Here is a 230,251-nt window from a genome sequence, read left to right as displayed (position 1 = left end):
AGGGGGGGAAGAAGCGGGCGCCGCGGAAAAAATGGGTGGCGCCTCTCCCACCCCCCTCCCTCCTTCCCCCTCCCCCGCGGGGGGGGGGGTGGGGTGGGGCCCACGCAGAGTGCTCGATGGGTACGCCGCTTGCCCCCACCCCAGCCCTCCCCCAGAGGGGGAGGGAGAAAGACATCTGCGATCAGCTCTTGCTGCTGTCGTGCGCCGGCTTGCCCACCTGCACGCTGGTGTCGTCGCCTTTGATCTTCGCCTGCACCGCCTTGATCGCCTTCTCGAGCCGCGCGCCGTAGTCCGCATCGGCCTGTCGGAAGTAGCTCACCGAGCGGTCGATGATGTCCTGCCGCGTGACCGCGCCAAGACCGCCCGCGATGCTTTGAATCAGCCGCTCTTTTGCGGCCTCGTCCATCAGGCGATAGAGGTCGCCGGCCTGCACGAAATCGGTGTCGGCCTCGTGCTTCTGCCACTGGTGGCTGCCGGTCCAGCCGTGGATCTCGAGCGGTGCGTAGACCGGCTCGTTGGTCTGCTTGGGCGCGTTGCTGAAGCTGTTCGGCTCGTAGTTCGGACCGCGCCCGCCGTTGCCGTCGCCACGCATCGCGCCGTCGCGGCCGTAGTTCTGCGCGGTGGTGGCGTGCGGACGGTTCACCGGCAGTTGCGTGTGATTGATGCCCAGGCGGTAGCGCTGCGTGTCGCCGTAGCTGAAGAGACGCCCCTGCAGCATCTTGTCGGGCGAGGGGCCGATGCCGGGCACGAAGTTGGCCGGATTGAAGGCGGCCTGCTCGATCTCGGCGAAGTAGTTGTCGGGGTTGCGGTCGAGCGTGAGGATGCCGATGTCGATCTTCGGGTAGTCCTTGTGCGACCAGACCTTGGTGAGGTCGAAGGGGTTGAAACGGTAGGTCTGCGCATCGGCCACCGGCATGATCTGCACCTGCACGCGCCAGCTCGGGAACTCGCCGCGCTCGATGGAGTGCAGCAGGTCGAGGTGGTGGTGGTTCGGGTTCTCGCCACCCACGCGCTGCGCCTCTTCGGCCACGAAGGTCTCGATGCCCTGGTTGGTCTTGAAGTGGTACTTGACCCAGAAGGCCTCGCCCTTGGCGTTCACCCACTGGTAGGTGTGCGAGCCGAAACCGTCCATGTGGCGATAGCTCTTCGGAATGCCGCGGTCGCCGAACAGCCAGGTGAACTGGTGCGTGGCTTCGGGCGAGTGCGAGAAGAAGTCCCAGGCGTTGTTGGGCTCCTGCACGTGGCTGTAGGGGTCGCGTTTTTGCGAGTGGATGAAGTCTGGAAATTTGAGCGGATCGCGGATGAAGAAGATCGGCGTGTTGTTGCCCACGAGGTCGTAGTTGCCGTCTTCCGTGTAGAACTTGAGCGCGAAGCCGCGCGGGTCGCGCACCGTATCGGCCGAGCCCAGTTCGAGCGCGACGGTCGAGAAACGGGCCAGCACTTCGGTCTTCTTGCCGACCTGGCCGAGGAATTTCGCCTTGGTCCATTTCGACACGTCGGCCGTGACTTCGAAGGTGCCGAAGGCGCCCGAACCTCGCGCATGCACCACGCGCTCGGGGATGCGCTCGCGGTCGAAGCGGGCTAGTTTCTCGATGAGGTTGTGGTCCTGCATCAGCACGGGACCGTTGACGCCAGCCGTCTGCGACTGCTGGTTGTTTTCGATGGGGGCACCGCTCTCGGTGGTGAGCTTGCGGGTGTCTGTCATGGGTGCTGTCCTCTGATGAAGTTGTCGGGGTCCATCGATTTTGTCAATGAACATGCCGACATGGCATCAGATTCAGCTATCGCATCGATAGACCCGCGGCCGCAGCGGGTGAGCTCGAAGGCCCGGCCCTCTCAGACGATCAGTGCGATCGTGGCTTCGAGGTGTTCGGAAGGCGCGCGGCGGAAGCCCGAGCGCGCAAAGCGCTGCAGTTGCCCGACCACGAAGGCGGTGAGCGCCGCGGCGCGCACCTGCGCATCGACGGTGGGCGTGGCCGATCCATCGGCGGTGGCCGCGCCGCGCAACACCTGGCGCAGCGTGGCTTCGATCTTGTCGAAGAACTGGTTCATGCGCTGCTGCAGGCGCTCGTTCTCGTAGACCAGCGCATCGCCGACCATGACGCGGGTCATGCCCGGGTTGCGTTCAGCGAACTGGACCAGCAGCGTGAGGATGCGAGCGGCCTGCTGGGCGCCGGTGGCACCCTCGCGCTCGAGGATCTGGTTCACCAGGCTGAACACGCTCTGCTCGATGAAATCGATCAAGCCCTCGAACATCTGGGCCTTGCTCGCAAAGTGGCGGTAGAGCGCGGCCTCGCTCACCTCGAGCCGCGCGGCCAGCGCCGCGGTGGTGACGCGCTCGGCGCCGGGCTGCTCGAGCATGGCGGCCAGCGCCTGCAGGATCTGCACGCGCCGCTCACCCGGCTTCGGACGCTTGCGCGTGGCGGTGGCTGGCGTTTCCGCTGGGGTCTCTACGCCGGGAGCAGCTGTCTCTTCGTTCTGCATGGGAGCGCGTGCAAAGATGTAATCAATTGATTCTCGCACAGCGCAACAGGCGCTCCCCGGCCCCGCTCAGCGGGCGCGGATCATCGTCCCGTAGGCCTGGTCGGTCAGGATCTCGAGCAGCATCGCGTGCGGCACGCGGCCGTCGATGATGTGCACTGCGTTCACGCCGCTCTTGGCCGCATCGAGCGCGCCTTCGATCTTGGGCAGCATGCCGCCCGAGATGGTGCCGTCGGCGAACAGCTCGTCGATTTCGCGGGCGCTCAGGTTGGTGAGCAGCTTGCCGTTCTTGTCGAGCACGCCGGGCGTGTTCGTCAGGAGCATGAGCTTCTCGGCCTTGAGCACGGTGGCCAGCTTGCCGGCAACGACGTCGGCGTTGATGTTGTAGCTCTCGTTCTCCTCGCCGAAGCCGATGGGGCTCACGACGGGAATGAAGGCGTCGTCCTGCAGCGCCTTCACCACGCTGGGGTCGATGGAGACGATGTCGCCGACCTGGCCCACGTCGTGCTGCACGTTGGGGTCGTTGCGGTCGGCCAGCTTGAGCTTCTGCGCGCGGATCAGGCCACCGTCGCGCCCGGTCAGGCCCACGGCCTTGCCCCCGGCCTGGTTGATCAGGCCCACGATGTCCTGCTGCACCTCGCCGGCCAGCACCCATTCGACGACTTCCATGGTCTCGGCGTCGGTCACGCGCATGCCCTGGATGAAGCTGCCCTTCTTGCCCAGCTTGTTCAGCGCAGCCTCGATCTGCGGGCCGCCCCCATGCACCACCACCGGGTTCATGCCGACCAGCTTGAGCAGCACCACGTCTTCGGCGAAGTCGGCCTGCAGGGCCGGGTCGGTCATGGCATTGCCGCCGTACTTGATGACGATGGTCTTGCCGTGGAACTTGCGGATGTACGGCAGCGCCTGGGCCAGGATCTCGGCCTTGTCGCGCGGGGGGATGTTGAGGACGGGGTCGGTCATGGGCGGTCAGGCTCCAAAGCGTTGAACGATGGGAATGAACAGAAATTCTCTCAAGGCCTGAGCCAGCGCGGCACCTTGAATCTGACGATCATCAGGTACGCGCCCACATAGGTCGTGACGAACAACAGGCAGAACAGCATCAGCACGATGGTGTTGTTCCAGAACAGCACCGCGGGCACCACCGACAGCGCGGCGAACATCCAGAGGTAAGGCGAGGTGCGGTTGTTGCGCGCCAGCAGCTGCCGCGCCTCGTCGTCCGCCAGCGCCACGCGCACGATGCGGCGGAAGATCAACTGGTGGAAATGCAGCGCATCGGCCGTGCCGGGCGACTGGCCGCGCGCGAGCTTGCGGTAGATGGAGAACAGCGTCTCCCACACCGGGTAGATCAGCAGCAGCATCGGGAACCACGGCGACACCACGCGGTGCCGCTGCACCAGCGTCACGCAGGCCACGGCGATCACCATGCCCCAGACGTAGGCGCCGCCGTCGCCGGCAAAGATCTTGCCGCGCGGATAGTTCCAGACCAGGAAGCCGACGGTGGCGCCCACCAGGCAGACCACCATGGCGGCCAGTTGCCGGTCGCCCACCTGCAGGGCCACGTGCGAGATCGCCAGGCACACCAGCACGGCGACGGTGCCGGCCAGGCCGTTGTAGCCGTCGATGATGTTGAAGGCATGCGGCAGTCCGCCGATGGCGAGCGCCGCGAACAGCACGGTGGCATACGGCAGCATGGCCAGCCAGCCGTCGACCATCGGGATGCCGGTGCGCGCAACGCCCAGGCCGAGCAGCCAGCACACCAAGAGGGCCGAGCCGATGGTGAGGCCGAGCCGATAGCGCACCTTCACCTTCTGCGTCATGTCTTCGACGATGCCGCCCAGCACCGCGGGCGCGATGCACAGCAGCGTCAGCATCGAGGTCTTGACCGGCCACGACACGTTGAAGGGATCGGTGCCGGTGATGCCGGCCGCCAGCCAGGCCACCCCCATGCCCAGCAGGATGCCTGCACCGCCCAGGCGCGGCACGTGGCCCTTGTGGAAGCGCTGCGGCATGTCGGCGCCGTAGAGCCGTGCGTGCCTGCGCGCCCGGCGCATGAAGAGCTGGACCGCGAAGGCGGCGACGAAGAAACTGATGACGATCAGGGCAATCATGTGTGGGAGTTGGGGAACCCTAGAATTCCCGAGCGAAATTAGACCATGCCCACGCCCTCATCCCCCGCCTCCCCCGCTCCTTTGCCGCCGATCACCATTTCCATCGTGAGCCACGGCCAGCTCACCCTGATACGGCCGCTGCTCGACCAGTTGGACCGGCACAGCCGCGCGTCGATTGCCAAGGTGGTGCTCACGGTGAACATTCCGGAGCCTGATGTGCTCGCAGGGCAAAGCTGGGGATTCGAGGTCGAGCGGATCGAGAACACGAGCCCCAAGGGTTTCGGCGCCAATCACAACCAGGCCTTCGGGCGTTGCACGACACCTTGGTTCCTGGTGCTCAACCCGGACATCCGTTTCGACAGCGACGTGCTCGCGCCGCTGATCCTGCAGGCCGCACCTGACGCCGGCCTGATGACCCCGCGCATCCTCGAGCCCGGCAAGCCCGCGCCCGAACCGCACCGGGCGCTGCTCACGCCCTTCGAGATCCTCGGGCGCAACAAGCCGGGCTATGTGCCGCCGGCAGCGCCCGCGTGGATCCCGGGCCTCTTCATGCTGTTCCGCAGCGAGGCCTACCGCCAGATCGGCGGCTTCGACGAACGCTTCTTCATGTACGGCGAGGACTTCGACATCTGCGCCCGCACCCAACTTGCGGGCTGGAAGCTGCAGGTCGGCGAAGACCTGCTCGCGCGGCACGACGCCCAGCGCGCCAGCCACCGCAGCAAGCGCTATCTTTACTGGCACGTCACCAGCCTGCTGAAAGTGTGGCGCTCAGGCGCCTTCTGGCGCTACCGGCGGATGCAGCCGCCCGGCGCCTGAGCGGGGCAAGAAGCGTTTGCGAGGACAATCGGGAACGAAAAAAGCAAGCGCGCCTTCACACCAACGATGACGACGACAACGACGAGCCCGACGCTCCACAACGAACACGCCCACCTGGTTCACCCCAAATACCGCCCGGACATCGACGGGCTGCGCGCCGTGGCGGTGCTCTCGGTCCTGGGTTACCACGCGTTCCCGCAGTGGATCAAGGGCGGCTTCATCGGCGTCGATATCTTCTTCGTCATCTCGGGCTTCCTGATCACCACGATCATCCTGGCCAGCTTCGAGGGCGAAGGCTTCAGCTACCGCGAGTTCTACGCCCGGCGCGTGAAGCGGATCTTCCCGGCGCTGGCGCTGGTGCTGGCGGCCACGCTGGCCTTCGGCTGGTATGCGCTCCTGCCCAACGAATGGGTGCAGCTGGGCAAGCACGTGGCCTCGGGCGCCGGGTTCGTCTCGAACTTCGCGTTCTGGAGCGAGGCCGGCTACTTCGACAACGCGGCGGAGACCAAGCCGCTGCTGCACCTGTGGTCGCTGGCCATCGAGGAGCAGTTCTACATTTTCTGGCCCGTTCTGCTGGGCCTGGCCTGGAAGCGCAAGTGGCGCGTGCTCTGGGTGGTCGGCATCGTCGCGGCGGCGTCGTTCCTGCTGAACGTGACGACCATTCACAGCCACCGCACGGCCGCCTTCTATTCGCCGCTCTCGCGCTTCTGGGAGCTGATGATCGGCGGCATGCTCGCGTACATGCGGCTGCACCGGCCGCCGCCCAAGCCGGGCTGGGGGCGCCATGCGCAGTCCATCGCCGGGCTGGCGCTGATCGTGCTGGGCCTGTGCATGATTCGCGGCGGCAAGGCCTTCCCGGGCTTCTGGGCGATCCTGCCGACGCTGGGCGCCTTCTTCTGCATCGCGGCGGGACCGACCGGCGTGCTGAACCGCTACGTGCTCGCATCCAAGCCGATGGTGTGGGTCGGGCTCATCAGCTATCCGCTGTACCTTTGGCACTGGCCGCTGCTGGCGTATGCGCGCATCCTGGAAGGCAAGCTGCCTTCCGACGGCATCCGGGCGCTGATGCTGGTCGCCTCCTTCGTGCTCGCGTGGCTGACCTACCGTTTTGTCGAACGCTACACGCGCAAGACCGAGAACCCCACGGTGACCTCGGGCCTCGTGGCGGCGATGGTGGGTTTCGTCGTGCTCGGCCTCTTGGCCACCTCGGGCTACTACGTCGGTCGCCACAGCGATCCGTACTTCAACAAGACGGCGGCCGCGGCCAAGGACTGGGGCTACCCGGACGGCCTGAGCCCGATCAAGGTCGATGGCGAGGTGCTGCAGCAGATCGGGCACGGCAAGCGCCGGGTGCTGTTCTTCGGCGACAGCCACATCGAGCAGTACGGCCCGCGCGCGGTGGAGCTGAGCAAGACCGCGCCCGACACGCTCGATTCGCTCTCCTTCGTGACCTGGGGCGCCTGCCCGCCGATTCCCAACGTGGTGGACGAGCAGAACAACCTCTGCGCGGAACGGCGCGACGGCGGCATGCGCCTGGCGGTGAGCGACAAGTTCGACGCGGTGGTCTTCGGGGGCTGCTGGAACTGCTACTTCTCGGAAACCGACAAGCCCACCGCCGACAACGCCGCGGCGGACCGCTACTACTACCTGGATGGCAAGAACAAGCGCCGCTTCATGGGCGGTGGCGGCGCGGACTTCGCGCTCAACACGCTCGAGACCGTGATGACGGCGCTCTCCAAGCACAAGCAGGTCTACCTGCTGCTGGACAACCCGGTCGGCGAAGGCTTTGGCCCCGAGGAATTCGTCAAGGGCGGGCGCCTGGGCAACATGACGGTCGGGCGCATGTCGCCAACCGCACCCTGGGTACCGGAGCAGAAAGCGCTGCACGAGCGCATGCGCCAGATCGCGCAGCGCAGCGGCGCCATCGTGATCGACCCGATCCCGACGCTGTGCGAGAAAGACTGGTGCACCCGCGCCGACGCCGACGCCACGCCGATCTACAAGGACGCCGGGCACCTGCGCGCCGAATACGTACGCAAGTTCGCCACCTACATCGATGCGGCAATGACCACGCCGAAGCAGCCCGCGGCGGCGGCCCCTGCCCGCTAGGCGTACAGGCGCCGCAGGCTGCGAATGCCGGGCAGGCGCGTGATGGCGCCGACCAGGCGCACCGCGCCCGGCGGGCAGTGGTTGAGCAGGAACAGCGTGATCCGCAGGCGCAGCTTCTTCTTGCGCCCCACATAGGGGTTGGCCAGCACCATCGCGCCGTACTCGTTGAGGATCGCGCTCATCTCCTCGCGGTACTGGTCGTCGTTCTTGATCGACTCGATCGCGTGGTTGACGAAGTAAGGCTGGAACCGGGGCACCAGGCAATCGCGGAAGTAGTAGCGCCCGCGCAGGTGCTCGTCGGGGAACATCTGGGTGAGCTTCTTGAAGTACTTGAAGCGGCTGCGGATCATCCGGATGCCGAAGGACGTGCTCGCCGTGTGGATGCACCAGACCGTGACGGCCTTGTCCACGAAGTAGTTGCTGAACCCCTTGCGGAAGATGCGCAGGAACAGGTCGTCGTCCTCGAAGCCCATGAACTGCGAATCGAACCCGTCGACGGCCTCGAAGGCCTTGCGGCTCACCAGCGCGGCCGACGGCAGCACGAACATGTCGTTGCGCAGCAGGTCGTTGATGTTGCGCTTGGGGTGCGTCGCGTGCTCCTTGATCACGCCGGTGCGGATCACGTTGCCGTCGGCGTCCGCCTCGTACAGGTCGGCGTAGACATAGCCGAACAGCCGGTCACCCAGAGGGATCGAGGCCGCCAGCGTCTCGATGTGATTGGGCAGGTAGAAATCGTCCTGGTCGAGAAAGCAGATGAAGTCCGATGCGGACGCCTTCACGCCGGCGTTGCGCGCCGACCCCTGGCCGCCGTTTTCCTTGTCGATGATGCGAAACGGGTAGCGCACAGCCAGCGCGTCGAGCGCGGCACGCTCCTCGGGGCGCGAGCCGTCGTTGACCACGATCACCTCGGCCGCGGGCACCGATTGCTCGAAGACGCTCTTCACGGAACGCTCGATGAAATCGGCGCCGTTGTAGAACGGGATGATCACCACGACGCTCGGCCAGGCGGTCGGTTGCGCTGCAATGGTGGAATCTAGGGAGGCGTTCATTGGGTTCATGGTTCTTTGGGGTCGGAGCCTACACAGATTCGAAAAGATCGCGGACCACGCCGCGCACGCCACGGCCGAACTTGTCGTAGCGGCCGGTCATGGCTTCGCGGGCGATCGGCACGATGCGCGCCAGCCGCGACGCGGGCAAGGCGGCGCGAAAGCGCTGGTGCTCGATCTTGCTGCGCACCTTGGCGATGATTTCGGGCGGGACCCGATCGCCCATCTGCAGCAGCCGCGCAAGCAGCAGCTCGGCCTTGATCGCCCGCTCGACGTGCGTGTTGCCGCGGGAAGCCAGCGCCTTGCGCACCTTCTCCGCAAAGGTGTCACGCCGCGCGCCGATCTGGTTGGATTCATGCTGGCGGTATTCGATGAGGGACTGCTCCAGCAGGTCGACCCGCGCCGTGGTCGATGCGACGATGCTCAGCCATTCGTCGTGCACCCACTCGACCGGCAGCGGCAAGGCGTCGGCCAGCAGCGAGCGGCGAAAGACGGTGGTTGCGCCGGTCACCAGGTTGCGGCGCAGCAGCGCGTCGAAGGCCTTGCCGCCGTGCACTTGCGCGAGCTCCAAAGGCGTGACCTCGAGCGCATGGAACAGCGTCTGGTTCAGATCGCGGCGTTCGGAGTCGACCAGCCGCGCATCGGTGTGCAGCAGCAGCAGGTTGGCGTCCTGTTCGAAGTGGGCCACCATCAGCGCGAGCCGGTCGGGCATCCACACGTCGTCCTGGTCGCTGAGCGCGATCAGCTCGCTGGTGCAGGCGCTGATGGCCTGCTCGAAGTTCTTGACAACGCGCAACGCGACCGGATTCTCGAAGACCCGCAGGGCAATCGGCGGGCCCGGGCGCTCGGCCGCGCATTCGGCGACGGCGGCGCGCACCACCTCGACAGAGCCGTCGCGCGAGGCGTCGTCGGACAGCACGATCTCGACCGGTGGCCGGGTCTGCAGGCAGATGCTGCGCACCTGCTCGCGGAGGAACCGGGCGCCGTTGTAGGTGCAGAGGGCGACGGAGACTTCGAGGGGGCGGGGAGCGTTCATGGGTGGGTTGCCGGGGCGGCGCCGTCGCGGGAGTTGCGCGGCGGCCATGCCAGGTCGAAATCTTCGGTGTCGAGCGTGAGGTTGGGGTTGTAGGCGGGGTCGTGGGCGATCAGCCCGGCCCAGCGGCTTTGCATGAAGGCGGATTCGCGCGCGAGCCGGTCGCGCGATTCGGCCGCCACCTCGAGGCCGCGGCTCGCCGATTCGTGGTGCAGCAGCTCGGCGTAGGGCGTCCAGACGTTGCGGTAGCCGGCCTCACGCAGGCGCAAGCAGAAGTCGACGTCGTTGTAGGCCACGCCAAGTTGCTCTTCATCGAGCCCACCGACCTGTTCGTAGAGCGACTTGCGCACGACGAGGCAAGCCGCAGTGACCGCCGAAAAATTCTGGACCAGCTGCGCGCGACCGCCATGGCCCGCGACGGTCGATGGCAGGTGCTTGTGCGCGTGCCCGGCCATGCCCCCGATGCCCAGGACGACGCCGCCATGCTGGATGGTCATGTCGGGGTAGAGCAACTTCGCACCGACCGCGCCCACGCCGGGCTGCAGCGCGAGGGACACCATTTCGTGGAGCCAGTCGGGGGAGATGACTTCGATGTCGTTGTTGAGCAGGCCGACGAATTCTCCGCGTGCCTGCACCACGGCGGCGTTGTTCAGCGCCGAGTAGTTGAAGGGGCGGTCGTCGCGGATCACGGTGATGCCCGGCTGCGCATCGAGCGCGGCGAAGTACGCGAGCGCCTCGGGGTCGTCCGAGCCGTTGTCGACCAGCAGGATTTCGTAGTTCGGGTAGGCAGTCTCCAGGACGATGCTCTCGATGCACTGGCGGACCAGGTTCACGCCGTTGCGGGTCGGGATGACGAGCGACACGAAGGGCGGCGTTTCGGGCAACGCATAGTGCGCGCGAAGGCCGTAGGCCGTCGCCTCGGCGTGGGCCGTGGTGCCGGTGCGCTGAAAGTGCCTGTCGAGTGCCTGCACATCGGCCGTACCGGCCGCTGCGAGCGGCGCGCTGGAATGACTGAGGATGCGCGGGATGTGCCGGATCTGATCAGGCTGGACCTGTTCCACGCAACGCAACGCCAGATCGAAGCCCTGCCCGCCATTGGCGGCGGCATTCAGCCCGCCGGCCTCGTCGAACAGGCTGGCCTGGACAACGCCCATCGGCGAGAAAAGATTGCGGGACAGGAACAAGTCCGGATTCCAGTCGGGCTTGAAGCAGGGGTCGCTGCGCTGCCCCGCGGCGTCGATCACGTCCGTGTCGGCATACAGCATGCGGACCCCGGGATGCGCGGCGATCTCCTTCGCGATCGTGAAGAGCGCATGGGCGGCCAGCGTGCAACCCGGCTCGAGCCAGACGATCCAGTCCGCATCCACGGGATCGGTCAGCGGGTCGGCCTGAAGCGTCCACTCCTTGTAGGTCTGGGCCGCCAGGGACCGGGCCGTTTCCTGCGACGACGCTGCGTCTGGAGTCAACACCAGGAAGCGGGCACGCGCGGCCATCTCCGCACGGCAGCCCTCTTCCGGAGCGTCGCTGCCAGGGTTGTCGTAGCGCGCCACCCAGTCGGCATAGCTCCCCCGTTGGACGGGAGCGGCGGCCGACGGCACGCCGCGCACAACGCGCTGAAGATGGCCGCTCAGCCACCGCAAAGGGGCCGTCAGGCGCCAGCTGCTGGACTGCGTCATGCTGCGGACCTGTGCATCCAGGGCCTTGACCTGCACCTCCAGCAAACCGATCTGCCGCTGCAGCTGTGCATTGCTCGAAGCGATGTCGAGCCCGCGCCGCCGGGGAAAAGGCTGCGCAGGCGGCAGCGTAGGCTTACTGGGCATTGCTCGAGATCACGAAAATAGACGCTTCCAATCGTTACGGGGCCACCTCGTGGGGACCGGTAAAATTATCCCCTCATCACACCCTATAAAAAAATGCGCGTCCTTTCAGTTGTGCTTTCGGGGGGGGCAGGTTCCCGGCTTTGGCCAGCATCTCGGCAAGCCTTTCCCAAGCCCTTCATGAAACTCGGTGGCACCACCCTGCTCCAGCAGGCCATCGAGCGGGGCCAGGCCTGCGGCACGGGCGACCTGATGGTCGTCACCAACAAGGACCACCTGTTTCTCACCAAGGACGTGCTGCGCCAGATGTCCGACCCGCCCGAGGCCACGCTGCTGCTGGAGCCGCGGGGCCGCAACACCGGGCCTGCCATCGCCCTGGCCGCACTGCAGTGCATCCGGCAATTCAGCGGCGACACCGTGATGCTCGTGCTGTCGGCCGACCACCTGGTGCCCGATGTCGAGGCCTTCGTGGCCAGCGCCAACCAGGCGTTCCGCCTCGCCACCCAGGGCAAGCTGGTGGTGTTCGGCATCAATCCCACCGGGCCCGACACGGGCTTCGGCTATGTCGAGGTGGCCAAGGTCTCGCGCGAGAGCCAGGCTGCCAAGCGCTTCGTCGAGAAGCCCGACCTCCAGACCGCCCAGGAGTACTTGGCCACCGGCCGCTACTACTGGAACAGCGGCATGTTCTGCTTCACCGCGGACGCCATCGTCGCCGCCTTCGAGCGCCATGCGCCTGAACTGCTGGCCGCGGCACGCCGCGCGCTCGAGTCGTCGCAGGCAACGGGCGAGACGATCCAGTTCGATCTGCACACCTTCGGGCTACAGCCTGACATCAGCATCGACTACGCGGTCATGGAGCCGGCCGACAACGTGCATGTGGTGCCCGCCAAGTTCGGCTGGAGCGACGTCGGCTCGTGGCCCGCGCTGGCCAAGGCGCTCACGCCCGATGCCAGCGGCAACACCATGCCCTCGAACGTCGTGGCCATCGACACCACCGGCACCCACGTGCAGGTCGACAGCCACTCGCCCAAGCTGGTGGCCACGCTGGGCGTGCACGACCTGGTCATCGTCGACACGCCCGACGCACTGCTCGTGGCGCACAAGGACAGCGCCCAGGACGTGAAGAAGGTGGTCGACACGCTGAAAGCCCGCAAGCACGAGACGGTGCACTCGCCCGCGGTGGTGAACCGCCCGTGGGGCACCTACTCGGCACTGAAGGAAGAGGAAGGCTACAAGGTCAAGCGCATCACGGTCATGCCGGGAGAATCGCTGTCCTTGCAATATCACCACCACCGCGCGGAACACTGGGTCGTGGTTCAGGGCCGCGGCATCGTCCAGATCGGCGATGTCGAGCACGAAACCCTGCCCGGCCAGTACCGCTACATCCCCTTGAAAGAGAAACACCGCTTGACCAATATAGGCGACGAAGAACTGGTGCTCATCGAAGTCCAGTGCGGCGGCTACCTTGGCGAGGACGACATCGTTCGCCTCGCAGACACTTACGGACGCACATGAGCCAAGTTCACTCCAATCTGCATCGAAGCGCCATTTCCGACTGGTGGGAAGGCACCCGCCGTACCGACATCTGGTGGACGCTCGCCTGGTTCGACATCGTGCTGCGCTACCGCCGCTCCATGCTCGGGCCACTGTGGCTCACGCTGAGCATGGGCGTCATGATCAGCGGCATGGGGCCGCTGTATGCGTCGCTCTTCGGCACCAAGCTGAACGAATTCTTCCCGCACCTGGCGCTCGGCGTCATCTTCTGGGCCTTCTTCTCCAGCGTGGTGACCGATGCCTGCAATGCCTTCGTCGGGTCGTCCAACTACCTGAAGCAGGGCTACTTCCCGATCAGCCTCTTCGTCTGGCGCAGCATGGCGCGCAACCTGATCCAGTTCGCCCACCAGATCGTGCTCTACGTGCCGGTGGCGCTGTGGGCGGGCATCTCGCTTTCCTGGTCGGCACTGCTGGTGCTGCCGGCCTTCCTCATCCTGATCGTCAATGCGCACGCCCTCGGCCTGCTGCTCGGCCTGATCTGCACGCGCTACCGCGACGTGACCCAGATCGTGACCAGCGTGATGCAGATGCTGATGTTCCTCACGCCGGTGTTCTGGGTACCCTCGAGCCTGCCCGCGCGCGCCAAGTACATCCTCTGGAATCCCTTCGCGCAGATGCTGGACCTGTTGCGTACCCCATTGATGGGCGGCGTCGCCGATGCCCACAACTGGTGGGGCATCCTGGCCTGGACGGCGGTGAGCCTCATTGCCGCAGCCCTGCTGTTCGCCAAATACCGTCGCCGCGTCGTCTACTGGCTCTGATTCATGGCATTCATCTCTCTCAAAAACGTCGCCGTCAACTTCCCGATCTACGGGGCCGGTGCGGCATCGCTCAAGAAGACGCTGGCGGCATCGGTCACCGGTGGACGCTTCGGCAAGGAAACCGGCGTCACCGTGGTGCAGGCGCTCAGCGGCATCAACATCGAGCTCAAGAGCGGCGACCGGCTGGGCCTCGTCGGCCACAACGGCGCGGGCAAGTCCACGCTGCTGCGCACGCTCGCAGGCGTGTATGAACCCTCCTCCGGCGAATTCACCCGGCAGGGCTCGGTGGCGAGCCTGATCGACCCGTCGCTCGGCATCGAGATGGACGCCACCGGCATCGAGAACATCATGCTGCGCGGCCTCGTGATGGGCATGAGCAAGAAAGCGGTCGACCGGCTCACCGACGATATCTGCGAGTTCAGCGGCCTGGGCGAGTACGTCAACATGCCCGTGCGCACCTACTCCACCGGCATGATGATGCGGCTGGCGTTCTCGATCTCGACCAGCGTCGAGGCCGACATCCTCCTGATGGACGAATGGCTCTCGGTCGGCGATGCCGAGTTCACCGAAAAAGCCGAACAGCGCATGCGCGACGTGGTGTCCAAGTCCGGCATCCTGGTGCTGGCCTCGCACTCGCCGGACCTGATCGCCAAGGAATGCAACCGCGTGATCCACATGGAGCACGGGCGGATCGTCGAGGCTTCCTGATCAGTCGTCGCGGCGCCCGTTGCGGGCGTCGCGCTGCTGCGCCCTGATCTCGGCCAGCCGGTCCGCGGCCTTCTGCCCTGCGACATCGAGCGACAGCGCGCGTTCGGCACTGGCCTTGGCCGCAGCGCCCAGCTCGGCCGCCCAGGCCTGGTTGTCGAACACGCGCCGCATCAGCTCGGCGGCATGCGCTTCTGAGGGCTCGGCCCATTCGAGGTGCGCATCGTAGGGCGGGATCGACTTGCCCAGCTTCACGAGTTCGTAGTCCACCAGCAGGCTGTTGCTGCTGTCCATGAAGTCGACGTTGCCCGAGAAGTTGGTGGCAATGACGGGCTTGCCCATGAGCATGGCTTCCGCCATGGTGAGACCCAGGCCCTCGCTGCGATGCAGCGACACGTACGCATCGCAGGCGTCCATCAGCGAGAGCACGTCCTCGGGGCTGTAGACCTCGTTGATGATCGTCACGTTGGCCGCCGCGGCAGCCGCCGCCTGCAAGGCCTCGAACTGCTGCGGATGGCGATCGCCGAAGGAAGTCTTGAGCACCAGCTGCACCGTGTCGTCGTCACCGAAGGCACGCGCGAAGGCACGGATGAGCCCGATGGGATTCTTCCGCTCCATGACGCTCATCATGTGGAAGGTGAACAGGAAGGTGTAGGGCTCGTCCCGGAGGCCGAAATACGAACGCGGGCGACGCTCGAAGGGGCCGAGCTTCACGCCCGGGAACAGCGTGCGCACTGGCTGCGCCAGCCGGGCGCGCAGGCCCCGCGCGACGAACTCGGTGGCCGCCCAGACCTCGTCGACCTTCTCGGCATGCGCCACCCACGACTCGGGAATGGAATCGAACTCCCAGTACCAGTAGCCGATGCGATAGGTGCGCGGCGAGCGCTCGTGGAGATCGCTGCGGGCGAACGCCTGGTCGAAAAAGGGCTCGGGCTGCGCGTGGATCAGCGTGGTCCCGAAATCCTCGAAGCCGTCGAACTTCGCATGCGTCGGATCGTCCTTGCGGTCGGTCTTGAGGTCACGCAGCGAGGTCTGCACGCCGACGCGCTGCAGGCCTTCGACCAGCGCCTCGACCGAGACGCGCAATCCCGAGGGATAGGAGAAATGCCCGATCACGTTGACCCCCGGCGCGACCATTTCCGCCGCGACCTGTGCGGTGTCGAGCGCGGCGCACCATGCGGCGACCTCGGCCGACTGCGCTGCAGCGGGCGTGGCAAGCCATTCGATCAGCACAGTGGCATGGCGCGCATCGTCGAGCGCGCGCGGATGTTGCAGGCGCCAGTCCTCGCGGGCCAGGTAGGCCGTGCGGATCTGCGCTGCGGGCGTCATGTCCACTTGCCAGTGGGTCGGATCGGCCCATGCATCCTTCACGCGGTAGGTCGCACCGAACCAGGCCGCGAACGCACGCCGGCCGAACATGGTGAGGCCGTCCGGATAGAGCGTTTGCCAGGCGGGAGCGAAGGCATAGGCCCGCAGCAACTCGACGGCGGGCTGCTCCGATGCCTCACGCAGCAGCCACCAGACTTCTTCGAGCCGCAGGCCCGTGGCCTGGCGCCCCTGCCGCATGAACCACTGGAACAGCTCGAACTGCCCCGTCGGCAGCAGGCCGTGGGGCAAAGGGGTCTTGATGTCGTCGTGGAAAAGGTAGGTCTGGCGCGCGCGGGCGCCAAGGTCCATCGACAGGCAGCCGGCCACAAGGGCCCTCGCACTGCCGGACAGGTGCAGCGCCTTGCCGCCTTCGTTGGCGATCCAGCGGCCGAATTCACCGTCGGTGCCACCGGACAGCGCCTGCGGAAAGCGCCGGGCGATGTCGGGGCGGGTGCGCAGCAGGTCGAGGCACCAGCGCGCCGCCGACCAGGTGTCGGCGATGCGGTGCGCAGGCTCCGGGGGCCACACCACATCCTCCCTCGGCAGGCCCGCAGCCTCCAGGCAAGTGCGGTCGTTGGACAGGTCGAGCACCGTGGCCGGCAGCATCAGCGAGCCGAGCGCGCGCGTGTCGGCCATGAGGCTCTCGCGCACCGTGGGCGCGCCGCCCAGCCGCAGCGCGGGAATCGGCTCGCGGGCATCGAGCTCCGGATGCAGGTAGGGGTCTTCGTCGATGCCCAGCAGGCGGATGTCGTCGGCGAGGCGCTGCATGTCCAGCGTCGGGTTGACCGTGCCGCGCGTCGCGCCTTCGTGATGGCGCAGCCGGGCATGCGGCGCATAGGCCGTGCGATAGCCCGCGCGCCAGATGTTCAGGCACAACGCAACGTCGCTGCAGGCCACCAGGTAGGCTTCGTCGAACCCGCCAACGCGCTCGAAGGCCTCGCGACTCACCAGCTGGCACGCGCCCATGATGGCCAGCCAGTTGCGCGGATGGTCCGCGGACCCGAACACGCCCCACGCCCCGCTCTCGGCCGAGCGGTACATGAGCCCGCACAGGTGGACACCCACGCCGACGCCGCCGTGCTGCAGTTGCCCGTCGGGGTAGAGAAGCTGCGTGCCCACCACGCCGACCCCGGGACGCTGGGCGAAGCGCACCATCTCCTGGAGCCAGTCGCGGGACAGGACCTCGATGTCGTTGTTGAGGAACAGCAGCAACTCACCGCGTGCAAACGACGCGCCGTGGTTGCATGCCGCCGAGTAGTTGAATTTCTTGCTGAAATGAACGATCGACACCTGCGTGAGGTGCCGCAGCTCTTCGTAGTAGGCCTGCGTCTGGAGTTCGACCGAGCCGGTGTCCACCAGGATGATCTCGGTGTTGCCGTAGTCGGTGCCCGTCAGCAGTCCGTCGATGCAGGTGCGCAGCAGGTCGACCTTGTCCTTGGTCGGGACGATGATCGACACCAGCGGCTGATGGGCCAGCGCCCAGGTGGCCCGCTGCGTGCCGTCGGGCTGCGTCTCGATGGCGGCATCGACGCCATGGCGCACCCAGTGCCTGCGCAGCGCCTCGCGGTGTCCGGCCGCCTCCGGGGTCTGTGGGCCCGCGCGCTCCCGGTTGCCGCCGGTCTTCCGGTGGCACAACACCTTGGGAATGCGCGTGACGACGCCGGCCTGTTCGCTCGCCCGGAGGTTGAGGTCCCATTCGGCGCCGGCCTCGAGGGTCGGATCGACGCCACCCGCCGCCCGGACCACGCTTGCGCGCAGCAGCGTCAGGCGGCCGAAGTAGTTGAAGGCATAGAGCAGGTCGGGCGACCAGCCAGGCTTGAAATACGGGTTCTGGCGAAACCCTTCCGCGGAGATCTCGTCCTCGTCGCCGTAGACGATGTCGCTGTGCGGCGCGCGCGCCAATGCACTGGCGATTTCGTCGAGTGCGCCCGCCGCCACGATGTCTCCGGCCTCGAGCAACGCCACAAATTCGCCCGTGGCCTGCGCCGCACAGACGGCCAAGCCCCGCGAGCGCGAGCCCTCCGGGACCGCGACGCGGACGATGCGCGGCTCCTTGGCCAGCGTGTCCAGCGCGGACTGGATGGCCGCCCCCGCATCGCCGGTCTCGACCGCGACCAGGGCCTCCCAGCGCCTGGAAGCCTGGGAACGCAGCGATGCAAGCGTTCGAAGCAGCGCCTCGGGGTCGCGCTCGGCGGCCAGGAGAAAGGACAGCTGCGGCGCCTGGGGCGCATCGCCAGCGAGAGCCGATCGGGTCTCGGTGCCGGCGATCCACGCGCCATAGGCATCCTCGGGATCGGGCGTTCCGCCAAGCGACGCCTCCTCCGGACGCTTCATGCGCAGAGCGCGCAGCCGCTCCGGCATGCGCCAGGGCGTCAGCGCCCACCATGCGGCCTTTGCGCCGCGCCGCAGGTTGGCGCGCATGGGTTCCGGCATCGCATCGGCCGCCTTGCGCAGGGGCGCCGTGATGCGCCAGGAGATCGAGTTCTGGATCTCGCGCTGCTGCGTCAGCGCGGCATTCGCCCGCTCGTTCGCCGCCTCGAGCAAGGCCTCGAACGCGGACGCGCTACCGCCTTCGATCTTCTCGACGTCATCGGCAGTCGCCGGCCCCTCGTGGGCGGGGCGATTCGGGATCGATTCGTTCTTGTTCATTGAAAAGGCGTGACGACTCGAATGTGAAAACGCACGAATTTCTCAATCGGCCCGGGTCGGTTCGAACTCACCGTTTTCCCTCATGATCGCTTCGAAGAACCGCTGTTGCTGGTACGCCTGCCGCACGGCCCAGACCTTGTCCGCGGTGGCCAGCGCCTGCATGCACAGCTTGCGGGTCGCAGCCCTCGAATAGTGCTGCTCGACGTAGGCCAGTCCGGCCTCGCGCATGCGCAGCCACGATGCTTCGTCCTGGTAGATGCGCAGCACCTCGGCGGCAAATTGTGCGGGATCGTCCGTGATCGAAAGGTGGCCTTCTTCCGACGTCGCGATGCCTTCCGCGGCGATGCGGGTCGCCACGCTCGGAACACCATGGGCCAGCGCGGTCACCAGCTTTCCCTTGATGCCGGCCCCGTAGCGCAGCGGCGCCACGAACACGCGGGATGTCAGGAAGTACGGTGCGAGCTCCTCCACGAAACCCGTCACGATGACGCGCTCCGACGCCAGGTCCTGCACCTCCTTGGGCGGCTGGTTGCCGACGACCAGGAGCCTCGCATGCGCCGGCAGGTCGCGCTGCAGCGCGGGCCAGATCGACTGCATGAAGAACAGCATGGAATCGACATTGGGCGCATGGGGAAAATTGCCCAGGAACATGATGTCTGCACGGTTCGCGAAGCCCGGGGTGTCGCGAAAGACCTCCGAGATCCAGGGCAGCACGACCATGTTGTCGAGCGCGCGCGGCACGGCCGCCTGGATCACGTCCTTCTCGATCTGCGTGTGGACGAACGAGGCATCCGCACGCAGGAACATCTCGAGCTCGTTCTTCTTCGTGGACTCGGAACGCAGGAGCGCCAGTTGATCGTTGGCGTTCTCGGCCGCGCGCGCTTCGCGCAGGAAATGAAGGTCGACGTTGGCGAACAGCACGCGCGTGGCCGGTGCTTTCTCGCGCAGCTCCCCGTGGATCGCCTGCGCCACGTTGTAGCGGTACAGCAGCGCGTAGTCGAAGCAGTTGTCGAGATCGAGCACCTCGCCGATGTCGCTGGAAAACGGCTTGTAGTGGCAGCACACGCCTCGGCGCTGCAGCGCGGCCGTGTACTTCTTCGACCAGTACGGCGAGTGAAGCGGGAAGAAGCTCTCGCCGAAACCGGCCTCGCGGTAGGAGGCCATGACCTCGTTGGTCACGATCGAGCCCGAATCCTGGTCCGGCGTCGGCGTCAGTGCATCGACGAAGAGGATGTTCTGCCTGCTGCGCCAGTTGGCCGCGCGCACCGAGCTCGAGCCCGGCTGCGGGTGCGCCACCAGTTCGGCGCTGAAGCGCTCGGCGAACTTCTTCAGGTTGGTGACCTGGTAGGCCTTGATACCCTGCGTGACGTCGCGCCCATGGGTGATGCCTTCGTAGTGGATGACACGCGACGTGGGAACGAACCACACCTCGTAGCCGGCGCGGCGCAGCCGGAATGCCAGGTCGGCGTCCTCGCAGTAGGCCGGCTTGTAGACCGGATCGAAGCCGCCCATCGCATCCCAGACCGATTTGCGGATCGCGATGGAGGCGCCCGAGATGAAGTCGGCCTGGCGCGCGAAGCAGTACTGCGGCCGGTTGGGATCGTCGCCCCTGCCGTAGTTGTGGGCGGAACCGTCGCGCCAGAAGATGCCGCCGGCCTCTTGCAGCGTGGCGTCGTCGTTGAACAGTTTCGAGCCGACCATGCCGGCCTTGGGAAACAGGTCGAAGGCCTCGACGAGTTCGTCCAGCCAGCCGTCGACCACCCGTGTATCGCTGTTCAGCAGAACGATGATTTCGCCACGCGCCAGCTGCACGGTCGAGTTGCAGCATTCGAGGAACCCGCCGTTCTCTGCGCGGCGCTCATAGCGGATCCAGGGAATGCCCTTGAGCACGTCCGTCCGCGCGGCCGCGGGCGATGCATCGTCCGCCACGATCACCTCGACCGAATACTTCGAGCGCAGCCGAACGAGCGAGTCGAGGCAGTTCAGCGCGAAGTGCGTCTGCCCGTACACCGGGATGACGATCGAGACCTTGGGCGATGCGGCATCGATGGTGAGAAGCGGTGTCCTCGACGCCATTGCCCTGGCCGCCTCGACGACCGTGGCACCGGCTTCGCGCTGCGCGAAGTCGAAGCCCGCGCCGCCGAAGTACGCGCGGCCCGCCATCAATTCGTAGTGCACCACGTCGTCGGGCAGCGGGTACAGCCTGTCGTCTTCGAACCACGGGGTCTCGGCGACCGGTGCCTGCGGAAGGATGCGGCCGTCCGTCTTGCCATAGCGCACCCAGTGCGCCAGCGGATCGAGCCTTGCCTGCCGCACGTCGGGATTCCTGCCGAGATAGGCCCGCACCGAAAACCGGTTCGAGGGCTCCATGGCGTGCTTCCATCCGTGCGCAAGGTAATGCTGCAGCGGATCGGACACTTCCGCGGCAACGACGGGATACTCGCGGCGATAGAAGTCGGCGTCGAACAGTCCCTGTTCCCGGATCCCACGAACGATGGAAGCCCTGGAGCCAAGGCTCCTTCCCAGGTTGCGCGCCTGCCTTCCCAAGCGTCGGACAACCTTCTTGAGTTCGTTGATCACCATTCTTTTCCTTCGGCGTCTTGGTGCGCCTGTTCCGCGTTGCGGACGTGCGGGCCGGACGATCCGGCCACTGTCAGAACGAGTGACCGCTCTTGTTGCGGCGAAGGTCTGCTTCCACCATCATCGTGCAGAGTTGTTCGAGCGTTGTCGTGGGCTCCCAGCCGAGCTTTCGCTTCGCCCGCTCCGGATTGCCGATGAGCAGGTCCACTTCGGACGGTCGATAGAACTTCGGGTTCACCTTGACCATCGTCTTGCCGCTGGCGATGTCGATGCCGACTTCGTTCTGCTCCTCGCCTTCGAAACGCAGCTCGTAGCCTGCCGCCTTGAACGCGAGATCGACGAAATGCCGCACCGTCTCGGTCCGGTTGGTGGCCAGCACGAAGGTGTCGGCTTCGTCGACCTGCAGCATCCGCCACATGCCTTCGACATATTCCTTGGCAAAGCCCCAGTCCCGCTTGGCACCGAGGTTGCCCAGCTCCAGCACCTCGAGCTTGCCCAGCTTGATCTTGGCCACGGAGTCGGTGATCTTGCGGGTCACGAATTCGCGGCCGCGCAGCGGGCTCTCGTGGTTGAACAAGATGCCGCTGCTGCCGAAGATGTCGTAGCTCTCGCGGTAGTTGATCGTCATCCAGTGCGCAAAGAGCTTGGCGACGCCGTAAGGGCTGCGCGGATAGAAAGGGGTGTCCTCGACCTGGGGAATCGCCTGCACCTTGCCGAACATCTCCGAGGTGGACGCTTGGTAGAAGCGGATGCCGCGGTCGGTGAGGCGGATGGCTTCGAGCAGGTGGAGCGCGCCCATGCCGGTGATCTGCGCCGTGGCGTCGGGCTGGTTGAAGCTCACGCCCACGAAGCTCTGCGCCGCCAGGTTGTAGACCTCATGCGGCTTGGCCTCCTTGATGAGCGTCAGCGAGCTCCCGAGATCGGTGAGGTCATGCTCCACGAGCTTGAGGTTGGGATCATCTTGAATGCCCAATTCCTCGATCCGCCAGAAATTGACGGAGCTGGTGCGGCGGAATGTGCCGTGCACGACGTAGCCCTTGCTCAAGAGCAGTTGGGCCAGATAGGCGCCGTCCTGACCTGTAATACCGGTGACTACTGCGTGCTTTTTCATATGCGATCTCAAATCTTCTTCAGTTCAGGGCGGGGCGTGTAATTGTGCCGCAATGCATTGCGCTCCCCGCCGAAGCGCCATGCCGATCTGGCTACCCGGAATACGCTTCGCAAGGCCGCGCCATGACAACAACGCGCCTGCGCGCCAAAGGCGCTGTCAGTAAAACGTAATACGTGTGACGTTTTTGCCCAATCCTCCGATCTTCCGCCTTACGGTGCGATTCAGCGAACCCGTTTCAGGTACCCGTCGGGGGCCACGCTGATCATCAGCTTATGGTCGACCGCGCGGTCGATCTCGAATTCCGGATGCGTCTTCAGGTATTCGTGGACGGCCGTTTTCGGGTTGTCGCCCGGGCCCCAGGGGCGGTCGGGGTACATCTCCTTGGGGAGGTCCTCCACGATGGTGTCGAACACCACGCAGTAGCTGCCGACCGTCGCCAGGGGCGCGTAGGCCTCCAGCTCCGCCAGCACGTGGGCGTGGGTGTGGTTGCTGTCGAGACAGACCAGCACGCTCTTCCTGCCCGATGCGAACTGCCGTACCTGCTCGACCACCTCCGGCGCTGTGCTGGAGCCTTCGATCATCGAGATGCGGCGGGACATCGGATGCGCCTCGATCGCCTGGCGGTTGTGCGCGCGGATGTCGATGTCGAGCCCCAGGACCTTCGCATCGGCCGGGCCGCCGCAAGCGGCGTTGAGCTCGAGCATCGCGGCCGAAAAGATCAGCGATCCGCCGTGCGCGATGCCGGTCTCGATGATCAGGTCGGGTTGCACACGCCAGATGATCTCCTGCATCGCCACCAGGTCCTGCGGGTACTGGATGACCGGCCGCCCCATCCACGAGAAGTTGTACGAGTAGCCGGCCCTGATGGACGAATTCATCAGGTTCTGCGCGTCCTTCTTGAGCGTCAGGTTGGTTTCGTTGGCCGCGACGCGTTGCGCGACCTCTGCTTCAAAAGTCATGTTGATCTACCTTGACGAGATGGAATCGGTGATGAGACTGCTGCGCGATCTCATCGAAGTAATTGGAGTTCATCACGAACACCAGCGAATTCGCGGGAAGAACCTGGAGCGCGTCCGATGGCGACAGGATTCTGAGGCCGGTGCCGGCCATGTACCTCTGCTGCTTGACGGGATTGATGTCGATCGCAAGGTCGAGCGCAATGCCCTCGCGCTCCAGATGGTGCGCAAAGATCACGCCCTTCGACGATGCGCCCCAGATGGCCTTCGGGCCTTCGGTGCTGCGTGCGAGCGCCTTGCTTCGTTCGATGCCCCCCAGAAAATCTTCGGGCAGCGCGAACTCGCTCGCTTCGGGGGCGAGATCCTGCAATGTCGACAGGTCCGCCACGACGTACTGGTACTGGCCGCCGAAGAGATGGCCCACCTCTTCGATCCGGCCGAACATGCGCCGAAAGTCCGCCGCGCGAAAGTAGTTCACGTGCTCGTAGAAGATGTCGAACCAGGCGCGCCGCTCGCAGATCCAGTCGAAGCAAGGCACCTCGATGTAGATCTTTCCCTGCCCGCCATTGGCACGGGCCACCGCCCGAAGAAAGGACATCGGATCCTGGATGTGCTCCAGTACGTGCCGCAGCACGATGGCATCCGAGGTCATGCCCAGCGCTTCGGAAAAAGCCGCCTTCACTACATGCGGGCTGTCGCCCTCGTAGGCGGGATCGATTCCCGTGGCGTCGTAGCCGGCCGCGCGCAGGTGCGCCAGGAAATAGCCCTTGCCGCAGCCGACCTCGATCAACGAAGGCGTGCGGAAATGGCGCCGGACGATGCCCAGGACGTTGTCCAGGTGCTCGCGGAACACGGGCGAGCAGGCCTGCTCGTTCTGGTAGTCGGCGTCGTAGCTGAGGAGATCGGGATCGAATGCGCTGTTGAAGATCAGGCCGTTGGCCCGGCTCTGCGCGAGCACCATGCGCCCTCTGGGCGCACTGCGGGCCGCTTCGGCATGCGGGTAGACCTTGTTCTGAAGCACCGGCAGGTCTTCGACGCGGAGCAATTCACGGTCCATCAACGGTTCTCCAGACATTGCGTCAGTCGCGCGTTGCTTCCCCAGAACGCCATCGGTTCGTAGGTGGGATAGGGGAAGTGTCCGAGCGCCAGCTTCATGGGCCATGGGTGCGTCCCGAGCCATCCCTCGACCAGTGCGCGGACCGATACGGGGCGTCCCGAACAGACATTGACGACGCCCGCCCCGTTGGCACGGCACGCCAGCGCGACCAGCGCCGAAGCGACCGCTGAAACATGCAGGTAGTCGCGCAGCTGCTCGCCGCCCGACATCTTGAAAACATCGTCGCCGCGAAGGCCTGCCGCCATGAACTGGCTGTAGAGCGAGTTGGGCGCCTGCCCTTCCCCATGCATGTAGAAAAGCCGTGCCCAGGTCAGCTGGAGCTTGCTGCCGTCGCGCAGGAACTCGAGTTCGCGCCGCAACGCGTCCTTGGCAAAGCCGTAGGGATTGCGCGGATCCGTCACCAGCGACTCGTGCAGCTCGCCCGATTGCATGCCGTACTCGAAGCAGGTGCCGGTGCACAGCAGCGATGGCAGGCCCGCATCGACAAGACCGCGAAGGAAGCGGTACTGCTGCCCCAGCTGCAACTCGAAATGATGCAGCGCCTGGTAATTGGGCAGGCCGTCCCAGGCCAGGTGCATCACCACGTCGGGGTGCCCGAGCTTCGCGAACGCATCCGGGGCCTCTGCAGCGATGTCGAGTGCGACATGCCGCATGCCGGCCGGCAGCCAATCGCCGGCGGGGCCGCGCGATGCCGCCACCACCTCGACGTCGTCGGTGCGGGCAAGCGCCTGCAGCACGTGGCGCCCCACGAAGCCGCTGGCGCCGGTGACCGCGATCTTCATGCGACTTCGATCCCGGGCACCGCCCAGACGAACCGGCCGCCCCACTCGCGGATATAGGCCAGCTGATCCATGACCTCTGCCTTGAGGTTCCACGGCAGGATCAGGACGTAGTCCGGCCGCGCGCGCTTCAGGTGGGCTTCATCGACGATCGGAATGCGGCTGCCGGGCATGAAGAGGCCCTGCTTGGCTGGATTGCGGTCCACCACCCATGGCAGCAGGCCGGCGCGCACGCCGGCATAGTTGAGCAGCGTGTTGCCCTTGGCCGCGGCGCCATAGGCGCCGGTGCGCTTGCCCGCGCGCCGCGCTTCGATCAGGAACGACATCAGTCCGTCGCGCACGTCGTCGGCGCGCTGCTGGAAGCCCGCGTAGTAGCCGGAAGTTGCGACGCCCGCCGAGTCTTCCAGGGCCAGCACGCGGGACACGGCGGGCTCGACCGGCCGCCGGCCCGTGTCCAGCCGCTGCGCGAACACGCGCAGGCTGCCGCCATGGGTTTCGAGCTGCTCGACATCGAACACACGGAGCCCGTTCGCCTCGAACATCCGGCACACCGAGGTGAGCGAGAGGTAGGAGAAATGCTCGTGATAGATCGTGTCGAACTGGCACTCCGACACCAGCCGCAGCAGATGCGGAAACTCGAAGGTGGCCACGCCCTGCGGCTTGAGGACCGCGGCAAAACCCGCGACGAAGTCGTTGATGTTCGGCACGTGGGCCAGCACGTTGTTCGCCGCGGTGAGGTCGGCGCTCTTTCCGGCAGCGACGAGTTGCTCGGCCAAGGCCACGCCGAAGAATTCCTCGACGATCTCGATGCCCTTCTCGCGCGCCGCCTTCGCCGTGCTGGCCGTCGGCTCGATGCCCAGGCACGGAATGCCGGCGTCGCGCACGTACTGCAGCAGGTAGCCGTCGTTGGCCGCGACCTCGATCACGTGAGCGCTGCGGTCCAGTGCGAAGCGCTGCACGATGTCGCGGACATAGCGCTGCGAATGCGCGAGCCAGCTGGACGAGAAGGAGCTGAAATAGGCGTACTCGCTGGAAAACAGATCGGCGTGGTGCGCGTAGTCGTCGGTCTGCACCAGCCAGCATTGCGTGCAGGTGAAGACACGCAGGGGGTACCACTTTTCAGGCGCGTTCAGTTGATCGGCGTGCAGGTACGCGTTGGAAGGCGGTGCCGTCGCCAGATCGATGAACGGCAGACTCAGCTCGGTGTGACAGTGGCGGCATTTCATCCAGGAAGACCCGTGAACTCGGCGGTGATGAAGGGATGGCTGGCATCGCGGTCGGACATATCGCCGAATGCGAGAGGCCAGGCAATGGCAAGCGCGGGGTCGCGCGCGTTCAGCGCGCCCTCGGCCGCCGCCGCATACGGCGCCGAATGAAGATACAGCAGCTCGGCATCGTCGCCGAGCGTCTGGAAGCCATGGGCAAAGCCCTTGGGGATGAGCAGGCTCGTGGCGTTCCCGGCGCTCAGTATTTCGCCGTGCCATTGAAGGAAGGTCGGCGAACCCCGGCGAAGATCGACCGCGACGTCGAAGATCTCGCCGTGCAGGCAACTCACCAGCTTGTCCTCCGCGTGCGGCGGATGCTGGAAATGCAGCCCGCGCACCGATCCACGCCGGCGGGTCTGCGTATGGTTGATCTGGGCGATGGGCTCGGAGAATCCCGCAGCGGCCAGCTCCTCCGCGCAGAAGAAGCGGCTGAAGAAGCCGCGCGAGTCTTCGAGCTTCTGGCGCTGGATACGCATCACGCCCGCGAGCGGCGTCGCGCGGACGTCAAACCTGGCCATGCCCGCCGTCGCCCTGGTAGGCCACGATCTGCGATCGGCAGACCTTCTGCATGTCTTCGCCCGCGCGCCAGGCCCGATGCCATTCGACCGTCCTGTCGAGCGCTTCGTCGAGCGTCCAGCGGGGGCGCCAGCCCAGCGCCGCGCGCGCCTTGCTGCTGTCGAGCTTCAGGTAATTGGCTTCGTGCACGGTACCGGGAGATGTTTCCCTCCATTGCGCGCCGGGCACGCGGCGTGCAAGCCGGTCCAGCAGATCGCGCACCGGCACCGCATCGTCGTCGCCGGGGCCGAAGTTCCAGGCCTGCGCGAATGCGGGATTGCCACCCGCCAGGCGCTCCGCCAGCAGCAGGTAACCGCCGAGCGGCTCCAGCACGTGCTGCCATGGCCGGGTGGCGCCGGCATGGCGCACCTCCAGCGGCAAGGCCTTGTCGGTGGCGCGGAAGAAATCGGGCACTAGGCGGTCCTCGGCCCAGTCGCCCCCGCCGATCACATTGCCGGCGCGCGCGCTGGCCACGGCCACGCCGGCCTGTGCAAGAAACGAGGTGCGGTAGGCCGCGGTCACGAATTCGGCGCAAGCCTTGCTGCTGGCGTAGGGATCCAGTCCGCCGAGGGGCTCGTCTTCGCGGTAGCCCCAGTGCCATTCGCGGTTCTCGTAGACCTTGTCCGTCGTGACGCTGACAACAGCGCGGACACCGGTAGAAGCACGCACCGCTTCGAGCAGGTGCACGGTGCCCATGACATTGGTGGCATAGCTTTCCACCGGGTCCTTGTAGGAAGGGCGAACCAGGGATTGCGCGGCCAGGTGGAAGACGATCTCCGGCGCGGCTTGCCGAACGGCCTGCTGCAGCCCCCCGAGATCGCGAACATCGCCCAGCGTGTGTCCCGCCATGAGATCAGCGACGCGAGCTTGCGTGAACAGGTTGGTTGCCGTCGGCGGTGCGAGCGAATAACCGTGAACCTCGGCGCCGGCAGCCTGGAGCCAGAGCGCCAGCCAGCTGCCCTTGAAGCCCGTGTGCCCCGTGACCAGGACCCGTTTGCCGCGCCAGAAGGCCGTGTTCACGCCCACACCTTCCAGGGTGCGGCCTGGGTCGCCCACAGCTGCTCGAGGTGCATCTTGTCGCGCAGTGTGTCCATCGGCTGCCAGAAGCCCGCGTGCTCGAAGGCGCGCAACTGGTCGTCCTTCGCAATCCGTGCCAGGGGCTCGCCCTCCCAGCTGGCGCGGTCACCGTCGATGTAGTCGAGGCACTGCGGGGACAGCACGAAGAAGCCGCCGTTGATCCAGCCGCCGTCGCCGCGCGGCTTCTCGACGAAGCCACGCACCGCATCGCCGTCGAGCTCGAGCGCGCCGTAGCGTCCGGCCGGCTGCACGGCGGTGACCGTCGCCAGGCGACCGTGGGCACCGTGGTATTCGATCAGCTTGCCGATGTCGATGTCCGCGACGCCGTCTCCGTAGGTGAAGCAGAAGGCCTCCTCATCGCGCACGAATTCTGCAACCCGCCTGAGCCGCCCGCCGGTCATGGTGTCTTCGCCGGTGTCGACCAGCGTCACCTGCCAGGGCTCGGCCTTGCGCTGGTGGACATGCATCTGGTTGCTGCGCATGTCGAAGGTCACGTCGGACATGTGAAGGAAGTAGTTGGCGAAGTACTCCTTGATCATGTAGCCCTTGTAGCCACAGCAGATGACGAAGTCGTTGATGCCGTAGGCCGAGTAGAGCTTCATGATGTGCCACAGCACGGGCTTGGCACCGATCTCCACCATGGGCTTGGGCTTCAGGTGGGTTTCCTCCGAAATCCGGGTGCCCAGGCCGCCCGCGAGGATGACGGCCTTCATCGGGGGAGCTCCTTCTCGGGATGGCCCGGCAGCCAACGGCCGCCGGCTTCACTTGCAGCGCACATGCCACCAACGGAGTTCGTCATGTTCACGGATTTCATGGGGCGACATTGTGCGCTGGACGCGCGCCGGGAATCGAGGTTTTCCGGTCCTAAATCCGCATCAGGCGGAGCTTGCGGAGGATTCTGAAGAGCAATCTGCCTTGAAGCACCGACACCCTGGCGTCGACGGCTTCGAACTTCGAGCGCCAGGCATCGGCCTCGGCGCGCGCAGCCGCGGTCTGCGCGGTCTGGTCGGCGAGGCTGGACTCCAGGGCGACGCACGTCTGCTGCAATTGCGCGGCGAGCGTCTTCTGTTCGGACAGGGCCCGCTCCTTGGTCGCCGCGGTGCTCTTTGCTGAAGCGATCACCGCGCTGGCCGCCTTGAAGCTCCACAGCACCGACGCGAGAAATCCCTGCGGCCGGTCCGGCGTCGCGCTCTCGGCAACGACGTCTTCGGGCAGCAACAGGACCGAACTGTCGTCAACGCCGTCCACCCCTGGATCGCGAGGCTTTGCGGCGAGGGTGTCGATGAGCGAAAACGCCAGCGGCCAATCGCCCAGCCGGAATCCGGCTGCGGAGGCAGACGACACCAGTTGCCGGGAATCGAGCTCTTCCTTGGCGGCGATGTTCCAGATGCTCCTGTAGCGCTGCTGCATCTTCGCGCGCAGCGGCAGGTACTCTTCCACCGGGAAGAGGCCCCGGTCGAGGACCGCGCGGTCCAGCCGCTTGAAGAGCGTCCCCCACGACTTGATGTGCGACAGGTCGTACCCCATGCTGGCCTGATCGTCGTGTTGCGTGTAGACGGCGCCGAGCCTGTTCACGAGGTAGACCGGGTGCGAGCAGAAGATCTGGGCCTGGAAGTCGACGTCGCTGGGCAGCCCCACGTGCAGGTAGGGCGCGCCCACCTCCGCGAGCACCTTCGAGCGCCAGAGCACCGAGCTCCAGCTGTAGTGCCCGTAGCTGAGCCAGTCGCGCATGTGGTCGAGCGGGTTCACCAGGCCGAGCCGGATCTTTTCGGGATGCTCCGGGTATGTCATCCCGATGGCGCCGCCATCGGTGCGCGTTTCCGTCACGAAGACGGCGGCACCCACGTTCTCGTGCGCTTCGAGGATCCGGTAGGCGTCGTGCAGGAAATCGGGCAGCAGATAGTCGTCGTCGGCCAGCGGGACGAAATACGCCGCCTCGACGCTGTCCAGCGCTTTCGCGTAATTCGCATGTCCGCCGATGTTGGAGGCGTTGCGCACATAGACCACCCGCGAATCGCGTGCCGCCAGCTCGCGCGCAAAACGCTCGGTTTCGTCGGTGGATGCGTTGTCGAAGATGTGCAGGACGATGGGGACCCGCGTCTCCTGCAGCACGCTTTCCACCGCACGCCGAAGGCGCTCCTGGCGATTGAACGTGGGTATGACGACGGCGATCGTGCGCGGGGTACCAGGAAACATCGCGGCAACAGTTGTTTTTTGTTGCGCGCAGTTTATCCATGAACCTTCGTTAACAATAATTTTTCACAGAAGCAACCCGCAGCTGGAAAGCTCCTGCATCGCCAAGTCGCACATACGTGGTACGCGCAATTTTTTCGGAAGCGCCAGCCGCCCGTGCAACCGGACACCGCGCGCTCAGCGCTCCTGCTGGAGCGTCAACGCGATCCGTTGCAGCTGTTCGCGGTAGCGCAGGCCCTGCCGGCGATGCGAGAAATGCGTGCGCATGTGGATGCCGGCGCGCTTGCCCAGCTGCCGGCCGAACTCGGGATCGTCGAAGAGCGCGAGCACCTTCCGCGCGGCGTCGTCCAGATCAGCATCGGCCCACACCTGGTCCTGCCAATGCGGATAGTCGCCCTCGACCAGCGGGATGAGGTTGTAGCGAACACCCAGCGAGTTGTCGGGCGTCATGTAGTCCATGTTGCCGGACCAGGCCGTCACGATGGCCGGCTTGTCGAAGAACATGGCCTCCGCCGGCCCGAGGCCGAAGCCTTCGGCTCGGTGCAGCGAGAGGAAGGAATCGCAGACCCTTACGAGGCTCTTGACCTCCTCTTCGGACACCGTCTTGTCGATCAGCGTGACCCGGTCATGGATGGGTTCGATCTCGGCCTTGAGTCGCTCCAGCGACTTCGCATCGCGCGCCGAGTTGTTGATCTTCAGCACCAGCTGGAGCTTGGCCAGCGGCCTCTGCGCGAGCACGCGCTTGAAGACGTCGATCGCAGCCCACGGATTCTTCCGGCTGGCATAGGACAGCGCATCGAAGAAGAAAAGCATCGTGTAGCGAGACTCCGGAATGCCGAAGTATTTGCGGTCGAAGAGCTCGTGAACCCGCGGTTCGACGGCAATGGGCAGGTGGACGACCGGCTTGCCGACCGCCGCGCGCAAGGCCGCATCCACGTGAAGCGACGGCGACCAGACTTCGTCGAATCGCTCGATCTGCCGCGCCCACTCCTGCGGGTACCTCGGCAGCTCCCACATCGGATAGATGATGTTGTAGCCGCCGGCGAACGCACCCGGCAGCTTCTGCTCGATCGTGCGGACCACGGGATCGATCTCGTCCCCGTTGATGCAGAAGATCCGCACGGGTGCGGTGAACTGCTCGGTCAGCAGCGGGCCGAACTCCCGCGCTTCCCGCGCCATGGGCTGGGTCACCTTGTAGACGTCGTGCACCGAGAGGTTGCCGTACGCCGCGGCCAGCGAGCGCACCACGCCCCGGCAGTGGGCACCCATGCCGATGGCGGCATACGGGTGGCCGACGATCAGACAGTCCGGATTCTTGGAGTGTTCAGTTGCCGCCATGCTCAGCCGTTTCTCTTCTGGTACTTGTGTGATTCGAGCGCATCGCGCAGCGCGGTAAGGTAGGCATGGCCATAGCGCTGGTCGGGCTCCAGGTAGGCGCCCTCCCCCCACTCGTTCCAGGCGTTGATGAAGACCATCCGGCGCTCCGGTACGTTGAAGTCGCGCGAAAACTCCAGCGCGTGCTCCAGCCAGGCACGGAACGCGCCGGGGCTGGGGCTGTCCAGGATGTAGGGCGCATCCTGGCGGCGCGGCGTGTTGTCCCATCCCGGCAGCACGCCCGGGAAATGGGTGTGCGGCCGCAGCGGCAGCTCGGTGGCGTAGCGCGTGCCCACCGTCTCGTAGTCGTCGATGGTTCCGGTGAAGCGCGGGCCGACCGCCGACGGCTTCTTGGGGACGGGCGAGCCCATGTTGTGGGGCGGAAAGCCGATGCTCGCGTCGAGCCCGAAATCCGCCGCGTTCTTGAGCTTCCAGGCCAGGTCGAACGAATCGACGCTCGCGACGAAGATCTCGCCGATGCCGGCGCGCCGGCATTCCTCGCGCCACACGCTCACCGTTTCCGCAATCGAGGGCAGCAGGTCCCAGCGGTAGACGATCACCAGCGGCTTGCCCTCGATGCGGATGTAGCGCGCGTCGCGCATGAACCGCATGAGGTCGTGGATGATGGCCTTGTCGTCCTCGGTCGAGTATTCCTGCTTCAGCAGCAGGTCCTGGTCGCGGCCGTCCCACCGCCGGCTCCAGTTCTCGTTGGCCCAGCACAGGCAGAACGGGAAGTCGAGCGACTTGTCCTCTAGGTAGAGCTCCAGCGGCGCTTCGAGGATGCGGCGGCCGTTGAACCAGTAGTAGTAGAAGCAGAAGCCGTGCAGCCCGTATTGCATGGCCAGCTCGATCTGCTTGCGGATGCTCTTCGGATTCGTGAGGTCGTAGTGCCCGAGATCGGCCGGCAGGCGCGGCTGGTCATGCCCCGGGTAGTTGGGCTTGGCCTTGGACACGTTGGTCCACTCGGTGAAGCCCGGCGCCCACCACAGGTCGTTCTCCGGAACCATGTGGTACTGCGGCAAATAGAAGGCGATGGCCTTCACCGCGTTGTCGGCCTCCAGCTGCGCCTGCCAGCGTTCGGCAAAGTTCTGCGCGCTGCGCGCCGACTGCCCGTGCTTGTAGGCCGGCGCCAGCGACGACATCGTCTCGCTCATCAGGTGGACGATGCGCGCCGTCGGTTCGTAGACCACGCGAAGGCCGCGCGCGCGTACGCGAAAGCACAGATCCACGTCCTCGTAGTAGGCCGGGTGGAACAGCGGATCGAAGCCGCCCAGCTCGTCGAACAGCGCCCGCTCGATCAGGAGGCACGCGCCGGAGATGTACTCCACGTCACGACGATAGTTGAACCGCGGATCCTCGGGGCTGGCCCCGTGTCCGACGAGCGCCGCGGAACAGTCCACGCGGATGCGGCCACCGGCTTCCTGCAACATGCCGGACGGATACAGCACTTGCGGGCCCACAATGCCGACGCCTTCCTCGTGCGCCGCCACCATGGCATCGAGGAAGCCGTCCTGGACCAGCGTGTCGTTGTTCAGGAACAGCACGAACTTGCCGCGCGCCGTGGCCGCAGCCCGGTTGCAGTTGCCGCCGAATCCCAGGTTTTCTTCGGAACGCAGGAACGTGAGGCCCGACACGTTCGCCAGTTCGAGGCAATCCGGATCGACCGATGCATCGTCGGCCACGATCACTTCGTAGGACGCGCGGCAGTTGCTTTCGACGATGGCCCGCAGGCAGGAGCGGGTCAATGCCACCTTGTTGTAGACCGGAATCACGATCGAGACGAGCGGTTGCTCGAACGTCGGGATCACCAGGGGCGCGGCGGGTTCGCTCGCGGCGTCCTTGCAGACCGCGGTCACCGGGGTCTCGACGCGCAGGTATCGCTCCGCACGCCGCTGCTCGGCCTGCGCGAGCCGTGCCCGCATCGCACCGTAGCGCGACCACTCCCACCTTCCGTTCGCGACACGCGCCAGGCCTTCGTGCATACGGGCGCGCGGAATGCCGTCCCTGGCAAACGCCTCGGCGAAGTCACCGTCCAGTGCGTACGAGCTTTCCTGAACCAGAAAATGCGCAAGCTCATGCACCTTGTCGGCCCCGGCGGCCAGGTGCTTTTGCGCGTGCTCGACCAGGTCGATCGCAGAGGACGGATTCCTCAGGGCATCGTGCCGGTGCGCGAGGAAATGGGCCAGCGGATCGGCACCGTCGCCGACATCCCCGTAGGCCGCGCAGTACCACTCCGAGTCGAAGCTCGGATGGGGCATCCGGTGCTCGGGCGCTCCGAACAGCACGTAGTGCAGCAGCGGATTGAGGCCTGCCGCCTTCACGTCGAGGTATTGGTCCAGGTACCAGGTCGTGTTGAACAGCGGATGCGGGTTCCGGCCTTCCTTCCAGCCGAGGTCGACATAGTGGACGAGCGGATTCCAGCCAGCCTTCGCGATGTCCGGGTTCTGTTCCAGGTACCACGCCACATCGAACAGCGGATGTGGATTGCGCCCCTCCTTCCAGCCGAAGCGCAGGAAGTGCCGCATCGGGTTCAAACCGGCTTTCATGATGTCCGGATTGCGCTTTGCGTACCAGTCCGCATCGAACAGCGGATGTGGGTCCGGCAATGATTTCTCGCCGAATGAAATGCGCCCCTTTGTCGCCCGCTTGACCACCCGACCGGAAACGGATTTCAAACGGCGATACCAATAAATTGGATTTTTATTCATGTTTCTTCAGCCTGCGGGCCGACCCTTGTGGTTCGGCAAACTATTCGCAGTGGAATTCAGATTGACGACTGTATTTTTTGAATGCCGCCTCTCGGGCGCAGCACTGGTTTCGGCTGAATGAAATTTCCCGGGTTCATTCAAATCGCTTTTTTGCAGCGAATGTCGGGACGGAACCCTGAAATCCAAATAATTTCCGAATTGACAAAAATGCAAAATCGCTTACCCAAATCGAAAATGAATTCAGCAAATCATTCACTCCAGATGGCATGGCCTGATTCATTCGGACAGGATCTCGCTGCAACCCGGCGCACACGCCCCCTGTCACGCGGCGGCAACGATGGGGCGACAGCCCACGTACAACGGGGCAAGGCGACAGTCGTTGACGATCATAGCAGCCCGATTTTTGCCACTCGGGCGGCAGCGCCGCAGGTCGGCAGTTCACCTTCGGCTGCCAACGCAGGCTCGCCAACGACGAAATGCATGGCACGCGCTGGCGATGCCGCAAGGCACTTCGCGCGCGGGCCCACGATTCGGCTTCAGGTATAACGCAAGCCATCCGACGCCTCTCCTAGGAATCGCTTTAAAGCAGCGAACTATTCGATGAACCCCAGGTTTACGCCACAAATTGTAAAGATCGCCACTGTCGGCATATTCATTGTTTTCGTTCTTTTCATATTCCCCGTTTCTCGCTCGCATCCGTCGTCGGACGACTGGACCTACCCGGGAATTTATGGCGCGAACTGGAAAGAATTCCTTCAGTGGGTTGTCGCACAGCACGTCGACCACCGCATTCCCATCATCAAGCTCGTTCAATACGCCCTGTTGAAATTGAGCAAGTTCGATTTCCGGGTATTGCTGCTGTTCAATGCGGCCATGGCAACCGCGGGCGCCCTGGCGCTGGCCGGTGCGGCGCGATTGCACCGGGGTTCGGCGCACTGGGGCGATCTGGTCATTCCGCTGACGGTTCTGAACTTCGGCTTCGGGCTCTACCTGTGGGCGTTCTCGGCCCAGTTCAGCTTGTGCATTGCGCTCAGCTTCCTGTTTCTCTATTTGTTCATCAAGTCGCAAGCCGCCAACTCGAAGCCCTTTCTGATCGCGGCGATGGTGGCCCTGTGGGCCTGCGCCCTCTGCGGCATGAACGGGGCCATCGTCGCCACGGTGATCGCAGCGGCCCTCCTGGCGTTCGGGCTTCGTCAAAAGGCCTGGAAAACCCAACCCGCCATGATCGCGGGCCCCGTGCTCGTACTCGCCATGAACGCGGTGATTTTCCTCACGTGGCAGCCCTCGGGAACGACACTCGCGGCGCAGCAAACCGATCTCGCGACGCGCATGTTGTCCTGGGCGCGTCACCTCGTCGAATCCAGCTTCATCCTGGACGGCTGGCTGCAGGGCTACTGGCGTCCCATCCTCTGTTCACTGCTTTTCGGCGCGGCGCTGGTGCGCGCGCTGATCTACCTCGCCCCGGCCCTGCGCCGCGGCAACGCCGACATGGCGAAGGTCGCGATCTACGCCACCCTCCTTGCGTACGTCATGCTTTTCGTCTCGATCGTCCTGGGACGCTCGCGCAGCGGCGAATGGTCGCCGGGGCTGGAAATGCACTACGGCTACCTTGTCGTGGCCCTGGTTCCGCTTTCCTGGATCATCGTGACCGGATCGGGAAAGAAGTCCCTGGCACGGTGGGCGCTCGCGGCGGTGCTGCTCGTCGCCTATGGGCACGCTTTCAGGTGGGGCGCGATCTATCGCTTCCACGATGTTCGCGACAACAATGTCCTCTACACCAACGCCACCCTGGCCATCGGGTCCCAGGAGGCGCCGGAGGCCCTCGCCAAGCGCAAGATCGCCAGCTACTTCTTCGTCGACACGCCCGACACCCGTGACACCGTTGCACAGGGGATCGCCAAGCTACGCAGGGTGGGTGGCCCGCTCTACAAGGCGCAGCCCGCCGAATCGAACTGAACCCGGAGCGACAACGGCCTCCATGCACACCATCGAACCCCACCTCGTTGCCACGCGCTACGGCAGGATGCACCTGCTCGGGCGGGATTCCATCGTGTCGGAATCGCTGGCGTTGTACGGCGAGTGGGCCCAGCGCGAAATCGACTTTCTCGCCCATTTCATTGCACCGGACGCCACGGTGCTGGACATCGGTGCCTTCATCGGAACGCACACGCTGGCCTTCTCCACGCTGGTGGGCGAGCAAGGCACAGTGATCGCGTTCGAGCCGCGCGCCGAAGCCTTCGGCCTGCTGTCGCGCAACGTCCAAGACAACCAGCGGACGAACGTCCGCCTGCACCAGCGGGGCGTCTCCGATGCGCCGGCCACCATCACGCTGCACCGGCTCGCGCCGGGCGCGCTGACGAACTTTGCGGGGCTTGCGCTCGAGGACGACGATGCCGGAGCGGCCTCCGGCCCAGCCTATGAAGTGCCGCTCGTGACGGTCGACAGCCTCGCGCTTTCGGCGGTCGGGCTGCTGAAGATCGACGTCGAGGGAATGGAGAGACAGGTGCTCGACGGCGCTCGCGAAACCATTGCCACCTTCCAGCCCGCGGTGTTTGCCGAGGCCAATTCGATCAGTGCCGGACTGAAGATCCTCGACTGGTGCCAGGCCAGCGGCTACGAATGCCTCGGTCACCTGACCGACGCGTTCAATCCGGGCAACTTCAACGGCGAGACGCGGAACATCTTCGACGACGGCAAGGAGCTCAACCTCCTTCTTCTGCCATCGGGCCGGGCAATCCCTCCCGGAGCACCGCGCGTGTTCCCCATCGACAACGCGGACGACATCGCGGCCCTGCTTCTGCACAAGCCGCAGTACCCCCACGAGGTGCTGAGCCTTGCGAACAGGACGGAGGGACCGGGCCTGTCCTATCCCTCGCCGGCGGCGGTGGAGGCGCGCCAGAGACTCGAGAACGAGGTGTCCGATCTCCAATCCGAAATACAGGCAGCCGGGGTCGCGCAGCTGGCGCAGGCGACGGCATTGCAGGCCACCGCAGAGGCGGCGCGGCGCCAGGCAGATGCGCTTCAGGCGCAGCTGGCGGAGGCATCCACGACGAGCGAACGCGTCAATCGCCAACTGGCAAGCACCGCCAGCGAGCTCGAGCAAACGAACGAACGCCTCGACGAACTGAAGGCGCAGCACGAAACGGCCCTTGCCGCATTGACGGCCCTGCGCGAGAGCCGCTCGTGGAGATTCACCGCGCCGCTGCGGTCTGCGAGCCGTCGGCTTCGCGCCGTCCTGAACCGTTTCAAGCCCCGTTGACGCGAGGCGCGGGGCCGCGCGAACCCCGGTTTCCACGCCCCTTGGGCAGCGTCTTTCCCTCTGTTCAATGCAAATAGAATCCCCGTTTCTGCATCCATCTCGCGAACATGTGTACCGTTGCTGCACCTCCAGTCTCACAGCCACGGCCGATCAACCCGTCGCGATGTCTCCGGGCCGCCCCAAGCAAGCTAGCACCGCAGTGCGAAGCACGAAGGTAATCCAATGAGCGCCTTGCCCCACGTGGAAGACGACATCGGCACGCCCCCTTCCCAGGCGATTGCGGGGCAGAGAATCATCGCCGTCGACCTGGACGGAACGCTGATCCGCTCCGACCTGCTGGTCGAGAGCGTTTTCCTGCTGCTGAGATACCACCCGCTGCTCTTCGTGAAGGCCCTGTTCTGGGTCCTGAAGGGCAAGGCCTATTTCAAGCGAAGGATCGCCGACGCGGTCTCGCCCATCGTTCAGACGCTGCCCTACAACCAGCCGCTCGTCGCATGGCTCGAGGCACAGAAGAAAACCGGCGCCCGCCTCGTGCTGGCCACGGCGTCCGAAACACGCCTTGCCAGGGACGTCGCAGCCCATCTCGGCCTCTTCGACGAAGTCCTCGGCACCGAGAACCAGAACCTCGCGTCCACCAACAAGCGCAAGGCGCTGGTCGCACGCTACGGCGAGCAGGGCTTCGAGTACGTCGGCAACTCGTCGGCCGACCTGAACGTGTGGGGCTCCGCGAGCGTCGTACACGTGGTGAATCCGGAGTTCGGCGTGCTCGTGCGTGCGCGCCGCATCGGACGCATGGGGCAGGTGTTCGACGATCGCGCGAGCTACCTGCGCGTGCTGCGCAAGGCGCTGCGCCTGCACCAGTGGGCCAAGAACCTGCTGGTCTTCGTGCCCTTGCTCGCAACGCACCAGATCACGAACCTCGAGCTGATGCTCAATGGCGTGCTGGCATTCATCTGCTTCGGCATGTGCGCGTCGAGCGTGTACATCCTGAACGACCTGCTCGACCTGAAGGACGACCGGCAGCATCGCACCAAGCGCAATCGGCCCCTCGCGGCTGGGACCTTCCCGATGGTGCATGCCATGGTCTGGATGGTGGCGCTGCTCGTGGTGGCGTTCGGCGTGGCGCTCGCGTCGTTGCCGTGGCGGTTCGCGCTCGTGCTTTGCGCGTATTACTTGCTCACGCTGGGCTACTCGCTCTGGATCAAGCGGCTGGTGATGCTCGACGTGATCACGCTGGCCATGCTCTACACGGTGCGCGTCGTGGCCGGCGCGGCCGCCATCTTCGCGCCGCTGACGTTCTGGATCCTCGCGTTCTGCATGTTCATGTTCCTGAGCCTCGCGTTCGTCAAGCGCTACACGGAGCTCTACGACGCCAAGGAACAGCGCAAGGGCGACGCCGTGCCCGGCCGCGGCTACCAGCTGCAGGATTTCGAATTGCTCGCATCGCTCGGCGGCTCCTCGGGCTACCTGTCGGTGCTGGTGCTGGCGCTCTACATCAACGACACCGCCGCATTGACCCTCTACGGGCACCCCAAGCTGCTGTGGGTGGCCTGCCCGCTGCTCCTGTTCTGGCTGAGCCGGGTCTGGCTGATCGCGCACCGCGGCCAGATGAACGACGACCCCATCGTCTTCGCGCTGCGCGACCGCGTGAGCCAGTTGATCGGCCTTGCGTTCGCAGGCACTTTCGTCCTCGCTTCGCTTTGAACCCGCGCACTCGCCTGTCCTGGGGAAGGTACCCGCAGCACCCGCAGACGGTCCATCCTGTCCAGTGGCCTTCGGAGGTCGGCGGGGCCGTGGCCGCCGCGCTCGCGGCCGGCACCGGCGGCACCCTGGCGTTCGGCATGGGCCGCAGTTATGGCGATTCGTGCATGGCCGAATCGGACCACGTGGTCACCACGGCCGGCTTCGACCGGGTGCTCTCGGCGGACTGGGACACCGGCACGGTCGTGGCGCAGCCGGGCCTGACCCTCGGCGCGCTGATCGACATGGCCCTGCCGCGCGGCTGGTTCCTGCCCGTGACGCCCGGCACCAAGTTCGTCACGCTCGGCGGCGCGGTCGCCAACGACGTGCATGGCAAGAACCACCATGTGACGGGCACCTTCGGCCGCCACGTGAGGCGCCTGTCGCTGCTGCGCACCGACGAAGGCGTCGTCGAGTGCTCGCCCGGGGAAAACGCCGACCTGTTCCAGGCGACCGTCGGCGGGCTCGGGCTCACGGGCATCGTGCTGTCGGTCGAACTGCAGTTGCGCCGCGTCGCATCGGCCTATGTGGACCAGTGCGCCATCAAGTTCGGTGGTCTCGATGAATTCTTCGCGTTGTCCCAAGAGCTCGATGCGCGCCACGAATACGCGGTCGCCTGGGTCGACTGCCTGGCCACCGGTCGGCAGGCGGGACGGGGCCACTACATCGTCGGCAACCACGCAACCGACGGACGGCTGCAGATCGCGGCGCCACGGCCCAAGAGCATGCCGGTGGACCCGCCCTTCTCGCTGGTCAACGGGCTGACGCTCAAGGCCTTCAACGCCCTCTACTACCATCGCCAGCAAACGAAGCGCGTGACGTCGGTCGTCGGCTACGACCCTTTCTTCTATCCACTGGACGGACTGCTGCACTGGAACCGCATGTACGGACGCGGCGGCTTCCAGCAATACCAGTGCGTGATCCCCCACGCGAACGCCCGCGACGCGATCCGCGCGATGCTCTCGGAGATCGCGCGCAGCGGCAGCGGCTCCTTCCTGGCGGTGCTCAAGCGCTGCGGCGACATCCGCTCGCCGGGCCTGCTCTCGTTTCCGCTGGAAGGCGTGTCGCTCGCACTCGACTTCGCCCAGCGCGAGGCCGCCAACACCGCCCTGTTCGCCCGGCTCGATGCGCTGGTCGACGAAGCGGGCGGACGCCTCTACCCGGCCAAGGATGCGCACATGAGTGCCGCGCATTTCCAGAAGGCCTATCCCGCGTGGCCCCGCGTCGAGGCGCTTCGCGACCGCCATCTGCAATCCCGCTTCTGGCAGCGGGTCACCCAACCGGTCACCACCATCTCATGACGATCAAGAACATCCTCCTCATCGGTGCGACCTCCGGCATTGCCGAAGCCGTGGCGCGCCGCTATGCCGCATCGAACTGCAACTTCGTGCTCGTGGGCCGGGACACGGCCAAGCTCGACATCATCGCCAGCGACCTCACGGCGCGCGGTGCGGCGGGTGTCCACGTGCTGCCATGGGACGCGCACGACGTGTCGCAGGCCGGCGCAACGATTGCCAGCGCGTGGCAGCAACTTGGAACGGTGGACCTCGCGCTGATCGCGCACGGCTCGCTGCCCGACCAGGCACGCGCCGAGGAAGACCTCGCCTACGCCATCGAACAGTTCCGCCTCAACGGCGAGAGCGCCGTCGTCTGCATGCTGGCGCTGGCGCAGCATTTCCGGAAACAAGGCAACGGCACGCTCGCGGTGATCGGCTCGGTGGCCGGCGACCGGGGCCGGCCGACCAACTACGTGTACGGCGCCGCCAAGGGCGCCGTGGAAGATTGCGCATCGGGCCTCAGGGCAAGCCTCTTCAAGCAGGGCGTGCACCTGCTGCTCATCAAGCCCGGCTTCGTGGCCACGCCGATGACGGCACACCTGGAACTGCCGGGTGCGTTGACGGCCTCGGCCGACCAGGTGGCACAGGACATCCAGCGCGCGGTGGCACGCGGCAGCGACGTGCTCTACACGCGCTGGTTCTGGCGCTGGATCATGCTGATCATCAAGAGCATCCCCACGAAGATCTTCAAGCGCCTGAGCCTCTGACGCGCACCGCGCCCCAAAGACAAATCACGCAAGACCCATGAACAAGAAAATCGTACTGCCCGGCGGCGCCGGCCTCGTGGGCCAGAACCTGGTGGCCCGGCTGCGGGCCCGCGGCTACACGGACATCGTCGTGCTCGACAAGCACGAGCACAACCTCGCCGTTCTCCAGAAGACGCAGGACGGCGTCACCGTGGAGCACGCCGACCTCGCCAGGCCCGGCACCTGGCAGCGGCACTTCGAAGGCGCGCACACCGTGGTGATGCTGCAGGCCCAGATCGGCGGCATCGACTACCGGGAGTTCGAGGACAACAACGTCTCCTCCACCGAGCTCATCCTCGAGGAAATCCGCAAGCACAAGATCCCGCAGCTGGTCCACATCAGTTCGTCGGTGGTGGAGTCGGTCGCGGACGATTTCTACACGCGCAGCAAGAAGGAGCAGGAGCGCATCGTGCTGGAGAGCGGCATCGAATGCCCGATCCTGCGGCCGACGCTGATGTTCGGCTGGTTCGACCGCAAGCACCTGGGCTGGCTGTCGCGCTTCATGGCGCGCGTGCCCGTGTTCCCGATTCCCGGCAACGGCAAGTTCATGCGCCAGCCGCTGTACGTGGGCGACTTCTGCAACGTGATCATCAGCTGCATCGAAAACGACGTGCGCACCGGCATCTTCAACATCACGGGCCACGAGCAGGTCGACTACATCGACATCATTCGCGAGATCAAGCGCGTGACCAAGGCCAAGGCGCACATCGTGAAGATTCCCTACGGCCTCTTCTATGCGCTGCTGTGGGTGTGGTCGCTGTTCGACCGCAACCCGCCTTTCACCACGCAGCAGCTGCAGGCGCTGGTGGCGCGCGACGAGTTCGAGGTCATCGACTGGCCCGGCATCTTCGGCGTGCGCAGCACGCCCTTTGCCGAGGCGGTCGAGGAAACCTTCAACCACCCGGTCTACAGCCAGGTTGCATTGGAGTTCTGAATGACAGCGCCCTCCATCTCGGCCCCAACTTCCACCACGCCATCCCAGCGCATCGCGGTGCTCGGCGCCGGCCCCATGGGCCTGGCCGTGGCCTATCAACTGACGCTCGAAGGCCATCGCCCGGTGGTCTTCGAGGCCGACGACCGCGTGGGCGGCATGACGGCGGCGTTCGACTTCAGCGGCTTGCAGATCGAGCGTTACTACCACTTCCATTGCATTTCCGATGCGGCCTTCCTGCAGGTGCTGGACGAGCTGGGCCTCGGCGCGAAGATGAACTGGGTCGCCACGAAGATGGGCTACTGGTACCAGAACCGGCTGCAGGCCTGGGGCAATCCGGTGGCGCTGCTGCGCTTCAAGGGCCTGGGCCTCGTCGCCAAGTTCCGCTACGGCCTGCATGCCTTTCTCTCCACCAAGCGCAACGACTGGAAGCCGCTGGATCGCCTGGACGCCACGGAATGGATCAAGCGCTGGGTCGGTGCGGAAGCCTACGAGGTGCTCTGGCGGCGCCTCTTCGACTACAAGTTCTACGACTACAGCTCGAACCTCTCGGCCGCATGGATCTGGAGCCGCATCCGGCGCATCGGGCGCTCGCGCTACAGCCTCTTCAAGGAGAAGCTGGGCTACCTGGAAGGCGGCTCGCAGACGCTGCTCGATGCGATGAAGAACGCCATCGAAAGCAAGGGCGGCGAGATCCGCCTCTCGTCGCCGGCCTCGAAGGTCGTGATCGAAGCGGGTGCGGTCAAGGGCGTGCAGACCGCCGCCGGCATGGAAGCCTTCGACAAGGTGATCAGCACGGTGCCGCTGCCCTACGTGCCGCGCCTCATGCCGGATCTGCCGCCCGAGGTGCTCGCGTCCTTCGCGGCCCTGAAGAACATCGCGGTGGTCTGCGTGATCGCCAAGCTGCGCAAGCCGCTGACCGAGAATTTCTGGCTCAACATCAACGATCCCGAGATGGATATCCCGGGCCTCGTGGAATACAGCAACCTGCGGCCCATGAGTCCGCACGTGCTGTATGTGCCGTTCTACATGCCGGGCGAGCACCCGAAGTTCCAGGATGCGGACGAGGTGTTCCTGGCCAAGGTGCGCACCTACTGCATGAAGATCAACCCGAGACTCACGCTCGACGATTTCGTCGACATGCGCGCGAGCCGCTACCGCTACGCGCAGCCGATCTGCGACCCCGGCTACCTCGACCACCTGCCGCCGGCCGCGCTGCCGGTGAAGGGCCTGTGGGTGGCCGACACGTCGTATTACTACCCCGAAGACCGCGGCATCTCGGAGAGCATCGGGTTCGGTCGCCAGCTGGCGACCTCCGCGGCCCTTGCGATGCCGCAGGCCGCCGCGTGAGAAGCCTGCCGTGGTGATTCCCCAGTTCCTGCGCTTCCTGATCGCCGGTGGTGTCGCCGCGGCCGCCAACTACGGATCGCGCTTCGTCTTCAGCATCTGGCTGAGCTACAGCGTGGCGATCGTGCTGGCCTACGTGGTGGGCATGATCGTCGCGTTTGCGCTCATGCGGCACCATGTCTTCGATGCCAGGGCCGGTGACCTGCGCGCGCAGGTCGCGAAGTTCGTCGTGGTGAATGTCTTCGCCGTGCTGCAGACGCTCGCGATCAGCCTGGTGCTGGTGCACTGGGTGTTTCCGGCCTTCGGCGTCGTGAACCATGCGGAAGCCATCGCGCACCTCGTGGGCGTGCTTGTGCCCGCGGTCACAAGCTACTTCGGGCACCGGATGCTGACGTTCAAATGAACCTCGGCTCCACCGAAACCAGGCGCTCCTTCTGGCCTGTCCTCGCCTGCGTCGGGGTCTTTCTCTGCCTGATCGCCGGGCTTGCTTCATCCGACATTCCTGCCGCGCAGACGCTGAAGAACGCGAAGCCCTACCTCCTGTTCGCGCTGGCGCTCGGCGGCGTCGCCCTCGTCGGCGCATGGCGGCGCACGAATCCCGCGGTGCTTCTGCTGGCGGTCTTCGTCATTCTTTCCGTCCAGTTCGTCGAGGTGTCCGCCTTCATCGCGATGCCGGCCTTCTTCCTTGCTTCCGCCGTGGTGGGGCAGAGGATCGCGCGGCGCTTCGGCATGGACGACCTGCTCCTGGCCACATTCATCGGCATCTTCGTGTTGACGGGTGCGATCGGCTGGACGCTTCCCTACAAGATCCACACACGCTTCATCTACACGGTCCTGCTGGTCGGGCTGCTCTGCCTGGAGCGCCGCGCAGCGCGCGAGGTGCTGGCGGCGACGTGGCGAGGATGCGCCGAGGCCCTGTCGGGCTCGAAAGTCGCCGCGAACCTCGCGCTCGTCATCCTCATCGCCTCGCTGTCCGTCGCATGGCGGCCGAACGTCTTCTACGACGACCTTGCCTACCACTCGATGCTGCCGACACAGCTGATCCATCTGAGCTTCTACCGGTTCGACGTGGCGACCCAGATCTGGGCGGTCGCGCCCTGGGCCTCCGACATCGTTCATGCGGTGGTGAGCGTGCTGGCCGGCACGGAGTCCCGCGGGGCAGTCAACATCGGGTGGTCCTGGCTCGCCTGCTGCGCGCTCTGGCGGCTCGGCGCACTCATCGGACTGAACGACAGGTGGAAATGGCTGAGCATTGCGCTCTATGCGAGTCAGCCCTACATCAGCGGCCTCTTCGGGACCGCGCAGGTGGAGAACGAGCTCGTTCCCCTCACTCTGGCACTGGCCATCCTCTGCGTGCGGATCTGCAGGGACAAGGACCCGAATGCGATCTACGCGGTCGTGATCCTTGCCGGGCTGTTCGCCGCGCTGAAGGCGTCGCAGGCATTGGTGATCGCGCCGCTGCTTCTGGTCTGCGCGCCTGCGCTGCTCAAGGCCAACCCGCGCAAGCTGGTGGTCGCCGTGGCCATTGCCCTCGTTTTCTGCGCGTCCAGCTACGTCTACGCCTGGTTTCTCACCGGCAACCCGCTGCTGCCCCTTTTGAACGCCTACTTCAAGTCGCCGTTCTTCCCGGTCGCGAATTTTCATGACGCGCGCTGGTCGCAAGGTCTGAACTGGCGCAGCCTCTGGGACCTCACGTTCGCGACACAAAGGTACCAGGAGGTCGAGGCCGGCGGCGCGGGACTGTCGGTGCTGGCGCTGAGCATCCCGCTGCTCGCGACGCTGGCCACGCCGGCGCTGCGCCGCACGACCCTCTGGTTGCTGCTCGCGCTCGTCGGCATGTTCGCAGCGATCCAGTACCTGCGCTACATCGCGCCGCTGCTGGTCGTTTCGATCCCGATCGCGCTGTTCGCCGTGCAACGGCACTTGGCGCCGAAAGTCGCGACGGGCGCCATCGTCCTCCTGGTCCTTGCCAACCTGGTGCTCATTCCGGCATCGATCTACCTGCCAGGGGAGAAGCTGCTCCAGGGGCAACTTCGCTCCCTGGTCAAGAAATCGAACGGCGATCCGAACGAACAGACGCTTCGAACCTTCGCCTTCGAGGCCATCGCCGCCGCGCATCTGCTGAAGGATCCCACCGATGCAAGGGGCGTCTTCCTTGCCGACAAGGAGCGCCCCTTCACCGCGCCGTTCGCGGGCCGCGCCTTTGCCCAGAGCTGGTACGACACCTACTTCTCGACAGCGGGTGCCAATGCGGACGCCGACCTCACGGGCGAGCGCTGGAAGCAGCTTCTGTCGCACCACGGCATCGGCTTCGTGCTCGCGAAAAACGATCCGGCTGATCGCCCCGCGTTGCGGACCGTGCTGCGCGCAGAGGCCGAGCCCACCCTCGTGGGCCCGACCCATACGCTCTATTGCCTGTGCAAGCCGCAGCCCACGGCCGCCGGCGACGCGCTCTACAAGACCCGGGACCTGAGCGCCCGGCTCAGGCTGTTCTGAAAGCCATGCGGCAACTCTTCCTCTTCGGCGTGATCGGCGTGACGCAACTCGTCGCCGACACGCTGATCTTCTACCTGCTGCTCAAGCTGTCGGTCACACCGTGGATCGCGAACTCTCTCTCCCGGTTCCTCGCGCTTCTGCTCGGGTTTGCGCTGAACGGCGCCATCACGTTCAGGCAGCCCGACAACACGGCATCGACCTCCAAGAAGAGCTTCGTCCGCCTGCTGGTCCTGTGGCTGGTGCTGACCCTGGTGAGTTCGGAGCTGGTCACGCTGGCAAGCCACCATGTCTCCGACCATCGATTGCTTGCGGCCAAGCTCGGGATCGAGCTGGTGCTGGCGTTCGTCTCGTTCTTCATTTCAAAGACCTGGGTCTACCGATGACGCCATCACCGAACGCCGTCTCACCCTCCATCGCCGTCGTCATCCCGTGTTACCGCTCGGGCGAACTGGCCCTCGATGTGGTCCGGCGCATCGGCCCGGAAGTCGGCTGGATCTTCGTCGTCGATGACTGCTGCCCGGTCCAGACCGGCCAAACGGTGCAGGCGCACAGCACCGACCCGCGGGTCACCGTGCTTTTCCACAGCGAGAACCTGGGCGTGGGCGGCGCGGTGATCACCGGCTATATCGCGGCGATGAAGACGGGCGCATCGGTCGTCGTCAAGATCGACGGCGACGGGCAGATGGCACCGGAACGCATCCCGCAGCTTTGCAGCCCGATCCTTTCGGGGCAGGCAGACTACGTGAAAGGCAACCGCTTCCATATCGCCGGCGGTGTGGCCGCGATGCCACCGCTTCGCCTCATCGGGAACGTCGCGCTCTCGTTCATCACCAAGGCGTCCAGCGGCTACTGGCAACTGTTCGATCCGACCAATGGATACACCGCGATCCACACCCGGGTGCTGGCCGAACTGGACACGGAAAAGATCGCGAAGCGCTACTTCTTCGAGTCCGACATGCTGTTCCGGCTGAACCTGTTGCGGGCGGTGGTTTCCGAGATGCCGATGAAGGCCGCCTACGACGGCGAGCCGTCGAGCCTGAGTCCGGCGAAGGTGATCGCGCCGTTCCTGAAGGGCAACACGCGCAACTTCTTCAAGCGCGTGCTCTACCGCTATTTCGTCTCGGATTTTTCGCTCGCCTCGCTGGAGCTGGTGTGCGCGGTGCCGCTGCTGGCGTTCGGCATCCTCTATGGCGCCGAGCATCTGCTCTCGAACCGCATCAGCGGTGGCGTGGCCTCCGCCGGGACGGTGATGGCGTCGGCCCTGCCGATCATCCTGGGGTTCCAGTTGCTGCTGTCGTGGCTCAACTACGACGTGTCGAGCCAGCCTACGCAGGCCCTGCACCCGCAGTTGCCGCCGCTGACGGACGATGCACGACAAGAAGCGCAGCGCCCGCCGGCGCCGCACTGATCGATCAGTCGAACAGCGAGGCGTTCGCCAGCAGCGACGCCGCGGCGTCCTTGCCCGACAACTGCGGCTCGACGCCGGTCGCGGGCCATTCGATGGCCAGCTGCGGGTCGTTCCAGACAATCGCGCGCTCGTGGGCGGGCGCGTAGTAGTCGGTGGTCTTGTAGAGGAATTCCGCGGTCTCGCTCAGCACCAGGAAACCGTGGGCGAATCCGGCCGGCACCCAGAGCTGCTTGTGGTTGTCTTCGTTCAGCTCGACACCCACCCATTTGCCAAAAGTCGGCGACGACTTGCGGATGTCAACGGCCACGTCGAACACCGCACCACGCACCACCCGCACGAGTTTTCCCTGCGGCTGCTGGATCTGGTAGTGCAGCCCCCGCAGCACACCCTTGGCCGATCGCGAATGGTTGTCCTGCACGAAGTCGACATGCTTGCCGATCGCTTCGTCGAAGGCCTTCTGGTTGAAGCTCTCGAAGAAGAAGCCCCGTGCGTCGCCGAACACCTTGGGTTCGATCACGATCACTTCGGGGATTGCGGTGGGCGTGGCCTTCATGAACGCACCTCGTCGTTCAGCAGGTGCTTGAGGTACTTGCCGTAGCCGCTCTTTTCCAGCGGCGCCGCGAGCTTCTCAAGCTGCTCGGTCGAGATGAAACCATTGCGCCATGCGATTTCTTCGGGGCAGGCGATCTTCAGGCCTTGACGATGCTCGAGCGTTGCAATGAACTGTCCGGCTTCCAGCAGGCTGTCGTGCGTGCCGGTGTCCAGCCACGCATAGCCGCGCTGCATGATCTGCACATTCAGCTGGTCGAGGTCGAGGTACGCCTGGTTGACCGCGGTGATCTCGAGTTCGCCGCGCGCGCTGGGCTTCACGGCCTTGGCGATGTCGACGACCTGGTTGTCGTAGAAGTAGAGGCCCGTGACCGCATAGCTGCTCTTGGGCTTGAGCGGCTTCTCTTCGATGCTGCTCGCCCGGCCCTTGGCATCGAAGGCCACCACGCCGTAGCGCTCGGGGTCGTGCACGTGGTAGGCGAACACCGTCGCACCCGAGGTCTTGGCATCCGCATCGGCCAGGAGGTGGGCGAAGTCATGGCCATAGAAGATGTTGTCCCCCAGCACCAGCGCGCTCGGGTCATTCCCCACGAACTTGTCCCCGATGATGAACGCCTGCGCCAGACCATCCGGGCTCGGCTGCACCGCGTACTGCAGGTTCATGCCCCACTGGCTGCCGTCGCCCAGCAGTTGCTGGAAGCGCGGCGTGTCCTGCGGCGTGCTGATGATCAGGATGTCGCGCATGCCGCCGAGCATCAGGGTGCTCAGCGGGTAATAGATCATCGGCTTGTCGTACACCGGCAGCAGCTGCTTGCTGAGCGCCAGCGTCGCGGGATGCAGACGGGTGCCCGAGCCACCGGCGAGGATGATGCCTTTGCGTTGCGTCGTCTTGGTCATGGGGTGTTCGTGTCTCTCTTGCTCTGCGGATATCAAAAGGTTTCGCGCAACATGCGGGCGACACCGGACTGCCACTCGGGCAGCACGAGGCCGAAGGTCGATTGCAGCTTGGTCGTGTCCAGACGCGAGTTGTGCGGCCGCGTGGCCGGCGTCGGGAATGCAGTGGTCGGCACAGGCTCGACCGCTTCGGGGCCGGCCTTGAGTTCCACGCCCGCCGCCTTCGCCTGCTCGATCACGAAGCGCGCATAGCCATGCCATGTGGTCACGCCACCGGCCACTGCGTGATAGAGCCCGGCTTTGGACGGGTTCTGCAGCGTCGCGCGAATCGCATGCGCGGTGATGTCCGCCAGCAGCTCGGCGCCGGTGGGCGCGCCGAACTGGTCGTCGATGACCGTGAGCTTGTCGCGCTCCTTGGCGATGCGCAGCATCGTTTTCGCGAAGTTGCCGCCGCGTGCCGCATAGACCCAGCTGGTGCGAAAGATCAGGTGCTTTGCGCAGTGCTGAGCCACCAGCTGCTCGCCTTCGAGCTTGGTGCTGCCATAGACGCTGAGCGGCCCGGTCGCGTCGTCTTCCTTCCAGGGCTTGCTGCCACTGCCGTCGAAGACGTAGTCGGTCGAGTAGTGAACCATCAGCGCGCCGATCTGCTGCGCGGCCTCGGCCACCACGCCGGGCGAGGTGGCGTTGAGCTTGCGCGCGAACTCGGGCTCGCTCTCGGCCTTGTCGACCGCGGTGTGCGCCGCGGCATTGACGATGACGTCGGGGCGCACCTTCAGCACCGTCTCGGCCAGTTGCTCGGGGCGGCTGAAGTCGGCGTTGAAGTCGGTGCTGTCGAAATCGAGCGCCACCAGTTCGCCCAGAGGCGCGAGGCTGCGCTGCAGCTCCCAGCCGACCTGTCCGCCCTTGCCCAGCAGCAGCAGCTTCATGCAGAGGCCTTCGCCGGTGCGGCGTCGTATTGCTTCTCGACCCACTCGCGGTACGCGCCGCTTTGCACGTTGCGCACCCACTCGCCGTTCGCGAGATACCACTCGACCGTCTTGCGGATGCCGCTGTCGAAGGTCTCGGCGGGCTTCCAGCCGAGTTCGCGCTCGAGCTTGCGCGCGTCGATGGCGTAGCGGCGGTCGTGGCCGGGGCGGTCGGTCACGTAGGTGATCTGTTCCTTGTACGGCTTGCCGCCGGCCTTGGGGCTCAGCTCGTCGAGCAGCGCGCAGACGGTGTTGACGATCTCGATGTTGGGCTTCTCGTTCCAGCCGCCCACGTTGTAGGTCTCGCCGAGCTTGCCGGCTTCGAGCACGCGGCGGATGGCGCTGCAGTGGTCCTTCACGTAGAGCCAGTCGCGCACCTGCATGCCGTCGCCGTACACGGGCAGCGGCTTGCCGGCCAGGGCGTTGACGATCATCAGGGGAATGAGCTTCTCGGGGAAATGGAACGGCCCGTAGTTGTTCGAGCAGTTGGTGGTGACCACCGGCAGGCCGTAGGTGTGGTGCCAGGCGCGCACGAGGTGGTCGCTGGCGGCCTTGCTGGCCGAGTAGGGGCTGTTGGGCTCGTACTTGTTCTCTTCGGTGAAGGCCGGGTCGGTCTTGGAAAGCGAGCCGTAGACCTCGTCGGTCGACACGTGCAGGAAGCGGAAGGCCGCCTTCTGGTCGGCGGGCAGCGCATTCCAGAAACCGCGTACGGATTCGAGCAGGCGGAAGGTGCCCAGCACATTGGTCTGCACGAAGTCTTCGGGGCCGTGGATCGAGCGGTCGACGTGCGATTCGGCCGCGAAGTTGACCACGGCACGCGGCTTGTGCTCGGCCAGCAGGCGGTCGAGCAGCGCGCTGTCGCCGATGTCGCCCTGCACGAAGATGTGCTTCGGGTTGTCCTTGAGGGACGCGAGCGTCTCGAGGTTGCCCGCGTAGGTCAGCTTGTCGAGATTCACGACCGGTTCATCGCTCTGTGCGAGCCAGTCGAGTACGAAATTGGCGCCAATGAAGCCTGCGCCGCCGGTTACCAGGATCATGAGGTCCCCTGTTGTTGTCGAACGATCGCCGTCCGGCGAATGAACGGATGATTATCCCATCGGCCCAAGGGGCCGAACCCCGGGGTTGGCGCATCGCCGGTACCCACCTACAATCGCCCCCACTGCAGGAGAGCGGGCCACCCCGGTGGCCCTACCGAAGGCGCAAACTCCCATAAACGCTCAGGTCGGCCCGAACAGGGGGTCAGTACTGCATCACATCAAACGCCGTCTGGAGAGCCATCGCACCCGCAGGGATCGCGATGCACCGAAGGAGCAAACCCGTTGCAAAAGTGCAACAGGTGAATCTCTCAGGTACCGAGGACAGGGGGAGCGGCAACTTGGACGGCGGGCGTCCGGTTGCTTGCTATTGAATCAATAGCACACCACGCCCGCCATTCAAGCGCTGCACCTCAAAGGTACTTGCAATGCGCGTGATCGTTCTTGGCGCCGGCCTGCTCGGCGTGACCTCGGCTTACTACCTCCAGCAACTCGGCCACGAAGTGACCGTGATCGACCGGCAGGCCACCCCGGCCGCCGAAACCAGCTTCGCCAACGGCGGGCAGATCTCGGTGAGCCACGCCGAACCGTGGGCCAATCCCAGCGCACCGCTCAAGGTTCTGCAGTGGCTGGGCAAGGAAGACGCGCCGCTGCTCTTTCGCATCCGCGCCGACATGCGCCAGTGGCTCTGGGGCCTGCAGTTTCTGCGCGAATGCACGCCGGCGCGCACGAGGCACAACATCGAACAGATCGTGCGCCTGGGCACCTACAGCCGCGACATGCTGCAGCAGTTACGCCGCGACACGGGCCTCAGCTACGACCAGCGCACCCAGGGCATCCTGCATTTCTATACGACGCAGAAGGAGTTCGACGGCGCCCTCGCGCCCGCCGAGCAGATGCGCGCCCTCGGTTGCGAACGGCTGGTGATCTCGGCTGACGAGGCGGTGAAGATCGAGCCCGCCCTCGCCCACATCCGCCCCCAGCTGGCCGGCGCCACCTACACGGCTGAAGACGAATCGGGAGACGCCAACCGCTTCGCGCGCGAACTGGTCGGCCTCGCGGCCGCGGCCGGCGTGAAGTTCCTCATGAGCCACACGGTGACCGCGCTGCGCGAAGCCGGCGGCAGCATCGACCACGTCGAGGCGACCGACAACGAAGGCCGCTTCCAGCGCATCCGCGGCGACGCCTTCGTGCTGGCGATGGGTTCGCTCAGCCCGCTGTATGCGGCGCCGCTGGGCATCCGCCTGCCGATCTATCCGGCCAAGGGCTACTCGGTGACGCTGCCCGTCAAGGACGCCTCGAAGGCGCACCAGGTCTCGCTGACCGACGACGAGTTCAAGCTCGTGTTCTCGCGCTACACGTCCGAATCGGGCGATCGCCTCCGCATCGCCGGCACGGCCGAGCTCAACGGCTACGACCGCGACCTGAACCGCGTGCGCTGCGAAGCCATCGTGCGGCGCGTGGAGGAACTGTTCCCCGGCGCCGGCGACACCGAGCAGGCCCAGTTCTGGACGGGCCTGCGCCCCGCGACGCCGAGCAACGTGCCGATGATCGGCAAGACGAAGCTGCCGAACCTGTACCTGAACACCGGCCACGGCACGCTCGGCTGGACGCACGCCTGCGGCTCGGGCAAGTCGATCGCGCGGATCGTGAGCGGGCTTGTGCCGGAGGTGGATTTCGCGTTCACGGGCATGCTGGCGCCGCAGCCGCGCGTGCTGCAAGCAGCCTGATCGCGACCCGTCAATCCTTGCTGGTGAACACCGTCAAAACGCCGGTGTAGCCATACAGGTGATGCCGGGCGATTTCGCCCGCGGCGAAGAAGCCGACCAGCGGCACATCGCCCAGCGCGTGGCGCACGATCTGCAGCTCGGCGCCGGGCGCGCCGAAGTGCGGACCACCGCGCCCTGAACAGCTCACATACACCGCGCCCGCGATGCGGCGCGCGGGGTGAGGCGCCGCCTCCGCTTCGCCGGCGGCCACGGCACGGGCGGTGGCCAGCGTCTGTTCTTCGGGCTCCAGCTCTTCGCGAATCTCCGCGCAGATGCGCATCAGGTCCGCCCGCGCGGCCTGCGCATTGCGGCGGCAGAAAGTCAGCCGCATCCCAGCCTCGGCCGTGTCGGCGATCGCGATGCCGCGGCGCGTCGGGTCCAGGCCGATGATGTGGCGCACCAGCACGTCGGCGCCCAGGTCGCCGGTGCGGCGCACGCCGTCGCTGCCCGCGTCGGCCAGGCCCACCAGCGTGTTGCGCACCGCGTCGATGGCCTCCTGCGGGCGGTCGAGCGAGACCTGCAGGTCGGCCAGCAGCACGTCGAGCGCGGGCTCGCCGTCGAGCTTGAGCAGGAGGTTGCCGTCGGCCTCGGTGATCTCGCGCTCGCGCACGCCCGAGCGCAGCGGCTGGCAGCCCTGGGTGACGCGCGACACCAGCCGCACGCCCTCGCCGAACACCACGCCCGACAGGCCGCCCGAGAACACGCCCCCGGCCGCGCCATGGCCGCGGATGTTGCCGTTGCCGCCCACCGCGAATTGCAGCGCGCCGCCGCGACCTGAGGAGAGCCCACCGAAGAGATAGCCGGTGTCGACGCGGCCGGCCATCTCGCCGATCAGCTCGGTGAGGTCGGGCGTCGCGGGGTCGGCGTGGACGAGCGCGGTGTGCGCTTCGAACCCGCTCATCTCCGAATTGCTCAGCGGCGCCACGCCCGAAAACACGCGGTACTGGTCGCTCGGCAGCGCGCAGAGCATGAGGCTCATGCCCGGCTCGTCGAAATATTCGGCGTTGTTGGCCGAAACGCCGATGCCGACCGTTCCCGACCAGTCGGTCACCTCGGGCAGCTCGGCGCTCAGGTGATCGAGGATCTCCTGCGCCTCGGCCGCGTAGTGGTCGGTGATGTAGAGCAGCCCGAGCGTTGGCGACGACGCGTAGTCGGGCAGGGCCATCTGCGCGCGCAACTGGGCCAGCACGAGGCCGGCCGCCATGCGCCATTGCGGATGGGTGGCATGGCCGGTGGGAAACAACTTCATGATGCGTGCCAACCCGTTCTCTTCAAAAGTGGAATGTGTAGGACGTCAGCGGCGGCCGGTGGTTCGCTTGCGGGCGGCAGTCGACGTCTTTTTCTTCGCTGCGGGCATTGCCGCCTTCTTTGCCGCAGTTTTGGCTGCGGGCTTCCTGGCGGCAGCCGTCGGCTTGCCCATCACCTTGCCGACCGCATCGGCCAGCGGCTGGGCCATGGCAGGCACCTTGAGCTGCGCCGCGTCCTGCAGCGCCGTGCTCGCGATCTGCTGGAACTGCTCAGTCAGCGAGCCCCACCATTGCATCGGATCGACCACGCCTTCGGCTGCAGCCGACTTGCCCGAGGCGGACTTGCCGCGCGGCTTTTTCCCGGGCGCGGGTGCTTCTTCTTCCTCGATCTCGGCTTCGTCTTCTTCCTCGACCGGCTCGGGCTCCGGAGCGGGTGCGGCGGCCGCAAAGGGCGACGGCGCGGGCGCAGCAGTAGCGGCCGCAGCCTGCTTGGTGAACACGCTCGCCAGGTCTTCCATCCGCACGTTCATGCCGCGCAGGGTCGAGAGCGTCATCTTCTGCACCTCGAGCGCCTGGATCGTGGCCTTGAGCGCATGGCCGTTCTGCTCGAGCCAGTACTGCACGGTCTTGAGTTCCTGGATGCGCTTGTCGACCTCCTCCACGCTCAGCGTGGGCGCTACCCAGCTCGCCAGGCTCGGGATGCCCGGCACCGACGATGCGGCGCCGGTGCCCGCTGCGGCGCCTCCGGCCAGGTTCTTCAGGAAGTCGAATCCAGGGACGAACTGGCTGAAGTTGAAGGGTTGGCTGGCGTTGGTCATGCGGGAGGTCTCCTGGCTGGGTTTTCTTGTGCTGGCAGCTTACTCCAAGCCCCCGGCGTCCGGCCTCAAAGCTCGCTTCTGACCTTGCTGAAAACTTTCCAGAAAGCGGCGTCCTGCGAAGTCGCGAAATTGATCCGCATCATCGTGCTAGGCGGCCGGCGCGCATGGAACAGCGAGCCCGGCGCCAGCAGGTAGCCCTGATCGAGCATGCGCTGGGTCAGCGCGTCGGTATCCACACCCGTGTCGACCCAGCCGAAGAGCCCCGCCGGCTCCGAGGCGAAGGTGCAGCCGTGCGACATCGCGAGCTTCACCGCCCGCCCGCGCGCGCCGTCGAGCCGGATGCGTATGCGGTCCGCATGCCGGCGCAGCTGGCCCTGGTCGATGCACCACGACAACGCCCGCTCGAACAGCGTGGGCGAGGTCAGCGTGGCCAGGAGCTTGGTCTCCAGCAGCCGCTCCTTCAGCGCGGGCGACGCGGCCAGGAAGCCGATGCGCCAGTTGGGCGCGATGATCTTGGCGAAGCCGCTCACGTAGACGGTGCGTTGCAGCCCGTCGAGCGCGCTCAGCCGCGTGGCGTGCTCGGGCGCGAGGTGGCTGTAGGTGTCGTCCTCGACGATGTGGAAGTCGTGCTCGTTCGCCAGCTTGAGCACCCGGTGCGCGCTCCCGGGCGTGAGGCTGTAGCCGGTCGGGTTGTGCAGCACGCTCACGCTCACGAAGAGCTTGGGCTTGTGCAGCGCGCAGTACTGCGCCATCACCTCCAGGTCGGGCCCGTCGGCGCGCCGCGGCACCGGCAGGATGCGCATGCCCAGCGCCTCCAACCGCGCGAATTCGAGCGCCCAGCCCGGCTCCTCGACCATCACCGGATCGCCCGGGCGCAGCAGCGTGCGGCTCACGATGTCCAGCGCATGGGTCGCGCCGATGGTGGTGATGATCTGGTCGGGTGCGGCCGGCACGTTGATGCCCACGAGCTTCTGCGAGAGGCTGCGGCGCAGGCTCATGTCGCCGGAGGGCTCGCCGTACTGGAGCGACAGTTCCTGCAGCACCGCTGTACTGGTCATGCGCCGCACGGCCGTGGGGATGAAGGTGGACGACATCCAGTCCGGCGGGAACACGCCCATGCCGGGCTGCGGCTTGTCGCTCGGGCGGTGGAACATGCTGCGGATCAGCGAACTCGCGTCGGCCGGTACACGCGAGGCCATCATCTGCACGGCCATCGCCGCCGGCATGTCGTTCACGCCGACGGCGTCGGAGGCCTTGGCCGTACGACCGTCCTGGGTCTGTGCTGAGTCGCGCACGTAGAAGCCGCGCTGACGGCGGGCTTCGACGAGCCCCTGCGCCAGCAGTTGGTCATACGCGGCGACCACCGTGTACGGGCTCACGCCCTGCTGCCGCGCACATTCGCGCACCGAGGGCAGCCGGGCACCGGGCGGCAGCAACCGGGTGCGGATGCGCTCGGCCAAGCGGTCGGCCAGCTGGCCGGTCAACGACTGGGTGGAGGTGCGAGTCAGCATGCGGTGTCGAAAGGCTGTGTCGATGGTTTCACCAATACAGATGCCTTGTTTGTCCGGCCATCTGTATTGGAACTGTAATGGTCACAAGTTTAGAGTCTGTGTCATGAACTGGCAAGAATTCACCGCCCTGCTGGTGCTGGCCACGGCGATGAGTTTTTCGCCCGGACCCAACACCACGCTTTCCACCGCCCTGGCGGCCAATGGCGGCCTGCCGCGCGCGATGCGCTTCGTGGTCGCGGTGCCGATCGGCTGGACGCTGCTGCTGGCGATCTGCGCGGCCGGCCTCGGCGCACTGGTGGTGGCGGTGCCGCCGCTGCGCCTGGCGATCAAGGCGCTGGGCATCGGCTACCTGCTGTGGCTGGCCTACAAGCTGAGTGGCAGCGGCACGCTGGGCAAGGCCGACAGCGCCAAGCTCACCGTCGGCTTCGGGCAGGGCGTGATGCTGCAGTTCGTCAACATCAAGGCCTGGCTTCTCGCGCTCACGCTGGTAGCCGGGTGGATCGCCGGCCAGCCCGATGCGCTCTCGCGCTTCGCCATCGTCGCGCCGGTGATGCTGTTCTATGCCTTCACCAGCAACTTCGCCTATGCGCTGGTCGGCGCGCTGCTGCGCGACTGGCTCGCCAAGGGCAAGCGCCTCCTGTGGTTCAACCGCGCAATGGGCTTGGTGCTGGTGCTCACGGCGTGGTGGATGGTGAGCGTATGAGGAAGAAGCTCAATATCAAGGACGAAACACTGGGCATGTGGCTCGGCGTGATCGGCGTCGCCATGTTCGCCATCACGCTGCCGATGACGCGGCTGGCCACCGGCTCGCAAGACGCGCCGCAGCTCTCGCCATGGTTCGTGACGCTCGGGCGCGCGGCGCTGGCGGGTGTGCTGTCGGCCATCTTCCTGCTCGTCACGCGCTCGCCGCGGCCGGCCGCGCACCAGTGGAGGCCGCTGGGCATCGCGGTGCTGGGCAACTGCATCGGTTTTCCGCTGCTGCTGGCTTATGCGCTGCGGGTGGTCACGGCCAGCCATGCGGCGGTGGTGACGGCGCTGCTGCCGCTGGTCACCGCGGCGGTCGCCGCCTGGGTGCTGCACCAGCGCGCGCGGCTGGGCTTCTGGCTCTGCGCCATCGCGGGCAGCCTGCTGGTGGTGGTGTTCTCGGTACTGCGCGCAAGCCAGAGCGGGCACGGCTTCGGCTTCGAATGGGCCGACCTGCTGCTGGTGGGCGCGGTCATCGCAGCCTCGTTCGGCTACATCTACGGCGCGCAGGTCACGCCGTCGCTGGGCGCCGAGCGGGTGATCTGCTGGGTCTGCGTGATGGCGCTGCCGTTCACACTGCCGGCCACGCTGGCGCTGTGGCCGACGCAGCCGATCGCCACGGCGTCGTGGCTGGGCTTCGTCTACGTGGGCATGTTCTCGATGTGGATCGGCTTCTTCGCCTGGTACCGCGGCCTGGCCCTCGGCGGCGCGCTGCGCGTGAGCCAGACGCAGCTGCTGCAGCCCTTTCTCTCGATCCTCGCGTCGATCCCGATCCTGGGCGAACCGCTCGATGTGGTGACGCTGGGCTTCGCGATCGCGGTGGTCGCCACCGTGGTCATCGGCAAGCGGCTCTCGCAACCGCCGGTCGCGCCGGCGGCAGCGCTGCCCGCCGCAGTCCGCACCGGAGGACGCTGATGTTCAGTCACATCACCGTCGGCTGCACCGACCTGCCGCGCGCCGCCGCCTTCTACGACGCGCTGCTCGCGCCGTTGGGCCTCGTTCGCCGCGCCGTCGTGCCCGATGGCGGGCCCGAGTCGGCCTGCTGGGTCTCGCCCGGGCAGACACTGCCGCGCTTCTACGTGTACATCCCGCTGGACGGTGAACCCGCCAGTGTCGGCAACGGCAGCATGGTCGCGTTCAACGCGCCCTCGGCCGATGCCGTTCATGCCGCCCACGAGGCGGCGCTGCGCCGGGGCGGCCGCGACGAAGGCGCGCCCGGCCCCCGCCCACGCTATGGCCAGGGCTATTACGGCGCCTACCTGCGCGACCCGGACGGCAACAAAATCCATGTTGTGTACCGTGGCGACATTCCACAGAACCTCACCTCACCCGCCTGAAAGAAGAAACACCATGAACTGGAAACTCGCCGCCCGCGCCGCCAAGATGAACCCGTCAGTGCTGCGTGAAATCCTCAAGGTCACCGAACGCCCCGGCATCATCAGCCTGGCCGGTGGCCTGCCCTCGCCCAAGACCTTCCCGATCCAGGCTTTTGCCGATGCCTGCGCCGAAGTGCTGCACAACGACGGCCAGGCCGCGCTGCAGTACGCCGCGAGCGAGGGCTATGCGCCGCTGCGCCAGGCCGTGGCCGACATGCTGCCGTGGAACGTCGACCCCGCGCAGGTGCTCATCACCACCGGCTCGCAGCAGGGCCTCGATCTCGTGGCCAAGGTGCTGATCGATCCGGGCAGCAAGGTGCTGGTGGAAACGCCCACGTACCTCGGCGCGCTGCAGGCCTTCGGCCCGATGGAGCCGAACCCGATGAGCGTGGCGAGCGATGAAGACGGCGTGATCGTCGACGACCTCGTCGCCAAGGCAAAGGACGCACGCTTCGTCTACCTGCTGCCCAACTTCCAGAACCCCACCGGCCGCACCATGACCGAGGAGCGCCGCGCCGCCGTCTCGGCCGCTGCCGCCGAGGCGGGCCTGCCGATCATCGAAGACAACCCTTACGGCGAACTCTGGTTCGACGAAGCCCCGCCGCTGCCGCTGACCGCGCGCAACCCCGAAGGCTGCATCTACCTGGGTTCGTTCTCGAAGGTGCTGGCGCCCGGCTTGCGCCTGGGCTTCCTGGTCGCGCCCAAGGCGATCTATCCGAAGCTGCTGCAGGCCAAGCAGGCGGTGGACCTGCACACGCCGATCTTCACGCAGCGCATGGTGTCGGCGGTGATGAAGGACGGTTTTCTCGACCGCCACGTGCCGACGATCCGCGCCCTCTACAAGCGCCAGCGCGACGCGATGATCGCCGCGCTCACCCGCGAGATGACCGGCCTGGACGTGAAGTTCAACGCACCCAAGGGCGGCATGTTCCTGTGGGCGCGCCTGCCCGAGGGCATCGACACCGTGAAGCTGCTGCCCAAGGCGGTCGAGCGCAACGTGGCCTTCGTGCCCGGCGCGCCGTTCTATGCGGGGCTGGGCGATCCGCGCACGCTGCGCCTGTCGTTCGTGACGGCCAGCGTGGAGGAGATCGATACGGCCATCGCCGCACTCGCCGTCACGCTGCGCGAAGAGCTGGAACTGCTGGGCGAGCACAAGCTCGCGCCCGCACCGGTGTGAGGGGGCGGGAACGATGATCGGCATCGCCACGCTCTCGCTCTTCCTGCTCGCCGTGCTGGCGCTGTTCCTCTCGCCCGGACCGAACATGGCCTTCGTGCTTTCGCACGGCGTGGCACACGGTCCGCGCGGCGGGTTCGCGGCGGCGATCGGCATCTCGGCCGCCGACCTGGTGCACACGCTGTTCGCTGCGACCGGCGTCACCGCGCTGGTGGCTGCCTGGCCACCGTCGTTCGACGTGCTGCGCTATGCGGGTGCGCTGTACCTGGTGTGGCTCGCGGTGCAGGCGCTGCGAAGCGGTGGCCTTCGCATGGATGCGCAGGCCCAGCCCGCCGGCTTCGGGCGCATCGTGCGCATGGCGCTCCTGAACAACCTCGTCAATCCGAAGGCGCTGCTGTTCTTCATGGTGTTCCTGCCGCAGTTCGTCGACCCGACGCATGGGAGCGTGCCGCTGCAGCTGGTGCAGCTGGGCGTCGTGCTGTCGGTGGCCGCACTCGCTTTCAACACGCTGCTGGGCGCCTGCAGCGGACAGGTCGGGCGCTGGCTGCAACGCCGCCCCGGCGCCGAGAAATTCCAACGCACATTGCTCGCCCTCGTGATGATCGGCCTGGCCATCCGCCTGCTGATGCTCGACCGACCCGCCGCCGCCGTGGCCGCACTTCCCGCACAAGGACACTGAACACCATGCTCAACATCTGGGGCCGCATCAGCTCGATCAACGTCCGCAAGGTGGTGTGGTGCGCGCAGGAACTCGGGCTCGACTTCCAGCGCACCGAGGCCGGCGGCAAGTTCGGCGTGGTGCAGACGCCCGAATACCTCGCGCTCAATCCGAATGCGATGGTGCCCACCATCGACGACGGCGAAGGCGCCGAGCGCGTGACGCTCTGGGAGTCGAACGTGATCGTGCGCTACCTGTGCGCGAAGCATTCGCACGGCACCTTCTATCCGAGCGAACTGCCCGCGCGCTTCGACGCCGAGCGCTGGATGGACTGGCAGCAGACCACGCTCAACCGCGCGAGCCGCGACGCCTTCATCCAGTGGGTGCGCACGGCACCCTCGGAGCGGCAGCCGGCGCTCATCGAGGCCTCGGTGCGAGAGAGCGAAGCGCTGTTCGCGATGCTCGACGCGCACCTCGCCCAGCGCGCCTACATGGGCGGCGACCGCTTCACGATGGCGGACATCCCCATCGGCTGCGAAGCGCACCGCTGGTTCGGGCTGCCCGCCGCTGAGTACCACCGGCCCAGTTGGCCGAATGTCGAGCGCTGGTACGCCGATCTCCTCTCCCGCCCGGGCACGCGCGGCGTGCTCGATCTATCCCTCGAATGAATCCGATGAAATCCCGCCCCTTCAAGCAAGTCGACGTCTTCACCGCCACGGCCTACCGCGGCAATCCGCTCGCCGTGGTCATCGACGGCGCGGAGCTGGACGACGCCGCGATGCAGCGCTTCGCGCAGTGGACCAACCTGTCCGAGACCACCTTCCTCCTGCCGCCGACCGAGCCGACGGCCGACTACCGCGTGCGCATCTTCACGCCCGGCGGCGAGCTGCCCTTTGCAGGCCACCCGACCATCGGCACCTGCCACGCGTGGCTCGAGGCCGGCGGCAAGCCCAAGGTGGCCGGCCGCGTGGTGCAGCAATGCGGCGCGGGCCTGGTGCCGCTGCGCCGCGACGGCGACCGGCTGGCCTTTGCCGCGCCACCGCTCAAGCGCAGCGCGCCGAGCCCCGCGCTGCTGGCCAAGGTGGCCGGTGCGCTCGGGCTGAAGGCGCAGCAGATCGTCGCGGCGCAGGTGCTGGACAACGGCCCGGTCTGGTTCGGCCTGCTGGTCGAAGATGCCGACGCGGTGCTGGCGCTGCAGCCCGACCACCGCATGCTCAAGGAACTGGGTGTGAAGGCCGGCGTGGCAGGCGTGCCCGCAGCCGTCGACATCTCGCCGCTGATCGGCCGCTCGAACCGCGAGGCGCGCGCCTTCGGCAACCGCAAGGCCGCCGAGTACGACGACGGCGCGAAGATCGATCTCGAAGTGCGCGCTTTCGCCGAGCCGATCGGCGTGCAGGAAGACCCGGTCACCGGCAGCCTGAACGCGAGCCTGGCCGAATGGCTGATCGCCGACGGCCACATGCCAGAGCGCTACCTCGCGGCACAAGGCCAGTGCCTCGGCCGCGCGGGCCGCGTGTACATCGAGCGCGACGGCGACGGAAAAATCTGGGTCGGTGGCGATGCCGTGACCTGCATCGACGGCAACGTCACGCTCTGAACGAAAGCTTCGCCATGCACGCCGAACTCGACCACCTGGTGATCGCCGCCGCTTCGCTGGCCGAAGGCGTGGCGTGGTGCGAGGCCACGCTCGGCGTCACGCCCGGGCCAGGCGGCGCGCATCCGCTGATGGGCACGCACAACCGGCTGCTGAATGTGGTGAGCGATGCGTTCCCGCGGGCCTATGCGGAAATCATCGCGATCGAGCCCGGCAAGGAGCCGTCGCGGCCCGACACGCGCCGCTGGTTCGATCTGGACGATGCGGCGCTGCAGGCGGGCCTCGCACAGCACGGTCCGCGACTCATCCACTTCGTGGCGCGCGTGCCCGACGCCACCGCCGCCATCCGCGCACTGGCCCACGAAGAGCATGCGCACATCGACCGCGGCCAGCTGCTCGAAGCCTCGCGCGACACGCCGGCCGGACGGCTCGAATGGCAGATCACGGTGCGCGACGACGGCCAGCGGCTCTTCTATGGCGCGCTGCCGACGTTGATCCAGTGGGGGCCGGTGCATCCGGTCGATGCCATGCCCACCTCGGGTCTCGCGCTGCGCTCGCTGCATGTCGTGCATCCGCGTGCGCCTGCGCTTGCCGCCGCGCTCTCGGCCATCGGCATGGGCGCGCTGAAGGTAGACGCCGGCCCGCCGAACCTCGTCGCGGTGCTCGACACGCCGCGCGGCCCCGTCACGCTCGAATCCAAAGGACTTTGACATGCTGACCCTCACCGAAATCGCATGGTTCGCCCTCGCCTCGTTGCTGCTGGCGCTCACGCCGGGGCCGAACATGATCTATTGCGTCTCGCGCACGCTGATCCAGGGCCGCCGCGCGGGAATGATTTCGCTGGGCGGCGTGCTGATGGCCTTCCTGGTGCACCTCTTCGCCGCCGCGCTCGGACTCACCGCGCTGCTCTTGGCGGTGCCGCTCGCGTTCGATGCCATCCGTATCGCCGGTGCGGCGTACCTGCTGTGGCTCGCATGGCAAGCCGTGCGGCCCGGCGGCAATGCGCCCTTCGAGGCCCGCGCGCTTCCGGCCGATCCGCCGGGCAAGCTGTTTCGCATGGGCTTTCTCACGAACCTGCTGAACCCGAAGGTGGCGATGTTCTACCTGTCGTTCTTTCCGCAGTTCATCCACCCCGAGCGCGGCTCGGTGCTGTTGCAGAGCATGCAGCTGGGCATGGCGCAGATGGCAACGAGCGCGGCGGTCAACACGGTGATGATCTTCGGCGCCGCGAGCATCACGGCGGTGCTGTCGCAAAGCGCCGGCTGGCTGCGCGCGCAGCGCTACGTGATGGGCAGCGTGCTGGCCGCGCTGGCGGTGCGGGTCGCCCTGACAGAACGCAAATAAGCCATCAAGAAGGACCTCTGTGAAATTCACCCGCGAAGAGATCGAAGCCGCGCAGCGCACCGTGCATGCGGCGATGCCGCCGACCCCTCAATACACCTGGCCGCTGCTGTCGCAGCGCCTGGGCGCAACGCTCTGGGCCAAGCACGAGAACCACACGCCGGTCGGCGCCTTCAAGATCCGCGGCGGCCTGACCTATTTCGAGACCCTCGCGCGCGAACAGCCCGAGGTTCGGCACGTGATCAGCGCGACGCGCGGCAACCACGGCCAGTCGCTCGGCTTCGCGGCGCGGCGGCACGGGCTGGGCGCGACCATCGTGGTGCCGCACGGCAATTCGCAGGAGAAGAACGCCGCGATGCGTGCGCTCGGCGTCACGCTGGTCGAGCATGGCGACGATTTCCAGGCGGCGTCGGAACACGCGGCCCTGCTGGCGGAGCGCGATGCGCTGCACCGCGTGCCGTCGTTCCATCGCGAGCTGGTGCGTGGCGTGTCGACCGCGTATGTCGAGTTCTTCAGCGCGTTCAAGGATGCGCCGCCCGATGTGCTGTTCGTGCCCATCGGCCTGGGCTCCGGGTTTGCCGGCGCGGCCGTGGCGCGCGCGCATTGCGGTGTGGCTACAAAGATCATCGGCGTGGTGTCGGCGCACGCCACGGCGTACCGCGACTCCTTCCGCGCGGGCAAGCCGGTCGAGTCGCCGGTCAGCACGCGTCTGGCCGACGGCATGGCCTGCCGCGTGCCGGTGCCCGAATCGGTCGAGGTGATCCTGCGCGAAGCCGACGATGTGATCACCGTGACCGACGACGAGGTGGGCGAGGCGATGCGCATCCTTTTCAGCGACACGCACAACGTGGCCGAAGGCGCCGGGGCCGCCGCATTGGCCGGCGCGCTTCAGCAGCAGGAGCGCTGGCGAGGGAAGACGGTGGGCGTCAGCGTGAGCGGTGGCAATGTCGATTCCGACATGTTCGCCGGGGTGCTCGCGCGCAACGCTTTTTCCTGAAGACGGATCAGGGAAGCGGCTGGGTGTTGGCCGTGGCCAGCGGCAGGCGCGACACCTCCGCCAGCAGCAGCGCCAGTTGCTGCGCGGCCGCATCGATGACCGTCCGCCCCTTCTCTGCTGTCGCCGCGGCTGCATTGCCGGCTGCGCCCTGCGCGTTGTAATCCTCCATCGCCCAGCCGAGCTTGGCGCTCTTGCCGTTGCCGAGGATCGCGTAGTCGGCGGCGCGTTGCTCCGAAGTCGAGCGGAAATCCCTCGCCTCGCCCATGCGCACAAGTTGCGGGGTCAGCGCCAGCATCATCGAGGTCTCGATCTCGCCCGCGTGCACGCCGAAGCGGTGTTCCCCGGCGCTGAACTGCGAGCCCGCATCGCCCAGCGGCAGGTTGAACCAGCTCACGCTGTAGACGATGAGCCCGTGCGCCGCGCGCAGCTCGCGCGCCACGATGTCCATCGCGCCCACATGGCCGCCGTGCGCATTGAAGAGCACCAGCTTCTTCACGCCGGCGCGCGCGACGCCGGCGCCGATTTCGCTCCACATGCGGATCAGCGTCTCGGCCGAGAGCGTGAGCGTGCCGGCAAAACGCGCGTGCTCGGGGCTCAGGCCGATCTGTTGGGTCGGCAGGAACAGCACCGGCAGTTGCGCCGGCAGCAGCGGCAGCGACGCGGCCACGATGCCGTCGGCCAGCACCGTGTCCACGCCCAGCGGCAGGTGCGGACCGTGCTGCTCGGTGGCGCCCAGTGGCAGCACCGCCACGGTGGCTGCCGCATCGAGCGCCGCGAAGTCGCGTGTCGTGAGCTGAGACCAGAAGCGGGGCAAGGGGACCGGTAATGCGTTCATTCGGGCGATCTTAGGCCGGCGCCTTGCCACGCCCAAGTTGCACCCGCATACAACTTACCTGAGGCCAACGACCAAACCGAGCTTTAGTTCACATTTTCGGCTTTGTGTTGACAATTGTTCACTATTAGTTAACTGCTTCAACTAGAGTCGTTTTTTAAGAACTTTTCCGCCGAGTTTTCAACGGTTTGGAAAGTTTTCCCCTGTGACGGCACAAGAGGTTGCGCAGGGGGCGAAGTCACAGGGAGCAGAGTGTCAATCCACCCAAAAGATGGGGACACGGTCACGGCTGGGCGCAAAACCGCGCTCGTCCGTTCGCTGTCGCTACACCTCGCTTGCATCACGCGAGGCTTGCCACCGATGGTCTGCATGCTGGCCCTGGGCGTGTCCCAGGCGCATGCGCAATCCGCCGTCACGAACCCGCCGCCCACTGCCGAGCGCAGTGCGGTGGCCTACAACCCGCGGCAGCACGACGCATTGATCGTCGAACGGCGCGCCGGCCGCATCGCGTCCGCACAGGCGCTGCAGCAGCTGAAGGACTGGCTCGCCCTCCCGCAGGGCACGCTGGACGACGCCGCACGGCGGCGCCTGGCCTCCGATGCCATCGCCATCGCGGCCGACGACGGCCGGTTCGCCGAAGCCGTGGCGCTGGGCAGGCAGTTCCCGCCCGGCCAGTTGCGTGACTACGCACTGGGTCCGCTGGCCATCGCGGCACGACGGACCAAGGATCTCGCATTGCAGGGCGAAACCGTGGCCGCATGGCGCGCCAGGCAGCCTGCAGCGCGCGAGCCCCGCATCCACGAGGCCTTCTGGCGTCTGGACAGCGGCGACATCGCCGGCGCGCAGGCCCTGTACCGCGAACTCGCGCAACCCATGCCGACCGATTTGGGCGACCGTGTCGCGCTGCTGGAACTGCGCGGGGCCGTGGCACGGGCGGGCGGCGACACGCTGCAGGCGCTGTCCGCCTACTCGGAAGCCAGCGCGCTCAGGCCCGATCGGTCCGACTTGCGCCGGGAGACCGACTTCCTGCTGGCCGACAGCGGCGCCGAATCGTCCGCGTTCGAAGACGCCGAAGCGGCCGAGCGCGCGAAGCCGGGCAGCTTTTCGGCCATCGCGCTGTCCACGCTGCAACAGCAGGCGCTGGGACAGCGGCTGCGCTGGGCCATCAAGGAGCGCGACGAACGGCTGGGCCCCGCGCGCGTGGTCGCCCTGGACCGCGTGCTGGCCGACCAGGAGGTCGCGCTGAGCCGGCTCGATGCGGCAGCCACTGCCGCCCCGCCCGCCGACGCGCCGGAGTGGCACGCGGTGCGCGTTCGCCTCCAGTCCGACCGCCTGCTCGCGCTGGTCGAGCGCGGGCGCCCCGCCGACGCCATCGCGCTCTACGGCACGCTGAACGCCGCCGGCATCGAACTGCCGTCCTACGGCCTTGCGGCCGCCGCCCGCGCCTTCGCGCAGGAGCGCCGCTCGGTCGATGCAGTGCCGCTGTACGAAGCCGCCATCGCCAAGGCCGGCCCCGCGCTGCAGATGCCTGCCGAAAGCCATTTCGGGCTGGTCTATGCCTACCAGGACACCGGCCGTTTCGAGGAAGCCGAGGCCCTGCTCAAGCGCATCGAAGACGCCACGCCCGCCTACCTGCGACTCGCGCCGGAAACCCGCCGGCCCAACAGCCAGTACACCGACGTGAACGGCATGCGCGGCCTGCTGGCGCTCTACGGCGACAAGCCCGCGCTCGCCCAACAAAGCTTCGCGACGCTGACCGGCGAAGCCCCGCTGAACGCCGGCTACGCCTACGGCGCCGGACTCACCGAACGGTTGCGCGAACACCCCGAGGCTGCCGTCGCGCGCTTCGAGGCACAGGCCGCCGACGCCCCCTTCGACATCAGCGCGCGCGCCGGCCATGTCGAAGCCCTGCTGGACGCGAGCGAATTCGCCGAAGCGCGCCGACGCGCCGAATCGCTCGAGGCCGATGCGGGCGACGACGCCGAGGTGCGCAACCTCGCGCGCAAGCGCCGCGCCATCACCGGCCCGCTGCTCGAGGTCGAAGCCGGCGCATCGACCGGCGGCAGCGCCCTCGCGAGCCGCGAATGGCGCGTCGACAGCCGGCTCAGCTCGGGCCTCATCGACGACCAGTGGCGCGTCTTCTACGACCAGTCCCTGGGCCATGGCGACACGTCCATCGGCGATGCGAACCGCTCACGCGCGGGCCTGGGCCTGCGCTGGGAACGCGGCCGCTGGCTCGCCGAAGGCGAGGTGCAGCGCGGCAACGGCGGGCCCTACCGCACCAGCGTCGCCGGCCGTGTGGACTACCGCGCAGGCGACGCCTGGCGCCTCTCGGCCACCTACGACGGCGACAGCAAGGAGCTGCCGTGGAAGGCGAAGGTCACAGGCGTCGGCGCGCGCGAAGCCGGCGCCAGCGTGGGCTACGTGGTGAACGAATCGCGCCGCTTCGACCTCGGGTGGAAACAGCTGGACTTCAGCGACGGCAACCTGCGCAACGGCGTGGACTTCACCTGGCGAGAGCGCTGGATCAGCACGCCGCGCTTCCAGCTCGAGACGAAGCTGGGCGTCGACGCCAGCCGCAGCCGCGCGCAGGACGTCGCGTACTTCAGCCCGTCCAGCGACGCGACCGCGCAGCTTGCGGTGCGCGCGCAATGGCTCAACTGGAAGAGCGACGAGCGCCAGTTCTTCCAGGCGGTCGAAGTCAGCGGCGGCGGCTACCGGCAGGCGGGCTTCGGCACCGGCCCGCTCTGGAGCGTGCGCTACGAACACCGCTGGAACCTTGGCCCGCGCATGACGCTGCGCTACGGCGTGAGCATCTCCAGCCATCCCTACGACGGCGTGCGCGAACGACAGCGCGGCGTCTTCCTGAACCTTTCGATGCCCCTGCCGTGAAGCTGCCGATGAACCCTCTCTTCTTTTTGCGCGCGGCCATGCTCTGGCTGCTGGTGGCGCTCGCGCTGCCGGCCCTGGCGCAACCGCTGCCACCGGCCGACGTCGACGACGGCGTGAGCTTTCGCGTGCTGTCCTTTCACGACGTGCGCGCCAACGTGCGCGCCAGCTTCGAGACCTCGCCCGACGAGACCGCCGTGGACGAACGCTCGCTCGCCGAAGTGTTCGCCTGGCTGCAGTACAACGGCTACCACCCGGTCAGCCTGCAGCAGATCGTCGACGCCCGCGCGGGCCGCATGCCGCTGCCCGCCAGACCGGTGCTGCTGACCTTCGACGACGGCTACAAGAGCGCCTACACCAAGGTGTTCCCGCTGCTGCAGCGCTACCGGTATCCGGCAGTGCTGGCGCTGGTGACCAGCTGGCTCGAGGTGCCCGCGGGCAGTCTGGTGCACTGGGGCGACAAGCCCGCGCAGCGTGAAGAGTTCCTGCGCTGGAGCGAGGCGGCCGAGATGGCGCGCTCCGGCCTGGTCGAACTCGCAAGCCACAGCGATGCGATGCACACCGGCATCCTGGCCAACCCGCAGGGCAACATGCTGCCCGCCGCGGCCACGCACCGCTACGACGCGACGACCGGCCGCTACGAGGACGACGGCGCCTACGCCCGGCGCGTCGAGGCCGACCTGCGCCGCAGCCGCGAGATCATCGAGGCCCGCACCGGCGCCAAGGTGCGCGCGATGGTGTGGCCCTACGGCGCATACAACGACGCGGCGCTCAAGGCCGCCGAGCGCGCCGGCATGCCCGTCACCCTCACGCTGGACGACGGGCCGAACACCGCGGCCGTGCCGCTGTCGCGCATCCGCCGCGCGCTCGCGGCCTACGACAACGAGGCGCCCGAGTACGCACGCCTCCTGCGCAGCCCCGTGGGCGGCGAGGTGCGCCCGATCAACCGCGTGATGCACGTGGACCTGGACTACGTCTACGACCCCGATCCGGCCCAACAGGAGCGCAATCTCTCGGCACTGGTGGAGCGCGTGGCCGCGGTGCGTCCGCGCTCGGTGTTCCTGCAGGCCTATGCCGACCCCGACGGCGACGGCGTGGCCGACGCGTTGTACTTCCCTAACCGCCACCTGCCGGTGCGCGCCGACCTGTTCGGCCGCGCGGCCTGGCAACTGCGCAGCCGCGCCGGCGTGAAGGTCTACGCCTGGATGCCGGTGATGGCCTTCCGCCTGCCGGCCTCGAACCCGCTCGCCACCCACACGGTGCGCACGCAGGACGGTCAGGTGCCGGCCGACCGCTATCACCGCCTCTCGCCTTTCGACCCCGCGGTGCGCACGCTGGTCGGCGACCTCTACGAAGACCTGGGGCGCCACGCCTTCTTCGAGGGCCTGCTGTTTCACGACGACGCAATGCTCTCGGACGACGAGGACGCGAGCCCTGCCGCACTGGCCACCTATGCCAGCTGGGGCCTGCCGCCCGACGTGGCAGCCATCCGCGCCGACCCGGCCCTGATGGCGCGCTGGACCACGGCCAAGACGCGCTACCTCACCGGGTTCACGCAGGAACTCGCGGCGCGCATCGGCGTGTGGCGACCGGGCCTGGAGACCGCGCGCAACCTCTACGCGCGCCCGGTGCTCGACCCCGCGGCGGAGCAGTGGTTCGCGCAGAACTACGAGAGCGCGCTCGCCGCCTACGACTACGTGGGCCTGATGGCCATGCCGCGCATGGAGCGCGAAGCCAAGAATCGGGCCGAGAGCGATGCATGGCTGGCACGGCTCGCCCGCCGCGCAGCCGACACGCCGCGCGGACTCGATGGCACCGTGTTCGAACTGCAGGCGCGCGATTGGCGCACCGGCAAGCCGGTGCCCGACGAAGAACTCGCGCGCCAGTGGACGCTGCTTCAGCGCGCGGGCATCCGGCACCTGGGCTACTACCCCGACGACTTCTTGAACGACCAACCCTCGCTGGACGTGGTGCGCCGCGCCATCTCGGTCCGAACCCTGCTGTCGCGCCCCGTGCGCCAGGAAATCCCGTCTCCATCGACGGCAGAAAGAACCGGCTCGCCATGACCACGCTCCAGGCCCTTTCGCAGAACCTGCCGCCGCTGCTGTTCGGCTTCGTCTTCTACTACCCGTTTTTCATGGCGTATGTGTGGATGGCCGGTGGGCTCTCGCATGCCTGGGTGTTCGAGCGCGGGAACCATGCGGACCTCGACCCGCTCGAGACGCTCCCCTTCCATCCGCTGGTGACGGTGGTGGTGCCCTGCTTCAACGAAGCGCCGCATCTGCGCGAGGTGATCGAGCAGCTGATGCGCACGCGCTACCCGCACTACGAGGTCATCGCGGTGAACGACGGCAGCACCGACGGCACCGGCGAACTGCTGGACGCGATGACGACGGAATACACCCGCCTGCGCGTGATCCACAACGCCAGCAACCAGGGCAAGGCCGTGGGGCTGAACACCGCCTGCCAGCTCGCGCGCGGCGAATACATCCTGGGCATCGACGGCGATGCGCTGGTGGATGTGAACGCCATCGCCTGGATGCTGCAGCCGATGCTCAGCTCCGAGCGCATCGGCGCCGTGACCGGCAACCCGCGCATCCGCACCCGCACCACGCTGCTCGGGCGCATGCAGGTGGGCGAGTTCTCTTCGATCATCGGGCTCATCAAGCGCTCGCAGCAGCTGGTGGGCACGCTGTTCACCATCTCGGGCGTGCTCGCGATGTTCCGTCGCCGCGCGGTGATCGACGTGGGCTTCTGGAGCCCCGACGCGCTCACCGAGGACATCGACATGAGCTGGAAGCTCCAGCTGGCCGGCTGGAAGCTGCGCTTCGAGCCGCGCGCGCTGTGCTGGATTTTGATGCCCGAGACCTTGCGCGGCCTGTGGAAGCAGCGCCTGCGCTGGGCCGTTGGCGGCATCCAGACCATGCTGCGCTACACGCCGCGCATCCTGCGCCCGCGCCATTGGCGCATGTGGCTGGTCTTCGCCGAGTACATGGTCAGCGTCATCTGGGCCTATGCCATGGCGCTGGTGCTGGCGATCGGCCTTGCGCGCCCTTTCCTGCCGGAAGACTCGCCCTGGCATTCGGCACTGTTGCCGCACTGGCAGGGCACGCTGCTGGCCATGACCTGCATCCTGCAGATGCTCGTGAGCCTGTGGATCGACCGCCGCTACGACAAGGACCTGCTGCGCTATTTCGCCGGAACGATCTGGTACCCGATCGCTTTCTGGACCATCACGATGGCGGCCACCGTCATCGCCCTGCCCAAAGCCCTGATACGCCGTCGCGGCAAACGCGCGGTGTGGACGAGCCCTGACCGAGGAGTTTCCGATGCCCCGTGAATCCGACACCCATGCGATCGATCTTCAAGCCGAGGCCTATGCCGACGCGCCCCCTCCGACGCGAAGCCGATCGTGGGGTCAGCCGAGGGGCGAAGCGCCCATCATCGACGCCGCGCGCATGCCGCTGCGCGCCTACGGCAACAGCCGCTCGCCGGCACGCACGCTGGCCATGTACCTGTGGCTGCGCGTGCTGCGGCCGGCGGTCACCGTCGCCATCTGGTTCTGCGCCGTCTGGTATGCGTGGCCCTATGTGCTGGGTGCGCGCTCGCAGCCCGAGGTGCTGCACCTGCTGGCCCTGTACGCCGTGGTGATCGGCGTGATCCTGGGCGCGATGCTGATGATGGCGCCGCTGCGCTCGCGCCAGCAGGAACGCGAGGCCTCGCCCGACCAGGAGCAGTCGTCGCTGTTCGCGCTGGCTTCCTACATCGAGGTGCCGCCCGCGCGCCTCTCGGCCTGGCAACGCATGCGCCAGGTGCTGGTGCACCACGACCACCACGGCCAGTTGCGCGACGCCGTCGACACAGGGCACAGCGCGCTGGAGCCCGAGATGGCGCAGCGCCACGCCAGCGCAACGCGCTGACCCGGACAGCCACGTCCGTGCAGGGGTTTCGCGGCGGTGCTTCAATCGCCGCCGGCGAATCGTCTCAACCCCCACACCTCCTTTCAAGGACTTTCATGGATCTCCAGCTCCAGGACCAGCACGTTCTAATCACCGGCGGCAGCAAGGGCATCGGCCTGGCCTGCGCGCTGGGGTTCCTGCGCGAAGGCGCGCGCGTGAGCCTTGTCTCGCGCGACCTGCAGAACCTGGAAGAGGGCCGCAAGACGCTGATCGACAGCTTTGCCCAGGCCGAAGGCCGGGTCTCGGTGCATGCCGCCGACCTGAAGGACCCGGCCAGCGCCGTGGCCGCGCTCGACGCCGCCGAGAAGGCCTTCGGTGCGGTCGACGTGCTCGTCAACTCGGCCGGCGCCGCGCGCCGCACCCCGCCCGACGACCTGACCCCCACCGCATGGCACGACGCGATGGACGCGAAGTACTTCACCTACATCCACATGATCGACCCGGTGGTCAAGCGCATGGGCCAGCGCGGCCGCGGTGCGATCGTCAACGTGATCGGCCAGGGCGGCAAGGTCGCCAGCCCCGTGCACATGGCAGGCGGCGCGGCCAATGCGGCGCTGATGCTGGTGAGCGCCGGCATGGCCGCCGCCTATGCGGGCAAGGGCGTGCGCGTGAACGCGGTGAACCCCGGCCTCACGCTGACCGCGCGGCTGCAGGAAGGCATGAAGGCCGATGCGAAGCTGCAGGGCATCGACACCGACGAGGCCCTGAAGCGCGCCACCGCGCGGCTGCCGTTAGGTCGCATCGCGACGCCCGAGGAAATTGCCAACACGGTGGTGTTTCTGGCATCGCCGAAGGCGAGCTATGTGACCGGGGCGATCGTGGCGATAGATGGGGCGGTCACGCCGATGATCTGAGCGCGCGGGCTGCCGAGCGCCGCTGCCCTCACCCCAGCCCTCTCCCCAAGGGGAGAGGGAGCAACCCCAAGCCGAGCGAAGCAAAGGCCCGACTGCAAGCCGAGCAAAGCGATGGCCCGCCCGGTGCCCAACCCCCTCTGGCTGCGCCGAGGAGCGCAGCGTTTCGCGGATCAGGGCTCGCCGCTGTCTGAGCCGAAGGCGAGTTCGGCGAGACCCCGCGAAACGCGAGCACCGCATGTTGCCCCGTAGCGCAGCGCAGGGGTCGCAGACAGTGGGGTCGCCTTTTCTTTGGCTACTTTCTTTTGGCGAAGCAAAAGAAAGTAGCTCGCCCGCCGGGGCGAGACCCGGCCAGCAGCCTCAGCAAAACCAATCAAGCCCCAACCTTCAGCCCCTCGAACTTCAGCGCAAGAAAATCCACAAGCGCCCGAACCCGAGCAGGCACGAAACGCCCGCTAGGCAACAACGCATGCAGCGGATAAGGCTCCGTCTGCCAGTCGGTCATGAGATGCACCAGCCGCCCGCTGCGGATGTCATCGCGCACATCGAGCGCCGACTTCAGCGTGATGCCATACCCCGCCACAGCCCACTCGCGCGCCAGCGAGGCGTCGTCCACGCTGCGGTTGCCGTTCACCCGCACTTCCGTCCACTGCCCGTTCTGCGCAAACCGCCAGATGCGGTGCCGCCGCCCGCCGCGATTGAAGATCAGGCAGTTGTGGTGCACCAGGTCCTGCGGCGTCTTGGGCGCCGGATGGCGTCGCAGGTAGTCGGGCGAAGCGGTCAAGAGCGGATTCGTCATCGCGAAGGGCCGTGCCACCAGCCGCGAATCGGCCAGCGCGCCATAACGCAGCGCCACGTCGACTTCATCGCGCATCACGTCCAGCGGCCGGTCGCCGACCGAGAGCGAGAGCTGCACGCCGGTGTTCAGCGCGAGGAATTCGTCGAACCACGGCAGCAGCGTGCTGCGCGTCAAGTCCGAGGGTGCAGCGACACGCAGCGTGCCGACCAGCTCGCCGCGGTCCGCCGTGACCAGCGACTCGCCTTCGTCGAGCAGCTCGAACGCCCGCACCGCGTAGTCAAGCAGCGTCTGGCCCTGCAGCGTGAGGCGCATCGCGCGCGTGGAGCGCTCGAACAGGCGCGCGCCGAGTTGCGTTTCCAGCCGCTTGAGCGTGGCGCTGGCGGCCGCAGGCGTGATGCCCAGCGCATGGGCCGCCGCCGTGAGCGTGCCGCCGCGCGCCGTGTGCACGAGCACCTGCAGGTCCGAGATATTTTCAATCTTCATTTGAAAGTGTTGCTGTTCACGGCCTACTTATCAAATGGCCGTTGCCATCCTACAGTTCAGGCATCGTTTCAGAAAGGTCCCTCGCCATGAAAGCCATCGGCTACTACCAGCCCCTCCCCATCGACAACGCCGAGTCGCTGCAGGACATCGAACTGCCCGCGCCCGTCGCCGGCGCGCGCGACCTGCTGGTGCGCGTGAAGGCGGTGTCGGTCAACCCGGTCGATACCAAGGTCCGCAAGAACGCCGCGCCCGAAGCCGGGCAGGCCAAGGTGTTGGGCTGGGACGCGGTCGGCATCGTCGAAGCCATCGGCAGCGATGTTGCGAACTTCAAGGTCGGCGACCGCGTGTACTACGCGGGCTCGATCATCCGCCCCGGTGCCAATTCGGAACTGCACACGGTGGACGAGCGCATCGCCGCCATCGCATCAAAGAGCCTCGACGACGCACAGGCCGCCGCACTGCCGCTGACCACCATCACCGCCTATGAACTGCTCTTCGACCGCCTGCAGGTGCCCAAGGGCGGCGGCGCGGGCCAGACGCTCTTGATCACCGGCGGTGCCGGCGGCGTGGGCTCGATCCTGATCCAGCTCGCGCGCCAGCTCACGCAGCTGCGCGTGATCGCCACCGCCTCGCGCCCAGAGACGCGCGAGTGGTGCCTGGCGCTCGGCGCGCATGCGGTCATCGACCATTCGAAGCCGCTCGCCGCCGAGCTCAAGGCCGCCGGCATCGGCGAAGTCGACATGGTCGCCAGCCTCACGCAGACCGACCAGCACTACGCGCAGATCATCGAAAGCCTCAAGCCCCAGGGCCAGCTCGCGGTGATCGACGACATGAAGATGCTCGACGCGATGCCGCTGAAGACCAAGTGCATCTCGCTGCACTGGGAAATGATGTTCACGCGCTCGCGCTTCACCACGCCCGACATCGCCGAACAGGGCGCGCTGCTGGCGGAAGTGGCCGCGCTGGTCGACGCGGGCCGCGTGCGCACGACGGCGAATGCGAGCTTCGGCACCATCAACGCCGCGAACTTGAAGAAGGCGCATGCGCTCATCGAGAGCGGCAAGGCGCAGGGCAAGGTGGTGCTGGCGGGGTTCTGAGTCAGCACAATCGGTCGCATGACCGACAACGCTCAACCCCTCATCGAATTCGAAACCCCGCGCCTTCGGCTGCGTCAATGGCGCGAGAGCGATCTCGCGCCCTTCGCCGCGATGGCGGCGGACCCGCAGGTGATGGAATTTCTGCTGCCCTTGCCCACGCGAGCCGACAGCGACGCGGCAGTCGAACGTGCCAGAACGCGCATCGCCGAGAACGGCTGGGGCTTCTGGGCCGTGGAGCACAAAGCCACGGGCGAATTCATCGGCTTCACTGGGCTGAACGTGCCGCTGGCCACGCTGCCGTTTTCACCCTGCGTGGAAATCGGCTGGCGGTTTGCGCGTCACACGTGGGGTCAAGGCTTCGCGACCGAAGCCGCGCGCGGTGCTCTGCAAGTCGGATTCGAGCGACTGGGGTTCGACGAGATCGTGGCCTTCACCGCGGTCGGCAACCTGCGCTCGGCCGCGGTGATGGAGCGCATCGGCATGCGCGAGGACGTGCCCGGCGCGTTCGATCATCCGGTGGTGCCCGAAGGCCACACGCTGCGAGCGCACCGCCTCTACCGGCTGGGCCGCGCGGCATGGGCGGCCACGCGCGGCACCTCAGAATGAATGCAGCAGCAGCGCCACGCCCGAGACGATCGCAAAGACCTGCACGAAGATTCGCAGCACGCGTCCGTTGACGTGGCGATGCACCACGCGACTGAGCACCGCGCCCACCGCCAGCGCGGGCAGCAGCAGGGCCGCCGCGCGCAGCTGCGAGCCGTCGATGCGGCCGGTCGCCATCAGCGTGGCCAGCGACACCAGTTCGCCGACGAGGAAGCACAGCGCGATGGTCGAGCGCATGGTGGGCGCGCGCTCGTGCTGGTAGACCAGCGCCAGCGGCGGCCCGCCGATGCCGGTCGCGGTCTCGGTGATGCCGGTGACCAGCCCTGCCGCCACGAAGGCGGAACGTCCCGGTGAGAAGGCCGGCATCGCCAGCGTGACCAGCGCCGCAGCGATGGTCGACGCACCGACGAACAGCGACAGCTGACCTGCGCTCAGGGCCGCCAACACCCACAGGCCGCCGGCGGTGCCCAGCACGCGGCCGCTGGTGATCCAGCTGGCGCCGGTGCGGTCGATGGCACCGCGCTCGCGCCACATCACGTAGAAGTTGAGCGGCAGCATCAGCACCAGCACGCACACCGGCAGCAGGTCGGGGCGCACGATGCCGATCACCGGCGCGGCGATGAGCGCGAAGCCGACACCGGTCGCGCCCTGCACGAAGGCGGCAATCAACACGGCGAGCGAGACGAGGAGAAGGTGCTGCGCGCTCACTGGATGTTCCGGGCGCCGGCCGCACGGTCCATGCGGTCCATCGACAGGCGGCGGTGCTCCGCTGCCGTGGGGTGCAGGCGCACGATGGGCGCGCGTTCGATGGCCGCATGCGCGATGCGCGCGAGCCGGTGCTGCAGTTCGCGTGCATCCCAGTCGGGCGGCCAGCCCTCCCACAGACGCAGGCGCCCGTCGACGAACACGGCGGTGATCTGATCGCGGTTGCCCAGGCGCACCAGGTCCCAGGTGAGGTCGACCGAGGTGCACATCTCGGGGGTGTCGACATCGACGATGAGGAAGTCGGCCGCCTTGCCAACGGCAATTTCTCCGGTGAGGTGCCCGAGGCCCACGGCGCGCGCGCCTTCGTGCGTCGCGTGGTCGAGCCAGGTCCAGCCGCCGCCGCTCGATGCATCGCCGATGGCCATGCCGAAGGCCAGCTTCTGCGCGGCCTCGGCGGCGTCCATCAGGCGGAAGGCGTCGCTGCGCGTGGCGTCAGTGCCGAGCCCGAAGCGGATGCCCAGCGCGGCCATCAGGTTCGCGGGCGCCACAGCGTTGCCCTTCCATTGGCTCGCGACGGGGTTGTAGCTCACGGCGGTGTCGGTGTCGCGCAGCCGCATGAGTTCGGCAGGCGTGACGAGCGTGCCATGCGCGATCAGCACCTGCGGGCCGAGCGCGCCCAGGTGTGCCAGCAGCTCCAGCGGCCGCCTGCCGCGCTGCACCACCGAGCGCTCGACCGATGCGAGGTGCTCGTTCACATGCGTCTGGAACACGGTGCGCGCTTCGGCGCACAGCGCGGACACGCCGGCCAGCATTTCGTCGGAGGCGGCCTCGGGCACCGAGATGGCGAGCGAGGGGTGCACCAGCGGCACGTTGGCCCAATGCTGCAGGAAGTGCGCGGCCTGCGTGCGGATGGCCTCGCGCTCGCCGGCGCTGCTGTCGTTGCCGCCATCGTTGCAGATCAGGCCCAGCACGCAGCGCAGCCCGGCCTCCTGCACGGCAGTGGCGACCGCGCCGATGTCGCCCGGCGCGCGCGTGCCCGCGTCGCACACGGTGGTGAAGCCGCCGCGCAGCGACTCGAGCGCCGCGAGCTTGGAGGCCAGGTAGACGAATTCGTCGTCCAGGCTCGATTCGAGCGGCACCCACACGCGCCGAAAGATCTCGGAGGGCTCGCCATAGGCCAGCGACTTGCCGAACGACTGCGTGAGGTGGTGGTGCGCATCGATCATTCCCGGCATCAGGAGCTTGCCGGGCAGTGGCACGGGCACGAGGTGCGGATGGCGCGCCGCGAGCACGTCGGCGGGGCCGACATCGCGAAAGCGCCCGCCGGCCACGTGCACGGCATGGCCGCTCACTGGGCCGTCGCGCAGCATCAGGTGGTCGGGAACGAGCAGCAGCTCGTCGGCCGCGAGGACCGCGGCATCGAGTTCAGGAGACATGGTGAAGAAAAAGCAGGAGCGAGGAAAAGAAGAAAGGAGAACGCGGCGGTTCAGTGCGAAGCCCGCGCCATCTCGGTGGGCTCGGCGGCCGCGGCAGGCTCGAGGGGCCCGGCCGTTGCGAGGAGTTCGGCGGGCGTGCGGTTGAAGACCATGTTCAGCAGCACCGCGGTGAGTGAGCCCATGGCGAGCCCGTTGCCCAGCACCAGCTGCAGCGTGTCCGGAAAGCGGCTGTACAGGCCCGGCACGACGATGGGCAACAGGCCCATGGTGAGCGCGCCGGCCAGCACGAACATGTTGCCGCGCTCGTGCAGGTCGATCTTGCGCAGCATGTCGATGCCCATCGTGCCGATGATCGCGAACACCACCATCGCGGTGCCGCCGACCACGGCCGCGGGAATGGCGCTGGCCAGCCGGCCGAGCGGCGCCGACAGGGCGATGAGGATCAGGATCGCGCCGGCCGTCGCCGTCACGTAGCGCGAGCGCACCTGCGTGGCCCGCACGATGCCGATGTTCTCGCCGCTGGTGATGATCATCGAGGTGCCGAAGAAGCCGCCCGCCAGCGACATCAGCGCATCGCCCCGGATGGTGCGCGGCACCGCATCGCGCGGATCGATCTTGCGGCCCACGACTTCGGCGACCGCCACCGTCTGGCCGGTGGCCTCGACCATCGAGATCACGCTGAAGATCAGCAGCGGCACGGCCGCCACGAGGTCGAAGCGCGGAAAGCCGAACGGCAGCAGCGTCGGCGCGCTCCAGAGCGGGCCGGCCGCGACGGCGCCGAAGTCCATCAGCCCGCAGAGCGCGGCGAGCACCGTGCCGGCGAGCAGCCCCAGCAGCACGGCGAGTTGGCCGAGCGTGCCCTTGAAGAGCCGGGCGAACAGCACCGTGAACCCGATGGTCGCGAGCGCCAGGCCGATGTTCACCGGGTCCGCGAAGGTGGGCGTGCCGGCCTTGCCGGCAATGATGCCGCCGTACACCTTCACGAGGTTGATCGACACCAGCAGCAGCAGCGTGCCGATGACGATCTTCGGAAAGTACCTGAGGCACCGTGCGAAGACCGGCAGGATGAGGAAATAGAAGAGCGCCGTGAGGATCACCGCGCCCGAGGCGGTCTGCAGGTCGCGCTGCTGCGCGATGGTCACGAACATCACGATCGGCGCCCCGCCCGGCACCATCACGAAGGGCAGCCTGGCGCCGAACTTCCACGGCCCGAACGACTGCAGCAGCGTCCCCAGGCCGCACATGAGGAACGTGGCGCTGATGAGGTTGACCGTGAGCGCCGCCGGCAGGCCCAGCGCCTTGGCCACGAGGAACACGGAGGTGATGGGCACGGCGGCCATCACCAGCACGTGCTGCAGGCCGAACAGCAGCAGTTGCGAAACGGGCAGCACGGCATCGACGGCAGGGGCGTCGGAAACACGGGACATGATCGATTCCTTTGACCGGGTCGCCACCCAAATCGATTTGGGTGACGAAGGAAAAAAAGCCGCCTGAGGCGGTGGGGTACATTCCGGGACAGTCGCCCAAAACGATTTGGGAATTGAATCACCGCTTTTGCAAAAGGTCAACGGGATGAGCACCAACCCATCGCCGCGGGCAAACATCAAGGACGTGGCCCGGGAAGCAGGCGTGTCGCCAACCACGGTCTCCCATGCGCTCAACGCGCGCGGCCAGGTCGACGCCGAGACCCGCGCGCGCGTCGAGCAGGCCGCCCTGAAGCTGGGCTACCGCCCCAACCGGAATGCCCAGCGGCTGCGCACCGGCGAGGCCCACATGATCGTGCTGCTGTCGTCGATGCCCTTCGCGGTGGCGGGCGGACCGTCGCGCCTGGGCTTCATGATGGAAGTGGCGGCCGTGGCCGCGGCCGAGGCGCTGAACCGCAGCCTCGCGCTGGTGCTGGCGCCGCCCATGGAAAGCGGTCGGATGCCGATGGAGCTGCTGGACGTCGATGGCGCCCTGGTGATCGAGCCCTCCGCGGGCGACCCGAACCTGGACTACCTCGTGCGCCGGGGCTTGCCGGTGGTGGCCATCGGCAAGCCGGCGGAAGGCCCCGCCATGCCGCCGTACGTCGACATCCATTCCGCACAGACGACGCAGCTGCTGCTCGACCACCTGCACGAGCAGGGCGCGCACAAGGTCGCGATGATCCTGGGCGCCGCGCAGCGCAATTCCTATGTCGAGGCCCGGGCGGCGTACGAACGCTTCGCCGCGGAGCGCGGCCAGCCCGCGCTGCTGTCGCTGATCGACGAGGCCAGCGGCGAGCGCGGCGGCAAGGAGGCCGCGCTGGCGCTCCTGGCGGCCCACCCCGACATCGACGCGTTCTGCATCCCGGTGGACGCCTTCGCCTCGGGCGCGGTGACGGCCATCGCCGAATCGGGCCGGCGCATCCCTGAGGACGTGATGGTTGCCACCCGCTACGACGGCCCCCGCGCGCGCACCTGCGTGCCGCCCCTCACCGCGGTGGACCTGCATCTGGAAGAAGTCGCGCAGCAGGCCATCGCGCTGCTGTTCGACCACCTGCGCGGCGACCGGAGCCGCCAGCGCGTCGAAGGGCCGGTGGCGCAGCTCGTGCCGCGCGCCTCGTCCGCGCGCCGCGGCCAGTCGGCCTAGTTCGGCTTGGCGCGCGACACGCGCCACACCGCGTTGCCCACGTCATCGGCCACCAGCAGCGCGCCGCTCTTGTCGAGCGCGACACCCACCGGCCGGCCCTGGGCCTTTTCGTCGGCGGTGAGGAAGCCGGTGAGGATGTCCACCGGCGGCCCGCTCGGCTTGCCGCCGATGAAGGGCACGAACACCACCTTGTAGCCCGACTTGGGCTTGCGGTTCCACGAGCCGTGCTCGCCGATGAAGACGCCGCTCGCGAACTCCGGCGGCATGCCGCGTGCGTGCGAGAAGGTCATTCCGAGCGGCGCGACGTGCGAGCCGAGCGCGTAGTCGGGCGCGATGGCCTTGGCCGCCATCTCGGGGTTCTGCGGCGTCACGCGCGCATCCACGATGCCGCCGTAGTAGGTCCAGGGCCAGCCGTAGAACGCGCCTTCCTTCACCGAGGTGAGGTAGTCGGGCACAAGGTCGCTGCCGATCTCGTCGCGTTCGTTCACCACGGTCCACAGGGCATTGGTGTCGGGGTCCCAGCCCATGCCGTTGGGGTTGCGCAGGCCGCTTGCGAAGAGGCGCTTCTCACCGGTCTTCGCATCCACTTCCCAGATCGCGGCGCGGCCCTCTTCGGCCGCGAGGCCGTTTTCGCCGATGTTGCTGTTGGAGCCGACCGTCACGTAGAGCTTCGTGCCGTCGGCATTGGCGATCACGTTCTTGGTCCAGTGGTGGTTGATGCCCGCGGGCAGTTGCGTCACCAGCGTGGGATTGGCCTTCACCGAGGTCTCGCCCTCGGTGTAGGGCACCTTCACGAGCGCATCGGCATTCGCGATGAAGAGCTCGTTGCCCACCAATGCCATGCCGTAGGGCGACATCAGGTTGGTCATGAAGACCTGCTTGACCTCGGCCACGCCGTCGCCATCGGCATCGCGCAGCAAGGTGATCCGGTTCGGGCTGGGCACGCCGGCACCGGCGCGGGCCATGACCTTGCCCATGACCCAGTTGCGAATCTTGGCGATCGGGCCGCTGCCGCCGTCGCTGCCGCCGGGCTTGGGTGGCTTGTTGCTCTCGGCCACGAGCACGTCGCCATTGGGCAGGGTGTAGACCCAGCGCGGATGCTCCAGCCCGCGCGCCAGGGCGGTCACCCGCAGGCCTTCGGCGGGGGTGGGCGTGGCGGCGTCGGTCCAGCCGATGGCGGTCGCCACGTTGACCGTGGGAATAAGGGTCTTGTTCGGCTCGACCAGTTGCGGACGCGGCCCGGTCGTGACCTCCGGGGCGAGCTTGGCGGCTTCGCCGCAGCCCGCCACAAGCAGGGCGGTGGCGACGGCCAGGGCGGACATCTGCCAGGCACGGGCGATGCGGGTGGGTGCTTGCTGCGGAGCTTTCATGCGTGATCCTTCGCGGCGGGGCCGCATACCGGGCGGATCATCCACCGGCCACCCGCCCCGGGGTTGTCGGTCGTGGGCGCTTTCTGGCGTGGGCGCACCCCAATCGCGCATCGCCGCTACCATCGCCGGATGACCGACGACCTGTTCCGTGCCGACGCCTACCTGCGCGCCTGCGAAGCCCGCATCCTGCGCATCGACGAAGCCGGCATCGTGCTGGACCGCACGGTGTTCTATCCACTGGGCGGCGGGCAGGCGGGAGACGCCGGCGTGCTGGCCCTGGCCGACGGCCGCGAAATCCTCATCGCCGACACCCGCAAGGCCAAGAACGAAGAAGGCCAGCCGACCCACGAATTCCTCCATGTGCCGGCGCCCGAACAGGCCGAGCTGCTGGCCGCGCTGAAGCCCGGCGACACCGTCACCGCCCGCCTCGACTGGGAGCGCCGCCACCGGCTGATGCGCTTTCACACCGCCTCCCATCTGCTGTGCCATCTCGTGCCGGTGCCGGTGAACGGCTGCTCGATCACGCCCGACTACGCGCGTATCGATTTCCACATGACCGATCCGCTCGACAAGGAAACGCTCACCGCCGGCCTCGCCCGCCTGGTCGAGGCGGCACACCCGCTGACCGTGGGCGCCATCACCGACGAGGAGCTCGATGCGAACCCGGCCCTGGTCAAGAGCATGAGCGTGCAGCCGCCGCGCGGCACGGGCACGGTACGCACCATCCGCATCGGCGGTGAAGGCGACGCGCAGATCGACTTCCAGCCCTGCGGCGGCACGCATGTTGCGAACACTGCCGAGATCGGGACCGTGGTTGTCACCAAGATCGAGAAGAAAAGCGCCAACAGCCGGCGCGTGGTGCTGGGCTGGGCGGCCGCGGCAGCCTGACGCCCGCCGGAACTTAGCCCTGCCCAATTGCTCCGACTGACGGCATGATCCTCTCGCGCATCCATTTCGCTACGCTTCTGATAGCAATCTCCGCGGCCAGCATGCCGGCTGCGGCGCAACTGGCTTCCAAGACCGGGGCCGTCGTCACCACCCCCCATGTGCGCGCCGAACTGATCGCGCATGCGCCCGACGGTGTTTCACCCGGCGCACAGGCCTGGGTCGGTCTGCAGATCACGCACCAGCCCGAGTGGCACACCTACTGGAAGAACGCCGGCGATTCGGGCCTGCCCACCGAGCTGACCTGGACGCTGCCCGCCGGCGTTTCCACCGGCGAAATCGCCTGGCCCGTCCCGAAGAAGATCCCGGTCGGCAACCTCGCCAACTACGGCTACGAGAACACCGTGCTGCTGCCGGTGCCGCTGGAGGTGTCGACGCTCTACAAGCCGCCGATGGCGCTCGCCGGCGGCACGCCCGCGATGGACGTGAAGCTCAAGGCCTCCTGGCTGGTCTGCCGCAAGGAGTGCATCCCCGAAGAGGGCGAATTCACGCTCTCGCTGCCGCTGCAAGGCTCGACCGCGCTGCACAAGGCCGAGTTCGACGCCGCACAGGCCGCCCAGCCCCAGCCACTGGCCAAACCGGGCGGCATCGAGGTCAATGGCAACAACCTGCAAGTGAAGCTCGAAGGCCTGCCGGCCGCCGTACAAGGCAAGACGCTCGCCTTCTTCCCCGAGACCCCCGAGGTGATCCGCACCGCGGCCGTCTCCGGCAAGGACTGGACGCAAAGCTGGCAAGGCAACACCTGGACCGCGACGATGCCCCTGGCCGAACAGCGCAGCGCGAGCCCCGCGGTGATGCCGGTGGTGGTCGCGCTCGCCGAGGCCGACCGCCAGCCGAGCCAGCCGGTGGCATGGCGCGCGGAAGCGCCGGTCACGGGCACCTGGCCCGCCGCTGCCGCGCCGGGGCGCGCCGAGGTGTCGCCCGCACTGCAGGCCGCGCTCGCTGCCAATGCCGCGAACGCCGCAGCCAGTTCCACCACCGACCTGCCCGCCCAACCCACCGGCACCTTCGCCATGGCCTTGCTGGGCGCGCTGCTCGGCGGCCTGCTGCTGAACCTCATGCCCTGCGTGTTCCCGATCCTCGCGATCAAGGTGCTGGGCTTTGCGCGGCAGGCGGGCAACGCCAGCGCGCACCGCAAAGCGGGCCTCGCTTACACGGGCGGCGTGATGCTGTCGTTCCTCGCGCTCGGTGGCGCCATGCTCGCGCTGCGTGCGGCCGGCGCGCAACTGGGCTGGGGCTTCCAGTTGCAGTCGCCGGGCGTGGTGGCGGCGCTGGCGGGGCTCTTCACGCTGATCGGCCTGAACCTCGTGGGCGTGTTCGAGTTCGGCCGCGCGGCGCCGTCGTCGGTCTGCAGCGCGCAGGCCAAGCACCCGCTGGCCAACGACTTCCTCTCGGGCGTGCTCGCCGTGGTGATCGCCTCGCCCTGCACCGCGCCGTTCATGGGCGTGTCGCTCGGCTTCGCGATCGGCCTGCCGGCCGCACAGGCGTTGCTCTTGTTCGCGGCGCTGGGCCTGGGGCTCGCACTGCCTTACCTCGTGGCCGGCTTCGTGCCCGCCGTCGCGCATCTGCTGCCCAAACCCGGCCCGTGGATGGGCACGCTGCGCCGCCTGCTGGCCTTTCCGATGTTCGCCACCGTGGCGTGGCTGGTCTGGATCCTCGGCCAGCAAAGCGGCATCGACGGCGCGGGCACGCTGCTCGCGCTGCTGGTATGCCTGGCCGCCATCGTCTGGGCGTTCACGCTGCGCGGCCGCACACGGCTGGTGATCGCCACCGTGCTGATCGCCTTCACCGCCATGCTGACCGGTGCCATCGGCCGCAATGTGCTGCAGGTCGTGGAGCCGGCCAAGCTCGCTGCCGGCAGCACCGCCAACCAGCGCTGGCAGCCATGGTCGGCCGAGCGCGTGAGCGAGCTCTCGAGCGCCGGCCAGCCGGTGTTCATCGACTTCACCGCCGCTTGGTGCGTGACCTGCCAATACAACAAGAAAAGCACGCTGGCCGATGCCGACGTGCTGGCCGATTTCGATGCGAAGAAGGTCGCGATGCTGCGCGCCGACTGGACCCGCCGCGACCCCGCCATCACCGCCGCGCTCACCGCGCTCGGCCGCAGCGGCGTGCCGGTCTACGTGCTGCAGGCGCCGGGCAAGGCGCCGGTCGTGCTGACGGAAATTTTGGGTAAAGACGAGGTCCGCGCCGCACTCGCCGCGCTTTGACCACCCGCGTGACATGGGTTGTCACATGCACTTGAAGAAACGGTTCTAAGCTGCAGTTGTCGTTTGGAATTTTCTAATGGAGCTCAAGCTGGCCATGTCTCTCTCGCCAACCTCCGACTCGCGTTCCCTTCGCGCCGCGCGCCATGCCCGCGCCGCCCTGAGCCGAGCCTCCCGCCGTGCCGTCGTCGCCGCCGCTGTCGCGCTCGGCGGTGCATTCCTGATGGGCACCAACGCTTTCGCCGCACCGGCCGTGGGCCAGAAGGCGCCCGACTTCGTGGCCGTCGACACCACCGGCGCCAAGCACAAGCTCTCGGACTTCGCCGGCAAGTTCGTGGTGCTCGAATGGACCAACCCCGGCTGCCCCTTCGTGCGCAAGCACTACGGCAGCGGCAACATGCCCGCCACGCAGAAGGCCGCCACCGACAAGGGCGTGGTGTGGCTGGCCATCAATTCCACCGAGCGCGCCGCAAGCGACTACCTGAAGGCCGACGCGCTCGACGCCTGGATGAAGTCGCAATCGGCCGCGGCCACCGCGGTGCTGATGGACGAGGACGGCGTCATCGGCCAGGTCTACGGCGCGCGCACCACGCCGCACATCTTCATCATCGATCCCAAGGGCGTGCTGGTGTATGCGGGCGGCATCGACAGCATCGCGTCGGCGCGCGCGGACGACATCAAGACCGCGACCAACTACGTGAACCAGGCGCTGGGCGAAGCCTTCGGCGGCAAGCCCATCTCAGCGGCCACGACGCGGCCCTACGGCTGCTCGATCAAATACAAGGCCTGACGCGCGCACAGGCACGCACGTCGTCACTCTTCTTCGAGTGACAGCTACCTGACCCGCGGCGTCAGGTAGCGGTCGGGGAGCCCGCCCTACTCTTGGCGAACACACATCGCCCAAGGGGACAACAAGATGAATCCTGCGCCTTCCGCTGCGCAACAAGGCGCGGCTGCCCGCCCTTCTTCCACCACGGCCTCCTCCTCGAAATTCGCCACCGTCCTGCGCGTGACCGGCGGCAACTTCATGGAGATGTTCGACTTCTTCCTGTTCGGCTTCTACGCCACGCAGATCTCGAAGGCGTTCTTCCCCGCGGGCAACGAGTTCGCCTCGCTGATGCTCACCTTCATGACCTTCGGCGCGGGCTTCCTGATGCGGCCGCTGGGCGCGATTTTTCTCGGTGCGTATGTCGACCGCGTCGGCCGCCGCAAGGGCCTGATCGTCACGCTCGCGCTGATGGCGCTCGGCACGCTGCTCATCGCCTGCGTGCCGGCCTACGCGACCATCGGCTTCGCCGCGCCGCTCCTGGTGCTCATCGGCCGGCTGCTGCAGGGCTTCTCGGCGGGCGTGGAGCTGGGCGGCGTGTCGGTGTACCTCTCGGAGATGGCCACGCCGGGCCGCAAGGGCTTCTATGTGAGCTGGCAGTCGGCCAGCCAGCAGGTGGCCATCGTCGTGGCGGCCGCGCTCGGCTACTGGCTCAACGTGACCTACTCCTCGCAGGAGATCGGCGACTTCTACTGGCGCGTGCCCTTCTTCGTCGGCTGCCTGATCGTGCCGGTGCTGTTCGTCATCCGCCGTTCGCTGCAGGAGACCGAGGAGTTCATGGCGCGCAAGCACCGCCCCGATGCGCGCGAGATCTTCCAGTCGATGATCGCGAACTGGGGCCTCGTCGTCGCCGGGATGATGCTGGTGTCGATGACCACCGTGTCGTTCTACCTGATCACGGTCTACACGCCGACCTTCGGCAAGTCGGTGCTGCACCTGAGCACCACCGATGCGCTCATCGTCACGCTGTGCGTGGCGATCTCGAACTTCATCTGGCTGCCGATCATGGGTGCGCTCTCGGACCGTGTGGGGCGCAAGCCGCTGTTGATTTTGTTCACCGTGCTGACCATCCTCACCGCGTACCCGTCACTCAAGTGGCTGGTGGGCGCGCCGAGCTTCGCGCGCATGCTCGAAGTGGAGCTGTGGCTGTCGTTCCTCTACGCGAGCTACAACGGCGCGATGGTGGTGGCGCTCACCGAGGTGATGCCGGTGAATGTGCGCACCGCCGGCTTCTCGCTGGCGTACAGCCTGGCGACGGCGCTGTTCGGCGGCTTCACCCCGGCCATCGCGACGGGGCTGATCGAGATGACCGGGGACAAGGGCGCACCGGGCCTGTGGATGACGGCCGCCGCCATCTGCGGGCTGATCGCCACGCTGGTGCTCTACCGACGCAATGTGAGCCCGGCGGATTCGCGGCGCGTGCCGGCGGTCTGAGCGGAGCCCAGTCCGCGGGCGCGAGCCCCTGCGACAATTGGGAAATGCCTTTCGCCCCACTGCAAAACGACACTTTCCTGCGAGCCTGCTGGCGCCAGGCCACCGATCACACGCCCGTCTGGCTGATGCGCCAGGCCGGCCGCTACCTGCCGGAGTACGTCGCCACGCGCGCCAAGGCCGGCAGCTTCATGGGGCTGGCGACCAACACCGACTACGCCACCGAGGTCACGCTGCAGCCGCTCGCGCGCTACCCGCTGGACGCGGCGATCCTGTTCTCCGACATCCTCACCGTGCCCGACGCCATGGGCCTGGGCCTGTCGTTCGAGGCCGGCGAAGGCCCGCGCTTTGCCCGCCCGGTGCGCGATGAAGCGGCCGTGGCCGCGCTCGAAGTGCCCGACATGGAAAAGCTGCGCTACGTGTTCAGCGCCGTGGCCTCGATCCGCAAGGCGCTCGACGGCCGCGTGCCGCTGATCGGCTTCTCGGGGAGCCCCTGGACCCTGGCCTGCTACATGGTCGAAGGCGCGGGTTCCAGCGACTACCGCCTCGTCAAGGGCATGCTCTACAGCCGTCCCGACCTGATGCACCGCATCCTCGCGGTCAACGCCGATTCGGTGGCCACCTACCTCAATGCGCAGATCGACGCCGGCGCGCAGGCCGTGATGATCTTCGACAGCTGGGGCGGCGTGCTGGCCGACGGCGCTTTCCAGGAATTCAGCCTCGCCTACACGGCGCGCGTGCTGGCGGGCCTCAAGCGCACCGGCGCCGACGGCCAACCCGTGCCGCGCATCGTGTTCACCAAGGGCGGCGGCCTCTGGCTCGAAGCCATGCGCGCGCTCGATTGCGAAGTGCTCGGCGTGGACTGGACCGTGAACCTCGCCGCCGCGCGCCGCCAGGTCGCCGAGGGCACCGACGGCCAGGCCAAGGCGCTGCAGGGCAACATCGACCCGAACGTGCTGTTCGCGCCGCCCGCGCAGATCGAGACCGAGGTGGCCAAGGTGCTGCAGGCTTTCGGCAAACCGCACGCCGATCGCAACGCGCCGGGGCCGACGCACATCTTCAACCTGGGCCACGGCATCAGCCAGTTCACGCCGCCCGACCATGTGGCGGCGCTGGTCGAAGCGGTTCACACGCAGTCGCGCGCCCTGCGCGGTTGAAACTGTGACGGCGGGGCGGCTCACGCGAAAGCGCGAGACGCCCCGGAAAAATCGCTCCGAATCCGTTTGTCAAGCCCAAAAACGGTCTAGGAGGCCCGACTTATGCACAAAACGCGTGTTGCACTGCGCAAGATTATCTGAGGCACCGCCTTCTTTGCTCCCAAACCAATAGCACGCGTAAGTTGTTGATTTATATAGGATTTGAACTTTGCTTTTTTTTGGGGCATTCCAGCCAGAGCCTTGATTTTCAAGGCTCCCCAGCGTGTCGAGCCTTGTTGTCAACAAAGTTATCCACAGAAACTCTGGATGGACGCCAAAGCGCTGAAAAATCAACGACTTAAGCGATTTAGCTCAAAGTCGCATTAACAATCGTTGCCAATAAGGTTTCCCATCTCCACAGCCCGCCCCGCCCCCGAAACGGACGACCCGACCACGGGTAACTCCGCTGTGCCGCCGCCCGAAAGCGCGCCGGCAGGCTTGGCGTGGCGTCTCGATATCGCGGTGCAGACGCCGGCGCACGCCGCGCTCGGCGACCTGCTGAGCTACGCCGGCGCCACGCCGCTGGTGCCCGGCACGCTGGTGCGGGTGCCGCTGGGCCGGCGCGAGGTGCTGGGCGTGGTCTGGGACGAGCCGGTCTCGCTGGACGGCGCACAGCCCGATATGGCGCTCAAGCCCGTAGGCGCCGCGCTCGACGCACTGGCGCCGCTCGGCGAAGCCTGGCGCGACCTCGTGGCCTTTGCCGCGCGCTACTACCAGCGCTCGATCGGTGAAATCGCCCTGGCCGCCTTGCCGCCGCAACTGCGCGACCTGACGACGACGCAGCTCGCGCGCCGCCTCAAGCGCAAGACGACGACCGGCCCCGTCGCGCAGACGGCCGAAGCCACCAACCTGATCGCGCTGAGCCCGGAACAGACGGCCGCCCTCGCCCGCATCGAGGCGGAGAGCGGCACCTTCCTGCTGGTCGGCAGCACCGGCAGCGGCAAGACCGAGGTCTACCTGCGCTGCGTGGCCGACCTGCTCGCGCGCGACCCCGAGGCGCAGGCGCTGGTGATGGTGCCCGAGATCAACCTCACGCCGCAGCTGGAAGCCCGCTTCAAGGCGCGCTTCGGCGACGAGGCGGTGGTGTCGCTGCACAGCGGCATGACGAACCCGCAGCGCCTGGCGAGCTGGCTCGCGGCGCACAGCGGCGCGGCGCGCATCGTGCTGGGCACGCGCATGGCGGTGTTCGCGTCGATCCCGGGGCTGAAGCTCATCGTGGTCGACGAGGAGCACGATCCGAGCTACAAGCAGCAGGAAGGCGCGCGTTATTCCGCGCGCGACCTCGCCGTGTGGCGCGGCCAGCGCGAGGGCGCGAAGGTGATCCTCGGCTCGGCCACACCTTCGCTCGAAAGCTGGCACCAGAGCCGCCCCGCCGAAGGCGACGATCCGGGCGGACGCTATGTTCGGCTGGAGATGCCGTCGCGCATCGGCGCGGGAGAGCTGCCCGCGGTGCGGCTGGTCGACATGAACCTGCAGCCGCCGAAAACCGTGCTCTCGGGCGCGCTGCTCGACGCCATCGGCCAGCGCATCGCGCGCGGCGAGCAGAGCATGATCTTCCTGAACCGCCGCGGCTATGCGCCGGTGCTGGCCTGCGGCGACTGCGGCTGGAAAAGCGAATGCCCGCACTGCAGCGCCTACCGCGTGTTCCACAAGATCGACCGCACGCTGCGCTGCCACCACTGCGGCTTCACCGAGCGCGTGCCGCGCGCCTGCCCGGCCTGCGGCAACCCCGACATCGCGCCGGTGGGCCGCGGCACCGAGCGGCTCGAGGAGCACCTGGCCGAACTGTTCGCCACCGTGAAGCGGCCCGACGGCAGCGCGGTGCGCATCGCGCGCATCGACGCCGACAGCACCAAGAAACAGGGCGCACTCGAATCGCAGCTCGCGGCCGTGCATGCGGGCGAGGTCGACGTGCTGGTCGGCACGCAGATGATCGCCAAGGGCCACGACTTCCGGCGCATCACGCTGGTGGCGGCGGTGAACCCCGATGGCGCGCTGTTCTCCAGCGACTTCCGCGCGCCCGAGCGGCTGTTCAGCCTCTTGATGCAATCGGCCGGGCGTGCCGGGCGCGACGCCGCCTACCTCGCCGCGCAAGGTGCGACGGCCGAGATGTGGATCCAGACCTTCCACTCGCAGCACCCGCTCTTCATGGCGCTGCGCAAGCATGACTACGCCGCATTCGCGAAGCAGCAGCTCGACGAGCGCCAGGCCGCCGCGATGCCGCCCTTCGCATTCCAGGCGCTGCTGCGCGCCGATGCGCGCGAGCAGGCGGTGGCGCAGGCCTTCCTGAACATCGCGGCCGATGCGGCCGAAGCCTTGCCCGGCGCCGACATCGTCACGCGCTACCCCGCGGTGCCGCTTTCGATCCAGCGCGTGGCCAATGTGGAACGCGCGCAGATGCTCATCGAAAGCCCCTCGCGCGCCGCGCTGCAACGCCTGCTCGCGAGCTGGCAGCCGCTGCTGCACGAACTGCGCCGCACGCCCGAGGGCAAGGGCGTGATCCGCTGGCTGGTCGACGTCGATCCGCACAGCATCTGAGCCGGTTGTCCTGCACTGCGTTCGGGCGAGCAGCGCCAAGGTCATCCGGCATGAACACTTTCATCGCCTCCATGCGCCGCCAGGTGGGCACCGGCCTCGTCCTGCTGGCAACGTCGATGCTGGCCCTTGCGCAGCAACCACCCGTGGACACCGGCCCCGCAGCCGCGCTGCGCGCGAAGCTGCAGGCGCTCGCGCCGCAACTGGAGCGCAACGCCTTCCGTCGCCCGCTCGCACTCGAATCGAGCGAAGCCGCGGACCGGTTGAGCGGCGACGTCTATGCGCTGGTGGACCATCCCTTCGCCCGCGTGAGCAGCGCACTGCGGGAGCCCGCCGCGTGGTGCCAGGTGCTGATGCTTCACCTCAACACCAAGCACTGCGCGGTGAAGGGCGGCGGCACCACGCTCGCGGTGGCCATCGGCCGCAAGTTCGATCAGCCCCTGACCGATGCGCAGACCATCGCCTTCGCCTACACGCCCGGCAAGGCGGACGCCAACTACCTGAACGTGCGCCTGAGCGCAGACACCGGCCCGCTTTCCACGCGCGACTACAGCATCGTGTTCGAAGCAGCGCCGGCCGATGGCGGCAAGACGGCAATCCATCTGCGCTATGCGTACGCCTACGGCACGGCGGCACGGCTCGCGATGAAGGGCTACCTCGCCACGCTCGGCAGCGACAAGGTCGGATTCACGCCCTCGGGACAGGGCGGCTACATCGGTGGCGTGCGCGGCGTGGTGGAGCGCAACACCATGCGCTACTACCTCGCGATCGACAGCTACCTCGATGCGCCCGGCGCGGGCCAGCTGGAGCAGCGCCTCGCGGCGTGGTTCGATGCGACGGAGCAGTACGCCAGGCAGCTCCACGAAGTCGAGAAGAGCGACTACCTCACGATGAAGCGCCACGAGTTCCAGCGCATGCAGCAGCCGGCCGCGTCCTGAAGCGACGACGCGCTCATTCCAGAGACTCGGTATTCAGTGGTGGCCGGTGGGCTCCTTGCCCATGTCGACATAGCGCAGCTCACGCTGATGCCGGCGCCGCGCAATGCTGCCCGGCCATGCGAACACCACGAGACTCAATGCAGCCAGCGCGATCGACGACGCGGTGCCGAGCACACCCACATGCCAGACCCAGCCCACGCCGGCGAGCCAGGCCACCCACAGCAGGATGCGAACCAGTATTGCCATCGCGCGCCCTATTCACAGCTTTCACATCTTTGACCTGGAACCACTGTAGCAGCGCATCTGCAAACTCAAGCATTCAACTGAAGGCATACCGATGCCTACGACTTACGGCCTGCCCTGCGGTTACCCAGAAATAATCTGCAAAAAGAGTTGACGTGATGCCGTGAGGCTGTTCAAGCTGTAAACGGGCAGTAAACCCGCGAACTCAGCGCGGACCCCGGGTTCCAAGCAAGCTCGCTCGCTCACACGCAAAGGTCGCCGTGAAACCGTCGTCTCTTCCTGGTTGGGTCCTCTCGCTTGCGTGCATCGCCTCGGTCGTCGGCACACCCGCCGCCGCCGCGGACATCGAATTGCAAGGCCGCGATCTGGTGGTGTCGGGCATGCTCGACGGCAGCGCGATCAAGCCCTTCATCGACCACCTGGCAAGCGGCACCGTGCGCACCGTGGTGTTCGAGGACCTTTCCGGCGGAACCGCCGATGCGGCGGGCGCCTTTGCCGATGCCATCCGCGCGAGCGGCGTCGACACAGAGATCCGTGGCCAATGCATGGCCGCCTGCGCCTACGCGTTCCTCGCGGGCAAGACGCATCGATTCGGTTACGGCTTCCAGGTCAACGGCATCCTGCTGCCGGTGGCCGCGCGCCCCACGGCGGCCGAGCTGGCCGTGCGCTGGCGCGGCGACGAAGCCCACAAGACACTGGCCGACTTCACGCCCGCAACCGCCACCACGGCGGGCACGGCGACGGCGAAACCGGTGGAGGCCAGTGTCCCGCCCTCGAAAGACAAGGACAACTGGCAGCCCGACCACGGCGTGCTCTTCACCGCGAGCCCCACGCTCTTCGGACGCATCTACAACGCCTACTACTGCGACGGCACGCAGGGCCGCGACTTCTCGAAGTGCGAGCGGCTGTCCGATGCCGATCCTTACAAGCTCGGCGTGCTCACGCCATAGTCAGTCCGTCAGCGCAGCACACCGACCGCGAACGGAAAGCTGAAGAAGGCCGCCACCGTCGTCCACAGGATGATGCGTGCGATGCGCCCGTTGTCTGCACCGAAGCGCTCGGCCAGCATCGACACATTGCTCGCGCTCGGCAGCGCGGCGACCAGCACGATCACCACCAGCGCCGCGTGCGAGAGCGGCAGCCCCAGCGCGATGGCACCGGCGCCCAGCGCCCACACCAGCAGCGGATGCAGCAGCAGCTTCACCGCCACCACCGGCAGCACATCGGCCAGCGGCGCCTTCGGCGCGGGCGTGCCGGCGGTGCCCATGGCCTCTGCAACGGCTGCGCTGGCCTGGTGCTCGCGCGCCAGCAATGCGGAACGCGCCAGCACCGCGCCGATGGTGAAGAGCGCCACCGGCGAGGCCGCGTCCGCGAGCATGGCCACGGTGCGGTCGATGGGCCCCGGCAATTGCCAGCGCGCGGCCGAGAGCAGCACGCCCAGCAGGATCGACCACGGCATCGGGTTCACGACGATGCCGCGCAGCGCCTTGCGCGCCGCCTGCGATGCGCCATGCCGCCCCGCGCCCCCGGCGCCGTCGAGCCGCGACAGCGCAATGCACAGCGAGGAGGTCACGACCAGGTCGAACGCGATCGTGATGATCATCGGTCCGGCCGCCTGTGCGCCGAGGATCGCCACCAAGAGCGGCACGCCCATGAAACCGGTGTTCGGAAAGGCGGCCACCAGCGCGCCGAAGGCGGCGTCGTTCCAGCCGATGCGCGCGTTGCGCGTCAGCATGACCACGCCCGCCACCACGGCCAGCGCGCTCGCGCCCCAGATGAGTGCCACGCTGCCGTCGAGCAGTTGCGCGATCGGCGTGCCGGCACCGAAGCGCAGCAGCATGCACGGCAGCGCGAAATACAGCACGAAGGTGTTGAGGCCGGGAATCGCCTCCAACGGCAGGAGGCGGGCGCGGGCGGCGGCGTAGCCGGCCGCGATCAGCGCGAAGAAGGGGAAAGTGACAAGAAATACGGGCAGCACCGCCCGATTGTCGTTTGCCCCGCTGGCGCCTGGCCCCTTTCCTGCGTGCGCCGCCTACAACGTCCAGGGGGTCCGGCCCCGTATCATTGCCCGCTTTGCGCCTGCCGTTCCCCACGGCGTGTTCCCCTTCCCACCCCCATGTCCCACGGTCTCAATCTCGCGCAACAAGAAGCGGTCAACTACATGCACGGTCCCTGCCTGGTGCTGGCAGGCGCGGGCTCGGGCAAGACACGGGTGATCACGCACAAGATCGGCCGGCTGATCCAGGCCGGCCTCGAACCCAAGCGCATCGCGGCCATCACCTTCACGAACAAGGCGGCCGCTGAAATGCGCGAACGCGCGAAAGACCTGATCGGCCGGGACGCGCGCAAGGTGGTGGTCTGCACCTTCCACGCGCTGGGCGTGCGCATGATGCGCGAGGACGGCGCGGTGCTGGGCCTGAAGCCTGCCTTCAGCATCCTGGACAGCGACGACGTGACCAAGATCCTCAAGGACGCCGGCGGCACCACCGACATCGCCACCGCCCGCATCTGGCAGTGGACCATCAGCAAGTGGAAGAACATGGGCCTCGATGCCCAGCAGGCCGCCGCCGCCGCGGTGGACGACAACGAGCGCATCACGGCCGAGGTCATGCGCCACTACGAGGAGCGGCTGCAGGCCTACCAGAGCGTCGACTTCGACGACCTGATCGGCATGCCGCTCAAGCTGCTGCACGACTTTCCCGAAGTGCGCGCCAAGTGGCAGGCCGCGCTCGGCCACATCCTGGTGGACGAATACCAGGACACCAACGCCACGCAGTACGAGGTGCTCAAGGCCCTGGCCGGCGACCGCGCCCGCTTCACCGCGGTGGGCGACGACGACCAGTCGATCTACGGCTGGCGCGGCGCCACGCTGGACAACCTGAAGAAGCTGCCGATCGACTACCCGACGCTCAAGGTCATCAAGCTGGAGCAGAACTACCGCTCCACCAGCGCCATCCTGCGTGCGGCCAACAACGTGATCGGTCCCAACCCCAAGCTGTTTCCGAAGACGCTGTTCTCCGAGTTGGGCGAAGGCGAGCCGGTGCGCGTGGTCGATGCCGACACCGAGCTGCACGAGGCCGAGCGCGCGGTGGCGCGCATCGTGAGCCTGCGCGCCGGCGATGCGGTCACGCAAGGGGCGCAGCACAAGGAGTTCCGCGACTTCGCCATCCTCTACCGCGCCAACCACCAAGCGCGGATCCTGGAGCAGGCGCTGCGCCGCGCGCAGATTCCGTACAAGGTGTCGGGTGGCCAGAGCTTTTTCGACCGCGCCGAGATCAAGGACCTGTGCGGCTGGTTTCGCCTCTGGGTCAACAACGACGACGACCCGGCGTTCCTGCGCGCCATCACCACGCCCAAGCGCGGCATCGGCCACACCACGCTCGCAAGCCTGGGCACCTTTGCCAGCCAGTACAAGCTGAGCCTGTTCGCGGCGCTGTTCAGCCCCTCGCTGCCCAGCGTGATCCCCAAGCGCACGCTCGAGGGCGTGCACGAGTTCGGCCGCTACATCAACGACCTGGAATACCGCGCGCGCCGCACGATGGGCGCCGAAGCCTCGCGCACCTTCATGCTCGAATGGCTCAAGGAGATCGACTACGAGCGCCATCTCTACGACGGCGAAGAGAGCGAGGCGGCCGCCGCCACGCGCTGGAACAACGTGATGGAGTTCGTCGACTGGATGTCCCAGCGCGCCGGCGGATCGCTGGACGACGCCTCGGGTGCCAACGACAACGACGAGACCGAGCGCAAGAGCCTGCTCGAGGTGGCGCAGACCATCTCGCTGCTCTCGACCATCAGCGAGCGCGAGCAGGACCAGAACGTGGTCACGCTTTCCACGCTGCATGCCTCCAAGGGCCTGGAGTGGCCGCATGTGGTGCTGATCGGCGTGACCGAGGGCATGCTGCCCTTCAAGCTCGACGACGACAACGGCCGCCAGAAGGTGGTGAGCGACGAGACAACGCAGCGCCTGCAGGAAGAGCGCCGCCTGATGTACGTGGGCATCACCCGCGCGCAGCGCAGCCTGGCCGTGAGCTGGACCAAGAAGCGCAAGCAGGGCCGCGACATGGTGCCGTGCCTGCCGAGCCGCTTCATCGCCGAGATGGGCCTCGACAAGACCACCACCAAGGAAGACCCGCGCGAGAAGCTCAAGGCGCTGCGCGCCGAGTTTGCGCAGAAGGCACAGGAAAGCGCGGCTGCGAAGGCGGCCGCCGCGGCGGCGCCATGAAAGCGCTGCTCGCCGCCTTCGCCGCGCTCGCCGTCACGGGCTGCGCCGCGGTCGATCCCAAGGACCCCAATTGCCCCGCCGACGCGCGCGACCTGCCTCTGACATCGCTATACGGCCGTTGGGAAGCCCGCTTCGACGGCCTGCCCGCCGTGTCCGTCGTGCAACTGGGCAAGCATCCCGACTACGCCGGCGTGCGCGGCACCATCACGCGCAACGCCGATGGCGGCCCGAAGCCTTCGGTGGCGCAGCTTGCGGGCGACGTCGATGACGAAGGCGCGCTCTCCATCGACGAATCGATGGACGGCCGCGCCATCAGCGGCAACTGGGCCGGCACCTTGCAGCCGCGCTCCTGCGGCCGCGAATTCAGGGGAACGTGGCGCAATGCCGCGGACGAAAGCACGCACCCGTTCGTGCTGATCAAAACGGGCGGTTCGGAAGGAAAACAATGACCACTCGCACACATGCGTTCTTCGCAACGCTCATGACGTTCGCGGCCTCCCTGGGCAGCGCGGCCGCATATGCACAAGCCGTCGACAAGCCCGCGAGCCCGCTGGCCGATTCGCAGCTCACCTGGCAGCAATGCGCCGCGCTCGGCAACAACAACGATGCACGCCTGGCCTGCTTCGACCGCTGGGCGCAGCAGCAGACGCTGCCCTCGGTGTCGGTGCCCGTCGCACCGCCGGTGCTGGCCAGCACGCAGGCGCCGCCGGTGGACGGCTCGATCCCCGCCACGCGCGTGATCACGGTCGCCACCACCGAAGGCTGCCGCGACCAACAGTACTCGGCGCTCTCGCGCTTCTGGGAACTGGAGAACGCCACCGACTGCGGCACCTTCGGCTTCCGCGGCTACCGGCCCCTCTACGTCGCTGCCTCGGCCGCCACCAGGAAGCCGCAGGTGCCCACCTCGCCCTCGCCCGACCACACCGGCGAGCCCGTCGCCTACCAGGCCAACGAGATGCGCATCGGCCTGTCGGTGCGCACCAAGCTCGCGCAGGGCATGCTCACGCAGAACGACCCGATCAAGAAAGACTCGCTGTGGTTCGCCTACTCGCAGCAGTCGACGTGGCAGCTGTTCAACGGTGCGATCTCTCGGCCGTTCCGCACCACCGACCACGAACCCGAGCTGATGTATGTCTATCCGACCGACTTCCACCTGCCCGGCGGCTGGCGCTGGCGCTATGCGGGCCTGGGCATCGTGCACCAGTCGAACGGCCAGACGCTGCCGCTGTCGCGCAGCTGGAACCGCGTCTACCTGATGGGCGGCGCCGAGCTCGGCGACAAGTTCCAGATCACCGGGCGCATCTGGAAGCGCCTCTCGGAAGATGCGGCGAAGGACGACAACCCCGACATCGCCGACTACATCGGCCGCGCCGAAATCACCGGCCGCTGGAACCTCAACCGCGACAACACGCTCGGCGTGACCGTGCGCAACAACCTGCGCGACAGCGGCCGCGGCTCGGTGAAGCTCGAATGGCTGAAGGCCATCGGCGACCCGACCAAGAGCAACCTGCGCTTCCACACGCAGCTGTTCCATGGCTATGGCGACACGCTGGTGGACTACAACCGCAAGCGCACCGTTCTGAGCATCGGCCTGAGCCTCGTCGACTTCTGATCTTCTTCATTCACACCGGCAAACACCATGAGTGCTGACCTGTCCCCCGTCGATGCCACGCAGCGCGAGATCATCGCGGCGCTGCATGTGGCTCCCGTGTTCGATGCCGCCGCCGAACTCGCGCGGCGCACCGACTTTCTCGCCGGCTACCTGAAGCAGACGGGCCTCAAGACACTGGTGCTCGGCATCAGCGGCGGCGTCGATTCGCTGACCGCCGGCTGCCTCGCGCAGCGCGCGGTCGAGAAGCTGCGTGCCGAAGGCTACGACGCCACCTTCATCGCGATGCGCCTGCCCTACGGCGTGCAGAAGGACGAGGCGGAAGCGCAACGATCGCTCACCGTGATGAAGCCCGACCGCACGATCACCGTCGACATCCGCCCCGCGGCCGACGGCATGCTGGCCGCGCTGAAGGCCGGCGACCTGAAGTTCCGCGATGCGGCGCACGAGGACTTCGTGCTCGGCAACATCAAGGCGCGCGAGCGCATGGTGGCGCAGTTCGCGGTGGCCGGCGCGCACGACGGCATCGTCATCGGCACCGACCATGCGGCCGAGGCGCTGATGGGGTTCTTCACCAAGTTCGGCGACGGCGCGGCCGACATCACGCCGCTCACCGGCCTCAACAAGCGCCGCGTGCGCGCCGTGGCCGCACTGCTCGGCGCGCCCGACGAACTGGTCTACAAGGTGCCGACCGCCGACCTCGAATCGCTGGTGCCGGGCAAGCCCGACGAAGACGCCTTCGGCGTCACCTACGAACAGATCGACGACTTCCTCGAAGGCAAGCCGGTGTCGGCTGCGGCGCGCGCGATCATCCTGTCGACGCACCGCAAGAGCGCGCACAAGCGCGCGCTGCCGGTCGAGCCGCCGCCCCTCAGCGCCGGCTGACGCCGCGCCCCTGGCAACCACGCAACGCGCCCTTTCAGGGCGCGTTTGCTTTTGTGCGCCTGAAAACCTAAGACCACATAAAACGACAAGAACAACGATTCCAAATAAAACGTTGGATTTTTTCAGATCAACGTTCTAACATCCGCCCCGCGCCGGAAACACGGCGCACTTCCAGCAAAGAGCTGCATGGCTTGGGCAGATGAAGGAAACAACATGACGAGACGAATCCCCCTTTCGGTGGCCGCACTGGCGCTGCCGTTGTGTGCCGGCACCGCGTGGGCGCAGAGCAGCCTCACGCTGTACGGCACGGTCGATGCGGGCCTGCGCTACGAGACGCACGCCACCGACTACGGCGCCGATGGCGCCCCCGTGAACACACGCTCGCGCCTGCGCATGACGAAGGAAGGCGGCATGTCCGAAAGCTTCTGGGGCGTGAAGGGCACCGAAGACCTCGGCGGCGGCCTGCAGGCGATCTTCCAGCTCGAGAGCCACTTCGACCTGCGCAACGGCGACCCGCTTCCCAAGGACGGCTCGCAGTACATGCAGATCGCCTCGGTCGGACTGGTGTCGCAGTCGTGGGGCCAGCTCACCCTCGGGCGGCAGTACAACGTGGCGATGGAGGCGGCCTCGCTCGCCTACGGCTCCAACCTCTGGGCCGACTACTTCAACGCCTTCAAGCCCGAGCACACGCTGCTGGCCGCGAGCAAGACCAACAACATGATTCACTGGGGCGCGCAGCTGGGCGACGTGGTGCTGCTCGCGCAGTACGCCATCGGCGAGGGCGAGGGTTCCTCGAAGCGCGGCATCCAATATGGCGTGGGCGTGGCCTATGTGCCGGAGAACGGACCGGTCAAGCTGGCCGGCGCGCTCATGCGCACCAAGGACGACAACACGAACGCGAAGTTCGACATCTACACGGTCGGCGCGCAGTTCAGGCTCGGCGAATCGGCCACGCTGCAGGCCGGCTACATCGAGAACCGTCGGGACAACGACTTCACCTCGTTCGCGAACGGACCGTTCAGCGCGGTCGACCTCGCGGGGCTGGGCATCATCTCGCCGATGCAGACGGTGGACCCCACCATCCCCGGCGGCTTCAGCAAGCGTCGGATGATCCTCGGCGGCATTACCTACAAGGCCACGCCCTTGCTCACGCTCGCCGCCAACGTGTGGTTCACGCGGCAGCGCGGCTACACGAGCGACTTCGATGGTTCGGCGAGCCAGTACCAACTGGTGGCGGGGTATGCGCTGTCGAAGCGGACCATGCTCTATGCCGAGATCGACCACTCGGTGTATCGCGGCGGCTTGATCGGCGCGCAGCTCGTGGGCATCAACGCGCAGAGCCCGACGATCGCGCGCACGCAGACCGGCACCACCGTCGGCATCCGCCACACCTTCTAACCTTCCAGGCAGGCAGCGAACGCATGCGGATTCTTCTTCGTCTCCTTCTCTCGATGCTCCTTCTCGCGAACCTCTCGGCCTGCAAGAAAGAGGCGCCACGGCCGCCAACCGCCTCGGACATCCATCGCGCCGAATCGCTGCGGCCCGCCTCCGAAGACCTCCGCGCGCGCTACGAGCGCTCGTGCCTCGCATGCCACACGTCCATCGATGCCAAGGCGCCGCTGACCGGCGACATCGCGCAATGGAAGCCGCGCCTGGACAAGGGCATGGATGTGCTCGTGAAGCACGCGATGGAAGGCTTCAACGCCATGCCGCCCAAAGGCCTGTGCGCGGATTGCAGCGAAGCCGACATGCGCGCGCTGATCGTCTTCATGAGTCAAGGGAAGGAAGAGCGGAAATGAGCAACGACAACAACGCGCAAATGCCGCACAGCGAGCGCCGCCGCACGGTGCTGAAAGCCGGTGCGGGCATCGCGGTCACCGCCGCATTCGCCGGCAGCGGCATCGAGGCCCACGCCGCGACAGACGCTGCCGCGCCAACGGCGGCAGCAGCAACCGCAGCGACGACGCCCGCCCCCGCCTGGACGAACTGGTCCGGCATCGCACGCTGCACGCCCAAGGCCATCGAAACGCCGGGCGACGAAGCCGAGCTCGCGGCGGCATTGCGCAAGGCCGGCTCGGCCGGCGCGCGCTGCGTCGGTGCGGGCCACTCGTTCACCGCCCTCGTGCCCACCGACGCCACGCTGATCTCGCTCGACCGCATGTCCGGCATCGTTGCGAGCGACGCACAGGCGCAGACCGTGACGCTGCACGCCGGCACGCGTCTCGCGCTGCTGTCGCGCGCGCTCGATGCGCAGAACCTGGGCCTGCGCAACCTGCCCGACATCGACGCGCAATCCTTCGCGGGCGCCATCGCCACTGCCACCCACGGCACCGGCCAGGACCTCCCCGCCCTGCACGCTGACGTCGTCGGCCTGCGGCTCATGACGCCGAACGGCGAGGTGCTCGAATGCAGCACAACGCGCAACCCCGAGCTGCTCGCGGCCGCGCGCGTATCGCTCGGCAGCCTGGGCGTGATCACGCAGGTCACGGCGCGCGTGGTGCCGGCCTTCAACCTGCACCGCCGCGTGTTCCTCAAGCCCTTGCAGGCCATGCTCGACGAAGCGCCTGCGCTCGCACAGAAGCATCGCAACTTCGAGTTCTACTACCTGCCGTTCACCGGCTATGCGGCGGGCATCACGAACGACCTCTACACCGGCGCCGACACGGTCCAGTCGCCCTCGGCCGACGAAGACATGCTGCGCGACCTCAAGCGCCTGCGCGATTGGCTGGGCTGGTTCCCGTCATTGCGCCGCTGGGTGGCTGGCAAGCTGATCGACGGGGAGCAGACCGAAGAGGCGAAGAACCGCTCGTGGAAGCTGCTCTCCACGCAGCGCCCCACCAAGTTCAACGAGACCGAGTGCCATGTGCCGCGCGCCGATGGCATCGCCTGCGTGCGCGAAGTCATCGCGGCGCTGGAGCGGCGCAACGACGTGTTCTTCCCGCTGGAGTTCCGCTTCGTGAAGGCCGACGACGCCTGGCTCAGCCCGTTCCACTCGCGCGACAGCTGCTCGATTGCCGTGCACGCCGCGCAGGGCGAGCCCTACGACTACCTGCTCTCGGAGATCGGCCCGATCTACCGCAAGTACCAGGGCCGGCCGCACTGGGGCAAGCTGCACGACCTGAAGGCATCGCAGCTCGCGGCGCTCTATCCGCGCTGGAACGATTTCCTCGCGCTGCGCGCCCGGCTCGACCCGGAGGGGCGCATGCTCAACCCCTATCTGCGTCAACTTTTCGGGGTGACCGCATGAGCCGTCGAAAGATCCTCCTGGGCACGCTCGGCGTGGCCGCCGTCGGCACCGTGGGTGCCTTTGCATTGCGCCCCGGCGACAACGGCGCGCCGCATGACGACTACTTCCGCGCGCTCAACGACGAACTGAAGAAGAACGGCCCGATGCGCCCCTGCATGGTCATCGACCTGGACCGCATGGACCGCAACATCGACCGCGTGATGCAGAGCCTGCGCCAAGGCGGCAAGCACTACCGCATCGTCGAGAAGTCGCTGCCTTCGCATGCGCTCATCGACTACGTGGCCAAGCGCTCGGGCACGAAGCGGCTGATGTCCTTCCACCAGCCCTTCCTCAACATCGATGCGGAAATCTTCCCGGACTTCGACATCCTGATGGGCAAGCCACTGCCGGTGCAATCGGCAGCGCTGTTCTACAAGAAGCTCAAGGGGTCGTTCGATCCGTCGCGGCAACTGCAGTGGCTGCTCGACACGCCCGAGCGGCTGCAGCAGTACCTGGCGCTCGCGCAAGGCATTGGCAGCAAGCTGCGCATCAACATCGAGATCGACGTGGGCCTGCACCGCGGCGGCGTGGCCGACAACGCCACGCTCGGCCGGATGCTCGACCTCATCGCCGCCAACCCGCAACAGCTCGAGTTCGCGGGCTTCATGGGCTACGACGCGCACGTGGGCTTCGGTGTACCGAAGGTGCTGGGGTCATCGGAAGAACTGCTCGCCAAGGCGATGGCGATCTACCAGGGCTTCGTCGATCACGTGCGCGGCCGGTACCCGACGCTGTGGACCGACGGCCTCACGCTCAACACCGGCGGGAGCCCCAGCTACAAGCTGCACGAGGCGGAAAAGCTGAGCACCGAGGTCAGCACCGGCACCGCGCTGCTCAAGCCCACGCACTACGACATCGAAACGCTGGCCGCGCACGAGCCCGCCGCGTTCATCGCCACGCCGGTCATCAAGGCGACCGGGCCGGTGACCATTCCGGCGCTCGACGGCAAGTCGAAGATCTTCTCGTGGTGGGACGTGAACCAGCGCCAGACCTACTACATCTACGGCGGCTACTGGCTCGCGGACTACGCCTCGCCCAAGGGCCTGCAGTTCAACGGCATCCTCGGCCACAGCGCCAACCAGGAGAACGTGAACGGCTCCCCGGCCACCGGCCTCGCGGTGGACGACCAGGTGTTCCTGCGTCCCGCCATCGCCGAAGGCGTGCTGCTTCAGTTCGGCGATCTCGTCACCGTGCGCGGCGGCAAGGTGCAGGACCACTGGCCGGTGTACCGAGAGGGCGGCTGAAGAAGAAAAAACGCGGATTCCCCGTCAACGAACAGCCGCGATGCGGCACAAGGAGACTTCCATGGACACAACACAAGAAGAACAATGGAAAGAAAAAAGCGCAAGGCCATCCGCATGGCTCGCGCGCGCGGCGGCCGCTGCAGCGCTGCTGCTGGCCGGCATGCACGCGGCCCATGCGGGCTATGAGGTCGGCGTGGGCAAGGCCGACATCACTGCGGTCGAGCTCGGCAGCCTGAGCGCGGGCTTCGTCTTCGATCCGCCCTACGACGGCCTGCAGTCGCGCCAATACGTGCGGGCCTTCGACATCGAGGACAGCGCATCGCGCCGCGAAGTGGTGGTGGTCGTGGCCGAGCTGGGCCTGGCCAGCGGCAACCTCAAGCGGGTCGCGCTACAGCAGTTGCAGGCCCGCTACCCCGGCCGTTTCACCGACGACAACTTCGTGCTGACGATGACGCACACGCACGGCGTGCCGAACGTGGGCAATGCATCGAGCCCGCGGCTCTTCAAGGCGCAGGTCGATGGCGTGGTGAAGGCCGTCGAGGCGGCGATGGCCGACAAGGCGCCCGGCAGCATCGAGGTCAACCGGGGCCAGTTGCGCGGCGTGGGCGCCAACCGCTCGGCGCAGGCCTTCGTGCTGAACAAGCCCGAGGACCAGGCCGTGTTCCCCGAGCGCATCGACACCGGCATGACCCAGTTGCGCTTCGTGCGCAATGGAGCCGCCGTCGGCGCACTGATGTTCTACGGCCTGCATCCGACCAACATGATCGACGAGGCCTTCAGCTTCATCAGCACCGACAACTACGGCCATGCGGCGCGCCGGCTCGAAGACGATATCGACCAGGGCCGGCCGGCCGGCAGCAAGCGCTTCGTCGCGGCGTTCGCGCAGACCGGCACGGGCGACGTCACGCCCAACATCAACTTCAAGAACTGCAACGACGTCGATCCGCCGTTCTGGGTCAGCTGGAAGACCCATGTGCTCGCCCGCCACGACTGGGGCTGCAACCGCGGCTCCAGCACGCTCGGGCCCTTCGAGAGCATGCGCGACACGGGCGACAAGCTCTTCGCGGCGGCGAAGTCGCTGCTGGTGGTGCCGTCCTCCACGGGCCATCCGGTCGATGCCGGCGTGCCGCCCAACCAGCGGCTGAACTACCAGTACAAGGCCGTCGATTTCGCGAAGATCGCGGTGTCCGGCAAGTACACCGGCGGGCATGGCGACCAGGCCACCTGCGACCCCGCCTGGGGCTCGGCCTTCGCGGCGGGCAGCAGCGAAGACATGGGCTCGATCCTCGCGCAGGAAGGCGCCGACAACCGCACCAGCCTCGCGCAGATCGTGAGCATCCTCATCAACCTGCCGGTGATTCCCGTGATCGTGAAGCCGCTGCTCGACGCCTCGTACCAGCCGATCACCAGCGACGTGCGGCAGTGCCAGGGGCGCAAGGACGTGCTCGCCGCGCTGGTGCCCGGACCGACCTCGCTGCAGGTGGTGAAGCTCGGTTCGCTGACCCTGGCCTTCACGCCCTTCGAACTGACGACGATGACGCAGTACCGCATCCGCCGTCATATCGCGCAAACGTTGAACGCGGGCGTGGACGACGTCATCGCCGTCGGCTACAGCTCCGGCACGGTGCCCAGCCTCCAGGTCGACAGCACCGGCGGCTATGTCGTGACCCCGGAGGAATACGACAGCAAGCAGTACGAATCCGGCTACACCGCCTGGGGCAAATGGACGCAGCCGGCGCTCGCGCAGGCGCTCGATGCGATGGCCGCGACGCTGGTCGCCAACGACGCGAAGCCCAGCGTCACGCCCGTGGTGCCCGCGCCGCAGGACCCGCTGGTCGTGGCCGCACGCACGCCCGAAGACAAGCTGCCCGCGGCCGTCCCCTGGGACGGTGTGCCGCTGTTCTCGGGCATGGGCGTGGTGCTGAAGGCGCCGCAGGTGGTGCAGCACGAAGTCAACGGCAAGCTGCAGGCCGACGACAAGCGCCGCTTCCTCGAAGCCACCTTCGTGAGCAGCCATCCGATGAACCGGCTGGGCAGCATCGACTCGTTCCTCTTCATCGAGAAGCAGGCGGCCGACGGCAGCTGGAAGGAAATCGAGCGCGACGGCCGCTGGGGCACGACGGTGCAGTGGAAGGCGATTGCGCTGTGCATCAACTGCCGCTCGGCGACCGTGTCGTGGCAGATCCCGGTCGATGCCACGGGCACATACCGCATCGTCCACAAGGGCAACTACAAGCCCAGCTGGATCCTGCCGGACGTGGTCGAGTACCGCAGCGCGACCACGCCTTTCGAACTCAAGGCCTGAGCCATGACCCGCAACGGATACCGATACACCTGGACGGTCGCAGCGCTGTGCGCCCTGGGCATCGGCGCAGCGATCTTTGCCATCGACGCGAGCACGCCGGGTTCCGGCACGGAGGATGCGGCAGCCCGGTCGGCGACGGCCGCGATGGCGAGCACGCCGGCCGCTGCCGCCGCACAAGGCAGCCAGGCCGCTTCGCCATGGACCGCCTCGCCTTTCATCCAAGGCCCGACCTCGACGCAGCCGGCATCGACGGGCCCCGGCCCGGTCGAGCGGATGCTCGATATTCCGGCGCTGCAGGCGCGCTGGTCCGGCGATCCGAGACGCGATGAGAAGATCGGCGAGGTGATCGCAGTCACCCGGCTGCAGGACCGCATCGGCGGCATCGGCGAAACGCTGGACGGGCTCCCGCCCGAAGCGCGGCGAGGTCGAGATTCTGGTCCACCAGATGCAGGCCTTCGCGGCGCGCGGCGTGCTGCCCAAGGAAGAGGTGGAGGACGTGGAGGCCCAGTTGCTGGCCCTCGTCGACCCCGATGGCAACAGGCAGGACAATGGCCAGCCCCGCAGGCACGGCCCCCGAGGATTCAGATGACGACCCAGGACATGAGACAGACCTTCGACGCGATGCGCGCCGCCAGCCTGCGCGCGCAGACGCCACCATGGAGCGAGCGCGCCGGACGCCTGGAGCGCCTGCGCGCGCTTGTGATGGACCACCGCAAGGAGATCGCCGCCGCCATCAGCGCGGACTTCTTCAACCGGCCCTATCAGGAAACCGAACTGGCCGAGGTCTTCCCCGCCGTCGAGGGCATCAACCATGCGCTGCGCCACGGCAGGAAATGGATGCGCACGCAGCGCCGCTCCACCGGCCTGTGGTTCAAGCCCGCGTCGTCGCGGATCATGCCGCAGCCCCTGGGCGTGGTCGGCATCGTGGTGCCGTGGAACTATCCGCTGAACCTTGCGGTGGGTCCGATGACGGCCGCGCTCGCCGCGGGCAACCGCGTGATGGTGAAGCAGTCGGAGTTCACGCCGCGCTTTGCCGAACTGTTCGCCACGCTCGTGCGGGCCGCCTTCGCGGAAGACGAGATCGCCATCGTCAACGGCGACGCCGAAGCGGCGCGCGAATTCTCCAGCCTGCCCTTCGACCACCTGCTGTTCACCGGCTCGACGGCCGTCGGCCACCATGTGATGCGCGCCGCGAGCGAGAACCTCACGCCGGTGACGCTGGAGCTCGGCGGCAAGTCACCCGCGATCATCGGGCCCGATGCCAACTTCGAGAAGGCCGTCGAACGCATCCTCGTGGGCAAGACGCTCAACGCCGGCCAGACCTGCATCGCACCCGACTACGTGCTGGTGCCCGAGGGGCAGCAACAGCGCTTCGCGGACAGCGCCCGGCGCGTGTTCAATGCGATGTACCCGGACATCGCGCGCAACACCGACTACACCAGCATCGTGAGCCCGCGCCACTTCTCGCGGCTGCAGGAACTCGCCGCGCTGGCGCAGACGGAAGGCGCGTCGGCCGTGCCGCTCTCGGACATGGCGCCCGATGCCGCGACACGCCGCTTCCCGCCCGTGCTGCTGACCGGCGTGCAGGACAGCATGCGCGTGATGAAGGAAGAAATCTTCGGCCCGATCCTGCCGGTGATGACCTACGGCACCGTCGACGACGCCATCGCGTATGTCAACGCGCACCCGCGCCCGCTCGCGCTCTACCTCTTCGAGAAGAACGGCGCGACCATCGACCGCGTGATGCAGCAGACAGTGGCCGGCGGCGTGTCGATCAACGACACCCTGCTGCACATCGCGCAGGACGACCTGCCCTTCGGCGGTGTCGGTGCGAGCGGCATGGGCGCCTACCACGGGGAGCACGGCTTCCGGACCTTCTCGAAGATGAAGCCGATCTTTCACCAGTCGGCCTTCAACGGCGTCGGCCTCTTCAAGCCGCCCTACAGCAAGACCTTCGAGCGGATGATGAAGCTGCTGGTGCGCTGAATCAGTTCTTCAGCTGCGGCCCTGCGACAGCAGCTTGACCGCCGCGGCCGACTTCGCGCCTGGAAAGCGCTGCACGATGCCCGAGAGAAGAATGTCGAGCAGCAGGTTCAGGTGCGCCTCGGCATCGAGCCGCTCGATCCACGGATCGTCGCCGGTGGACACGCGCAGCGAGGTCATACCGTGCATGCCCTCCCAGAGAATCTGCGTGGCCACGGCCACCTGCTTGTCATCGGCGGCCATGTAGCCGTCGCGCACCAGTTCCGCGGTGAGGCTGCAGACGAAGGCGTAGGGGTCGTTCTCGATGTCGCCAAACGTGAGCGTCGAGGTCTCGACGGGCGCCGCGGGGCGCCGCTCCATGAACACCAGGAAATACTGGTCGGGGTGCTTGAGCCCGTACTCGACATAGGCCTGGCACGCGAGCCGGATGCGTTCGATCGGGCTCTTCGCCGGCAGCACCGCGGCCTGCATGAGCTTGTTGAGCCGGATCAGGTCGTCGTCGACCGCGTTGGCGATCATGCTGGCCTTGTCGCCGAACAGCGCATAGACCACCGTGTTCGAGAAACCCGATTCTTCCGCCACCTTGCGCATGGTGATTTCACGCGCGCCGGTCTTGGCGACCATCTTGCGCACGACCTTCAGGATGTCCTTGCGGCGTTGTTCCAGCTCTCGCTGCTTGCGTTCCTGAAGGTTGCTGCTTGTGACCATGGCGTCTTGGGAGATGGGCGTCTTTTTGCTGGATGGAATCTTATCCCGCGGGTGAGACGCAGCGGCCAGTGCCCCTCGGGGCATAAGGTTTCAGGGCGTGTTCGGCGCATGCGCGCAGGTCGCCCCGGACACCCGCTACTTGAACTCGTCCGCCGTGATCCCGAGCTTGCGCAGCTTGTCGTGCAGCGTCTGCCGAGCAATGGCCAGCGCGGTGGCCGTCGCCGGCTGGTCACCCTGGTGCTTGCGCAGCGCCTCGACGATCACCGCGCGCTCGAAGGCCTCGACCTGCTGCGGCAGCGCACGCGGAAGCGCGGGCAGGCCTTCGCCCGTGCCGCGCGTCTGCGTGAGACGCTCACCAAGCAGGCCCAGCACGAAGCGGTCGGCCACGTTGCGCAGCTCGCGCACGTTGCCGGGCCAGGCGTAGGCCATCAGGTCGGCCAGTTGCGCGTTGGTGAGCAACGGCGCCGCACGCTCGTAGCGGCTCGCCGCCAGCAGCGTGAAGTGCTCGAACAGCAGCGGAATGTCTTCGCGGCGCTCGCGCAGCGGCGGCAGCTCGATGAAGGCCACGCCCAGCCGGTAGTACAGGTCGGCCCTGAACTTCTGGCGGTCGCTCATTTCCTTCAGGTCTTCCTTGCTCGCGGCCACCACGCGGCAGTCGAAGGGAATGGCCTTGTTGGAGCCGATGCGCTCGATGCTGCGCTCCTGCAGCGCGCGCAGGAGCTTGATCTGCACCGGCAGCGGCATGCTCTCGATCTCGTCGAGAAACAGCGTGCCGCCGTTGGCGTATTCGAACTTGCCCACGCGCACGCGGTTGGCGCTGGTGAAGGCGCCCGCCTCGTGGCCGAAGAGCTCGCTCTCGGCCAGCGCCTCGGGAAGGCCTCCGCAGTTGAGCGGCACGAAATGCTGGCGCCGGCGTTCGCTGCGGTCGTGCAGGCAGCGGGCGACGAGCTCCTTTCCGGTGCCGGTTTCACCGTAGATGAGCACGTCGGCCGAGGTCTCGGCCAGCGTCATCACCGTGCGGCGCACCAGCTGCATCTGGGCCGAGCGGCCGATCAGCACCGACTGGATGCCGTTCCAGTTTTCCAGTGCATCGCGCAGCGCGCGCACCTGCAGCGACAGCTGGCGGCGCTCGATGGCATGGCGCACGATGGCCACCAGCCGCTCGGAGCTGAAAGGCTTCTCGATGAAGTCGTAGGCGCCCTCGCGCATGGCCTGCACCGCCATCGCGATGTGGCCGTGGCCGGTGACCAGGATCACGGGCAGCTCGGCATCGGCCGCATGCAGCTCGCGCAGCCACTCGGTGCCGCTCAGGCCCGGCAGGCGCACGTCGCTGATCACGATGGCCGGCACGCCGAAGCTGATGTGCGGGCGCGCGCGCTCGGCGCTGTTGAAGGCCTCGACCTCGAAACCGGCCAGGGCCAGCACCTGGGTCGTGCTGAGGCGGACGTCTTCGTCGTCCTCGACCAGCATCACCCGGATGGCAGGGGCTTCGCTCACTTGTTGATCACTCCTGTGGGGGTGGGAATAAGGATGTTCTGCACGGCGGCCGGCAGGTCGACGACGAACGAGGCGCCGCCTTCGGGCAGGTTGGCCGCGTGCAGCGTGCCGTCCATGGCGCGCACCAATTGTGCCGAGATCACGAGCCCGAGGCCGAGGCCCGTGCCCGCGGGCTTGCTGGTGACGAAAGGCTCGAACAGGCGCGGCAGGATGTCGGGCTGGATGCCGGGGCCGGTGTCGCTCACGCGCACGATCACGCGGCCTTCGTTCGGCCGCGCCTCGATGCGCAGCGTGCGCAGCGGCGACTCCCGCATCGCGTCGATGGCGTTGCGCATCAGGTTGACGAGCACGCTGCCGAGCGCGGCCTCCTCGGCCATCACGCTCAGGCTCGCGGGCTGCACGTCGACCTCGATGGCGATGGCGTTCTTCTTCATGGCCTCGGCCACGATGACCTGCGCGTCGGCGATGGCGCGCGCCATCGGCACGGCGGCCAGCGGCAATTCGCTCTTGTGCGCGAAGGTCTTGAGCTGCGAGGTCAGGCGCGCGAGGCGGTCGACCATGCTGCGAATGCGCTGCAGGTTGCCGCGCACGTCGTCCAGGCGGTTCTTGTCGAGCAGGATGGCGGCGCTCTCCGAGAGCGTGCGCATCGCGGTGAGCGGCTGGTTCAGTTCGTGCACCACGCCCGTCGACATCTGGCCGAGCGCCGCCATCTTGCCGGCATGCAGCAGCTCGCCCTGTGCGGCGCGCAGTTGCGCGGTGCGCGCGACCACGGTCGATTCGAGGGTGTCGTGCGCGGCCTGCAGCGCGGCCTGGTTGGCGAGCTTCTGCCGCATGGCGCGGCGGCGCTGCCACAGCGTGACGGCGATCAGCAGCAGCACGGCCATCGCCAGGCTCGCGGTGATGGCCGCGTTGCGCGCGCCCACGCGCACCGGTGCCAGGTCGTCGAGCACCACCAGTTGCCACGGCGCGTCGCGCAGCTTGCGCGTGGAGGCGAGCTGGTCGACGCCATCGAGGGCGATCATCTGCACATCGCGCGCCAGCGTCTCCTTCTGCGTCCATTGCAGCGGCTGCAGCGCGGCTTCGCCATAGGGCCGTGAACGCTGCACCTCGGCGCGCTGCAGGCCGTCCAGCGGCAACATCGGGCGGAACTTGAGGTCTTCGCGGGTGGAAAGGATCACCACGCCGCGCTGGTCGATCAGCGCCACGTCGCCCGGGAGCTTTCGCCATGCGCGCTCGGCCTCCTCGAGGTTGACCTTCACGGCCACCACGCCGCGCGTGGGCTGGTCGCGCCGCAGCGCATAAGAGAGGTAGTAGCCGGGCTTGCGGCTGGTGATGCCCACGCCGTAGAAGCGGCCCCGGCCCTGACCGAACGCATCGATCACGTAGGGCCGGAACGAAAAGTCCTGGCCGACGGTGGTGCCGGGTCGGTCCCAGTCGGAAGCCGCGAGCGAGGTGCCGCCGGCGTCCAGCACATAGAGCATCTCGGCGCCCGCGGCGGCGTTCACGCCGTCCAGGTAACGGTTGACCGCATCGCGCAACGCCCCGTCCGAGGGCGTGCCCAGCAGCGCCGGGACGATGGGGGTCATCTCCAGCAGCGCGGGCAGGTATTCGAAGCGGGCCAGGTCGGCGTCCAGCGCGGTCGCGAGCATGTCCAGCCGGTGATCGGCCGCGTCGCGCAGGCGCGCCAGGCCGTTCTGCATGGCCAGATGGTGGCCGGCGAAGGCGGCGACGGCCACCAGGGCCAGTGCGCCGAGCCAGCGAAGCAGGCCGCGCCAGCGTTTGGGAGTTGGAGAAGACAAGTCGAAGCGCAGTGCCGGCTGCCGTGAGGTCATGAACCCGTTATTGCACAAGGCCGCAAAGGCCGCATCGGTGGCAGCCCGGTGGCGTGCATCCTGCAACATTTCTTCCAGGCTCGGCGTGCGCTCGGGCATGGCGTGGTTCGCCGGGCCGGCGGCGGCAGCGAGACGGCCGCCAGCAGGGGTCATCGCTTCGCCGGGCCGCCCTGCAGCGCCCGGAGCGTGGCCTCGTGCACCGTCTTGCGGATGGTCTCCCCCTGCCTGGCCGTGGCCTCGGTGAACTTGTTGATCGGTGCGACCTGATCGATGCCGTTCTTCAAGATCATGGTCGTGCGCTCACTGCATGTGCTGGCCGCCGTTGATGGCGATGTTGGCGCCCGTCACGAAGGCGGCTTCTTCCGAAGCCAGGTAGATGATCAGGCCCGCCACTTCCTCGGGCTTGCCCAGCCGGCCCACGGGAATGTGCGGCAGGATCTTGCTGTCGAGCACTTCCTTCGGGATGGCCGTGACCATCTTCGTGCCGATGTAGCCGGGCGAGATGGTGTTCACCGTCACGCCCTTCTTGGCCACTTCGAGCGCCAGCGCCTTCGTGAAGCCGTGCACGCCGGCCTTGGCGGCCGAGTAGTTGGTCTGGCCGAACGCGCCCTTGGAGCCGTTCACCGACGACACGTTGATGATGCGGCCCCAGCCCCGCTCGACCATGCCGTCGGCCACCTGCTTGCTCATGTTGAACAGGCTGTCGAGGTTGGTGCGCAGCACGGCGTTCCAGTTGATCTGGTCCATCTTCTTGAAGGTCATGTCCCGCGTGATGCCGGCGTTGTTGACCAGCACGTCGACCGGGCCCAGCGCCTCCTGCACCTGGCTCACGGCGCGGGCGCAAGAGTCGTAGTCGGCCACGTCGCAGGGCACGGCCAGGATCCGGTAGCCGCGCGACGCCATCTGCGCCACCCAGTCGGCGTGCGACTTGTTGCCCGGCGAATAGGTCACCGCGAGCTTGTAGCCCGCATCGACCATCTTGGTGGAGATCGTCTCGCCCAGGCCGCCCATGCCGCCGGTGACCAGGACCACTTGCTCTTTGCTGCTCATTGGATTGCTCCTCGTTGCTTGGTGAATGTGAAAGACCGGGTTCAGGCGCGTTCGACGGCCAGTGCGACGCCCATGCCGCCGCCGATGCACAGCGACGCCAGGCCCTTGTTCGCGCCGCGGCGGCGCATCTCGTGCAGCAGCGTCACCAGCACACGGCAGCCCGACGCGCCGATGGGATGGCCGATGGCGATGGCGCCGCCGTTCACGTTGATGCGGCTCGTGTCCCATTCCATCTGCTGGTTGACCGCGCAGGCCTGCGCCGCGAAGGCTTCGTTGATTTCCATGAGGTCCAGGTCCTGCGCCTTCCAGCCGGCCTTCTTGAGCGCGAGCTGCGAAGCCGGCACCGGGCCCATGCCCATGAGCGAGGGATCGAGGCCTGCGCTCGCATAGGCACGGATCACCGCCAGCGGTTGCAGGCCGAGCGCGGCGGCACGCGAGGCCGACATCACCAGCACCGCGGCAGCGCCATCGTTCAGGCCCGAGGCATTGCCGGCCGTGACCGAGCCGGTCTTGTCGAACGCGGGGCGCAGGCCCGCGAGCGCGTCGGCGTTGGTCTTGCGGTTCACGAACTCGTCGGCGGAGAAGACGATGGGGTCGCCCTTCTTCTGCGCGATGCTGAAGGGCAGGATCTCGTCGTTGAAGCGGCCGGCGTCCTGCGCGGCCGCTGCCTTCTGCTGCGAGGCGAGCGCGAGCGCGTCCTGCATCTCGCGCGTGATGCCGTATTTCTTCGCCACGTTCTCGGCCGTGGTGCCCATGTGGTACTGGTTGTAGACGTCCCAGAGGCCGTCCACGATCATCGTGTCGACCAGCTTCCAGTCGCCCATGCGCTGGCCGTTGCGCGAGTTGGGCAGCACGTGCGGCGCGGCGCTCATGTTCTCCTGGCCGCCGGCCACCACGATCTCGGCATCGCCGCACTTCACCGCCTGCGCCGCGAGCATCACGGCCTTCAGGCCCGAGCCGCAGACCTTGTTGATGGTGAGGCCCGGCACGCCGATGGGCAGGCCCGCCTTGATGACCGTCTGCCGCGCCGGGTTCTGCCCCGCGCCGGCCGCGAGCACCTGGCCCATGATCACTTCGGACACCGCATCGCCCGGCACGCCGGCTTTCTCGAGCAGCCCCTTCACCACGTGCGCGCCCAGTTCCGGCGCGGGCGTTCCGGCGAGCGTCCCGCCGAACTTGCCGACCGCCGTGCGTTGCGCGGCCACGATCACGATATCGTCTGACATGAGAGTCTCCTTGAGTTGATGCGAGAGTGAGAAAGAAAGCGAAGCGACCGCGCTGCGGTCAGCGCGCCGGGCCGGCGGGCATGTGCACCTCGGTCGCGTCGAGCACCTGCTCGGGCTCTTCGGCCTCTGCCGTGCTCTCCTGGTTCAGGATGCGGTCCATGCGCGCGACGTCGAGGTCGTCGGTCCACTTGGCGACCACGACGGTCGCCACGCCGTTGCCGATCAGGTTGGTCAGCGCACGCGCTTCGGACATGAAGCGGTCGATGCCCAGGATGAGCGCGAGGCCCGCCACCGGCACATGCCCCACGGCCGACAGCGTCGCGGCCAGCACGATGAAGCCGCTGCCCGTGACGCCGGCCGCGCCCTTCGAGGTGAGCAGCAACACGGCCAGCAGCGTGAGTTGCTGCGTGAGCGACATGTCGGTGTTGGTCGCCTGCGCGATGAACACCGCCGCCATCGTCAGGTAGATCGAGGTGCCGTCCAGGTTGAACGAGTAGCCCGTGGGCACCACCAGGCCGACCACCGACTTCCTGGCGCCCAGGTTCTCCAGCTTGGCCATCATGCGCGGCAGCACCGATTCGCTGGACGAAGTGCCCAGCACGATCAAGAGCTCTTCCTTGATGTACTTGATGAACTTCCAGATGCTGAAGCCGTGCACCCGCGCAATCAGCCCGAGCACCACGAAGATGAAGAACAGGCAGGTGGCGTAGAAGGTGGCCATCAGCTGGCCGAGCTGCAGCAGCGAGCTCACGCCGTACTTGCCGATGGTGAAGGCCATCGCGCCAAAGGCGCCGATGGGTGCGACCTTCATGATGTAGCCCACGATCACGAAGAGCACGTGCGAGCCCTTTTCGATCACGTCGAACACCAGCGTGCCGCGGCCGCCGAACTTGTGCAGCGCAAAGCCGAACATCACCGCGATCAAGAGCACCTGCAGGATCTCGCCCTTGGCGAACGCATCGACCACCGTGTTGGGAATCACGTTGAGCAGGAAGTCGGTGGTGCTCTGCATCTTGCCGGGGCCGGTGTAGGCCGCGACGCTCTTGGCGTCGAGCTGGCTCACGTCGACGTTCATGCCGGCGCCGGGCCGCACGATGTTGATGATGACCAGGCCCACCACCAACGCGATGGAACTCACGATCTCGAAGTACAGCAAGGCCAGGCCGCCGGTCTTGCCGACCTTCTTCATGTCCTCCATGCCGGCGATGCCCACCACCACCGTGCAGAAGATGATCGGCGCGATGATCATCTTGATGAGCTTGATGAAGCCGTCGCCCAGCGGTTTCATCGAGGCCCCAGTGTCGGGCCAGAAGTGGCCCAGCAGCACACCGAGCACGATGGCGGTGATGACCTGGAAGTAGAGGGATTTGTAAAAGGGCTTGGGTGCGGCCTGAGAGTCCACGGGTATCTCCTAGAAAATTTCTGGCGCCGGCGGCACGCGGCCGGGCACCTGCAAAACGGTCGACGGGGGGATGCAAACGCGGGCTGCCGCAGTGCGGCCCGGCAGCACGGACGCATCGGTCCGCTTGCCGGTTGCCGCAGGGTCGAGGTCGCCTGGGGCTGTCGGTTTGTCTCCTGTGTCATGGCCGGCACCTCATCGGGTCGCGCGGCCGCTCCCTGAACCCAGCAATCGACATGCCATGCGTGAGCCACCGTCCGAAGCGCGCTAAGTCGTTGATTTCACAAGGATTGGTGCCGCCCCTGGCCCCGCGGCCTGCCGAGGATCCGGATGCGCAGCCGGATGTCCGTCCGAACTGCCGGACCCGATGCCAAGGGCAAACCCTGAGTGACAAGGACCCAACCGGCACCAGTAGGACATTCGTCCAATGGCGCCGAAAACCCCGCACGACGACAGTACGGGCTCTCCTTCAACCCTCAGCTTTTCGACAGGACCTTCATGAAAACCGCTCAACGCTTCAAGCTCGCCGCCGCTGCCCTCGCCATCGGCCTCTCCTTCGCCACGGGCGCCATCGCGGCCGACAAGCCCAGCGTGGTCATCGTCCACGGCGCCTTCGCCGACGGCTCCGACTGGGCCAAGGTGATCCCGCTGCTGCAGGCCAAGGGCGTGAACGTGGTGGCGGTGCAGAACCCGCTGACCTCGCTCGAAGACGACGTGGCCGCCGCCAGGCGCGCCATCGATGCGCAGCCCGGCAAGGTCGTGCTGGTCGGTCATTCGTGGGGCGGCTCGGTCATCACCGAGGCCGGCGCGAACGACAAGGTGTCGTCGCTCGTGTACATCGCGGCCTTCGCGCCCGATGCAGGCCAGAACTCGGCCGAGCTCGGCAAGGACTACCCGGCCGCGCCCGGCTTCGCGCACATCAAGGCCGACGCGAGCGGCTTCCTCTCGCTCACGAAGGAAGGCATGTCCAAGCACTTCGCGCAGGACCTGCCCGCCGCCGCCACCGCGGTGATGACCGCGACGCAGGGCCCGATCCTGGGCAAGTCCTTCGAGCAGAAGCTGACCGTGGCCGCATGGAAGACCAAGCCCTCGTGGTACCTGGTCGCGAACTCGGACCACATGATCCAGCCCGCGCTGCAACGCGACATGGCCAAGAAGATCGGCGCGACCGTCTCCTCGGTCAACAGCAGCCACGTGCCGCAGCAATCGCAGCCGGCCAAGGTGGCGCAGGTGATTCTGGACGCGGTGAGCCATACCAAGTAAGGTGCCCGGCGTGCCGGCTGCGGCCGGCACGCCTTCTATCTTTTCTCTCTCGATTTTTTCCGTGCAGCCTGCGCCCCACATCCCGGTCTTCGACGCCATCAAGGCCCTTGCATTCGTCGGCGACCTGAGCATGGGGCAACCCATCGACCACTCCGCACGCACCGCGTGGATCGCCTCGCAGCTCGCCGCCGCCATCGGCCGCGATGCAACGGTGCAAGGCCATGCGGCCTGCGCGTCGCTGTTGCGATGGTCGGGCTGCACCGCGAACGCGCCCGAGTTTTCCGACCTGATGGGCGATGACGTTGGCGGACGCCGCGCGATGCTCTCGAACGCATCGGCGAGCGCCGCGACCGAGCTCGCGGCCTCCGTCGGTCCGATGGCGGAGATCCATTGCGAGGTCTCCGGCGACATCGCGCGAACGCTGGGCATGCCGCCCGAGGTCGAGCGCACGCTGCGCCACATGTTCGAGACCTTCAATGGGCAGGGCAAGCCGCACGGGCTGCGCGCCTCTCAGATTCCTGAAGAAGTCTTCATCGTCTCGGTCGCCGGCGATCTCGAAATCTTCTCGCGCGTGCATGGCTTGAGCAATGCGCTGCGCTACATCGCCGACCGCGCCGATGCGCGCTATCCGGCCTTCGTGGTCGATGCCGTGCAGCAGCATGCGGTCGACTGGCTGCATGCACTGGAGCAAGGCGCGGCGGCCGACATGCAATCGCCTTCCGACGCATTGCGCGAGACGACGGCATCGCTCGAACTGATCGCCGACGTGATCGACCTCAAGCTGCCGTGGATGACCGGCTTCTCGCGCCGCGTGGCCGATGCCGCGTTCGCCTGTGCCGCGGGCGTGGGGCTGGGCGACGTCGAGCAGGGGCAGGTGCGGCGCGCGGCGCTCATCCACGGCATCGGTCGCGCGTCGGTGCCGAATGCAGTGTGGGATTCGCCGGGCGTGCGCAGCGAGGCCGACAAGGAACGCCTGCGCCTCGTGCCCTATTGGACGGACCGTGCGGCGCGGCGCATCGGCACGTTGCGCACCGAAGCGGAGATCGCTTCCTTCGTGGACGAACGACTCGACGGCTCGGGTTTCTTCCGCGGCATCAAGGGACCGGCCATCGACGTCGCGGGGCGTGTGCTGGCCGTCGCCGCGCACTGGGTGCTGTTGCGCACGAGCCGGCCGGGGCAGGCTGCGCTCGACGAGGCCGATGCGATCGCCGCGTTGAAGAACGAAGCGGAACTCGGGCGGCTCGATGCGGCGGCTGTGGCCGTGCTGACAGGACACCCGCAGGCCGGTGCCGTACCTCTGCCATCGAACGAAGCAGCCGCCCTTCTCTCCAGCCGAGAGATCGAAGTGCTCGGGCGCATCAGCCTCGGCGACAGCAACAAGGAAGCGGCGCGCGTGCTCGGCATCAGCCCGAGTACGGTGCGGGCGCATCTGGAGAACATCTTTCGCAAGCTTGAATGCACGACGCGTGCTGCGGCTACCTTGAAGGCGCTGACGCTCGGGCTGCTTTGAAAGCGGGTTCATTCGGGGCAGGTGCACAGGCCACCGGGTACTCCCCTCCGCGAATGTCCCCCGGCCTTCGGCCTCCTCCTTGATTTCGCTGCGGGGAGCACCCGATGCCCTGCGCACTTGGGCACGCTCTGGGTAAACAGCCGATCAACAACCGCTCTGAAAGCGCTCGCGCTGATGGTGGGCTCTGTTTCGCGAAATCAAGGAGGAGGCCGCAGGCCGGGGGACATTCGCGAAACAGAGCCCACCGTCGGCGTGAGTGCTGCCCTGAATGGTTTCAGCCGAACGTGAACGCGTAAGCCTGCGCCCCACCGTCGAGGAATTCGATCTCGAACAACCGGTCCTTCCCGCTCTTCGCCTGACGAACAAGCTGGTAGAGCTTCTGCGCCTCGATGGTTCCGTAACCCTGCTCATCGGTGTCCGCGCCGTGGTCCGCGAGCGGTGGCTTGCCATCGATCAGCACGCGAAAGCGCACCGGCTTGCCGTCGCCCGCCGGGCCGAGCATCAGGTGCAGGTCCCGCGCCTGAAAGCGGTAGGCGATGCGGCCATTCGGCTGGTTCGACACGGCGCGCTCGGGCTCCACGGTCCAGTTGCCGGCGAGCGCCCACTGGTTCGTGCGCAGCATCGCGGGGCTTTGGTAGACATGCGCGCGGCCATTCACGAGACCGCCGGGCGATGCGAAGCCCTCTGCACGCTCTGCCCCCACATAGGTCTCGCCGGACATCGCGAGTTCGTCGCCCGGCGCGGCCTGCGTGCCCTCGCCCTTCGGCGCGACCACGCCCGCCGGCAGGTTGTGCTGCCCTGCTTCGGCAAGCAGTTGCTGGATGATCTGCTCGGCCTTGTCGTAGCGGTTCTCGCCGAACTGGTGATGGCGGATGCGCCCCTGTGCGTCGATGAAATAGAACGCGGGCCAGGCCTGGTTGTCGAAGCCGCGCCAGATCTTGAAGTCGTTGTCGAGCGCCACCGGGAAGCCGATGCCCAGGTCCTTCGTGGCCTTGCGCACGTTGGCCGAACGCTTCTCGAACGCGAACTCCGGCGAGTGCACGCCGAGGACGACAAGCCCGGCGTCCTTGTACTTCTCGGCCCAGGCGCGCACGTACGGCAGCGTGCGCAGGCAGTTGATGCACGAGTAAGTCCAGAAGTCGACCAGCACGACCTTGCCGCGCAGGGCTTCGGGAGTGAGCGGCGGCGAGTTGATCCATTCGGTCGCGCCGGCGAGCGAGGGGAACTGGCCCTCGATGCCCAGCTTGCGCACGGGTGCCGGCTCCGGGACCACGGCGGCGGTCTTGACGAAGCCTGTTTCTTGTTGCGGCGGGACGGATTCGACCAGGGGCCTGGATTGCGGTTGCGGCTTCGGCATGTCGATCTTCTCCACGAGTGCCTTTTCGAGCGCTGATGTGGTGCCCACCGAGAGCTGGCTGAGTACGCCCGTATCGAGCCCCAGTGCAATCGCACCGACGCCCACCAGCACCGCCACACCGGCGACACGGCGCACCCATTCGCCCGTGTGCAGCGAACGCTTCATGACCGCGAACAAACGCCCGCCGAACAGCAACGCGGCCGCCAGCGAGGTGCACGCACCAGCCGCATACGCGAGCAGCAGCACCGTGGTGCCGACGCTCGCTCCGTTGAGCGCCGCCCCCGTCAGGATGAGCCCGAGGATCGGTCCCGCGCACGGCGCCCACAACAGGCCCGTGCCGACGCCCAGCAGCAGCGGCGAGAACACAGAGGCCTTGGCCTGACCATCGGGTTGCGATTCGGACAAGCGGATGCCCAACGCCACCAGCGGCCGGCTCATGCGGTCGGCCAGGCTCGGGAACAGCAGCGTCACGCCGAACAGCGCGAGCATCGCGATCGCGGCATAGCGTCCGTACTCGTTGACCGTGACCACCCAGCCGCCGCCCACTGCAGCCAGCGTGGCGATGGCGGCGAAGGCCACCGCCATGCCCAGCAGCATCGGCAGGCCGTGCGAGCGGAACGGGCGGTCGGCCCGCGCGAACACGAAGGGCAGCACCGGCAGGATGCAGGGGCTCAGGATGGTGAGCACCCCACCCAGGTAGGCAATGAGAAGGAGCAGCATGGTTCGGGTCTCGTCTGTAGGGGGTCGAAGCGCGCCCTCGGGGCGTGCGGGGTCTTCACGGTCTCGACGCGCGAGCCGCGGGTTGCGGGAAACGGGTGGATGGAAACAGCGCCGCGACACGCGCGGCACGGCCCCTCTAGGCAGGTCGCGCAGGCATGGTCAGGCGTGCCTCCAGTCCGCCTTCGGGGCGGTTCTGCAGCTTCAGCTCGGCGCCCATCGCCATCGCGAGCTGGTGCGCGATGGCAAGGCCGAGGCCCGTGCCGCCGGTGCTGCGGTTGCGCGAGCTTTCGACGCGGTAGAAGGGCTTGAGCACCGCGTCCAGCTCGTCGGGCGGAATGCCGGGACCGTTGTCGACGACGGCGATGGCGAGCTCCCCATTGCCGGCGTTGACCCTCACGCGCACGTCGCTGCCGAAGATGAGCGCGTTGTCGACCAGGTTCATGACGATGCGGCGCATCGCGTTCGGCCGGCCCACGATGGGCGCGCCCACCTTGCCTTCGAGGTGCACCGTCTTGCCGGCATCCTCGTAGTCGGCCTGCATGCTTTCGAGCAGCGCGTCGGCGTCCATGCGCAGCGGCGGTTCGGTGGCGCCGTGCAGGGTGCGCGCATAGGTCACGCCTTCGCGAACCAGCGAGTGCATCGCGTCCAGGTCCTGGCGGAACTTGGTGCGGTCGTGTTCGTCGTCCATCATCTCGGTGCGAAGCCGCATCCGCGTGATGGGCGTCTGCAGATCGTGCGAGATGGCCGCGAGAATTTCCACGCGCTCGGACATGTAGCCGCCGATGCGCTGCTGCATCGCATTGAAGGCGCGTGCGGCGTGCGCCACTTCGGTGGGGCCCTCTTCCGCGAGCTTCTGCGGCTTGAGGTCGGGGCCCAGGTCGTCGGCCGCGGCGGCCAGCTCGGCGAGCGGCCGCGTGACGAGCCGCACGGCGAACCAGGCGCAGATGGCGAGCACCAGCAGCTGGATCGCCAGCAGCCACATGACCCAGCGCGACACCGGCATGCCCACACGCCGCGCATGCACGACGACCGAGGAGCCATCGGTCATGCGGACCTGGATCTCCAGGCCCTCGGGCGGCTGGGGCACCTCGCCGACCTTGACGATCTCGAAGGGGCGCATGGCCTCCACGATGGCGGTGGCGAACTGCTGCGACAGCAGGGACTGGGGCGGCACACCCTTGGCCATGCCGCCGAGCACGAAGCGGTAGTTGCGCCGCTCCAGCTTCTCGAGCCAGGCGGGACGTTCGGCGGCAGGCAGGCGGTCGAGGATGGCAACCGAGCTGGCGATGTCGCGCTCGATGCCGATCATCATCAGCTCGCGCATCGCCATGTCGCGCTCGTAGCGGATGGCGGCGAAGGTCAGCAATTGGGCGATCGCCAGCCCCACCACGATGATCAGCGTCACGCGGGAGAACAGCGATCGCGGCACCAGGCGGCGCAGGCTGCCGGTCTTGCCGGCAGAAGGATTCACGACGACGGGGCTGGCGGGTGGGGTGGACATGGCCTCGTTTATAGACCCCGGCCTGGCCGGAAAGCCCATCGCATGTATCGCAGTGTGTTCAGCAGCAAGAAGCGACATGGAACATTACCCGTTCGGCCCCGTCATGCGTCCTGTCAGACCACGTTGATCGTGACGTCGATGTTGCCGCGCGTGGCCTTGGAGTACGGGCAGGTCTGGTGCGCCGCATCCACCAGCGACTGGACGACCTCGCGCTCGATGCCGGGTACGCTGACGTTCAGGCGGGCCTTCAGGAAGTAGGCGCCGTCGGTGTTGGCCAGGTCCACCTCGGCGTCCACGGCCAGGTCGGCGGGCAGCTTGATCTTGAGCTTGCCGGCGGCCAGGCCCATCGCGCCGATGAAGCAGGCGGACCAGCCGGCGGCGAAGAGCTGCTCGGGGTTGGTGCCGGTGCCCGGGCCGCCGGGGGACGAGAGCTTGACGTCCAGGCGGCCGTCGCTGCTGGTCGATGCGCCGTCACGGCCGCCGGTGGTGTGGGTCTTGCCGGTGTAGAGGATCTTTTCGATGGAGGTCATGGTGTTTCCTTGGAAGGGTTGGTTGGGAACGGACCGGATTGTTGGGCCGCCTCCGCCTTCCGGGAGCACCTTGCGTATGCCTTTGTATCTGCTGAAGAAACTCACACAGTACGTTTCACACTGGCCGCCCGGCGTCGCGCGGACGCGTGCGCATTTCCTTCGCCAGGTGTTTCCACTGCAGCTGCGACGGATCGGCGATGAAAGGCCCGGGCGAGCGCACCACGAGGATTTCCTCGGCAATGGCGGCGAAGTCGGCGCGAAAGTGCACCGAACTCTTGTTCACGAGGATCTTCATTTGCTCGGGCGCGATGCCGACGGTGCGGTACATGTTCCGGTCCAGCAGCTGCGCCTTGGTCGAACTCACCGCGATGCGCACACCGTCGATGCGAAGGCATGCCATCGGCCCGAGGTCGGAGGCCTTGCCGTTCATCATCGGTCCGCCATAGACGAACTTGCCGTCGGACAGTGCTTCGACCTGGAAGAAGCCGCGCAGCGGCGCATCGCCCTCGACCTGCGGACAACCGCCCAGGCCGATATCGATCCATGCGCCCACGCCCGCGGCATGCGCTGCCGCGGCGGCGGCGGGGTCGCAGATGAGACCCAGCGCCGCGTCCTGCGCGCCATGCCTGAGCAGCGCGCGCAGCAGGCCCGTGGTGTTGGAGTCGCCGCCGACGCCGGGATTGTCCTGCGTGTCCGCGAGGATCACCGGGCGTGTGGCCGTCCGCGCGACCTGCATCGCGCGCAGCACCGCGGCATCGGGCTCCTCGAACTGCACCGCCCATTGGTGCTCGGGGTGGCAGATGCGAGAGAACAGCGCATCGATGGCGCGCTCGATGCGTGCCGCGTCGAAGCCGTAGCCCCAGACCACCGGGCCGCATTCCGCGAAGTCGGAGGCCGGAAAGCCCGGCGCGAAGGAGAGTGAAAGCACGCCCTCCTTCTCCAGTTCCTCGAGCAGGTCGTACATGCCGCGCGCGGGCTGCATCATGGTGGACATGCTGTTCACCGGAATGAGGAACGGCACACGCCGCGCCACGCGGTGCGCCGGCTTGTCGCTGCCGGTGAGCGCGAGCAACAACTCCCCGGCCCGCCGGCCCGTGTCGGCCATGTCGATGTGCGGATAGGTGCGGTAGGCCACCAGCCCGTCCGCCAGCGAGAGCATCTGCGTGGTGACGTTGGCATGCGAATCGAGCGAGACCACGATCTTCATCTGCAGACCCACCACCGCGCGGATGCGGGCGAGCAGTTCGCCTTCGCCGTCATCGAGGTGCTGCGCGACCATCGCGCCGTGCAGGTCGAGGTAGATGGCATCGAACGACGCCGTCTTCACCGCCTCGACGATCTCGCCCGCGATGCGCTCGTAGGCATCGGTGGTCACATGCGCCGAGGCGCCAGCGCCGGCCCAGATGACGGGCGTGACAACGTGCCCCTTCTCGCGCACGAAGTTGATGAAGCCGCTGGCTGGCAGGTTCACGTTGAGCAGGCCGAAGAGCCCTTCCCCGCGCACGAGCGCCGGAAAATCTTCGCCTCGCACGAAGCTGTCGTACGAAGCCATGGTGGGCGCGAAGGTGTTGGTCTCATGCTGGAAACCGGCGACGAGGATGTTCATCATCATTGGGCAGTCAGTTGAATGGAACGGGCCATCTTCTTGGACTTCTCCGTCTCATCGACGTAGAACTTCGCGGAGGCGGCAAGCGATTGCGGCTTCATCGGCACCGTGCCCGAGAGCGCGAGTGCCTTGACCATCTCGGGCGATTGGATCGCCTGTTGCGAGGCCTCCAGCAGCACGTGAAGCCGGTCGTCCGGAATGCCCGCTTTGGCCATCACCGCCAGCCAGATGGAGTGCACGAACTCGCTCTTCCTGGCGATGCCACTCTCGGAGATGGCAGGCACATCGGGCAATGTGCGCATGCGCTGGGTGTCGAGCACCTCGATGGCCTTGATCTTTTGGCTTTCGAGCAGGTGGATCGACGCGCCCAGGTTCGGAAGGATCGTGATGTCGATCTGCTGGCCGACCAGGTCCTGCATCATCGGCATGGCGCCCTTGTAGGGCACATGCAGCAGCTTGGCGCCTGTCGTCTGCGCGAGGTATTCGGAGACGATGTGGTACATCGAGCCGTGCCCTGGGCTGCCGAAGGTGAGGCTCTGGCTGCCAGGCTTCTTCGCGGCGGCAATCAGCTGCTCGAGCGACGCATAGGGCAGGTCGTTGCGTGCCATCACCACCAGCGGATGCGTGGAGATCGGCGCGACAAGCGCGAGTTCTTCGGGCTTGTACTTCGCCGACGCGTTGGACAGCGGCGTGAGGATCGCCTCGTTGGGCGAACCCATGATGAGCGTGTAGCCGTCGGCCGGCTTGCTCAAGAGGCGCTGCACCGCGAGCGCGCCGCCCGCGCCCGGCAGGTTCTCGATGATGAGCGGCTGGCCGAGCGCCTTCGCCATCGACGGCTGCATGGCGCGCGCGAGCACGTCGGAGGGGCCGCCGGCTGGGAACGCGACCAGCATGGTCACGGGCCTGGAGGGGAACGCCTCCGCGGCGAGTGCCGGGCCGGCAACCATCGCGTTGACGAGCATCGCGGCCGCAAGAGCGGCGATGCCCGCGAACGCTTGGACGATGGGGGTCTTCGGAATGTCTCTCATGGGGTCCTCTTCTTTCCAGACTGCGTGGGGCGGGCGGTGAGCGCGAGGAATCGCGTGGAATAAATTGTTCGATGTAGCATCTGTTCGAGCAACAGCAACTTTTTGACCACTTCGTTGCCCATGGGGCAACGATCCGAGGATCGAACACCATGCGCGACATCAACCAGAAGCGGCTGAAGTACTTCCACGAAGTGCTGGTTCACGGCTCGATCCGCGGCGCGGCCGATGCGCTGAACACCGCGCCCTCGGTCATCACGCGGCAGGTGGCATTGCTCGAAGAAGAAGTGGGCCTGCTGCTTTTCGAGCGGCAGGCGCGCGGCGTTGTGCCGACCGAGGCCGCGTTCCACCTGCTCGAGTACTGGCGCGGCTGCCAGGCGCACCAGGAGCAGTTGACCGAGCGGCTGCGCGCCATTCAGTCGATGGATGCGGGCACGGTGCGCATCGTTGCGAGTGAAGGTTATATCGACGGATTGATGGCGCAGGTGGTCGCGCCGTTCTGCGCGGCGCACCCGAAGCTCGCGGTGGTGCTCGATGCATTGCCCGCGAGCGAGTTGATCGCCGAAGTGGTCAGCGACGCGGCGCACATCGGCTTGGCCTACAACCCGCAGTCGGATGCGCAGCTGCAGTTCGTCGCCAGCGCCGCTGCGCCCGCCAAGCTGCTGGTGCGCATGGGGCATCCGCTCACGAAGATCGCGGGCCCGCTGCAGATACGGCAGATCGTCGGCTACCCGCTGGGCCTCATGCCGCCGGGCTACGGCGTGGGTCGGCTCGTCGAACTGCTCGAGTACGCGGAGCACGTGAAGCTGCACCCGAGCCTGCGCAGCAACTCGGTGGTCGGCCTCAAGCGCTTCGTGCGCACCACCGATGGCGTGACGTTCATCGGCGCGGGCCTCACGGCGGCGCCGGAGATCGAGGCGGGGCACCTTGTTGCACTCGACCTGGCGCATCCGCTGTGCAAGTCGGCGCAGGTGCGGCTGATGGTGCGCCAGGGGCGGCCGTTGCCGGTGGCGGCCGAGCGGCTGCTCGCGGAGATACGGCAGGGCTTCTCGGTGTTCGCAAGCGCGCGTGAGCCGAAGAAGAAAGTTCGCCGCCGTTGAAACGTAGTGTGTGGATTTCTCGCGTCGATACACAGGCATACAGCCTTCGGATCAGAGAGGGGAAGCACGGCCAAAGATGCGCCCGTCCGTTGATTCGGGCGGCCCGCAAGGCCTTCTCACTTCACCCTCACTCGACGAAAGAAAGATCACCATGTCTTCTGTGTCTCCAGCGCCCACGCGGCGCCACTTCTTCGCCACCACCGCCGTCGCGGGTGCCGCCGGTTTCGGCCTGCTCTCCAACCCGGCGTTCGCCCAGGGTTCGGGCGCCGCGGCTGCCGCTGACATTCCCGCTACGACGAAGCCCCGCGCGCCGACCGGCGACACGTCGATCCGCCCCTTCCGCATCCATGTGCCGGAGGCGGTTCTCGTCGACCTGCGCCACCGCATCCAGGCCACGCGCTGGCCCGACCGCGAGACGGTCAATGACCAGACGCAGGGCGTGCGGCTCGAGAAACTGCAGCCGCTGGTGCGCTACTGGGGCACGGGCTACGACTGGCGCAAGGTGGAAAAGCGCCTCAATGCCCTGCCCCAGTTCATCACCGAGATCGACGGGCTCGACATCCAGTTCGTGCACGTGCGCTCGCGCCATGCGAACGCGATGCCGCTGGTCATCACGCACGGCTGGCCGGGCTCGGTGATGGAGCTGCTGAAGGTCATCGGCCCGCTCACCGACCCGACGGCGCACGGTGGCCGCGCGGAAGATGCCTTTCACCTCGTGCTGCCCTCGATGCCCGGCTACGGCTTCTCGGGCAAGCCGCAAAGCACGGGCTGGGGCGCCGACCGCATCGCGACCGCGTGGGACGTGCTGATGAAGCGCCTGGGCTACACGCACTATGTGTCGCAGGGCGGCGACTGGGGTTCGGTGGTCGCCGACAAGATGGCGCGCCAGGCGCCGCAGGGGCTGCTGGGCATCCACGTGAACATGCCCGCGACCGTACCGCCGGACGTGGCGAAGGCGCTCAACAACGGCGACCCCGCGCCGGCAGGCCTGTCGGAGAAGGAAAAGGCCGCATTCGAATCGCTCAAGTACCTCTATACCAAGGGCGGCGGCTACGCGGCCATGATGGTGACGCGTCCGCAGACCCTGGGCTATGCGCTGGAAGATTCGCCCGCGGGCCTGGCCGCCTTCTTCTACGACAAGTTCAACGAGTGGACCTACAGCGGCGGCGACGCCGACAAGGCACTCACCCGCGACGAGATGCTGGACGACATCACCCTCTACTGGGTGACGAAGACCGCGACCTCGGGTGCGCAGCTCTACTGGGAGAACAACGCCAACAACTTCAACGCAGTCGATATCTCGATTCCCGCGGCGGTCACGGTGTTCCCCGGTGAGATCTACCGCGCGCCCAAGAGCTGGACCGAGCGGGCCTACCGCAACCTGATCTATTTCAACGAGGTGGACAAGGGCGGCCACTTCGCGGCCTGGGAGCAGCCGGAGCTGTTCGCGGTCGAGATCCGGGCGGCGTTCAGGTCGCTGCGCTAGCGGCCTGGCCGGGCGGGGGCCGCGAAACATAGTGTCGCGACCTCCGCCTGCAGATACTTGCGCATACAAACCCCCTGCCCGTTCGCGGCGGCCGGGATACATTCCGGCTGCGGTGCATTTCATACCTCACACACAGCCATGACTCCCAAGACCTCCGACCACATCCTCATCGTCGACGACGACCGGGAAATCCGCGAACTGCTCACGACCTACCTGGTCAAGAACGGCCTGCGCGTGGCGGCGGTGCCCACCGGCCGGCACATGCGCGCGGCGCTGGAGGAGTCGGGGCCTTTCGACCTGATTATCCTGGACCTGATGCTGCCGGGCGAAGACGGCCTCACGCTGTGCCGCGACCTGCGCACCGGCAAGTACAAGGCCACGCCGATCCTGATGCTCACCGCCCGCAGCGAAGAGGCCGACCGCATCCTCGGCCTGGAGATGGGCGCCGACGACTACCTGGCCAAGCCTTTCTCGGCACGCGAACTGCTCGCGCGCATCCGCTCGGTGATGCGGCGCACGCGCATGCTGCCGCCGAACATGGGCGCGGTCGAGCCGTCGCAGAAGCTGGCCTTCGGCGACTGGCATGTGGACACGGTGGCACGCCACCTGCTGGACGACAGCGGCACGATGGTGGCGCTGAGCGGCGCCGAGTACCGGCTGCTGCGCGTGTTCCTCGACCATCCGCAGAAGGTGCTGAGCCGCGACCAGCTGCTGAGCCTCACCCAGGGCCGCGAGGCGGAGCTCTTCGAGCGTTCGATCGATTTGCTGGTGAGCCGCCTGCGCCAGCGGCTGCGCGACGATGCGCGGGAGCCGCGCTACATCAAGACGGTGCGCAGCGAAGGCTATGTCTTCGCCTCGGCGGTCGAGGCGCGGGACGACTGATCGCCCCGCTGCAGCTTCATCCGGCGCGGCGCGCCGAGAGCAGTTCCCACGTCGCTTCGGCGAATTCCTTCGGTGCTTCTTCGGGCAGGTTGTGTCCGGCTCCTTCGACCACGCGGTGCGAACGCGGGCCGGTGAACTTTGCCGCTGTCGATTTGCCATCGGTGGCCGGCACCACGCCATCGGCCTTGCCGTCGAGCGTGATGGTCGGCACGGCGATGGCGGGCAATGCCGCGAGCCGGCGCTCGACTTCCGCATAGGCCGCGTAGCCGTCCGCCGCGCCCAGGCGGTGGCGGTACGAATGGATCACCACCTCGACGTAATCCGGGTTGTCGAATGCGGCAACGTGCCGGGCCAGCGTAGCGTCGTCGAAACGCCAGTTCGGCGAGTTGCGCAGCCAGATGGTCCGTGCGATCTCGCGGCGATTGGCAATGAGGCCGGCGCGTCCGCGCTCGCTCAGGAAGTAGTGCTGGTACCAGATGCCCGATTCGACCGACGGCGCGACCGGGAGGCCCGCCTTCGCGATGTCCTGGATCAGGTAGCTGTTGACGGAAACGAGGCCTGAAACGCGTTCCGGCCACAACGCTGCTGCGACGCAGGCCGCGCGGCCGCCCCAGTCGTAGCCGGCGAGCACGGCGCGATCGAGCTTCAGCGCATCCATAAGCGCGATGACGTCGACACCGATGGCGGCCTGTTGTCCCGAACGCGGCGTCGCACTGTCGATGAAACGCGTCGTGCCATGACCGCGCAGATACGGAACGATCACGCGCGCACCGCGTGCGGCGAGCATTGGCGCGACTTCGGCGAAGCTGTCGACCGAGTACGGAAAACCGTGCAGCAGCAGCACCGGCGACCCGTCGGCGGGCCCGGCTTCGAAGTAGCCGACATCGAGCACGCCGGCCTTGATCTGCCGCACCGGCCCGAGCTGGAAGGCGGCGCTCGCGTGGGCCGAACGCATCGATGCGAACTGCGCGGCGACAACACCGGCGGCGGCCGTGGCCAGGAAGCCGCGGCGATTGTTCTGGATCTCTTTGAACATGAAGGTACTTTCTTCCCGTTTCATGCGCGGGCGCGTTTTCGGGGACCTGCGAACTCGCGGGCCGTGATGCATTGGCAATTCACCGGGTTGCGGACTTCGTGGGCGAAGCCACCCGCGAAGAAGAGGAGCGCGAACCAGAGCTTCTTCATCTCAGCCTCCAACAGCAACAGCAGCGGCCGGCGATGGCTCGGCCAGCAGCGCCTGGATCTTTTTCTCGGTCGTGCCGTAGCTGCCTTCGCCGAAGTGCGAATAGACGATCTTTCCCTGCTTGTCGATCAGGTAGACCGCGGGCCAGTACTGGTTGTTGAAGGCCTTCCAGGTGCCGTAGCTGTTGTCCTGCGCCACGGCGTGCTGGATCTGCAAGCGCTTGATCGCGTCCTGCACGTTCTTGGTCGACTTCTCGTAGGCGAACTCCGGCGTGTGCACGCCCACGACGACGAGGCCCTGGTCCTTGTACTTCGCGTTCCAGTCCTTGACGTACGGCAGGTGGTTGAGGCAGTTGATGCAGGTGTAGGTCCAGAAGTCGACGAGCACGACCTTGCCGCGCAACTCCTTGAGCTTCAGCGGCTCGGAGTTGAGCCACTTGTCGATGTTCTGGAATTCGGGCGCCTGCTGCGCGGCGCCCGCGGGAACGTCGCCACCGGGCGGCGGTGCGGCGAAGGTGAGAACGGCCACGGAAGCCGCGATCGCCGCAACGGCGAGAACTGCATTGGATCGGATGCTCATGATGATTTCCTGGACACGGAGGTGGGAGGGTTGGCGAAAGAACGAGCGGATTGTTCGCCGCTGCCCACCCCTCGGGCACACATTGCGTATGCCTCTGTGTCGGCTTTGAAACCGAACACACTACGTTTCACAACGCGGCGGATTTCTCCCCCTGCGAGGCCTTTGGCAACATCGCTTCCGGCGTCCGCTGACAGCGGATGCGGCCGCATCGCGCGGCCGCGGGCCAGATCGTGCCAATGCCCGCTCAGTCGTAGCTGAAGGCGTTCTCCCGACGCCTGTCGATCAGCTGCGCGAGGAAGTCGCTCAGGTCGGGCGCGAGCCGGCGCACCTTGGTTTCATCGCGGCCCATCGCGATGACCTGGCCCGCGACGCCACCCGGGCCTGGCGCCAGGTCGATCGCGATGAAGTTGCCGCCGCCGTCGTGGATGAAGGGAATCCACAGCGGCAGGGTGTAGATGCCGAGTGTCCTGTCGCCATCGCTCTCGCTGTTGCCCATCAGGTCCTCGAGCGTCCAGTCGTCGAAGATGAGCTTCCAGTTTTTCCAGGCGTCCAGAATGCCTTCCGCGGAGAGGAACTCGTGGCCGAAGAAATCCTTCACGCCATCGTTCGAGGCCAGGATGGCTTGCAACGCCGCCGGCATGTCGAGCCCCGTCTCTGCATTGAACGCGGCCAGGGCCGCCTCATCGGCCAGCGGCGGTGCGGGGGAAGCCACACGCGACGGGTCGGCCAGCAACGTGCGCCACCTGGCCATCAGCTCGTCAGGAATCGTCTGCGGGATGGCATGGACCGGGGCCGCATGGGTCCGCATGAATTCGGCCTTGTCGCTTTGCACCGACGGCGGCGCTGCCTGCGGCATCTGCGGTGTCGTGGCGCCATAGGTCCGGCCAACGCGTTGCGAGAACCGCAGGTACAGAGTCCACGCCAGCGCAGCCGCGACGTGGAGGCCGAGCGTGACCGCAGGCCCCACCAGCTCGCCGGCACTCGTCAATCCGCCGAGCAGCGCAAGGGGCAGCGCGATACCCGCCAGCGTGAACAGCACCGGACCACTCACCCACAAGACGATCACGGCGCGGCGTACGACCGCCGCGGTCCGCGTCTTCCAAAGACCCCAGCCCGCCCACGCGCAGAGCCCCCAGACCAGCAGCGCACTGCCGATGCCCAGGAACCAGAGGGTCGTGTAGTTCGCGCCCGCGGCGCTTTCGGGGTTGGGCCTGTTGACGCCGAGCACGAGCAGCCATGCAGCCAGATCGAAAAGCGGCCCGACGAACAGGCAGCCGATCAGCAATGCGAGCCATCCCCTCACGCCGCCACGCGCGGGCCGGGTTCGGCGAAGCCGGAAAGTCCAGCCGATAGCGGCGGCCAGGAGCAGCGCGAGCACGGGGCCGAGCAGCGGAAAGAACGAGAGAAGAATGGCGGTGAAGGTCACTGTGTTTTCCTGCGCATCGGGCGGGCAAGGGCAAGGCCGCCTTCAAGGCGATGAAGAAGCAGCAGCCGCGCCTGCATCCTGGCGGAACTGCCGCGGCGTCACACCGATCTGCTGGCGGAAGCGCCGGCTGAAGTAGTCGGCATCGCCGAAGCCGCATTGCAGCGCGATGTCGCCGATGCGGATGTTGGAGGTCAGCAGCAGTTCCTTGGCGCGCTCCAGCCGCCGCTCGGTGACGAGTTCGGTGAAGGTGCGGTCGGTCTGCTTCTTGAGCAGGTGCGCGAGGTAGTTGGGCGACAGCATTGCTGCAGCCGCCGCGTCGTTGAGCGAGATCTCTTCGCCGAGGTGCTCGCGCACGTAGCGCATCACACGCTGCAGTGCGTCGCGCCGCGAACTGCGTCCGCTGTGGCGCGCAGCCTGCTCGAGCAATGCCGCCTCGTGCCGCTGGCAGGCCAGCGCGACGAGCTGCAGCAGGATGCCGCGGATCGCGCCCGTGGTGGCGAAGCCGCGCTCGCGATTGAGCGCAGAGAGTTCGTCGAGCCAGCGCAGGATGCGCGCGAAATCCGCTTCGTCGAAAGAGAAGTCGACGTACTCTTGAAAAAGGAACGGCGCGAGTTCGGGATGCCGTGCGACGGGCACTTCCTCGAGGCCGAGCGGCTCGACGGCCAGTTCGGGCCAGAGAAAGCCCTGGTCGAAGTTCACGATGGCGTAGCGCGCGCCGACCGGATGCGGCACCACATGCACACGGTATGGCAGCACGAAGCTCAGGTGCCCCGCGCGGAACGGCCGCACCGCGCCGCCGATGAGTTGCTGCCCGCCGCCCTCGATGCTCACCTGGATCTGGAAGTACTCGTGCCGGTGCGGCCGCGCGAGCACGTCGCGCGCACCTTCGAATCGGATGTCGAAGTCGAGATGGTTCGCGCGCTCCTGCATGCCGTAGAGGCGAGAGCTGGAGAGCCTGGACTGGGGAGCCGGCATGGCGCGATGGTAACGAGGCCTCGGGTACGCCGAATTCATTCACACCTTCTGAGTCCTGTTTTTGCGTAGATGCGTGCGGCGCGGCGGCCGTGCACCGTCCCAGAATCGATGGCGCACTTTCAGACGACACAACCCAGAAGGAGACACAGAGTCATGTCCAACGCATCATCACGTCGCGGCCTGCTGGCCGGTTCGGCCGCCATGGCCACGGGCGCCATCGCCGGTTGCGCGCTGCCCGCGGGCGCCGCGCGCACGGCGCCCACGCCTTTCGACGTCGCGGCATCGACCGTGCCGATCGTCGGCAGCGAGCAGGTGTACCCGGTGCGCCGCATCTATTGCATCGGCCGCAACTACGCCGCGCATGCGCGCGAGATGGGCTCGGACCCGACGCGCGAACCGCCCTTCTTCTTCCAGAAGCCGGCCGATGCGATCCAGGTCGTGACGCCCGGCAAGGTGGCCGACCATCCCTACCCCACGCTGACCAAGAACTACCACTACGAGGTGGAGCTGGTGGTCGCGCTGGCCAAGGGCGGCAAGAACATTCCGGCGAGCAGCGCGCTCGACCATGTGTACGGCTACTCGCTCGGCCTGGACATGACGCGCCGCGACCTGCAGCGCGAGATGGGCGACCAGAAGAAGCCGTGGGAAATCGGCAAGAGCTTCGACCACTCGGCGCCCATCGGGCCGATCCATCCGGTGGCGAAGGTCGGCCATTTCGCCGATGGCGCAATCTGGCTCAAGGTGAATGGCGAAACGAAGCAGAACGCCACGCTCAAGTACATGATCTGGTCTGTCGCGGAGCAGATCAGCCGCCTGTCTCAGGCCTTCGAGCTGATGCCCGGCGACATCATCTATTCGGGCACGCCCGAGAACGTGGGGCCGGTGGTGCGCGGGGACCTGATCGAGATCCACATCGACGGGCTGCCGAACCTGTCGGTGCGGATCGTCTGAGCAGGCTTACTTCCGCGCCTTCTCGATCTCGGCCATCAGCTCCTTGACGGTGGCCTCACCCACCGAGGCCGAGTACTTGTCGATGACGGGCTTGACCTTCGCGCGGAGCTTGGTCATTTCTTCGGGCGGCAGTTCGGAGACGGTCATGCCGGCCTTCTTGAGCGCATCGAGCGCGCTGTCGGCCGCGCCGCGCGAGGCCTGGCGCTGGAACGCGGTCGATTCGGTGGCGGCGTCGTTGATGATCTTCTTCTCTTCCGCGCTCATGCCGTCCCAGGTCTTCTTGCTGATCAAGAGCGCCTGCGGGTTGTAGATGTGGCGCGTCTGGGTGATGTACTTCTGCACCTCGGCGAACTTGGACGAGAGGATCGTGGTGTTCGGGTTCTCCTGCCCGTCGACCGCCTTCTGGTCGAGCGCCGGATAGAGCTCGGGGAACGGCAGCGGCGTGGCGTTGGCGCCCAGCGCGCTGAAGAGGTCGATGTAAATCGGCGATTGAATGACGCGGATCTTCAGCCCCGCGATGTCGTCCGCCTTCATGATCGGCCGCTTGCTGTTGGTGAGGTTGCGAAAGCCCAGGTCCCAGTAGCCCAGGCCGTGCAGGCCCTTGTCTTCGAGCTTGGCCATCAGCTTCTGGCCGAAGGGGCCGTCGGTGACGGCATCGGCTTCCTTGCCGCTGTTGAAGAGAAACGGGAAGTCGTAGGCCGCGAACTCCTTCACCTGCGCGGAGAGGATGCCGGCATTGAGCACGGTGATCTCGACGGTGCCGCCCTGCAGCGCAGACACGGTCTGCAGGTCGCCGCCGAGCGAGCCGCCCGCGAACAGCTTTACCGTGATCTTGCCGCCGGATTTGGCCGCGACGATGTCCGCGAATTTCTGCGCGCCCTGCGCCTGCGGATGGCCCGTCTGGTTCTGGAACGCGAACTTGAGCGTGCGCTCCTTGATCTGCGCGAACGCGCCGCCGGTGGCGAACACGGCAGCGGCCGCGACGGTGGCCAGCATCGCGAGCTTGCGAATCGAATCTCTCTTCATGGCTTGTCTCCTTTTATGTGAGCCGGTCTAGGCTCTTTTCTTGAACAACGCCGATGCGCCGCTGGCACGCGCGACGTCTTCGGCGGTCTGAAGAAGCGCCGGTCCGAGCGCCTCCATCCGTTGCGGCGTCAGGCGGCTCAGCGGCCCCGCGATGGTGACGACGCCGATGGCCGTGCCGCCGGCGCCGCGCACCGGCGCGGCCATGGCCGTCATGCCCGGCGCGAACACTTCGTTGATCATGCTGAAGCCGCGCTGGTGCGCGGCCTTCACGTAGGCCATCACGGCCTTGATGGAGGTAGGCGCCTTGGGGCCGTAGTCCTGCGGCGTGCCCAGTCCCTTTTTCGCGACGAGCACGGTGGCGGCGTCCTCGCTCATCGTCGAGAGCCATGCGTGGCCGGCCGCGCTGCACGAGAGATTGACCGACAGGCCCATGTCCGGGTCGTAGCGCAGGCCGCGCGTGGCGCCTTGCGACTTGGCCACGAAGGTCAGCTCGTCGCCATCGACCACGGCAAGGCGCACCAGTTCGCCCGATGTCGAGGCCAGCTGGTCGAGCAAAGGCTGTGCGATGTCCACGATGCCCGAGCGGCTCAGGAACGACAGGCTGATCGAGACGAGCTTGATGGTCAGCACGTAGTGCCCGTCGCGCGGGTCCTGCCGCACGTAGCCGCAGCGGATCAGCTCCGTGAGCAGACGGTGCGACGCGCTCAGCGGAATCTCCAATTCGCCTGCCAATGTCGAGAGCGCACAGCCCTCCGGATGTTCGGCCAAGTGTTCCAGCACCTTGAAGCTGCGTTCCAGTATCCCGCTCATATCGCTCTTTCGAATTTCGTTTGACAGACGCCGGTGATCTTGCCCGGCGGAGCGTAACAGATAGAGGGAAGGGATTTCCATAGTGGAAACGCTTTCCAAGCAAATCTATGATCGCGCCCAGTCCGGTTTTTCCATCTTTGCTGAGGACCCCCTCGTGAAACTTCTTCGTACGCTCGCCATCGCCAGCTTCTGCCTCGGCCTGGCCGCCCCGACCTTGGCGCAGCAGGATCGCGTGATCCGCTTTGGCCACCTCAATAACGCCGACCACCCCGTGAGCTTCGGCGTCAAGCGCTTCGCAGAACTGCTCTCAGCCAAGAGCGCCGGCAAGATGAAGGTCCAGGAGTTCCCCGCCTCCCAGCTGGGCAACGAGATGCAGCAGCAATCGGCCCTGCAAGGCGGCGTGCAGCAGATGTCGGCCCCCGCCACCACGTCGCTCGCGGGCATCGTCAAGGAGTTCGGCCTCGTCGACTTCCCCTTCTCGGTGAACTCCTTCGCGCAGGCCGATGCATTGCTCGATGGACCGTTGGGCCAGGCCCTCATCGCCAAGCTCCCCGAGAAGGGTCTCGTCGCCCTGGGCTACTGGGACCTGGGCTTTCGCAACGTCACCAACAGCAAGCGCCCCATCACCAAGCCCGAAGACCTCGAGGGCTTGAAGATCCGCGTGATCCCGAATCCCGTGTTCCTGGAGACCTTCAAGGCCTTCAAGGCCAATCCGGTGCCGATGCCTTTTGCCGAGCTGTACGGGGCCCTGGAGTCGAAGGCAGTGGACGGTCAAGAGAATCCGTACGCCGTGATCCTCTCGAACAAGTTCTACGAGGTGCAGAAGTTCGTGAGCGCCACGAACCATGTCTACGCGGCCAACATCGTGCTGGTGAGCAAGAAGTTCTGGGACTCGCTCACGCCCGCCGAGCAGAAGATGATGAACGACGCGGCCAACGAGGCGCGCGGTTATCAGCGGCAAGTGAGCCGCGCCGCGGCACAAAGAGCAGTCGGAGACCTGCAGGCCAAGGGCGCCCAGTTCAACGAACTCACCGCCGCCGAGCAGGCTCGCATGCGCACCGTCGCCAAGCCCGTCATCGACAAGTTCGCCGCGCAGTACGACCCCGCCATCGTCAAGCTCTACAACGACGAACTCGCTCGCATCCGCAAGTAAGCAAAGCCCCTCACCGAAGCTCCCCATGAAGATCCTCGTCCTCCACGGCCCCAACCTCAACCTGTTCGGCCGCCGCGAACCCCACATCTACGGCAAGACCACGCTCGCCGAAATCAACGCGCAGCTGCAGGCGCTCGCGGGCGAACTCGGCGTGACGCTCGAGACGATCCAGTCGAACCACGAAGGCGACCTGATCGACTTCCTGCACACGCACATCGACGACGCGCAGGGCGCGCTGGTGAACCCCGCGGGCCTCACCCAGCACGGCGTGCCGCTGCACGATGCGATCAAGGCGATGCCGTTCCCGACCATCGAGGTGCACATGTCCAACATCGCCGCGCGCGAGGCATGGCGCGCGCATTCGATCATCTCGCCGGCGGTCAAGGGCACGGTGCAGGGGCTCGGCCCGCTCTCCTACCTCGCCGCGTTGCGCGCGCTGGTCGAGATGCAAAAGCAAGCCTTGGCCGCGGCCGCGCCATGAGCCGCTGGATCGACCGGTGCTGCACCGGCATCGAGGCGCTGATCGCGGCCGCGCTCGCGGTCATGGTGGTGCTGGTGTTCGGCAACGTGGTGCTGCGCTACGGCTTCAACTCCGGCATCACGATGTCGGAAGAAGTCTCGCGCTGGCTCTTCATCTGGATGACCTTCCTGGGCGCCGTGGTCGCGCTGAAGGAGCACGGCCACCTGGGCGTGGACATGGTGGTGCAGAAGCTGCCGCCCATCGGCAAGAAGATCTGCCTGGCCGTCGGCCACCTGGTGATGCTCTACATCGTGTGGCTGCTGTTCCAGGGCAGCGTCGCACAGGCGCGCATCAACTGGGACGTGACGGCGCCGGTCACCGGCGCGTCAATGGCCATCGTGTATGCCTCGGGCGTGGTGTTCTCGGTGCTGGCAGGCTTCATCCTCGCGCTCGACCTCTTGCGCCTGCTCATGGGACGCATCGCCGAGAGCGATCTCGTGATGGTGCAGGAGTCCGAAGAGGCGGTGCAGCTGCAGCAGATCCTCGGCAGCCAGGGCGCTGACCAGGGCAGTGTTCAGGGAGCGCGCAAATGACCATCCTCGTCTTTGTCGGCTCCCTCCTGCTCGCGATGGCGATGGGCATTCCCATCGCGTTCGCGCTGCTCGCGAGCGGCGTGGCGCTGATGTGGCACCTGGACCTGTTCGACGCGCAGATCCTTGCGCAGAACGTGATTGGCGGCGCCGACAGTTTTCCGCTCCTGGCTGTTCCCTTCTTCATGCTGGCCGGCGAGATCATGAACGTGGGCGGGCTCTCGAAACGCATCGTCGACTTCGCGCTTGCGGTGGTCGGCCATGTGAAGGGGGGCCTGGGCTACGTGACCATCATGGCCGGCTGCCTGCTCTCGGCGCTCTCGGGCTCGGCCGTGGCCGATGCCGCAGCGCTCACGGCGTTGCTGCTGCCGATGATGGTGAAGGCCGGCCACGACAAGCCGCGCGCGGCCGGCCTCATCGCGGCCACGGGCGTGATCGGGCCGGTGATCCCGCCGAGCATCGGCTTGGTGATCTTCGGCGTGGCGGCCAACGTGTCGATATCGAAGCTGTTCCTCGCAGCCATCGTGCCCGGCCTCCTGATCGGTGCGGCGCTGTGGCTCACCTGGGCCTGGCTCGTGCGGCGCGAGAAGATCGTGCCGCCGCCGCGCAAGTCGTCGGCCGAAATCTTCGCCACCTTCCGCAAGGCGATCTGGGCACTGATGCTGCCGATCATCATCCTCGTGGGCCTGCGCATGGGCGTGTTCACGCCCACCGAGGCCGCGGTGGTGGCCGCGGTGTATGCGCTCTTCGTCTCGACGGTGATCTACCGCGAGATCACCTGGCGCGACCTCTACGGCATCTTCGTGAGCGCGGCCAAGACCAGCGCGATCGTGATGTTCCTGATCGCCGCGGCGATGGTGAGCGCCTGGCTCATCACGGTGGCCGACCTGCCGTCCAAGATCATCGGCCTGCTGGAGCCCTTCATGGGCAACCAGATCCTGCTGATGGTCGCGATCATGGTGATCGTGATGGTCGTGGGCACCGCGATGGACATGACGCCCACCATCCTGATCCTCACGCCGGTGCTCATGCCGGTGGTGAAGGCGGCGGGCATCGATCCGGTGTATTTCGGCGTGCTCTTCATCATCAACAACTCGATCGGGCTGGTCACGCCGCCGGTGGGCACGGTGCTGAACGTGGTAGCCGGCGTCGGGAAGATATCGATGGACGACGTCACGCGCGGCGTGGTGCCTTTCATGATCGCGGAGTTCGCGATCCTGTTCGTCATGGTGGCGTTTCCGCAACTGGTGATCGTGCCGGCGCGGTGGTTCGGGGGCTGAGATGCCATTCGCTTCTTTCTCCGCCATGCGGCCCGCATGGCTGGCCGCCCTCGCGCTTCTGGTGCAACTGCCCGCCTTCGCGCAGGACCCCGAGCGCGAGGTGTTGCCCGAGCAGCGCCAGGCGCTGGCCTTCGTCTCTCCCACCGGGCTGACGCCGCTGGGCGGGAAGATGCTCTTCAGCGCCTTCCACATCGCATCGGGCCAGGAGCTGTGGATCACGGACGGCAGCAGCGCCGGCACGCGCATGCTCAAGGACATCCGTCCCGGCTTCCGCGGTTCTTTCCCTGCAGGACAGACGCTGTTCAAGGGCCACGTCTATACGACGGCCACCGACGGCGCGAGCGGCCTCGAACTCTGGCGCACCGACGGCACGGCCGCGGGCACCACGCGAGTGATCGACCTGCGACCCGGCGAGGAAGGCGCGATGCCCAGCGAGCTGACCGTGTTCCGCGATGCGTTGTACTTCGTGGCGGACGACGGCAAGACGGGGTTCCAGTTGTGGAAGACCTCGGGCACGGCGGAGACGACATCGCGCGTGTCTTCGATCGACGCGGGGCCGCGTGCGGTGACGCGGCAACTCACCGTCACGGGCAAGCGCCTCTTCTTCACCGCGACCACGCGCGAACACGGTCACGAGCTCTGGGTCACCGAAGGAACGCCGGAGACCACGCGCCTGGTGAAGGACGTTCGCCCGGGCCTCGAAGATGCAGGCATCCAGGCGCTGACCGCCATAGGCGACGACATCTACTTCACCGCGCACGATGGCGAGCACGGCATCGAGCTGTGGAAGAGTGACGGCACAGAGCGCGGCACGCGCATGGTGAAGGACCTGCGGCCGGGAACGGCGCCCTCGCGGCCGTCGCATCTGGTCGCAGTCGGACGCACGCTGTACTTTGCGGCCGACGACGGCGAGCACGGTACCGAGCTCTGGAAGAGCGACGGCACCGAAGGCGGCACGACGCTGGTCAAGGACATTCGTCCAGGAACGGGCGGGTCGATCTCGAGCCCGCTCGCGGCGATGGGCGGCCGCGTCTACTTCGCAGCGACCGATGGCGCATCCGGCGCGGAGCTGTGGCGCAGCGACGGCACCGCCAAGGGCACCGTGCTGGTCAAGGACATCGCACCGGGCGCCGAGAGCGGATCGCCGGCGCGCTTCTCGGTGATCGGTTCGCAGCTGTGGTTCTCCGCGAACGGCGGCGGTGCGACGGGCGTCGAGCCGTGGAGCAGCGACGGCACTACGGCCGGCACACGCGCGATTGCCGACGTGGCCGGCGGTGCGCGCAACGCATTGCCCCTGGGCTTTCGCGCGCTCGGCGACGCGGTGCTCTTCGCCGCCGATGACGGCCACGGCAACGAGCGGCTGTGGACGCGCCGGAAAGACGGCCGCGTGGCGCTGATCGGCGATGCGCTCAAGGAGCGTCTGCGCTGAAGGCCTGCGTGTCCGCGTAGTCGCGCAGCGCCTTCGTCATCGCTGCGGCAAGGGCGGGATGCGTGGGGTTGTGCCCCGCGCCCTGCGCCCATTGCAGAGCGGCCCGGCCCTGCAGGACGTTCGCGAGCGCCTGCGCGCCTTGCGGCGGGCACAGGGCGTCGTGCGTCCCATGCACGATGAGCGTGGGGACCTCGGGCAACGCGGCGCATCGCTCCAACAACGTGGGCGCATCGAGCCAGCATCCGTAGCGCAGGTAGTGGCTCTGCACGCGGTAGCGCAACACCAGCCGCTGCAATGCGGCGCCATCGCCCGGCGGCGCGGCGCTTCCACCCGACATGCGCTGCTCCCAGTCGGACCAGCAGAGCGCGGCATCCCGCTGCCGCTCCCACGTTCCCTGCGCGAAGATGTCCGCGAGCACCGTCGTGATCGGGCATTGCCGTTGCCGTGCTTCGTCCCACAGCACGCGCCATTCGGGGCCGCCGTGCCGCTCAGCTTCGGCGAAGAAATCGTGGATGTCCGAAGCGCGGGCCAGGAACACGTTGCGCAGCAGGAGGCCCGCCACGGCCGAAGGCTGGTCGAGCGCGTGCATGAGCGCCAGCGTGGCGCCCCATGATCCGCCGACCACCAGCCATCGGTCGACCTGCAGATGCGCGCGAAGCAGCCGCAGGTCATCGAGCAGGTCGGCAAGCGTGTTGTGCGCGATCGACCCTGCGGGCGTGCTGAGGCCAGCGCCGCGCTGGTCGGGGCAGATGATGCGGTAGCGCGTGAGGTCGAAGCCGCTGCGCAGCAGCGGCGAACTCCCTGAGCCAGGCCCGCCGTGAAGCACCAACGCGGGCAGTCCAGCCGGATTGCCGTGCTCCTCGACATGCATGACATGGCCACCGCTCAACGGCAGGCGATGGATGATCGTCATGCGCGGGCCCGCTCAGCCGCGCGCATTGGCGTCCGTACGGAACACGAGTTCGCCTGCACGTCGCGCGCCCGGAACGAAACGGATCGGCACGCTGACCTCGCGCGGGTCCACCGCCGCGGCGACCATCGCCTCGACCTCTGCATGCTGCGGACTCTTCGGGCAGACCGGGTCCGTGGCGGCCGCATCGCCGGTGAGGAGAAACGCCTGGCAGCGGCAGCCGCCGTGGTCCTTCTCCTTGTCTTCGCAGCTTTGGCAGGTGCTGCTCATCCAGCCGGTGCCGCGGTAGGCGCCGAACGCCGGGCTCTCTTGCCAGATCTCGCGAATGGAGTGATCGCGCACGCTCGGGAAGTCGAGCCCCGGCAGCATGCGCGCGCTGTGGCACGGCAGCGCCACGCCATCGGGCGCGACCACGAGGAACACGCTGGCCCAGCCGGCCATGCAGGGCTTGGGCTTGCCCTCGGCGTAGTCGGGCACGACCCAGAGGATCTTCATGCGGCCATCGAGGCGCGGCCTGTGTTCGTCGACCACGGCTTCGGCGGTGGCCAGCGCCGTGCGCGTGGGCATCAGCATCTCGCGGTTGCGCCATGCCCAGCCGTAGTACTGCACGTTGGCGAGTTCGAGAAAATCCGCCTCCATCGACTCGGCCATCTCGATGATGCGGCCCACGTGCGGAAGGTTGTAGCGGTGCATCACGCAGTTCAGCACCATCGGGTAGCCGAGGTCCTTGATCGTGCGGGCCACCCGCTGCTTGAGGTCGAAGGTCTTGGTCGAGCTGAGGAAGTCGTTGAGTTCGCGGCTCGAGTCCTGGAACGAGAGCTGGATGTGGTCGAGCCCGGCCTTCTTCAGCGCCTCGGCGCGCTGCGGCGTGAGGCCCACGCCTGAGGTGATGAGGTTGGTGTAGAAGCCCAGCTCGTGCGCCGCCGCGACGAGCTCCGTGAGGTCGTCGCGCACCAGCGGCTCGCCGCCCGAGAAGCCCAGCTGCACCGCACCCATCGCACGTGCTTCGCGGAACACGCGAATCCATTCGTCTGTCGTGAGCTCGTTGCTGTAGCTGGTGTAGTCCACCGGGTTCGAACAGAACGCGCAATGCAGCGGGCAGCGGTAGGTCAGCTCCGCGAGCAGCCACAGCGGCGGCTTCGCGGCAACACTGCCGTGCTGGGTAAGGGTGTCACCGGATCCAGTGGCGTCCATGGGCCTGCTCCAGGAACTCGATCACGTCGGCGCGCAGGTCGACTTCGCCGAAGGTGGTCTCCAGGTCGGTGACGAGCGCGGCGACGGAGGTCTTGCCGTCGCAACGCTTGAGGATCTCCGCCGCCGGCCCGTTCAGCTTGATCATGCCTTCGGGGAACAGCAGCACATGGCATTGCTGCGCGTCTTCCCATTGCAGCCGGTACATCGTGGCCAGCGACGGCTGCGCGCTGTCGGTCCATGGCGTGGTCATGGCTGCTGCTCTTTCACAAGATCGTCGGGATAGGCCCGCTCGATGGCATCGAGCATGGCCCAGAGGACGTCGAGCTTGAAGCCCAGGATCTGCAACGCACGCTCCTGCCGCTCGCGCGTGGTGCACCACTGCATCGCGACCTCCAGGCCGTGCTCGACGTCGCGGTCGGCCAGCGGGATGCGGCTGCGGAAGTAGTCCAGGCCCGAGGTGTCGATCCACGGGTAGTGCGTCGGCCAGCCGGCGAGCCGGTCCTTGTGGATGCGCGGCGCGAACATCTCGGTGAGCGAGGAGATCACCGCCTCCTGCCACGGTGCGGTGCGTGCGAAGTTGACGTAGGCATCGACAGCGAAGCGCACGCCGGGCAACACCAGCGCATGAGATTCCAACGTGTCGCGCTGCAGGCCGGTGGCGGCGCCCAGGCGCGTCCAGATCTCGATGCCGCCCGCGTTGGCGCCTTCGTGGCCGTCATGCCCGTCGTGGTCGAGCATGCGCACCACCCACCGCCGGCGCGTCGCACGGTCGTCGCAGTTGGAGAGGATCGCCGCGTCCTTCACCGGGATGCGGCATTGGTAATAGAAGCGGTTCGCCACCCAGCCGCGCACCTGGAACGGTTGCAACTCGCCCGCGTTGAGGCGACGGTTGAACGGGTGATGGCTGTGGTAGCGCGACTCCATGGCACGCAGGTTCGATTCGAAGACCTGCGGGGACCACGCGTCCTGCTGCTGTTGCGTCACTTGTTCAGATCTCCAGTTCCATGCCGTCGAAGGCGACCTCGATGCCGCGTCGCACTAGCTCCGCGCGTTCCGCGCCGTCTTCGTCGAGGATGGGGTTGCTGTTGTTGATGTGGATGAGCACCTTGCGCCTTGCAGCGCAGGCGTCGAGCGCTTTCAACATGCCGGGGCCATGGGGTCCGTCGCATTGCGGCAGGTGGCCCATGTCGGCGGCGCGCTTGGTGCCCAGGCCTGCGGTGAGCATCTCGTCTTCGGTCCAGAAGGTGCCGTCGACCAGCACGCAGTCGCAGGCATCGAGGCTCTTGCGCTCGGCATCGCCGACCTGTGCGAGGCCCGGTGCGTAGAGCACGCGCTTGCCGGTGGCCGGGTCTTCGATGAGCACGGCGGCGTTGTCGCTGCGCGCTTCGGTCTGGCGGCGCGGCGAATACGGCGGCGCCTTGCCGGGAACGGGCACCGCTTGCAGGCGAAGGCCGGCGATTTCGTGCCACGCGCCGCCGCCGGGCTCGAGCGGCATCGGGTGCCAGGTCACGCCGCAGTATTTGTCGAGCGCGTTCAGCAACGGCAGGCTACCGGTGAGGTCTTCATGGGATTCGGGCGTGCAGTAAAGCTGCAGCCGCGATCCTTCGCGCAGGCTGAGAAGGCCTGCGACATGATCGATCTGCGAGTCCATCAGCACCACGGCCTTGATGGGCGAGTGGCGCACGCCGTGGCGTGGCTGCAGTGCTTTCGATGCGCGCAGCTGCGCGCCGATGTCGGGCGAGGCATTGAGCAGGACCCAGTCGTCGCCATTGGCGGACACGGCGATGGAGCTTTGCGTGCGAGGGCTTGCCCGCACCTGTCCGGTTCGCTGGCCGGCACAGAGGCGGCAGTTGCAATTCCATTGCGGGAAACCGCCGCCCGCCCCCGAACCTAGAACCAATATCTTCATATGCCCAAGAAAAAACGGCACCGGTGGAAGCCGGTGCCGTTGTGGTCCGCTCTCAGCGAGCGGAGATGTACATCGTGATCTCGAAGCCGAAACGCATTTCTTCGAACTCAGGCTTGCACCATTTCATCGCATTGCTCCTTCAGGGTTGGGGGATTGAGGGACCGTATCAATATACGACGATCTTGCCCGTAGGACGCGGGCTATGACAGTCGTTGTAGAAGTACTCTCCGGGCGCATCGAAGGTGTGGGTCGCCGATTGGCCCGGGGCCAGGCGGAAGTTGAACCGTCCTTCGAAGAACTGGGTAGCGCAGTGCGTGTTGGCATTCGCCGCCGGATTGGTGAAGGTCACCGTGGTGTTCGCCGGCACGCGCATGAAGGTCGGCGTCATCGCGTTCACTGCGGTCGACTCTGTGGCACCGGGCTCGTTTGCCGGCGTCTGCACGCGCGCGAGGAACACGGTATTGGGCGTCGGCAGCGCCGCGCCTTCCACCGCCGAACCCGACACCGGGCGGCGCACGACGGGCGGTGTCGGCGTCGCGGGCGGCATCACCGTGCCGCCGACCTTGAAGGCCCACAGCCGATCGCCGCGCGGTGCCGAGTCGCCGTACGGAATGCCCGTGCCGCCCGAGTACACCGCGACGTACTGCTCGCCGTCGATCTCGTAGGCGATCGGGCTCGCGCTGATGGCCGCGCCGGTCTGGAAGCGCCACAGCTCGCTGCCGTCGTTGGCATCCATCGCGAGCAGGTTGCCGTCGGGCTGGCCGATGAAGAGCAGGTTCGACGCGGTGGCCAGGATGCCGTTGCCGTGCGCGAGCGAGTACGGCATCTGCTTCTTCCACTTCACGAGGTTGGTGCTCGGGTCGACCGCCAACACGGCACCGGTCATGTACGTGCCCGGTGGACGCAGGCCGTTGCTCGACTCGGTGAGCGAGTGCGCGGCCGACACGTAGCCCATGCCCGTGTAGACGAGGCCGGTGCGCTGGCTGAAGGCCTGGTGGTTCCAGTTCGCGCCACCGCCGTGGCCGGGGATGGAGAGGATCGGCACGTCCCAGTGCGCGTCGTACAGGCAGCCCTTCACGTAGTTGGGCACGGCGCGGTTGGGGTCGCCGGGAATGGCGGTGCCCAGCGGCTGGTCGACGATGCAGGTCTCGGTCCATGCGCCCTGGCGCGGCAGCGGCTGCGTGGGCCAGCTGGCCTGACGGGCGTCCTGCTTCACGGGTACTTCGTCGATGCCCAGCGGCGCGCTGCCGTCCTGGCGGTCGAGGATGTAGTACATGCCGGTCTTGCTGCCGTAGATGACGACCTTGCGGTCTTTGCCGTCGATCTTCACATCCGCGAGCACGGGCGACATCACGTTGTCCATGTCCCAGATGTCGTGGTGCACCGACTGGAAGTGCCACTTGTATTCGCCGGTCTTCAAGTCGAGCGCGACGAGCGAGTTGGCGAACAGGTTCAGGCCCGGGCGGGCGGACCCGTTCTGGGACGAGCCGCCGCGCACGTTGCCGAAGGTCCAGTAGATGAGGCCGAGTTCGGGGTCCACCGCGGGATGGATCCACGGCGTCGCGCCCGCGCGGTCGGACTCGGCCGCGCCGCCCCAGGTGTCATAGCCGATCTCGCCGGCGCGCGGCACGCCCCAGAACGACGTCAGCACCTTGCCGGTAAGCGCATCGGCCGAGAACGCGGCACCGCGGTTGCCGTCGTTGGTGCCGAGGAAGAGGCGCTTGTCGTGATAGACCAGCGCCACCTTTTGCAGCGCGCCCTGGTAGTCGGGATCGGTGGCGCTGCTCGGGTATTGCTTGATCCAGGCGATGGCGCCGGTGTCGGTGCGCAGCGCGACGAGGCGGTTGCCGGTGGCGACGGTGAAGACCAGGCCCAAATCCTTCGCGACGGCCACGCCGCGGCGCGTGATCGAACCGTAGGGCGTGGTCCACTTCCACTTCGTGAGGCCCGTCTTGCCGTCCACCGCGATCACGTTGCCGACTGCTGACTCGATGTAGATGGTGCCGTCGACCACCACCGTGGTGCTCTGGTTGTTGCCGGTGGCCATGCCACCTTCGATCTGGTTGACCCACGCGCCGCCGAGCTTGGCGACCTGGGCCTTGTCGATCTTCGCGAGGCTGGAGTAGTTCTGGTTGCCCAGGTTGCCGCCGACCTTGGGGAAGTCCTTGTCGCCCGCAGTGCAGCAGTCCGACAGGTTCGCCGAGGGCGTTGCGGGTGCGGGCGGTGGCGGCGGTGGTGCGCCAGGTCCGGGGGGCGGCGGCGCGGGCGGTGCCGGCACCACCGGGAACACGGGCGTGCCTCCGCCCGATGAGCCGCCGCACGCGGTGATCAGCAGCGGCGATGCGAGCACGCCGCAGGAAATGAGCAGCGTGACCAATGACTTTGGTTTCATGGATGCCTCTACGCGGTGAAGGTTGAAATGCCGTTACTCGGTGCAGAAGGGCGTGAGGCCCATCGCCGACTTGACGCCCTGCACGACCAGCTTCTGGAACTCGATGGCGCCGACACCCGAGAGATCCGCGGTGAACGAGTGCGCGTTGTGGCCGAGGGTCGTGAGCCATGCGCGGCCGCCGTCGTAGTACTGGCACCAGGCGACCGGATGGAAGTCCGCGTGGCCGGGGTGCGGCGCGGAGGTCAAGGGCTTCAGCGTGGACGTGTCGACCTTGGCGAGGAACTTCACCTTCGTGGGGAAGGGCGCGAGGTTGTACCACTCGTCCTGGAAGGAGAAGCGCTTGGGCACGTCCTTCGTCGAGGGGTCGTCCGAGACAATCTCGACATCGCCTGCGCGGTTCGGTCCGTGGTTGTAGAAGTTCGCGTTGCCCAGCAGGCCTTCGTAATACGGCCAGTTGTATTCGGCGCCGAAGGCGTTGTGCAGGCCGACGAAGCCGCCGCCGCGGCGCATGTAGTTGCGCAGCGCGGTGCGCGCGGCATCCTGGCTCGTGGTGACCGCGCCGTTCCACAGCGTGTCGCGGTTCGAGCTCGCGAAGATGACGGCCTTGTAGTTGTTGATGCGGCTGCCGAGGACGGCGACGTCTTCGGTCCAGTCGACGGTGATGCCCTCGGCCGACAGCATGCGCACGAGGCCGGCCTGCATGACGTTGTCGGGGTTCATCGCCGGGTTGAGGCCGGCGCCCATCGGCGTGCCAAGCACGGCATGGCGCGGGCCCGCGGTGCGCGAGTAGACCAGCACGCGATCGGGCGTGGTGGCAAACGCGCCCCAGTCGTTGTAGCACTTGGGGTTGGTGCCGCGGCAGACGTTGTAGTAGGTGTCGAAGCTGTCGTCCGCCTCGGCCACGGGGTCGGTCGGCTGCACCGGCACTTCGTCGGTCGGCGCGGTCGGCTCATTGGGTGCGGCCGGCGCGACGGGCTGGATGGGAAAGCCCGCGAACGAGCCACCGCCGCCGCTGCCGCCACCGCAGGCGGTCACCGCCAGCGCGAGCGCCGCGGTCGATGCAAGTGCGAAGAGGAATGATCTGGAAGATTTCAAGGGTGTCTCCTTTTTTTGGTCGAAGCGGGCCCCACGGGGACACTTCCCCGAGAGCGGATGGGCTGCTCGGCGGCGGCCGGCAGGAGCAGCGGTTGGATGAGGATTGCCGGCGGGAACGAGGCGGCGTTCAGCCCGTGGCGTTGTTCGCGGCGAGCGCGAATGGCCGGGCGGTCATGGCTTGCGGATGCGATCGAGTTCGTCGTTGTAGAGCTTGACGATGGCGGGTTCGTACTGAGCGGCGAACTTGTCGATGACGGGCTTGGCGACGGTGCGCATGCGGGCCTGCTCGGCGGGGGAGAGTTCGTTGAACTGGGCACCCTTGGCCTGCAGGTCGCCCACGGCCTTCTGCGCCGCGGCGCGACTGACCTGGCGCTGGTAGCCGCGTGCCTCGTTGGCCGCGTCATTCATCATCTTCTGCTCGGCGGGCGTGAGCGAGTCCCAGAACTTCTTGCTCACCAGCACGATGTTGGCCGCGTAGACGTGGTTCGTGGCACTCACGAACTTCTGCACTTCGTAGAACTTGTTCGACAGGATCACCGCGTACGGGTTCTCCTGGCCGTCCACCGCCTTCGCTTCGAGCGCGCCATACAACTCTGCAAAGGGCATCGGCACCGGGTTTGCCTTGAAGGCCTTGAAGGTCTCCAGGAACACGGGATTCGGGATCACGCGGATCTTCAAGCCCTCGAGGTCTTCGGGCTTGGTGATGGGGCGCTTGCTGTTGGTGACGTTGCGAAAGCCCAGGTCCCAGTAACCCAGGGCAACCAGGCCCTTCTCGGGGAGCTTTGCGATCAGCGCCTGGCCGAGAGGCCCGTCGAGCAGCGCGTCAGCCTGCGCGAAGTTGTTCACCGAGAAGGGAAAGTCGACAAGGCCGAACTCCTTGACGATGCCTGCGAGCGAAGTGGTGGCCGGTGCCGACATCTGCTGCACGCCGCCCTGCAGGGCAGATTGCTGCTGCATCTCGTTGCCCAGCTGGGAGGCGGGGAACTCCTGCACCTTCATCTTGCCGCCGCTCTTGGCCGAGAGCAGTTCTGCGAATCGCTTGACGCCGAAGCTCACGGGGTGGTCGGCGTTGTTCAGGTGGCCGAAGCGGATCACCCGCTCCTGCTGCGCCTGAGCCAAGGCAGGAACGACCAGTGCGAGGGCGAGGCCGGCGGTGGCCAGCGAGCGGTAAAGCGTTCTCAAGATTGGATCTCCAGCTTCGATGTGAGGGGTGCATGCCGGGGCGACTCAGGACGCCTCGACCTCTGGCGGCGCGATCTTAATCGTCAAGTGGAAAATCTTTCTACTAGTGAAAACACTTGGCAAAATGCTAAAGTTGCCCGCATGACCGCCATACTCGAACGCAGCTTCAAGGTGCTTGAACACTTGGCCGGCCACCCCGAAGGCCGCGCCCTGTCGGCGCTCTCCGCCGAGCTGGAAATGCCCTTGAGCGCTACCCATCGCCTGCTGAGCGAACTGGTGCGTTGCGGCTATGTGCGGCAGGACCAGAGCCATGGCGACTACATGCTCACGATCAAGCTCGTGTCGCTCGGCCTGAGCTTCCTGAGCAACAGCGGCATCGTGGACATCGCCCAGCCGCTGCTCGACAGGCTCGCGGCCAGCTCGGGCGAGCTGGTGCGGCTGGCCGTGGTCGATGGCGACGAACTGACCTTCGTGGCCAAGGCGCAGGGCGCCACGCGCGGCCTGCGCTACGACCCGGACATGGGCCTGTCGGTCAACCTCTCCTCCAGCTCGGCCGGCCACGCGTGGCTCTCGACGATGACGGACGAGCAGGCGCTCCAGCTGGTCGCCAGGCAAGGCTTCGGACAACCCGAGGACTTCGGCCCGAAGGCGCCGACCACCGTCAAGGCGCTGCTGGCTTTCCTGCGCGCGGCGCGCAAGCGCGGTTTCTCGATGATCAGCGAGGTGTTCGCACCCGCGATGACAGCCATGGCCGCGCCAGTGCGCAGCGGCAACGGCGCGGTGATCGGCGTCATCACGATCGCGGGGCCGCTGGTACGGCTGACCGAGGAACGCATGCTGGAACTGGGGCCCGTTCTTCTCGAATCGGCGGAAGAGCTGGCGCGCGCGAGCGGCGCGTCGATGCACTTCAAGAAGCGGGCCTGAAGCGCCACGCGCCTGCGGCTTTCTCGGTCTCGACCTACGAGCTCCGTCGGTACACGCCGACCGTCAACACGAGCCAAAGAATTTTTAACCTCCTGCCATGCCGCGCCGGACATGGGTCCGGCCGGCCAACGAACAGGAGAAGCACATGGACATCCACGTGCGACACCGCCGCCTCCGGGTTGGCGATGTCGAAACCTTCTACCGCGAGGCCGGGCCGAGCGATGCACCCGTCGTCCTGCTGCCGCATGGCTATCCGTGCTCGTCGTACGAATTTCGCAATCTCATGCCGCGCCTGGCCGACCGCTGGCGGCTGGTCGCGCCGGACTATCCCGGCGCCGGCTACAGCGCGACACCGGAGGGCTTCGACTACAGCTTCGATGGCTATGCGGACTTTCTCGATCGCTTCGTGAAGACGCTCGGCATCGAACGCTTCGCCCTGTACCTGCACGACTTCGGATCGCCGATCGGCGCGCGCTTGGCCATCAAGGCACCCGAGCGCGTGGTGGCGCTCATCATCCAGAACGGCGACATCCCTTATGAAGATGCGCTGGGGCCGAAGTACGCCGAGATCGAGAACACCTGGACGCTGCCCGCGGCGCAGATGCGCGAGAAGCTGGCCGAGGCGATCACCGAAGAAGTGTTCAAGGAGGAGTTTCTCAACGCAGTGAGACCCGAGCTTGCCGAACGCATTCCTCCGGACCTGTGGAAGCTGCACTGGCCGCTGGTCACGCCGAAGCGCAAGGAGATCGCGATCAGCCTGATCGCGGGACTGAAGGAAAACCGCGCCTGGTTCCCGCAGCACCGCCGGTATCTCGCCGAGCACCGCCCGCCGACGCTGATCATGTGGGGACCGCAGGATCACTACATGCCGGAGAAATCAGGGCGCGCCTATCTCCGGGATCTGCCGGACGCCGAGTTCCATCTGCTGGACGGCGGACACTGGCTGCTGGAGACGCACCTCGATGAAGTGGTGACGCTGATGCGCGATTTTCTGGGGCGGGTGCATGCACCGCTCGGCAAGGGATGAAACGCTCCCCCGTCAAGGCCAGCGGCCGCCCAGAAATGCAAAAAGCCCTAAGCAGTTGATTTGCTTAGGGCTTTTTGGCTTCGCAGTGCTCTTTGAAAGAGCCTGCGCAGCGATAGGTGGTGGCTGGGGCTCCGTCGAAAGATGCCTTGGAAGCCGCGCCAGCTCTAGAATTTTGTTCGGGTGTGATCTTGAGTTACTGCATCACTTACTGCACCCGAAAAACTGTTATGCCAAGAAATCTAATCGGTTCCGACACCTCCCTCCGATCCATCAAACCCGGCGATCCGCGCAGGCGCATTTCCGATGGCGACGGCCTCTACATCCTGCTCTTCGTGAACGGCGGCGCCCACGGATGGCGCTTCGACTACAGCATCGCCGGCAAGCGCAAGACGCTCTCGCTTGGCACTTACCCCACCATCGGCATCGGCCTGGCCCGCGAGCGAGCCGAGGACGCTCGCAGGAAGGTGGCCCAAGGCATCGACCCCAGCGAGGCGAGGAAGGCCGTCCGCGCGGCGCATGTCCAAGCCCGTGAAGCTGCGACACGCGCCGAGGCCGGCCTGCCGGTGCTCGACAGCTTCGAGCACGTCGCACGCGAATGGTACGAAGTGCGCCGCGCCGATTGGGCCGACAGCTACGGCGTCAAGATCATCGGCCGGCTGGAGAACGACGTGTTCCCCTACATCGGCACGCGACCCATCGCGCAAATCGACCCGCCTGAGCTGCTGACGGTCATCCGTCGCATCGAGTCTCGCGGCGTGGTCGAGACCGCACACCGCGCGCTGGAGAACTGCGGCCAGGTCTTCCGCTTCGCCGTCGCCACAGGTCGCGCGACGAGCAATCCGGCCCGCGACCTGAAGGACGCGTTGCGCAAACCGCTCGTGCAGCACTTCCCGGCCATCACCGATCCCAAGCGCCTGGGCGAGCTGCTGCGCGCGTGCGACGGCTACAAGGGGACGCACGTGGTCCGCACCGCGCTGAAGCTGGCCCCCATGGTCTTGCTGCGTCCGGGCGAGCTGCGGCATGCGAAGTGGGAAGAGATCGACCTCGACGCCGGGCTGTGGACCGTGCCCGCCGCACGTATGAAGCGAAAGAAGGTCGGCAAGCTGCACGGCGCCCCCCACTTGGTACCCCTGGCAACGCAGGCCGTTGAGGCGCTGCGCGATCTGTACCCATTGACCGGACGCAGCGCCTACGTGTTCACGGGCGAGCGCAGCCACGAACGCCCCATGAGCGATGCCGCGATCAACGCCGCATTGCGCGCGATGGGCTTCGGCAAAGACGAAGTGACTGCCCACGGGTTCCGCGCGACCGCACGCACCATCTTGGCGGAGCGTCTCAACGTCGACGAATCGGTGATTGAGGCGCAGCTCGCACACGCCGTCAAAGACAGTCTCGGCCGCGCCTACAACCGCACAGAGTTTCGCGTGGAACGTTTTTCGATGATGCAGAAATGGGCCGACTACCTCGATGAATTGCGCCGTGGTGCCGATGTGGTGACGCTGCGCGCAGCTTGACGGGAACAGCCGAGAGCGCTTAAAGTTCTCTCGCCTCGTGATGAGCGAGGTCGGGATTGGTCTCCCGAAGAAGTCCTGCGACGAAAGCCGCAGTTACCGCCATTGGTCTGCGGCTTTGTCGTTCGTGCCCCATTTTTTTAGGCGGCTCGATGGGCGGGCGCAAGCCCGGCCGGTTTCCGCAAGGACTTCCCGGTAGACCAACCCGTCGAGCTGCCGCCCCTGATTGGTCTCAGGGACGGCGGTTTTAGCAAACCGAAGTCCTTGGAGGCCCATGGCCGAATCTTCTAACGCTGGCGCCGACGCCGGCTGCTCGTTCGCGAGCTATCGCCCCACCGCTCAATTCAAGCCCTTCGAATGGGTCCGAGGGGAAGGGCTGAGCCTGCCCCAGCAGCGGCTCGCCGAATTTCTGAACGACGCGCGCGACGTGGTGCAAGGCACCCACATGCTCGCCCAACTGCTTTCCTGGGACGAAGACCGGCGCGAAGCGGCTTGTTCCGACGCAAGCCCTGCCCCCTTCTTCAATGCATGCCACCGCGGCGCGCTGGAACGGCTCATGTCGGTTTCGCTGGGACTTCTCGGCGCTCAGATCGAGCGCCAATGCGAGGCGCTGGACAGCGCACGCCGCCATGGACATGGATAAGGAGCCGGTGATGACATCTTGGGCCTCCTCAATGTCACCTCCTCTGGGTGATCCTCCTTGCATGTTCACTTCCGAAACCGTCCGCATGGAGTCGCCCCCCCCCTCTCAAAGTCGCGCCAGGCGACTGCTTTCTCAGGATTCAAGAGGTCGAGCGCCGCGTGTGTCTGAAGAAGAGCGCGATCTACGCGCGCATGGCGACCGGCGCATTCCCACGAAGCATCTCGTTGGGCCGTCGATGCACGGTGTGGCTGAAGTCTTCCATCGACGGATGGATCAACGAGCAGATCGAGAGGGCCAACAACCTGGCCCTCTCGGCCTCGGCCAATGGCGCAAATCAAGCTCGGAGGGGTTGAGCGCCATGGCGGACATGCATTGGTTCCGGTGGCATCACGGGACGGTCACCGATCCGAAATTCGGGTTGATCGCGAAGAAGGCGGGCACGTCTGTGGCCGAGGTCATCGCGATCTGGGCCACCTTGCTGGAGGCGGCCAGCGCGTCCGAGGAGCGCGGCCATCCGGGCACACCGGACTTCGAATCCATCGACTTTGCCCTCGGGGTCCAGGAAGGCAGCACGCAGCGCGTGTACGGGCTCATGCAGGACCGGGCCTTGATCGACAGCGACACAGGGCGCCTTGCCGCATGGGAAAGGCGGCAGCCCAAGCGTGAGCGCGACGACGAGACCAGCACGGACAGAAAGCGCCGCCAGCGTGAACGCGAAACAGTAGGTGTGACAGCTGCTGTCCCGCCAAGTCACACCGAATCCATCAGTGTCACGCCATGTCACGCCACGTCCCGCCAAGTCACACCCAGAGGAGAGGAGAGGAGAGAAGATAAGAAAACACCCCCCTACCCCCCGCAAGCGGGGGAAGTGGGGGGCGAAGAATCGAAAACCTCCACGAAAGCGGGAACCGTCTGCCGGGCAATCAGGGCCAAGGGAGTGACCGATGTGAGCCCGTCGCATCCGAAGCTGCGCGCGCTGATCGACAAAGGCGTCGGCGTGGAGACCTTCGCGCAGGCCGCCGAGATTTGCACCAGGGCGCAGCCCGCCAAGGGTGTGGAATACCTGCTTGGCATCGTGGAGCGCCAGTTGCGGGAGGCTGTGGACATCAGCGAGCGACCGGGGATGCCGCAGGCTGCCTGGGACCAAAGCCGGGCCAGCGTCGAGGCCAAGGCCGAAGCGCTTGGCATCGGGCGGTGGCGAGAGTTCGACCTCGGTCCCGATCACGAGCACTGGCCGGCGTACTTGCGGCGCGTCAAGGAGGCGGCCAAGCGTGAAGCGAGCGGACCTCAAGACCGCTGCGCAGCCGATCTGGAAATGGTGTCGAGGTGACATCGCGTGCCTTGTCGATGTCAGCTTTGCTGCGCGATCCTCGCTCCATGTTCAATTCCGAAACTGTCCACATGCAAGCCCCACCCGTCCTCAAAGCAGCGCCAGGAGATCGCTTTCTCCGCATCCAGGAGGTCGAGCGCCGCGTGTGTCTGAAGAAGAGCGCGATCTACGCGCGCATGTCCGCCGGGAAATTTCCGCGCAGCGTGTCCTTGGGCCGGCGATGCACGGTGTGGCTGAAGTCGTCCATCGACGCGTGGATCGTCGAGCAGGTCGACTCGGCGAATGGCGTCCATGTGCGGTCCTCCAAGCTCACCGAGACGCAGGCATCGGAGGTCTGACGCGTCATGGCGGATATGCATTGGTTCAGATGGCATCACGGGACGGTCACCGATCCGAAGCTCGGGTTGATCGCCAAGAAGGCTGGCGTGTCCATGGCGCAGGTGATCGCCATCTGGGTCCATCTGCTGGAGGCGGCGAGCACGTCCGAGGACCGAGGCAATCCCGGGGTGCCGGATTTCGAATCGATGGACTTTTACCTCGAGGTGGAGGAAGGTGTCGCGCAGCGGGTCTACGGACTCATGCAGGACAAGGCACTGATCGCCAAAGACACCGGCCGTCTGGTGGCTTGGGAGCGGCGTCAGCCCAAGAGGGAGCGTGAAGACGAGGGAGGCGCGGAAAGAAAACGTCGGCAGCGGGAGCGCGAGACTGGGAATGCGGCCAATGGTGGCGAAGCCTCTCGCAGTCATCGAGGCCCGTCTATCGCTGCATCCACAGTTGAGGGGGAGAGCGAGGCGGAAGGAACGACGCCGGACGCGATGGCCAGTACAGAGCGTGAAGCCCGGACGTTAAAGAAAGTGGCTGCTGTTTGCAAGGCCATCCGGGCCAAGGGCGTGACTGACGTGAACCCGTCGGATCCGAGGCTGCGCGATCTGGTCGAGGCAGGTGTCGGCGTGGAGATCTTTGAGCAGGCCGCGGAGGTCTGTGTCAAGGCAAGTCCGCCGAAAGGGATGGCATACCTGCTTGGCATCGTGAAGCGCCTGGTGCGGGAAGCAGAGGAGATCGGCGCGAGTCCAGATTTTTCTGATGTCGCGTGGGACCAGACGCGCAGCGGTATCGATGCGAAGGCGTGCGCCCTCGGCCTCACTGCATGGGACGAAGCGGCGTTCTCGGTAGGGCAAGGCGAGAGCTATCTCGCGTTCACCGCACGGGTCAAGCGTGCCGTTGAGAAAGCAGCGGAGACCGAATGCGCGTGAGCGAGGGCTTCAATGGCGGCGGCCTCGCAACGGCACGGGTCCTTCCGCAGAGGTGGTCGTTACGGGTAATTCGAACCGCGCACGGACTGTTCACTGATGCTCCTAAGGGGGTTAAGTGAAGGTCGGTCGCGCAGTAATTAGACTAAATCTATCAGGAGGGAGTCTAGGTACTTATGACGGCATCATTACTTGGGTAGTCTGGGATGACCGTAGTGGCGGCCAGTTCAGACTGCAGTTGGATCTCCGCCCCTGGTACCGTCCACGCCTGCACTGGGGTGAACCAGCACATCGTTCCACGGTGGCACCCGGATCGCTGGCTGCTTGTCACTAGCCTGTTCATCCTTTGGCCGCTCTTCCTCAGGCTGCTTCCAGGTCAGATCGGCCACCAAGAAGTCCAACCACGCTGGCGCCAAGTCCAGACCGTCGGCCTTTGCCAGCGGCGCGGGTTGCTGGTGTTGATCCTGCAAGCAGACCATGATGCGCTGGCGAACAGCCTCTGGATCACTGAAGAAGCGAGCAAACGCGTCCAGCTCTGGGCTGCCTAAATCGGCCTTCAAGCGGCGGTCCCTCTTGGCCTCGAGCAGTTTGGCCAGCGCCCCTCGAAAGCTCATTGGCTCGCGTAGGGCTGCAAATGCCTTTGTGCTCAGCAGGCGCGCCAACGTTTGGCTGCCTTTTTTGTCTTTGAGTTGATCCCGCAGGGAGGCTGTCAGCGCCCGCGCGTTACCTTCTTTGTGCAGAACTTCCACGATGGGCAAATAGGCCACCATGGACACGGGTTCGGGCAACAACTGCGGGCGCGGTTTACCGCTGACCAAGTGAACCGGATCCAGATCTACCACCACCAGGGCCTGGTCCGTCTCAGACAAGGCGCCCTGGCACGACGGCTGCAAGATGCCGTGGTGCCAGCCATGGTAGGGCGTGAGTAGGCGCACGATCCCCGCGTGTTCCTTCGGCAGCTTATGCACCGAGTCGCAGCCAATGAAGCAACTGCCGCCGACACTCAGCCCCTTGCTCGCGGCATTGCAGAACACCGTGGCCGTACCCGAGGCCAACACGCTGGCCTGGCCGGCATGCCAATAGTCGTTGCTGCGGCTTGTGCAGGCCGGCACCAACAGCACTGACCGTCGCTCTCGGTTGCCCTGAGTGACGGTCAACAACTCGCCCAGCGCATTTATGTCGAGTTCGACAAGTTTCGCTGCCAATGTCGCATCCACGCCAAACTGCCGCAACACCTTGGCCAAGTCTTGCAGCAGGGGACGGCGGTTGGCTGGGCTGGTGAGCAGGAACAACTCGGAGCAGATCAGCTCTACGCAATACCGCAGCTTCTGTGGGCCGTGAACGAGGGCCCGCATCATCTCCTTAATCTGCTCAAAAGTCCGTGCGCCAGTCCAAGTGCTACGCAACGCATCCAGTATCAGCTCCTCTCGGTACAGGGGCGCCAGTGGTTCGCTACCAGGTCGAAACAATTCGTGCGCAGCCACGGCGCGGTATTTCTTGTCACGCTGAAACTGCATGACCCGGGCATCGCCTTGCAATCCAAAGGCGTCGGCCTCGATTTTTTCGGGTTGCCACAAGAGGGTCAATTTCTCCTTCAGGTGCTCTGTATGGTTGCTCGCCGCCTCGAACAGACGATAGGTACCCGCCAACACAGCCAAGCCTGGATGGTGAAGTAACTCGCCTTTCAACCACTCCACCGTGTCAGGCCGAACCGACACCTCGGGAAGCACCAAGAGTTCCACCTTCAGCTCGCGACACGCGCGCAAGGCTTGGCCCAGCAGAACCCGGCGCCGATGCTCGGGCCAGGAGATGACCTTGAGGTCGTTGTGCCAATGGAATTCCGCATTGCGCTTGGCGGCCTCGTGAACGGCTTTGAGGTCGCCATCCAGATGCACCTCCAACTCCTTTTTCGCCATTGGGTCCAGAGGAATGCCGCCCAGTCCGACTTCGGCAATGGGGTGGCTGTAGCTGTCGTCCACCCGCCACTGGAACAGCGCGACGCGCAGGTGGCCTCGTGCATTCAGATCTACGTCATCGGTGGTTCTGCCAACGCCGAAGCGCTTGCTCCACGAGTTGCTTTGCCACTCTTCCAAGTGCTCAATCGGCACCGCACCAGAAACAGCAGGGGCCGCTGGTGCAGATCGCACGTAACCCTCAGCAGCTTGGTCGCGCTTCACGGGTTCACCCACGTCGGCATGCAGAGGGGTTGCGGATGGGGCATCGCCTTCCTCGAACGCTATGGCCCCGTGAAAAGATGCGTTGTCGGGCAAGCCGTGTGGTCGTGGCACGACCTGCGGCACCGACGGCGTCTGATCCGCAGGGCTGAACCACCGTCCAAGCTTGTGGTCCAGAGTGTGCACCGCCAGCAACTCATCGTCAGTGCCGCTGCGTGTCTCTGACCACGGCGTCAGCTTGCGCCGACCAAAGGGTAGCTGTGGCAATGTATTGGCAAACAAGCTAGTGAATTGCGGCGTGCTCATTTGCCAGCTTTCGCCACTGGCGTCAGTAAACTCGTCGGTGTGCGGATGTCGGCCAAACTTCGGGCCTTGCACGTTCACCACGCGCATGCCACGCAAGACGTCAAGCGCGCACAGCGCCTTCGGCAAAGCGACCATTACCTCGTCGCAGCGCTGCAGCGTAAAGGTGGGCAAGGCATCAAAGGGCCAAATCGTGTTCTGTTCTTCAGCACCCTCCTCCTCACGAACCCCAGCGGATGGCGCGGTCTGCCACTGAGCAAGGGCTTCGTACACCGACAACAGATCCAGGAGGTCAAAGGCCTGTGGCAAACCGGCATCCAGCAAGCCGATCAGGGCCAGCATCCAATGCCACGGGCTGGCCTTGCATAGCGCAGTCCAATCGCCATCCAGCAGCCGTTTGCGCATGGCGTTGTAGTCGCCCTGCGGATCCAGGCGCTCCATGTCGGCCATTGACCAACCTGGTGGCAGGTTCAGGCGCTCCGGCATGCGGGCGGCACCGGACGCCTGTGCATGGCCCCACAGTGCGGCCACACTGCCCCGCAGCCCAGTGCCGATGGCGCTAAGTGCCAGCGCCATGCGCAAGGGAGGAGCATTGCTATTGGGGGCTGCACCCGTGGCTAGGTACAGCGACTGGTACAGCGCCAGCATCAAGCCCAGCTCCGGGCGCAGAGGTGCGGTCTGCTCGACCAACGACTTAAGCGGAAGGCCCTGTAGTACCCACAGGGGCAGCTTGTTCAGCGCCTCGGGAAACACCCGGTGCAACACATGCCGCATGTCATCGCCGCTGCCATGCTCAAGACGCATGGCCATGGCGCGGCTTTCGGCCTCCACCTCCAGCAGATGTCGCACCTGGGCGTCCAAGCCTTGGCGCGCCGGAAACTCTTGCAGCCGTGCCAGAGCGCGCGTCACCGTGCGTGGCATGCGGGCCTCAGCCTTGCTGGTCGAGTCAATCTGGGCCGAAGACAGATAGCGGCCCTGCAGTTTGCGCAATTGCTGGCGCAGCACATAGGCCTCGAGTTCCTGCTTCGCCAGGGCTTCGGTGACTTCGGTGCTGTCCGTTGCGTCGCCCGGAGCCTTGCGCTCATCGAGCTGCTCGTCGCGCTCGCCGGTCTCGCCGGCCATGTCGGCGGCCACGCCCAGCACATCAGCCACCGCCCAGCCTACGCGCCACAGCTCGGCCCCCGCAAAGGGAACCGTCACCGTTTGCACCCGGTCGTCCCGGTCGTGGTACCAGGCGGTGACGCCCAGTTGGTCGCGCTTGACGCGATCGGCCAGCAGGTAGAGCGTAGTCACGTCGCCCTGGACTTGCCGGAACAGCTGTGGCCGAAAGGGCACATAGGCCAGACTTTGCTCGCCATCCACTGCCCTCTGGTGCATGGCCAGCAGGGCATGGTAGAGACTGACCGCCCGGTGCGTGATTGGCTCTTGGTCATACTGCGTGCCGATTGCAGCGGGCGCCAGTTCGGTCCATGGTCTTGGTTCGGCGCTTTTCTCCAGAACAAGCCGTTGAGCTTCCGACTCCGGCACTTTGACAAACCGCACGGACGTTTCGTCGGCTGGGCAAGGCGGCTCAGCACGCATGGCCACTTGGGCAAATCGTCGCTCGGACTCAGCTGCTGGTGAGGCGGCGTACTCCACTCGCAACGAGTATCGATAGAGGTCGCGCCCATTAGCGCTGGGCTGGGCATCAATCGCATACAGCGACGCGGTAATCTCGCTGCCTGTTGGCAGGTGGGGAATCAGTTGCTTACCCGCGCCAGACTGCGAAAGCAGACGTGGAAACTCGCGTGCGAGGGTACGGAGCTTGTCATTCTGTGGCGAACTGTTGAGGACGAAGTCAATCGCCAGTCCGACGGCTACGGCGGTGCCGTCCATCGGTGCGGTACTCCCCTCGTTCTTGGGCGGAACCAGCTGGTCGATGACCTCATGCGCGCGCGCCAATTCATCATCGTTCGATTTCGTTGGTCGCCGTTCCCACAGCGCGTTCAAGGGATGATTGGCGGTGTTTTGAAGTTGGATTGTGTCTTGCTGCGCCAGACTCTGACCGGCTAGGCACAGCCACTCGATGACTGTCAGCCGGCCGCCCTGCTGCGGTGGCAACGTCAACGTGGCGCCCGGATTGCCCAGGAGGCGGTGTGCCTTGCGCACAACCATCCAGGCGCGCCGGCGCACATGATCGAAGTTGGTCGCCGGCTTAACCTGGTTGATGAAAACTGGCTCGCAGACTTGCCGTGCCAGGTCCAAACGAAGCTTGCGATCCTCTTCACGCTCAGTCAGAAACTTTCCGTTCTCCTGCCACGGATGGTTGTCTAGCAATTTGTCCAACCCTTCCACGGCAAACAGCCAGTGGTAACCGCGCTGCTCAAACGCGCTGGCCCAGGGCTGGTCGCCGCAGACCTCGTTCCACAGGTCCCAGAAGCGCTCCCACAGAGACGCATTGGCTGCCACTTCGCCGTCTATTTGGGCTGTGGCAGCTACCTGCCACCACAGCCAGCGCGCGCACAGGCCCAGATCACCAGCGCGTAGATCTGGGGCACCCAACACGGCCTTGACCTGGCCCGCGATCTCTCTGGGCTCATGCATCAACGCAACACGTCGCAGCATCTGCAAGGCGCACTGGCGATCGACTTCAGGCATTTCGCCGCCCAGGCTGTAGTCGGTCTCGCCGTCGCCCACCAGGGGGGGATCCCAAGCTGGTACAGACGGCGCCAAACCGCGCCCATCGTTGAGTTGGCGCATCACCTGTTGGGGTGAGCCGGCGCGCACATGTTCGCCTTTGTGGATCAAGTCGATGGAGCGCTCTGCGGACTTCGATTGCAGTAATTCACGCAGTTGCTTGAGCAAGTCTTCGCTGTCGGCAAACAGCACGATGTCGTCCACATAGCGTGCATAGCCCGCGCGCGGCCGCCAGACGTCATCCGGGCCTTTCTCGGCTGTGCTGTGGATGAAGCGGCGGGCCTCTTCATCCACAGGAAACAATGCAACGGTGCCGATGTAGGCCGACAGAACAGGGCCCTGCGGAATGCCCACGATCTCGCTGCTGTACTGCGTCTTTCCTTGGGCGTCGGGATCAAGGTACTGGTGGTGAAAGATCAGTCCCATCAGTAGGCGCTCAAGCTTGGCCTCGCGCTCGGCGTCCCAGGGGGTAGTGCTGGCTTTTGGCCAACCGAAGATGCGCCCAAAACCTTCTGGCACACCATGCACGTCCAAGGCTTGGTTCAGTGGTGTCAACACCGCATCGCGCACGACAAAGCGCTGGATCGAGTCGTAGTAGCGCTTGGCGTCGAGCCGAAGTACATGCACGCGCGGCCCGATGGCATGGCACTGCTTGGCCAGGCTGGCCATGAACTCACGCCAGCACTGCCCAAATGGGCGGAACATGCCCTGGTCAGACGGAGTCTGGTCGCCCTCCAAAACGTCCATGTCGACTTGGTAGCCAAAGCTCAGGGTTTTGGGCAGGTCCAAATCATCGTCAAGCTCATTGAGCTGCGCACTCAAGCCCGTCACCACTATTTCTCGGCGCGAGGCGTACCAGCGCACGGCCGGGATGCCGTCTGAAAAAGCCCGGCCCGCAGCGCTTGGCCGGTCATGACGCTGGCTGAGCAATTCGTTGAGAACGATCTGCTGCACGAGCAGGTCAGCAGGGTGTGGCATCACCTTGCGGCGCGGGTCGTCCAGGACCTTCGGATCGGCCGTCAGCTTGCGCGGCAGTTGCACCGCGTCAAAAGGCGCAGCCTGCTTCCAGGAGCGGTCACCAGTCATCATGGCCTGTAGGCGATCCAAAGCGATCTGGTCAAAGAGGCGTGCATTACCTCCTAGGGTCTGCCAGACCTCTTCATCGCAGGGCAACTCGCCGCGGCGCGCGCCGTGGTAGGCCAGGCTGCGAGCCAGCGCCACACGCGGAAGCACTTCTTCGAGGTAAAGGCCACGTGCCGGCAACCCGCGATGGCTGGTCTCGGCCATTGCCAACTCGGCGTGAAGTTGCTGAGCCCAGTCCCAAGCGCATGCCGCTAATCGCGCCGCCGCAACCTCGGCTGGTCGGCGCCCGTACAAGCGCCTGAGCGCCATGCCGACGCGAAACAAAGCGCGCTCACGCACCGTAGGCACCAGGTGGCCGAATCGCTCAGGCTGTAGATCAGAGGCGTCTTGCCCGCCTAGGGCCTGCACTAACAATACGGCCTCGGCCGGCAGGTCGAAGGCCTGCAGCCAAGCAGTGGCTTGCTCAGCCGTGCGTAGACCACGCAAGCACGTATCAGGGTCTTTGCCCAAGGCCGGTTTGCTGCGCCAAGGCATGCCGATCCAGCGCAAGTTCACGCCGCGCAGATCCAGCAAGCGACGCACCAGTCGATCCGTCCCGCCAAATCCGGCCGGATCATTGTCGAGAAATAGGATGTACGCCAGCTCAGCGCTGGAATCTGACTCATCTGCCAGCTTCTTCAGCCGCTCCATAGGCTCTTTGCCCAGGCTGGTGCCCATCAACGCGACGGCAGGCTGGCCAAGGGACTGCAGGCGCAAAGCATCCAGAAAGCCCTCCACAAGGTACAGCCTGGCCGGTAGGCTGGCTTTAGAGGTCTGCTTTACAGCATCGAAGGCTGCGGGTTCATTGAACAGGACCTTGGTCTTTTCAAGCCCGGAGGTGAGCAGGTATTTGGCCACGCCCTCGGGCGGTACTCCCTGCAAGGCGCGGCCTGCAAAACCCAGCAACTCGGGTTGCTTGACCGTGCCACCGTGAATGGGAATGACAACGCGGCCGTCATGAAAGCAGTCTCGAAACTGGTCATGCAGATTCAGCTTGCCCTGGGCTGAAGGTGAGCGCTGATGCAATCGCTGAACCAAGCCCAGAGTCTGCAGGCCATCGATTAGCTCGGCACGCTCACCCACGCTCTTGGATTGCAGGGCCTCCACCAACACGCCGTGAGTGATGCAGCGCAAGCCTCGCTCGTACAGGAAATTTCGGTCGAATTCGCGCTCGGCGCACCAAGCAATGAATCGCTGGTCATCGTGCCGTTCGTCGTAGATGCGCAGAGCAAACTTCCGTGCTGTCTCGCTGGCGGCAGCAGTGGCGGCCCGCTGCTTGGACGGACGAGACGGCGACTTGATGCCGAACTGCTGAGCTAGCCATTGAACCGCGGGCAAGAACTCCAGGCCCTGGACCTTCTTGACCAAATCAATGGCGTTGCCATGGGCGCCGCAGGCAAAGCAGTGGTAGTGCGCAGTGGTCGCGCCGTCGGCGGGATAGAGGTTCAACGACGGGCGAGTGTCTTGGTGAAAAGGACACAGCGCTTGGACAGTGGCGCCTCGCCGCGCGGTCAGCATGCCCAGACGTTGCATCACGTCTTCCAGCGGAATCTTGGCTAGTAAATCACCAACGTCGTAACGACCGTCCATCGCATTCCCTCGAATTATTTATCGTGTTCGGGGCAGGTTATCAGACGCCCTCCTAGAGGATCCGCCCACGACGCCGGTCGATCGCTACGTGCTCGGCCGCCGACGCCTATGGCCAGCGACTTTGTGCTTCTGGACGGTCGTTGGGCGCATACAGTCAATCAAGCCGACAAGCAGCTAAAGAAAAAGGGAGTCACGCACCGTCTGCCCAAGGCTTTCCCCGAGCGGCAAGTACCGCAGTTCATGGACGCACTTGACGCATATCCGGAAGCTGCGTAGGAGCGCAAAGCCAAGACAATCTCTAGATGAAAAGCAGCCCCGTAGGGCCGACTGCTTCTTGGTTGAGCTCAAGCTCTGCGCATTGCCCGTACCAGAACCATTTTTACTGGGTCTCGTGATTTCTACGCTGACTACGCGCTCTTCGCTCAATTGAGCCTGCCCACTGCAACGTAGAGTGCATTTACTCGGCGAAACCACAGCCCCTCAATTGGACCGGCCATCGTCGACACGATCATGACGCGCTCTTCGGAACATCCCCGGAATATGGGGTGGTGATCCGGACCGCGCCCCCCATACTCCGCTCCATATTGGAGCGGGGGAGACACGGTGTTCCTTAACGATCAAGAAACGGCAGTCGACCTGCTGTACTACGAGTCGGTCGCCAAGACTGTCGTGAAGCTGGTGCGCTCGACACCGCTTGTGCCGGTGACGATCGGCGTGCACGGCGATTGGGGCGCCGGCAAGTCGAGCGTACTCAAGATGACGGCAGCAATCCTCGAGAAGGATAAGAAAACGCTGTGCATCTGGTTCAATGGATGGACCTTCGAAGGATTCGAGGACGCAAAGACGGTCGTGATCGAAAAGATCGTCGAGGAGTTGCTCCGCGCCAGACCTGGACATGCGAAGGTGGCTGAAGCGGCCAAGAAGGTCTTCAAGCGAATCGATTGGCTCAAGGTCGCGAAGAAGACAGGCGGACTTGCTTTCACCGCGATGACGGGCATCCCGACTTTCGATCAACTGGAATCCCTGGCCAATGCCGCGAAGGCGTTCATCGCCAAGCCCGGCGACGTTATCTCGAGGGACGACATCAAGCAATGGGCCGATCAGGCCGGGGAGTTCGTCAAAGACAAAGAAGGCGCGAAGGACAATGTTCCTCACCAGATGCACAAATTCCGGGAGGAATTTGAAGAACTGATAGAGGCGGCGGACATTGAGCAACTGGTCGTCCTGGTCGATGACCTCGACCGATGCCTCCCGGAGACCGCCATCGCGACGCTCGAGGCGATTCGGCTGTTCCTCTTCGTGCCGCGCACCGCGTTCGTCATCGGCGCCGACGAGATGATGATCGAATACGCCGTCCGCTCTCACTTCCCGGACTTGCCGGCACAGGTCGGACAAGTCCCGTATGCGCGGAACTACCTGGAAAAGCTCGTCCAAGTTCCATTTCGCATCCCAGCTCTGGGCACCGCAGAAACGCGCATCTACGTCATCCTCTTGCTCGCCCAGTTGGCGCTCGGGGAGCAGGATCCGAGCTTCAAAAAGCTGCTCGACCTGGCCCGCAGCGAATTGAAGAAGCCTTGGGCAACGCGCGGCCTAGATGTGGGCAGCGTCACGACAGCGCTGGGCGCGGCACCATCCCCCGCGCTGTCGCGGGTCCTGAATACTGGAGTTCAGATCAGCAACATCTTGGCCGAGGGCACGAAGGGGAATCCGCGGCAGATAAAGCGGTTCCTCAACTCTGTACTGTTGCGCTTTGCGGTTGCGGAGGAGCGAGGATTCTCCGATCAATTGGAACAGTCCAAGTTGGCCAAGGTGATGTTGGCGGAGAGCTTCGCACCGGTGTTCTACCTGCAGCTTGCGCGGATGGCCGTGACGAGCGCGGGCGGGCAGGTCCTGGCGCTCGCGCAACTCGAAGCATCCGTGGGGGCCACAGTGGCGCGCCCAACTGCCAAAGGTTCCGCCGCAAGCGCGGCCCAACCCGAGGTCGAGGAATGGTCTAGGACAGACTGGATCAAGGAATGGGCAGCCATAGCCCCGCCGCTGGGGACCGAGGATTTGAGGCCCTATGTGTTCGCGACCCGCGACAAGAGGAACTATCTAGGCGGCTTGGCGGCCGCGAGCCATCTGGATGCCTTGGTGGATCGCCTGCTCGGATCTCGCATGGCGGCCAAGAACCTTGTCTCCGAGATCGACAAGTTGGCTGGAACCGAACCCGAACAGGTATTCGATGCGCTCCAGACCGCGATCCGGAGCGCGACCGACCTCAGCAAAGAACCTCCGGGGCTGCACGGCATGGTGGCCCTGGTGACAGGTCACCCGAAACTGCAGCGACGATTGGGGGCGTTCCTCGCCGAGCTCCCGGCAGGCTTGATCGGCGCCTGGGCCACCACGAACTTCTCCACGTTGCAGACCGAGCCGGAGCTCGCGGCGTCGTACCGAATCCTCCTAGAGGGATGGGCCACCCAGTCCGAAAATTCAAAGCTGAGGGCCGCCGCGCAAGGCGCGATGAAGCTATTGAAAGCATCCTGATGGGGACCTCCAAAGGTTTCGGTGGCCCTTCCAATGGCTTGGTGCCTTCTTGGGCGGACGATCCCGCCTCCGGCGCGGACCCGGCGGGGCAGGGCGCGGGAACTGCCTCCCCGCCTGCGGGCCCTACGCCTCCAGCCGCCCCACCAGCAGCCGCTGCACCGGCGCCTCCCCCGAAGACCTTGACTCAGGCGAGGTCCAAGTTCACGACCTTCACAAAGACCGGGAGCTCGAGCGCCTTGGGCGGTGCACTGCGGCGCCATGTAGCCAGCACAGGCGGGGCGTCGGGGGCTGCACGGCGCATGGGGGCGTCTCGCGTCACCGGCGGACGGCTGCTCGGCGTGCTGCGCGACGCGCAGCGCGTCGGTGTCGCTGAGGCACTGCGGTCCAGGGGACTTCAGCAACTGATCGGCCGGCCGGCGGAAGAGGTCTTCCTCGGCTTGATCGACATCGTCTGTCTGCCGGGCGGCCCCGTCGACGAGGGGATATCGCGGCAAGCGTTGCTGGATGCGATCCAGGACCAGGTCGAGGCCGGCGTGGTGGATTTCGGAGACCTGACGCCCGATCAGCTCAAAGAGTTCTTCCTCGACTACATCATCCGATCGATCGAGGGAAAGGTGATCAGCGACATCGCGGCAAAGAGCATCCGGCTTCCCGAGAACGTCGAGCGCGCGCTCGATCTGGAGGAGCAGCTCAAGGACTTCATTTCCGGCGCGACGCGCAGTCACCTCGGCGAATTGCTCGAGGGCCCGCTCACCGCCTTCACCGACCCACAGGTCAACAACAAGGTCTTGCAAATCTACGAGGCGGCCTACACCCTGGTTGAACAGGCCGGAGAGGAAGCCGAATGAGCCACCAAACCATCATCTTTCGACTCGGCGCATCCGACAGTGCATTGGTGGCGCCATCGCGACCGGATTCAATCGTCACGGACGTCCCGTTCTTGGACCCCTACGACAAGCCCATGTACGGCGTCGACCATCCGTTGGATCAGCTCCGCGAATGGGGATTCAACCCGTCTGAGATCGGCGTAGAACTCATTATGTTAGCCACCGCGCTGACCGCCGCCGACACACGAATCTCGAGGGGCGCGCACTCTCAGGACGGCTGGTCGCGCGAGATTGATTTGCATCTGCCGGTGAGTGACGTTGCCCGTTGGTCGTCGCAGGCGATGCTCCTTCAAACAATGCTGAGATTCCTGACCGGCGATCGTTGGCAACTCTTCTTCCGTCCACGCCCGACTGACGCGCCGTCGTTGGTGCGGCCCACCGAGAAGCTTCGGATGTTTGAGCCGTCGTGTGTGTGCTTGTTCTCCGGCGGGCTCGACAGCTTCATCGGGGCGACCAATTTGCTTGCGCGCCGGGAGGCGCCGATGCTGGTGAGCCACTGGTGGGATCCAAACGCCAGCAAGCATCAAACCAACTGCATCGAGGCGCTCGCCGCGAGATTTGCCCCGCAGGAACTCCATCACGTTCGAGCACAAATCGGCTTCGACCACGACACACTGGCGCAGTCCAGCCGAGAGGACACGCTGAGGGGACGTTCATTTCTGTTTTTTGCCCTGGCCGCGGCCACGGCCAGCGCGGTGGGTGGGGTGGTGACGGTGTACGTCCCGGAGAATGGCCTCATTTCCCTCAACGTCCCGCTGGACCCCTTACGGGTTGGGGCGCTGAGTACGCGCACAACACACCCTTTCTACATGGCCAGGTTCAACGAGCTATTGCAAGGCCTAGGCATCCCCGCCCAACTGGAAAACCCGCACCGTCACCAAACGAAGGGGGAGATGGTGGACAGCTGTCTCGAGAAGGACTTCCTGCACACTAGCGCTAAGCTGACGATGTCCTGTTCGGCCGAGGGCAAACATCGCCACGACCGCGACGAGGCTCGCCGAAAGGTCCAACACTGTGGGCATTGCGTCCCGTGCCTCATACGGCGCGCGGCTCTGCACGCAGGGTTCGGTTCTGACGATACCGAGTATTGGCTCAAGGATCTGCATGCCCAGGCGATCGACTCGTCGACAGCGATGGGCGAGCACATTCGAGCCTTTCAGTTCGCGTTGGCGCGCCTGGCGGCCCATCCAGGCAGGGCACGACGTGACATCCATCAGCCCGGCCCGCTGTACGATCATCCCGACGACCTCGACGACTATGAGGGCGTATACGTCCGGGGCATGCAGGAGGTCGCCGAACTGCTTGAGGACGTTGAGGCGAGACCGATCAAAGATGGATGATGCGTATGCGCCCACGATGGGTCGATTTTCACTGCCACTTGGACCTCTATCCGGACCACGCTTCTCTGGTGAGCGAGTGCGATCACGAGCGCATCGCCACGCTGGCGGTCACAACGACGCCCAAGGCCTGGAAAAGGAACCTTGAGGTCGCAACAGGTTCGGAATATGTGCGGGTTGCGCTCGGCATGCATCCACAACTGGTCGCCGAAAGGGCCTCGGAGTTGCCGCTCTTCGAGAAGTTCTTGGGCGAGACCAGGTACGTCGGCGAAATCGGCCTCGATGCAGGGCCGAAGTTCTATCGCTCCTTTTCCGAACAGGAGCGCGTCTTTTCCCGGATCCTCGGCGCATGCGCCGAGCAGGGCGACAAGATCCTCACAGTCCACAGCGTTAGGTGCGTGAGCAAGGTCCTGGACCACTTGGAGAGGTCGTTTCCGCTCGACCGCGGCGTCGCCGTCCTGCATTGGTTCACCGGCACAGCGGCCGAGGCGAGAAGAGCGGCTGAGTTGGGCTGCTATTTCTCCATCAACGCCCAGATGCTTGTGTCGGAGAAGACTTGCCGGGTCGTCAGCGCGTTGCCCCGCGAGCGGCTGCTGACAGAGACTGATGGACCGTTCGTGGCGTTCAATGAACGCCCCTCCCGGCCGCGCGACGTGGGTGAGACACTTAAGTCGCTTGCTAGCACCTTGGGGATTGAAGTTCAGGCTGCGAGCGAGTTGGTGGTGACGAATTTGGGCGCTCTCACTCGCAATCGCCGAGTCTGAAGCAGCTTGCCGTGCATCGCCGCTGATTCGCGCTTACCTCGGCGAAGTCTGTGCCGGATGCAATGAAGCTGCGGCCCTCAATTGCTCGCGAGCGATCGGGGTCGCGGAAATCTAGCCTGCGCCGCTCGAGAGCTGCCACCTTGTCTAGTTGGCGCCCGCGCTTACATTCGAGACACTATTCGTCGCCTTGAAAGTATGAGCGTCACCAATGATCATCGCCCAAGGAGGCAACAGTTGCGACCGCTTCCCTCGCAATCCTGTCTGCTTGCTGACGCAACATGGCAAGCGGATACGTGCCAATGGTGATTCCCCTGTATGCGAACTCGAAGCCCTTGATGTCACCAGTGACGTCGGCCGCAGATTCGAGGGCGCTTCGTATGGAATCAAAGCCACCATCCATCATGAGCTCCTCTCCGTCATAGGTCACCTGGAACTCATAGAAGCCAGGCTCGAGTTTGAAAACGTCGAGTCGTGGGATAAGACCCGAGCCAGAACGGGCTACGGCGGGAGCCGCGTCGGCGATAGCCTCCCCTTGCACAGGCGTCGATCCTTCAAAGGATCCCCCTTCTCTGCCACCACTCGCCGCAGACATGCGCAGCGCAGAGCTGCCGGCGCCATTCGAGACATAGACCTGTTGCCCATCAACCTGCAAGGCGTGCGGGTACGCCATGTCGTGGAATTCGCCTCTCAACCAAACATGTGTTGGCGGAAAGAAGGTTTTGCTTAGTACAAACGAAAACGCCTCATCCAGCGAGCCCGGCAAAAGAGCTATATCGCCCGAGTATCGGAAGAGGCGCAGATCAGAAAGATGATCGAGCGCCTGATCGAGCAGCAACTCGCCCTTCAACCGCTGGGCCATTGATTCGCCACGCTCGTCCGTTTGATAGATCAGCGAAGCCCAGATTTGCCGCGCGGCGATCAACTTGATCTCCTCGCACTCAACAAAATCATCGGGCCATGAGACATCCTGCGCATGCTTTGTATCCATGGCGATCACCAGCCCCGACTTGAGGGCCCCGCACGATGCAGGCATCGTCGAATCGGATCGTTCCTGCGCCGCCAGAAATTCGGCAAGGATGGAGGGTAAAGGTCTTGAAGCCGCGGGCAGCGATCTTGTCTGCTCGACGCAATCCTTGACGTGCTTCCAGCTGTGATAGCCGTGCTCCCTTGCTATCGTGTCGAGCGCGACGGCGAGCGAAGTCGGATGAGTTTTGCGCCGTTGCTTGGCGAGCCGATGTAGTTTCTCGGCAGCAGTCGACGTGGTTAGTATGAGGTTCAAGACAAGCTCCAAACGTTGAAGCGGAATACCTTGGTGCCCATTGCCAAGCTCCGCTGAACGTGGAAGCTGACGCTTTCGAGAAATCATTGTCGTCCCGGCGAACCAGGTAAGCCATGATGGGCAGCGTGCGCCGACAAGCGCGATTCTGATTCTAAGCTATGGCGTTGCGCGGTCATAGTGGAGCGACACAGCTCACGATGCTCAACGGGCCAAAGGCCAAAGCCGGGTCTGTTGGCGTGTCATGTCATTGCGAGTCAGGCTGCCATTGCCCACGTCGGGCGGGAGCTCGCATCGTCAACATCGGTAGTCGATGTTCGTCGCGCTGCAAATTGCGCTTGCAGTACAAGCAGTCAGTTGATCTTCGACGCCAACTAACGACTGGCCGTTAACTACACCTCGCGAGGTCTCCTCCCTCTCGGTCAGCGTCAGCGCCCTGGCACAGCGCCTACGTGTCAGTGGACGAAAGCCACCCGTACGCGACAGAATCTCTCCCACCGACGTATGCGACCGATTGAACAAGTGCGCAATCTGATGGAGCGTCCAGCCGTCCTTCCATCGATCCCACATCAATGTCTTCTGGGCGTCCGTGTAGTAGGTTCGTGTCCGGTACTTCATCTGCAACACTCCTTCTGCGAAAGCAGTTCTTAGTGTGTTGCATCAACCGGTTGAATCCGCCAGCGATAGCAGGTGTTCAGTGATGGAGGTTGTGTTCGTCGATTGTTTGCATTTGGATAAGCAATCGAGGAGGATAGGCGGCGCGTGTCGATAGCAGGTGCGCTACTCAAGCGGCCACCAACAGGCGTCCTACGGTGCTGCCCGACTTACCAAACAAAAATCTTAGGTGAAATGCTGCCGCAAATTGACCGGGAAAGTGCCGTTCATCTCACAGCGATCCGTCGAGCATTGGCGCGACGAAACGCTGCAGTGATGGTGGGTGCCGGGTTCAGCCGTAACGCCGAAGGCGGAGAGCGATTGAGCACATGGCCGCAGCTGAGCGCAGAGCTTGTTCGACGCCTTGACCCAACGGCCGACCCAAGCGCGTTCTCAATTGGCACAGTGACACAGCTCGGCGAGCAGTTTGCGCGCGTTTTCTCAGAGCCAGCACTCGAAGATTTTCTCAAAGAGATGGTGCCAGATGAACGTGTTCGCCCCGGGCCCTTGCACGACGATCTGCTTCGACTCGAATGGTCAGAGATTTTTACGACCAACTACGACACCTTGCTGGAGCGAGCGACCGAGAAGATGTTCGAGCGGGCCCACTTTACTGTTTGTAGTCGCGAAGACATCCCGTTGTCAAAGGTGCTTGGCACTCGCCGGATCGTCAAGCTGCACGGCTCTTTCCCGTCCCAGCGTCCCTTTATTTTTACGGAGGAGCACTACCGCACATATCCGGAGAGGTTCGCGCCCTTCGTCAATTTGGTTCGCCAATCGTTGTTAGAGAACGTCTTCTGCCTCGTCGGGTTTTCGGGTGATGACCCCAACTTCCTCCATTGGCTTGGGTGGGTTCGGGACATGCTAGATGGCGCTTCGCTGCCCGTCTATCTGTTCCTTGACAGGCCACCGGCCTTTGGCCAACGACGACTGCTAGAAGCTCGTGGAGTGACGCCGGTGGTTTTGCCTGAGGCGGACAGCGGGGACCCTCGTGACTATGCAGGTCGATACCGGAAGCTACTCAACACACTCGCCGAACCATTGGAGCGACCAGCGCTGGAATGGGGTGTCATCCATGGGGCGTCGTCTGCGAGAACAGGCAGCGAAACGAAGGACCAGCAGTACGCACTCTGGCTCGACGACTGCGAGCAACTTGCAGCGTTGCGCCCCGGCTATCCAGGCTGGCTGCTGGCGCCCCGGTCCGTGCGGCAGAGATTTAGGCTAAGCACGAGCCGTTTCGTCGAACTGCTACACGAGCAGTGGCTACGGGAAAGGCTCGAACGCGAATCGCCCACGCTGCGCATGGCACTGTTCGCGTTGTACGCATGGCAACGCGAAGTGCTGTTGGCTCCTCTGGACGATGAAGTCGCGGAGTGCGCGCTTTCCCTGCTTCCTTCGACACCGACATTGCCGATTGACGGCAACGAGGACGAGCTTCGTCTGCAATTGCATCGCTTCGGAGTCGCGTCGCTCTCGGACGCTAAGCAGCAGTGGCAGTCACTTGCATTGTCCCTGCTGCGGTGGGCACGCCAAGGGCTGCGAGATGACAAGTTTGACCTCGTTTCGCGCTTGCTCGGCAATGCCAACGACGCTTTTGCCAGCGACGTGATCAGCAATGAAAGAGTCCATCTCCTGCTCCAGCGCGCGCAGCGGCAACAGGCGCGAGATGCACTGGCGGCTTGGAAGATAAGGTCTGCTGATCCGTACATGTTGGTCCGCCATGCCGTGCTGACTGCGGAACTAGGCGACATCGATGGTGCAATCGGGGCCTGCAATGCAGCGATCCATCAGGTACGAGAAAGCCAAAAGATCAAACCCAAAGACCCGTTGCTCGTGTCTCAGGAAGCATGGGCTTGCTTGATCACTGATCGTTTGCAGCAAGGCCGCAGTGCGTGGTTGCCTCCAGAGCTCAAGGCTGAAGAAATCGCGATTGAGGACTTGAGCGAGCGGCTGCAGGCGCTCGCCGCGCGAGGATACTCCCCTCAGCGGGAACTAGAACAGATAGAGTCTGCGTTGGGTGCCGAAGCGATGGCATCGTTCGAGCGCGACCATAGGTTCAGAACCTTTGACATCGGGCGCACCGCCCCGGTTCGGCGATTCGGCCTTACAAGCGAGTTCCGGGCCAAAATGACTGCTGCGTCCGAATTCTTGGAGTTGGCAGAGCGCACCGGGCTTCTGCCGCGAATGCCTGGGGTTCAGTTTCATTCTTGGTCCTATCTTCAAGCCGCGTGGTGGATTCAGTACAACGATTCTAGGGCGCGGGTTCATGGCATCCTGATGCGAACTGTGTCGCTCGACGCACTTAAGCCCAAGGACCCGACGATGCCTCCGCATCGAACAGGCTGGCTCTCGCGGTTCCAGGTTGCACACTTCTCGAGCGACGAAGCCACAGAGATCTGTCTTCGTCTGTTGGCGGAGGTCGAAGATTGCGTGTCACGGAACGCGGAGCATCCCGACAATCGCGTTGCAGTGGCGTTCGAGCTAGAGGTATTTTCTCGTCTCGTTGTACGGATAGAGAATCCCGCAATCGCTCTGGAGTTAGGCGAGCGCGTCGTGCGACTCCACCAGAATTCGGGTCTAGTGCAAGACAGCGCGAACTGGCCACATCTTGCAACAGCGCTTAAGCGCTGTGCCGAAGCCCTGCCTTCCACACTGGTACGCAATCTCATCAAAGCAGCAGCATCAGTCTCGACGCCGCCGCAGGTGTCAAGAAGGCCGCACGGGTGGTTTCATCTCACTGAACTTCTCTTCGAACCGGCTCCGCCTGCGCCCACGACAACTGAGCTAGCCGATTGGCGATCGGTCGTAGTCGCCGCGGCGCAGGCGCTTGAAAAAGAGCAAACCTCATTTAATTGGGCCGCTTTCTCCGCCCTCAAGGCGCTCGGCATGCTGACCCCTGAAGACCAACAGCGTGGGTCGGCTGTGCTGTGGAATGGCAAAACAGCATGGCCCACATCTCAGGTACTGCGTCCGAGTGCAGCGTTTCGCTGGCCAGCGCCGCCAAGTGGAGTGGACATCAAAAAAGCTTTTGCCGAATGGTTGCGCGAGTGCCCTATCGCGAAGTTTCGGGTCGATGCTGGCGGCTCCTTCGGCAAGGGTTGGCGTGGCGAATCGGATGACCATTTTCTTGAAGCCGTGATCGACGCAATGGAATACAAGAGTTTGACCGCTGACGACTACGGTGCCGTGACCAAAACAATCGCAGCTTGGTGGCGCGAAGAGGGGGCAGCAATCCTTCAAGTGATTCCGCGACTATCTGAGCTCGGCGACGACTTGGATTCACGCCTCGACCTCGTTGACCAAATTTTGTGGGAAGGGATGTGCCTGCTCCGGAGCGACCGCGAATTACCGACAGGTGGCGTTGAAGTAGGCATTCGCGCTCTTGTGGATGCATTTGCAGACGCGGGGCGCCCGCTGAAACGCTTGTCACTGCAGCAAAGTTTAGAAGCCAATGACCTCGTGGGGGCCAGTCACCAGCTGCACGAGGTCGCTCATGCTTTCCTTGGCAACAACGAGTTGCAAATCCACATTTCGGGGGCTGTTGTCCAATCCCTTATCGAGTCAGCGGACATGATCTCTGCAGCGCAGCTTGAAGTAATCTTTGATGCCTTAGCTGCAGCGGCCATGGCTCGCAGATTGCCAGGTACTCTGCGATCGATGCAATTGCTCGCGAATGTGGCGCTAACCCGACCTTCGCTGCTTGTCGAACGGCATTGGCACGGGTGCCGAGTGGCACTGGAGCTTTTCGCAGAAGAGCTGCAGTACGGGTCTGCTGCCCGCGCCCATGATGTCGTCGACGATGTCGTTCCGACACACCGCTTCGTTTGCGTGCAACTTGCCGACGCGCTTAAGCGAAGCGTGTCTTGCGTGACCAATGCTGAGATCATCGATCGCTGGCTTAAAGCCGCGGCATCGGACCCTCTTCCCGAACTGAGATTTTCACGCTACAGCATCAAAAATTGATAGGTCCTCACCACGCCCCGACCGGGCGTCGAGAAGGACCTAGAAGGCATGAAACGCGGAGCACTCAATTTCGCGGACGGGTCATCCTAAGCAGGATGTACAGCACGCGAGTGCTTGACCTGCAACGACTAGTTCAGCGTGGCGATGGCTTCCTTGGGCTGTGCCGCGAAGGCATGCCATCTCTCGATCAGAGCGTCACTCATGGGCATTTGCTCAAAGGTCTAAGAAAACATAGAAGAGAACGAGAGTCCAACCCGGATTTTTTCCATTGTTGTCTAGTTCCGTGTCGGGATCGAGCGCTGCCAGCCTAGTGAAGTATTAGGAGTTGGCCTCTCTTGAGGTTTTCGCTCTTCACGAGCAGATAAAACCTGTTGCACTTTTCCAAGTAATCCGAACGAAGGCCCGGTAGGCGCCCGCATACGCTATCAAAACAGCCAATAAAACAATTCCTGTTGCCAGCCAACCATTGGCGGGCAGTGAAATAACTGGAGCGATAAAAAACAAGAGCATTGGCACAGCTAGAAAGGCGAGGTTCCCGCGAATGGCCCCATGGGCCCCACAAGAATGACACTCAACCACGTTCGATTTCGCGGTCAATATTCGCAGCGTAGGCACTTTGTTTTTACAGCATGTGCATCTCATAGTCGGCTTTCAGTTATCTGCTTCGCATTTGTTGTTGCAGACCGTTCGGCAAACGAGGTACTTACCCACAATACAAGAACCACCTGTCACCGCTCCACCCAGCGGGGTCGTCAGAGTGCCAGCACCCACGCCAGCTACTGTGCAAATCGGTTGATACTTGACATTGCACGTAAACTGGCATTGAGCGTTCTCACTGGGTCGTGGTGGAATGGGCAACAGGCCAGCCGCACACTCTGCTGTTGCACAACTCCCGCTCGGCTGCTGTGGTGGCTGAAGCCAATCAGGCATGTTTGGCCTTCGTGGCCGACGGTCCGACTGCAACCCCAGAGGATCGGTGTATAGCAGCGGATTCGCATCCACATACCCGAAGCGATTCCACCCTCCATCCAACCCAATCGGATCGGGCTGGCTGTATCGTCCAGTCCTCGCGTCGTAGCTCCTGAAGTAGTTGTAGAACAACCCCGACTCCTCATCCGCATACTGCCCCGGATACCGCAGGTTGAACTTCACTTCGGAGATGCCGGTCGTGCCCGGATTCGGCGTCACCTCCAGATTCGCAAACCGGTTCTTCGCCAGCGTCGGCTTGTCTTCCCCGAACGCGCTGTAGCTCCACTGCCAGACCGCTTGCCCATCCGCGTTCGTGAGCTTGCGTGGCGTGTTCAGGTGGTCGCTGTGCACCGCATAGGTGGCGCCGTCGATCACCGCCGCAATCGGCATCGGGCCGTTCGCCGTCGGCAGGTAGATGTACTGCGCCTGTCCCGCGCTCTGCGTGCCGCCGCTTCCAACCTCCGCGATGAGCGTGCCCTGCTCGTCGTAGACATACGCATAGCCCAACTGCTCGGCCTGCGTGGTCGACGGGCTCCACAGCTTGGTGAAGAACGCGATCAGGCTCTGCATGAAGCTCGGGTCGGCCTCGTCGCCCTGGCTGGGCGGGTACAGCGGCTCGGTTTTGAAGACGCGCTGGCCCAGCGCGTTGTGCGCGTAGCGCGTGGTCGGGCTGGTGTCGGTGGCGCCGGTGGTGGAGGCGGCCAGGCGCCCTTCGGCGTCGTAGGCGTAGCTGCGCAGGCCGTCGCTCAGCAGGTCGCCGTTGGCGTTGTAGCCGTAGATGACGCTGGTGTTGCTTGAATCGTTGATGCTCTGGGCAAAACCTAGCAGCCGATTGTTTGCGGTACCCACTGTGTAAATGCGATTGGTCTTCTGGCCGCTGACCGTTCGGCTGCTTGTGCTGCGATTGCCGTTCTCGTCATAGCCGATGGTTGAGAGGTTGCCGTCTGCATTGAACGTTTTGATCCGTCCGACCAAGTCATATCCGACGGTCCAGGTGACGTTGCCGCTGCCGATGGTGTTGTGCGCGGGGTCGGCGTCGCCGGGCTGGTAGAGGTTCTGCGTGAGGCTCGTGATGCGGCCGGCGGCGTCGTAGAGGTAGCTGCTGAACTCTGTGGTGGTCAGGCGTCCAGCGGTGTCGTAGACACGAGAGGCCGCGAGGCTCGGGCTCGGGGTGAAGGCCCAGGTCCAGGCGGTGGGCTGGCCCAGCGGGTTCCATGCAACGTTGGTGACGAGCGCCGTGCCGTTCAGGCTCAGACCCGTGAGGCGGCCGGTGCCATCGTAGGCATGGGTGAGCGTGGAGCCATTGGGATAGCCGATGCTCGCGAGCGTCCCGTTGGGGTTGTAGGCATAGCTCACCTGCTGCACGCTGCCGTTGATCAGCGTCTGCTTCTTGAGCGTCACGCGAGCGAAGGCATCGCGCGTGTACTCGGTGGTGCCGCTTCGGTCGACGATCTCCGACAGATACCCCTTGCTGTTGGCCGTGAGGTCGTAGCGCAGCGTGGTGGTCTTGCCGTCGGCGAAGACCAGGCCGGTGGGTCGGCCGAGCAGGTCGCGCGTGATGGTGGTGGCCTGACCCAGGGCATCGGTGATCTGGCTGGGCAGCCCGAGGTTGTCGTACTGGGTGTTGGCGGTGCCCGTGTCGGTGCTGGCTTCGGTGGTGGCGTTGCCTTCGGCGTCGCGGGCGTAGGTGGTGGAAACGCCCTTGAAGTCCTTGGCTTCGGTGACGGCGTCGAGGGCGTTGTACTTCAGAGTCGCGATGTCGTTTGCTGCACCGGTGACGGTCCTGACGCGGCGCAAGCCGTCGAGGCCGTACTGGGTGCTTTGGTTCAGGCCGTTGGTCGCGGTGATCAGTTCGCCGTTGGCGTCGTAGCCGAAGGCGCTGGCCTGGTTCGGGCCTTCGGTCTTGGCGCTCAGGCGGTTGATGTTGTTGATGATGCGCGCCGTGTTCCACGCCACGTTGCCGGCGCTGTCCTTGATCTGCTCGGCCGTGCGGTTGCCCATGGCGTCGAGGGTGTAGGTGCCGGACTCGCCGCGGTTGTTGCTCCAGCCTGTGAGGCGGTGGGCTGCGTCGTAGGCGTAGGTCAGCACGAGGCCTGTGGGCAGCGTGATGGTCTCGACGGTGCCGTAGGGCTTGTAGGTGAGCGTGGTGGTTTGGCCGCCGATGGTCTGGGTCAGCAGGCGATCGCGAGCGTCGTAGGTGTAGGTAGTGACGAGGCCGTTGGGGGCCGTCGTGCTGACGACGCGATTCGCGGTGTCGTAGGCGTAGCTGGTGACGTGGGCGAGGGCCTTGGTCGATGAGAGGACGTTGCCTCGGGTGTCGTAGGTGTAGCTCGACACAGCACCGTTGGGTTCAGTGGCGGTGTTAACCAACCGCTGGGCGTTGTAGGTCCACTGCCAGAGCTGGGCCTTGTTGGTCGCGGTGTCGGTGACTGTCTTGGTCAGGACATTGCCGACGGCGTCGTAGGTGTAGGCGGTGGTGCGGTCAGCTTCGGTGACCAAGACCGGCAAGGCGAAGGTCGAATGCCACTGGGTGGTCACTGTCCGGGCGTCAGGCGTGCCGGAGGCGTAGACCACGGTGGTCGGCAGGCGACGGCCTACGTCCCAGGTCGTGGTGGTCACCGCGCCCTTGAAGTCGGTCTCCGACGTGATCAGACCGTTGGCGTCTTGCACACGGCTGGCAGCGTCGCTCTTGCCTTCGCCCGAGGGCAGTGAGCCTCCAGTGACGGCGAGCTTGCCCAGCGTCGTGCCGTAGTTGTAGTTGCGGCTCGTGCCCAAGGGATCGACCACCGTGGCGGAACTTGAGGACGGATAACTGACTTGATAGCTGTCAACGGAGCCCGCGAGCTGGGTGCTGATCGCACGGCCTGTACTGTCATACGCAAACGTGCCCCAGCGAATACCGGTTTCGTCGAAGATGCCCGTCAGTGCTTGAGGGAACGAGGCGTTCTCGTAGACGAAACTGCGACTCTTGCCGTCGGGGTACAGGACCGAGGACAGGCGACCGGAGCCGTCGTAGGCGTAGGCGATGACGCGCGCATCCGGGGTTGTGACGCTGGTCAGTTGTCCTCCACCGTTGTACGCAAACGCGAGGGTGCGCCCGAAGCCATTGAAGACAGAGGCAAGTTGACCGGCCCCGTTGTAGGTACGGGCGACGGCCCATCCGTTGCGATCCACTGTGGTCTGAAGCTTGCCAGAGCCATCGAAATTGAATGTGGTGTCGTCATCGGCGCGGTGGTACGTCCAGTCGCCAGAGGAGAGTTGCACCAGGGTGTCGGCGCTATTGCCCGCGCTCCAAGTGGTAGCGCCAGCAGCTTTTCCAAAGGTCCGCGCGTAACCTTCGCCGGTGATGATGGCCACAGCCACGGGGGCTGTGTTGGGCGTGGCGACTAGCTTGTCGCTGAAGTTGTGAGACCAGACTTGACCCAAGGAATTGCCAGCCCGAATCGGATCGCTCGCCCAATTGCTGCGGTAGGTGCGCGTGAAGGACAAGGCTCCTGGTCCGGAGTCGGACCAGTCGGTCTCGGATCGATATTTCTCCGCAGTCGCAGGAAGAATCGGGTACGGCGTGCTGGCGCCATCCGGAATCTTGCAAGACTGGCTTGTTACCGGCTGAGGAGCACTTGGCACGCCGCACGTGCGTCCATCTGCACTTTCCGGTGAACCCAGGTCACATACGCATGAATTGTCTACTCTTCTCGAATTCTCGGGGCACCTGCTCCAACTAGCCTCCACAGCCACACCACCACCCGCACAACCAGAGAGCATCGCTCCAACAGAAATGCGCGTCGCATCAGTCCAGTTGACCGAAATCCAAATACGACAGTTCACATACTGCCAGTACCTCGCATCCCACGCGGCCTTTTCTGCCGCTAGCCCAACACCTGAGTCCGAATAGCTCACGCCAGTGTGTGACCCGACCCAAGGGGTAGAAACAACTGGCTGCACTGCAATCGCGACACTCGACGTAAGCACCAGTGCCAGTAAAACAATCAAGCGGGGAGGCCTCTTGAGCATCACTATCTTCTGGCCCAATAGAAATCCCGGTGGTTTCTCTTGTCGATCTGAAGATTCCCTCGAAACGGCAACCAATCCACTGATCTTTTGCAGTGTTCTCCAAAGCGTCATCCCACACTCCGTTATGTTTTCTCATCTGCGTGTCTGAACATCTGACGGCATCGCGAGGTTGACGATCAGGATTTCTTGAATGGTTGATCACTCCTGGGTGACGAGCACTGCCATGCAGCACACTCCGTACAAGTTGTTTCAAGATAGCCGAAAGGCTTCGTGTAGACAACGACAGATCGATGGCATTCAGAGTTTCGGTCGAGAGCTGAATATGAAAGTGCGCAGCTCATCGGACTGCCGTTGTTGATGAACGACTACTACTTGAGAAGCGGAGTCCCAGTGAAGGCTGGGAATTCGTTCGTGGCCCTGAATTCGTCAGGGCATGCCCGTTCAAGCGGCCTTCAAATGATCTTGTCCTTGTGATTGAGAGCACGTTTATCGCGGCGTCGGCTTTGCTGAAGGCGGGAGCGCTGACGGCACTCAGTGCTCACTTCTGACGAATCGATGAATCCAGAAGTCAAAGGCTCTTCCTTCGCGATAGCGCTCGGTAGTGACTTCGAATCTCCCAGGGGAGATGTTGAGCACTGATGCAGGTCCGGCCGACGTGGCTGCGTCGGAAGAAGCATCAAACATCCACAACTCTGGCTCGTCAATTTGAAACTGGACAGCGGGCTGCAGATGCATAAGAACGTCTGGAAGCTCCGTCAACACGGAGTCGGCCAACTCCATGGAGTCACACGCAATCCATCTCGCGATGATCGGACCGCTCGGAGTTGCGAAGAAGGCGGCTTGAGCAGGCTCATCGCCAAGCACGAGTACTTGCGAAGTGCCACAGGAGAGTGCGCTCAGATAGTCGGACTCTTTGCATACCCTTTCATAGTCACTTTCGGCCGTGCTGATTGAACTACCCGATGTGCCTCTCCACATCTTTCTGATCGACGCCGTTGCGCAGATGAACGGTGCTCCTTCGGTATAGATCCAGTTTTGCATTCGGTATTTCGGCTGATGCGTCGACGAGGTATTGCTGCGGTACTCTGAAAAGCTGATTACTTTAGGCAGGTAAGAGTTCGGATGCTTTGCTGACGGTGATGAGCAGAGGTGCACGAGACTGGGCAAATCGAACATCGGCGGAAACGTGAATCATGTCCGCGCGAAAATCCGCACATGGACGGGACAGATGTAAAAGTAGGGTGCCCCCCCCAGCCCGGCCGCGCCCTCTCTAGCCTTGCTTACGCCGATTGATCTCTGCGCGTAAATGCTGCGCTGAGGTCATTCCAGTTCCTCCCGGTATTGGCAGAGCGATATTCACGTTTACGGCCTCGGCCTTCTCTAGGTAGGCGAGCGCTTCCTCATACCTGCCGCGTTGCATCTTGCTGTAGGCCGACAAAAAGTAAGCTGAAGAATCGAATCCGTGGTTTCCACTCTTCGAGCCTATCTCGACCACCCTTTCTAGCCACTCGCAGGCTAGGTCGTATTTTTCCAAGCTGCAAGGCTACATCTGATCCTAGAAAAAAGTCGCCAGCATTTGTCAACCCCGATTCGATCACCAACTGATAGTCCTGCAGAGCTTCCGTTTGCCTGTCCTTCAAGAACCATACGGACGCACGCATACGCAGAGCGTCAATGCTAGCCGCATCTTTTTCCAGCAACTCGTAGCAAGCTGCAAGCGCAACGTTCAAGTCACCTTTATCTCTTGCCCTTTTAATTTCATCTAGCTGCATAAAAATCAGAACCTGACCCTGTTGTGGAAGGATTCGAAGATGATCTTTATTACCCACAGAATCTGATGAATCCTCAAGACACGCCCAATGTTGCCCCTATGTGTTGTTTTCGAGTGGTCACTTCTGACTGAGCTACTTGGACCGTCGATTGTTCGGGGGCTGGTTCGATCGGTGATGAACAAGGTCCAATGTGGCAGCTGAGCCCGCGACGTGGATTACTCTGAGGCAGGCGGTTTTTGCTTCAATGTTGCAGCGAGTCGTGCTTCGAAGTCATTGAGCATGGCTTGAAGCTGAGTCGATTCCGTCGCGCCGGGCTCGATACCGCCACCGTCGATGATGCCCTTGACCAAGTAGTACTCGATCTCCGAGCGGATCACCCCTCGCTTGAGAATTTGCAGGTACTTCTTCGAGTAACGCCGCCTGACCTCGCTCAGGGTGAAGGTGCCCTCAGCAGCGAAGCGGGCATCGGCTTCGGCTACGCGCTCGGGCGACCATTTGGTGGTGTCCTCAGCAATATCATTGAGAGCCATTTGAAGGCCCTTCTTGGCGTTGGACATCGATTGTTTCTCGATGCTCGCCGCAACATGCAAAGGATGAACCTCAGGCGGCATCTCTGGTTTCGCGTCGTACCAGTCGAAGAATTTACCCAAGAAGACCTTGAGATTCTCGTAATCTGCGAGAGAGAGTTTTTCTGTCATTTCTAGTTGCAGGTACACCGGCCGGCGGGAATCGGTGCCCCGAATTCTCCGGTCGCTTGCTGAAGATAAGAAGGACCTCGGAAGTTCCATCGGCTTATCCCATTAATCTCGTTTCTTGAACTGCCGCCTGAGCGCCTCGCTCCACCGTTTAGCTCCAAGACTTGCTGCTCCCGTCCCCTGACCGAGCCGGAGTTAGTCGATGTGCGATCAAGTACCCCGGGCCTGAATCCCTCTGCGGTCAAGGCCCGGTGATCGGCGTCTTTCATTCGCCTCGCGACATTCTGTTCCGGGGTTCCAGTACCTGATGTTCGTCCTGTATAGCACTGCCCCGTGAGCGGATTCCACCGAGTGTAGGTTTGGTAGGTATCGTCATCCTCCTCGTCGTACCACTTCTGAATGGCACGCCCCAGCTCTCTCAGCCCGTCCGCAGGGCTCGGTATCGGGATGATCGGACCGCCCGGCCGGCGATCTTGATCGTACTCAGCCTGCAATCCAAGCGAGTCCGAGAACATCAGAGGATTTCCATCGACGTAGCCGAACCGATTCCACCCCCCATCAAGCCCGATGGGATCGCTCTGCGTATATCGACCAACTCTCGGGTCATACGTCCGATAGCCGTTGTAGAACAACCCTGATTCCTCATCCGCATACTGCCCCGGATACCTCAGGTTGAACTTCACTTCCGAGATACCCGTCGTGCCCGGATTCGGCGTCGTCTCCAGATTCGCAAACCGGTTCTTCGCCACCGTCGGCTTGTCTTCCCCGAACGCGCTGTAGCTCCACTGCCAGACCGCTTGCCCATCCGCGTTCGTGAGCTTGCGTGGCGTGTTCAGGTGGTCGCTGTGCACCGCATAGGTGGCGCCGTTGATCACCGCCGCAATCGGCATCGGGCCGTTCGCCGTCGGCAGGTAGATGTACTGGGCCTGGCCCGCGCTGTTCGTGCCGCCGCTGCCCACCTCCGCAATGAGGGTGCCCTGCTCGTCGTAGACATACGCATAGCCCAACTGCTCGGCCTGCGTGGTCGAGGGGCTCCACAGCTTGGTGAAGAACGCGATCAGGCTCTGCATGAAGCCCGGGTCGGCCTCGTCGCCCTGGCTGGGTGGATACAGCGGCTCGGTCTTGAAGACGCGCTGGCCCAGCGCGTTGTGCGCGTAGCGCGTGGTCGGGCTGGTGTCGGTGGCGCCCGTGGTGGAAGCGGCCAGGCGGCCTTCCGTGTCATAGGTGTAGCTGCGCAGGCCATCGCCGAGCAGGTCGCCGTTGGCGTTGTAGCCGTAGGTGACGCTGGTGTTGCTCGCGCCGTTGATGCTCTGGGTGAAGCCCGAGAGGCGATTGCTCGTGGCGCCCACCGTGTAGGTACGGCTGGTGCTCAGGCTGTCGAGCACGCGCGTGCTGCTCGAGCGGTTGCCGTTGGCGTCGTAGCCGAAGCTGGCGGTGTTGCCGGTGGCGTTGAAGCCGGTGATGCGGCCCACCGTGTTGTAGCCGACGGTCCAGGTGACGTTGCCGCTGCCGATGGTGCTGTGCGTGGGGTCGGCGTCGCCGGGCTGGTAGAGGTTCTGCGTCAGGCTGGTGATGCGGCCGGCGGCGTCGTAGACGTAGCTGCTGAAGTCCGTCGCCGTCATGCGGCCCGCGGTGTCGTAGCTGCGGCTCGCCGCTGTAACCGGGCTTGCAAAGGCCCAGGTCCAGGCGGTGGGCTGGCCCAGCGGGTTCCAGGCGACGTTGGTGACGAGCGGCGTGCCGTTCAGGCTCAGGCCCGTGAGGCGGCCGGTGCCGTCGTAGGCATGGGTGAGCGTCGAGCCGTTGGGGTGGCCGATGCTGGCGAGCGTGCCGTTGGGGTTGTAGGCATAGCTCACCTGCTGCGTGCTGCCGTTGATCAGCGTCTGCTTCTTCAGCGTCACGCGGCCGAAGGTATCGCGGGTGTACTCGGTGGTGCCGCTGCGGTCGATGATCTCCGAGAGGTAGCCCTTGCTGTTCGCAGTGAGGTCGTAGCGCAGCGTGGTGGTCTTGCCGTCGGCGAAGACGAGGCCGGTGGGGCGGCCCAATGCATCGCGCGTGATCGTCGTCGCCTGGCCGAGTGCGTCGGTGATCTGGCTGGGGAGGCCGAGGTTGTCGTACTGGGTGCTGGCGGTGCCGATGTCGGTGCTGGCTTCAGCAGTGGCGTTGCCTTGGGCGTCGCGGGCGTAGGTGGTGGCGACGCCCTTGAAGTCCTTGGCTTCGGTGATGGCGTCGAGGGAGTTGTACTTGAGGGTGGCGCTCGCGTTGGCGGCGTCGGTCACGGTCTTGATGCGGCGCAGGCCATCGAGGCCGTAGTTGGTGCTCTGGTTCAGGCCGTTGGTGGTGCGGGTCAGCTCGCCGTTGGCGTCGTAGCCAAAGGAACTGGTCTGGTTCGAGCCTTCGGTCTTGGCGCTGAGGCGGTTGATGTTGTTGATGGTCCGCGCCGTGTTCCACGCGATGTTGCCGGCGCTGTCCTTGATTTGCTCGGCGGTGCGGTTGCCCATGCCATCGAGGGTGTAGGTGCCGGACTCGCCGCGGTTGTTGCTCCAGCCTGTGAGGCGGTGGGCTGCGTCGTAGGTGTAGGTCAGCACCAAGCCGGTAGGCAGCGTGAGGGTCTCGACGGTGCCGTAGGGCTTGTAGGTGAGCGTGGTGGTCTGGCCGCCGATAGTCTGGGTCAGCAGGCGGTCGCGAGCGTCGTAGGTGTAGGTGGCGGCGAGGCCATTGGGGGCCGTAGTACTGACGACGCGATTGGCGGTGTCGTAGTTGTAGCTTGTGACGTGGCCAAGGGCGTTTGTGGTCGTCAGTACGTTGCCCAGGAGGTCATAGGTGTAGCTCGTCACCGCGCCGTTGGGCTGTGTCGTCGTCTCGACCAACTGCTGGGCGTTGTAGGTCCACTGCCAGAGTTGGGCCTTGTTGGTGGCGGTGTCTGTAACGGTTTTGGTCAGGGCATTGCCGACAGCGTCATAGGTGTAGGCGGTGGCGCGGCCAGCTTCGGTGACCAGCACCGGCAAGGCGAAGTTCGAATGCCATTGGGTGGTCACTGTCCGGGCGTCAGGCGTGCCGGAGGTGTAGACCACAGTGGTCGGCAGGCGACGGGCTACGTCCCAGGTGGTGGTGGTCACCGCGCCCTTGAAGTCGGTCTCCGACGTGATCAGGCCGTTGGCGTCTTGCACACGGCTAGCAGCATCGCTCTTGCCTTCGCCCGAGGGCAGCGAGCCTCCGGTGACGGCGAGTTTGCCCAGTGTCTTGCCGTAGTTGTAGTTACGGCTTGTGCCCAAGGGATCGACCACTGTGGCGGAACTTGAGGACGGATAGCTGACTTGATAGCTGTCAACGGAGCCCGCGAGCTGAGTGCTGATCGCACGGCCCGTACTGTCATACGCAAACGTGCCCCAGCGAATACCGGCTTCGTCGAAGATGCCTGTCAGTGCGTGAGGGAACGAGGCGTTCTCGTAGACGAAACTGCGGCTCTTGCCGTCGGGGTACAGGACCGTGGAGAGGCGACCGGAGCCGTCGTAGGCGTAGGCGATGACGCGCGCATCCGGTGTCGTCACGGTGACCAAATGTCCCGCGCTGTTGTAAGCAAGCGCGAGGGTGCGCCCGAAACCGTTCGTGACGGAGGCCAGTTGGCCGGCGCTGTTGTAGGTGTAGACGGTGGCCCAGCCGTTGCGATCCGCTTCGGTCTGCAGCTTGCCGGAGCCGTCGAAGGTCAGTGTGGTGTCGTCGTCGGCGCGATGGTAGGTCCAGGCGCCGGAGGAAAGCTGCGTCAGCGTATCGGCACTATTGCTGGCGCTCCAAGTGGTGGCGCCTGCTGCCTTGCCAAAGGTCCGCACATAGCCTTCGCCGGTGGTGATGGCCACACCCGTGGGCGCTGTGATGGGCGTGCCGACCAACCCGGTGCTGAAGTTATGTGACCAGACTTGTCCAAGCGGATTGCTGGCCCGGGCCGAATCGCTTGCCCAGTTGCTGCGGTAGGTGCGAGTGAGGGACAAGGCTCCGGGGCCGGAGTCAGTCCAATCGGTCTCGGAGCGGTATTTCTCGGCCGTAGCGGGAAAGATCGGGAAGCCTTCGAAAGCGCCCGCTGGCGGGCGCTGGCACATGTTGGCTGGCTCAATGGCGGCCGGAATACACGCTGAGTGGGTCGCATCTTCTTGGGCGTTTCGATTACAACTGCAACCGGAACCGTCTGGACTGCTATCCGCCGGGCAGACTGCTGGAGGTCGACGGACCCCTGTGAAATAGCCGTCGCTGGTTCCGTCCCAGCGGGCATAACAGACGGGGAAATTGGGATCGCTCACATCCAGTCGGACGCTGGTGTAGTGCGCGCTCGTGGCTTGGGCGATGGGTAAGAACGCATCACACGCTGCCTGCATGGTTGGATAGATGGCGGGGCGACTGCTAAGAACATAGCCTGGGGGTACTTGCATCGGAAAAGATGCAAGCGCAGAAATGGACCACCCGAAGAACAACCAGCAGGCCATATTTCTCAGAATGCGTGCCACAGCCTTCAGTTCGACCGCTTTATTCCTTCGTCTTTTTCCAAACGATCTCGAATCCAGCATCACGTGCTCCCTCATGCGTTCCCGTTTGCGTGTCTGAGCGGCCACGGCAAACGCTTCGTGCGCCGCGAAAAGTCAGCATTTCTTGATTGGGCAAATCACAGCCCCAGTGACGGGCACTAACGCGCAGCGCGCTCCGTACAAGTTGTTTCAGATTAGCCGAGAGGCCACATCCGAGCAACGGCAACTCGATAGCGTAGGGAATGACGTCGGCAGAATGAACATGAAAGTACGCATCCACCGAAATCGCTGTGGTCGGATAACGACTGGTGAACGGCACGCGGTTGTGCAAACCGAGCAGGAGCCTCACCCGAGGCGGCTATCTCGGCTCAACTTCGGTTTGCGCGCCTATGCCTCTTCCGATGAATCTATTCACTGGACGGACGCTTCGGACCTCTCTACAAAGGGGAATCGTCCTGAAAGCATCTACTCATCGTTGGCACCCCTGCCCATGCCACAGGCCGGCCGCGACATTGAGCAGCACAAGGATGGAATAGGTCTCGGGGTCAGGCGCCAAACCGGTAAACAGCGCATGGCGCCCGTGGTTGCAATAGCGGCATGCGGCCACGATGTTCGAAGCGACCGTGCGCCCGTCATCTATCTGCGCAATCAGATGCTCAGCAGTCAGCTGAAACATCTGCGCCTGCTCATGCGAGATGCCATGTTCGGCGGCGAACGCCTTCACACCTCGGCGCCACATCGGGTGCCGGCAGTAGAAACAAAGGTGGCCTTGGGCCGAGAAAGCGCTCTCGCGGAGCGCGCGGAGATTGGCACTGTGCGTCATAAGGTTTCACGTTGAAGTGATTCCCCCGTTGACGCTTGGCGCAGCTCGGGCGCCAGCGGCACGACCGACTGGCGATGCAGCGGCAATGTGCCGGCGCTGTCGGGATTCTCAGGCCCCGATCAGGCGCGAGTTTATCTCGGCGCCGGCTGTATGAGCATGCGGTCGTTCCCGAGGATGTCCAGCAACAGCTCTACTTCGGCAACGGTTGCGTGAGATTTGGATTTGCCACCTTGCAGTAACTTTCACTTGCCGTTTTGACCCAAAGGCGCGGTTACTGAATCAGTTACTGCACAATGCCTCGGAAACACCCGGACTGATGCGGAAGCAAGCGCAATGAAAAAAGCCCTAAGTAGTTGATTTACTTAGGGCTTTTGGACTTACGCGGACAACCGCGAAAGTAATGTTGGTGGCCTGGGGCGGAATCGAACCACCGACACGCGGATTTTCAATCCGCTGCTCTACCAACTGAGCTACCGGGCCATTGTGTGCAGCCCTAGATTATACAGCGGTTCTGCGGCCTCTTGAAAGATCGACGCCAAGTTGTTTGAGCTTGCGATAAAGATGAGTGCGTTCCAGGCCGGTTTTCTCTGCGACGCGGGTCATCGAGCCGTTCTCCATCGCCAGGTGGAATTCGAAGTACGCCTTTTCGAAGCCGTCGCGTGCATCGCGCAGCGGGCGGTCGAGGTCAAAGCTCTGTGTCGACTGCGGGCCGGCATCCGGCACGGGCACCGAGGCCAGCGATGCCATCAGCAGGCTGTCGCCCGTCGTGGTGATCGCGGCCGCCTGATGACCGCCGACCGGTGTGGGCACCACGCCCGCCGCGGCACGCCGTGCGCTCTCGCGTGCGAGCCCCTGCTCCACGGCCTTGAGCAGCTTCTGCAGCGTAATGGGTTTTTCGAGGAATGCGAAAGCGCCGATGCGCGTCGCGTCGACCGCGGTGTCGATGGTGGCGTGGCCGCTCATCATGATGACGGGCATGCTCAGGAGGCCGGCGGTGGACCACTCCTTGAGCAGCGTGACGCCGTCGGTGTCGGGCATCCAGATGTCGAGCAGCACGAGATCGGGCCGCGCGCGTTGCCGCGCGGCGCGTGCCTCGGCGGCGTTCTCCGCGAGCTCCACGTTGTGGCCTTCGTCATTGAGAATTTCGAAGAGCAGGTCCCGGATGCCCAGCTCGTCATCGACCACGAGAATGTTTGCCATGAGTGCTGCTTGTTGTGTGCGCTGGTATGTGTTGGTCCGCCGGCCCGTCCAGCGCCCTCGCGCTGGATTTTGTGGGCGCTCAGGCGGTGGAAGACTTCGAGTCTTCGGTGTGAGCGACCGCTGCCCGCGGCTCGCCTGCCAGCGCGAATGATAGCGAGACTTGCGCCCCTGCCACAGTCCCGTCGACAACGCGATTGGAAAGCTCGATGCGCGCACCGTGCTCATCCGCGATCTTCTTGACCACCGCGAGCCCCAAACCGGTACCTTTTGTTTTCGTCGTGACGTAGGGTTCGAAGGCGCGCTTCAAAATATTTTCTGCAAAGCCCGGGCCGCTGTCCTGCACCGTGAGGCGCACGCGCTGACCCGAATCGCCCAGCCGGGTTCGGATGACGACCTCACCCGCCCGCCCCGTGCTGCTGGCGGCGGCCTCGGCGGCATCCTGCGCGTTCTGCAGCAGATTGTGAATGACTTGGCGGATCTGCTGCTCGTCGCCGCGGATCGGCGGGCAGCGCACATCGAGCTCCGAGCGCAGCACGATCGGCAGGTTCTCGGCGTGATAAAGCTGGAGCACGTCGGTCAGCAGCGCATTGAGATCGACCGGCTTCAGGTCGGCCGCGGGCAGCCGCGCGTAGTCGCGGAATTCGTTCACCAGCCGCTTCATCGCATCGACCTGGTCGACGATGGTCTTCACCGACTTCACCAGGATCGCCTGCTCGGGTGCTCCGACCTTGCCCGAGAGCTTCATCTCAAGCCGCTCGGCCGAAAGCTGGATCGGCGTGAGCGGATTCTTGATCTCGTGCGCCAGGCGCCGCGCCACCTCGCCCCAGGCCTGTGCGCGCTGGGCCGACACGATCTCGGAAATGTCGTCGAACACCAGCAGCCGCGCGGCGCCGGGCAGCTCCGCGCCGCGCGCGACGAGGTTGATCACGCCGTCCTGCTGCGGCAGGTCGGTGCCGGTGGCATGCAGCTCGAAGGCGTGCTGCCAATGGTCGAGGCCGTGCTGCATGCGCTCGACCTGGAACTCGTCGAACTGCTGCTGCACCTTGGCGCCGAAGTCGGCCAGGCCCGGCACGTCGACGAGCGCCTGGCCTTCGTAGGCCGCGAGCGGCGCGCGCAGCACGCGGGTGGCGCCGGGGTTGGTCGAGAGTACCGTGCCCTTGGCGTCGAGCACGATCACGCCAGAGGTCAGGTTATCCAGGATGGTCTGCAGGTTGGCGCGGGCCGCGTCGAGCTGGCCCATGGTCTTTTCGACGGCGCCGCGCGCATCGGCCAGCTGCTGCGTCATGACGGCGAACGAGCGCGTGAGGCCTCCCAGCTCGTCCTTGCCCTGGAGCACGGCGGTGGGCCGCAGGTCGCCGGCGGCCACCTGGCGCACGCCGTCGGCCAGCACGAGCAGCGGGCGTGCGAGCTGGTTGCCGAACAGCACGGCCAGCAGCACCGCGCCGAACACGGCGAGGAACAGGCTCAGCGTGAGCGTGCCGATGTACATGCGGCGCAGTCCCCCGCGCGCGAGTGCCCGCTCCTGGTACTCGCGATTGGCTTCCTGCACGTCCAGCGCGTTCTTGACCACGGCTGGCGGCAGCGGCCGCGTGACCTGCAGGTAGCGCGGCGCGGTGTCGAAGTCGAAGCCGGGCCGCTGCACCATGGCGAGCGCGCGCACGCTCGCGACGGGCTGGGTGGCGCCGGGCGCGGCGGTTTCGTCCAGGCCCTCGACGTGCGCGAGCGGACGGTCGGGGCGCACCTGGCGAAATTGCTGCGCGGTCGGCCGCTCGGGATTGAGCTGGAAGCGCGAGGTGCCCGCGCCGGCGATGAGCTGGCCAGACCCGGTCCACAGCACCACGTCGCTCGCCTCGAGCTGGTCACGGATGCGCTCCAGCGCGAGACCGGCGCTCGCATCGGACACCGACGACAGCTGCGCGCTGGCGACGCGGGTCTTGGTCGCAAGGTCGTCGGACAGCGAATCGAGCGTGGCGCGCCCGAGGTTCAGGCCAGCGTCCAGCGCCCCTTCGACCTTGACGTCGAACCAGCTCTCGATCGAACGCTCGACGAACTGATACGACACGACGTACACCAGCGCCCCCGGCACCACGCCCACCAGCGCGAAGATGGCCGCCAGCTTGATCAGCAGCCGGCTGCCGAACTTGCCCTGGCGCAACCGCCGCAGCAACCGGAAGGCGACCCAGCCGATCACCAGCACCAGCAGCACCGCCACCACGACGTTGATGCCGAACAGGCGCACGTAGTAGCGCTCGTACAGCTCCCGGTTGTTGGTGGCCTGGGCCAGCAGGAACATCAGCACCAAGCCAATGGCCGTGACCATGGCCGCGCCGACGCCCACGGCCCAGCGCATCGCGCGCGAGCGGCGTGCGGCGGGTGTGGCCGCTGCGCCGCTGCGCGGTTTGCTGCTCACCGCTGCTTCTCCAGCGCGAGCTTGGCGGTGCGCTCGGCCGAGATGTTCCAGTCGGCCTGCCCGACCACGCCGATCTGGAACGGCCGCGGCAGCTGCGAGGTATCGAGGCGGAAGCGGAACGTCACTTGGTGCAGCGGGTCGTCGCCGATCTCGGCCGCATCGCCCATGCGCAGCCGGCCGATGCGCTTGATGGCTTCCAGCGCGTCGCCGAGGCTGTCGAAATTCTGGTTCAGGGAAATGCCGAAGCCGGCGGCGCCCGTGATCGGCACCGGCGATACATTGAGCCGCCAGCGGCGGGTGAGCGGCTGGTAGGCCAGCCGCATGTGGCGCGTGACCTGGGCGACCTTGCGGTCGGTCCAGTACCAGCGCTCCTGGTACATCTCGGCCTCGGCCACAAAGTAGATGGCGATGCCCTTGTCCAACACCTCCTCGACCAGCGAGGGCAGCTCGAACTGCACGCCGGCGCTGAGGTAGACGCCGTCGTCGGCCTGCTCCAGGCGCATCTGGGTGATCGCCGCGCCCGGGCGGTTCTGGGCGGCGGCCGGGGCCGGTAGCCAGGCCAGCATCAGCGCCCAGACCAGCAGGAACATGGCCAGCAGGACCGGTCGGCGCGGCCGAGCGGACTCAGCGTTTTTCAAGCAGGGCGTAGAAGAAGCCGTCGTGGTCACCTGAGGGATTGTCCGGGACGCCACGGACATTCCCCCCGCTTTGGGGCAGCAAATGGCCCGGGGACGGTTGCAATCGTGCGTCAGTGTTGTGTGCAAGGAACGCATCAATTTGTTGCGAGCCCTCTTCCCGGAAGACGGAACAGGTGCAGTAAAGAAGCCGGCCGCCGGGCCGCACGAGCGGCCAGAGCGCGGCCAGGAGCGCGGCCTGCTGGGCGGCCAGTTGGGCGGTGTCGCTCTCGCGGCGCAGCCAGCGGACGTCGGGGTGGCGGCACACGATCCCCGAAGCGGTGCATGGCGCGTCGAGCAGGATGGCGTCGAAAGGCGTGCCGTCCCACCAGTCGGCGGGGCGCGCCGCATCGGCCACCACCACCTTGGCCTGCAGGCCGAGGCGGCTCAGGGTTTCGTCGATCCGGCGGCTGCGGACGGCGTCGACCTCGAGGGCGACTACATCGGCGGCACCGGGGCCGGCCAGTTCGAGCAGGTGCGCGGTCTTGCCGCCGGGAGCGGCGCAGGCGTCGAGCACCCGCAGCGGCCCGGCGCCGGGCTTCGCCGGCAGCAGGCCTTCCAGCAGCAGGGGCGCAGCCATCTGCGCGGCCGCGTCCTGGACCGAGCAGGCGCCGTCGGCGAAACCGGGCAATTGCTGCACCGGCCGCGCGCGTCCCAGCTGGAGACCGCTGGCACCGATGCGCGTGGCCGCAAGGCCCGCGGCCTCCAGCTCTAATAGATAAGCAGCCGCCGTGGATTTCTGGGTGTTGACGCGCAAAGTCATCGGCGCCTGCGCGTTGTCCGCATTCAGGATCCGCTGCCAATCGCGGGGATGGTCGCGCTTGAGCTTCTCGATCCACCAGCGCGGATGGTTCCATTGCGCGACCGGCTCCTGGTCGGTGATGGCCACGAGTTCGTCACGCTCGCGCAGGAACCGGCGCAGGCATGCATTGATGAAGCTGGCCTGCGCCCGGGTCGCCGGGTTGCGCTTGGCCGCTTCGACGGCCTGGTCGACCAGCGTGAAGGGTTCGTAGGGCGCGCGTTCGGCGTCCCAGGCCAAGCCCAGCGCGGTGCAGAGCAAGGCGTCGGGCAGCGGCGGCGGCGTGCGCTTGGCCAGATGGCGGCGCAGCGCCTCGGCGCGGCCGAGCCAGCGCAGCACCTGGAAGCCGAGCGCCTGCACACCGGGCCGCAGCGCGGGCTCGACGGCCTCGAAAGCCACGGAGCCCGAGGTGCCGGCGCGAATGGACGCCAGTGCGCCCGCCGTCAATTGCAGTTGGCGCCACAGCGGTGGCTGCAGCGAGGGCGCTGCGTTGCCGGGGGAATCGGAAGGTAGTTCTGACAAGTTGGGGCGGATGGTAACGGGCGGGCCAAAGGCACTACGCCGTGCAAATGTAAAGAAGGAGCAGCCTCTTAGCGCAGGGGCGCGGCCGGACGCAGACGCACGGCCCATGCCACCAGCAGCGCCGGGAACTGGACGATCGCGTCGTTGTAGTGCCCCACCGCCAGGTTGAACTGGCTGCGCGCGATTTCCGCGGCGGCCGAGGGTTCGGGCCAGGCGATCGGCTCGGCCGCGTTCGGCGTAGCGACGGTACCGGGCTGCGCCGGCACAGGGCGCGAAAGCGTCCCGTCGGCATCGAAGACCGTCACCGCATCCGGATGCTGGCGCTGCCAGGCGGAGATCAGCACCTGCAGCGCGGTGCCCAAGGCGGCCATGCCGCCGGCATCGAGCGGATGCAGACGGGTCGCGCCCAGCAAGGTGGCCAGCTGGGTGGTGGCCGCTTGCAGCGGCGCGATCGACGACAGCAACTCCTGAGACGGCGCTTCCGTCTGCGGTGCGGCGCTGATGCTGGCCTGGACGAAATCGAGCTGCCTGCCCAGCGCCGCGTCGAGCGTCGCATAGGCCTGCAGCACCGCCGCGCGCAGGCGCACCAGCCGGTTGTAGGCGCCGACAAACCAGAACAGCAGCACCGCAATGACGATCCAGCTGGCCAGCGATTCGGGCAACACGCTCATCGGAAACGACACCTCATCGAAACACAAAGAAAAACGCCCCCCAACCGGGGGCGGTCGGGGGGCGTGGGGTACCGGTCATGGCCGGTGATGCTAGCCGGTTATTCGGTCGCGGCGCCTTCGCTGGCGTCGGCCGTGCTCGTCGCATCGCTCGAGGAACCCGCCAGTTCGGCGGCTTCCGATTCGGCGATGGCGCGGCGCTCGGCCTCGTCCATCTGGTCCTTGACCTTGCGGGCCTGGTGGTAAGCCATGCCGGTGCCTGCGGGAATCAGGCGGCCGACGATGACGTTTTCCTTCAGACCGCGCAGCTCGTCGCGCTTGCCCATGATCGCGGCTTCGGTCAGCACGCGCGTCGTTTCCTGGAAGGAAGCGGCCGAGATGAACGAGTCGGTCGAGAGCGATGCCTTCGTGATACCCAGCAGCAGGTTCGTGAACGTCGCGGGGATCTTGCCTTCGGCGCGCAGGGCGTCGTTGGTGTTGAGCATTTCGCTGCGTTCGACCTGTTCGCCGGAGATGTAGCTGGTCTCGCCGATGTTGTCGACCACGACGCGGCGCAGCATCTGGCGAACGATCACCTCGATGTGCTTGTCGTTGATCTTCACACCCTGCAAGCGGTACACGTCCTGCACTTCGTCCACGATGTAGCGCGCCAGTTCTTCCGAACCCAGCAGGCGCAGGATGTCCTGCGGGTCCGCCGGACCGTCGACCACGGATTCGCCCTTGTTCACCACCTGGCCTTCGTGCACCAGGATGTTCTTTTCCTTCGGCACGAGGTCTTCGTAGACGCCGCCTTCGGGATCGGTGATCTGCAAGCGAATCTTGCCCTTGGTCTCTTTACCGAACGACACGGTACCGGTCATTTCGGCCAGCATGCCCTTGTCCTTCGGCGAACGGGCTTCGAACAGCTCGGCAACACGCGGCAGACCGCCGGTGATGTCGCGGGTCTTCTGGCCTTCGACCGGAATGCGCGCCAGCACTTCGCCGGGGCCCACGTCCTGGCCGTCGCGGATCTGCACCAGCGAGCCGATCGGGAAGCCGATCGTCACCGAGTGGTCGGTGCCCGGGATCTTCACTTCGGCGCCCGAGGCGTCGATGAGCTTCACCTGTGGACGCACGACCTTGGCGGCGCCGCGGCGCTTCGGGTCGATCACGACCAGGGTCGACAGACCGGTCACTTCGTCCACCTGCTTGGCAACCGTGAGGCCTTCCTCGACGTTCTCGAACTGCGTCTTGCCGGCGAACTCGGTGATGATCGGGCGCGTCAGCGGATCCCAGTTGGCAAGCACGTGGCCGGCCTTGATCTGCTGGTCGGCCTTGACGGCCAGGGTCGCGCCGTACGGCACCTTGTGGCGTTCGCGCTCGCGGCCGTGTTCGTCATGAATGACGATCTCGCCCGAACGCGAAATCACGACCAGCTCGCCCTTGCTGTTGGTCACGTAGCGCATCGTGGCGTTGAAGCCGATCGAACCGTTCGACTTGGCTTCCACGCTCGAAGCGATGGCCGCACGCGAAGCGGCACCACCGATGTGGAAGGTACGCATCGTCAGCTGCGTGCCGGGTTCGCCGATCGACTGCGCCGCGATCACACCGACGGCTTCGCCGATGTTGATCAGGCCGCCGCGGCCCAGGTCGCGGCCGTAGCAGGTCGCGCAGATGCCGAAGCGGGTTTCGCAGGTCAGCGCGGTACGGACCTTGACTTCGTCGACGCCCTGGGCTTCCAGGACTTCGATGTTGTCTTCGTCGAACATCTCGCCAGCCTTCAGCAGCACCGAACGGTTTTCCGGGTGCAGCACGTCGTCCGCAGCCGAGCGGCCGAGGATTCGATCGCGCAGCGATTCGATGACTTCACCGCCTTCGACGATGGCGCGCATCAGGTAGCCGCCGTGCGTACCGCAGTCCTGCTCGGTCACGACCAGGTCTTGCGTCACGTCGACCAGACGACGGGTCAGGTAACCCGAGTTCGCCGTCTTCAGCGCCGTGTCGGCCAGACCCTTACGGGCACCGTGGGTGGAGATGAAGTACTCCAGCACGTTCAGGCCTTCGCGGAAGTTCGCGGTAATGGGCGTCTCGATGATCGAGCCGTCCGGCTTGGCCATCAGGCCCCGCATACCGGCCACCTGGCGAATCTGCGCTGCGGAACCGCGGGCGCCGGAGTCGGCCATCATGTAGATGGAGTTGAACGACTCCTGCTCGACTTCCTTGCCGTGGCGGTCGATGACGCGCTCCTTGGAGAGCTTGGCCATCATGACCTTCGACACTTCGTCGCCGGCCTTGCCCCAGATGTCCACCACCTTGTTGTAGCGTTCGCCGGAGGTCACGAGACCGGAGACGTACTGCTGTTCGATCTCCTTCACTTCCTTGGCCGAGCGCTCGATGATGCCGTGCTTCTCGGCGGGCACCAGCATGTCGTCGATCGCGATCGAGATACCGGCCTTGGTCGCCAGGCGGAAGCCGTTTTGCAGCAGCTTGTCGGCGAACACGACGGTCTCTTTCAGGCCGCACTTGCGGAACGAGACGTTGATGAGCTTGGAGATTTCCTTCTTCTTCAGCGCCTTGTTGATGTTCGAGAACGGCAGGCCCTTCGGCAGGATCTCGGACAGCAGCGCGCGGCCCACGGTGGTGTCCACGAGCGAGGTCGACGGCGTGAAGACGCCGGTTTCCTTGTCCTTGGTGTATTCCGTGATGCGCACTGCCACCTTGGCGGTGAGTTCGACTTCGTTGGCGTCGAGCGCGCGCTGCACTTCACCGATGTCGGAGAAGATCAGGCCCTCGCCCTTGCCGTTGATGCGGTCGCGGGTCGTGTAGTACAGACCCAGCACCACGTCCTGCGAAGGAACGATCGACGGTTCGCCCGAAGCCGGGAACAGCACGTTGTTGGAGGCCAGCATCAGCGTGCGGGCTTCCATCTGCGCTTCCACCGACAGCGGCACGTGGACGGCCATCTGGTCGCCGTCGAAGTCGGCGTTGAAGGCCGCGCAAACGAGCGGGTGCAGCTGGATGGCCTTGCCTTCGATCAGGATCGGCTCGAACGCCTGGATGCCCAAACGGTGCAGCGTAGGCGCACGGTTCAGCATGACCGGGTGTTCCTTGATCACTTCTTCCAGGATGTCCCAGACCACCGGCGTGCCCGATTCGACTTCCTTCTTGGCAGCCTTGATCGTGGTCGCGATGCCCATGGCTTCGAGGCGCGAGAAGATGAAAGGCTTGAACAGTTCGAGCGCCATCAGCTTGGGCAGGCCGCACTGGTGCAGCTTGAGCGTCGGGCCCACCACGATGACCGAACGGCCCGAGTAGTCGACGCGCTTGCCCAGCAGGTTCTGGCGGAAACGACCGCTCTTGCCCTTGATCATGTCGGCCAGCGACTTGAGCGCGCGCTTGTTGGCGCCCGTCATGGCCTTGCCGCGACGGCCGTTGTCCAGCAGCGAGTCGACAGCCTCTTGCAGCATCCGCTTTTCGTTGCGCGCGATGATTTCCGGAGCCTTCAGCTCCAGCAGGCGGCGCAGACGCGAATTGCGGTTGATGACGCGGCGGTACAGGTCGTTCAGGTCGGAGGTCGCGAAGCGGCCGCCGTCCAGCGGCACCAGCGGACGCAGGTCCGGCGGCAGCACGGGCAGCACGTCGAGCACCATCCACTCGGGCTTGATGCCCGACTTGCGGAAGGCTTCCAGCACCTTCAGGCGCTTGGAATTCTTCTTGACCTTGACTTCGGAGCCGGTCAGGTCACCGCGCAGGCGTTCGATCTCGCTGTCGAGCTCGATGCCCTGCAGCAGGTCCTTGATGCCTTCGGCGCCCATCTTGGCCACGAATTCGTCGCCGTATTCCTTGCGCTTTGCGTCGTAGTCGTCCTCGGACATGATGCCGAACTTCTTCAGCGGGGTCATGCCGGGGTCGGTGATCACGTAGGCTTCGAAGTACAGCACGCGTTCGATGTCGCGCAGCGTCATGTCGAGCACGAGGCCCAGGCGCGACGGCAGCGACTTCAGGAACCAGATGTGGGCGCAGGGCGCGGCCAGGTCGATGTGACCCATGCGCTCGCGACGCACCTTGGTCTGCGTGACTTCAACGCCGCACTTCTCGCAGATCACGCCGCGGTGCTTCAGGCGCTTGTACTTGCCGCACAGGCACTCGTAGTCCTTGATGGGGCCGAAGATCTTGGCGCAGAAGAGACCGTCGCGCTCGGGCTTGAACGTGCGGTAGTTGATCGTCTCGGGCTTCTTCACTTCACCGAAAGACCACGAGCGGATCTTCTCGGGCGAAGCCATGCCGATCTTGATGGCATCGAAATGCTCATCGGGCGTGAATTGCTTGAACAGGTCGAGTAGCGATTTCATAAGACTCTTTCCCTTTTCAAATTAAGAACGCTCGAGCTCGATGTCGAGCCCCAGCGAACGAATTTCCTTGACCAGCACGTTGAACGATTCCGGCATGCCGGCTTCGATCGAATGCTCGCCCTTGACGATGCTTTCGTACACCTTGGTACGGCCTTGCACGTCGTCGGACTTCACGGTCAGCATTTCCTGCAGGACGTAGGCGGCGCCGTAAGCTTCCAGCGCCCACACTTCCATTTCCCCGAAACGCTGGCCGCCGAACTGCGCCTTGCCGCCCAGCGGTTGCTGCGTGACGAGCGAGTACGGGCCGGTCGAACGGGCGTGCATCTTGTCGTCGACCAGGTGATGCAGCTTCAGGAAGTGCATGTAGCCGACAGTGACGGGACGCTCGAACTGGTCGCCGGTACGGCCGTCATACAGGTACGCCTGGGTGCGCGTATCGGTCAGGCCCTTGAGCTTGGCGATGTCGTCCGGGTAGGCGAGCTTCAGCATGCCGCGGATTTCTTCTTCCGAGGCGCCGTCGAACACCGGCGTGGCAAACGTCGCACCGCTTTGCAGGTTGGCCGCCATGGCCAGCACGTCGGTGTCGCTCAGCTGGGCGAGGTCTTCCGGACGGCCCGAGCCGTTGTACAGCTGCTCCATGAACTTGCGCACTTCGGCCACCTTGGCCTCTTGCTGCAGCAGGTCGCCGATGCGCTGGCCGATGCCCTTGCCGGCCCAGCCCAGATGCACTTCGAGCACCTGGCCCACGTTCATCCGCGAAGGCACGCCCAGCGGGTTCAGGCAGATGTCGCACGGCGTGCCGTCGGCCATGTGCGGCATGTCTTCGACCGGAACGATCTTGGACACCACACCCTTGTTGCCGTGACGGCCGGCCATCTTGTCGCCGGGCTGCAGGCGGCGCTTGACGGCCAGGTAGACCTTGACCATCTTGAGCACGCCCGCGGGCAGCTCGTCGCCCTGCGTGAGCTTCTTGCGCTTTTCTTCGAACGCGAGGTCGAAGCTGTGGCGCGTCTGCTCGAGCGAGTTCTTGATCGACTCGAGTTGCGTTGCCACTTCGTCTTCCGCCGGGCGGATGTCGAACCAGTGGAACTTCTCGACCGATGCCAGATAGGCCTTGTCGAGCTTGGTGCCCTTGGCCAGCTTGTTCGGGCCGCCGTTGGCGACCTTGCCGGTCAGGAGCTTCTCGATACGGTCGAACGCGTCGGCTTCGACGATGCGAAGCTGGTCGTTCAAATCAAGGCGGAAGCGCTTGAGTTCGTCGTCGATGATCTGCTGGGCGCGCTTGTCGCGCGTGATGCCTTCGCGGGTGAACACCTGCACGTCGATCACGGTGCCTTGCGAGCCCTGGTCCACGCGCAGCGAGGTGTCCTTCACGTCGGAAGCCTTCTCGCCGAAGATGGCGCGAAGCAGCTTCTCTTCAGGCGTGAGGGTGGTCTCGCCCTTCGGCGTGACCTTGCCCACCAGCGTGTCGCCCGGCTGCACTTCGGCGCCGACATAAATGATGCCGGATTCGTCGAGGCGGTTGAGCTGCTGCTCGGCCAGGTTCGGGATGTCGCGCGTGATTTCTTCGGCGCCCAGCTTCGTGTCGCGAGCCATCACCACCAGTTCCTCGATGTGGATCGAGGTGTAGCGGTCTTCGGCGACCACGCGTTCGGAGATCAGGATCGAGTCTTCGAAGTTGTAGCCGTTCCAGGGCATGAACGCGATCAGCATGTTCTGGCCGAGAGCCAGTTCACCCAGGTCGGTCGATGCGCCGTCGGCGATCACGTCGCCCTTGGCGATCTTGTCGCCGCGCTTGACGATCGGACGCTGGTGGATGTTGGTGTTCTGGTTCGAACGCTGATACTTGATCAGGTTGTAGATGTCCACACCGACTTCACCGGCAGCCGCTTCGGCGTCGTTCACGCGCACCACGACACGGGTCGCATCGACGTAGTCGACGATACCGCCACGAGTGGCCGTGACCACGGTGCCCGAGTCGACCGCGGAAACGCGCTCGATACCGGTACCGACCATCGGCTTTTCGGGGCGCAGCACGGGCACGGCCTGACGCTGCATGTTGGCGCCCATCAGCGCGCGGTTCGCATCGTCGTGCTCCAGGAACGGCACGAGCGAGGCAGCCACCGACACGATCTGCGCGGGCGACACGTCCATGTACTGGATGCGTTCGGCACCGACCAGGATCGATTCGCCGGCTTCACGCGCGGAGACCAGGTCGCCGGTCAGCACGCCGTCCTTGTCCAGGGTCGCATTGGCCTGGGCGATGACGTACTTGCCTTCTTCGATGGCCGAGAGGTAGTCGATCTCGTTGGTGACCTTGCTGTCGATCACGCGACGGTACGGCGTCTCGATGAAGCCGTATTCGTTCAGGCGGGCGTACAGGGCCAGCGAGTTGATCAGGCCGATGTTCGGGCCTTCGGGCGTTTCGATCGGGCACACGCGGCCGTAATGGGTCACGTGCACGTCGCGCACTTCGAAGCCTGCACGTTCACGCGTCAGACCACCCGGGCCAAGGGCCGACACGCGGCGCTTGTGGGTGATTTCGGACAGCGGGTTCGTCTGGTCCATGAACTGCGACAGCTGCGAGGCACCGAAGAATTCCTTCAGCGCGGCCGAGATCGGCTTGCTGTTGATCAGGTCGTGCGGCATCAGCGGCTCTTGCTCGGCCTGACCCAGACGTTCCTTCACGGCCTTCTCGATACGGGCCAGGCCGGTGCGGTACTGGTTCTCGGCCAGTTCGCCGACGCAACGCACGCGGCGATTGCCCAGGTGGTCGATGTCGTCGACTTCGCCGTTGCCGTTGCGCAGGTCAACGAGGATCTTGACCACGGCCAGGATGTCTTCGTTGGTCAGCACCATCGGGCCGGTCGATTCGTCGCGGCCGACCTTGGCGTTGAACTTCATGCGGCCCACGCGCGACAGGTCGTACGTGTCCGGGTTGTAGAACAGGCGCTGGAACAGGGCCTGCACGGCGTCTTCCGTCGGCGGCTCGCCGGGGCGCATCATGCGGTAGATGGCCACGCGCGCTGCGAACTCGTCGACGGTTTCGTCGATGCGCAGCGTTTGCGAGATGTACGCGCCCTGGTCCAGTTCGTTCGTGTAGATGACCTGGATGTCCTGCACGCCGGCCGTGCGCAGCTTCTTGAGCAGCGCTTCGGTCAGCTCGTCGTTGGCCTTGGCCAGGATTTCGCCGGAGTCGGCATCCACGATGTTGCGAGCGATGACGCGGCCGACCAGGAAGTCTTCCGGCACGCTGATGTGCGTGGTGTTCGACTGCTCGAGTTCGCGCGTGTGGCGTGCGGTGACGCGCTTGTCCTTGGCGACCACGACCTTGCCCGACTTGTCGGTGATGTCGAAGCGCGCGACTTCGCCGCGCAGGCGCTCGGAGACGAACTCCATCTGCGCGCCGCTGTCCATCAGGCGGAAGTTGTCGTTCACGAAGAAGTTCGCGAGGATCGATTCCGGATTCAGGCCGATGGCCTTCAGCAGGATCGTGACCGGCATCTTGCGGCGACGGTCCACGCGGAAGTACAGCATGTCCTTCGGGTCGAACTCGAAGTCGAGCCACGAACCGCGGTAAGGAATCACGCGGGCCGAGAACAGGAGCTTGCCCGAGCTGTGCGTCTTGCCCTTGTCGTGTTCGAAGAACACGCCGGGCGAGCGGTGCAGCTGGGACACGATCACGCGTTCGGTGCCGTTGATGATGAACGAACCCTTCTCGGTCATGAGCGGCACTTCGCCCATGTAGACCTCTTGTTCCTTCACTTCCTTGACCACCTTGGACTGCGACGTCGACGACTCGCGGTCATAGATGATGAGCTGGACCTTGGCGCGCACGGCCGAGGCGAAGGTCAGACCACGGGTTTGGCACTCGCGCACGTCGAAAGCCGGTTTCGCGAGGTTGTACTCGAGGAACTTCATCTCGACGAAACCGTTGTGCGAGACGATCGGGAAGGCGGCATCGAACGCGGCCTGCAGGCCTTCGACGGTGCGTTGTTTGGGGGCAATGCCGGCTTGCAGGAACGCGGTGTACGCGTCTTTCTGCATCTGCAGCAGGTAGGGGATTTCGACGACGCTGTCGCGATTACCGAAACTTTTTCGGATGCGCTTGCGTTCGGTGTAACTGTACGCGGACGATTGGGCCATGAGAGCTCCGGAGCTTGAGATCTTCAGCGACTTGTCAGCAATGCCGGGACGAACGGCACCACTGCTTGGCGGCTGGCCACTACCAGCCGTTGGCGGACAGCGATGCGTTGCACATCGCCCGAACCAAGGGGTCTTCTGCAGTCGGGGTCAGAAGACACTCGAAAAACGCATCGGAATGGCGTCTTTCGGGTGCGCTCTGAAAGCGGCAAAGGCTGGAGGGCCTTTTCAGGCGCCTCCAGCCCTCTAGGGGGTCTGAATTACTTCAGTTCCACCTTGGCGCCGGCTTCTTCCAGCTTCTTCTTGGCGGCTTCAGCGTCAGCCTTGGACAGGGCTTCCTTGACAGCCTTGGGAGCGGCTTCCACCAGGTCCTTGGCTTCCTTGAGGCCCAGGCCGGTGATTTCGCGCACGGCCTTGATGACCGACACCTTGTTCGCGCCGACATCGGCCAGCACGACGTTGAATTCGGTCTGTTCTTCAGCCACGGCAGCGGCGGCACCGCCACCAGCGCCGGCCGGAGCGGCCATTGCTGCGGCGCTCACGCCGAACTTCTCTTCGATGGCTTTCACCAGGTCGTTGAGTTCCAGGACCGTCATGCTGTCGAGCGCGGTCAGAAATGCGTCTTTATCGAATGCCATTTTTGTTTCCTAACAATTGGGTTGAATATTTCAAACGCAAGGCTTTAAGCAGCCTGCGCTTCTGCCGGTGCATCGGCGACGGGTGCAGCTTCGCCTTCGCCACGCTTCGCAGCCAGCGCCGCGAGAACGCGTGCCGTACGGGAAACGGGGGATTGCATCAAGCCCAGCAATTGAGACAGCAGCACTTCCTTGGAAGGGATGTTGGCCAGTTGCTTCACGCCGTTGACGTCCAGGGCCTTGCCGCCAAACGCGCCACCGCGAATCACCAACTTGTCGTTGGTCTTCGCGAAGTCGGCCACCACCTTGGCGGCGGCCACTGCGTCTTCGGAAAAGCCGTAGATCAGCGGACCGGTCATCTGGTCGCCGACGACTTCGAATGCGCTACCAGCGACAGCACGGCGTGCCAGCGTGTTCTTCAACACGCTGAGGGTCACACCCTTGCTGCGAGCTTCGCTGCGCAGTTTGGTCATATCGGCAACCGTGATGCCACGGTATTCCGCCATCACGAGCGTTTGAGCTTTAGCGGCGAGGCTGGTCACATCACTGATGACCGCTTCTTTCTCACTGCGATTCAGACTCAAGGTCTACTCCTTTTAATGCGACCTTCGGCCGGGGCCTCGGATCGCGCTTCATGCAGCGACCAACTGTTTCGGAACAAAAACAAATTCCTTGCAGCGGGATCGCCATCTGCGCTGGATACCGGAAGGATCGATCCGGCGATTAAGTGCAGCGCCCTGCACACCAACGGTCTTGGATGGCTCACGGCAACCGAAGCTGCCGCGACCCACCACATTCGCCCTGCTCCTTCCGGAGCCGGGCAAATCTCTTTAGCTCGCCGAGATGGTTTGCGTGTCCACGCGGACACCCAGACCCATGGTCGACGACACAGCCACCTTGCGCAGGTACACACCCTTGCTGGTCGCCGGCTTGGCCTTGACCAGAGCGTCGATCAGCGCGGCGAGGTTGCCTTGCAGCTTGTCGTTGTCGAACGAGCGACGGCCGATCGTGCCGTGCACGATGCCGGCCTTGTCGACGCGGAACTGAACCTGGCCAGCCTTGGCGTTCTTCACGGCCGTGGCGACGTCCGGGGTCACGGTGCCAACCTTGGGGTTGGGCATCAGACCGCGCGGGCCGAGGATCTGGCCGAGCGTACCGACGACGCGCATGGCATCGGGGGCAGCGATCACGACGTCGAAAGGCATGTCGCCAGCCTTGACCATCGCAGCGAGGTCGTCCATGCCGACGATGTCGGCGCCGGCGGCCTTGGCCTCTTCAGCCTTGGCGCCCTGGGCGAACACAGCCACGCGCTTGGTCTTGCCGGTGCCGTTGGGCAGCACGACAGCGCCACGAACAACCTGGTCCGACTTCTTCGCGTCGATGCCCAGCTGCACGGCCACGTCGATCGATTCGTCGAACTTGGCGGTGGCGGCTTCCTTGACGATGACGATCGCGTCAACCAGCGGGTACAGCTTGTTGCTGTCGACCTTGCCTTCGAGCGCTTTTTGCTTCTTGGTGATCTTGGACATTTACACGCCCTCCACATTCACGCCCATCGAGCGGGCAGTACCGGCGATGGTGCGAACCGCGGCGTCCATGTCGGCGGCGGTCAGGTCCTTCATCTTGGTCTTGGCGATTTCCTCGAGCTGAGCGCGCGTGATCTTGCCGACCTTGTCCAGGTGCGGGCGAGCCGAACCCTTGTCCAGCTTGATCGCCTTCTTGATCAGCACGCCAGCCGGCGGCGACTTGATGATGAAGGTGAAGCTCTTGTCGGCGAACGCGGTGATGACCACCGGCAGCGCCAGACCCGGCTCGTAGCTCTGCGTCTGCGCATTGAACGCCTTGCAGAACTCCATGATGTTCAAACCACGCTGGCCCAGTGCGGGACCGATCGGTGGTGATGGGTTGGCCTTACCAGCTGGCACTTGCAGCTTGACGAAGCCGACGATTTTTTTCGCCATTTTTTGCTCCTTGCGGGTGATATCGCCTCGGCTTTCGCCAGGGCTCCCCGGGGTTAGACGACTCTTCTGCTCAAGGCCGCGCACCGAGTCGGATAGCGCGCAGCCGGAAATGATTCAGGCCTTGCGGCCCGAGGCTCAGGTCTTCTCGACCTGGCTGAATTCGAGTTCGACGGGCGTGGAGCGGCCGAAGATCATGACCGACACGCTGACCTTGCTCTTCTCGTAGTTGACGTCTTCCACCGTGCCATTGAAATCGGTGAACGGGCCTTCCTTGACGCGCACGAACTCGCCGACGGTGAATTCGACCTTGTGGCGCGGCTTCTCGGTGCCCTGCTGCATCTGGCTGACGATGTCCTCGACCTCTTTCTGCGAGATCGGGGCCGGACGGTTCTTGGCGCCGCCCACGAAACCCGTCACCTTGTTGGTGTGCTTCACCAGGTGCCAGCTTTCGTCGTCCATGATCATTTCGACCAGCACGTAACCCGGGAAGAAGCGGCGCTCGGTGGTGCGCTTCTGGCCGTTCTTGATCTCGACCACTTCTTCGGTCGGGACCAGGATGCGGCCGAACTTGCTCTGCATGCCGGCGCGATTGATGCGCTCGAGGATGTTGCGTTCAACGGCCTTCTCCATGCCCGAATAGGCATGGACCACGTACCAACGCAGATCAGGGTTGGCAGCGGGAGCAAGAATTGGAGTGTTTTCCTCTTCCGGCGTGGTTTCAACTACGTCGTCGGTCATTTCTTATTTTCTCCAGCCCAGAATGAGGTCGAAAAACACCCATTCGAGCGTCTTGTCGGTGAGCCAGAGGAAGACGGACATGATCGCCACGAAGGCGAACACATAGGCCGTCATCTGCATCGCTTCCTTGCGGGTCGGCCAGACGACCTTCTTGACCTCGCGCCACGAGTCGCGGCCAAAGGCCCACAACTGACGACCATTCTCAGAGCTGCCGAAAGCACCCACGGCCGCGGCCAGGCCGACCAGCAGCGCAGCCCATTGCACCAGCGAGCCTTGGCGCGACAGCAGATAGAACGCCACGATGGCGCCCACTGCCAGCACCACGGCGGCGGCCAATTTGGCCTTGTCGGCGCCCGTGCTCACGGTTTCGATTTGAGAAGTGGCCATGTTTGGCTGATTTCCTGTGGTCTTTCGACCTTCAATTCAATGCGTCTCTTGAGACGCCGAAGCCCATCGGGTCACGATGGGCTTTTTCTGCCTCCCATCGGGTCAACGACGGGCTTTTTTCGGAGTGCCACCTAGGTGGCAGGGGCAGTAGGAATCGAACCTACAACCTTCGGTTTTGGAGACCGACGCTCTGCCAATTGAGCTATACCCCTCCGGTACTCTTTTCGCTCGGCTTAGATGTCGAGGATCTTTGCCACGACGCCCGAACCCACGGTACGGCCGCCTTCACGGATGGCGAAGCGCAGGCCTTCTTCCATCGCGATCGGGTTGATCAGCTTGACGGTGATGCTGACGTTGTCGCCAGGCATGACCATTTCCTTGTCCTTGGGCAGCTCGATCGCGCCGGTCACGTCCGTCGTGCGGAAGTAGAACTGCGGACGGTAGTTGTTGAAGAACGGCGTGTGACGGCCACCTTCGTCCTTGGACAGCACATACACCTCGGCGGTGAAGTGCGTGTGCGGCTTGATCGAGCCGGGCTTGCACAGCACTTGGCCGCGCTCGACTTCTTCGCGCTTGGTACCGCGCAGCAGCACGCCGACGTTGTCGCCAGCTTGACCCTGGTCCAGGAGCTTGCGGAACATTTCCACGCCGGTGCAGGTGGTCTTGACGGTCGGGCGAATGCCGACGATCTCGATTTCCTCGCCGACCTTGATCACGCCACGCTCGACGGCGCCGGTCACCACGGTGCCGCGACCCGAGATCGAGAACACGTCTTCGACGGGCATCAGGAACGTACCGTCCACGGCGCGCTCAGGCGTCGGGATGTAGGTGTCCAGCGCTTCAGCCAGCTTCATGATGGCTTCTTCGCCCAGCTTGCCCTTGTCGCCTTCCAGGGCGAGCTTGGCCGAACCATGAATGATCGGGGTGTCGTCGCCAGGGAATTCGTACTTGTCCAAGAGCTCGCGCACTTCCATTTCGACCAGCTCGAGCAGCTCGGCGTCGTCGACCATGTCGCACTTGTTCAGGAAAACGATGATGTAGCCCACGCCCACCTGGCGAGCCAGCAGGATGTGTTCACGGGTCTGGGGCATCGGGCCGTCAGCAGCCGAGCACACCAGGATGGCGCCGTCCATTTGAGCGGCGCCGGTGATCATGTTCTTCACATAGTCGGCGTGGCCAGGGCAGTCCACGTGAGCGTAGTGGCGGTTGGCCGTCTCGTACTCGACGTGTGCGGTGTTGATCGTGATGCCGCGGGCCTTTTCTTCGGGCGCTGCGTCGATCTGGTCGTAAGCCTTGGCTTCGCCGCCGAACTTGGCCGACAGAACGGTTGCGATTGCAGCCGTCAGCGTCGTCTTGCCGTGGTCAACGTGACCGATCGTGCCCACGTTCACGTGCGGCTTGGTGCGGGTGAATTTACCTTTTGCCATTTTTCGACTCCGAAAAAAACGATTTCAACGTATGCAGATGGGTTGCAAACCTGCCGTTGCAACCCCCAGAAACTGGTGCCCTTTGCGGGAATCGGACCCGCGACCTCTCCCTTACCAAGGGAGTGCTCTACCACTGAGCCAAAAGGGCTTTTGTCTAACCAATCGCTTCCGGCGTCGAACCGGGTCTCTGGAGCGGGAGACGGGAATCGAACCCGCGTCATCAGCTTGGAAGGCTGGGGTTCTACCATTGAACTACTCCCGCATCGGGGGCACTTCAAGGCACCCAAAGCGCTAGATCCAATCGCTCTTAGAAACCAAATTCATCGCTGGTGGAGAGGGCTGGATTCGAACCAGCGTACTCGTAAGAGGGCAGATTTACAGTCTGCTGCCATTAACCACTCGGCCACCTCTCCGGCGAACCTCGAAATATAGCACGGTTTTGTGACTACCCAGAACTCCCAGCACCAAGAAGAAGCGGAAGAACTGCACGAGGCGTTGACCGCGGCGATTATCCGCGAATTCAGCCGCCTCCCTGGTGCGCCTCCCGCCAGGCACGCGCTTCACCGAAATGCCCGCATCCGATGAACGGAACGGGTGGGCGCAAGGCCGAAAGTGGCGACGGATGATTCGACATCAGCACCTTGTGGCGCTTAACGTCGATCAACGCACGCTTACTCTGCGCGTGCGAGCCCCAGAGCATAAAAACAACAGGTTTCGCGCCGTCCGATACATGTCGGATGACGGCATCCGTCAGCACCTCCCAGCCCCGCCCCGAATGGCTCGCTGGCTGGGCTTCTTCGACGGTGAGGCAGGTGTTGAGCAGCAGCACGCCATGGGTCGCCCACTTCACCAGGCTGCCGCCCGGATTGGGAAACTGCGGCGGCGGCGTGCCAAGATCGCGCTGCAGCTCCTTGAAGATGTTGCGCAGCGACGGCGGCAACGCCACGCCGGGCGCCACCGAGAACGCAAGCCCCTCGGCCTGGCCACGCCCGTGGTACGGGTCCTGGCCCAGGATGACCACGCGCACGTCTTCGGGCGGCGTCAGCTCCAGCGCACGCAGCGGCTGGGGCGGAAAGACCACGGCGCCTGCATCGAGGCGCTCGCGCAGAAAACCCTGCAGCTTCTGCCCCACGACGCCTCCGAAAAAGTCATCGACCAACGGCTGCCAACCCGGCGCCACCGCCCAGTCGGCAGGATCGCTGCTCGACAGCTGATCCTGCGCGCTCATTGGAACAACGCAGCGAGGGCCTCGCCGGGTTCCTTGGCGCGCATGAACGCCTCGCCGACCAGGAAGGCATTGACGCCCGCTGCGCGCAGCGCGGCAACGTCTTCGCGCGTGGCGATGCCCGATTCGGTCACCACCAGCCGATCGGCCGGCAGCTTCGGCAGCAGGTCGATCGTGGCCTGGATCGACACCTCGAAGTTGCGCAGATTGCGGTTGTTGACCCCGATGAGCGACGTCTTGAGCTTCAGCGCACGATCGAGTTCGGCCGCATCGTGCACCTCCACCAGCACCGCCATGCCGAGCCCGCGCGCGATGGCTTCATAGTCCTTCATCTGCGCATCGTCCAGGCACGCGGCGATCAGCAAAATCGCATCTGCACCCATCGCGCGCGACTCGTACACCTGGTACGCATCGACGATGAAGTCCTTGCGCAGCACCGGCAGGTCGCACGAGGCGCGGGCCTGCTTGAGATAGTCGACGCCGCCCTGGAAGAACTGCTTGTCCGTCAGCACCGAGAGGCACGCCGCGCTGACCTTGCCATCACCCTCCGCATAGCTCTGGGCAATGTCCGCCGGAATGAAGTCTTCGCGCAGCACGCCCTTGCTCGGGCTGGCCTTCTTGACTTCGGCGATCACGGCGGCCTGGCCCGCGGCGATCTTGGCGCGCAAAGCGGCTTCGAAATCGCGCGTGAGCACACGGCTCTCAGCGTCGAAGCGGACGGCTTCGAGCGGCGCACGCTTCAGCGCAGCCGCCACTTCCTGGCGCTTGACGGCAACGATCTTGTCGAGGATGTCGGACATGGCTTGTGATGCTTTCTTTTCTCTGAGGCTCAGACGGTGGCGGAGGCCTTGACCAGCTCGGCCAGCTTGGCCTTGGCCGCACCCGATGCGATGACGGCGCGCGAACGTTCGACGCCCGCGGCCACCGAATCGACCACGTTCGCCGCGTACAGCGCCGCGCCTGCGTTCAGCAGCACGATGTCCAGCGCCGGGCCGGCCTGATTGTCGAGCACCCCCAGCAGCATCGCCTTCGACTGTTCGGGCGTTTCCACACGCAGCGCGCGGTTGCTCGACATCGCGAAGCCGAAGTCCTCGGGGTGCAGCTCGTACTCCCGGATCTCGCCGTTCTTGAGCTCGCCCACCAGCGTGGCGGCGCCCAGCGAAATTTCGTCCATGCCGTCGCGCCCGTAGACCACGAGCGCGTGCTCGGTGCCCAGGCGCTGCAGCGCGCGCACCTGGATGCCCACGAGGTCGGCGTGAAACACGCCCATCAGGATGTTCGGCGCGCCCGCGGGGTTGGTCAGCGGCCCGAGGATGTTGAAGATCGTCTTGATGCCCAACTCCTTGCGCACCGGGGCGACGTTCTTCATCGCCGGATGGTGGTTGGGCGCGAACATGAAGCCGATGCCGCACTGCTCGATGGAGCGCGCGATCTGCTCGGGCTTCAGGTTGATGTTGATGCCCAGCGACTCCAGCACATCGGCACTGCCCGACTTGCTCGACACGCTGCGCCCGCCGTGCTTGCTGACCTTTGCGCCGCCCGCGGCCGCGACGAACATCGAGCAGGTCGAGATGTTGAAGGTGTGCGAGCCGTCGCCACCGGTGCCCACGATGTCCACGAGGTTCGTGGTGTCGGCCACGGGCACCTTGGTCGAGACCTCGCGCATCACCTGCGCGGCGGCGGTGATCTCGCCGATGGTTTCCTTCTTCACGCGCAGGCCGGTGATCAGCGCGGCCATCATCACGGGCGAGCATTCGCCGCTCATGATGAGCCGCACGATGTGCAGCATCTCGTCGTGGAAGACCTCGCGGTGCTCGATGGTGCGCTGCAGCGCTTCCTGGGGAGTGATCATGGGAAGTCTCCTGGGTGTTTGTCTGTGGTCAGTGACCGGCGCGAACGGCCGGCGCATCGGTGAACGCGAGCTTGAGGCCGAAGCCGATGAAGAGAACGCCGGCGGCGCGGTCCAGCCAGTGCATGCCCTTCTGCACCGCGCCGCGGCGCGCCATCCAGCCCGCCGCCACGGCCCACCCCACGTTCACGGGGATGGCGTTGAGGTTGAACAGCACGCCCAGCAGCACGAAGTACAGGGCCTTGTCGTCCGCGCCGGGTGCGATGAACTGCGGCACGAAGGCCAGGAAGAACAACGCCACCTTGGGGTTGAGCACGTTCGTCCAGAAGCCGCCGAGGAAGATCGCCTTGAGGCTGCGCTCCCCGCCCACTGCGGCGGCGGCCTTGTCGAGATCGGTGGGCGGCGCCGCGCGCGACAGCACCATGCGCACGCCGAGGTACAGCAGGTAGGCCGCCCCGATGTACTTGAGCACCGTGAAGGCCGCCGCGGACGTGGCCATCAACGTGCCGACACCGACCGCCGCCGCGAAGATGTGGACGAAGCAGCCGGCAGTGATGCCGAGCCCCGCCACGATGCCGGCGCGCACGCCCGAGCGCAACGAGTTCGTCACGACGTAGAGCACGTCGGGGCCCGGCGTGAGGTTCAGCAGCCAGCCGGCGGCGATGAAGGCGAGCAGATGGGGAAGATCAGGCATCGCGTCCTCGCCAGGCTCAGGATTTGAAGAACGTGCGGATCGCGGCCACGGCCCGGTCCACGCCCGCGGCGTCGACATCCAGGTGCGTCACGAAGCGCAGGCGGTAGAGGCCCGTCGCGAGGATGCCCTGGCTGTTGAGGCTCGCGAGCAGTTCCGACGAACGCGCCTGCGCCGCACCTTGGAGGTCGACGAACACGATGTTCGTGTGCGGCGCTTCGACTGCAAGGCCTTCGATGCCTTCGAGCCCCTGCGCGAGGCGCCGGGCCAGCGCGTGGTCGTCGGCCAGGCGATCGACGTGGTGGTCGAGCGCATGCGATGCCGCTGCAGCAAGCAGGCCGGCCTGGCGCATGCCGCCGCCCGCCATCTTGCGGATGCGGTGCGCCCGCGCGATGAACTCGCGCGAACCGACCAGCGCCGAGCCGATGGGTGCGCCCAGGCCCTTGCTGAAGCAGACCGAGACGCTGTCGAAGCATTGCGCGATGCGACGGGCTTCGGCGCGGATGTCGCTGCGATTGTTCAGCGCGGCCTGCGCGGTCGCCGCGTTGAAGAGGCGCGCGCCATCCAGATGCCGCTGCAACCCCTTGCTCTTCGCGAGATCGGTCGCAGCCTGCACGTACTCGAACGGCAGCAGCTTGCCACCCAGCGTGTTCTCCAGCGCCAGCAACTTCGTGCGCGCGAAGTGTGCATCGTCGGGCTTGATGGACGCTTCGATCTGCGCGAGCGGCAGCGTGCCGTCGGGCGCATGGTCGAGCGGCTGCGGCTGCACGCTGCCGAACACCGCCGCGCCGCCGCCTTCCCAGCGGTAGCAATGCGCCTGCTGGCCGACGATGTATTCGTCGCCGCGACCGCAGTGCGACAGGATCGCGCAGAGATTGCTCTGCGTGCCGGTCGGCACGAACAGCGCCGCCTCGAAGCCCAGCAGCGCGGCGATCTTTTCCTGCAGCGCATTCACGCTCGGATCGGTGCCGAAGACGTCGTCGCCGAGCGGCGCGGCCATCATGGCCTCGCGCATCGCGGGCGTGGGTTGGGTGACGGTGTCGCTGCGCAGGTCGGCGATGGAGGTGCGGTCTGTCATGGTGGCTTAGTCCAGGAAGTTCTTGAGCATGGCGTGGCCGTGCTCGGTGAGGATCGATTCGGGATGGAACTGCACGCCTTCGATGCGCACGTCGTGCGCGTATCCGGTGTGCCGCACGCCCATGATCTCGCCGTCGTCGGTCCAGGCGGTGACAGCCAATGCTTTCGGGCAGCTCTCGCGCTCGATCGAGAGCGAGTGGTACCGGTTGACGATGAACTTCTCGGGCAGCCCCGCGAACACGCCTTCTTGCGTCGTCGTGATCTCGCTGGTCTTACCGTGCATCAGCTGCTGCGCCCGAATGATCTTGCCGCCGAACGCCGCGCCGATGGCCTGGTGGCCGAGGCACACGCCAAGAATCGGCAGCTTGCCCGCGAAGGCCTCGATGGCGGCCACCGAAACACCCGCCTCCGCCGGTGAACAAGGCCCTGGCGACACCACGAGCCGCGTCACGCCCGAGGCGATCAGCTCGCCGATCTGCGCGACGGTGATCTCGTCGTTGCGATGCACCTGCACATCCGCACCCAGCTCGCCGAAGTACTGGACGATGTTGTAGGTGAACGAATCGTAGTTGTCGATCATCAGCAGTTTCATGGCTTGCTCACAATCCGGTGCACGCCCTTCACCACGGGAAAGACGTTGAAGTTGATCAGAAGGCCCAGCTTGAGGCCCGAGAGGCGCAGCGCCGCGAGCACCTGCGCGCGGTGCAGGTCGGTCAGCACGTCGACCGCCTTGAGCTCGACGATGACCGACTGCTCGATCACGAAACCCGCGCGGTACACCTCGCCGAGCGAGCGGCCCTTGTAGGTGGCCGACAGCGCCACGTCGCGTGTGAAGCCGATCTCGCGCTCGGCCAGTTCGATGGCCAGCGCGGCGGCATAGGCGCCCTCGTCGAGCCCCGTGCCGAGCACGCGCTGCACTTCGACGGCGGCGCCGATGATCTCGTGCGAAAAGTCGTTCTGAATTTCGGGTGCGGTGCTCATTCCAGGCCTTCCTCGACCAGTTCGGCCGCACGCAGGAGTGCGCGCGCCTTGGCCTCTGTTTCTTTCCATTCCAGCTCGGGCACCGAGTCGGCCACCACGCCGGCCGCGGCCTGCACGTGCAGCATCTGGTCCTTCACGATGCCGGTGCGGATCGCGATCGCCACATCCATGTCGCCCGCATAGCTGATGTAGCCGCAGGCGCCGCCGTAGAGGCCGCGCTTGGTGGGCTCGAGTTGGTCGATCAGCTCCATCGCATGCACCTTGGGCGCACCGGTCAGCGTGCCAGCGGGGAACGTCGCCTTGAGCACGTCGATGGCGGTCATGCCGTCCTTGAGCGTGCCTTCGACGTTGCTCACGATGTGCATCACGTGGCTGTAGCGCTCCACCGCGAAGGCCTCGGTCACCTTCACGGTACCGGTCTTGGCGATGCGGCCGATGTCGTTGCGCGCGAGGTCGATCAGCATGACGTGCTCGGCGCGCTCCTTCGGGTCGTTGATGAGCTCTTCCTCGGCCGCCTTGTCCAGCTCGAGCGAGGCACCGCGCGGACGCGTGCCGGCCAGCGGGCGGATGGTGATCTTCTGCTCGCCCTCGCCTGTGTTTTCCTGGCGCACCAGGATCTCGGGCGACGCGCCGACCACGTGGAAATCGCCCAGGTCGTAGTAATACATGTAGGGCGAGGGGTTGAGCGACCGCAGCGCGCGGTACAACGACAGCGGCGACTCGGTGTAGCGCTTGCTGATGCGCTGACCCACCTGCACCTGCATGAAGTCGCCGGCGGCGATCATTTCCTTGGCCCGTTCCACCGCCGCGATGTAGTCGGCCTTGGCAAAGCTGCGCTGGGGCGGATGCGCCTGCGTGGGCTTCACGATGGGCGCGCTCACCGAGTACTTGAGCTTCTCCTTGAGTTCGCGCAGGCGCCGCTTGCCATTGGCATAGGCCTCGGGCTGCTTCGGGTCGGCGTAGACGATCAGGTAGAGCTTGCCCGAGAGGTTGTCGATGACGGCGAGCTCTTCGCACTGCAGCAGCAGGATGTCGGGGCAGCCGAGCGTGTCGGGCGGGCAGCTTTTTTCGAGCTTGCGCTCGATGTGGCGCACAGTGTCGTAGCCGAAATAGCCGGCTAGGCCGCCGCAGAAACGCGGAAGGCCCGGCCGGAGCGCGACCTTGAAGCGCTTCTGGTACTCCGCGATGAAATCCAGCGGGTTGCCGGCGGCGGTCTCGACGACCTGGCCGTCGGTCACCACTTCGGTCACTGCATCGGCCCCGAAACCACTGGCGCGCAGCAGCGTACGTGCGGGCAGACCAATGAAGCTGTAGCGCCCGAAGCGCTCGCCACCCACGACCGATTCGAGCAGGAAGCTGTGCTTGCCGCCGCCCTGCGAATGGGCGAGCTTGAGGTAGAGGGAAAGAGGCGTTTCGAGGTCGGCAAAGGCCTCGGCCATCAGCGGGATGCGGTTGTAGCCCTGGGCGCTGAGGCTCTTGAATTCAAGTTCGGTGATCACGGATTCGTTCTCCAGTTGCCGGCCGACGCTCCTTCGGTCGGTGGCAAGGTCATTCACTGGTGGCCCGGAGTCGAGGGGATCGATCCGGCGCCGCGGGCGCACGGCGTGCGCCGTGCAATCAAACAGTCAGCGAAGTATGGCTACGCCAGGGCCAGGCTCCCCGGCTGCCTTCACCTGTTTGAATGATGTGATGAACGAACATGGAAGCGCGAGTTTAGCCCACGAAAAACGCACTACTGCACAACAAGGCCGGTTTCAGGGTTCCCCCGAGGGCGAGCAGGTAACACAAAAAGATACATTCGCACGACCGTTCGCAAATTCAAGGAGGCTCACTTGCTCGCACTCTCGATCCCCACCGCGCTCTCGCGTCTCGCCGTGCTGGCCTGCCTGACGACGGCGCTCGGCGCCTCCGCCGCGCAGGTCGATGTTGCGGGCGTCAAGCTGGAAGACCACCTCGACCTGCGCGGCACGCCCCTGCAGCTCAACGGCGCGGGCGTTCGCTACAAGGCGATCTTCAAGGTCTACACGGCCGGCCTCTACGTCGGCAAGAAGGTCTCCACCACCGAAGAAGCACTGGCCGCGCCCGGCCCCAAGCGCGTGGCCATCACGATGTTGCGCGACATCGATGCCAACGAACTCGGCAAACTTTTCACCAAGGGCGTGGAAGAGAACTCGCCCAAGAGCGAAATGGTGAACCTGATCCCGGGCCTGCTGCGCATGGGCCAGATGTTCGCGGACCAGAAGCAGCTCAAGACGGGCGACACCTTCACCATCGACTGGCTGCCGGGCACCGGCACGGTGATCACCGTGCGCGGCGTGCCGCAGCCCGATCCGGTGAAGGAGCCGGCCTTTTTCAACGCGCTCTTGCGCATCTGGCTCGGCCCGAGCCCGGCCGACTGGAAGCTCAAGGACGCGCTGCTCGGCAAGTCGTCCTAGCCTCCTGGCCGTCAGAGATCGGCCAGCGAATCCACGAACCCGTCCGCATCCACGCCGCGCACCGGCTCGCCGTGGTTGTAGCCGTAGGTCACGAGCACGACCGGGCAGCCGGCGGCCCGGGCCGCGCGGGCGTCGTTGCTCGAGTCCCCGACCATCAGCGTGCGCGCCGGCAGGGTGCCCAGCGCCTCGCAGGTCTTCAGAAGCGGCAGCGGATCGGGCTTCTTGCGCTCGAAGGCATCGCCGCCGAACACCAGTTCGAAGAAGCCGTCCAGCCCCTTCGCAGCCAGCAGCGGCTTCGCGAACGAGGTCGGCTTGTTGGTGAGGCAAGCCAGCCGGAGGCCCCGCGCGCGCAACGCATCCAGTCCCTCGATCACGCCCGGATACACCGCCGAATACTGGCCGTTGATCGCGAGGTAGTGGTGCTGGTAGCGCTCCCAGGCGCGATCGAAGAGCGCATGGGCCTTGGCTTGAACCCCCGCTTCATCGGCAGCGCCGGCAGGTGTCATCACATGCACCAGTGCCGAATGGATCAGGTGCTCGGAGCCCTTGCCCACCATCAACTCGATGGCGGCAGGCGCAGCGGGCGGCAGGTCGAGGTCGCGCAGCATGCGGTTCAGGGCCTCGCCGAAATCGCCGAGCGTGTCGACCATGGTGCCGTCGAGGTCGACGATGGCGGCGTCGAAGCGGGTGGGGTTGAAGTGGGTGGAAGAGTTCAAGACAAGCCAATGGAGAGAGTTGCGAATAGACGGTGCCGAGCACGTTGATTTTCATACGCCACCCCCGCGCACTGAAAAAGTGTTTCCCGCGTCCAAGCTTGGCGTCGTACGGGATAGACGATGCAATCGCTCGCGTCGATTCACAAAAACGGAGACAAGCATGCACCGCACCCCAGCCACTCGCCTGCGATCAGCCGCGACCGCCGCCTTGCTCGGCCTGGTCGCCCTCGCTTCTGCGCACGCGCAGGACCGCTACCCCACCAAGGCCATCCGGCTGGTGGTGCCGTTCCCCGCGGGCACCGCGCCCGATGTGATGGCGCGCTACTGGGGCGACCGGGTGAGCAAGCAACTGCAGCAGCCGGTGATCGTGGAAAACCGGGCCGGCGCATCGACCATCGTCGGTACGCAGGCGGCCGTCGCTTCGCCCGCGGACGGCTACACGCTGCTCTACACGGCCAGCGGCACGGTCACGATCAATCCCTTCGCATACAAGAAGCTGCCCTACCAGCCGCAGGACCTGGTGCCGGTCACGCGCATGCTGTCCATCCCGCTCGTGGTTTCGGTGCCGACGGAGTCGCCCTACAAGACGCTGGCCGACCTCATCAAGGCGGCCAAATCGAGGCCCGGCCAAGTGAGCTACGCGTCCTACGGCATGGGCACCGTGCCCCACATGTCGATGGCCTATTTCGCCAACAGCGCGGGGCTGGCGCTGAACCACATTCCCTATCGCGACGGCGGCCTGACCGACCTGATCGGCGGCAGGGTGGACGTTGCGTTCTCGCCCATCGCCGACGTGCTGCCCTACATCAAGGCCGGCAAGGTCCGGCCCCTGGCCGTGTCCAGCGTTCGCAGGCTCGACTCGCTGGCCCATGTGCCGACGGTGGCGGAGAGTTTTCCCGGCTTCGAAGGCGACTCATGGCACGGTGTCTTTGCGCTCAAGGGCACGCCGCAATCGGTCGTCGACCAGATCGGCGCGGTGTCGCGCCGCATCGCGGAGTCGGGCGAATACCGGCAGTACCTGAGCGAGTTCGGGCTGATTCCGGTGGGCGGCTCACCGGCAGATTTCTCCAAGGTCATCGAAGCCGAGTCCAAGCGCTGGGCCAAGGTGGTCAAGGACAACAACATCTCGCTTGAATAGCCCCTGGGTTTGCCGTCATCGGCGGCGCGGCGCGCGCGGCAATCTCGTGCGCCATTGATTTTTTCCGGCCCCGCATTGCGGGTTCCGGCGGTCCCGTTCGGCAGACAGGCAATCACCTGAAACACCTGCCATGCCGCCAGACCCCACCTCCCACGCCAGTTGCCTCGCGCCCGGCCTGCGCCCTTCGCACGACACCGTCCGGCGCGGCGCCCGGTTCGCGCTGTCCCAGGCGTTCTGGATCGGCCTGACCCTCGCCATGCCGATCGCGGCCCTCGCGGGCTGGTACTTCTTCGGCCTCGACCGCTTCGACGCCGCGATGCGCGGCGAGTGGGACCGCTGGCTGATGCTGGGCTCGGCCGCCTTCGTCGTCCTCCTGCACGTGGTGATCCTCGCGATGCTGATCGCCGAGACGAAACCCGTCGAGGGTCCGCCGCAAGAGCCGGCACAAGAGCCGCCGCCCTGAAGCAGCCGCCTGGCCCGCACCCTTTCCCAGAACGGAGACCGACTTGATCTTTCTTCTCGCACGCCTGCGGGCGGCTTGCCGCCGCCTGTCCCGGATCGCCCTGGCGATCCTTCCGGCCAGCGCGCTGGTCGTCGCCTGCGGCGGCAGCGGCAGCGGCGGGGGCGGCGGGGGCGGCGGGGGCGGCACGGCCACATCGCCCGCTCCACTGCTCGCCAGGAACCCCGCCGAGGCGGCGCTGCCCGGTCCGCGCGACTGCTCCGTCACGCTCGAGGGCGACTCGATCCTGCACGGCGCCTACGGCCACGACCAGCGCCTCCCCGAACCACCCGCCGCCGTGCTCAAGCGCATGCGCCCCGCCTACACGGTGATCGACAACGCGGTGGCGGGCACCGCGGCGATCCAGCGCGAGCCCAGCTTCGCGGCCACGCCGATCACCACCCGTTTCGTGGTGCTGGAGCACGGCATCAACGACGGGCAGCTCGGCTATCCCTACGAGGCGCCGCTGCGCAGCATGGTCGCGCATGTCCAGGCGGCGGGCCGCACGCCGGTCATCACCGGGCTCACGCGGCAGCCGCAGCCCGTGCGCGGGCGGGATTTCTACGACGGCATGGCCCGGCGGATCGCCGACGAGACCGGCGCCCTGTTCGCCGACTGGGGTTCCGTGGCCTTCTCGCCGGACGAGCTGGCGGACATGCTGCACCCGGGCCCGATCTACAGCGAGCGCCTCGTGGCGCGCCTTGTCTCCTTGCTCGACAAGGCGGCACCCGAGTGCATGCACTGACTTCCTTCAGGCACGCACCCCGCCGATTGCGGGTTTTGGCGGTCCCGTTCGGCAAGTCATCGAAGTTCACCCAAAGCCCTGTTCACCCCTCAACCAGCCCGGAGCCCCCATGAGCACCCTCGGCCTCGTTACCGCATCCCGTTTCGCCCTGGGCGCCGCCTGGCTGGCGCGCAAGATGAGCGGATCGCGCCCTGCCGCAGCGCCTCCGCCGGCCGACGGACGGAAGAAGCCCGCCCTCGCCGCCGCACGCGAAAGCGTCGATCTCAGGCAGCCGCTGCGCGCGATGTCGCAGGCCCAGGGACCGGTGCTGGCGCGCCTGGGCATCGACTTCAATCTGTTCGTTCCGGACGATCCGCTGCTGGTGTCCGCAATCCCCAACGAGTTGCACGCGCTCATCGGGAACATCGTCGGCGTGGCCACCGAGGTGCTGCAGCCGGACACGACGCTGCACGTGCTGGCCCGCGTCGACGGCGGGCATGCGGTGGTCAACTGGTGCGACAGCGGCGACGGGACGCCCCACCTCGCCGCGGCGTTCAGCCGGCCCGGCAGCGCAGCGGACGACCGCATCCAGGCCTGCCGGGCGATCGTGAGCCGGCACGGCGCGCGTCTCTACACCGCGCCCTCGCCGCTGGGAGACAACTGCCTCACCCTGCGGTTTCCGCTGCAGGGCCGCTATGGGATGCGTGCATCCGGGCTCCTGTGATGCACGGCACGCTGTCCCTGCCCATGCGGCAACACAACGCCTTTTCGCCCTCATGGTTGGCCCTGTCGCGACTGACCGGCGGGCTTTGCATCGGCTGCGCGGCGGCCGGATTCGCGCTCTCGCTGGGCCTCAGCGCCTGCGAACAGCCGGCAAGCGGCACCGACCGTTCCACGCTCGCGCCCATCCTGCGCGGCAGCGGCACCGACGCGGCTTCCCGCGGCGCGCGTTGCATCGCCCCCAATCCCGCGGCTGCCCCGGCCGCCAGCGCGCGCCAGCACCGCACCGGCAAGCGGCGCGCGATCATTGTTTAAATCCGTTACTCGAGTGAGATAAATTCATGCTCGCAAGCCTCGCTCCGTTCTCGAACGACTTGCACACCCACCCCTCCATGCCGGACCGCGTGCCTCCCTCCCGTGTCGAAACCCTCTATGGCGAACACCATGGATGGCTGCTGGGTTGGCTGCGCCGCAAGCTCGGCAATGCCTTCGATGCGGCCGACCTCGCGCAGGACACCTTCATGCGCGTGCTGGGCCGGCCGCGCGAGCTGGACGAGGTGCGCGAGCCGCGGGCATGGCTCACCACCATCGCCCACGGCCTGGTGGTCGACCACGTGCGCCGCCGCACGCTCGAGCGTGCCTGCCTGGATGCCATCGCGAGCCTGCCCGAGCAGCAGGCGCCCTCGCCCGAAACGCAGCTGATGTTGATCGAGGCGCTGGTGCGCATCGACGCCATGCTCGACGGCCTGCCGGCGAAGGCGCGCAGCGCTTTCCTGCTCTCGCGGCTGGACGGTCTGAACTACAACGAGATCGCCGAGCGGCTGGGTGTGAGCCTGAGCTCCGTCGAGAAATACATGGCAAGCGCGATCCGCCACTGCCTCGCCTTGAAATGAAATCGGCCTTCCTCGACCCCATTGCCAGCGGCCAGAGCCCGCAGGCCCTGCTCGACCAGGCCATCACCTGGGCGGTGCGCCTCGGCTCGGGCAGCGCCGACGCCGGCGTGCACGATGCCTGCGGCGCATGGCGCGCCGCGCACCCTTCGCACGAAGAGGCCTGGCAGCAGGTACAGGCGGTGGAAGACGCCTTCCGCCAGGTGCCGGCCGTGGGTGGTTCGGCGGGTGCGGGCGGTGCACTGGCACATGGCGCGCTCCAGGCCGCGACGCGGGCCCGCACCCAGAGCCGGCGCAGCGCCCTCGGCGTGATGGGGCTGGCCCTCACCGGCGGCGTGCTCGGCCTCCTGGTCTGGCGCGAGGCGCCCTGGCTGCAGCGCACCGACTACGCCACCGCCGTCGGCGAGCGCCGGCGCGTGACGCTGGCGGACGGCACCGAGCTGAACCTCAACACCGGCTCCGAGGTGCAGGTGATCTTCTCGCCGCTCCGACGCCTGATCGTGCTGCGCCGCGGCGAGCTCTTCGTGCGCACCGGCGGCGATGGGGGCGCGATGTTCGGCAAGCGTGCCTTCTGGGTGCATGCGCCGCAGGCGCGCTTCGAGGCGCTCGGCACGCGCTTCGGCGTGCGCCAGCAAGACGGCGAGACCCGGCTCTCGCTCACCGAAGGCCGCGTCGCCATCCATGCCGGCGACGCGCCGCAGGTCGTGGCGCAGGCCGGCGACGGCTACCTCATCCGCGGCGACGCCACCGCGCCGCAGCGCATCGTGGACCGCAGCTTCGAGGCCGATGCCTGGACCGACGGCACCATCGTGGCCCGGCAGATGCGCCTGGATGCCTTCGTGGCCGAGCTGGCGCGCTACCGCGATGCACCGCTGCGCTGCAACGAGGACGTGGCGGCGCTTCGCGTGTCCGGCGTGTTCCAGCTCGGCGGACCCGACCCGGTCGGCCGCGCGCTCGATGCGCTGGTGCGCACGCTGCCGGTGAAACTCGAACGTGGAGCGGACGGCGCATTGACTGTCTCGAGACGTTGAGCCGGATTCGCGCGGCCCGCCGAACCCTGATTCACGCGCTGCTGCCCGTCGGCATCGCGCTGGGCCTGGCCGCGCCTGCCGGCCGCGCGTGGGCGGACGCGGCCGAGCCCGCGCGCCAGGGCTACGAGGTGCCGGCCGGCTCGCTGGAAGACGCGCTCAACGCGTTCGCGCGGCAAGCCGGCATCACGCTGTCCTTCGACCCTGCGCGGGTACGCGGCCGCGCTGCGCCGGCGCTCACGGGCAGTCGCACGGTCGCCGAGGGACTGGCCGAATTGCTGGCTTCGCACGGGCTGGAAGCCGTGCGAAGCAGCGGCGGCGCCTACCTGATACAGCCGTCGATGACCGCGCCGCCGCCCGCCCCCCGTGAACAGCTGCCCGCGGTCGTGGTCACCGCCGAGGCCGAGCGCGCGGACGGCCAGGTCGACGGCTACGTCGCCCAGCGCAGCGCCACCGCGACCAAGACCGACACGCCGCTGATCCAGACGCCGCGCTCGGTCACCGTCGTCACGCGCGCGCAGATGGAAGACCAGGCGGTGCAGACCGCCGAGCAGTCGCTGCGCTACTCGGCCGGCGTTCTGACCGAGGTGAACGGGTACGACCTGCGCTTTTCCTCGCTCACGGTGCGCGGCTTCGCGCCCGGCGAATTCCTCGACGGCTTCAAGCTCATCACCTCGAGCATCTACACGGGATGGCTCGCCGAGCCGCAGGCGCTGGAGCGCGTGGAGCTGCTGCGCGGGCCGAGCGCCGCGCTCTATGACCAGACCGCGCCCGGCGGCGTGATCAACATGGTGTCCAAGCGCCCGACGGCGGATGCGGTACGCGAGGTGAGCCTGTCGGTGGGCAACCACGACCGCTACCAGGGCAGCTTCGACCTCGGCGGCGCACTCAATGCCGACGGCACCCTGCTCTACCGGCTCAACGGCGTGCTGCGCAACAGCGGCAGCCAGACCGACTTCGGGCGCGACGACCGCCTCTTCATAGCGCCGGCACTGGCCTGGAAGCCCACATCGCGCACCACCGTCACGCTGCTGGCCGATGCCACGCGCGACCGCATGACGCCCAAGAGCGCATGGCCGCAGTACGCCCTGCTCACGCCCAACCCCAACGGCCAGATCCCGGTGAACCGCTTCATCGGCGAGCCCGGCCTGGACCACTACGACCGCGAGACCTACTCGCTCACCTACCTGCTGTCGCACCGCATCGACGACAACTGGACCTTCCGCCAGAACGCGCGCTATTCGGCGCTCAACCTCGACTACCTGCAGATCTCCGGCACGGGCTTTCGCAGCGACCTGCGCACGCTCGACCGCAGCCTGATGCTCTGGCGCGACGGGATCCGCATCGCATCGATCGACAACCAGATCGAGGGACGCTTTCGCACCGGGCCGCTCGCGCACACCTTGCTGCTGGGCCTGGACTACCAGCGCTTTTCGAGCGAGAAGGAAAGTGCCGCGGCGCCCGCACCACCGATCGATGCCTTCGCACCGGTCTATCGCAGCTCCGCGGCGGCGAGCGCCCATACGTCTGCGTTCAGAACCCCTTCGACACGCGACTGGACGCGGCAGTTCGGCATGTACCTGCAGGACCAGATCCGTTCGGGTCCCTGGTCCGTGGGCCTCGCCGTGCGCCGCGACCGCGTGAACAACAGCCTCGGCCCGAGCTATGCGCTGGAGCCCACCAGGCCCGAGAACAAGAAGACGACCTACAACGCAAGCGTGCTCTACCTCACCGAGGGGGGCCTGGCGCCCTACGCGAGCTATTCGACCTCCTTCACCCCCGTGCCGGGATCGAACCTCGACGGCACGTTCTTCAAGCCGGAACTGGGCCGGCAGTTCGAACTGGGCCTGAAGTACCGCCCCCCCGGCATGGACGCGCTCTTCACGCTGTCGGCCTTCGACCTGCAGAAGAACAACGTCACGACCTCCGACCCGAACCTGTTGGGTTTCACGACGCAGACGGGCGAGATCCGCACGCGCGGCCCCGAGTTCGAGGCGCGGGCGTCGCTCACGCGGCAGCTCAAGATGGTGGCCAGCTTCACCGTGCTCGATGCCAAGATCACCAACAGCCGGAACTCCCTGGAACTGGGCAAGCAACCTCCCCGCACCGCACGCAGGACGGCAGCCCTCTGGCTCGACTACCGCTTCGCCAACCCCGAGCTGCAGGGCTGGAGCATCGGCGGCGGCGTGCGCTATGTCGACAAGGTGCCGGCCGATGCGGCCAACACGGCCTTCAACCCGGCCTACACGCTGGTCGATGCAGCCCTGCGCTACGACCGCGGCCCCTACAGCTTCGCGCTGAACGCCACCAACCTCACCGACCGGCGCTACGTGTCGGGCCTCGGCCAGTTCTTCGGGCAGGGGCGCACGCTGCAGGCGAAGGCCACCTACCGCTGGTAGCGGGCGCACCTCGCCCATTCACAATAGCGTCGCCATGAACGCCACGACGCCTGCCGCCATCCCCCGCCCCATCCGCACCGCCGCCACGCTGGTCGTCCTGCGCGACGGCAGCGAAGGCCTCGAAGCCCTGATGCTGCGCCGCGCCGAAAAAGCGAATGACCAGAACAGCGGCGCCAGCGTCTTCCCTGGCGGCGTGGTCGATGCGCACGACCGCCACCTGCACCCGCTGTGCGCGGGCCTGGACGATGCCGCGGCGAGCGCGCGCCTCGCGGTGCCCGAGGGCGGGCTCGACTTCTACGCGGCCGCGATCCGCGAATGCTTCGAGGAAGCAGGGCTTCTTTTTGCGAACGACGCGGCGAACCTTCCGGTCCGGCTGATCGACCTGCCCTCCGGCGAGCTCACCGCGATGCGCGAAGCGGCCGAGCAAGGTACCGAAGCACTGCTCGCCATGTGCGGCCAGCGCAACTGGCGCCTGGCCGGCGACCGCGTCGTCTACTTCGGCCACTGGCTCACGCCGCCCGGCATGCCGCGCCGCTTCGACACGCGCTTCTTCGTCGCGCTGATGCCTGCCGGCCAAGAGGTGCACCCGGACGGCCGCGAAACCGTCGAGCACACGTGGCTTCGCCCGGCCGATGCGCTGGACCCGGCGCGCGGCTTGAAGCTGATGAACGTGACGCGGCGCGTGCTGCAGCAGCTCGATGCGTTCCAGCGCGCCGATGAATTCCTGGCGCACGCACGGCAGCTGCGCGAGATCCCGCTGAACATGCCGAGGCTCGCGGACGGGCCCGAGGGCCGTCGCGCGGTGAACATCGAGGAGCCTGCTTACGACGAGATCGGCTACCTCGATCCCGAGGGCCGTGGCGATGCGCGCTACGCGCTCGAAGCGGGCCTCGTCACGCGGCTGTCCGACCGGGTGATTCGCGTGGTGGACAACGCTGGCGACAACAACTACCTCGTCGGCGGATCGGCAGGCTGGGCATCTATCGGCCCCGCCCCCCTGGACAACGCTCTTCGCGCCATCGCGCCCGGCCCTGTTCGCTGGACCGTCACGTCGCAATCCGACTGGCCCGGCGACACGCTCGACCTCGGTGGCGCCACGCTTCGGATGTTGAAGATCGACGGCGGCGTGCCAAGCTTCCTGCTGGTCGAAGAGCGCATGCTTTTCACCGGCCACGACGTGACGACCACCGGCACCAACGACGCCATCGCATGGATCGCCCCGTCACAAGGCTTCATCCACCGCCCGCGCGCAACGTCGCATGCGGATGCAGCGGGTGCGCCAGCGTATCGGCGATGAGCCGCAGCGCCTGATCGCACTGCTCCCGCGACATCGGCCCACCCAGGCAGATGCGCACCGCATCCGGCGGATCGCCATCGGTGGAGAACGCCGCGCTCGCCACCACGCCCACGTTCTGCGTGCGCAGGTACGACGCGAACTCCACCGGGCTCCACCCCGGCGTGAGCGGCAGCCAGGCGTGGAACCCTTCGGGATGCGCCTGCAGTCCACTGTCGCCCAGGTGGCGCGTGGCGAGCAGCTGCCGCGCCACCGATTCGGCGCGCACCGCCTGCAGCATCGCCTCGGTGGTGCCGTCTTCCACCCACAGTGTGGTGAGCGCATTGGTGATCGGCGAGGCCATCACGGTGGTGGCGCGCATCGCGCCCGCGAGACGCTGCGACTGCACCACCGTCGGTGAGCACACGTAGGCGCTGCGCAGCCCCGCGCCGAAGCATTTGGAGAACCCGCTCACGTAGTAGGTGAGCGCGGGCGCGAGCGTGGCGATGGTGGCGGGCGTCTGGCGCGGCAGCATGCCGTAGGCATCGTCCTCGATGATCGGAATCGCATAGCGCAGCGCCACATCGGCCAGCGCTTCGCGCCGCGCGCGTGACACGGTGCCCGCGGTCGGGTTCAAGAGCGTCGGATTGCAGTACAGCGCCTTGGGCTTGAGCGTCTTGCAGGCGTGCTCGAAGGCATCGGCGATGGGGCCGTCGTCGTCGAGCTGCAGCGCATGCAGTTGCACGCCGAGCTGCGCCGCGATGGCCTTCACGCCCGGGTAGGTGAGCGACTCCACGCAGATCAGCTCGCTCGGCCGCGCGAGCTGCGAGAACAGCGCGGTGAGCACGCCGTGGATGCCGGGGCATACGAGGATGCAGTCCACGCTCGCATGCGGCACGAAGGGGCGCAGCCACTGCATCGCCACCTCGCGGTCGTGCGCGGTGCCACCGAAGTCCTGGTAGCGCAGCAGGTCGTGGAAGTCGATCTCCGCGAAGGCGCGGCTCGCGCTCTCGTGCAGCCGCGCCATCAGGTGCTCATCGTCGGGCTCGGGCGGCATGTTCATCGTCATCTCGGCGCCGCTGCCGCCGCGCAGGCGCAGGCTCGGGCTGCCCGAGCGGATGAAGGTGCCGGTACCCGCGCGCGAATCGATGAGCCCGCGCTTGCGCGCCTCGGCGTAGCCGCGCGCCACCGTCGTGTAGTTGAGCTCGAGGTCGGTCGCGAGCTCGCGCAGCGTGGGCAGGCGGTCGCGCACGCCCAGGCGCCCGGTCTTGATGTCGTCGGCGATCAGCTCGGCCAGCAGCAGGTAGGCGGGCCGTTCGCTGTTGCGCAGCTGCTTGCGCCAGTGGGCGGTGATGGTGGTCATCGTGCGGAGTTGATTGCATCCATTGATTGCATCGGGCCACCGATCAACATGCATGAATCGCGCCCGGCCCAGAGCGTGGACGCAGGGGCTGGATGCTTCGATCAGGTGCGATCAACCCTATTGATCGGGTGCATTGATCGCACGGCGAATGCGTCGTCCCGGTGCAAAAACCATTCACCCGACCGCACGCAGGCCCACCTTTGCGGTCATCTGAAATTTTTTTATCCGCACGCGGGCCGCACCGCTGCGCATTGATCGCGCGTTGATCGCACGCACCCGGCCGAACGCTGGCACATCGCCTGCGAAGAGAAAGGCACGCAAGACCTGCGTGTCCAACCACCCAACCGGAGTCCCCCATGCCCAAAGTCACCCGCCCCCGCAACGAGAAAGGCGAGTTCCTCGTCGACTACGAAGAGAAGGTGTTCGAAGACGTCAAGGCCGACCCTGGCGAGAAGGCGCTCGTCACCTTCCACACCGTGGCCTTCGAAGGCTCCATCGGCTTCGTGAACCTGCTGCAGGCCACGCGCCTGCGCCGCAAGGGCTACGAGACCTCGGTGCTGCTCTACGGCCCCGGCGTGACGCTGGGCGTGCAGCGCGGCTTTCCGACGCTGGGCGACGAGGCCTTTCCGGGCCACCAGAACTTCAACAAGCAGATCAGCAAGTTCATGGAAGAAGGCGGCAAGGTCTACGCCTGCCGCTTCGCGCTGCAAGCGCTTTATGGCCATGGCGAAGGCGCGCTGATCGAGGGCATCACGCCGATCAATCCGCTCGACGTGCTCGACCTCGTGCTGCTGCACAAGAAAGCCGGCGCGGTGATCCTCGACACCTGGACCCTGTAAGGCAGGACCCGAGCGATGGCTTCCCCACCCCGCATCGTGCGTGCCGCGGCGATCCAGATCGCGCCCGACTTCGAGCGCCCCGACGGCACGCTCGACCGGGTGTGCAGCGCCATCGACGAGGCCGCATCCAAGGGCGCGCAGATCGCGGTTTTTCCCGAGACCTTCGTGCCCTACTACCCCTACTTCAGCTTCGTGCTGCCGCCAGTGCTGCAAGGGGCACCGCACCTGCAGCTGGTGGAGCGCGCGGTGGTCGTTCCGGGCCCGGTCACGCAGGCCGTGGCCGAACGGGCCCGCGCGCGCCACATGGTCGTGGTGCTCGGCGTGAACGAGCGCGACCACGGCAGCCTCTACAACACGCAGCTGGTGTTCGATGCCGACGGCACGCTCGCGCTCAAGCGCCGGAAGATCACGCCGACGTACCACGAGCGCATGGTCTGGGGCATGGGCGATGGCGCAGGCCTGAAGGTGGTCGACACGGCAGTCGGCCGCGTCGGCGCGCTCGCCTGCTGGGAGCACTACAACCCGCTCGCGCGCTATGCGCTGATGGCGCAGCACGAAGAGATCCACTGCGCGCAGTTCCCCGGCTCGCTGGTCGGTCCGATCTTCGCGGAGCAGATGGAAGTGACGATCCGCCATCACGCGCTCGAATCGGGCTGCTTCGTGGTCAACGCCACCGGCTGGCTCACCGACGAGCAGATCCGCTCGGTCACGCCCGACGCCAACCTGCAGAAGGCGCTGCGCGGCGGCTGCCACACCGCCATCGTCTCGCCCGAGGGCAAGCACCTCGCGCCGCCGCTCACCGAGGGCGAAGGCATGGTGATCGCCGACATGGACATGGCGCTCATCGCCAAGCGCAAGCGAATGATGGATTCGGTCGGCCACTACGCGCGGCCCGAGCTGCTGTCGCTCGCCATCAACGACCGGCCGGCGCAGACGACCGTGCCCATGCACCTCACGCAACCCCATTCCATCGACCCACGGAGCCCCGACCATGACCACCACGACGACGCAGCAAGACAGCCGGCAACTGATGACCGAGCTCCAGTCCTTCGGGTTGCGGCTGGTTGATCCTTCGGCCGGCGTGGCCAGCCGCCGCGGTGGGGCGGGCCCTTCGGACCACAAGGCGGTGACGGTGGACGGCCACACGATCATGGTGCCGGTCCACACATCCACCGCGTGGCACTCGCCCTTCACGGCAGAAGCGCCCGATGCACAGGGCATGAGCCGCGTGATGCGCGGCAGCATTCCCATTGCGAGCATCAGCTTTCCGAAGCAGCCGCGCTTCTACGCGATGCAGACCTTCGACGGCGTGCCCTATTCGCACATCGCCACGCTGCACGGCAGCGACGTGCTCGCCACCACGGTGCTGCAGACCTGCATCCGCTACGAGAGCCGCAGGAAGAGCTGCAAGTTCTGCGCGATCGGCCAGTCGCTCGCGGCCGGCCGCACCATTGCGCGCAAGACGCCCGAGCAACTCGCCGAGGTCGCGCGCGCGGCCGTGCTGCTCGATGGCGTGAAGCACATGGTGATGACCACCGGCACGCCCAACGCCACCGACCGCGGCGCGGCCGTGCTCTGCGAGAGCGCCTTCGCGATCAAGGCCGCGGTCGACATCCCGATCCAGGGCCAGTGCGAACCGCCCGACGACGACCAGTGGTTCCACCGCATGAAGGCCGCGGGCATCGACACGCTCGGCATGCACCTCGAAGTGGTCACGCCCGAGGTGCGCGAACGCCTCATGCCCGGCAAGGCGAGCGTGCCGGTCTCGCGCTACATGAGCGCTTTCGAGGCGGCGGTGGGCGTGTTCGGGCGCGGGCAGGTCAGCACCTACATCCTGGCGGGCCTCGGCGACACGCGCGAAGCGATCCTGGAGACCTGCGATCAGTTGCTCGCGCGCGGCGTGTACCCCTTCGTCGTGCCGTTCGTGCCGATCAGCGGCACGCCGCTCGAAGACCACCCTGCCCCCACGCCCGAGTTCATGAAGTCATTGCTCGCACCGCTGGGCGAACGCGTGGTGGCCGCGGGCCTGCGCTCGGCCGACATCAAGGCGGGCTGCGGCAAGTGCGGCGCCTGCTCGTCGCTCTCCATCTACGAAAAAGAAAGCGAAAGCTGACCATGCTGTGCATCGACGACCTGAGCGAACTCGACCTGCACTACGCGCCCGTCGAATACCTCGTGCGCGAAGCCGCACAGCAGTGGGAGCGCGACGAGGCGATGGCGCTGCGCCGCGCGGTGTTCTGCATCGAGCAGGGCATCTTCGCGCGCGACGACCGCGATGCGACGGACGACCGCGCGCAGTTGCTGGTCGCGATGTCGTGCAACGGCGGCATGCCCGAGCAGGTGGTGGGCACGGTGCGCATCCACCGCGGCGAAGCGGAGGGCGAGTGGTGGGGTTCCCGCCTTGCCGTGCATCCCGCATTCCGCAGCCAGGGCCACCTGGGCGTGACGCTGATCCGGTTGGCCGTCTCGCGCGCCAACGCGCTGGACTGCGTGACCTTCTTCGCACAGGTGCAGATGCAGAACGTGCCGCTGTTCCGCAAGCTCGGCTGGCAGCTGCTCGAGGAAACCAGCGTGCATGGCCGGCCGCATGCGCGCATGCAGGCCGACCTCGGCTGGTATCCGCCCTGCCACGATCCAGTGAGCGGCTTCGTCACGCGCGCGAAGGTGCCGGCATGACGAACAACAGCGTGCACGAGATCGCCGAGGCCCTGCGCGCCACGCGCGGCTTTGCTCACAAGCGCGACATCAGCGATGTGGTCTCCGCACTTGGCCGGTCGCTGCCCGGCGGCCATGCCGCGCTCGCGCAGGCCGTGCCCATCGGCGACGACTGCGCCGCGATTCCCGATGGCCACGGCGGTTACCTGCTGTTCGCCATCGAGGGGCTGGTCGAAGACTTCATCGTGCGCATGCCCTGGTTCGCGGGCTACTGCGGCGTGATGG

The 230,251-nt window shown here is 65.9% G+C and carries 189 protein-coding genes, 5 tRNA genes, 1 pseudogene and 2 riboswitches (1 of these 197 only partly in view); of the genes and pseudogenes, 93 read left to right on the top strand and 102 right to left on the bottom strand.

Translation table 11 applies throughout. The features are described from left to right. Positions 1–181 precede the first annotated feature (181 nt). The 4 genes from ACSFA7_RS18870 to ACSFA7_RS18855 form a co-directional block, all read right to left on the bottom strand. Positions 182–1,705, bottom strand: a complete 1,524-nt coding sequence (locus ACSFA7_RS18870) for a catalase (protein ID WP_435500786.1) — start codon at positions 1,703–1,705, stop codon at positions 182–184. Between the two features lie 131 nt (positions 1,706–1,836). After that, positions 1,837–2,484 carry a nucleoid occlusion factor SlmA gene (gene slmA, locus ACSFA7_RS18865; RefSeq protein WP_435500785.1) on the bottom strand — a complete coding sequence of 216 codons (648 nt, stop codon included), beginning with the start codon at positions 2,482–2,484 and terminating at the stop codon, positions 1,837–1,839. Positions 2,485–2,550: 66 nt separating this feature from the next. Continuing rightward, positions 2,551–3,444, bottom strand: a complete 894-nt coding sequence (argB, locus tag ACSFA7_RS18860) for an acetylglutamate kinase (RefSeq protein ID WP_042580286.1) — start codon at positions 3,442–3,444, stop codon at positions 2,551–2,553. Positions 3,445–3,494: 50 nt separating this feature from the next. Then, the gene (locus tag ACSFA7_RS18855; RefSeq protein ID WP_176660020.1) at positions 3,495–4,592 is read right to left on the bottom strand and encodes a glycosyltransferase family 4 protein; all 1,098 of its coding nucleotides are present in this window, start codon (positions 4,590–4,592) and stop codon (positions 3,495–3,497) included. Positions 4,593–4,637: 45 nt separating this feature from the next. Here ACSFA7_RS18855 and ACSFA7_RS18850 point away from each other — a divergent pair, with 45 nt between their 5' ends. Then, positions 4,638–5,408: a glycosyltransferase family 2 protein gene (locus ACSFA7_RS18850; RefSeq protein ID WP_435500784.1), complete on the top strand. Its 771-nt coding sequence runs from the start codon at positions 4,638–4,640 to the stop codon at positions 5,406–5,408. Between the two features lie 66 nt (positions 5,409–5,474). Continuing rightward, positions 5,475–7,517, top strand: a complete 2,043-nt coding sequence (locus ACSFA7_RS18845) for an acyltransferase family protein (RefSeq protein ID WP_435500783.1) — start codon at positions 5,475–5,477, stop codon at positions 7,515–7,517. Here the strand turns inward: ACSFA7_RS18845 and ACSFA7_RS18840 are convergent. The 3 genes from ACSFA7_RS18840 to ACSFA7_RS18830 are packed head-to-tail and all read right to left on the bottom strand — an operon-like array spanning position 7,514 to position 11,416. Next, on the bottom strand, positions 7,514–8,566 hold the full coding sequence (locus ACSFA7_RS18840; RefSeq protein WP_435500782.1) for a glycosyltransferase family 2 protein: 1,053 nt from the start codon (positions 8,564–8,566) through the stop codon (positions 7,514–7,516). The genes ACSFA7_RS18845 and ACSFA7_RS18840 overlap by 4 nt on opposite strands. Positions 8,567–8,594: 28 nt before the next feature. Then, complete coding sequence (locus tag ACSFA7_RS18835) at positions 8,595–9,599, bottom strand: glycosyltransferase family 2 protein (RefSeq protein ID WP_435500781.1); 1,005 nt, start codon at positions 9,597–9,599, stop codon at positions 8,595–8,597. Next, a complete protein-coding gene (locus ACSFA7_RS18830; protein WP_435500780.1) occupies positions 9,596–11,416 on the bottom strand; it encodes a glycosyltransferase family 2 protein in 1,821 nt (606 codons plus the stop codon). Before ACSFA7_RS18830 ends, ACSFA7_RS18835 begins: the two co-directional genes overlap by 4 nt. Positions 11,417–11,509: 93 nt before the next feature. Between ACSFA7_RS18830 and ACSFA7_RS18825 the strand changes: the two genes are divergently transcribed. The 3 genes from ACSFA7_RS18825 to ACSFA7_RS18815 are packed head-to-tail and all read left to right on the top strand — an operon-like array spanning position 11,510 to position 14,436. Beyond that, on the top strand, positions 11,510–12,928 hold the full coding sequence (locus ACSFA7_RS18825) for a mannose-1-phosphate guanylyltransferase/mannose-6-phosphate isomerase (protein WP_435500779.1): 1,419 nt from the start codon (positions 11,510–11,512) through the stop codon (positions 12,926–12,928). Then, positions 12,925–13,728, top strand: coding sequence for an ABC transporter permease (locus ACSFA7_RS18820; protein WP_435500778.1), 804 nt, complete (start codon positions 12,925–12,927; stop codon positions 13,726–13,728). Before ACSFA7_RS18825 ends, ACSFA7_RS18820 begins: the two co-directional genes overlap by 4 nt. Before the next feature lie 3 nt (positions 13,729–13,731). Continuing rightward, the gene (locus ACSFA7_RS18815) at positions 13,732–14,436 is read left to right on the top strand and encodes an ABC transporter ATP-binding protein (RefSeq protein ID WP_435500777.1); all 705 of its coding nucleotides are present in this window, start codon (positions 13,732–13,734) and stop codon (positions 14,434–14,436) included. On the opposite strand, the gene ACSFA7_RS18810 is transcribed toward ACSFA7_RS18815, so the two are convergent. From ACSFA7_RS18810 to ACSFA7_RS18750, 13 genes are all read right to left on the bottom strand, one after another. After that, positions 14,437–18,450, bottom strand: coding sequence for a glycosyltransferase (locus ACSFA7_RS18810; RefSeq protein ID WP_435500776.1), 4,014 nt, complete (start codon positions 18,448–18,450; stop codon positions 14,437–14,439). A 42-nt stretch (positions 18,451–18,492) separates the two neighbouring features. Continuing rightward, a complete protein-coding gene (locus ACSFA7_RS18805) occupies positions 18,493–20,820 on the bottom strand; it encodes a glycosyltransferase (RefSeq protein WP_435500775.1) in 2,328 nt (775 codons plus the stop codon). Between the two features lie 283 nt (positions 20,821–21,103). Then, a complete protein-coding gene (gene gmd, locus ACSFA7_RS18800; protein WP_435500774.1) occupies positions 21,104–22,141 on the bottom strand; it encodes a GDP-mannose 4,6-dehydratase in 1,038 nt (345 codons plus the stop codon). A gap of 221 nt (positions 22,142–22,362) precedes the next feature. Beyond that, positions 22,363–23,100, bottom strand: coding sequence for a cephalosporin hydroxylase family protein (locus ACSFA7_RS18795; RefSeq protein WP_435500773.1), 738 nt, complete (start codon positions 23,098–23,100; stop codon positions 22,363–22,365). After that, positions 23,090–24,259 carry a class I SAM-dependent methyltransferase gene (locus ACSFA7_RS18790; protein ID WP_435500772.1) on the bottom strand — a complete coding sequence of 390 codons (1,170 nt, stop codon included), beginning with the start codon at positions 24,257–24,259 and terminating at the stop codon, positions 23,090–23,092. The genes ACSFA7_RS18795 and ACSFA7_RS18790 overlap by 11 nt, the downstream gene beginning before the upstream one ends. Then, entirely contained in the window at positions 24,154–24,996 is an 843-nt protein-coding gene (locus tag ACSFA7_RS18785; RefSeq protein WP_435500771.1) for an NAD-dependent epimerase/dehydratase family protein, read from the bottom strand. The genes ACSFA7_RS18790 and ACSFA7_RS18785 overlap by 106 nt, the downstream gene beginning before the upstream one ends. Further along, positions 24,993–26,219: a methyltransferase domain-containing protein gene (locus tag ACSFA7_RS18780; protein ID WP_435500770.1), complete on the bottom strand. Its 1,227-nt coding sequence runs from the start codon at positions 26,217–26,219 to the stop codon at positions 24,993–24,995. The genes ACSFA7_RS18785 and ACSFA7_RS18780 overlap by 4 nt, the downstream gene beginning before the upstream one ends. Next, the gene (locus ACSFA7_RS18775; protein WP_435500769.1) at positions 26,216–26,776 is read right to left on the bottom strand and encodes a dTDP-4-dehydrorhamnose 3,5-epimerase family protein; all 561 of its coding nucleotides are present in this window, start codon (positions 26,774–26,776) and stop codon (positions 26,216–26,218) included. Before ACSFA7_RS18775 ends, ACSFA7_RS18780 begins: the two co-directional genes overlap by 4 nt. Further along, on the bottom strand, positions 26,763–27,833 hold the full coding sequence (gene rfbG / locus ACSFA7_RS18770; protein WP_435500768.1) for a CDP-glucose 4,6-dehydratase: 1,071 nt from the start codon (positions 27,831–27,833) through the stop codon (positions 26,763–26,765). Before rfbG ends, ACSFA7_RS18775 begins: the two co-directional genes overlap by 14 nt. Continuing rightward, positions 27,830–28,603, bottom strand: coding sequence for a glucose-1-phosphate cytidylyltransferase (gene rfbF, locus ACSFA7_RS18765; protein ID WP_435500767.1), 774 nt, complete (start codon positions 28,601–28,603; stop codon positions 27,830–27,832). The genes rfbG and rfbF overlap by 4 nt, the downstream gene beginning before the upstream one ends. Before the next feature lie 151 nt (positions 28,604–28,754). Continuing rightward, a complete protein-coding gene (locus ACSFA7_RS18760) occupies positions 28,755–30,086 on the bottom strand; it encodes a glycosyltransferase family 2 protein (protein ID WP_435500766.1) in 1,332 nt (443 codons plus the stop codon). 174 nt (positions 30,087–30,260) lie between these two features. Beyond that, positions 30,261–31,421, bottom strand: a complete 1,161-nt coding sequence (locus ACSFA7_RS18755; protein WP_435500765.1) for a glycosyltransferase — start codon at positions 31,419–31,421, stop codon at positions 30,261–30,263. Between the two features lie 2 nt (positions 31,422–31,423). Further along, positions 31,424–34,003 (bottom strand): glycoside hydrolase family 99-like domain-containing protein, encoded by a 2,580-nt coding sequence (locus ACSFA7_RS18750; protein WP_435500764.1) that lies wholly within the window; start codon positions 34,001–34,003, stop codon positions 31,424–31,426. A gap of 762 nt (positions 34,004–34,765) precedes the next feature. Between ACSFA7_RS18750 and ACSFA7_RS18745 the strand changes: the two genes are divergently transcribed. The 11 genes from ACSFA7_RS18745 to ACSFA7_RS18695 all read left to right on the top strand — a co-directional run bounded on the left by ACSFA7_RS18745 (position 34,766) and on the right by ACSFA7_RS18695 (position 47,429). After that, positions 34,766–36,121, top strand: coding sequence for a hypothetical protein (locus tag ACSFA7_RS18745; RefSeq protein ID WP_435500763.1), 1,356 nt, complete (start codon positions 34,766–34,768; stop codon positions 36,119–36,121). 22 nt (positions 36,122–36,143) lie between these two features. After that, entirely contained in the window at positions 36,144–37,424 is a 1,281-nt protein-coding gene (locus ACSFA7_RS18740; protein ID WP_435500762.1) for an FkbM family methyltransferase, read from the top strand. 222 nt (positions 37,425–37,646) lie between these two features. Beyond that, positions 37,647–39,128, top strand: a complete 1,482-nt coding sequence (locus tag ACSFA7_RS18735; RefSeq protein ID WP_435500761.1) for a UbiA family prenyltransferase — start codon at positions 37,647–37,649, stop codon at positions 39,126–39,128. Next, complete coding sequence (locus tag ACSFA7_RS18730; RefSeq protein ID WP_435500760.1) at positions 39,125–40,465, top strand: FAD-binding protein; 1,341 nt, start codon at positions 39,125–39,127, stop codon at positions 40,463–40,465. The genes ACSFA7_RS18735 and ACSFA7_RS18730 overlap by 4 nt, the downstream gene beginning before the upstream one ends. Then, the gene (locus ACSFA7_RS18725) at positions 40,462–41,208 is read left to right on the top strand and encodes an SDR family oxidoreductase (protein WP_435500759.1); all 747 of its coding nucleotides are present in this window, start codon (positions 40,462–40,464) and stop codon (positions 41,206–41,208) included. Before ACSFA7_RS18730 ends, ACSFA7_RS18725 begins: the two co-directional genes overlap by 4 nt. A 37-nt stretch (positions 41,209–41,245) precedes the next feature. After that, positions 41,246–42,181 (top strand): NAD-dependent epimerase/dehydratase family protein, encoded by a 936-nt coding sequence (locus ACSFA7_RS18720; protein ID WP_435500758.1) that lies wholly within the window; start codon positions 41,246–41,248, stop codon positions 42,179–42,181. Continuing rightward, complete coding sequence (locus tag ACSFA7_RS18715; protein ID WP_435500757.1) at positions 42,182–43,528, top strand: NAD(P)/FAD-dependent oxidoreductase; 1,347 nt, start codon at positions 42,182–42,184, stop codon at positions 43,526–43,528. Between the two features lie 10 nt (positions 43,529–43,538). Next, positions 43,539–43,928 (top strand): GtrA family protein, encoded by a 390-nt coding sequence (locus ACSFA7_RS18710; RefSeq protein WP_435500756.1) that lies wholly within the window; start codon positions 43,539–43,541, stop codon positions 43,926–43,928. Further along, a complete protein-coding gene (locus ACSFA7_RS18705; RefSeq protein WP_435500755.1) occupies positions 43,925–46,021 on the top strand; it encodes a hypothetical protein in 2,097 nt (698 codons plus the stop codon). The genes ACSFA7_RS18710 and ACSFA7_RS18705 overlap by 4 nt, the downstream gene beginning before the upstream one ends. A gap of 5 nt (positions 46,022–46,026) precedes the next feature. After that, positions 46,027–46,404, top strand: coding sequence for a GtrA family protein (locus ACSFA7_RS18700; protein WP_435500754.1), 378 nt, complete (start codon positions 46,027–46,029; stop codon positions 46,402–46,404). After that, positions 46,401–47,429, top strand: coding sequence for a glycosyltransferase family 2 protein (locus tag ACSFA7_RS18695; RefSeq protein ID WP_435500753.1), 1,029 nt, complete (start codon positions 46,401–46,403; stop codon positions 47,427–47,429). The genes ACSFA7_RS18700 and ACSFA7_RS18695 overlap by 4 nt, the downstream gene beginning before the upstream one ends. Positions 47,430–47,433: 4 nt before the next feature. On the opposite strand, the gene rfbC is transcribed toward ACSFA7_RS18695, so the two are convergent. Genes rfbC through rfbB form a run of 4 tightly spaced genes read right to left on the bottom strand, consistent with a single transcriptional unit; the run spans position 47,434 to position 50,874 of the window. After that, positions 47,434–47,982 carry a dTDP-4-dehydrorhamnose 3,5-epimerase gene (gene rfbC / locus ACSFA7_RS18690; protein ID WP_435500752.1) on the bottom strand — a complete coding sequence of 183 codons (549 nt, stop codon included), beginning with the start codon at positions 47,980–47,982 and terminating at the stop codon, positions 47,434–47,436. After that, a complete protein-coding gene (gene rfbA / locus ACSFA7_RS18685) occupies positions 47,979–48,875 on the bottom strand; it encodes a glucose-1-phosphate thymidylyltransferase RfbA (RefSeq protein WP_435500751.1) in 897 nt (298 codons plus the stop codon). Before rfbA ends, rfbC begins: the two co-directional genes overlap by 4 nt. A gap of 32 nt (positions 48,876–48,907) precedes the next feature. Beyond that, positions 48,908–49,798 carry a dTDP-4-dehydrorhamnose reductase gene (rfbD, locus tag ACSFA7_RS18680; RefSeq protein WP_435500750.1) on the bottom strand — a complete coding sequence of 297 codons (891 nt, stop codon included), beginning with the start codon at positions 49,796–49,798 and terminating at the stop codon, positions 48,908–48,910. After that, entirely contained in the window at positions 49,795–50,874 is a 1,080-nt protein-coding gene (rfbB, locus tag ACSFA7_RS18675; RefSeq protein ID WP_435500749.1) for a dTDP-glucose 4,6-dehydratase, read from the bottom strand. Before rfbB ends, rfbD begins: the two co-directional genes overlap by 4 nt. A 115-nt stretch (positions 50,875–50,989) precedes the next feature. Further along, a riboswitch (glycine riboswitch) is annotated at positions 50,990–51,082 on the top strand. A gap of 11 nt (positions 51,083–51,093) precedes the next feature. Beyond that, positions 51,094–51,209, top strand: a riboswitch (glycine riboswitch). Positions 51,210–51,299: 90 nt separating this feature from the next. Here rfbB and ACSFA7_RS18670 point away from each other — a divergent pair. Next, positions 51,300–52,601, top strand: coding sequence for a D-amino acid dehydrogenase (locus ACSFA7_RS18670; RefSeq protein ID WP_435500748.1), 1,302 nt, complete (start codon positions 51,300–51,302; stop codon positions 52,599–52,601). A 10-nt stretch (positions 52,602–52,611) separates the two neighbouring features. On the opposite strand, the gene ACSFA7_RS18665 is transcribed toward ACSFA7_RS18670, so the two are convergent. The 3 genes from ACSFA7_RS18665 to ACSFA7_RS18655 all read right to left on the bottom strand — a co-directional run bounded on the left by ACSFA7_RS18665 (position 52,612) and on the right by ACSFA7_RS18655 (position 56,216). Then, positions 52,612–53,889 (bottom strand): FIST signal transduction protein, encoded by a 1,278-nt coding sequence (locus ACSFA7_RS18665; RefSeq protein ID WP_206177097.1) that lies wholly within the window; start codon positions 53,887–53,889, stop codon positions 52,612–52,614. A 45-nt stretch (positions 53,890–53,934) separates the two neighbouring features. Further along, positions 53,935–54,705 carry a PhaM family polyhydroxyalkanoate granule multifunctional regulatory protein gene (locus ACSFA7_RS18660; protein ID WP_435500747.1) on the bottom strand — a complete coding sequence of 257 codons (771 nt, stop codon included), beginning with the start codon at positions 54,703–54,705 and terminating at the stop codon, positions 53,935–53,937. Positions 54,706–54,770: 65 nt separating this feature from the next. Next, positions 54,771–56,216: an aminotransferase-like domain-containing protein gene (locus tag ACSFA7_RS18655; RefSeq protein ID WP_435500746.1), complete on the bottom strand. Its 1,446-nt coding sequence runs from the start codon at positions 56,214–56,216 to the stop codon at positions 54,771–54,773. 103 nt (positions 56,217–56,319) lie between these two features. On the opposite strand from ACSFA7_RS18655, the gene ACSFA7_RS18650 reads away from it, so the two are divergent. Genes ACSFA7_RS18650 through ACSFA7_RS18605 form a run of 10 tightly spaced genes read left to right on the top strand, consistent with a single transcriptional unit; the run spans position 56,320 to position 64,100 of the window. Continuing rightward, a complete protein-coding gene (locus ACSFA7_RS18650) occupies positions 56,320–56,919 on the top strand; it encodes a LysE family translocator (RefSeq protein WP_435500745.1) in 600 nt (199 codons plus the stop codon). Continuing rightward, positions 56,916–57,875, top strand: a complete 960-nt coding sequence (locus tag ACSFA7_RS18645) for a DMT family transporter (protein WP_435500744.1) — start codon at positions 56,916–56,918, stop codon at positions 57,873–57,875. Before ACSFA7_RS18650 ends, ACSFA7_RS18645 begins: the two co-directional genes overlap by 4 nt. Beyond that, the gene (locus ACSFA7_RS18640; protein ID WP_435500743.1) at positions 57,875–58,297 is read left to right on the top strand and encodes a VOC family protein; all 423 of its coding nucleotides are present in this window, start codon (positions 57,875–57,877) and stop codon (positions 58,295–58,297) included. The genes ACSFA7_RS18645 and ACSFA7_RS18640 overlap by 1 nt, the downstream gene beginning before the upstream one ends. A 13-nt stretch (positions 58,298–58,310) precedes the next feature. Next, positions 58,311–59,513, top strand: a complete 1,203-nt coding sequence (locus ACSFA7_RS18635) for an aminotransferase-like domain-containing protein (RefSeq protein WP_435500742.1) — start codon at positions 58,311–58,313, stop codon at positions 59,511–59,513. A 13-nt stretch (positions 59,514–59,526) separates the two neighbouring features. Beyond that, positions 59,527–60,189 carry a LysE family translocator gene (locus tag ACSFA7_RS18630; protein ID WP_435500741.1) on the top strand — a complete coding sequence of 221 codons (663 nt, stop codon included), beginning with the start codon at positions 59,527–59,529 and terminating at the stop codon, positions 60,187–60,189. Between the two features lie 5 nt (positions 60,190–60,194). Further along, a complete protein-coding gene (locus tag ACSFA7_RS18625) occupies positions 60,195–60,836 on the top strand; it encodes a glutathione S-transferase family protein (RefSeq protein WP_435500740.1) in 642 nt (213 codons plus the stop codon). 5 nt (positions 60,837–60,841) lie between these two features. Continuing rightward, positions 60,842–61,765: a PhzF family phenazine biosynthesis protein gene (locus ACSFA7_RS18620; protein ID WP_435500739.1), complete on the top strand. Its 924-nt coding sequence runs from the start codon at positions 60,842–60,844 to the stop codon at positions 61,763–61,765. Between the two features lie 14 nt (positions 61,766–61,779). Next, positions 61,780–62,472 carry a VOC family protein gene (locus ACSFA7_RS18615; RefSeq protein WP_435500738.1) on the top strand — a complete coding sequence of 231 codons (693 nt, stop codon included), beginning with the start codon at positions 61,780–61,782 and terminating at the stop codon, positions 62,470–62,472. 1 nt (position 62,473) lies between these two features. Beyond that, positions 62,474–63,106: a LysE family translocator gene (locus ACSFA7_RS18610; protein ID WP_093441843.1), complete on the top strand. Its 633-nt coding sequence runs from the start codon at positions 62,474–62,476 to the stop codon at positions 63,104–63,106. A gap of 19 nt (positions 63,107–63,125) precedes the next feature. Next, positions 63,126–64,100 carry a threonine dehydratase gene (locus tag ACSFA7_RS18605; protein ID WP_435500737.1) on the top strand — a complete coding sequence of 325 codons (975 nt, stop codon included), beginning with the start codon at positions 63,126–63,128 and terminating at the stop codon, positions 64,098–64,100. 7 nt (positions 64,101–64,107) lie between these two features. Here ACSFA7_RS18605 and ACSFA7_RS18600 read toward each other — a convergent pair whose 3' ends face one another. Further along, positions 64,108–64,935: a creatininase family protein gene (locus ACSFA7_RS18600; protein ID WP_435500736.1), complete on the bottom strand. Its 828-nt coding sequence runs from the start codon at positions 64,933–64,935 to the stop codon at positions 64,108–64,110. 366 nt (positions 64,936–65,301) lie between these two features. Between ACSFA7_RS18600 and pgaA the strand changes: the two genes are divergently transcribed. From pgaA to ACSFA7_RS18575, 5 genes are all read left to right on the top strand, one after another. Beyond that, on the top strand, positions 65,302–67,824 hold the full coding sequence (pgaA, locus tag ACSFA7_RS18595) for a poly-beta-1,6 N-acetyl-D-glucosamine export porin PgaA (protein ID WP_435500735.1): 2,523 nt from the start codon (positions 65,302–65,304) through the stop codon (positions 67,822–67,824). 8 nt (positions 67,825–67,832) lie between these two features. Further along, complete coding sequence (gene pgaB / locus ACSFA7_RS18590) at positions 67,833–69,887, top strand: poly-beta-1,6-N-acetyl-D-glucosamine N-deacetylase PgaB (RefSeq protein ID WP_435500734.1); 2,055 nt, start codon at positions 67,833–67,835, stop codon at positions 69,885–69,887. Beyond that, complete coding sequence (pgaC, locus tag ACSFA7_RS18585) at positions 69,884–71,161, top strand: poly-beta-1,6-N-acetyl-D-glucosamine synthase (RefSeq protein WP_435500733.1); 1,278 nt, start codon at positions 69,884–69,886, stop codon at positions 71,159–71,161. The genes pgaB and pgaC overlap by 4 nt, the downstream gene beginning before the upstream one ends. Further along, entirely contained in the window at positions 71,151–71,741 is a 591-nt protein-coding gene (gene pgaD / locus ACSFA7_RS18580; RefSeq protein ID WP_435500732.1) for a poly-beta-1,6-N-acetyl-D-glucosamine biosynthesis protein PgaD, read from the top strand. The genes pgaC and pgaD overlap by 11 nt, the downstream gene beginning before the upstream one ends. A gap of 95 nt (positions 71,742–71,836) precedes the next feature. Then, positions 71,837–72,634, top strand: a complete 798-nt coding sequence (locus ACSFA7_RS18575; RefSeq protein ID WP_435500731.1) for an SDR family oxidoreductase — start codon at positions 71,837–71,839, stop codon at positions 72,632–72,634. A 370-nt stretch (positions 72,635–73,004) separates the two neighbouring features. Here the strand turns inward: ACSFA7_RS18575 and ACSFA7_RS18570 are convergent, their stop codons facing one another. Further along, positions 73,005–73,913, bottom strand: a complete 909-nt coding sequence (locus ACSFA7_RS18570) for a LysR family transcriptional regulator (RefSeq protein ID WP_435500730.1) — start codon at positions 73,911–73,913, stop codon at positions 73,005–73,007. Between the two features lie 86 nt (positions 73,914–73,999). On the opposite strand from ACSFA7_RS18570, the gene ACSFA7_RS18565 reads away from it, so the two are divergent. Continuing rightward, positions 74,000–75,010: a zinc-binding alcohol dehydrogenase family protein gene (locus tag ACSFA7_RS18565; protein ID WP_435500729.1), complete on the top strand. Its 1,011-nt coding sequence runs from the start codon at positions 74,000–74,002 to the stop codon at positions 75,008–75,010. A gap of 18 nt (positions 75,011–75,028) precedes the next feature. After that, a complete protein-coding gene (locus tag ACSFA7_RS18560; RefSeq protein ID WP_435500728.1) occupies positions 75,029–75,616 on the top strand; it encodes a GNAT family N-acetyltransferase in 588 nt (195 codons plus the stop codon). Here the strand turns inward: ACSFA7_RS18560 and ACSFA7_RS18555 are convergent. The 3 genes from ACSFA7_RS18555 to ACSFA7_RS18545 are packed head-to-tail and all read right to left on the bottom strand — an operon-like array spanning position 75,608 to position 79,181. Beyond that, complete coding sequence (locus ACSFA7_RS18555; RefSeq protein WP_435500727.1) at positions 75,608–76,321, bottom strand: TSUP family transporter; 714 nt, start codon at positions 76,319–76,321, stop codon at positions 75,608–75,610. The two genes, ACSFA7_RS18560 and ACSFA7_RS18555, sit on opposite strands and share 9 nt — an antisense overlap. Further along, on the bottom strand, positions 76,318–77,754 hold the full coding sequence (locus ACSFA7_RS18550; RefSeq protein ID WP_435500726.1) for an amidohydrolase family protein: 1,437 nt from the start codon (positions 77,752–77,754) through the stop codon (positions 76,318–76,320). Before ACSFA7_RS18550 ends, ACSFA7_RS18555 begins: the two co-directional genes overlap by 4 nt. Positions 77,755–77,804: 50 nt before the next feature. Continuing rightward, positions 77,805–79,181, bottom strand: a complete 1,377-nt coding sequence (locus ACSFA7_RS18545; protein WP_435500725.1) for a uracil-xanthine permease family protein — start codon at positions 79,179–79,181, stop codon at positions 77,805–77,807. Positions 79,182–79,326: 145 nt separating this feature from the next. On the opposite strand from ACSFA7_RS18545, the gene ACSFA7_RS18540 reads away from it, so the two are divergent. Beyond that, positions 79,327–80,364 carry a LacI family DNA-binding transcriptional regulator gene (locus tag ACSFA7_RS18540; protein WP_435500724.1) on the top strand — a complete coding sequence of 346 codons (1,038 nt, stop codon included), beginning with the start codon at positions 79,327–79,329 and terminating at the stop codon, positions 80,362–80,364. Here ACSFA7_RS18540 and ACSFA7_RS18535 read toward each other — a convergent pair. Continuing rightward, complete coding sequence (locus tag ACSFA7_RS18535) at positions 80,361–81,734, bottom strand: PQQ-dependent sugar dehydrogenase (protein ID WP_435500723.1); 1,374 nt, start codon at positions 81,732–81,734, stop codon at positions 80,361–80,363. The genes ACSFA7_RS18540 and ACSFA7_RS18535 overlap by 4 nt on opposite strands. A 129-nt stretch (positions 81,735–81,863) precedes the next feature. Between ACSFA7_RS18535 and ACSFA7_RS18530 the strand changes: the two genes are divergently transcribed. The 7 genes from ACSFA7_RS18530 to ACSFA7_RS18500 all read left to right on the top strand — a co-directional run bounded on the left by ACSFA7_RS18530 (position 81,864) and on the right by ACSFA7_RS18500 (position 91,812). Continuing rightward, entirely contained in the window at positions 81,864–82,622 is a 759-nt protein-coding gene (locus ACSFA7_RS18530) for an alanyl-tRNA editing protein (protein ID WP_435500722.1), read from the top strand. A gap of 44 nt (positions 82,623–82,666) precedes the next feature. Next, positions 82,667–84,889: a protein-disulfide reductase DsbD family protein gene (locus tag ACSFA7_RS18525; protein ID WP_435500721.1), complete on the top strand. Its 2,223-nt coding sequence runs from the start codon at positions 82,667–82,669 to the stop codon at positions 84,887–84,889. 94 nt (positions 84,890–84,983) lie between these two features. Further along, a complete protein-coding gene (locus ACSFA7_RS18520; protein WP_435500720.1) occupies positions 84,984–85,676 on the top strand; it encodes a redoxin domain-containing protein in 693 nt (230 codons plus the stop codon). 126 nt (positions 85,677–85,802) lie between these two features. After that, the gene (gene tcuC, locus ACSFA7_RS18515; protein WP_435500719.1) at positions 85,803–87,146 is read left to right on the top strand and encodes an MFS transporter; all 1,344 of its coding nucleotides are present in this window, start codon (positions 85,803–85,805) and stop codon (positions 87,144–87,146) included. A gap of 44 nt (positions 87,147–87,190) precedes the next feature. Continuing rightward, the gene (hemE, locus tag ACSFA7_RS18510; RefSeq protein WP_435500718.1) at positions 87,191–88,300 is read left to right on the top strand and encodes a uroporphyrinogen decarboxylase; all 1,110 of its coding nucleotides are present in this window, start codon (positions 87,191–87,193) and stop codon (positions 88,298–88,300) included. Between the two features lie 477 nt (positions 88,301–88,777). After that, positions 88,778–90,877, top strand: coding sequence for a replication restart helicase PriA (gene priA / locus ACSFA7_RS18505; RefSeq protein WP_435500717.1), 2,100 nt, complete (start codon positions 88,778–88,780; stop codon positions 90,875–90,877). Positions 90,878–90,927: 50 nt separating this feature from the next. Next, positions 90,928–91,812, top strand: a complete 885-nt coding sequence (locus ACSFA7_RS18500) for a hypothetical protein (protein ID WP_435500716.1) — start codon at positions 90,928–90,930, stop codon at positions 91,810–91,812. A gap of 33 nt (positions 91,813–91,845) precedes the next feature. Here ACSFA7_RS18500 and ACSFA7_RS18495 read toward each other — a convergent pair whose 3' ends face one another. After that, positions 91,846–92,058 carry a hypothetical protein gene (locus ACSFA7_RS18495; protein ID WP_435500715.1) on the bottom strand — a complete coding sequence of 71 codons (213 nt, stop codon included), beginning with the start codon at positions 92,056–92,058 and terminating at the stop codon, positions 91,846–91,848. 257 nt (positions 92,059–92,315) lie between these two features. On the opposite strand from ACSFA7_RS18495, the gene ACSFA7_RS18490 reads away from it, so the two are divergent. After that, the gene (locus ACSFA7_RS18490) at positions 92,316–93,005 is read left to right on the top strand and encodes a hypothetical protein (RefSeq protein WP_435500714.1); all 690 of its coding nucleotides are present in this window, start codon (positions 92,316–92,318) and stop codon (positions 93,003–93,005) included. 8 nt (positions 93,006–93,013) lie between these two features. Here ACSFA7_RS18490 and ACSFA7_RS18485 read toward each other — a convergent pair whose 3' ends face one another. Continuing rightward, on the bottom strand, positions 93,014–94,033 hold the full coding sequence (locus ACSFA7_RS18485) for an AEC family transporter (protein WP_435500713.1): 1,020 nt from the start codon (positions 94,031–94,033) through the stop codon (positions 93,014–93,016). 138 nt (positions 94,034–94,171) lie between these two features. Between ACSFA7_RS18485 and ACSFA7_RS18480 the strand changes: the two genes are divergently transcribed. From ACSFA7_RS18480 to ACSFA7_RS18440, 9 genes are all read left to right on the top strand, one after another. After that, positions 94,172–96,277 (top strand): ATP-dependent helicase, encoded by a 2,106-nt coding sequence (locus ACSFA7_RS18480; RefSeq protein ID WP_435500712.1) that lies wholly within the window; start codon positions 94,172–94,174, stop codon positions 96,275–96,277. After that, positions 96,274–96,726: a hypothetical protein gene (locus ACSFA7_RS18475; RefSeq protein WP_435500711.1), complete on the top strand. Its 453-nt coding sequence runs from the start codon at positions 96,274–96,276 to the stop codon at positions 96,724–96,726. The genes ACSFA7_RS18480 and ACSFA7_RS18475 overlap by 4 nt, the downstream gene beginning before the upstream one ends. Beyond that, positions 96,723–97,889, top strand: coding sequence for a phospholipase A (locus ACSFA7_RS18470; RefSeq protein ID WP_435500710.1), 1,167 nt, complete (start codon positions 96,723–96,725; stop codon positions 97,887–97,889). Before ACSFA7_RS18475 ends, ACSFA7_RS18470 begins: the two co-directional genes overlap by 4 nt. A 27-nt stretch (positions 97,890–97,916) precedes the next feature. Further along, positions 97,917–98,771: an ammonia-dependent NAD(+) synthetase gene (gene nadE, locus ACSFA7_RS18465; RefSeq protein ID WP_435500709.1), complete on the top strand. Its 855-nt coding sequence runs from the start codon at positions 97,917–97,919 to the stop codon at positions 98,769–98,771. 213 nt (positions 98,772–98,984) lie between these two features. Beyond that, a complete protein-coding gene (locus ACSFA7_RS18460) occupies positions 98,985–100,169 on the top strand; it encodes a porin (RefSeq protein ID WP_435500708.1) in 1,185 nt (394 codons plus the stop codon). 53 nt (positions 100,170–100,222) lie between these two features. Next, entirely contained in the window at positions 100,223–100,570 is a 348-nt protein-coding gene (locus ACSFA7_RS18455; protein WP_435500707.1) for a c-type cytochrome, read from the top strand. Beyond that, positions 100,567–102,018, top strand: a complete 1,452-nt coding sequence (locus tag ACSFA7_RS18450; RefSeq protein ID WP_435500706.1) for a D-arabinono-1,4-lactone oxidase — start codon at positions 100,567–100,569, stop codon at positions 102,016–102,018. The genes ACSFA7_RS18455 and ACSFA7_RS18450 overlap by 4 nt, the downstream gene beginning before the upstream one ends. Continuing rightward, the gene (locus ACSFA7_RS18445; protein WP_435500705.1) at positions 102,015–103,301 is read left to right on the top strand and encodes a DSD1 family PLP-dependent enzyme; all 1,287 of its coding nucleotides are present in this window, start codon (positions 102,015–102,017) and stop codon (positions 103,299–103,301) included. The genes ACSFA7_RS18450 and ACSFA7_RS18445 overlap by 4 nt, the downstream gene beginning before the upstream one ends. A 61-nt stretch (positions 103,302–103,362) precedes the next feature. After that, positions 103,363–105,606 carry a neutral/alkaline non-lysosomal ceramidase N-terminal domain-containing protein gene (locus tag ACSFA7_RS18440; RefSeq protein WP_435500704.1) on the top strand — a complete coding sequence of 748 codons (2,244 nt, stop codon included), beginning with the start codon at positions 103,363–103,365 and terminating at the stop codon, positions 105,604–105,606. Here ACSFA7_RS18440 and ACSFA7_RS18435 read toward each other — a convergent pair. Continuing rightward, entirely contained in the window at positions 105,531–105,962 is a 432-nt protein-coding gene (locus ACSFA7_RS18435; RefSeq protein ID WP_435500703.1) for a hypothetical protein, read from the bottom strand. The genes ACSFA7_RS18440 and ACSFA7_RS18435 overlap by 76 nt on opposite strands. A gap of 89 nt (positions 105,963–106,051) precedes the next feature. Here ACSFA7_RS18435 and ACSFA7_RS18430 point away from each other — a divergent pair, with 89 nt between their 5' ends. Further along, complete coding sequence (locus ACSFA7_RS18430; protein WP_435500702.1) at positions 106,052–106,195, top strand: hypothetical protein; 144 nt, start codon at positions 106,052–106,054, stop codon at positions 106,193–106,195. After that, positions 106,192–107,592, top strand: coding sequence for a coniferyl aldehyde dehydrogenase (locus ACSFA7_RS18425; protein ID WP_435500701.1), 1,401 nt, complete (start codon positions 106,192–106,194; stop codon positions 107,590–107,592). The genes ACSFA7_RS18430 and ACSFA7_RS18425 overlap by 4 nt, the downstream gene beginning before the upstream one ends. A 9-nt stretch (positions 107,593–107,601) precedes the next feature. Here ACSFA7_RS18425 and ACSFA7_RS18420 read toward each other — a convergent pair whose 3' ends face one another. The 7 genes from ACSFA7_RS18420 to ACSFA7_RS18390 all read right to left on the bottom strand — a co-directional run bounded on the left by ACSFA7_RS18420 (position 107,602) and on the right by ACSFA7_RS18390 (position 115,304). Next, positions 107,602–108,297, bottom strand: a complete 696-nt coding sequence (locus tag ACSFA7_RS18420) for a TetR/AcrR family transcriptional regulator (RefSeq protein ID WP_435500700.1) — start codon at positions 108,295–108,297, stop codon at positions 107,602–107,604. Between the two features lie 135 nt (positions 108,298–108,432). Beyond that, complete coding sequence (locus ACSFA7_RS18415; protein ID WP_435500699.1) at positions 108,433–109,794, bottom strand: sigma-54-dependent transcriptional regulator; 1,362 nt, start codon at positions 109,792–109,794, stop codon at positions 108,433–108,435. Beyond that, complete coding sequence (locus ACSFA7_RS18410; RefSeq protein WP_435500799.1) at positions 109,791–111,626, bottom strand: sensor histidine kinase; 1,836 nt, start codon at positions 111,624–111,626, stop codon at positions 109,791–109,793. Before ACSFA7_RS18410 ends, ACSFA7_RS18415 begins: the two co-directional genes overlap by 4 nt. 149 nt (positions 111,627–111,775) lie before the next feature. Further along, the gene (locus tag ACSFA7_RS18405) at positions 111,776–111,916 is read right to left on the bottom strand and encodes a DUF6781 family protein (RefSeq protein WP_435500698.1); all 141 of its coding nucleotides are present in this window, start codon (positions 111,914–111,916) and stop codon (positions 111,776–111,778) included. A gap of 10 nt (positions 111,917–111,926) precedes the next feature. Next, positions 111,927–112,676, bottom strand: coding sequence for an acetoacetyl-CoA reductase (phbB, locus tag ACSFA7_RS18400; RefSeq protein ID WP_435500697.1), 750 nt, complete (start codon positions 112,674–112,676; stop codon positions 111,927–111,929). A 41-nt stretch (positions 112,677–112,717) separates the two neighbouring features. Next, entirely contained in the window at positions 112,718–113,902 is a 1,185-nt protein-coding gene (locus ACSFA7_RS18395) for an acetyl-CoA C-acetyltransferase (protein WP_435500696.1), read from the bottom strand. Between the two features lie 58 nt (positions 113,903–113,960). Next, positions 113,961–115,304: a dicarboxylate/amino acid:cation symporter gene (locus ACSFA7_RS18390; RefSeq protein ID WP_435500695.1), complete on the bottom strand. Its 1,344-nt coding sequence runs from the start codon at positions 115,302–115,304 to the stop codon at positions 113,961–113,963. 495 nt (positions 115,305–115,799) lie between these two features. Here ACSFA7_RS18390 and ACSFA7_RS18385 point away from each other — a divergent pair, with 495 nt between their 5' ends. Continuing rightward, positions 115,800–116,564, top strand: a complete 765-nt coding sequence (locus ACSFA7_RS18385) for an alpha/beta fold hydrolase (RefSeq protein WP_435500694.1) — start codon at positions 115,800–115,802, stop codon at positions 116,562–116,564. 61 nt (positions 116,565–116,625) lie between these two features. Further along, the gene (locus ACSFA7_RS18380; RefSeq protein WP_435500693.1) at positions 116,626–118,074 is read left to right on the top strand and encodes an HD domain-containing phosphohydrolase; all 1,449 of its coding nucleotides are present in this window, start codon (positions 116,626–116,628) and stop codon (positions 118,072–118,074) included. Between the two features lie 274 nt (positions 118,075–118,348). Here ACSFA7_RS18380 and ACSFA7_RS18375 read toward each other — a convergent pair whose 3' ends face one another. The 5 genes from ACSFA7_RS18375 to ACSFA7_RS18355 all read right to left on the bottom strand — a co-directional run bounded on the left by ACSFA7_RS18375 (position 118,349) and on the right by ACSFA7_RS18355 (position 124,816). Beyond that, positions 118,349–120,151, bottom strand: a complete 1,803-nt coding sequence (locus tag ACSFA7_RS18375; RefSeq protein WP_435500692.1) for a cytochrome c biogenesis protein DipZ — start codon at positions 120,149–120,151, stop codon at positions 118,349–118,351. A gap of 136 nt (positions 120,152–120,287) precedes the next feature. Then, positions 120,288–121,652, bottom strand: a complete 1,365-nt coding sequence (locus ACSFA7_RS18370) for an ATP-binding protein (RefSeq protein ID WP_435500691.1) — start codon at positions 121,650–121,652, stop codon at positions 120,288–120,290. Positions 121,653–121,765: 113 nt separating this feature from the next. Then, positions 121,766–122,182 carry an organic hydroperoxide resistance protein gene (locus ACSFA7_RS18365; protein ID WP_435500690.1) on the bottom strand — a complete coding sequence of 139 codons (417 nt, stop codon included), beginning with the start codon at positions 122,180–122,182 and terminating at the stop codon, positions 121,766–121,768. A gap of 115 nt (positions 122,183–122,297) precedes the next feature. Beyond that, entirely contained in the window at positions 122,298–123,788 is a 1,491-nt protein-coding gene (locus tag ACSFA7_RS18360) for a M81 family metallopeptidase (RefSeq protein ID WP_435500689.1), read from the bottom strand. 2 nt (positions 123,789–123,790) lie between these two features. Next, positions 123,791–124,816, bottom strand: coding sequence for a tripartite tricarboxylate transporter substrate binding protein (locus ACSFA7_RS18355; protein ID WP_435500688.1), 1,026 nt, complete (start codon positions 124,814–124,816; stop codon positions 123,791–123,793). A gap of 149 nt (positions 124,817–124,965) precedes the next feature. Between ACSFA7_RS18355 and ACSFA7_RS18350 the strand changes: the two genes are divergently transcribed. From ACSFA7_RS18350 to ACSFA7_RS18340, 3 genes are all read left to right on the top strand, one after another. Further along, on the top strand, positions 124,966–125,913 hold the full coding sequence (locus ACSFA7_RS18350; protein WP_435500687.1) for a LysR substrate-binding domain-containing protein: 948 nt from the start codon (positions 124,966–124,968) through the stop codon (positions 125,911–125,913). 151 nt (positions 125,914–126,064) lie between these two features. Next, a complete protein-coding gene (locus ACSFA7_RS18345) occupies positions 126,065–127,399 on the top strand; it encodes an epoxide hydrolase family protein (RefSeq protein WP_435500686.1) in 1,335 nt (444 codons plus the stop codon). Between the two features lie 138 nt (positions 127,400–127,537). Next, the gene (locus ACSFA7_RS18340) at positions 127,538–128,281 is read left to right on the top strand and encodes a response regulator (protein ID WP_307646652.1); all 744 of its coding nucleotides are present in this window, start codon (positions 127,538–127,540) and stop codon (positions 128,279–128,281) included. Between the two features lie 16 nt (positions 128,282–128,297). Here ACSFA7_RS18340 and ACSFA7_RS18335 read toward each other — a convergent pair whose 3' ends face one another. The 4 genes from ACSFA7_RS18335 to ACSFA7_RS18320 all read right to left on the bottom strand — a co-directional run bounded on the left by ACSFA7_RS18335 (position 128,298) and on the right by ACSFA7_RS18320 (position 132,444). Beyond that, the gene (locus tag ACSFA7_RS18335) at positions 128,298–129,317 is read right to left on the bottom strand and encodes an alpha/beta fold hydrolase (RefSeq protein ID WP_435500685.1); all 1,020 of its coding nucleotides are present in this window, start codon (positions 129,315–129,317) and stop codon (positions 128,298–128,300) included. A gap of 150 nt (positions 129,318–129,467) precedes the next feature. After that, a complete protein-coding gene (locus ACSFA7_RS18330) occupies positions 129,468–130,043 on the bottom strand; it encodes a thioredoxin family protein (RefSeq protein ID WP_435500684.1) in 576 nt (191 codons plus the stop codon). Between the two features lie 244 nt (positions 130,044–130,287). After that, complete coding sequence (locus ACSFA7_RS18325) at positions 130,288–131,469, bottom strand: SMI1/KNR4 family protein (RefSeq protein ID WP_435500683.1); 1,182 nt, start codon at positions 131,467–131,469, stop codon at positions 130,288–130,290. 42 nt (positions 131,470–131,511) lie between these two features. Beyond that, positions 131,512–132,444: a helix-turn-helix transcriptional regulator gene (locus ACSFA7_RS18320; RefSeq protein WP_435500682.1), complete on the bottom strand. Its 933-nt coding sequence runs from the start codon at positions 132,442–132,444 to the stop codon at positions 131,512–131,514. A 153-nt stretch (positions 132,445–132,597) separates the two neighbouring features. Here ACSFA7_RS18320 and ACSFA7_RS18315 point away from each other — a divergent pair, with 153 nt between their 5' ends. Then, complete coding sequence (locus ACSFA7_RS18315) at positions 132,598–133,395, top strand: fumarylacetoacetate hydrolase family protein (RefSeq protein ID WP_435500681.1); 798 nt, start codon at positions 132,598–132,600, stop codon at positions 133,393–133,395. Between the two features lie 6 nt (positions 133,396–133,401). Here the strand turns inward: ACSFA7_RS18315 and ACSFA7_RS18310 are convergent, their stop codons facing one another. After that, the gene (locus ACSFA7_RS18310) at positions 133,402–134,421 is read right to left on the bottom strand and encodes a TRAP transporter substrate-binding protein (protein ID WP_435500680.1); all 1,020 of its coding nucleotides are present in this window, start codon (positions 134,419–134,421) and stop codon (positions 133,402–133,404) included. A gap of 27 nt (positions 134,422–134,448) precedes the next feature. After that, a complete protein-coding gene (locus tag ACSFA7_RS18305) occupies positions 134,449–135,231 on the bottom strand; it encodes an IclR family transcriptional regulator (protein WP_435500679.1) in 783 nt (260 codons plus the stop codon). 154 nt (positions 135,232–135,385) lie between these two features. On the opposite strand from ACSFA7_RS18305, the gene ACSFA7_RS18300 reads away from it, so the two are divergent. The 5 genes from ACSFA7_RS18300 to ACSFA7_RS18280 are packed head-to-tail and all read left to right on the top strand — an operon-like array spanning position 135,386 to position 140,143. Beyond that, positions 135,386–136,384 (top strand): TRAP transporter substrate-binding protein, encoded by a 999-nt coding sequence (locus ACSFA7_RS18300; protein WP_435500678.1) that lies wholly within the window; start codon positions 135,386–135,388, stop codon positions 136,382–136,384. Between the two features lie 25 nt (positions 136,385–136,409). Next, positions 136,410–136,865, top strand: coding sequence for a type II 3-dehydroquinate dehydratase (locus ACSFA7_RS18295; RefSeq protein ID WP_206177038.1), 456 nt, complete (start codon positions 136,410–136,412; stop codon positions 136,863–136,865). Further along, positions 136,862–137,437, top strand: a complete 576-nt coding sequence (locus tag ACSFA7_RS18290) for a TRAP transporter small permease (RefSeq protein ID WP_435500677.1) — start codon at positions 136,862–136,864, stop codon at positions 137,435–137,437. The genes ACSFA7_RS18295 and ACSFA7_RS18290 overlap by 4 nt, the downstream gene beginning before the upstream one ends. Further along, positions 137,434–138,714, top strand: coding sequence for a TRAP transporter large permease (locus ACSFA7_RS18285; RefSeq protein ID WP_435500676.1), 1,281 nt, complete (start codon positions 137,434–137,436; stop codon positions 138,712–138,714). Before ACSFA7_RS18290 ends, ACSFA7_RS18285 begins: the two co-directional genes overlap by 4 nt. Before the next feature lies 1 nt (position 138,715). Continuing rightward, positions 138,716–140,143 carry an ELWxxDGT repeat protein gene (locus ACSFA7_RS18280; protein WP_435500675.1) on the top strand — a complete coding sequence of 476 codons (1,428 nt, stop codon included), beginning with the start codon at positions 138,716–138,718 and terminating at the stop codon, positions 140,141–140,143. Here the strand turns inward: ACSFA7_RS18280 and ACSFA7_RS18275 are convergent. From ACSFA7_RS18275 to ACSFA7_RS18235, 9 genes are all read right to left on the bottom strand, one after another. Further along, complete coding sequence (locus tag ACSFA7_RS18275) at positions 140,124–141,056, bottom strand: alpha/beta fold hydrolase (protein WP_435500674.1); 933 nt, start codon at positions 141,054–141,056, stop codon at positions 140,124–140,126. The genes ACSFA7_RS18280 and ACSFA7_RS18275 overlap by 20 nt on opposite strands. Before the next feature lie 12 nt (positions 141,057–141,068). Next, positions 141,069–142,247, bottom strand: a complete 1,179-nt coding sequence (gene pqqE / locus ACSFA7_RS18270) for a pyrroloquinoline quinone biosynthesis protein PqqE (protein ID WP_435500673.1) — start codon at positions 142,245–142,247, stop codon at positions 141,069–141,071. After that, complete coding sequence (pqqD, locus tag ACSFA7_RS18265) at positions 142,225–142,497, bottom strand: pyrroloquinoline quinone biosynthesis peptide chaperone PqqD (RefSeq protein ID WP_435500672.1); 273 nt, start codon at positions 142,495–142,497, stop codon at positions 142,225–142,227. The genes pqqE and pqqD overlap by 23 nt, the downstream gene beginning before the upstream one ends. Next, a complete protein-coding gene (gene pqqC / locus ACSFA7_RS18260) occupies positions 142,494–143,171 on the bottom strand; it encodes a pyrroloquinoline-quinone synthase PqqC (RefSeq protein ID WP_435500798.1) in 678 nt (225 codons plus the stop codon). The genes pqqD and pqqC overlap by 4 nt, the downstream gene beginning before the upstream one ends. Positions 143,172–143,235: 64 nt before the next feature. Next, positions 143,236–144,156, bottom strand: a complete 921-nt coding sequence (gene pqqB / locus ACSFA7_RS18255; RefSeq protein ID WP_435500671.1) for a pyrroloquinoline quinone biosynthesis protein PqqB — start codon at positions 144,154–144,156, stop codon at positions 143,236–143,238. Positions 144,157–144,208: 52 nt separating this feature from the next. Then, complete coding sequence (gene pqqA, locus ACSFA7_RS18250; protein WP_013539171.1) at positions 144,209–144,283, bottom strand: pyrroloquinoline quinone precursor peptide PqqA; 75 nt, start codon at positions 144,281–144,283, stop codon at positions 144,209–144,211. 39 nt (positions 144,284–144,322) lie between these two features. Further along, positions 144,323–146,548 carry an outer membrane protein assembly factor BamB family protein gene (locus ACSFA7_RS18245; RefSeq protein WP_435500670.1) on the bottom strand — a complete coding sequence of 742 codons (2,226 nt, stop codon included), beginning with the start codon at positions 146,546–146,548 and terminating at the stop codon, positions 144,323–144,325. Between the two features lie 33 nt (positions 146,549–146,581). Beyond that, positions 146,582–147,643, bottom strand: a complete 1,062-nt coding sequence (locus ACSFA7_RS18240) for a ThuA domain-containing protein (protein WP_435500669.1) — start codon at positions 147,641–147,643, stop codon at positions 146,582–146,584. A gap of 171 nt (positions 147,644–147,814) precedes the next feature. Then, on the bottom strand, positions 147,815–148,825 hold the full coding sequence (locus ACSFA7_RS18235; RefSeq protein WP_435500668.1) for a TRAP transporter substrate-binding protein: 1,011 nt from the start codon (positions 148,823–148,825) through the stop codon (positions 147,815–147,817). Positions 148,826–148,966: 141 nt separating this feature from the next. Between ACSFA7_RS18235 and ACSFA7_RS18230 the strand changes: the two genes are divergently transcribed. The 8 genes from ACSFA7_RS18230 (at position 148,967) to ACSFA7_RS18195 (ending at position 155,513) form a co-directional block, all read left to right on the top strand. Then, positions 148,967–149,749: an IclR family transcriptional regulator gene (locus ACSFA7_RS18230; RefSeq protein ID WP_435500667.1), complete on the top strand. Its 783-nt coding sequence runs from the start codon at positions 148,967–148,969 to the stop codon at positions 149,747–149,749. 145 nt (positions 149,750–149,894) lie between these two features. Then, positions 149,895–150,776, top strand: coding sequence for an alpha/beta fold hydrolase (locus tag ACSFA7_RS18225; RefSeq protein ID WP_435500666.1), 882 nt, complete (start codon positions 149,895–149,897; stop codon positions 150,774–150,776). Between the two features lie 227 nt (positions 150,777–151,003). Then, on the top strand, positions 151,004–152,290 hold the full coding sequence (locus ACSFA7_RS18220; RefSeq protein ID WP_435500797.1) for a tyrosine-type recombinase/integrase: 1,287 nt from the start codon (positions 151,004–151,006) through the stop codon (positions 152,288–152,290). Between the two features lie 271 nt (positions 152,291–152,561). Further along, complete coding sequence (locus ACSFA7_RS18215; protein WP_435500665.1) at positions 152,562–152,930, top strand: hypothetical protein; 369 nt, start codon at positions 152,562–152,564, stop codon at positions 152,928–152,930. 47 nt (positions 152,931–152,977) lie between these two features. Beyond that, positions 152,978–153,283, top strand: a complete 306-nt coding sequence (locus ACSFA7_RS18210; protein ID WP_435500664.1) for a helix-turn-helix transcriptional regulator — start codon at positions 152,978–152,980, stop codon at positions 153,281–153,283. Positions 153,284–153,288: 5 nt separating this feature from the next. After that, a complete protein-coding gene (locus tag ACSFA7_RS18205; RefSeq protein WP_435500663.1) occupies positions 153,289–154,260 on the top strand; it encodes a hypothetical protein in 972 nt (323 codons plus the stop codon). 17 nt (positions 154,261–154,277) lie between these two features. Beyond that, complete coding sequence (locus tag ACSFA7_RS18200; RefSeq protein WP_435500662.1) at positions 154,278–154,598, top strand: helix-turn-helix transcriptional regulator; 321 nt, start codon at positions 154,278–154,280, stop codon at positions 154,596–154,598. 6 nt (positions 154,599–154,604) lie between these two features. Further along, positions 154,605–155,513 carry a hypothetical protein gene (locus ACSFA7_RS18195; RefSeq protein WP_435500661.1) on the top strand — a complete coding sequence of 303 codons (909 nt, stop codon included), beginning with the start codon at positions 154,605–154,607 and terminating at the stop codon, positions 155,511–155,513. A gap of 224 nt (positions 155,514–155,737) precedes the next feature. Here ACSFA7_RS18195 and ACSFA7_RS18190 read toward each other — a convergent pair whose 3' ends face one another. Beyond that, entirely contained in the window at positions 155,738–163,375 is a 7,638-nt protein-coding gene (locus tag ACSFA7_RS18190; protein ID WP_435500660.1) for a CHC2 zinc finger domain-containing protein, read from the bottom strand. Positions 163,376–163,978: 603 nt separating this feature from the next. Between ACSFA7_RS18190 and qatA the strand changes: the two genes are divergently transcribed. The 4 genes from qatA to qatD all read left to right on the top strand — a co-directional run bounded on the left by qatA (position 163,979) and on the right by qatD (position 168,889). Beyond that, on the top strand, positions 163,979–165,901 hold the full coding sequence (gene qatA / locus ACSFA7_RS18185; protein WP_435500659.1) for a Qat anti-phage system ATPase QatA: 1,923 nt from the start codon (positions 163,979–163,981) through the stop codon (positions 165,899–165,901). Between the two features lie 236 nt (positions 165,902–166,137). Then, a complete protein-coding gene (qatB, locus tag ACSFA7_RS18180; protein WP_435500658.1) occupies positions 166,138–166,749 on the top strand; it encodes a Qat anti-phage system associated protein QatB in 612 nt (203 codons plus the stop codon). Further along, complete coding sequence (qatC, locus tag ACSFA7_RS18175; protein ID WP_435500657.1) at positions 166,746–168,128, top strand: Qat anti-phage system QueC-like protein QatC; 1,383 nt, start codon at positions 166,746–166,748, stop codon at positions 168,126–168,128. The genes qatB and qatC overlap by 4 nt, the downstream gene beginning before the upstream one ends. Next, positions 168,125–168,889, top strand: coding sequence for a Qat anti-phage system TatD family nuclease QatD (qatD, locus tag ACSFA7_RS18170; RefSeq protein WP_435500656.1), 765 nt, complete (start codon positions 168,125–168,127; stop codon positions 168,887–168,889). The genes qatC and qatD overlap by 4 nt, the downstream gene beginning before the upstream one ends. A 202-nt stretch (positions 168,890–169,091) precedes the next feature. Here qatD and ACSFA7_RS18165 read toward each other — a convergent pair whose 3' ends face one another. Continuing rightward, a complete protein-coding gene (locus tag ACSFA7_RS18165; RefSeq protein ID WP_435500655.1) occupies positions 169,092–170,168 on the bottom strand; it encodes a hypothetical protein in 1,077 nt (358 codons plus the stop codon). A 372-nt stretch (positions 170,169–170,540) separates the two neighbouring features. After that, positions 170,541–170,783 (bottom strand): annotated as a pseudogene (locus ACSFA7_RS18160) (IS30 family transposase); the annotation flags it as partial. A 231-nt stretch (positions 170,784–171,014) separates the two neighbouring features. Between ACSFA7_RS18160 and ACSFA7_RS18155 the strand changes: the two are divergent. Beyond that, positions 171,015–174,782, top strand: coding sequence for an SIR2 family NAD-dependent protein deacylase (locus tag ACSFA7_RS18155; protein ID WP_435500654.1), 3,768 nt, complete (start codon positions 171,015–171,017; stop codon positions 174,780–174,782). A gap of 651 nt (positions 174,783–175,433) precedes the next feature. Here ACSFA7_RS18155 and ACSFA7_RS18150 read toward each other — a convergent pair. From ACSFA7_RS18150 to trpE, 34 genes are all read right to left on the bottom strand, one after another. Beyond that, positions 175,434–179,516 carry an RHS repeat-associated core domain-containing protein gene (locus ACSFA7_RS18150; protein ID WP_435500796.1) on the bottom strand — a complete coding sequence of 1,361 codons (4,083 nt, stop codon included), beginning with the start codon at positions 179,514–179,516 and terminating at the stop codon, positions 175,434–175,436. A gap of 780 nt (positions 179,517–180,296) precedes the next feature. Then, positions 180,297–180,941, bottom strand: a complete 645-nt coding sequence (locus tag ACSFA7_RS18145) for an Imm21 family immunity protein (protein ID WP_435500653.1) — start codon at positions 180,939–180,941, stop codon at positions 180,297–180,299. Positions 180,942–181,035: 94 nt separating this feature from the next. After that, the gene (locus ACSFA7_RS18140) at positions 181,036–181,260 is read right to left on the bottom strand and encodes a hypothetical protein (protein ID WP_435500795.1); all 225 of its coding nucleotides are present in this window, start codon (positions 181,258–181,260) and stop codon (positions 181,036–181,038) included. Beyond that, a complete protein-coding gene (locus ACSFA7_RS18135) occupies positions 181,166–181,594 on the bottom strand; it encodes a hypothetical protein (protein ID WP_435500800.1) in 429 nt (142 codons plus the stop codon). The genes ACSFA7_RS18140 and ACSFA7_RS18135 overlap by 95 nt, the downstream gene beginning before the upstream one ends. A 158-nt stretch (positions 181,595–181,752) precedes the next feature. After that, positions 181,753–182,235 carry a hypothetical protein gene (locus ACSFA7_RS18130; protein WP_435500652.1) on the bottom strand — a complete coding sequence of 161 codons (483 nt, stop codon included), beginning with the start codon at positions 182,233–182,235 and terminating at the stop codon, positions 181,753–181,755. A 2-nt stretch (positions 182,236–182,237) separates the two neighbouring features. Next, positions 182,238–186,326, bottom strand: a complete 4,089-nt coding sequence (locus ACSFA7_RS18125; protein ID WP_475543011.1) for an RHS repeat-associated core domain-containing protein — start codon at positions 186,324–186,326, stop codon at positions 182,238–182,240. Positions 186,327–187,215: 889 nt separating this feature from the next. Beyond that, entirely contained in the window at positions 187,216–187,569 is a 354-nt protein-coding gene (locus ACSFA7_RS18115; RefSeq protein WP_435500651.1) for an HNH endonuclease, read from the bottom strand. Between the two features lie 404 nt (positions 187,570–187,973). Further along, a tRNA-Phe gene (locus tag ACSFA7_RS18110) sits at positions 187,974–188,049 on the bottom strand. Positions 188,050–188,067: 18 nt separating this feature from the next. After that, on the bottom strand, positions 188,068–188,769 hold the full coding sequence (locus ACSFA7_RS18105; protein WP_206177025.1) for a response regulator: 702 nt from the start codon (positions 188,767–188,769) through the stop codon (positions 188,068–188,070). A 79-nt stretch (positions 188,770–188,848) separates the two neighbouring features. Beyond that, a complete protein-coding gene (locus ACSFA7_RS18100; protein WP_435500650.1) occupies positions 188,849–191,179 on the bottom strand; it encodes a sensor histidine kinase in 2,331 nt (776 codons plus the stop codon). Next, positions 191,176–191,769 (bottom strand): DUF4390 domain-containing protein, encoded by a 594-nt coding sequence (locus tag ACSFA7_RS18095; protein ID WP_435500649.1) that lies wholly within the window; start codon positions 191,767–191,769, stop codon positions 191,176–191,178. The genes ACSFA7_RS18100 and ACSFA7_RS18095 overlap by 4 nt, the downstream gene beginning before the upstream one ends. A gap of 34 nt (positions 191,770–191,803) precedes the next feature. Next, a complete protein-coding gene (rsmB, locus tag ACSFA7_RS18090) occupies positions 191,804–193,129 on the bottom strand; it encodes a 16S rRNA (cytosine(967)-C(5))-methyltransferase RsmB (RefSeq protein ID WP_435500793.1) in 1,326 nt (441 codons plus the stop codon). A gap of 113 nt (positions 193,130–193,242) precedes the next feature. Continuing rightward, entirely contained in the window at positions 193,243–193,845 is a 603-nt protein-coding gene (locus tag ACSFA7_RS18085; protein WP_435500648.1) for a lema family protein, read from the bottom strand. Between the two features lie 98 nt (positions 193,846–193,943). Continuing rightward, positions 193,944–198,173, bottom strand: a complete 4,230-nt coding sequence (gene rpoC / locus ACSFA7_RS18080; RefSeq protein WP_435500647.1) for a DNA-directed RNA polymerase subunit beta' — start codon at positions 198,171–198,173, stop codon at positions 193,944–193,946. A gap of 21 nt (positions 198,174–198,194) precedes the next feature. Continuing rightward, a complete protein-coding gene (gene rpoB, locus ACSFA7_RS18075; protein WP_435500646.1) occupies positions 198,195–202,319 on the bottom strand; it encodes a DNA-directed RNA polymerase subunit beta in 4,125 nt (1,374 codons plus the stop codon). Positions 202,320–202,576: 257 nt separating this feature from the next. Next, complete coding sequence (gene rplL, locus ACSFA7_RS18070; RefSeq protein WP_206177019.1) at positions 202,577–202,954, bottom strand: 50S ribosomal protein L7/L12; 378 nt, start codon at positions 202,952–202,954, stop codon at positions 202,577–202,579. Positions 202,955–202,998: 44 nt separating this feature from the next. After that, positions 202,999–203,535, bottom strand: coding sequence for a 50S ribosomal protein L10 (rplJ, locus tag ACSFA7_RS18065; protein WP_176659880.1), 537 nt, complete (start codon positions 203,533–203,535; stop codon positions 202,999–203,001). A 246-nt stretch (positions 203,536–203,781) separates the two neighbouring features. Beyond that, positions 203,782–204,480, bottom strand: a complete 699-nt coding sequence (gene rplA / locus ACSFA7_RS18060; protein ID WP_435500645.1) for a 50S ribosomal protein L1 — start codon at positions 204,478–204,480, stop codon at positions 203,782–203,784. Next, positions 204,481–204,912, bottom strand: a complete 432-nt coding sequence (gene rplK / locus ACSFA7_RS18055) for a 50S ribosomal protein L11 (RefSeq protein ID WP_013539105.1) — start codon at positions 204,910–204,912, stop codon at positions 204,481–204,483. 135 nt (positions 204,913–205,047) lie between these two features. Then, positions 205,048–205,650, bottom strand: coding sequence for a transcription termination/antitermination protein NusG (nusG, locus tag ACSFA7_RS18050; RefSeq protein ID WP_435500644.1), 603 nt, complete (start codon positions 205,648–205,650; stop codon positions 205,048–205,050). Between the two features lie 3 nt (positions 205,651–205,653). Next, the gene (gene secE / locus ACSFA7_RS18045; protein WP_007831049.1) at positions 205,654–206,037 is read right to left on the bottom strand and encodes a preprotein translocase subunit SecE; all 384 of its coding nucleotides are present in this window, start codon (positions 206,035–206,037) and stop codon (positions 205,654–205,656) included. A 136-nt stretch (positions 206,038–206,173) separates the two neighbouring features. Next, positions 206,174–206,249, bottom strand: a tRNA-Trp gene (locus ACSFA7_RS18040). Between the two features lie 21 nt (positions 206,250–206,270). Next, a complete protein-coding gene (tuf, locus tag ACSFA7_RS18035) occupies positions 206,271–207,464 on the bottom strand; it encodes an elongation factor Tu (RefSeq protein ID WP_012745744.1) in 1,194 nt (397 codons plus the stop codon). 73 nt (positions 207,465–207,537) lie between these two features. Next, a tRNA-Thr gene (locus ACSFA7_RS18030) sits at positions 207,538–207,612 on the bottom strand. Between the two features lie 40 nt (positions 207,613–207,652). Beyond that, a tRNA-Gly gene (locus ACSFA7_RS18025) sits at positions 207,653–207,726 on the bottom strand. A gap of 65 nt (positions 207,727–207,791) precedes the next feature. Next, positions 207,792–207,877, bottom strand: a tRNA-Tyr gene (locus ACSFA7_RS18020). 107 nt (positions 207,878–207,984) lie between these two features. Continuing rightward, a complete protein-coding gene (locus tag ACSFA7_RS18015; protein WP_435500643.1) occupies positions 207,985–208,692 on the bottom strand; it encodes a uracil-DNA glycosylase in 708 nt (235 codons plus the stop codon). Then, on the bottom strand, positions 208,689–209,489 hold the full coding sequence (trpC, locus tag ACSFA7_RS18010) for an indole-3-glycerol phosphate synthase TrpC (RefSeq protein ID WP_435500642.1): 801 nt from the start codon (positions 209,487–209,489) through the stop codon (positions 208,689–208,691). The genes ACSFA7_RS18015 and trpC overlap by 4 nt, the downstream gene beginning before the upstream one ends. 29 nt (positions 209,490–209,518) lie before the next feature. Further along, positions 209,519–210,541 carry an anthranilate phosphoribosyltransferase gene (gene trpD / locus ACSFA7_RS18005; RefSeq protein ID WP_435500641.1) on the bottom strand — a complete coding sequence of 341 codons (1,023 nt, stop codon included), beginning with the start codon at positions 210,539–210,541 and terminating at the stop codon, positions 209,519–209,521. Positions 210,542–210,569: 28 nt separating this feature from the next. After that, positions 210,570–211,232 carry a LysE family translocator gene (locus ACSFA7_RS18000; RefSeq protein ID WP_435500640.1) on the bottom strand — a complete coding sequence of 221 codons (663 nt, stop codon included), beginning with the start codon at positions 211,230–211,232 and terminating at the stop codon, positions 210,570–210,572. 16 nt (positions 211,233–211,248) lie between these two features. Continuing rightward, positions 211,249–212,307 (bottom strand): low-specificity L-threonine aldolase, encoded by a 1,059-nt coding sequence (ltaE, locus tag ACSFA7_RS17995; protein WP_435500639.1) that lies wholly within the window; start codon positions 212,305–212,307, stop codon positions 211,249–211,251. 6 nt (positions 212,308–212,313) lie between these two features. Continuing rightward, positions 212,314–212,898, bottom strand: coding sequence for an aminodeoxychorismate/anthranilate synthase component II (locus ACSFA7_RS17990; protein WP_435500638.1), 585 nt, complete (start codon positions 212,896–212,898; stop codon positions 212,314–212,316). Beyond that, positions 212,895–213,287: a GxxExxY protein gene (locus ACSFA7_RS17985; protein WP_435500637.1), complete on the bottom strand. Its 393-nt coding sequence runs from the start codon at positions 213,285–213,287 to the stop codon at positions 212,895–212,897. Before ACSFA7_RS17985 ends, ACSFA7_RS17990 begins: the two co-directional genes overlap by 4 nt. Then, positions 213,284–214,786, bottom strand: a complete 1,503-nt coding sequence (gene trpE / locus ACSFA7_RS17980; protein WP_435500636.1) for an anthranilate synthase component I — start codon at positions 214,784–214,786, stop codon at positions 213,284–213,286. The genes ACSFA7_RS17985 and trpE overlap by 4 nt, the downstream gene beginning before the upstream one ends. A 333-nt stretch (positions 214,787–215,119) precedes the next feature. On the opposite strand from trpE, the gene ACSFA7_RS17975 reads away from it, so the two are divergent. Then, entirely contained in the window at positions 215,120–215,722 is a 603-nt protein-coding gene (locus tag ACSFA7_RS17975; RefSeq protein WP_435500635.1) for a chalcone isomerase family protein, read from the top strand. Positions 215,723–215,733: 11 nt separating this feature from the next. Here ACSFA7_RS17975 and gph read toward each other — a convergent pair whose 3' ends face one another. Continuing rightward, entirely contained in the window at positions 215,734–216,372 is a 639-nt protein-coding gene (gph, locus tag ACSFA7_RS17970; protein ID WP_435500792.1) for a phosphoglycolate phosphatase, read from the bottom strand. 226 nt (positions 216,373–216,598) lie between these two features. Between gph and ACSFA7_RS17965 the strand changes: the two genes are divergently transcribed. The 9 genes from ACSFA7_RS17965 to ACSFA7_RS17925 all read left to right on the top strand — a co-directional run bounded on the left by ACSFA7_RS17965 (position 216,599) and on the right by ACSFA7_RS17925 (position 225,133). Next, positions 216,599–217,576 (top strand): Bug family tripartite tricarboxylate transporter substrate binding protein, encoded by a 978-nt coding sequence (locus ACSFA7_RS17965; protein WP_435500634.1) that lies wholly within the window; start codon positions 216,599–216,601, stop codon positions 217,574–217,576. 130 nt (positions 217,577–217,706) lie between these two features. Beyond that, positions 217,707–218,039 carry a hypothetical protein gene (locus ACSFA7_RS17960; RefSeq protein ID WP_435500633.1) on the top strand — a complete coding sequence of 111 codons (333 nt, stop codon included), beginning with the start codon at positions 217,707–217,709 and terminating at the stop codon, positions 218,037–218,039. Positions 218,040–218,082: 43 nt separating this feature from the next. After that, positions 218,083–218,820 (top strand): SGNH/GDSL hydrolase family protein, encoded by a 738-nt coding sequence (locus tag ACSFA7_RS17955; RefSeq protein WP_435500632.1) that lies wholly within the window; start codon positions 218,083–218,085, stop codon positions 218,818–218,820. Between the two features lie 109 nt (positions 218,821–218,929). After that, a complete protein-coding gene (locus ACSFA7_RS17950) occupies positions 218,930–219,523 on the top strand; it encodes an ATP-binding protein (RefSeq protein ID WP_435500631.1) in 594 nt (197 codons plus the stop codon). Then, positions 219,523–219,834 carry a hypothetical protein gene (locus tag ACSFA7_RS17945; protein ID WP_435500630.1) on the top strand — a complete coding sequence of 104 codons (312 nt, stop codon included), beginning with the start codon at positions 219,523–219,525 and terminating at the stop codon, positions 219,832–219,834. The genes ACSFA7_RS17950 and ACSFA7_RS17945 overlap by 1 nt, the downstream gene beginning before the upstream one ends. Positions 219,835–219,911: 77 nt before the next feature. Then, a complete protein-coding gene (locus ACSFA7_RS17940; protein WP_435500791.1) occupies positions 219,912–220,412 on the top strand; it encodes a sigma-70 family RNA polymerase sigma factor in 501 nt (166 codons plus the stop codon). After that, positions 220,409–221,440: a FecR family protein gene (locus tag ACSFA7_RS17935; protein WP_435500629.1), complete on the top strand. Its 1,032-nt coding sequence runs from the start codon at positions 220,409–220,411 to the stop codon at positions 221,438–221,440. The genes ACSFA7_RS17940 and ACSFA7_RS17935 overlap by 4 nt, the downstream gene beginning before the upstream one ends. After that, complete coding sequence (locus ACSFA7_RS17930) at positions 221,437–223,836, top strand: TonB-dependent siderophore receptor (RefSeq protein ID WP_435500628.1); 2,400 nt, start codon at positions 221,437–221,439, stop codon at positions 223,834–223,836. The genes ACSFA7_RS17935 and ACSFA7_RS17930 overlap by 4 nt, the downstream gene beginning before the upstream one ends. 34 nt (positions 223,837–223,870) lie before the next feature. Continuing rightward, the gene (locus ACSFA7_RS17925; RefSeq protein WP_435500627.1) at positions 223,871–225,133 is read left to right on the top strand and encodes an NUDIX hydrolase; all 1,263 of its coding nucleotides are present in this window, start codon (positions 223,871–223,873) and stop codon (positions 225,131–225,133) included. Here the strand turns inward: ACSFA7_RS17925 and ACSFA7_RS17920 are convergent. Continuing rightward, positions 225,069–226,472 carry an aminotransferase-like domain-containing protein gene (locus ACSFA7_RS17920; protein WP_435500626.1) on the bottom strand — a complete coding sequence of 468 codons (1,404 nt, stop codon included), beginning with the start codon at positions 226,470–226,472 and terminating at the stop codon, positions 225,069–225,071. The two genes, ACSFA7_RS17925 and ACSFA7_RS17920, sit on opposite strands and share 65 nt — an antisense overlap. A gap of 356 nt (positions 226,473–226,828) precedes the next feature. Here ACSFA7_RS17920 and ACSFA7_RS17915 point away from each other — a divergent pair, with 356 nt between their 5' ends. The 5 genes in view from ACSFA7_RS17915 to ACSFA7_RS17895 are tightly spaced (at most 15 nt apart) and all read left to right on the top strand, a layout consistent with a single transcriptional unit that may run on beyond the window. Further along, the gene (locus tag ACSFA7_RS17915; protein WP_013539065.1) at positions 226,829–227,311 is read left to right on the top strand and encodes an MSMEG_0572/Sll0783 family nitrogen starvation response protein; all 483 of its coding nucleotides are present in this window, start codon (positions 226,829–226,831) and stop codon (positions 227,309–227,311) included. Between the two features lie 15 nt (positions 227,312–227,326). Continuing rightward, positions 227,327–228,379 (top strand): Nit6803 family nitrilase, encoded by a 1,053-nt coding sequence (locus tag ACSFA7_RS17910; RefSeq protein WP_435500625.1) that lies wholly within the window; start codon positions 227,327–227,329, stop codon positions 228,377–228,379. Next, positions 228,342–229,424: an MSMEG_0568 family radical SAM protein gene (locus tag ACSFA7_RS17905; RefSeq protein WP_435500790.1), complete on the top strand. Its 1,083-nt coding sequence runs from the start codon at positions 228,342–228,344 to the stop codon at positions 229,422–229,424. The genes ACSFA7_RS17910 and ACSFA7_RS17905 overlap by 38 nt, the downstream gene beginning before the upstream one ends. 2 nt (positions 229,425–229,426) lie before the next feature. Continuing rightward, positions 229,427–229,987 (top strand): MSMEG_0567/Sll0786 family nitrogen starvation N-acetyltransferase, encoded by a 561-nt coding sequence (locus ACSFA7_RS17900; protein ID WP_435500624.1) that lies wholly within the window; start codon positions 229,427–229,429, stop codon positions 229,985–229,987. Then, on the top strand, positions 229,984–230,251 hold the 5' portion of the coding sequence (locus ACSFA7_RS17895) for a sll0787 family AIR synthase-like protein (RefSeq protein ID WP_435500623.1). The gene runs 740 nt beyond the window's last position; 268 of the gene's 1,008 nt are visible here — the first part of the coding sequence; its start codon is at positions 229,984–229,986; the stop codon falls past the right edge of the window. The genes ACSFA7_RS17900 and ACSFA7_RS17895 overlap by 4 nt, the downstream gene beginning before the upstream one ends.

The organism is Variovorax trehalosi (assembly GCF_051216415.1).
GTDB lineage: Bacteria > Pseudomonadota > Gammaproteobacteria > Burkholderiales > Burkholderiaceae_C > Variovorax.
Note: the sequence above shows the minus strand (reverse complement) of the source record. Positions and strands in the feature narration are given on the sequence as shown.

Bases quoted from the DNA above. Each gene is read 5' to 3' on its own strand.
- ACSFA7_RS18525 (WP_435500721.1), top strand. From the start codon at position 82,667: ATGATCCTCTCGCGCATCCATTTCGCTACGCTTCTGATAGCAATCTCC.
- ACSFA7_RS18115 (WP_435500651.1), bottom strand. From the start codon at position 187,569: ATGACGCACAGTGCCAATCTCCGCGCGCTCCGCGAGAGCGCTTTCTCG.
- ACSFA7_RS18735 (WP_435500761.1), top strand. From the start codon at position 37,647: ATGAGCGCCTTGCCCCACGTGGAAGACGACATCGGCACGCCCCCTTCC.
- ACSFA7_RS18305 (WP_435500679.1), bottom strand. From the start codon at position 135,231: ATGAGCGGGATACTGGAACGCAGCTTCAAGGTGCTGGAACACTTGGCC.
- ACSFA7_RS18335 (WP_435500685.1), bottom strand. From the start codon at position 129,317: ATGTTCAAAGAGATCCAGAACAATCGCCGCGGCTTCCTGGCCACGGCC.
- secE (WP_007831049.1), bottom strand. From the start codon at position 206,037: ATGGCCACTTCTCAAATCGAAACCGTGAGCACGGGCGCCGACAAGGCC.
- pgaC (WP_435500733.1), top strand. From the start codon at position 69,884: ATGACCACGCTCCAGGCCCTTTCGCAGAACCTGCCGCCGCTGCTGTTC.
- ACSFA7_RS18320 (WP_435500682.1), bottom strand. From the start codon at position 132,444: ATGCCGGCTCCCCAGTCCAGGCTCTCCAGCTCTCGCCTCTACGGCATG.
- ACSFA7_RS18795 (WP_435500773.1), bottom strand. From the start codon at position 23,100: ATGACTTTTGAAGCAGAGGTCGCGCAACGCGTCGCGGCCAACGAAACC.
- ACSFA7_RS17965 (WP_435500634.1), top strand. From the start codon at position 216,599: ATGCACCGCACCCCAGCCACTCGCCTGCGATCAGCCGCGACCGCCGCC.
- ACSFA7_RS18790 (WP_435500772.1), bottom strand. From the start codon at position 24,259: ATGGCCCATGAAGCTGGCGCTCGGACACTTCCCCTATCCCACCTACGA.
- ACSFA7_RS18280 (WP_435500675.1), top strand. From the start codon at position 138,716: ATGCCATTCGCTTCTTTCTCCGCCATGCGGCCCGCATGGCTGGCCGCC.
- ACSFA7_RS18720 (WP_435500758.1), top strand. From the start codon at position 41,246: ATGAACAAGAAAATCGTACTGCCCGGCGGCGCCGGCCTCGTGGGCCAG.
- ACSFA7_RS18815 (WP_435500777.1), top strand. From the start codon at position 13,732: ATGGCATTCATCTCTCTCAAAAACGTCGCCGTCAACTTCCCGATCTAC.
- ACSFA7_RS18275 (WP_435500674.1), bottom strand. From the start codon at position 141,056: ATGACGATCATCCATCGCCTGCCGTTGAGCGGTGGCCATGTCATGCAT.
- ACSFA7_RS18775 (WP_435500769.1), bottom strand. From the start codon at position 26,776: ATGGCCAGGTTTGACGTCCGCGCGACGCCGCTCGCGGGCGTGATGCGT.
- pqqD (WP_435500672.1), bottom strand. From the start codon at position 142,497: ATGACCACGCCATGGACCGACAGCGCGCAGCCGTCGCTGGCCACGATG.
- rfbB (WP_435500749.1), bottom strand. From the start codon at position 50,874: ATGATCCTGGTAACCGGCGGCGCAGGCTTCATTGGCGCCAATTTCGTA.
- ACSFA7_RS18150 (WP_435500796.1), bottom strand. From the start codon at position 179,516: ATGCTCTCTGGTTGTGCGGGTGGTGGTGTGGCTGTGGAGGCTAGTTGG.
- ACSFA7_RS18430 (WP_435500702.1), top strand. From the start codon at position 106,052: ATGCAGGCCTTCGCGGCGCGCGGCGTGCTGCCCAAGGAAGAGGTGGAG.
- ACSFA7_RS18575 (WP_435500731.1), top strand. From the start codon at position 71,837: ATGGATCTCCAGCTCCAGGACCAGCACGTTCTAATCACCGGCGGCAGC.
- ACSFA7_RS18805 (WP_435500775.1), bottom strand. From the start codon at position 20,820: ATGGAGCCCTCGAACCGGTTTTCGGTGCGGGCCTATCTCGGCAGGAAT.
- ACSFA7_RS18845 (WP_435500783.1), top strand. From the start codon at position 5,475: ATGACGACGACAACGACGAGCCCGACGCTCCACAACGAACACGCCCAC.
- ACSFA7_RS18105 (WP_206177025.1), bottom strand. From the start codon at position 188,769: ATGGCAAACATTCTCGTGGTCGATGACGAGCTGGGCATCCGGGACCTG.
- ACSFA7_RS18350 (WP_435500687.1), top strand. From the start codon at position 124,966: ATGCGCGACATCAACCAGAAGCGGCTGAAGTACTTCCACGAAGTGCTG.
- pgaD (WP_435500732.1), top strand. From the start codon at position 71,151: ATGCCCCGTGAATCCGACACCCATGCGATCGATCTTCAAGCCGAGGCC.
- ACSFA7_RS18205 (WP_435500663.1), top strand. From the start codon at position 153,289: ATGGCGGACATGCATTGGTTCCGGTGGCATCACGGGACGGTCACCGAT.
- ACSFA7_RS18410 (WP_435500799.1), bottom strand. From the start codon at position 111,626: ATGACCTCACGGCAGCCGGCACTGCGCTTCGACTTGTCTTCTCCAACT.
- ACSFA7_RS18215 (WP_435500665.1), top strand. From the start codon at position 152,562: ATGGCCGAATCTTCTAACGCTGGCGCCGACGCCGGCTGCTCGTTCGCG.
- ACSFA7_RS18835 (WP_435500781.1), bottom strand. From the start codon at position 9,599: ATGAACGCTCCCCGCCCCCTCGAAGTCTCCGTCGCCCTCTGCACCTAC.
- ACSFA7_RS18745 (WP_435500763.1), top strand. From the start codon at position 34,766: ATGAACCCCAGGTTTACGCCACAAATTGTAAAGATCGCCACTGTCGGC.
- ACSFA7_RS17950 (WP_435500631.1), top strand. From the start codon at position 218,930: ATGAGCACCCTCGGCCTCGTTACCGCATCCCGTTTCGCCCTGGGCGCC.
- ACSFA7_RS18445 (WP_435500705.1), top strand. From the start codon at position 102,015: ATGAGCCGTCGAAAGATCCTCCTGGGCACGCTCGGCGTGGCCGCCGTC.
- ACSFA7_RS18195 (WP_435500661.1), top strand. From the start codon at position 154,605: ATGGCGGATATGCATTGGTTCAGATGGCATCACGGGACGGTCACCGAT.
- ACSFA7_RS18420 (WP_435500700.1), bottom strand. From the start codon at position 108,297: ATGGTCACAAGCAGCAACCTTCAGGAACGCAAGCAGCGAGAGCTGGAA.
- ACSFA7_RS18670 (WP_435500748.1), top strand. From the start codon at position 51,300: ATGCGCGTGATCGTTCTTGGCGCCGGCCTGCTCGGCGTGACCTCGGCT.
- ACSFA7_RS18360 (WP_435500689.1), bottom strand. From the start codon at position 123,788: ATGAACATCCTCGTCGCCGGTTTCCAGCATGAGACCAACACCTTCGCG.
- ACSFA7_RS18725 (WP_435500759.1), top strand. From the start codon at position 40,462: ATGACGATCAAGAACATCCTCCTCATCGGTGCGACCTCCGGCATTGCC.
- ACSFA7_RS18665 (WP_206177097.1), bottom strand. From the start codon at position 53,889: ATGAAGTTGTTTCCCACCGGCCATGCCACCCATCCGCAATGGCGCATG.
- ACSFA7_RS18340 (WP_307646652.1), top strand. From the start codon at position 127,538: ATGACTCCCAAGACCTCCGACCACATCCTCATCGTCGACGACGACCGG.
- ACSFA7_RS18345 (WP_435500686.1), top strand. From the start codon at position 126,065: ATGTCTTCTGTGTCTCCAGCGCCCACGCGGCGCCACTTCTTCGCCACC.
- ACSFA7_RS18785 (WP_435500771.1), bottom strand. From the start codon at position 24,996: ATGAAGATCGCGGTCACCGGCGCCAGCGGCTTCGTGGGGCGCCACGTG.
- ACSFA7_RS18810 (WP_435500776.1), bottom strand. From the start codon at position 18,450: ATGAACAAGAACGAATCGATCCCGAATCGCCCCGCCCACGAGGGGCCG.
- ACSFA7_RS18825 (WP_435500779.1), top strand. From the start codon at position 11,510: ATGCGCGTCCTTTCAGTTGTGCTTTCGGGGGGGGCAGGTTCCCGGCTT.
- ACSFA7_RS18750 (WP_435500764.1), bottom strand. From the start codon at position 34,003: ATGAAAGCCGGTTTGAACCCGATGCGGCACTTCCTGCGCTTCGGCTGG.
- ACSFA7_RS18330 (WP_435500684.1), bottom strand. From the start codon at position 130,043: ATGAGCATCCGATCCAATGCAGTTCTCGCCGTTGCGGCGATCGCGGCT.
- ACSFA7_RS18755 (WP_435500765.1), bottom strand. From the start codon at position 31,421: ATGGCGGCAACTGAACACTCCAAGAATCCGGACTGTCTGATCGTCGGC.
- ACSFA7_RS18855 (WP_176660020.1), bottom strand. From the start codon at position 4,592: ATGATTGCCCTGATCGTCATCAGTTTCTTCGTCGCCGCCTTCGCGGTC.
- pgaA (WP_435500735.1), top strand. From the start codon at position 65,302: ATGCTGGCCCTGGGCGTGTCCCAGGCGCATGCGCAATCCGCCGTCACG.
- ACSFA7_RS18395 (WP_435500696.1), bottom strand. From the start codon at position 113,902: ATGTCAGACGATATCGTGATCGTGGCCGCGCAACGCACGGCGGTCGGC.
- trpD (WP_435500641.1), bottom strand. From the start codon at position 210,541: ATGATCACTCCCCAGGAAGCGCTGCAGCGCACCATCGAGCACCGCGAG.
- ACSFA7_RS18450 (WP_435500706.1), top strand. From the start codon at position 100,567: ATGAGCAACGACAACAACGCGCAAATGCCGCACAGCGAGCGCCGCCGC.
- ACSFA7_RS18015 (WP_435500643.1), bottom strand. From the start codon at position 208,692: ATGAGCGCGCAGGATCAGCTGTCGAGCAGCGATCCTGCCGACTGGGCG.
- ACSFA7_RS18285 (WP_435500676.1), top strand. From the start codon at position 137,434: ATGACCATCCTCGTCTTTGTCGGCTCCCTCCTGCTCGCGATGGCGATG.
- ACSFA7_RS18155 (WP_435500654.1), top strand. From the start codon at position 171,015: ATGCTGCCGCAAATTGACCGGGAAAGTGCCGTTCATCTCACAGCGATC.
- ACSFA7_RS18085 (WP_435500648.1), bottom strand. From the start codon at position 193,845: ATGAGCGTGTTGCCCGAATCGCTGGCCAGCTGGATCGTCATTGCGGTG.
- ACSFA7_RS18540 (WP_435500724.1), top strand. From the start codon at position 79,327: ATGAGCACCAACCCATCGCCGCGGGCAAACATCAAGGACGTGGCCCGG.
- ACSFA7_RS18405 (WP_435500698.1), bottom strand. From the start codon at position 111,916: ATGATCTTGAAGAACGGCATCGATCAGGTCGCACCGATCAACAAGTTC.
- ACSFA7_RS18220 (WP_435500797.1), top strand. From the start codon at position 151,004: ATGCCAAGAAATCTAATCGGTTCCGACACCTCCCTCCGATCCATCAAA.
- gmd (WP_435500774.1), bottom strand. From the start codon at position 22,141: ATGAAAAAGCACGCAGTAGTCACCGGTATTACAGGTCAGGACGGCGCC.
- rpoB (WP_435500646.1), bottom strand. From the start codon at position 202,319: ATGGCCCAATCGTCCGCGTACAGTTACACCGAACGCAAGCGCATCCGA.
- pqqB (WP_435500671.1), bottom strand. From the start codon at position 144,156: ATGAAGATATTGGTTCTAGGTTCGGGGGCGGGCGGCGGTTTCCCGCAA.
- ACSFA7_RS18000 (WP_435500640.1), bottom strand. From the start codon at position 211,232: ATGCCTGATCTTCCCCATCTGCTCGCCTTCATCGCCGCCGGCTGGCTG.
- ACSFA7_RS18600 (WP_435500736.1), bottom strand. From the start codon at position 64,935: ATGAACGCATTACCGGTCCCCTTGCCCCGCTTCTGGTCTCAGCTCACG.
- rfbC (WP_435500752.1), bottom strand. From the start codon at position 47,982: ATGAAGGCCACGCCCACCGCAATCCCCGAAGTGATCGTGATCGAACCC.
- ACSFA7_RS17985 (WP_435500637.1), bottom strand. From the start codon at position 213,287: ATGAGCACCGCACCCGAAATTCAGAACGACTTTTCGCACGAGATCATC.
- ACSFA7_RS17920 (WP_435500626.1), bottom strand. From the start codon at position 226,472: ATGACCACCATCACCGCCCACTGGCGCAAGCAGCTGCGCAACAGCGAA.
- ACSFA7_RS18500 (WP_435500716.1), top strand. From the start codon at position 90,928: ATGAACACTTTCATCGCCTCCATGCGCCGCCAGGTGGGCACCGGCCTC.
- argB (WP_042580286.1), bottom strand. From the start codon at position 3,444: ATGACCGACCCCGTCCTCAACATCCCCCCGCGCGACAAGGCCGAGATC.
- ACSFA7_RS18570 (WP_435500730.1), bottom strand. From the start codon at position 73,913: ATGAAGATTGAAAATATCTCGGACCTGCAGGTGCTCGTGCACACGGCG.
- ACSFA7_RS17900 (WP_435500624.1), top strand. From the start codon at position 229,427: ATGCTGTGCATCGACGACCTGAGCGAACTCGACCTGCACTACGCGCCC.
- ACSFA7_RS18295 (WP_206177038.1), top strand. From the start codon at position 136,410: ATGAAGATCCTCGTCCTCCACGGCCCCAACCTCAACCTGTTCGGCCGC.
- gph (WP_435500792.1), bottom strand. From the start codon at position 216,372: ATGGTCGACACGCTCGGCGATTTCGGCGAGGCCCTGAACCGCATGCTG.
- ACSFA7_RS18190 (WP_435500660.1), bottom strand. From the start codon at position 163,375: ATGGACGGTCGTTACGACGTTGGTGATTTACTAGCCAAGATTCCGCTG.
- rpoC (WP_435500647.1), bottom strand. From the start codon at position 198,173: ATGAAATCGCTACTCGACCTGTTCAAGCAATTCACGCCCGATGAGCAT.
- rfbD (WP_435500750.1), bottom strand. From the start codon at position 49,798: ATGAAGCTGCTGCTGCTGGGCAAGGGCGGACAGGTCGGCTGGGAGCTG.
- ACSFA7_RS18455 (WP_435500707.1), top strand. From the start codon at position 100,223: ATGCTCCTTCTCGCGAACCTCTCGGCCTGCAAGAAAGAGGCGCCACGG.
- ACSFA7_RS18620 (WP_435500739.1), top strand. From the start codon at position 60,842: ATGAAATCCCGCCCCTTCAAGCAAGTCGACGTCTTCACCGCCACGGCC.
- ACSFA7_RS18200 (WP_435500662.1), top strand. From the start codon at position 154,278: ATGTCAGCTTTGCTGCGCGATCCTCGCTCCATGTTCAATTCCGAAACT.
- ACSFA7_RS18355 (WP_435500688.1), bottom strand. From the start codon at position 124,816: ATGAGAGACATTCCGAAGACCCCCATCGTCCAAGCGTTCGCGGGCATC.
- ACSFA7_RS18610 (WP_093441843.1), top strand. From the start codon at position 62,474: ATGCTGACCCTCACCGAAATCGCATGGTTCGCCCTCGCCTCGTTGCTG.
- ACSFA7_RS18245 (WP_435500670.1), bottom strand. From the start codon at position 146,548: ATGAAACCAAAGTCATTGGTCACGCTGCTCATTTCCTGCGGCGTGCTC.
- ACSFA7_RS18660 (WP_435500747.1), bottom strand. From the start codon at position 54,705: ATGACCAACGCCAGCCAACCCTTCAACTTCAGCCAGTTCGTCCCTGGA.
- ACSFA7_RS18370 (WP_435500691.1), bottom strand. From the start codon at position 121,652: ATGTCCACCCCACCCGCCAGCCCCGTCGTCGTGAATCCTTCTGCCGGC.
- ACSFA7_RS18760 (WP_435500766.1), bottom strand. From the start codon at position 30,086: ATGTTTCCTGGTACCCCGCGCACGATCGCCGTCGTCATACCCACGTTC.
- ACSFA7_RS17910 (WP_435500625.1), top strand. From the start codon at position 227,327: ATGGCTTCCCCACCCCGCATCGTGCGTGCCGCGGCGATCCAGATCGCG.
- ACSFA7_RS18625 (WP_435500740.1), top strand. From the start codon at position 60,195: ATGCTCAACATCTGGGGCCGCATCAGCTCGATCAACGTCCGCAAGGTG.
- ACSFA7_RS18870 (WP_435500786.1), bottom strand. From the start codon at position 1,705: ATGACAGACACCCGCAAGCTCACCACCGAGAGCGGTGCCCCCATCGAA.
- ACSFA7_RS17960 (WP_435500633.1), top strand. From the start codon at position 217,707: ATGCCGCCAGACCCCACCTCCCACGCCAGTTGCCTCGCGCCCGGCCTG.
- ACSFA7_RS18375 (WP_435500692.1), bottom strand. From the start codon at position 120,151: ATGCTGCTCCTTCTCATTGCCTACCTGGGTGGGGTGCTCACCATCCTG.
- ACSFA7_RS18715 (WP_435500757.1), top strand. From the start codon at position 42,182: ATGACAGCGCCCTCCATCTCGGCCCCAACTTCCACCACGCCATCCCAG.
- ACSFA7_RS18520 (WP_435500720.1), top strand. From the start codon at position 84,984: ATGTCTCTCTCGCCAACCTCCGACTCGCGTTCCCTTCGCGCCGCGCGC.
- ACSFA7_RS18650 (WP_435500745.1), top strand. From the start codon at position 56,320: ATGAACTGGCAAGAATTCACCGCCCTGCTGGTGCTGGCCACGGCGATG.
- ACSFA7_RS18560 (WP_435500728.1), top strand. From the start codon at position 75,029: ATGACCGACAACGCTCAACCCCTCATCGAATTCGAAACCCCGCGCCTT.
- ACSFA7_RS18125 (WP_475543011.1), bottom strand. From the start codon at position 186,326: ATGTGCCAGCGCCCGCCAGCGGGCGCTTTCGAAGGCTTCCCGATCTTT.
- ACSFA7_RS18700 (WP_435500754.1), top strand. From the start codon at position 46,027: ATGCGGCAACTCTTCCTCTTCGGCGTGATCGGCGTGACGCAACTCGTC.
- ACSFA7_RS18495 (WP_435500715.1), bottom strand. From the start codon at position 92,058: ATGGCAATACTGGTTCGCATCCTGCTGTGGGTGGCCTGGCTCGCCGGC.
- ACSFA7_RS18095 (WP_435500649.1), bottom strand. From the start codon at position 191,769: ATGTTCCTGCTGGTCTGGGCGCTGATGCTGGCCTGGCTACCGGCCCCG.
- ACSFA7_RS17935 (WP_435500629.1), top strand. From the start codon at position 220,409: ATGAAATCGGCCTTCCTCGACCCCATTGCCAGCGGCCAGAGCCCGCAG.
- ACSFA7_RS17925 (WP_435500627.1), top strand. From the start codon at position 223,871: ATGAACGCCACGACGCCTGCCGCCATCCCCCGCCCCATCCGCACCGCC.
- ACSFA7_RS18635 (WP_435500742.1), top strand. From the start codon at position 58,311: ATGAACTGGAAACTCGCCGCCCGCGCCGCCAAGATGAACCCGTCAGTG.
- ACSFA7_RS18130 (WP_435500652.1), bottom strand. From the start codon at position 182,235: ATGACAGAAAAACTCTCTCTCGCAGATTACGAGAATCTCAAGGTCTTC.
- ACSFA7_RS18565 (WP_435500729.1), top strand. From the start codon at position 74,000: ATGAAAGCCATCGGCTACTACCAGCCCCTCCCCATCGACAACGCCGAG.
- ACSFA7_RS18705 (WP_435500755.1), top strand. From the start codon at position 43,925: ATGAACCTCGGCTCCACCGAAACCAGGCGCTCCTTCTGGCCTGTCCTC.
- ACSFA7_RS18425 (WP_435500701.1), top strand. From the start codon at position 106,192: ATGACGACCCAGGACATGAGACAGACCTTCGACGCGATGCGCGCCGCC.
- ACSFA7_RS18225 (WP_435500666.1), top strand. From the start codon at position 149,895: ATGGACATCCACGTGCGACACCGCCGCCTCCGGGTTGGCGATGTCGAA.
- nadE (WP_435500709.1), top strand. From the start codon at position 97,917: ATGAGTGCTGACCTGTCCCCCGTCGATGCCACGCAGCGCGAGATCATC.
- ACSFA7_RS18315 (WP_435500681.1), top strand. From the start codon at position 132,598: ATGTCCAACGCATCATCACGTCGCGGCCTGCTGGCCGGTTCGGCCGCC.
- ACSFA7_RS18530 (WP_435500722.1), top strand. From the start codon at position 81,864: ATGACCGACGACCTGTTCCGTGCCGACGCCTACCTGCGCGCCTGCGAA.
- ACSFA7_RS17915 (WP_013539065.1), top strand. From the start codon at position 226,829: ATGCCCAAAGTCACCCGCCCCCGCAACGAGAAAGGCGAGTTCCTCGTC.
- ACSFA7_RS17990 (WP_435500638.1), bottom strand. From the start codon at position 212,898: ATGAAACTGCTGATGATCGACAACTACGATTCGTTCACCTACAACATC.
- ltaE (WP_435500639.1), bottom strand. From the start codon at position 212,307: ATGACAGACCGCACCTCCATCGCCGACCTGCGCAGCGACACCGTCACC.
- pqqC (WP_435500798.1), bottom strand. From the start codon at position 143,171: ATGGAGTCGCGCTACCACAGCCATCACCCGTTCAACCGTCGCCTCAAC.
- ACSFA7_RS18230 (WP_435500667.1), top strand. From the start codon at position 148,967: ATGACCGCCATACTCGAACGCAGCTTCAAGGTGCTTGAACACTTGGCC.
- rfbF (WP_435500767.1), bottom strand. From the start codon at position 28,603: ATGAAGGCCGTCATCCTCGCGGGCGGCCTGGGCACCCGGATTTCGGAG.
- qatD (WP_435500656.1), top strand. From the start codon at position 168,125: ATGATGCGTATGCGCCCACGATGGGTCGATTTTCACTGCCACTTGGAC.
- ACSFA7_RS18480 (WP_435500712.1), top strand. From the start codon at position 94,172: ATGTCCCACGGTCTCAATCTCGCGCAACAAGAAGCGGTCAACTACATG.
- rplL (WP_206177019.1), bottom strand. From the start codon at position 202,954: ATGGCATTCGATAAAGACGCATTTCTGACCGCGCTCGACAGCATGACG.
- ACSFA7_RS18780 (WP_435500770.1), bottom strand. From the start codon at position 26,219: ATGAAATGCCGCCACTGTCACACCGAGCTGAGTCTGCCGTTCATCGAT.
- qatC (WP_435500657.1), top strand. From the start codon at position 166,746: ATGAGCCACCAAACCATCATCTTTCGACTCGGCGCATCCGACAGTGCA.
- slmA (WP_435500785.1), bottom strand. From the start codon at position 2,484: ATGCAGAACGAAGAGACAGCTGCTCCCGGCGTAGAGACCCCAGCGGAA.
- ACSFA7_RS18535 (WP_435500723.1), bottom strand. From the start codon at position 81,734: ATGAAAGCTCCGCAGCAAGCACCCACCCGCATCGCCCGTGCCTGGCAG.
- ACSFA7_RS18655 (WP_435500746.1), bottom strand. From the start codon at position 56,216: ATGCTGACTCGCACCTCCACCCAGTCGTTGACCGGCCAGCTGGCCGAC.
- ACSFA7_RS18310 (WP_435500680.1), bottom strand. From the start codon at position 134,421: ATGAAGAGAGATTCGATTCGCAAGCTCGCGATGCTGGCCACCGTCGCG.
- ACSFA7_RS18460 (WP_435500708.1), top strand. From the start codon at position 98,985: ATGACGAGACGAATCCCCCTTTCGGTGGCCGCACTGGCGCTGCCGTTG.
- trpC (WP_435500642.1), bottom strand. From the start codon at position 209,489: ATGTCCGACATCCTCGACAAGATCGTTGCCGTCAAGCGCCAGGAAGTG.
- tcuC (WP_435500719.1), top strand. From the start codon at position 85,803: ATGAATCCTGCGCCTTCCGCTGCGCAACAAGGCGCGGCTGCCCGCCCT.
- ACSFA7_RS18740 (WP_435500762.1), top strand. From the start codon at position 36,144: ATGCACACCATCGAACCCCACCTCGTTGCCACGCGCTACGGCAGGATG.
- ACSFA7_RS18470 (WP_435500710.1), top strand. From the start codon at position 96,723: ATGACCACTCGCACACATGCGTTCTTCGCAACGCTCATGACGTTCGCG.
- ACSFA7_RS18385 (WP_435500694.1), top strand. From the start codon at position 115,800: ATGAAAACCGCTCAACGCTTCAAGCTCGCCGCCGCTGCCCTCGCCATC.
- ACSFA7_RS18475 (WP_435500711.1), top strand. From the start codon at position 96,274: ATGAAAGCGCTGCTCGCCGCCTTCGCCGCGCTCGCCGTCACGGGCTGC.
- ACSFA7_RS18630 (WP_435500741.1), top strand. From the start codon at position 59,527: ATGATCGGCATCGCCACGCTCTCGCTCTTCCTGCTCGCCGTGCTGGCG.
- ACSFA7_RS18820 (WP_435500778.1), top strand. From the start codon at position 12,925: ATGAGCCAAGTTCACTCCAATCTGCATCGAAGCGCCATTTCCGACTGG.
- pqqE (WP_435500673.1), bottom strand. From the start codon at position 142,247: ATGGACGCCACTGGATCCGGTGACACCCTTACCCAGCACGGCAGTGTT.
- phbB (WP_435500697.1), bottom strand. From the start codon at position 112,676: ATGAGCAGCAAAGAGCAAGTGGTCCTGGTCACCGGCGGCATGGGCGGC.
- rplK (WP_013539105.1), bottom strand. From the start codon at position 204,912: ATGGCGAAAAAAATCGTCGGCTTCGTCAAGCTGCAAGTGCCAGCTGGT.
- ACSFA7_RS18640 (WP_435500743.1), top strand. From the start codon at position 57,875: ATGTTCAGTCACATCACCGTCGGCTGCACCGACCTGCCGCGCGCCGCC.
- ACSFA7_RS18615 (WP_435500738.1), top strand. From the start codon at position 61,780: ATGCACGCCGAACTCGACCACCTGGTGATCGCCGCCGCTTCGCTGGCC.
- ACSFA7_RS18645 (WP_435500744.1), top strand. From the start codon at position 56,916: ATGAGGAAGAAGCTCAATATCAAGGACGAAACACTGGGCATGTGGCTC.
- ACSFA7_RS17945 (WP_435500630.1), top strand. From the start codon at position 219,523: ATGCACGGCACGCTGTCCCTGCCCATGCGGCAACACAACGCCTTTTCG.
- ACSFA7_RS18545 (WP_435500725.1), bottom strand. From the start codon at position 79,181: ATGTCCCGTGTTTCCGACGCCCCTGCCGTCGATGCCGTGCTGCCCGTT.
- ACSFA7_RS18550 (WP_435500726.1), bottom strand. From the start codon at position 77,754: ATGTCTCCTGAACTCGATGCCGCGGTCCTCGCGGCCGACGAGCTGCTG.
- rfbA (WP_435500751.1), bottom strand. From the start codon at position 48,875: ATGACCAAGACGACGCAACGCAAAGGCATCATCCTCGCCGGTGGCTCG.
- rplA (WP_435500645.1), bottom strand. From the start codon at position 204,480: ATGTCCAAGATCACCAAGAAGCAAAAAGCGCTCGAAGGCAAGGTCGAC.
- ACSFA7_RS18840 (WP_435500782.1), bottom strand. From the start codon at position 8,566: ATGAACGCCTCCCTAGATTCCACCATTGCAGCGCAACCGACCGCCTGG.
- ACSFA7_RS18145 (WP_435500653.1), bottom strand. From the start codon at position 180,941: ATGTTCGATTTGCCCAGTCTCGTGCACCTCTGCTCATCACCGTCAGCA.
- nusG (WP_435500644.1), bottom strand. From the start codon at position 205,650: ATGACCGACGACGTAGTTGAAACCACGCCGGAAGAGGAAAACACTCCA.
- ACSFA7_RS17940 (WP_435500791.1), top strand. From the start codon at position 219,912: ATGCCGGACCGCGTGCCTCCCTCCCGTGTCGAAACCCTCTATGGCGAA.
- pgaB (WP_435500734.1), top strand. From the start codon at position 67,833: ATGAACCCTCTCTTCTTTTTGCGCGCGGCCATGCTCTGGCTGCTGGTG.
- ACSFA7_RS18365 (WP_435500690.1), bottom strand. From the start codon at position 122,182: ATGACCTCCATCGAAAAGATCCTCTACACCGGCAAGACCCACACCACC.
- ACSFA7_RS18695 (WP_435500753.1), top strand. From the start codon at position 46,401: ATGACGCCATCACCGAACGCCGTCTCACCCTCCATCGCCGTCGTCATC.
- ACSFA7_RS18290 (WP_435500677.1), top strand. From the start codon at position 136,862: ATGAGCCGCTGGATCGACCGGTGCTGCACCGGCATCGAGGCGCTGATC.
- hemE (WP_435500718.1), top strand. From the start codon at position 87,191: ATGCCTTTCGCCCCACTGCAAAACGACACTTTCCTGCGAGCCTGCTGG.
- ACSFA7_RS18850 (WP_435500784.1), top strand. From the start codon at position 4,638: ATGCCCACGCCCTCATCCCCCGCCTCCCCCGCTCCTTTGCCGCCGATC.
- ACSFA7_RS18440 (WP_435500704.1), top strand. From the start codon at position 103,363: ATGGACACAACACAAGAAGAACAATGGAAAGAAAAAAGCGCAAGGCCA.
- tuf (WP_012745744.1), bottom strand. From the start codon at position 207,464: ATGGCAAAAGGTAAATTCACCCGCACCAAGCCGCACGTGAACGTGGGC.
- ACSFA7_RS18830 (WP_435500780.1), bottom strand. From the start codon at position 11,416: ATGCCCAGTAAGCCTACGCTGCCGCCTGCGCAGCCTTTTCCCCGGCGG.
- ACSFA7_RS17905 (WP_435500790.1), top strand. From the start codon at position 228,342: ATGACCGAGCTCCAGTCCTTCGGGTTGCGGCTGGTTGATCCTTCGGCC.